Annotated in this window: 113 protein-coding genes, 1 tRNA gene, 1 pseudogene and 1 riboswitch; of the genes and pseudogenes, 60 read left to right on the forward strand and 55 right to left on the reverse strand. The window is 47.1% G+C overall.

Translation table 11 applies throughout. The features are described from left to right. Positions 1 to 302: 302 nt before the first annotated feature. Genes DFR28_RS16770 through DFR28_RS16795 form a run of 6 tightly spaced genes read right to left on the reverse strand, consistent with a single transcriptional unit; the run spans position 303 to position 54,466 of the window. On the reverse strand, positions 303 to 860 hold the full coding sequence (locus DFR28_RS16770; protein WP_113955550.1) for a hypothetical protein: 558 nt from the start codon (positions 858 to 860) through the stop codon (positions 303 to 305). A 1-nt stretch (position 861) separates the two neighbouring features. Then, a complete protein-coding gene (locus DFR28_RS16775) occupies positions 862 to 10,719 on the reverse strand; it encodes a polymorphic toxin-type HINT domain-containing protein (protein ID WP_113955551.1) in 9,858 nt (3,285 codons plus the stop codon). 10 nt (positions 10,720 to 10,729) lie between these two features. After that, positions 10,730 to 13,882: a hypothetical protein gene (locus DFR28_RS16780; RefSeq protein WP_147251042.1), complete on the reverse strand. Its 3,153-nt coding sequence runs from the start codon at positions 13,880 to 13,882 to the stop codon at positions 10,730 to 10,732. A gap of 21 nt (positions 13,883 to 13,903) precedes the next feature. Continuing rightward, on the reverse strand, positions 13,904 to 14,770 hold the full coding sequence (locus DFR28_RS16785) for a peptidyl-prolyl cis-trans isomerase (protein ID WP_113955553.1): 867 nt from the start codon (positions 14,768 to 14,770) through the stop codon (positions 13,904 to 13,906). Positions 14,771 to 14,772: 2 nt separating this feature from the next. Beyond that, positions 14,773 to 15,582, reverse strand: coding sequence for a peptidylprolyl isomerase (locus DFR28_RS16790; protein ID WP_170132154.1), 810 nt, complete (start codon positions 15,580 to 15,582; stop codon positions 14,773 to 14,775). Positions 15,583 to 15,592: 10 nt separating this feature from the next. Continuing rightward, the gene (locus DFR28_RS16795) at positions 15,593 to 54,466 is read right to left on the reverse strand and encodes an Ig-like domain-containing protein (RefSeq protein ID WP_147251043.1); all 38,874 of its coding nucleotides are present in this window, start codon (positions 54,464 to 54,466) and stop codon (positions 15,593 to 15,595) included. 812 nt (positions 54,467 to 55,278) lie between these two features. Between DFR28_RS16795 and DFR28_RS16805 the strand changes: the two genes are divergently transcribed. Then, positions 55,279 to 56,181, forward strand: a complete 903-nt coding sequence (locus tag DFR28_RS16805; protein WP_113955557.1) for a LysR substrate-binding domain-containing protein — start codon at positions 55,279 to 55,281, stop codon at positions 56,179 to 56,181. A 99-nt stretch (positions 56,182 to 56,280) separates the two neighbouring features. Here DFR28_RS16805 and feoB read toward each other — a convergent pair whose 3' ends face one another. The 16 genes from feoB to DFR28_RS16885 form a co-directional block, all read right to left on the reverse strand. After that, complete coding sequence (feoB, locus tag DFR28_RS16810) at positions 56,281 to 58,104, reverse strand: ferrous iron transporter B (RefSeq protein ID WP_113955558.1); 1,824 nt, start codon at positions 58,102 to 58,104, stop codon at positions 56,281 to 56,283. A gap of 21 nt (positions 58,105 to 58,125) precedes the next feature. Continuing rightward, complete coding sequence (locus DFR28_RS16815; protein ID WP_113955559.1) at positions 58,126 to 58,365, reverse strand: FeoA family protein; 240 nt, start codon at positions 58,363 to 58,365, stop codon at positions 58,126 to 58,128. Between the two features lie 179 nt (positions 58,366 to 58,544). After that, entirely contained in the window at positions 58,545 to 58,898 is a 354-nt protein-coding gene (locus DFR28_RS16820; protein ID WP_113955560.1) for a DUF1428 domain-containing protein, read from the reverse strand. 202 nt (positions 58,899 to 59,100) lie between these two features. Next, a complete protein-coding gene (locus DFR28_RS16825) occupies positions 59,101 to 59,448 on the reverse strand; it encodes a VOC family protein (protein ID WP_113955561.1) in 348 nt (115 codons plus the stop codon). 158 nt (positions 59,449 to 59,606) lie between these two features. Then, a complete protein-coding gene (locus DFR28_RS16830; RefSeq protein WP_113955562.1) occupies positions 59,607 to 60,878 on the reverse strand; it encodes an O-acetylhomoserine aminocarboxypropyltransferase/cysteine synthase family protein in 1,272 nt (423 codons plus the stop codon). Between the two features lie 291 nt (positions 60,879 to 61,169). Then, complete coding sequence (locus DFR28_RS16835) at positions 61,170 to 61,511, reverse strand: hypothetical protein (protein ID WP_147251044.1); 342 nt, start codon at positions 61,509 to 61,511, stop codon at positions 61,170 to 61,172. 29 nt (positions 61,512 to 61,540) lie between these two features. Further along, complete coding sequence (locus DFR28_RS16840) at positions 61,541 to 61,876, reverse strand: hypothetical protein (protein ID WP_113955564.1); 336 nt, start codon at positions 61,874 to 61,876, stop codon at positions 61,541 to 61,543. 222 nt (positions 61,877 to 62,098) lie between these two features. Next, positions 62,099 to 63,100, reverse strand: coding sequence for an acyltransferase family protein (locus DFR28_RS16845; protein ID WP_113955565.1), 1,002 nt, complete (start codon positions 63,098 to 63,100; stop codon positions 62,099 to 62,101). 32 nt (positions 63,101 to 63,132) lie between these two features. Then, positions 63,133 to 63,360 carry a cysteine-rich CWC family protein gene (locus DFR28_RS20105; protein ID WP_113955566.1) on the reverse strand — a complete coding sequence of 76 codons (228 nt, stop codon included), beginning with the start codon at positions 63,358 to 63,360 and terminating at the stop codon, positions 63,133 to 63,135. Positions 63,361 to 63,720: 360 nt separating this feature from the next. After that, positions 63,721 to 63,969 carry a DUF6868 family protein gene (locus tag DFR28_RS16855; RefSeq protein ID WP_113955567.1) on the reverse strand — a complete coding sequence of 83 codons (249 nt, stop codon included), beginning with the start codon at positions 63,967 to 63,969 and terminating at the stop codon, positions 63,721 to 63,723. Positions 63,970 to 64,042: 73 nt separating this feature from the next. Further along, complete coding sequence (locus tag DFR28_RS16860) at positions 64,043 to 64,819, reverse strand: ATP-binding protein (RefSeq protein WP_113955568.1); 777 nt, start codon at positions 64,817 to 64,819, stop codon at positions 64,043 to 64,045. Positions 64,820 to 65,165: 346 nt separating this feature from the next. Beyond that, on the reverse strand, positions 65,166 to 65,918 hold the full coding sequence (locus DFR28_RS16865) for a class I SAM-dependent methyltransferase (RefSeq protein ID WP_113955569.1): 753 nt from the start codon (positions 65,916 to 65,918) through the stop codon (positions 65,166 to 65,168). A 90-nt stretch (positions 65,919 to 66,008) separates the two neighbouring features. Beyond that, entirely contained in the window at positions 66,009 to 67,121 is a 1,113-nt protein-coding gene (locus tag DFR28_RS16870) for an NAD(P)/FAD-dependent oxidoreductase (RefSeq protein WP_113955570.1), read from the reverse strand. A gap of 293 nt (positions 67,122 to 67,414) precedes the next feature. Beyond that, a complete protein-coding gene (locus DFR28_RS16875; RefSeq protein ID WP_147251045.1) occupies positions 67,415 to 67,921 on the reverse strand; it encodes an acyl-CoA thioesterase in 507 nt (168 codons plus the stop codon). Continuing rightward, positions 67,918 to 69,339 (reverse strand): MFS transporter, encoded by a 1,422-nt coding sequence (locus DFR28_RS16880; protein WP_113955572.1) that lies wholly within the window; start codon positions 69,337 to 69,339, stop codon positions 67,918 to 67,920. The genes DFR28_RS16875 and DFR28_RS16880 overlap by 4 nt, the downstream gene beginning before the upstream one ends. After that, positions 69,336 to 70,343: a tRNA dihydrouridine synthase gene (locus DFR28_RS16885; RefSeq protein ID WP_113955573.1), complete on the reverse strand. Its 1,008-nt coding sequence runs from the start codon at positions 70,341 to 70,343 to the stop codon at positions 69,336 to 69,338. The genes DFR28_RS16880 and DFR28_RS16885 overlap by 4 nt, the downstream gene beginning before the upstream one ends. A 326-nt stretch (positions 70,344 to 70,669) precedes the next feature. Between DFR28_RS16885 and DFR28_RS16890 the strand changes: the two genes are divergently transcribed. Then, positions 70,670 to 71,833 carry an acyl-CoA dehydrogenase family protein gene (locus DFR28_RS16890; RefSeq protein WP_425455484.1) on the forward strand — a complete coding sequence of 388 codons (1,164 nt, stop codon included), beginning with the start codon at positions 70,670 to 70,672 and terminating at the stop codon, positions 71,831 to 71,833. A 65-nt stretch (positions 71,834 to 71,898) separates the two neighbouring features. Here the strand turns inward: DFR28_RS16890 and DFR28_RS16895 are convergent, their stop codons facing one another. Together DFR28_RS16895 and DFR28_RS16900 are read right to left on the reverse strand one after the other, a co-directional pair. Then, entirely contained in the window at positions 71,899 to 72,774 is an 876-nt protein-coding gene (locus tag DFR28_RS16895; protein ID WP_113955574.1) for a sulfotransferase, read from the reverse strand. A gap of 126 nt (positions 72,775 to 72,900) precedes the next feature. Continuing rightward, positions 72,901 to 74,331 (reverse strand): transglycosylase SLT domain-containing protein, encoded by a 1,431-nt coding sequence (locus tag DFR28_RS16900; protein ID WP_113955575.1) that lies wholly within the window; start codon positions 74,329 to 74,331, stop codon positions 72,901 to 72,903. 242 nt (positions 74,332 to 74,573) lie between these two features. Between DFR28_RS16900 and DFR28_RS16905 the strand changes: the two genes are divergently transcribed. Both DFR28_RS16905 and DFR28_RS16910 read left to right on the forward strand, forming a co-directional pair. Continuing rightward, positions 74,574 to 74,664 (forward strand) — tRNA-Ser (locus tag DFR28_RS16905). A 322-nt stretch (positions 74,665 to 74,986) separates the two neighbouring features. Further along, positions 74,987 to 75,751, forward strand: coding sequence for a hypothetical protein (locus DFR28_RS16910; RefSeq protein WP_147251046.1), 765 nt, complete (start codon positions 74,987 to 74,989; stop codon positions 75,749 to 75,751). A gap of 325 nt (positions 75,752 to 76,076) precedes the next feature. On the opposite strand, the gene DFR28_RS16915 is transcribed toward DFR28_RS16910, so the two are convergent. The 4 genes from DFR28_RS16915 to DFR28_RS16930 form a co-directional block, all read right to left on the reverse strand. Next, a complete protein-coding gene (locus DFR28_RS16915; protein WP_113955577.1) occupies positions 76,077 to 76,634 on the reverse strand; it encodes a hypothetical protein in 558 nt (185 codons plus the stop codon). An 18-nt stretch (positions 76,635 to 76,652) separates the two neighbouring features. Then, the gene (locus DFR28_RS16920) at positions 76,653 to 78,647 is read right to left on the reverse strand and encodes a hypothetical protein (protein ID WP_113955578.1); all 1,995 of its coding nucleotides are present in this window, start codon (positions 78,645 to 78,647) and stop codon (positions 76,653 to 76,655) included. 448 nt (positions 78,648 to 79,095) lie between these two features. After that, on the reverse strand, positions 79,096 to 79,419 hold the full coding sequence (locus DFR28_RS16925; RefSeq protein ID WP_113955579.1) for a hypothetical protein: 324 nt from the start codon (positions 79,417 to 79,419) through the stop codon (positions 79,096 to 79,098). A gap of 18 nt (positions 79,420 to 79,437) precedes the next feature. Next, entirely contained in the window at positions 79,438 to 83,967 is a 4,530-nt protein-coding gene (locus DFR28_RS16930) for a choice-of-anchor Q domain-containing protein (protein ID WP_113955580.1), read from the reverse strand. Positions 83,968 to 84,720: 753 nt separating this feature from the next. Here DFR28_RS16930 and DFR28_RS16935 point away from each other — a divergent pair. Then, positions 84,721 to 85,824 (forward strand): dipeptidase, encoded by a 1,104-nt coding sequence (locus DFR28_RS16935; protein ID WP_113955581.1) that lies wholly within the window; start codon positions 84,721 to 84,723, stop codon positions 85,822 to 85,824. A gap of 23 nt (positions 85,825 to 85,847) precedes the next feature. Beyond that, positions 85,848 to 86,074 (forward strand): annotated as a pseudogene (locus DFR28_RS20110) (nucleotidyltransferase domain-containing protein); the annotation flags it as partial. Between the two features lie 368 nt (positions 86,075 to 86,442). Here DFR28_RS20110 and DFR28_RS16945 read toward each other — a convergent pair. Together DFR28_RS16945 and DFR28_RS16950 are read right to left on the reverse strand one after the other, a co-directional pair. Beyond that, positions 86,443 to 87,798, reverse strand: coding sequence for a M23/M56 family metallopeptidase (locus DFR28_RS16945; RefSeq protein ID WP_113955582.1), 1,356 nt, complete (start codon positions 87,796 to 87,798; stop codon positions 86,443 to 86,445). Continuing rightward, entirely contained in the window at positions 87,798 to 88,175 is a 378-nt protein-coding gene (locus DFR28_RS16950; RefSeq protein WP_113955583.1) for a BlaI/MecI/CopY family transcriptional regulator, read from the reverse strand. Before DFR28_RS16950 ends, DFR28_RS16945 begins: the two co-directional genes overlap by 1 nt. A gap of 97 nt (positions 88,176 to 88,272) precedes the next feature. On the opposite strand from DFR28_RS16950, the gene DFR28_RS16955 reads away from it, so the two are divergent. From DFR28_RS16955 to DFR28_RS16985, 7 genes are all read left to right on the forward strand, one after another. After that, positions 88,273 to 89,625: a M1 family aminopeptidase gene (locus DFR28_RS16955; protein ID WP_113955584.1), complete on the forward strand. Its 1,353-nt coding sequence runs from the start codon at positions 88,273 to 88,275 to the stop codon at positions 89,623 to 89,625. A 21-nt stretch (positions 89,626 to 89,646) separates the two neighbouring features. Next, on the forward strand, positions 89,647 to 90,513 hold the full coding sequence (locus tag DFR28_RS16960; protein ID WP_113955585.1) for an alpha/beta hydrolase: 867 nt from the start codon (positions 89,647 to 89,649) through the stop codon (positions 90,511 to 90,513). 372 nt (positions 90,514 to 90,885) lie between these two features. Further along, positions 90,886 to 91,857, forward strand: coding sequence for a transposase (locus DFR28_RS16965; protein WP_113955586.1), 972 nt, complete (start codon positions 90,886 to 90,888; stop codon positions 91,855 to 91,857). Positions 91,858 to 92,071: 214 nt separating this feature from the next. Beyond that, on the forward strand, positions 92,072 to 93,151 hold the full coding sequence (locus tag DFR28_RS16970; protein ID WP_113955587.1) for a choice-of-anchor Q domain-containing protein: 1,080 nt from the start codon (positions 92,072 to 92,074) through the stop codon (positions 93,149 to 93,151). Between the two features lie 434 nt (positions 93,152 to 93,585). Beyond that, positions 93,586 to 94,296 (forward strand): FHA domain-containing protein, encoded by a 711-nt coding sequence (locus tag DFR28_RS16975; protein WP_147251047.1) that lies wholly within the window; start codon positions 93,586 to 93,588, stop codon positions 94,294 to 94,296. Between the two features lie 8 nt (positions 94,297 to 94,304). Beyond that, entirely contained in the window at positions 94,305 to 95,093 is a 789-nt protein-coding gene (locus DFR28_RS16980) for a PP2C family protein-serine/threonine phosphatase (RefSeq protein ID WP_113955589.1), read from the forward strand. Between the two features lie 82 nt (positions 95,094 to 95,175). Then, positions 95,176 to 96,537 (forward strand): hypothetical protein, encoded by a 1,362-nt coding sequence (locus tag DFR28_RS16985; RefSeq protein WP_113955590.1) that lies wholly within the window; start codon positions 95,176 to 95,178, stop codon positions 96,535 to 96,537. A gap of 9 nt (positions 96,538 to 96,546) precedes the next feature. Here DFR28_RS16985 and DFR28_RS16990 read toward each other — a convergent pair whose 3' ends face one another. The 5 genes from DFR28_RS16990 to DFR28_RS20020 all read right to left on the reverse strand — a co-directional run bounded on the left by DFR28_RS16990 (position 96,547) and on the right by DFR28_RS20020 (position 102,672). Further along, a complete protein-coding gene (locus DFR28_RS16990; RefSeq protein WP_113955591.1) occupies positions 96,547 to 98,670 on the reverse strand; it encodes a serine/threonine-protein kinase in 2,124 nt (707 codons plus the stop codon). Beyond that, positions 98,670 to 99,776, reverse strand: a complete 1,107-nt coding sequence (locus DFR28_RS16995; RefSeq protein ID WP_113955592.1) for a plastocyanin/azurin family copper-binding protein — start codon at positions 99,774 to 99,776, stop codon at positions 98,670 to 98,672. The genes DFR28_RS16990 and DFR28_RS16995 overlap by 1 nt, the downstream gene beginning before the upstream one ends. A gap of 796 nt (positions 99,777 to 100,572) precedes the next feature. Beyond that, on the reverse strand, positions 100,573 to 101,055 hold the full coding sequence (locus DFR28_RS17000; RefSeq protein ID WP_113955593.1) for a hypothetical protein: 483 nt from the start codon (positions 101,053 to 101,055) through the stop codon (positions 100,573 to 100,575). A gap of 865 nt (positions 101,056 to 101,920) precedes the next feature. Then, a complete protein-coding gene (locus DFR28_RS17005) occupies positions 101,921 to 102,562 on the reverse strand; it encodes a hypothetical protein (protein WP_113955594.1) in 642 nt (213 codons plus the stop codon). Next, the gene (locus DFR28_RS20020) at positions 102,550 to 102,672 is read right to left on the reverse strand and encodes a hypothetical protein (protein ID WP_281268397.1); all 123 of its coding nucleotides are present in this window, start codon (positions 102,670 to 102,672) and stop codon (positions 102,550 to 102,552) included. The genes DFR28_RS17005 and DFR28_RS20020 overlap by 13 nt, the downstream gene beginning before the upstream one ends. Before the next feature lie 464 nt (positions 102,673 to 103,136). Between DFR28_RS20020 and DFR28_RS17015 the strand changes: the two genes are divergently transcribed. Next, on the forward strand, positions 103,137 to 103,655 hold the full coding sequence (locus DFR28_RS17015; RefSeq protein WP_147251048.1) for a hypothetical protein: 519 nt from the start codon (positions 103,137 to 103,139) through the stop codon (positions 103,653 to 103,655). 71 nt (positions 103,656 to 103,726) lie between these two features. Continuing rightward, complete coding sequence (locus tag DFR28_RS17020; RefSeq protein WP_113955596.1) at positions 103,727 to 104,383, forward strand: TVP38/TMEM64 family protein; 657 nt, start codon at positions 103,727 to 103,729, stop codon at positions 104,381 to 104,383. Positions 104,384 to 104,423: 40 nt separating this feature from the next. Here DFR28_RS17020 and DFR28_RS17025 read toward each other — a convergent pair whose 3' ends face one another. Further along, on the reverse strand, positions 104,424 to 105,923 hold the full coding sequence (locus DFR28_RS17025) for a PPC domain-containing protein (RefSeq protein WP_113955597.1): 1,500 nt from the start codon (positions 105,921 to 105,923) through the stop codon (positions 104,424 to 104,426). 340 nt (positions 105,924 to 106,263) lie between these two features. Here DFR28_RS17025 and DFR28_RS17030 point away from each other — a divergent pair, with 340 nt between their 5' ends. Next, on the forward strand, positions 106,264 to 107,229 hold the full coding sequence (locus DFR28_RS17030) for a S41 family peptidase (RefSeq protein ID WP_113955598.1): 966 nt from the start codon (positions 106,264 to 106,266) through the stop codon (positions 107,227 to 107,229). Positions 107,230 to 107,263: 34 nt separating this feature from the next. Here the strand turns inward: DFR28_RS17030 and DFR28_RS17035 are convergent, their stop codons facing one another. Together DFR28_RS17035 and DFR28_RS17040 are read right to left on the reverse strand one after the other, a co-directional pair. Then, entirely contained in the window at positions 107,264 to 107,779 is a 516-nt protein-coding gene (locus tag DFR28_RS17035) for a hypothetical protein (RefSeq protein WP_113955599.1), read from the reverse strand. Positions 107,780 to 107,885: 106 nt separating this feature from the next. Continuing rightward, positions 107,886 to 109,748, reverse strand: coding sequence for an SLC13 family permease (locus tag DFR28_RS17040; protein ID WP_113955600.1), 1,863 nt, complete (start codon positions 109,746 to 109,748; stop codon positions 107,886 to 107,888). Positions 109,749 to 110,255: 507 nt separating this feature from the next. On the opposite strand from DFR28_RS17040, the gene DFR28_RS17045 reads away from it, so the two are divergent. Further along, the gene (locus DFR28_RS17045) at positions 110,256 to 112,136 is read left to right on the forward strand and encodes a cellulase family glycosylhydrolase (RefSeq protein ID WP_147251049.1); all 1,881 of its coding nucleotides are present in this window, start codon (positions 110,256 to 110,258) and stop codon (positions 112,134 to 112,136) included. 77 nt (positions 112,137 to 112,213) lie between these two features. Here the strand turns inward: DFR28_RS17045 and DFR28_RS17050 are convergent, their stop codons facing one another. After that, a complete protein-coding gene (locus tag DFR28_RS17050) occupies positions 112,214 to 112,861 on the reverse strand; it encodes a DUF2959 family protein (RefSeq protein WP_113955602.1) in 648 nt (215 codons plus the stop codon). A gap of 115 nt (positions 112,862 to 112,976) precedes the next feature. Between DFR28_RS17050 and DFR28_RS17055 the strand changes: the two genes are divergently transcribed. Then, a complete protein-coding gene (locus DFR28_RS17055) occupies positions 112,977 to 113,690 on the forward strand; it encodes a DUF2959 family protein (RefSeq protein WP_113955603.1) in 714 nt (237 codons plus the stop codon). Between the two features lie 124 nt (positions 113,691 to 113,814). Here the strand turns inward: DFR28_RS17055 and DFR28_RS17060 are convergent, their stop codons facing one another. From DFR28_RS17060 to DFR28_RS17080, 5 genes are all read right to left on the reverse strand, one after another. Further along, the gene (locus DFR28_RS17060) at positions 113,815 to 115,821 is read right to left on the reverse strand and encodes a DNA topoisomerase III (protein WP_113955604.1); all 2,007 of its coding nucleotides are present in this window, start codon (positions 115,819 to 115,821) and stop codon (positions 113,815 to 113,817) included. Between the two features lie 273 nt (positions 115,822 to 116,094). Further along, the gene (locus tag DFR28_RS17065; protein ID WP_113955605.1) at positions 116,095 to 118,410 is read right to left on the reverse strand and encodes a TonB-dependent receptor; all 2,316 of its coding nucleotides are present in this window, start codon (positions 118,408 to 118,410) and stop codon (positions 116,095 to 116,097) included. Between the two features lie 338 nt (positions 118,411 to 118,748). Continuing rightward, positions 118,749 to 120,467, reverse strand: a complete 1,719-nt coding sequence (locus tag DFR28_RS17070; protein WP_113955606.1) for a solute:sodium symporter family transporter — start codon at positions 120,465 to 120,467, stop codon at positions 118,749 to 118,751. Positions 120,468 to 120,517: 50 nt separating this feature from the next. Beyond that, the gene (locus DFR28_RS17075) at positions 120,518 to 122,668 is read right to left on the reverse strand and encodes a glycoside hydrolase family 31 protein (RefSeq protein ID WP_113955607.1); all 2,151 of its coding nucleotides are present in this window, start codon (positions 122,666 to 122,668) and stop codon (positions 120,518 to 120,520) included. Between the two features lie 52 nt (positions 122,669 to 122,720). Continuing rightward, positions 122,721 to 123,440, reverse strand: a complete 720-nt coding sequence (locus tag DFR28_RS17080) for a GntR family transcriptional regulator (RefSeq protein ID WP_113955608.1) — start codon at positions 123,438 to 123,440, stop codon at positions 122,721 to 122,723. A 194-nt stretch (positions 123,441 to 123,634) separates the two neighbouring features. On the opposite strand from DFR28_RS17080, the gene DFR28_RS17085 reads away from it, so the two are divergent. The 3 genes from DFR28_RS17085 (at position 123,635) to DFR28_RS17095 (ending at position 126,671) form a co-directional block, all read left to right on the forward strand. Continuing rightward, complete coding sequence (locus tag DFR28_RS17085) at positions 123,635 to 124,597, forward strand: aldo/keto reductase (protein WP_113955609.1); 963 nt, start codon at positions 123,635 to 123,637, stop codon at positions 124,595 to 124,597. A gap of 81 nt (positions 124,598 to 124,678) precedes the next feature. Continuing rightward, complete coding sequence (locus tag DFR28_RS17090) at positions 124,679 to 125,656, forward strand: TauD/TfdA family dioxygenase (RefSeq protein ID WP_113955610.1); 978 nt, start codon at positions 124,679 to 124,681, stop codon at positions 125,654 to 125,656. A gap of 31 nt (positions 125,657 to 125,687) precedes the next feature. Continuing rightward, entirely contained in the window at positions 125,688 to 126,671 is a 984-nt protein-coding gene (locus tag DFR28_RS17095) for a YeiH family protein (protein WP_113955611.1), read from the forward strand. 60 nt (positions 126,672 to 126,731) lie between these two features. Here the strand turns inward: DFR28_RS17095 and DFR28_RS17100 are convergent, their stop codons facing one another. Both DFR28_RS17100 and DFR28_RS17105 read right to left on the reverse strand, forming a co-directional pair. Beyond that, positions 126,732 to 128,021 carry an RsmB/NOP family class I SAM-dependent RNA methyltransferase gene (locus DFR28_RS17100; RefSeq protein ID WP_113955612.1) on the reverse strand — a complete coding sequence of 430 codons (1,290 nt, stop codon included), beginning with the start codon at positions 128,019 to 128,021 and terminating at the stop codon, positions 126,732 to 126,734. 125 nt (positions 128,022 to 128,146) lie between these two features. Beyond that, positions 128,147 to 128,815 (reverse strand): SDR family NAD(P)-dependent oxidoreductase, encoded by a 669-nt coding sequence (locus tag DFR28_RS17105; protein WP_113955613.1) that lies wholly within the window; start codon positions 128,813 to 128,815, stop codon positions 128,147 to 128,149. 87 nt (positions 128,816 to 128,902) lie between these two features. Between DFR28_RS17105 and DFR28_RS17110 the strand changes: the two genes are divergently transcribed. The 18 genes from DFR28_RS17110 to DFR28_RS17195 all read left to right on the forward strand — a co-directional run bounded on the left by DFR28_RS17110 (position 128,903) and on the right by DFR28_RS17195 (position 147,876). Beyond that, complete coding sequence (locus tag DFR28_RS17110) at positions 128,903 to 129,538, forward strand: flavin reductase family protein (RefSeq protein ID WP_113955614.1); 636 nt, start codon at positions 128,903 to 128,905, stop codon at positions 129,536 to 129,538. 176 nt (positions 129,539 to 129,714) lie between these two features. Further along, positions 129,715 to 130,182 carry an Hsp20 family protein gene (locus DFR28_RS17115; protein WP_113955615.1) on the forward strand — a complete coding sequence of 156 codons (468 nt, stop codon included), beginning with the start codon at positions 129,715 to 129,717 and terminating at the stop codon, positions 130,180 to 130,182. A 318-nt stretch (positions 130,183 to 130,500) separates the two neighbouring features. Beyond that, entirely contained in the window at positions 130,501 to 131,619 is a 1,119-nt protein-coding gene (locus DFR28_RS17120; RefSeq protein ID WP_113955616.1) for a helix-turn-helix domain-containing protein, read from the forward strand. A 104-nt stretch (positions 131,620 to 131,723) separates the two neighbouring features. Then, positions 131,724 to 133,238 carry an amidohydrolase family protein gene (locus DFR28_RS17125; protein ID WP_113955617.1) on the forward strand — a complete coding sequence of 505 codons (1,515 nt, stop codon included), beginning with the start codon at positions 131,724 to 131,726 and terminating at the stop codon, positions 133,236 to 133,238. A gap of 226 nt (positions 133,239 to 133,464) precedes the next feature. Then, the gene (locus DFR28_RS17130; RefSeq protein ID WP_113955618.1) at positions 133,465 to 134,835 is read left to right on the forward strand and encodes a glycoside hydrolase family 88/105 protein; all 1,371 of its coding nucleotides are present in this window, start codon (positions 133,465 to 133,467) and stop codon (positions 134,833 to 134,835) included. A gap of 77 nt (positions 134,836 to 134,912) precedes the next feature. Next, positions 134,913 to 135,052, forward strand: a riboswitch (cobalamin riboswitch). Between the two features lie 174 nt (positions 135,053 to 135,226). Beyond that, entirely contained in the window at positions 135,227 to 137,041 is a 1,815-nt protein-coding gene (locus DFR28_RS17135; RefSeq protein WP_113955619.1) for a TonB-dependent receptor domain-containing protein, read from the forward strand. A gap of 92 nt (positions 137,042 to 137,133) precedes the next feature. Continuing rightward, positions 137,134 to 137,745, forward strand: a complete 612-nt coding sequence (gene cobO, locus DFR28_RS17140; protein WP_113955620.1) for a cob(I)yrinic acid a,c-diamide adenosyltransferase — start codon at positions 137,134 to 137,136, stop codon at positions 137,743 to 137,745. 34 nt (positions 137,746 to 137,779) lie between these two features. Next, a complete protein-coding gene (locus DFR28_RS17145) occupies positions 137,780 to 139,270 on the forward strand; it encodes a cobyric acid synthase (protein ID WP_113955659.1) in 1,491 nt (496 codons plus the stop codon). Beyond that, positions 139,267 to 140,304 (forward strand): FecCD family ABC transporter permease, encoded by a 1,038-nt coding sequence (locus tag DFR28_RS17150; protein ID WP_211317039.1) that lies wholly within the window; start codon positions 139,267 to 139,269, stop codon positions 140,302 to 140,304. Before DFR28_RS17145 ends, DFR28_RS17150 begins: the two co-directional genes overlap by 4 nt. Before the next feature lie 3 nt (positions 140,305 to 140,307). Continuing rightward, entirely contained in the window at positions 140,308 to 141,111 is an 804-nt protein-coding gene (locus DFR28_RS17155; RefSeq protein WP_113955621.1) for a heme ABC transporter ATP-binding protein, read from the forward strand. Positions 141,112 to 141,115: 4 nt separating this feature from the next. Then, positions 141,116 to 141,655 (forward strand): bifunctional adenosylcobinamide kinase/adenosylcobinamide-phosphate guanylyltransferase, encoded by a 540-nt coding sequence (gene cobU / locus DFR28_RS17160; RefSeq protein WP_113955622.1) that lies wholly within the window; start codon positions 141,116 to 141,118, stop codon positions 141,653 to 141,655. Between the two features lie 5 nt (positions 141,656 to 141,660). Beyond that, entirely contained in the window at positions 141,661 to 142,602 is a 942-nt protein-coding gene (gene cbiB / locus DFR28_RS17165; protein ID WP_211317040.1) for an adenosylcobinamide-phosphate synthase CbiB, read from the forward strand. Further along, positions 142,599 to 143,639, forward strand: a complete 1,041-nt coding sequence (locus tag DFR28_RS17170; protein WP_113955624.1) for a threonine-phosphate decarboxylase — start codon at positions 142,599 to 142,601, stop codon at positions 143,637 to 143,639. The genes cbiB and DFR28_RS17170 overlap by 4 nt, the downstream gene beginning before the upstream one ends. Positions 143,640 to 143,658: 19 nt before the next feature. After that, positions 143,659 to 144,696, forward strand: a complete 1,038-nt coding sequence (gene cobT / locus DFR28_RS17175) for a nicotinate-nucleotide--dimethylbenzimidazole phosphoribosyltransferase (protein WP_113955625.1) — start codon at positions 143,659 to 143,661, stop codon at positions 144,694 to 144,696. Then, positions 144,696 to 145,646, forward strand: a complete 951-nt coding sequence (locus DFR28_RS17180; protein WP_211317041.1) for a cobalamin-binding protein — start codon at positions 144,696 to 144,698, stop codon at positions 145,644 to 145,646. Before cobT ends, DFR28_RS17180 begins: the two co-directional genes overlap by 1 nt. Continuing rightward, positions 145,643 to 146,434, forward strand: a complete 792-nt coding sequence (locus tag DFR28_RS17185) for an adenosylcobinamide-GDP ribazoletransferase (protein WP_211317042.1) — start codon at positions 145,643 to 145,645, stop codon at positions 146,432 to 146,434. Before DFR28_RS17180 ends, DFR28_RS17185 begins: the two co-directional genes overlap by 4 nt. 1 nt (position 146,435) lies before the next feature. Then, positions 146,436 to 146,996: an alpha-ribazole phosphatase gene (gene cobC, locus DFR28_RS17190; RefSeq protein WP_113955628.1), complete on the forward strand. Its 561-nt coding sequence runs from the start codon at positions 146,436 to 146,438 to the stop codon at positions 146,994 to 146,996. Positions 146,997 to 147,204: 208 nt separating this feature from the next. After that, entirely contained in the window at positions 147,205 to 147,876 is a 672-nt protein-coding gene (locus tag DFR28_RS17195) for a peptidoglycan-binding protein (protein ID WP_170132156.1), read from the forward strand. Positions 147,877 to 147,937: 61 nt separating this feature from the next. Here the strand turns inward: DFR28_RS17195 and DFR28_RS17200 are convergent, their stop codons facing one another. Beyond that, positions 147,938 to 149,491, reverse strand: coding sequence for an AAA family ATPase (locus DFR28_RS17200; protein ID WP_113955630.1), 1,554 nt, complete (start codon positions 149,489 to 149,491; stop codon positions 147,938 to 147,940). A gap of 119 nt (positions 149,492 to 149,610) precedes the next feature. On the opposite strand from DFR28_RS17200, the gene DFR28_RS17205 reads away from it, so the two are divergent. After that, positions 149,611 to 151,377 (forward strand): tetratricopeptide repeat protein, encoded by a 1,767-nt coding sequence (locus DFR28_RS17205; RefSeq protein ID WP_170132157.1) that lies wholly within the window; start codon positions 149,611 to 149,613, stop codon positions 151,375 to 151,377. 86 nt (positions 151,378 to 151,463) lie between these two features. Here DFR28_RS17205 and DFR28_RS17210 read toward each other — a convergent pair whose 3' ends face one another. Then, positions 151,464 to 152,276: a PPK2 family polyphosphate kinase gene (locus DFR28_RS17210; protein ID WP_113955632.1), complete on the reverse strand. Its 813-nt coding sequence runs from the start codon at positions 152,274 to 152,276 to the stop codon at positions 151,464 to 151,466. A gap of 137 nt (positions 152,277 to 152,413) precedes the next feature. On the opposite strand from DFR28_RS17210, the gene ccmA reads away from it, so the two are divergent. The 9 genes from ccmA (at position 152,414) to ccmI (ending at position 159,688) form a co-directional block, all read left to right on the forward strand. Further along, the gene (gene ccmA / locus DFR28_RS17215) at positions 152,414 to 153,043 is read left to right on the forward strand and encodes a cytochrome c biogenesis heme-transporting ATPase CcmA (protein ID WP_170132158.1); all 630 of its coding nucleotides are present in this window, start codon (positions 152,414 to 152,416) and stop codon (positions 153,041 to 153,043) included. Beyond that, a complete protein-coding gene (gene ccmB / locus DFR28_RS17220) occupies positions 153,043 to 153,708 on the forward strand; it encodes a heme exporter protein CcmB (RefSeq protein ID WP_113955634.1) in 666 nt (221 codons plus the stop codon). The genes ccmA and ccmB overlap by 1 nt, the downstream gene beginning before the upstream one ends. A gap of 12 nt (positions 153,709 to 153,720) precedes the next feature. Beyond that, positions 153,721 to 154,518, forward strand: a complete 798-nt coding sequence (locus tag DFR28_RS17225) for a heme ABC transporter permease (RefSeq protein ID WP_245941784.1) — start codon at positions 153,721 to 153,723, stop codon at positions 154,516 to 154,518. 61 nt (positions 154,519 to 154,579) lie between these two features. After that, positions 154,580 to 154,744, forward strand: a complete 165-nt coding sequence (gene ccmD, locus DFR28_RS20115; RefSeq protein WP_342773314.1) for a heme exporter protein CcmD — start codon at positions 154,580 to 154,582, stop codon at positions 154,742 to 154,744. Between the two features lie 80 nt (positions 154,745 to 154,824). After that, positions 154,825 to 155,289, forward strand: coding sequence for a cytochrome c maturation protein CcmE (locus tag DFR28_RS17235; protein WP_113955636.1), 465 nt, complete (start codon positions 154,825 to 154,827; stop codon positions 155,287 to 155,289). Between the two features lie 112 nt (positions 155,290 to 155,401). After that, the gene (locus DFR28_RS17240; protein WP_113955637.1) at positions 155,402 to 157,372 is read left to right on the forward strand and encodes a heme lyase CcmF/NrfE family subunit; all 1,971 of its coding nucleotides are present in this window, start codon (positions 155,402 to 155,404) and stop codon (positions 157,370 to 157,372) included. 3 nt (positions 157,373 to 157,375) lie between these two features. After that, positions 157,376 to 157,906, forward strand: coding sequence for a DsbE family thiol:disulfide interchange protein (locus DFR28_RS17245; RefSeq protein ID WP_113955638.1), 531 nt, complete (start codon positions 157,376 to 157,378; stop codon positions 157,904 to 157,906). After that, positions 157,906 to 158,394 carry a cytochrome c-type biogenesis protein gene (locus tag DFR28_RS17250; RefSeq protein ID WP_113955639.1) on the forward strand — a complete coding sequence of 163 codons (489 nt, stop codon included), beginning with the start codon at positions 157,906 to 157,908 and terminating at the stop codon, positions 158,392 to 158,394. The genes DFR28_RS17245 and DFR28_RS17250 overlap by 1 nt, the downstream gene beginning before the upstream one ends. A gap of 16 nt (positions 158,395 to 158,410) precedes the next feature. Next, positions 158,411 to 159,688 (forward strand): c-type cytochrome biogenesis protein CcmI, encoded by a 1,278-nt coding sequence (gene ccmI / locus DFR28_RS17255; protein ID WP_113955640.1) that lies wholly within the window; start codon positions 158,411 to 158,413, stop codon positions 159,686 to 159,688. Between the two features lie 27 nt (positions 159,689 to 159,715). Here the strand turns inward: ccmI and DFR28_RS17260 are convergent, their stop codons facing one another. Both DFR28_RS17260 and DFR28_RS17265 read right to left on the reverse strand, forming a co-directional pair. Beyond that, a complete protein-coding gene (locus tag DFR28_RS17260) occupies positions 159,716 to 160,192 on the reverse strand; it encodes a methyltransferase family protein (protein ID WP_113955641.1) in 477 nt (158 codons plus the stop codon). 89 nt (positions 160,193 to 160,281) lie between these two features. Beyond that, positions 160,282 to 160,767, reverse strand: a complete 486-nt coding sequence (locus DFR28_RS17265; RefSeq protein ID WP_113955642.1) for a flavin reductase family protein — start codon at positions 160,765 to 160,767, stop codon at positions 160,282 to 160,284. A gap of 119 nt (positions 160,768 to 160,886) precedes the next feature. Between DFR28_RS17265 and DFR28_RS17270 the strand changes: the two genes are divergently transcribed. Then, positions 160,887 to 161,315, forward strand: coding sequence for an HIT family protein (locus tag DFR28_RS17270; RefSeq protein ID WP_113955643.1), 429 nt, complete (start codon positions 160,887 to 160,889; stop codon positions 161,313 to 161,315). A 21-nt stretch (positions 161,316 to 161,336) separates the two neighbouring features. On the opposite strand, the gene tadA is transcribed toward DFR28_RS17270, so the two are convergent. Together tadA and ppsR are read right to left on the reverse strand one after the other, a co-directional pair. After that, on the reverse strand, positions 161,337 to 161,783 hold the full coding sequence (gene tadA / locus DFR28_RS17275) for a tRNA adenosine(34) deaminase TadA (protein ID WP_113955644.1): 447 nt from the start codon (positions 161,781 to 161,783) through the stop codon (positions 161,337 to 161,339). Further along, positions 161,780 to 162,619: a posphoenolpyruvate synthetase regulatory kinase/phosphorylase PpsR gene (gene ppsR, locus DFR28_RS17280; RefSeq protein WP_113955645.1), complete on the reverse strand. Its 840-nt coding sequence runs from the start codon at positions 162,617 to 162,619 to the stop codon at positions 161,780 to 161,782. Before ppsR ends, tadA begins: the two co-directional genes overlap by 4 nt. Before the next feature lie 133 nt (positions 162,620 to 162,752). Here ppsR and ppsA point away from each other — a divergent pair, with 133 nt between their 5' ends. The 4 genes from ppsA (at position 162,753) to DFR28_RS17300 (ending at position 168,473) form a co-directional block, all read left to right on the forward strand. After that, complete coding sequence (gene ppsA / locus DFR28_RS17285; protein WP_113955646.1) at positions 162,753 to 165,137, forward strand: phosphoenolpyruvate synthase; 2,385 nt, start codon at positions 162,753 to 162,755, stop codon at positions 165,135 to 165,137. A 321-nt stretch (positions 165,138 to 165,458) separates the two neighbouring features. Beyond that, entirely contained in the window at positions 165,459 to 165,872 is a 414-nt protein-coding gene (locus DFR28_RS17290) for a CBS domain-containing protein (protein WP_113955647.1), read from the forward strand. A gap of 79 nt (positions 165,873 to 165,951) precedes the next feature. Beyond that, entirely contained in the window at positions 165,952 to 166,863 is a 912-nt protein-coding gene (imuA, locus tag DFR28_RS17295; RefSeq protein ID WP_113955648.1) for a translesion DNA synthesis-associated protein ImuA, read from the forward strand. Positions 166,864 to 166,883: 20 nt separating this feature from the next. Continuing rightward, positions 166,884 to 168,473, forward strand: a complete 1,590-nt coding sequence (locus DFR28_RS17300) for a Y-family DNA polymerase (protein WP_113955649.1) — start codon at positions 166,884 to 166,886, stop codon at positions 168,471 to 168,473. Positions 168,474 to 168,494: 21 nt separating this feature from the next. Here DFR28_RS17300 and DFR28_RS17305 read toward each other — a convergent pair whose 3' ends face one another. Both DFR28_RS17305 and ssb read right to left on the reverse strand, forming a co-directional pair. Continuing rightward, on the reverse strand, positions 168,495 to 169,280 hold the full coding sequence (locus DFR28_RS17305) for an enoyl-CoA hydratase/isomerase family protein (RefSeq protein WP_113955650.1): 786 nt from the start codon (positions 169,278 to 169,280) through the stop codon (positions 168,495 to 168,497). A 318-nt stretch (positions 169,281 to 169,598) separates the two neighbouring features. Beyond that, positions 169,599 to 170,108 (reverse strand): single-stranded DNA-binding protein, encoded by a 510-nt coding sequence (ssb, locus tag DFR28_RS17310; protein WP_113955651.1) that lies wholly within the window; start codon positions 170,106 to 170,108, stop codon positions 169,599 to 169,601. 421 nt (positions 170,109 to 170,529) lie between these two features. Here ssb and DFR28_RS17315 point away from each other — a divergent pair, with 421 nt between their 5' ends. Then, the gene (locus tag DFR28_RS17315) at positions 170,530 to 171,276 is read left to right on the forward strand and encodes a hypothetical protein (protein ID WP_113955652.1); all 747 of its coding nucleotides are present in this window, start codon (positions 170,530 to 170,532) and stop codon (positions 171,274 to 171,276) included. 324 nt (positions 171,277 to 171,600) lie between these two features. Here the strand turns inward: DFR28_RS17315 and DFR28_RS17320 are convergent, their stop codons facing one another. Further along, positions 171,601 to 172,596, reverse strand: coding sequence for an integron integrase (locus DFR28_RS17320; RefSeq protein WP_113955653.1), 996 nt, complete (start codon positions 172,594 to 172,596; stop codon positions 171,601 to 171,603). A 261-nt stretch (positions 172,597 to 172,857) separates the two neighbouring features. Here DFR28_RS17320 and DFR28_RS17325 point away from each other — a divergent pair, with 261 nt between their 5' ends. The 5 genes from DFR28_RS17325 (at position 172,858) to DFR28_RS17340 (ending at position 175,017) form a co-directional block, all read left to right on the forward strand. After that, entirely contained in the window at positions 172,858 to 173,331 is a 474-nt protein-coding gene (locus DFR28_RS17325; RefSeq protein ID WP_113955654.1) for a hypothetical protein, read from the forward strand. Between the two features lie 84 nt (positions 173,332 to 173,415). Further along, entirely contained in the window at positions 173,416 to 173,718 is a 303-nt protein-coding gene (locus DFR28_RS17330; RefSeq protein ID WP_147251050.1) for a hypothetical protein, read from the forward strand. Positions 173,719 to 173,824: 106 nt separating this feature from the next. Continuing rightward, positions 173,825 to 174,097: a hypothetical protein gene (locus tag DFR28_RS17335; protein WP_113955656.1), complete on the forward strand. Its 273-nt coding sequence runs from the start codon at positions 173,825 to 173,827 to the stop codon at positions 174,095 to 174,097. After that, positions 174,084 to 174,233 carry a hypothetical protein gene (locus tag DFR28_RS19755; protein ID WP_170132159.1) on the forward strand — a complete coding sequence of 50 codons (150 nt, stop codon included), beginning with the start codon at positions 174,084 to 174,086 and terminating at the stop codon, positions 174,231 to 174,233. Before DFR28_RS17335 ends, DFR28_RS19755 begins: the two co-directional genes overlap by 14 nt. 391 nt (positions 174,234 to 174,624) lie before the next feature. After that, entirely contained in the window at positions 174,625 to 175,017 is a 393-nt protein-coding gene (locus tag DFR28_RS17340; RefSeq protein ID WP_113955657.1) for a tetratricopeptide repeat protein, read from the forward strand. Positions 175,018 to 175,178: the final 161 nt, after the last annotated feature.

Genomic DNA, 175,178 nt, shown 5'->3' on the forward strand with positions numbered 1-175,178 from the left:
GTCTTGCATCTGGTTAGAACGGCCTAAAACTCCCAATCCGGCTATTTACGCATCACTTCTAACCGAAACGACTCGGTCGATTTTGCAAGCAAGGTTAGGTACTGGTTTTAGTTTTGCAAACCATTCTTATCATGGGTGTCCTTGTTTGTACCATAGCAGCCTAAAACTCCCAATCCGGCTATTTACGCATCACTTCTAACCGAAACGACTCGGTCGATTTTGCAAGCAAGGTTAGGTACTGGTTTTAGTTTTGCAGACCATTCTTATAATGGGTGTCCTTGTTTGTGTTCCTTTCTTGCGTGTTATCCCTCTATCGGCTTAAAAACCAAGCCACGAAATTTTTCTTTTTCTAGTAACTTCTTCCATTCAACTCCCACTATAAATAATGGAAATTTACTTTTACCGCTAGCGAAGGCAATATCTGTCCTGAAAAAGCCTGGCCCTATTGGTTTCTCAGACAAGAGAAATGTAGGGTGAGCACCGACAATTGACTCAAACCCACCACATAAATCACATTTGTTTACGAATTGAGTTTTTCTCCGTATCGAATCAAATTCCACTATCCTGCTAGGGAACATGTAGTTTAACGAACCGTGAGCCGTTTGAATAATTTTGAACTGCTCATCACTACCTAAATTCGATTTGGCAAATGCTACAAACCTATCCGAAAAAACTCTCCTTAAGTCATCCGTAAAAGATATGTCATACATTTGAGATTTATTTATATTCAGCGATCTTGGCGCATACCCGTAGTCGTTGCATGTACCGCAATTTGAACAAATAATTTCAGCTGCATCTGACTCTCCGAAGAAAAGTCCACCATTGCTACTAGATCCAGAAAAAACGTAACCTATAATCATTTTACTCTACCGGATGTTGCTCAAAGAAGTCTTTAGCTGCATCTTCATATTTCGCTCCTGGTCCATCATAAAAGTCGCAAAGAGCATCAATACATTGATCTCTCGTAAAGTTTTCTTGAATTACTTCCGCGGAATTACCTCTTCGAGGTCTCATATCGTTTCCGAAGTCATCAGTTTTGTCAGATAAAAAGTCGTTCATATCATTATGTAAATTCCTGTGATCTTCCGGATCAAGGTCGGTCAGTTTTTGCTTAGGGTCGCCTCCTAAAAACTTAGGATCTGAATGGTGACCATGATTTCCACTGTCAGGAAATGGCGATAACTCACGAGTCTGCTTGCCAGTGTTTGGGTCAACTGAATAATACCCGCCACTATCGCGCTTAATTATAGCCTGACCGCTGGTATTTACTTCGCCGGTATCGCTGCCTCGACCTCCCCGTGGTCCAGTAACCTCTAACCCACAAGCACAACTATTATGAACCCAAGCTCCCAACTCACCAACAAAGTAAGTATGAAAGCCGTCAACCTCTATATTATAAGTTATCGGGCTCTGGTTCAAACTCTCTAACGACACCACGGTAAGAATTTGACCGTCTAAGCTGTCAATCTGCATACCCGGCTTTAGATCAATTGAATCAACCCAACCTTCTCCAATGACATTAAATGGATGGTTATCAGTGACTTCATAACTCTCAATTTCACCCGACTCAGTTTTAATAGTGAGTGAATAGGTCAAACGGTCGTCGTCAAATACGAACTTAACCGTGACTTCCTTCCACTGCATTTCACCAGTCTCGTCGTTTCTCGACGCAACGAGGTCACCTTCGGCCACTTCAGAGATCGGTTTGAGTCCAGACTTGGTTGCCACCAGTGTTGCACCAGCGAAACAGCAGGGGCAAGTTTGCGCTGAATTACTATTGTTCGGAGTATTCTGATTCGTTCCATTGCTTGGTCCCGGAGGACTTTCTTGGGTAACGTGTTTGTCAGGTTGTGCGTCGGTTCTATTGTTCGATACCGTCTGGTTAACTTTTGTATCATGCGCATCTGGTTTCTTGCGCCAATCGCTGACTTTGTCTACGCCTCTCTCAATTAATCTCCCTGCTCCCTTGCAAACACGAACAACTCCGCAAACAGCTTTAGCACTGCCTTCGACTAACCCTTCCGCTACGCGGTCCTTGCCCCATTGCTCTATCACAACCGCTTGCTTTTCGGCCGCTCTGAACAGGGCATCCGTACCCTCAAAACCCTCATCTAACGCTTCATCATGGCTGGTCAATGAACCGCCGCTGATGAAATCGACAATTACGAACCCGCCTTGGAATAGGCTCAGAGAAATGCCACCCATAATATCGCCGTTGTCGTAAGCATCTCTTGAGGCGTTGGCTAAATCTTCTTCCGACAAGTAACCATGCAAATCGATATAAACTGTCGGATTCCCATAAGCATACAAATACCGATGCAAACTAGGTGGTGTATTGCCCTCCCCTAAATACGTATCCTCATTAATAAACCGCGCCGTATCTGGATCGTAGTACCGCGCCCCAAAGTAAATTAGCCCGGTGTTTTGGTCATGCTCTTGGCCGGTGAAGACTTGTCGATTGGGGCTGCTGCCTTGTTGCGCGGTGATGTGGCCCCACACGTCGGTGCGGTAGCTGACTTGCGTTGCGCCAGAGGTGTTAGTCAGGTTGGCGGTGGTTCTGAGTGCGCTGTAGTGGTAATACTGCTCATCGGTGGCAGTGTTAAGACTGATGAGCCGGTCGGTGTAGCGGTAATGCGCCAGCAGTGCGTTGTTGCCGAGCACGCGTTCTTCTAAAACTGATTTTCCATCGTAAATGTATTCGATGTCGCCACGCTCGCTGTCGAGGTGGCGCACACGCATGCCGATGGCGTTGTAATCGTACAGACCTTGAGATTCCTCCGCGGTTGGCGGCCCGCGGATGGCTTGGCTTAACTGATTGCGACTGTCGTAACGAAAGCTCGTGAACTCAGGGGCAACTTGTGTGTTGTCGGTTTTAGTGAGGGTATTGCCGTTGTTGTCATAGGTGTAATCGATGGATTTGTTATCGGGATCGAGGTTATCAACAATCGTGGTAAGGCGATTATTTTCGTCGTAGCTGGAGGTGCGATCTTTGACCACGGTGGTCGTACCATTGACAATCGTGCGCTCGACCTCGGTTTTGCGGTTGTAGTTGGCGTCAAAGGTGTAATCAAAGGCTTGCACATCGCCACTGTCTTGATCGGTGATGGCGTAGCCGGTCATACGATCCGCGTTGTCGTAATCGTAAACCGTGGTTTGTACTTTGCTAGTAGCAAAGCCATTTTGTGTTTCGGTTTGCGTGACGCGATTGCTGTTGTCGTCGTAGGTGTACATAAAGCTTGAGATCAGCTCGGTCACATTGCCGCTGACTTGACGCTCATTGATGGCTTCAAGCATACGGTCTGCATCATCATATTCATAGCGCGTAATCGTACCATTCGGGTATTCGACACGCGCCTGCTTACTGTCGGCTGTGTAGGTATAGCGACTCTCACCATTGCCAGTGGTGGCGGTAATCAATCTATTCCGGCTGTCGTAAGCATAGGTGGTACTGCCACCGGCAGAGCTTACTTGTTTGCGGTTACCGTTCGGGTCATACGAGTACTCAATAACGTGACCACGTTGTGTATCTTTTGTTTGCCGATCGAGCAGATCAAACTCACGTTCACTAATGTCCGCCACCGAGCTACCATCGCGGTTGTTAATTTTATTCTCTGTGGTTTTGACTGGATTGTTGTTTCCGTCATAATCGGTGATCACACTCTGAAGCTGCATGTACGGGCTTGTTGCCGGTGGGAACGTTGCCGACACTTGGCGATTGATTTTGTCAAAACCATAGGTAAACACACGGCCATTGGGGTCAGTGCGCCGTTCCATGTTGCCTTCAGCGTCATAATTGAAGGTAGTAACAATGTTATTGGGTTGACGATGTTCGGTGCGGCGATCTAGTTCATCGTAAACATACGTCACCAGATTGCCGTTGGCGTCACGATGCGTCAGTTGATTGTCGTTGCCATCGTAAGTGTAGTTCGTGACGTTTCTCTCGCCGTCATAAATTCTCGTTACTCGATTGAGCAAATCAAACTCGAACTCCATATAATTGCCTTCGGGCAACGTTGTCTTGGTCTTATTGTTATTTAGGTCGTAGTCAAACTTAGTGGTTTCGCCTTCATCATTGGTCGACGTTTCCAGACGGTTGGCGAGATCGTAGGTATTGGTGATGGTTTGTCCAGCTTCATCGGTAATGGTGAGTTTATTTCCGACGCCGTCGTAGGTGGTTGTGACTTCAGTGTTATCTGGGTTGGTTACAGTGATCTGCAGATTGCGTCCATTGTATGCGTATTTTGCGCGGTTGCCGTTCGCATCTGTGATGGCGTCAATATTGCCTTCGCGGTCATATTCATTCTTAACAATCCGCACATCAACACCATTACCATCGGGCTTGGTACTTGTAAGCAAGCGATTCAAAGGGTCGTAGGTATTAGTGGTGACCGTACCGCGTTTGTCGGTAATCGTTAGCGCATTGCCTACCGGGTCGTAGGTACTCTCAAGTGTTTGCTCGAGTGCATCAGTCGTCTTAATTAGACGATTTAGTGCGTCGTAATCATACGCAGTGGTATTCCCTCGGCGGTCTTTGACTGAAAGCTTGTTGCCGACACGGTCATAGGTATAGCTGGTTAATTGATCACGGGCATCAGTGACAGTTTCTATTCGATTTAGGTCATCGTAAACATAAGTTGTTGTGAATCCGCGAAAATTTTTAACAGTGAGTACATTACCATTAGGGTCGTAAGTGGTGACCTGTGAGCGTGCTATTGGTGAAAGATGTGCTTCCTCTTCGGTTATCAATCGGTCGAGAGCGTCGTATTCCTTAAGATAGATCGTGCCAACGGCATCATTAGTAGTCAGCAGATTGTTATTAGCATCATAGGTATGCGTGATCGAACCATCAACCGGTGTTGTTTCAGATAGTAAGCGGTTTAGATTGTCGTAGGTATACGCTGTTTCGCTGCCATTCCCATCAACCGATAGCGTTTTATTCCCGTTAGCATCGTACTCATATTTCCACAGAAATCCATCAGCATCCTTGGTCTCTTCCACACGATTCACTTCATCGTAGGTATGTTCGATTACCGAGCCTCGTCGATCGGTAATGCTAGTTTTATTACCATTTCCGTCATATACGACTCTAGTATAAAACCCGCGAGCATCGCGCTCTGAAATCATTCGATTCTGGCGGTCAAAGCCATACTTTGTTACCCGACCTGCTTCATCGGTGTAACTGTCGTTATTACCACGCGCGTCATAGGTCCATTTGGCGACGCCTTCGAGCGCATTGATTTGTTCAACTTTTAGGTAACGCTTGTCATAGTCAAAGGTTGTAACGCGCCCCTCAAAGTCGGTTTGCGTGATTATATTGTTTTCTTTGTCGTAGGAGGTACGAGCTTCATCACCGGCGGGGTTTTCCTCTCGAATTCGGCGATTGCCAGTATCGTATTCATAGCTGGTTTTGAGTTGTCGATAATCGGTACTAGCGACTAGGTTATTCAACAAGTCGTAATCCATGGTCATGGTATCTCCCATCCGGTTACGAGTCGTCCGGAGGCGATACAAAGCATCATAAGTGTGTTTAGTTTCCTGCCCTTTCCAATCCGTCTCAGTAAGCAGGTTGCTTTCATTATCGTAGCTAAATTGCTGAGACCCGCCGCCAAAACTGCGAGTCACATTCTCGACTCGGTCGCGGGAGTCGTAACTGTAGGTAAGCGTTAAACCGAGCTTGTCGGTCTCGGTGATTTTATTACCTTTGTCATCATAGGTGTAGCTGTTTGAAAAACCATCTGGGTGATCAACTCGGGTGACTCGATCTAAGTCGTCATAATCATAAACAGTTGAATGTCCATTTGCGTCTTTCTCCCTGAGTTTGTTGCCGCGCGAGTCATTCGTGTAGGCGTAGTGACTACCGGCTGGGAATGAGATAGATTTAACGTTGCCGTACTGGTCATAGTCATATTCCGTGACACCACCGTTACCAGGATGAAGAGTGGTTCGACGCAGGCCTTGTGATGAATATGTGTGGCGTGTCGTGTTCCCCTCGGCATCTGTGCTATAAGCTAAATTACCGTTATCGTCGTAGCTATTTTCAGTACTGTTGCCATTGCGGTCAGTGCGAATTAGCGGCAGGCTAAACTCTACATTCCAAGTTTGGCTTACCGTGCCAATTGCGTCGGTTTGTTGAGTGACATTACCCTGTTCATCATGGCTGTAGGTAAAAAGGCGACCGAGGGCATCGGTCATTTCGATCATCTGAACATCATCTTCGCCACGGTCAATTGTCCACACCATTTCGGTGCGCTTACCCAGAGGCTCTTCAATAATATTGGGGTTGCCAAACTCATTCAGTGTGTAGAGCGTTGAATTACCATTCAAGTCGGTCACTCGGCGCTGATTACCGTTACCAAATAGATACTCAAATTCTGCTGTGCCTGTCCCACCAGGGTAACCCACATGAGCAACAATATCGGTCGGTTGAGTCCCCTTGGCAAACTCCAGAAGCCCGGCAGGCGCTTGGCTTGCGCTCATGTAACCATATGACGTCGTGTTTCCAACAGCATCGGTAGCACTGGTTAGATTAGGCACCTTGTCTTCAGGAACTTTTAGGTAGGTATAGGCTTCACTAAAGTTCGAACGCTCAAACCCTGTTAAAGCCACTACTGCCGGACGCTGATTACCAGCATCAGGATCACCAGACGCTGCCACTACCGTACTGTATTCAAACTCAAGACGAATATCCGTTTCTGGGCTCTCTACCTGTGTAAGGCGATAGTCCTTGGCATTATCTGAGTAATCGTAGGTGAACTCGAGTGTTCTTGCACTCGCATCGGTAACCTTACTAACGAGCTTGCGCTGATTATAGCTCTCGTACTCGTAATTCATCGCGTTTCCGTTACGATCCACAATAGACTCGACCAAAAACCGCTCATCAATTTCTGACGAAACCTCAGACTGGAAATTATATTGAGTACCGTCCTTAGAAACGTACTGATACCGGCCACCAACAAAGTTTAGAGAACCGTGAAATCCTCGAGACGGCCGCCATCTTCCCTCCCGAAAGATAAACATGCCACCATTACTTACGGTCACAAGTTGTGGGATTTGCACCGGATCTGGAAATTCATCCAACGGAGTAATAACCGGTTGTTCGCCAACTCTAAAGTCCTTAATCCACAATGGAAGATTGTTACCGTATAGACCATCGGCATCACTCTGACTCAAGATCTTAAGGTAAATATTATGGTTATGATTCCAACCAGGCCCCATCGGACTGTCTGCGTTGGTAAGTTGTTGCTCATTGCTATAACTACGAATAAAGTCTAGCTGTGGCCCTACCCCGGAAAGCTTAATGTCCTCACGGCGCAGCGTAAGCGAGCCTCTTTGGATCAATGTATCGTGCTCGATTATCTGCCCTAATACTTCACTGTCGACCCTTTCAGCCAACCGGCCAGTAAACAGTTTTCTAGATTGCTCGCCACTAAATACTCCTTCCTTGTTGACTGCTATGTAATAGGTTTCCTCAGGCTCTATAAATTCATTTAAATCTTCATAAGTAACAATAAAACCATATGCACCTGACGAGAAATCAGATGAGGTGACCAACGAGCCTAACGAACCTAAATTTTCGTCAAGTACATCAATGCTAACCGTGCTTTTCTCCTGAAGATAAAACGGCAGTTTAAGAAAGCTATCGGTAATGTCCTCAATTGAAGCAGTCGATGTTTCGGTCGAGTTAAATGTGGCAATAGAAATAGTTCTCGAAAAAGGCGCATTGCTGGCTTCTTCGAATTGGAACTCCCACAAAGTATTGCCCTCATCATTATTTGTATACAGGCGAATATTGAGAAAGTCTTCTGGCACCAACTGGTCTAATGCATCGAGATTATCAAAAGTGATACTCCCGTTAGCGTTAATTGTGACAAGTTGCTCCGACCCGCCAAGTGACAAAATTAGTTGTTGCTCACCGTCGATGGGGGCAAGTCGATCAGCACTGGCGCTAATTAGAGAATAAAAATGCTCGATCAGATCATCGGTGGAAGCAATCACTGGGTCTGGCGAGCGAATGATGTCGACGACTGCAGGCTGCTCTTCATCATCAATGAACTCACGATTCACTTCGTCTAAAGTAAATTCAAACTGAGTGAATTGATACTCAGGTCTAATCTGCCAAGCATAAGCGGGCAACGGTTTAACCGGCTTATTCTCATACTCTTCGGCTGTATCTATAGTGTAGTCAGATACAATTGCACGATAGTTTCGGTAGTCTATCCAACTTTTTTGTTCGTTCCAAAGCGGTGTCCAGAACGGCGTCAATAGCGCTGGACGACCTTCTAAGTCTGGCGCGTCGCTAAGTAAACTAAAACTTGGACAGCTAGAATCCGATACACACTCTTGATCCTTTGGCTTGCCGATTACATGCACATAAAAATGATCCGTAGCTGAACTTTGCCCGCCAGAACGGATTCTAAGAACCTGCGTGTTTTGACCTGGAGCAATAGGGAATTCAGCCAAATCATCAGCCAAAGCCGCGGCACGAAGTTGATTTTCTCCAACCACTTTGGCTAGTCGTCCGGTCAGGCCATATTGTGCTCCGTCATCCAAGCCTAATTCATCAGGTAACGGGCGACCGGACTCATCTAGCCATTCGGTGAAAATTGTCACTGTCGTGTCGCTATTGAGTGCACCGCCCTCATTGCCAATCGTGTTCTGACGTTCTTCACCTGCGGTTAATCCGGCTTCAACTTCAAACTTACGCTCAGCCCAAACTTTAAGATTCGGCGGCATCAATGTAATTGGTGGCACTTCAACATCAAGCATGCCCGCTGTTAAGCCGTTAGTCGCAGCGCTAGTCAGTTGTACGCGCGCAGTTCCGGTGTAGCCAGTGGCGCGATTAATAGCCACGATCTTGATGAACTCACCTGGACGCGGTTGATCCGACTCGCGTGTTTGAAACGGTTCGGTCAATTGGTATTCGGTCGCCCACTCTTCATAACTTTGACGACGGTCAACACCACCACCAATATTCAAGACAGAGTCGTCGGGTCCTCGCAACATAACGCGATATGCTACCTTGTTGGCATCTTCATTGTATTCTATCGCTGGCCTGTACTCGGCTTCCTCTTGCTTCAGCCCCCGACGCTCCAATATTAATTGCCCAGTGGCTTCACGAAAAAACAGAATATCTGTATTCCGCATGTCTTCTTGACTAATCGACTTCAAAACCCCAATTGCTTCGTTACGCATTTGGTGGTCTGGAATACGCACTAAGTCAGGGAAATCTCTTGAATCATCTTGGGCTCCATCAAAGAACACGCCCTGCCAAGGCCCTCCCTCTTCTGGGTCGAACGGTAACTCAGGGTGCTTGTCAACACATGAAAAACCATCAAGGTAAGCCCCTGGAGTATTATCAACGGCATCTGTGGTTACTCCATCGGATAAAAACGCATCAATTTCCTCCGGCGGTAAGTCACTCACTTCATCGTCATCACGCACTTCCGTGCAAAGCATAATTCGCCCAGTTTGGGCGAAGTCTGATCGTCCATCGCCGTTAAAATCATAGAAAGTCGGCAAGACTCGGTCAGCATCCTCTTCAAAGGCCGTATAAGTAGTTTCGCCAATCTCGACCTCTTCACCGTTTGGGTTGCGTAGAGAAATCAAGCCAGTCACAAACATAATATCGGCATAAAGATTATGTTGTACGACCGGTGTTGCATACCCTACCAGCGTAGCCTGTACACTACTTGCCAACAACGGCGGCACTAACGCTGCGTAGCAATAGGAATAACCCGGCGACCGAAGGTAGTAAGGTATGCTTGGCGAACCAGTGGGTAAGAAATTACGGTAACGCAATTCAGCCCAAACGTCGGTGGTGTACGAAAACCCACCTACAGGACACGGAGGCATCGTAAAGATAAAACTATACTGCCCGTTATCATCCGTTATAGCTGCTCCTCCGCTATAAGCAAACTGATCCACAAACACTCGAGTAAAAGGAACCGGCCCAAAAACTGTGTCTTCTTGCGATACCAAACCGGTAGCGCTAACATCTTGGGGTTCATTTGGGTTTCCGTAGAAACCCACTCGATAGCCAAAGGTCTCGTTTGAAGCATCTAAAATCTGCCCTTCTCGATTGACGATAAGACTTTTGTGACTCTCACTGACCGAGAAATCCTGTGTTAAATCTAACCCGAATGCAATAAGAACGAGGGATTCGTACGCCGATACACCTGATTGTGTTCGATTGGCCTGACTTCTCACGAAGACGCTGTTGATGCCCTCAGGCAGCGGTTGCGGTACGATAGTAGTTAAGTTATCAGCCTTGAGGAACCGACCTTGCTCATACTCTCTACGCGACATCAACTCGGCACCTTTAGCCAATGTCTCGCGATAGTTTTGTTTGAAATCCTCGAGCTGCTGTCGATAAACTCGATACTCGTTAGCTGGGATAATACTCAATTCAGAGGGGGTAGATGTTGGTAAATCGACGACACGAATTTCATTTCCATCACTACCAAACTCAACCAAAATAGGCAGTCCAGTCGCAGGGTCTATCACCAACGAACGAGACATTACACGGCCCACCTTAAAATCGGCATTTGGATTTAGACCTACATATACTGGAGGGCCAATTGCTCGTGCCACATCGGGTAACAATGCATTCACAATTATGGACAGGGCAATGAGCACGCAAACCTGCAAACTTTGGCGCATCTGACAGCGAGTAATCAGTGCAAACAATGGTGAGCTTTTCATTAATATTCTGCGAGTCATAGTTCCGCGCCTAGTCCGTGGTGCTTGAATTTTGCGTTTGCAAAACAGCTTTTAGTTGGGGTAGTGAAAGCTCCCCATTGGCGTACTTAGCAAGGTCATTATTTAGTATGGGCAGCACAACGGCATAGCCCAGATAATCGAGTGAACTCAAATGCAACTTGCCAACGCTAGAGACCTTGAAGTTTTCGATTCGACCAACACCAATTGGTTCTACTACTTGGCCATCGACTGAGTAGCCTAGGAGCACCACATATTCATAAACGTCGGTGTTTATGTAATCGTAGCTACCGCGTAATTTAGGAATTGCGAGCTGCAAACTAGCGTCGCCTTCAAGTTTGATACCTTTTGGCTGAATGCCGAATAACCAATGCGGCAAAGCAAATTGATAAGCGGTTACACCGATATGTTCATACGGTAAAAACTGCGCATGCACAGGACCGCTAGTGCGGTTATTCGGGAACACTGCGCGTGCGTCGCTTAAGTTAATAACGAGGTCACCGCCCAATAGCGTATTAGAGCCACCTGATGTCAAATTATTGAACGGTACTGTGTCATCCAACTCTTGTAAGGTGAAACGCGGTATGGCGTTGATGCGATTACGCTGCAAATTGACTTTGGTGCGAATCGTGCCAAATCGTGTGCTGGCAAAGTCGTCGTTCACCAGCAGCGTGTGGCTACCACCGGGCAGAACTTGCTCTCCGCCCTCTTGATATCCGAAGGTGAAGCCACCATCACCATTGGTAGTTGTGGTGCGGTTGAGTTCAGGTAAACTGACCTTAATTCCACGTAAGGGTTGGCCGAATTGATCTACAACACTGCCGTTAATAAACGTAGGTAGTTCACGAACTTTGAACTTGCTACGTGACACCGACGCTTCTTGGTAGCTCACTTCAACAAATACATCGGCATGGTAGCCATAGTTACGTGATGGGCTGAAGACGACGCCCGCATTTCCAGGAATAGCGTCTACCTGACCTAGAACAGGTTCTCGGTCTCGATTAATATCAGATAAAACATAGCCTTGTGCGCGAATAAAATCTTCGCCCAAAGGATCACCATTAAGATAGCTCTTACCGTTAAGTGTTTCCAGAACCGTGACTACGAGCTGATCTACCTCTATTGCTTGGTTAAAATACACTTCTATCGGAGTATTTGGCTCAATGTATTGCGTATTATTGGCCGGCTCTACACGAAGAACTTCTAGCGGCACATCAGCATTCTTTTTGATCTGTATACGTCGCGTATCACTGGTTACAGGCTCACCTTGAGTATTCCGTAATTCATACACGATCTCCTGAGACTCCAACTCGTCGCTAACACTCAGTTCTGCGCTGGCCAGTGTACCATTTACACTCAAGGCAACAGCGCTGGCGGCACCTAAACTTCTAAGATACGCAACCCCAGTTAAATCATGTAAATCGCCCGCTATGCGGCCAACAACTTGCACCATCGCGACCCCATCTGTAGAAATCAGAACGGTTTCCTCGGGCGGCAACACAGCAGAGATTGATACGGTTGATTCGTTGCGAACTAAGTACTCAAGACTCCGTTGATTGCCGCTACGATCATGCGCCGAGAAACTTACTGGAACCACGTCGTTCCCCGACAACGGCACATTAAATTCAAAGCGGTACTCACCTGGCACCGTCCCCGGCGACAAGCTCACCGACTGATTATTAATCAACAGGCTGCTCAAATTGTTATCCGTAACTGAGCCGCTAAAGCGAACGCTATTGTGATCAACGCTCGTCACCGCTGGGCTGACCTCGAACGCTTGATCAAGCACAATAACCGGAGCTTGTGCATCGAGATAGTAAGTCGCACTGAGCTGTGATGATTTACCTAGACTGTCCTCAGCCACTATCGTCACACTCGTCAATGTTTGACCTGCGGCAAATATTAATTGCCTGTTTAAATTAAAACTTGTCCTTTGTTGATCAGCGGACAATACCGTTTCACCATTTACAGTAACCGTTAATGGTCCTGCTAGACTCTCAATCGAGCTGCCGATATTAAACATTGACACATTCAAGACCGAGCCATCTGTTGGAAATATTTGGCTAATTTTTGGTGGCCCGATTTGATCCACGATCTCAGGTAGGTAGCGTACAGTTATAACTTCCTCATCATCACCTATGGCGCTACTAACGGTCAGCTCGAAACGATTTTGACCGATGTCTAGCGGAACGTCGACAAATTCGAACTCATACACATCGGCTTGACCGGTGGCTGTGGTTACAACCTGAGAGCTGTTGATTTGTACCACAAAATCGTTCTGGTATAAGCGTGTGCGGATAGTGCCACGCAAGGTGAACGAGGCGTCGGTTAATATTGAACCATCAGATGGGCTCACCGATTCAATAACGGGAGCTGTGCTACGCGTTAGCATCAGCACAATTTCAGTCTGGTTACCCGAGTTATCAATCGCGGCGATCGTTAGTTGATTATCACCAAATTCCAAAGGGACTTCGATTTGAAAAACCCCAGTTTGTTGATTGAACTCGCCACTGAAGGCGGTTCCAATAAAACGGCTTGAGGTAACAGAAATGCTCTCGATTCCCGAATACGGCTGGGCTTTATCAGTCGCTGAACCGGTGAGCACAAGCTCTGACAATGAAGTCAGACCAGACGATTGATTCGTTATGTTTAGTTTAGGTTTAACCACATCGGGGTAGTCAGCAGCATTGTGGGGGTCGGTTCCTCGTTCGATCTCAAAGTCATTGGTAAAGCCATCACCATCCAAATCATCGGGGTCAACTGGATTTTCCATTAATAAACTCAAAATCGGAACTAATGCTGGCGCAATGGAACTCTCAGTTGGCTCAATTGGTATCATCCGGATAGATCGAACACTGTTTCCGAAAAGCGAAAAACGAGCAACGTCGCCAGAAACATCGGCGGTCTGCCCCAGATAAAACGGCAGACGAAAGAGTCTAGCTTGGTAGCCATCAGAGACTTTTATCGAGGCTGCCGAAAAGCGCAACGGTACGAACCCTGTGCTGGTTTCAGTACAATACTCGTTACCGCCGAAGTTGGCTTGAGAATACAAACAGACTGACGGAGTCGTGCCCGCTCCGGCCGACTGCCCGAACACGGGCGTCACACTGAAACCCATCACAAATAATGAGAGTGCTTTCAGTATGATGATGCTTAATCTATTCATAATTCGTTCAATCAGATCCGTCTATCGAGCTGGAAAACGTTTAACATCGGCCTGCTGTATAGCTCGATCTGATGCCAACTTAATTGACTGTCTTAATTGCTCAGCCCCCAGCTTCTGACGAATACTCGCTCTTACTTCAGACAATGGTCTGGGTTGCAAAGTTTCTACACTCAATAACCGAAGCAAGTGCGGCCGACCGGCGATAAACACAGCCTCGGACACTTGATTGACCTCCAAGGCGTTAACAGCCTGATCAAGCGCCACATCCAATAAGCCAGGATTGAGGTCTGCTCGCTGATAATTCAAATTAAACGGATCACTCTCTGCATAAGTCAGCCAATCTCCTAGCTCCTTAATATTAGAAAGTTCAAGAAGAAGCTTATTACGCAACGCTTCGTCCGGTCGCTGGTCGGTGCTCAACATTTCGAATATACGTCGCTCACCACCACCGAACTCGTGCGGGTTCTGGTCGTAATAGTCTTGAATGCGACGAGATTCGACCGGCTTAGGCTGTGCGTGCACTAACAGGTATTCCTTCACATAAAGCTCCTGCTTAAACGCCGCAGTACGTAATTCGATATCTTGAATTTTGTCTGCCTCTAAAGATCCCAGCATTGACTGTTGCATCGCCTTAGCAGAAATTAGACTCTCCAAGGCTTTTGATCGAACCGACTGATCAATTTTTGCCATATTTCTATTCGAAAACGCACGTTCCAACATCGCATCTAACTCAGCACTGGTAATCGATTCCCCGTTAACTGTTGCCAATGTACCTTCTTGCACTTTTGTGGAATTTATCACCGCTTGATCTGAGGGCGGAGTATCGCAGGCGCTAAGTAATAAACCCAACGTCGCCACAGTGATTCGAACTACTCTGACCATGGTCATAATTAATTTGCCTGTTTGGACTGATAGCCCGATAATTTCAATAAACGCTCCATTTCGGCACGTTTAGTCTTGTTGCGAAGTTGATAGCGAATATCACCCTTAAGCGTTTCAAGTGCACGAGTCACTTCTTGTGGCGGCTCAGTGATCTTAATGACATGAAACCCAAAGTCAGTTTGAAAGGGTTCAGATAACTCACCAGCTTGCATCCTAAACACTTTCTCTGAGAACCCTGGGGACACAGCACCTTCATTAAGCCAGCCAAGGTCGCCGCCTTTACTCGCTGAGATAGCGTCTTCTGATACTTCTTTTGCGACCACATCAAAGGCTTCTCCAGCAGCAATCCGACTGTGTGCTTCAGCCGCTTTGCTTAGCACAACTTGGCGCTCCGACTCATCCATTCGCGGATTAGTTCGGAATAGAATGTGCGACACTTTCACTTTACGTGATTTATATTGGTTAATATTCTCCGTGTAGTAGTTTTGAATACCTTGCTCGGTAACAGCGGCATCTAGGTATTGCTCAAAATAACGGCTTATTAACAGCTCTTTACGAAACTCTTCGATCTCAGCGTCTAGCACCGCTGTGTCGAGGTCGCCGTTATCATAGATCGCACTCGCTAAAGATGCTCGGCGTTCAAAATCAGCGCGTAGTCGCTCTACTCTGTCGGTATCATCAACTGCCACGCGCTTAGTTTTCAAATACGCTTCAAATTTTTCTTGGTCGTTCGCGAATTCAGGTTGTGAGCAACTAGTGGTCGCCACCACTACAACAGTGGCACATACAGCCAGTCCGGCTTTCAAGTACAATTTCATACATCTCTCATTAATCATTTGTTTTCACTGAAACCTTGGTCTCTTGAACAGGACCTTGTTTCGTTATGTCGTAGACTCTGGCGCTGCCGGAGCTATCAAACCCACCGTTATCGCTGCGTGCAGCACCAATAATGATCGCTCCTGCACTGCTATTGCTAACTGGCCCGATCACGCTAATAGATTTACCAAATTCTGAGTACGGTGTATCACCCTCTCCACGAAAAAGAAGCCGCCAATCATCGCTCGAGTAAATTTCGATAGCTCCTTGATTTTGATCGCCGGAATTCTCTAACCCAACCGCGACATCCAATATTGAGTCTCCATTTAAGTCTACACCACCACTAATTTCACTACCTAAGTGTGAGTTACTTTCGAGGCCAACCAAAGTATGTATTAACAAACTGTCTTCACCTGAGTAAATGTAGATTTTCCCAACGCCATTGAGTACACCGTCGGCTGACGGTGCCCCCACAGCAAAATCATCTATTTCGTCTCCATTCACGTCGCCTACGTTAGCAACCGAGGCACCGAACTCATCACCCTCCACCTCGCCAAGCAAAGTTCCAATAGACGCACCATCAGCACCTGAGTGAATATGTACTGCGCCGGCGCGACGGCCATTGTCTGAGTTACCTGGTGCACCGATAACAATGTCACGTATCTGGTCCTGGTTAATGTCACTAATACTTGCAATCGCGGTACCAAGTCTCTCAGACGCTTGCATTCCATCAATCCGATATTTAATTTCTCTAGATTGACCTGAAACCACAAAGACACTCCCCTCCAAGTAATCGCTAACGTCGGCGTTAGGCGCACCGAGTGCAAAATCGAAATAGCCATCTTCGTCTATATCGCCTAGCGGCTCCATCGAGTCACCCAACCCTTCTGTCAAACTTGTGCTTCTATACTGCTCAAACAACGCACCTGTGTGGCCAGAAAACAGGGCTACGCCCGAGTAACTGCTCACTAAAAAATCATCATAATCATCGCCGTTAACATCCCCAGCTCCACTCACATTTCGTCCAAAATTTGCATACACATCATCACCAAAAAGGCGATGCAATATCGCGCCAGTCGCGCCAGAAACAACAAATGCCCCGCCGGTCTGAATATCGTCATGGCGAAGGCGCTCGGCTCCAATAATTAAGTCCTCAACACCGTCATAATCCACATCACCAGCCCGATCTACCGATGAGCCAAATGATTCGTAAGAACTATGTCCGTTGTAAAAATACACCCACTGATTAAATGTCTCCGCCTCATCACGAGGGTCAATCAATCCATCACCATCAGTATCAGCAATCAATGGATCGGTGACGCCGATATTAGCGAACTCAATACCATCGGTTAATGTGTCATCGTCAGTATCGCTATCATTAAGCGATGTGCCGATTTGGAATTCAATCACATTACTTAGATCATCATCATCAAGATCCAGTCCTGCATCAGCTGCATTCAACGGGTCTAGGCCTAAACTGAGTTCTAGCCCATCTGGCAATTCGTCGAAATCGGTATCGGCGAAAACGGGACTCGTACCATAATCATTCACTTCCGCACCGTCGAGCAGAGAGTCATTATCAGAATCTTCAAGCAATGGGTTACTGCCAATTGAAATCTCAAATAAGTCACCCAACCCATCACTATCGTAATCAGTGTGCTCATCCATATAAATACTCGGATATGGATCCGTCAACGCACCTAGTCCATCGAAATCCCAATCCCCATTGCTCGATACGACACCAACAAACTCCGTCCCATAAGATTCCATACTAATCGCAATATCGCCAAAATTGTCGCCATTAACATCACCAACAGCCGTCGCACTCACCCAGGCAGGAAGACTCCAACCGCTAAACAACTCGCTTCTGTTCAAGTCATAAATCACCGAGCCATCTGCACCAGATACGATTTCAACGCTTCTGATATAGCTACCCTCTCCTCGTACGGCATAAACAAGCAAGGTATCTGCATGAAGATCATTATTTACGTCGCCAGCCGAGGTAGCAAAATATGGAGCGGCTAATTCATAGTACTCATCGTATATCTCCTTAGAAACGAAGCTACTGATTAGCTGCTGACCATCGCCGCCAGAGAAAATCTGAATCGGCACATTAAATCGGCTCTGATCAGGATGTGGTGAAACCAAAATATCTATACTCCCATCGGCATTGACATCACCAGCCTGCGAGACAATAGCACCCATTTGACTATCGTTACCTCCCGATCCGAGCGAACGCATTAGGCTGCCGTCAAGACCAGAATATAGATGTACTCGACTGCGCGTCTCACCCCAGGGGCCTTCCTGATCCGTTACCAAAAAATCATCTATTTGGTCGTCATCTACATCACCAATATAAGCAAATGACTGTCCAAAACTAGACGTATTATGTCCGTTGACAATAGCTGGTGGGCTTGACAAGGTATAAATAAACGCTCCATTCACACCTGAGTATGCATGCAACTCACCTCGCGATGGATTGCCAACGCCAATGTCGATGATATTATCGCCATTCAAATCTCCTATTGCCCCAACTACGCCGCAGGGTTGATCGCATAACTCACTGTCGAGGGAATGACCAGATAATGAAAAGATCAAACGACCAGTTTTACCAGAAATAACATCTGCAAAAAGTTTGAGATTACCATCTTCATAGGTCGTTCTGGCAACCACTACATCACCGCCCCCATCATTATCAATATCACTCAACCCAGCCACAGAGAACGCAAAAGCCTCATCTCCATCACTGGCTAACAGATCGCGCAAGGTTAGCCCCGTCTTACCAGAAACAATTCGAGCACCTCCACCGCTCTCATCATCACGGAAACCGATAATCAAGTCGTCGACCAAATCACCATCAACATCCTTAATACGAGCCAGGCTAGAACCAAATTCGTAATAATCACTGCCATAAGCCGTATCAGACCGCATGCCAGCGGCATCTACATAGTGATACCAGTGATTGTGTGTCTCTTCATCATCATAGTCCCCATCACCATCGGTATCATCACGCAACGGATTAAAACGACGCTCCAATTCTTCACCGTCACTCAAATCATCATCGTCAGTGTAGCGCGACCGTGGATCAGTGCCGTACAGCAATTCATCAAAATCCAAGACTCCGTCGCCATCAAAATCGGTTGTTGAATCTGTAAAATGGTTGGGGATCGGGTCTTCAAAGTTGAGCAAACCATCACCGTCTGGGTCACCACCGATTGAATAGACACGAGCAGTACCACTTCTGTCTCCATTATCCGTGTCTTGGGCATAGACACCAACAAGTATCTCTGCCCTGTCGTCACCTGTTACGTCACCAATGCCGGTGACTGTGAAATTATAAACACGTGAATAATATTCACTTTCCAGTTCAAATAATTGTCGGCCATCAAACCCTGAGAACAACTGCATAGACCCTGCTGACGAACTATTTCTGACTTGGTCCGCCACAACAATTTCATCGAGTTGATCGCCATCTACATCACCAGCACTATCCACGGAAAATCCAAATTTTCCGCTTTCTCGAATTCCTACAAAACGATGTATGAGTCCAAAACCATCACTAGAATAGACATCAACGCGCCCAACTTGAGACATGCCACCTTCATCGCTATAGGGCGCCGATACGATCAAATCTGAACGCCCATCACCGTCAACGTCTTTTGCACCTCGGACAACTTGACCAAACCCACCGCCGAACGCACTAAATTGATGATAAACAGAGAAGTCCTCTCCTGATATCACCCAAGCCGAGCCTTCAACCGATTGATCGAAAACCGGCTCACCAATAACAAAATCGGAAACATTACCATCATCAAAGTCTCCTAACGCGTCGATAGAGTAGCCGAAACGCTGACCACCAGTCAGCTCACGTAATCTTGAACCATCAAGGCCGGAGTAAACGGATACTGTCGATACCGCCGAGGGGTTGTAATTGGTACTCGTGCCGACGTAGTCAGGTGCCCCGACAGCTATATCGCCTCTACCATCCGCATTGACATCACCAATTCCAGCAATAGACCATCCAAAATTTCTACCTTCTCCACTGTTGCCGCCATGAATTGTACGAATAGTGCTTCCATCTGCGCCAGAGACAACGACAACAGCACCCGAATAGACTTCACCCTCATCTAACCTAAGCCCAACAGCAAAATCAGCGATTGTATCGTTGTCGATCAAGCCAACGTCTGCAACGGACAAAACATCATAATCGGAAACAAGCGGCGACTCGATCTCAGCAGGGAACGCCACCTGCAGTAGAGTGGCCCCATCAGCACCGGACACGACTCTAACCGCACCTAACTCTTGCTCACCAGTTTCGCTGCTCTTAGTGTAGATCAGCATGTCATTAACATTGTCTCCATCAACGTCACCCACTGGACTTACAAACTTGCCTAAGCCGTCATTCGGGTTTTGCCCTTTGAAGAAATAATACCAATCATTATCCAAATCATAAGCATCTGAGTGGCCATCACCATCCGTATCAGAATCATTTGGGTTGGTGCGGTGAATATGAACTTCATCACCGTCACTCAAGCCGTCGCCATCTGAATCGCTATTGTGCGGATCAGTGCCCCACCGCGCCTCTTCATCAGCAGATAAGCCGTCGCCATCTGGGTCACCTAAATTGATTGTGTTGGTTGGCTCGCCATTGATCGACAAATATAAGTCTGTCGTCAATAAACTAGGATCACTAATTCTGAACTCAAATCCAAACTTATCGGCATTGCTTATCGCGACCAGATTACCATCTACATAAAGTATCGTATTGTCGAACTCAAGGAATCGACCTTGGACTCTAATATCAAAGAAGCCGTCAGACTCATTAATTGAAACTCCCGTTAGCGTGGCCGGATTGACAGTCGGCAGAAGTTCGACACCTGAATACAAATTAAAGATACCAACATCTGGTACAACAAATCCCGAATAGACTTCCAACAGCTCCGAATACTGCTGATGACGAGGTGAAAATAGAGTTCGAAATGCACGACCATCGGCAGTTAAAAGTAGTTCGGTAAAGCCATCTTCAGTTTCAGAATCGTCTCGAGCATGCTCATACAGCCACACTTCGAGCTCCTCCAACGTTGATCCGGTAGGTTTACTAACAACAATGTCGACAAGACTCTGATCAAAATTTAGTAATTTAGGTAACACTTCTGTTAACAAAGACGCATCCTCTAGAACTTCAATCGCACCAGAGCGACCATTCGAGTTGCCCTCCCTTGAGACACGCTTATAGTCGTCGTAGAAATCGTAGTTGTCTTCAGACCCTGGACTTGATTTGAACAGAGAAAACAAATCACCATAAACATCGAAAGTGCCGTCTGCGTATGGATTCGCAAGGTAAATCGCATTAATCACAATGCCTGCGGTTTGAGCATCTCGAATTGACGTAAAACCTTCTTCAGATAACGATGAAGGCACAGGAACAATACCCGCTAGCGCTTCAGAAACAATTGAATTTGCAACTTGCTTAAAGAAACCTTGCGCTGGTGGTTCGGATACCAGTGCTGGAATATCTTGTGGGTTTTCATACAGAACCGGAGCCGACGTGCTAAGTATCAACACCATCGGAGTTGCGCTAGCGCGCGATCCTTCGCCGGACAATACCGATTGCGCGACTTCCACGCGTTGATTGTAGTTGACCAGTATAGGGTTGTCGTTGATGTCAATTCCGGCTATAGCCGCTGCAATTAACGAACGGTCATTTGTTAAGGTTTGGATAACCGTTGTTTCATCAGATGAAACAGTAATAGCTACACGGGTAGTGGCTAGATTCAAGCCATCGACAAATGACAAGACGGCCGATTTTTGAGCTTCAAGTATCGTGACGAAATCACATATTTCGGGATCCGGTACTTCTGAATCACACTCGGGCGGAAACCCATTCACATAGGCATCAGCATCGAACGAGTTATCGATCATGATGACAAGGTCAGTTGGTAGGAATGAGTAAACCGCACCATCAACCGGCGTTACCAATGCGTACTCATCCGGTAACTCGATCACCACGGTATTGTCAACCGTGACTGGAACTGACTGGCTTAACAGCGGATTCTCAATAAATTCAACGCTCACGCTAGCGCTGCCTTCATCAATAAAGGCTAACCCACCGGTAAAGTCAGTGGTCACAACGCTTAAATCATCGCTAGCATATTCTACTAACTCAAACAGCGATTGAATTTGAACCGTTTCGATACGGCCCTGTGCTTCAAAAGTAGCAGTTACGGTTAATTGTGCAAGATCATCATTCTCACCCATCGTATGGCTAATCGCACTTGGTTCAACAGCGATCCCCGTCACAAAAAACGGGTCAACGTTACGATCACTTGGATCGTACGCCAAAGAGCCAGATACGACCTCTATAAAGTCAGAAACACCGTCATTATCGGTATCACCGAGCAGTGGGTCGGAATCATGTAGCCTGAGCTCATCAAAGTCATTGAGGCCATCCCCATCGGAGTCTGCATTATCTAATTCAGTGCCTTGCGCTACTTCTTCGATGTTTGATAAACCATCGCCGTCTAAATCCTCTTGCCCATCAGAAAGCCCATCACCATCCGAGTCATCATTGTTCGGGTGGTAAATATCCGAGCCGAATTCATAAGCGTTGCTCAAGCCATCACCATCGAAATCGCCGTCGGCTTGTAGCACCTGCAACCATAGAGAATTGCCTACTGTCACTGCCGCACCACTGCTCGACAGAGCGTCGATGGTGACCGCTAATGTTTGACCGTCAGTTAAGCCTTGCCCAGTATGAGTCGGTAGCTCAATCACATTATCAACGCTCGTAATCGACTGCTGCTGAACATCAGTGTACGCCAGCGGATCAACAGATTCGATACGACTAACCGATAACTGCCCGCTTATAGGATCAGCAATAGCTGCAGCTAATTCAATATTGATCGCGGTCGTAGTGCCCTCCAAGACGACCAGTGTTTGCGGAATCTCAATCCTGGCGTCGTACATGCACTGATCAATTTCTTGGCCGAGCAAATCATCATTAGCCGCTGCACCGGTCCAAACCGATGAAGCACTAGATATTTGATAACACTGTCCTAGCTCAAACGGCATCTCTGGTGTGAGAGTCGCGATTGTAGATGTTTCATCAACATAGACAGTTTCGCCGGCTACTTCTATATCCGCTAGCCGCACCTGAACTGCATCGATAGCTTGGTCGACGTTGTTTTCGATAAGCTCGGAGTACACCATTTCCAATGGTGTGATAGTACTGTTAATAGCTTTGACAAATGATTGACTAATTATCGCTGGCTTACGTTTTTCAAACTCAATCTCAAGGTCCGCAAGTGTTGTCAATGAAGCCGGAACATCGCTTCCAGAGAAGCTATCGATTGACACAACAACTGACTCTACCTCCTGATCAGTCACTGTAAACTGCCCTACACCACGATTAACTGAAACGGACTGATCACTCAAAGTAGCGCTGCCGGTCACTGACACGTCGATAGCTAAATTGGCATCAATCGACCCGTTCTCATCGGAGAAGGTTTCTACATGATTGTAAAATTGATCCAAAATAGTTGCGACCATCGTCACTGTTTCGCCAGCTTCAAGGCGTTCCGGCTCGCCGAATGGATGGTTATCTCGCACGCTCTGTTCTAGTCGAACTTGGAAAGCGACATTCGCAAGCACGTCAATCGTTAATATGCTCGATGGCTCAAAGTCTCCCGAGATATTTTCGGTTGCCGTTTGAACTGACCCTGTGGCTGTTAGAGAAGCCGCATACATTCCAGCCGTCTGACTCACCGTCAATGGCACCTGTGCGTGTCCATTTTGCAAGGTCAACACAACTTGTTCGCCAACCGGTTCGAGAGCAGTAACCGCAGCATGGTTCGCAAACCCAAAATGAAAACCACCATGTGGGACCGCAACCGTTAATTGAGTAATCGAGTCGTCAACTACCAAATTACCGCCACGGTCTCGTGCTGTCGCGCTAAGAACAAGTTGTTCATGCGCTCTAACAGGAGCCGAAGTTTGTATTTCAATTAGAACGGTTTCACCGGTGTCGATTCGAATGCGGCGCTCAGTTGATACGTGCGCGCGTGTAACTAAGGCTGCTCGCAACGTATACAAACCTTGTAGCTGGTTCGCATTGACGACAATCGATGCTAAACCGTGAATATCGGAACTTGTTTGACCTAATTCAATGGTCTGCCCCGCCAAGGCACTCGAAACCGGAACCAACTGCCAGCGTATAGACTGATTTGGAACTCGACGGTTTGCATTGTCGAGCACCTCAACTTGATAAACCGGAGTCGCATCTACTGTGAAAGCAATTGGATTAAACATCGGTTGATCAGGTGCTTTAAAGAAACGTAGTTCGTTTGGCACCCTGGTTAACGCAACCGTTTTCGTCTCAGTTTGACCTGACTGTCCAAGGTGATCGATAAGCCGAACCTGAAACTGGTAGTCGTCGTTGGGAATGTCATCATTTGGTAGAATGAAGCTTAGATTAGCCGATCCAAACGGACTATCAACATTGGAAGATGCAACGGTTTTGCCATTAGTTGGTGATATTTCAACCACTTCTATACGTATCGGATCATCTCCTTGGTTTGCTCCAGCTAAGCCCGCGGCCCGAACAACTAGTGGGTTGCCATAAAAGTCATTGGCATTGAAATCAAGGACTAACTGACTCGTAGCCGGTGCTAAATCAGGCTCAATAGATACCTGAATTTCGTCGCTAGCAAGTTGCCCGAGATCATCAATTACCCTAACCGTAAGCGTTTGATCGGTCGCCATACCAAGTCGATCAGCACGCTGGTCTCTAACCCAAGTATTAACCGGCAAGCTGACAGGTCCGCTCGAACTAGGCGGCAATGCTACGGCGGTAGTAACACCATTCCAAACTACTTCAGCGTGCTCAATAGCTACTTGATCTTGAGCATTGAATAACACGTTGAAGCGACCACGTTCGAGCACTGGCGTATTGTTCACCTGCAAACCGGAAATTGTTGGTTTAGTGTCCTCTATAATATTGTATGTGTTTTCGATTTCGAACTCTAAGCCAGCCTTATCCGTAACCGTGAGTTTATATTTCAATACCTGATCTCGCTGCGCCGTAGTCTCCACAAAATGGATGGGGCCATCTTCAAACACAGCAGCGACAATCACGTCATTGCGTTCTAGAATCGCCGATTCGACACCACTACCTGAGTCGCTTACGACACTACTAATCACAAAATCATGACGCTCAACAATTCGATTTCCAGAGAGCAGCGGACCATCAATTGAAAATGGGCTTGCCGTTGGCAACTCGGCATCGGCCTCTCGAATAAACGGGACTACTTGAGAGGATGTTGTGTTACCAAATACGTCGACTGCACGAACTTGTAGGTAGCGCGGTGCACTGTCTGGCTCATCGGCTGGGTAGTCACGATAGATCACGTACTCTGGGCCGTAATGCTTTCCGATAATTTTAAACTTACCAGTCGGACTCTCAGCCTCATAGTATTCAACTTGAAACACCGGCATCGTCGAGTTTGCTACTTCTGCGCGAATTTCAAGTGGCTTAGGTACAAATGTCGGAACTCCCAACTGAGGACTTACTAACGCCACTGAAAATCCATTCACAGGCAAATCTTCGCCCTGCAGAAGCACTTGTCTGGGCAACGATGCAACTATCTCACCTGTCACAGTCTCGACACGAGTAGATAACTCGAACGGTTGCCCGTTGCGCAGATTTGCAGGGACTAACAAGCGCGAGCTAAAAGGTGCACGGTCGGAACCCGATACCAGCTCACCATTTATAAGATAGTTGACTGCTACCACCCCCATGGGATCGGCGACCGACAGCGTCAAAAATTGGCCTTGTTGATACACTGTATCTTCTGAGGGCTCCAGTAATGCTGGGTTTGTAACCTCGCTTAATGCACTAACTTCAAGAACTTGAATACCATCGTTGCCCAACGCCAACGCCATTAGGCCATCGTCAATATCCATCGCCGTTATAGTACTATCGACGTTGTAAGCTGGTTGCTCAGTAAATTGCCAAGTGAGAACATCGATTGCACGAATACGAACATTTCCCGCTAATTTATCAGCTACCCAAACTTGCTGGTCTGCGTAAGCTAACGCGAGAATACCGTTTGTGTCGAACTCTAGCGTGGAATCAATGCCGCTTGAAATAGCATATCGGTGCAACGTGTTCCCTACACTAAAGAACAAGTAATCACCACTAGTAGCTAGATTCTTGATCTCGAGATCAGAATTGCTAAGTATTTCTCGTGCCTCGACCAGTGAGTCGACAACCGGCAAACTACCGAGCTCCATTCGGTGCAAACTGTTAATACTGGTTGCATAGAAGACAGAATCGCCAAACGCAACCAATTCAGTGATTATCGCAGACGGGTCGCCCGAATGAGCAATGCTCCCTAACTGAAGCACTCCAACCTGAGCGAAGTCATCGCGCTTAGCGATATGCAATTGATTACCCGCTGCGGCGACCACGTAGGTTTCACCAACCGCTACCTGTGTGGCGCTTAAGTCGCGGAAAACTGTTTGTTGCTCTGCAAGATGCCTATCACCACTCGAGCTCATGGTTACCGCTTCCACCACGCGACGATCCTGCTGAGAAAGATAAACAGCATTGTCATCTACCGCGGCCACATGACTAGCGACCGTATACGCTTGAGTCGGATAGCTTTCAGTTTCCCAGCGACCATCTACTGATTTTATTACCCGAGCGCCAAACTCTCGAGCCGCTGCCGCTACGACACCGTTTCTGATAGCGACACTATTTACAATACCGCGCGCCGATGACTCAGAGAACCGAGGGCTCAAACCTGTCTCACGTCGATCAAATATAATCGCCTTGCGAGTTATGTCGCCGAACACCATACGCCCAGCAACGATGGTAGCTTTAGACACGTCAGGCAATGCCAGGCCAAAATGACGCGCCACTAAGGTGGGCGAACTTGGGTTACCTAAATCAATAAAGGCTAGACCTGTCTCGTTCAATGCTAAGAGAATACGTCCATAACTAACTAAGGTCTGAACATCAACACTAATTGAGTGCTCACGCGGCAGCTCACCGGAAACAATGCTAATAACTGATTGATTAGCGGTTGCTACTTGGAATACACCTTCGTGGACAACTGCTGAGCGAGCTTCTGGCGTCTCATAGGTTAACTCGACATTACCATTAAACGCATAATCAAATTCCATAAGGGAATCTTCAAACAGAACAGCAAATCCCTTATTGGTAGTCAATAATTGCACCGCATCTGAAGGTTGAACTAACAGATTTGACTGATTATTTTGACCAACAACTGACATAGACGTTGGCGAAATTTCATTACCTGACGTTTGGTATGCCTGCACATTACCGGCGAAATCTCGTGTCAAAAAGCGGTCGCCATAAACTGCTAGTTCAAGCACTTTTGAAGGCACAGAGTAAGTACCGACCACTTGAAACTCTTCAACTGGATCTAATACCACCAAGCGATTGTCTGCAAGTGCCACCAATAAGCGATCGCCTAGCCTACTTAGAGCTAAAATATCGGCATCGAGTTCAGCTAAACGCACACCGTATTGGTCTGTAATAAAGCGCCCTTTTGTTAACCAAACCATACCAACATCGGGCAATATTTGATCAAATGTTAGGCCACTTCCGGTCTCAACATTTGGATGAATACCAGGAACCACCGTAACATGCTGCTCAACTCTACGTTGATTGCCGAATTCATCGCTCACAATTGCTACTACTAGCAAATAGCCAGTGCCATTCGGTACGGTAAAACTAACGCCTCCAACCCCAGAGAAAATTAACTGTTGAGAATCATCATATACCTCAAAAGTAGTACTGCTATTCGAATACACACTGCTCTCAACCAGCGACAATGATAACTCACTACCAGCAAATACTTGCCCTGCCAAGCCTTCAACCTGAGGGGTTTGAACCTGAAGACGAGGAGCTAAACGGATACCAATTTGGCGCTCAACAAAGGCTAATTCGTCACCGTAATAACTGCGCACCTTCAGAAAATATGTATCCAACTGAGGCACTGCAGGAAGGCGCAAATCGAGCGAACCTGATGCACTCGCAGTCAGCACGTCCGCAATTACATTCTGCTCGAAATCAACTAGCGAAATCTTACTAAAGCGATAGTCTTCGTCGGTAGCATGCAGTGACTCATAGTTAATCTGGACAACGTCGCCCTCGCGGTAGGCGGCATTATTGGTCGGTGACAGAATTTGCAGCTTAGAGGTCAAATTTGCATTGTCGATCAACACAGCATTGAGGGCTGGTTGTGCACTCCCATTCACTTCGATCGGCTCATCAAGGTTACTGCTGCCATCAAGCCGTAGCCACTGAAACCCAATCGATTGATGTTCGCCAAGCACGAGTGAAGTTTGCGTCACGCTATGAGAAGCAATGCGTGCATCCGACAAATATCGCACCAACATTGGCACGTCTGCACCACGAGTAAGCATGGCACTAGCTACGGGCTCTATGCGTTGAATAGCCGTATTCAACGGTGCGTCAATGATGATCGTTTCAGCCACATTCACACCGTGAGAGACAGCGATAACCGAAACCTGTGAGGCATCTATCAGATCAGCATAAGCGACGTATAAACCTAGTTGACCATTACGCCACACATGCGTGCTAGGCAGACGCAAGCCATTTTGGTCTTGTAAGTAGACTGTGTTTGCACCAAATGGCAGTCCGTCCATATGGAGTGCGAACTCTACACCGAAAACCGCTGGCTCAGCGGATACACTAAGTGTCGGTGGCGATAACACAGCATCCAACGACTCTATCGATGAATTTATTATCTGTTGCCGATCTGACTCAATGGCCGTATGGAATAGTTGGCCTGGAACAAACGCTCGTAAGGTTTCGCCTGGTAAGGTGCGTTGCACACCAAGTAGTTCTCCTGACCGGTAAGCTCGCCATTGATCACCCTGACGATTTCGAGTGTATATCCAGAACAAATCACCATCGGATACTACATCAACCACTTCTCCGTCGAACACCTGAGGCAACAAACTAGTCAATGCGCCATCAGCCTCTAGTATATGTGCCTGTATAGAATCGGCCGTCCAACTCAGAGCTTGACTTCCTGTCACAGCCAAACCCTGCTGATCTGGCAGCGCAACAAAGCTCACGAGCTGCAATTGAGGTGTTGTGGTAGTCGACACCGCAATCCTTGCCAGCCCCTCATCAGTCAACACCAGTAGGTCTTGGCCATGTGCTTGCGCAGCACGTATCGGGTCGGCCATATGCAACCCGAGGGTCGCAACAAACTGAGAATCGGTTGCCGTAATAAGGCTGATAGTTTCACCGTAACGCAGCCAAATTTTGTTACCCTGCGCGGCCAAAACATCACCGTATGCGGGTTGCGTAACAGGCATTTGGAGATTTTCTTTATCAAAGGCGTGGAACTCAAGACGTTGAGAACCTTGGTCTGTTATCACCACTAACAAGCCGGTGCCGGTGTTGATCATTTGGTCGAGCTTGCCACTTCCATTGGTAACTAATTCGCCCACATTACTCACAATGCGATAACCGCCTTGCGCTAAGTTGATACCGGCAAGAACCTGTACCGCGCTGCCTAGCTGGCTGGCAGCGACTAAGTGATCAATTTTCTCATTAGCCGTCGCGGTTAAAACCACTTGCGGTGCGTCATCGGTGAAATATGCTAGCTTTTCCAGTGTCTTGTCGAAATCAATCTCATTCTGCGATCGGTCCATTAAATGAGCAGACACTCGAACGTCATCACCTAACGCAGTTACCTTAGTACTAAACGGTTCTGCAAAAGACGCAACGGCTGCCACGACGCCATCGGCAGGGTCGATTACAGTCACTGATGACTCACTTGAAAAGTCGGGCATTTCGTCAGGAATCGGCACGTTGACCATCAAATCGGTGCCAGTGAGTATCTGGGTCGTTGGCTTGGTAATTATACTCGCAGCTTGCTCTATGCCAGTATCATCAATCACATTCAAAAACGCGAAGCCGCGAAGCGCTCCTCGTTGCAACCGCGCCAGCACCACAATCGATTCATCCACCGAAGGAATTGTAGCAGTTACCAACTGCCGCTCAGAGTCAGTTGGCTCACGATTGATATGAATCGCTGATTCGGCTGTTGCCGCAACGCCACCTACATCCAGAAATAAGTCTGCTTCCAAAACATTTTTAAGCTTTACTTCAAAGGTAATGGTTTCATTTTCATAAAACGTCTCACCATTGCTCGGGCTTATGATTTCAAGGCTCGGGGCACCATCCGCCGCATTATATGGATACAGATTTACAGTAGCCGTTTCGCTGACATTACCATTGGGGTCGAAGGCGCGTGCTGCAATACTTATACCGTTAACCAAATCTATATCGGCATCAGTCACCTCAACACTGTACCGAGTAGGGTCAGCCAGTGTTTCGAACTCTCCGCCGTCACGGCTTACTTCAACACGGTCAATACCGTACTTATCAAACGACTGTATCAAGATGTCGGTCCGTTCACCAATGGCAACATAATCGCCATCTTCAGGAGACACAATCGATAGGCTTGGCGGCGTACTATCTAAATACAGTAGATAATCATGGTTAATAACTGTACTAAACCCAATTCCATACGTAACCGCTAAACGCGCAGTCATGGTGTATGGTTCATCACCACCGCTTGTTAAATCCTTGATTTTAGGGTTTAAAAATGATGCTGAGACAATGCCGGATTGCGGATCATAACGATCGAACACATCTGCCCGATAAGCATTATTGACTTCATCAACACCCATTCTCGCTTCTGTCACCAAGTCGACATCACCTTGCAAGTCAAAGGTTAGATCAACACGAGTAGATTCTTCTGGTCGCTCCGGATTTGTCACGAAGTTCTCTAATTCAACCTTCGGCTCAATCAACTTAATCTCAAACCTAGTTGGAACGCCATTACCTGCGCTATCTCGGACATCTAGGTCTAGGTGAAAATAGTCAAAATCAGCAGCCATAAGCACCGAGATCTGACGATTTTCCGCAATTTTAGGGCTAGACCTTGGAACACCAAAAGCTGTCGATACCCTATAGTTGAAGACTATATCATTCAGGTCGTTGTAATTATCATCTGCCACGAATTGAATTTGATAGTACCGGCCTTGTGTCAACTTAGTATCCGGTGTAATTGGCTCTAGACTCACTCCTTTTTTGTAGTACGCGGCAACTCCGCGCGGAGCGAGTGTGTCGCGCGCGGTAAAGGTTTGCGAGAACTGCCCAACGCCGTAACCTAAGTCATCAGCCAAATTTCCGGCGACATCTTGCAGGCCGCTCATGGCGATAACATAGCGCGCATTATCGTCAAGCGCCTGATCAGATCGAAGCCGTAAAATTACTTTGTTCGGAGTTGGGTAGACTAATTCAAAGCGATTCGATACATCAACATCAGCCTCATTGTCATAGGTTAAGAACTGTTTGATTACCGTGAATGACGCATTTGCTATCGGCTCATTGAAGGCTAGGCTAAGATTTGTGCCGTACGAATAGGTTTGAATATCCTTGGTCGGCTCGAGAATACGCGGTCTAGTATCATCAATACCATTCAATAAGAGAGGTGTACTAAGTTCAACCAACTCTTGAGTTTGCAAACGCTTGATTACAATCTGATATGTTTGATTAGCTAACACTGGCGGTGAGCGATCGACCAGGATCGATCCATCTACTAAGCGATGTACTAGGCGATATCGGTCATCAGGCACCACTCCGCTGTCAAATGGAATCAAGTAGACGTCGAGATTACCCGTTAAACCAAGCCCGCTTATGAGTATCTGATTGTTACCGCTATCGCTCAAAGACTTGTCATTAACACTGTTAGAGGTCACCACATCTGTCACAGTGATCGCCTGCGAGATTAATACTGCAGCAGGCAACGTCGCCGTGGCGGCAGCCCCCCCTTGATCTATCTGCAGAGTTTTATAGCCCGCAGTCAATTGAGTATCGTTAAAATTGATCTGCTCACCATTTTCGGAGACCGACAACGCACTCGGGTCAAGCTGTGAGTCGCCTAGCCTGAGCGCCGATACTGCGCCCAGTCCCCGCCCCCAAACTTGGTAGTCGATCGCACGACCGGTAATACTGTTGGTCGGAGTAATGTCAAACAAGGTTGCCGCTTGTGTATCAAAAAATACATTAGTGCCGATCTGCCAAGGCAAATCAATATCCACTTCAGCGCCAGTAATCGCCTGCACAGGATTAACCGCCAGTGACAAAGAATAAGTCTGACCTAGCTCGTAGTCGGCGCCAATAACATCAAACAACAAATTAGAGCCAACCGTACTTTGATACCCAGGCAACCGTAATCCGGTTGTTTGAGGAATAACATCAACTACCACACTTCGCCAGTTATCCGTGGCACCACTTATGCTCAGCCGCAGTGACTGCGTCGGCGAACTAATTAGCTTAGGGTTAAGTTGCCATACATTATTGAAAGGCAGGCTAATATTCCAATAGTCCCCTGCTTCCGTTACCCACTCCAACAAATCAGCATCAAATGCCAATTGGGGAGCGGTGTTCGACAAGCCTCCTTGTGTACGGATCTCAGTTAAAGCATCAAGTTGAATCTCTTGCCCAAATCGATTCATATCCAAAATCTGCACGACCGTCTGATCATCTTGAGTCACAGCAAGTAACTCGCCATTGATTCGTGCAGATTGATGCTCCACAAAGGCTTTTCCAATCAAAACATCCTGAGCCTGGCGCTTGAGAGAAAAGGCATTCAACAATTCAATTTCGAACCCGGATCGAATAGCCAAACGCTGATCATCAACTAATAATTCTTCAGCAGCAGCCACAGTGTGCTGATAGCTAGCATCTACCGTGTTGAGTGCGGGAATTGAATAAAAGTCCAGTGACTCGTCGGTCAACACGTAAGCGCCGTTAGCATCAAACCCAATGTCGAGACTGCCAGGAACAGGCATGGCCTCAAGATGGTCGCCCATCACATAAGCACTCAATAGCTGCGGTACACCTGCAGCTTGCCCATTAGCCATAATGATATTGTCGGCTAAGAAAATGTCATTAATCGAATAACCTAGCGCATTGGAAAAGGTGTTGATTAACTGCGGCGAGTACACATTCGAAATATCATAAATCTCTATACGATGCGCCGTGGTGCCGACGACCAATGCGAGATAACTACCATCAATAGCGGCATCAACTATGTGGCCTGCCACAACGCCAGTAGCCAAGGTTTGTGGTAGCTCTGAAGCCGCCGTGGTGGTCAAACGCCAAGCGTCACTCGACGACGAAGAGTCTTTATCCACTAATAGCAACAAATCGCCTTGTCGAAATATCTGCTGCACACCAGTCAACTGCCGATTAGCAAGCAACTCGATCGACAACTCGTTATTGCTAAACAAATCCTCACCCGTGGCCGCATTCGACACGGTAATCGTAAGTTCACCGAGGGTATCAGTTGGTAATTCAAAACTAATCAGATTGGGCCCTTCAAGCACAACGCCACGCGCAAGCACTCCATTAACGTAAACGCGCGTTTGCGGACTAAAGCCAACTCCTTGAATAGCCACACGATCACGACCATTAAAGGTGAAGCGTGTGGTGTCCACTTCAATACCATCTTGATCGGAATCAAATGCGCCAACAGCCTGAATTTGAGGATCCGCTATATAATTAAACGCCGCACGCAAGCTAGCCGACAACGGCCCGTTCTTGACCTCGACTCCCATCAGCACATTGTCGTCCGGCGACAAATCTAACGGAGGTAAAACGAAACGAAGCTGGTTCTCGGTAACACTAACAATCTGGTCATGAGGCACCCTTAAGCCACCCAGAAAAATGTCTGTTTGCGTCGAGAAATTATCACCTAGCAGGGTTATCTCGTCCCCACCGCGCCAGCTTGCAAAACTCGGCTGGACCTCGGTCAGCGCTGGGGCAGTTTGCGCGCTGGCAACAAACCGGAAACTAAAATTAGCACCCAACAGCACACCTTGATTGTCGCGTAATGCGCCAGATAAACGGACTCGATAACGCAGACCATCGGTCCATGGGGCTTGTGGTCGGAAGATCAGATTCGATCCATCACGTGTAGTCTCAAGGCTAACAAAACCACTGACTTTCGCACCATTTTGAAACACTTCGAACAGTGCTCCGCCAAGTTCTTGCACTTGAGTTAAATCAAGGTGACGATTAAATTGAAGAGAAACCGGCGTGTCAGAAGAGACTATTTGTTCCGCTTTGGGCCGCTGCCCAACAATGGTGAGCCGGTCGTTAGCCAGCGTACTAAGCCTACCGCCGAGCTGGGACGCAGCTGACGGTTCAGCAACAGGATTTTCAACCGCCGCACCCTTGACGTAGGGAAATGCACTACCGATATACAAAGCGCGAGGATGGAACGCAAATGTTTGAGCATCACCTTGTACTGAAAAGTAGTTTGCTAGCCCAATAGTTGCATTGTAGTCGCGTTGCAACCAAGCTGAGACATCAAATAATTGTAAGTCACCCTGCCCGCTCACCACATACAAAGTTTGTCCACGCAAATCCAGTTGACGAGCATCGAGACGTCCATTGCGTACCAGATAGGCTAAGTTCAGCGAAGCGACGGGAGTACCACTGGTGTCGTCTAAAGCAAACAGCTCAACTGTGCCACGATCTCCGGTGGCCACGAACAGCAAATCGCCCTGCACCAAGATATCTTGAGGTTTATAGCGCGTTCCTGACGCGGTAGCGGCTGCGATGTCGCGAACGATCTGGTACCGCCCAGACATTAATTCAATTTCGACTAACCGGCGCGAATTTGGCATCGCTGCCCACAGACTGTTACCAGTCAAAAACAGGCGATCTGTGGTACCACGCAATTCGAGACTCGATACCGTTTTAAGCAAACGAAGATCGCGCTGCTCAGTTATCTGATAAATCTGGATGCCACGAGTATCTGATATATACAACAGCTGACCGTCCAGAATCATGTGTCGAGCTGTGCCAGGTAACTGATAAGTGTTAAGTAACACGGGGTCAGCGGCTAAAGTAGTGTCGAAGTGGAACAACTGATCGCCGCCAATCGCAAATAGTTCATTGCCCGCCCCAGTGACAGAGGCAAAACCGCGTGCTCCCAACCCTCCGGTTACATCTATATGGTATGGCTGATTGGTCTCACCAAGTAGCTTCTCAACAATACGCGGGCGCACAGGGTCTGACACATCAGCCACCACTAAGCGGGCAACGTTGGAACGCAATGTCCGCTCTACCTGCCCCGTACTCGCTCCAATCACCTCATACTCCCCACCAGTGATTGAGTACACTATCTGCTCGCCCAAATGAATACCGGAAATCGGACTTGGTTTATCTGGGTCTAGGTCTACGAAACCAGTTGGCTTCGTGGCGTAAAAGTAGTCAACAGGTGAGACCGAACGCTCGCCTGCAAATTGGACGTTTTCCGCGCTAACAGATGCAAATCCGAAACTACCCGACGGCGCCCGAACTCGAATATGTCCACTACTCACAACTTCTAAGTCGCCAGCTAAGGATTCGCCAAACCTTACCGTCGTGTCATGGTTAAAACCACTACCGAATAGCTCAACAATATTACCCCCTTGCGGTGGCCCACGTGTCGGCTGGATGTCATCGATATCGATACGTGGCAACACCACGATACCGCCTTGCTTGACCGCACGTAGTGATCCAACCTCAAGTGTGATTGGTAACGATGCTACGATGTTCGCTAACAGCAAATCGGGCATATCAAAATTGATTTCGCTATCCGAAATCAGCGTGATCGCCGCTTCGGAAATACGCGTCTGTCCAACCCACAACTTAACATCACTTGTGCTGTCGCCAAAACCAGACCCAGTCAACAGCGCCGACTCTGTGCCATCAGCGTGGAAAAAATGGCGCCCTTCTCCAACAGCCGTGACACGCCGTATATCACCTAAACTAGGCCGCGTGCCATCGACAATAGTGTAAGTTACTGACACTGCCTCGAGCAGCGGCGCTGTGCCCAATGCGCGAATATTGTCGTTGACCTCAATCGTAACGCTACCGGTGATACCACTCGATTCAATGAAACGTACTTCAATCGCGGCACCAGCTAAGGTATTAATAGCAGTCAAGCTATAATCAGATTCAGGTACAGGGTTAGACTGCGCGTCTAGCACCGAAATTCCAGCGCGGATTACAGAGTCTTGGGTATTGATTAGGTCAGAAAAATGGATTGATATCGGCTCACCACGCGCTACAATTCCGCCACTACTCGGCACAATATTGCTCACCACTAATGACGGGCTTGGTGTATCCACCGCTCCGCCCCGTGTCCCTATGAACGTGCCGCCAGCATTGGCGAATAGCTCCGCGCCTGGAAAGTCCACGCTATTCCAATATACTGTTTGATAATCACCAGCATCGTCTAACTGTACAACCAACACCTCACGCTCTGTGGTAATAGTTATTTGACCGGTTTGAACGCGCATCGACGCGCTGTAAATTGAGTCAACGCTACCCCGTTCGATTGCATGAGTGCGATGCGTGCCTGTTATTGGGTCATCAAACACCACCAGATGGAGTGAAGAACCGCGTTTTAGCAATACATAAAGCTGACCTTGATGCCATTGAATATCGATGGGCTGGCCGAGCAGATCACCATTATTAAACAACAATGTTGCATAACCAGTAGGTGGACTCAACGTGTCACGGTCGAGGTCATAGAAACGTACGAAACCGGTACCCAAATCGTCGGCAGCCGACATCGCTAAGATACGAGACTGATCATTAACAGTAACGTCGGTGGCTCGATGCCCAGGGATTGGAAAGTCTTCAATCAACAACGGTTGCTCAAGATCGGTAATGTTAACAATCGCTAAGCCACTCTCGCCGTTTGCCATATATACGGTGTTGTCAACGACAGCCAACCCACTAACCGGCTGATCACTGCGTAGCTGAGCGATTCGGATCGGATTTTCCCAAATTCCGATATCAAAGATCTCGAGACCCGCGTTCATCAAAAATCGATTGGCTTTTGTCGGTGAAGCGCCAGTTAACACGCCAGCGAACAAGATATCTTCGCGCACAACTGCGGCACCTAGACGGTGCGGAGGATAGTTTGGAAGCTCAAACCCAAGTCCATTACTAAGTGTGTACACCACTTCGCCAACGGCGATTTCGATACCATTAATTAATAACAATACCTCATAACGTTCAGGGGTTAACACGCCAGGAATTCTAAATTGGAATTCATTAAGCGATATCACATCATCTAATAGCTCAACCTCTGCAAAGCCTAAATCATTGTAAGCCGTGCGTATTTCTTTTCCGCTGGCTGAGCGCATGATGACTGTTGAACCAGGCAAAATAACGTCTTTGGAAGCAGTAACCGTGATGTCGTTGCCCCCTTTTACATCCGCCGTATCGACACTAAGTTTGAACTGAACATCGACCAACTCGTCTGCCAAAATTATGGCACCTGGCACGATGGTATTTAGTTCAGCGTCACTTAGACGCAAGCTATGTTGACCAACACCCAACGGCAAAAGCTCCAAAGCAGACGCCGCAATTTGTAGGGTATTAGAATCAATATAAGCAACTGGAACTGAGTAACCTCCAACTGTCGCTGAAGTATTAGCGCTGAAGCCGTCACCAGTGATGCTTATCACCGTCTGCCCGCCACGATTAAATAAATTGCCAGTCAACTCAGTGACGACGGGTCGCTGCGCTCCAGCGGTCGCAGCGATCAGAGTGTGCGAGAACGGTGCCCACATCCCGGAACCACGTAGATTTTGTGCACCGTCTATCAATACTTGATAGGTCTTGCCCGCATCGCGCTCAAAAGCGATACTAAATTCAAACGCACTCGAATCAGTTACGTCAATGGCCGACACCGTATGTGAAACCACCTGTTGACTGTCCAGATCAATCACGCTAACCACATTGTCCGCCGTTAGTGAATCAATAGCCATCGATTCATTGAACCTAACCGTAAACAACTCTGAATCGGAAATCTTGCCCATCGCATCCACCGATGTATCAACGACAGCCGAGGCCGGCATTTGTAGTGTTCTCAAGCCAGCCTTGTCTGCTCCAACGATCAGCCGGTCTCTAAAAATATCAACCGAATCGGCATTCTCATTGTTTCCAGCTGATATCACCACCGGTTCATGTGGATTGGTGATATCCAAAACGATGACGCCAGCCGAGTCCGCACTGATAAACAGTAAATTACCAAACACGGCTACACGCCGAGCAACCACCGGCTCGTTTTGGAATTGATTTAGATCAACCCTAGTGCGGACTTCAGGTGAATTTTGATCGAATAACTCCACACCTTGCGTGCCGAGAGCGACGATCATAGTTTGACCATAAAACGTTACGTCGAAAACCGTCGCGTCAAAACTAAATACTTTAGAAATTAGTGGGTCATTCAGGTCTACCCCTTGCACCGAATCCGCACCATAATTGCTCGCCTTCGATGCAGTTTCTCCAAGCCAAGTTGCTGGGCATGTCCCCCAAACTGCGCTTTGCCCGCGACCGCCGACGTACAACCAACCGTTATGCGACGCCATCACCTCACCGCCAGCGAACGGTAAGTCCGATGACAGATAAATGGGGTCATCTGGTAGTGCAAAACTGAACTCGCTAAACGATTGAGCAGAGGACAAACCTGACTTACTGGTACACTCTTTAGGCAACTTATCTACATCAGCGGACGACGTACCAGTGCTGAATAAGCTCAAGCCTACCTTTTCAATATCTCGCACGATTCCGCCAGCACTTACAGTATTAAGTATCTGCAATCCATTTTGTTCATTCAAATTAAGACGCGCAACACCACTATTGCCCGCCGCCACATACAGGCGCTTTTGAGCGACTCCTTGCTGATACTCGATGCCTGGTTGAAGTCGCAATGAATCGACTGAAAAATCCAGACTGGCACCATCACCAAGCGACGCCAGCTCTACCTCTTCGGCAGGCGTTAAAGGCGGCTTATCGATCAAATTCTCATTTTCTAACAATTTTGTAAGCAGCTGTTGTCGACGTACATACCGGTCAATTTCAGCTCGCCCTTGCTCACCACTTGGAAGCGTGGGCGCGCCGCCTACCAACAATGGCGACGTGGGACTCTGCACATCAAAACTCGCGGCAAACAAAGACTCATTAAATATCGGTGCACGAAATACATCGTCTGTAGACAGATCACGGAAATATCCAGTGGCCGTAATAGCAACCCCCGTCTGCTGGTCTACATACACGTCTAGTGGATTGACTAAACTGGCCTTAACGTTAGAAAGCTGTCGTAACCCGTAGCCGAACCCCTGTTGCCCGACCAATTGCGTGCTATTCCCATAGCGGTCTTTACCGGTAACTGAATTCAGTCCGCTGACTCCACGAGGGGTAAAGACCTCAATCACATTACTCGATAACACAGTCACATTCTGTACTGGTTGCGAGCCCACTTTGACGCTGAGACCCGACATAACGGTGTTACCAGGCTCAAAACCCGCGCCATATATCGTCACTAATGTGCCGCCGCTAACTGGGCCCCACTGCGGAGCAAGAGAGTCAAAACGAATCGGCTGATCCACTTGCAGACCCGCCCGTAACACGGCAGACTGCCAAATCCCTGAACGCTCAACCATCACCCGAACGTCGTACTGACCAGGCTGCGCTATAGTCGGTAACGCTACAGTGACGATAGCCACACGTGCATCTTCGGCACTCGCTTGAATCGTTGAAACATCGGCCTGCGCATCACCGACAAAGACTCGAACTCGAGAAGCATCTTCAGGTATACCGATTCCTGAAACAGTAATTGATGCTGGCTGCGCGACCGGAACACGTCGCGGCACCACCGCATTCAAACTCAAGGGTTCGACTTGCGACCCACGATATATAACTGGCACCCGTTGATCAAAGCCTAGCGTGTATTGCTGTATGTTGATTTGCTGACCGTCTTGCAACACCGGTCTACTAGCGACTAGTCCGGCTCTGGCGACCACAACCAATCGTTCACCAGAAGACAATACATCTGGGTAGCTAAGCGTTAGCTCCGCATCATTACCGTTTATCTTAACGTTAGAAGGCACAATCGTACCAGCTTCAGAAAACACACTAAAATATTGTGAATTACTCGGATCCTGATCGATTGACTTATTGAACCGCAGACGTATTGAAACATCACCATCAATACCAACATCCAACACACCAGTTGCGGGGTCAATTGACTGTAATTTTAGGATAGCGTCAGGCGTTTCTTGAACTACCCCTAAGCCAAGTGTTGATGAACCACCACCAATCACTGAATATGGCGTGGCTAGCACTGTATCGATTATGTTTCCATCAAAGGCTTCATAGCTATCGACAATGACCGGTGCGGAGGGATTGGTAACATCAAAACTAGTAATTCCCGAAGCTCCCGATGCGACATACAAGGTATTACCGAGTAACGAAATATCTAAGCTTTCTAACGGAATTCGGTGAATAATTTTAGGCCTGCTCAAGTTCTGAATATCTACCACGACCACACCTATTGAGCCCGCTGATAAGTACGCCACTTTTGGCCGTGGGTTAGCAAGGTTCACCGCTTCAACAAGCACTTTGCTGGCGGGAATATCTAACGATGCGCGCACCTGCAGTCCGTCATTGGTGGTGCGTTCAATAACATGAAATCCGCCAGCTCCGACCACTTCACTGTCTACTAAACGGTTATTGGCTAAATCGAACTCGCCGCCTACCGCTAGGTACATCGATTGCGCTATATCGAGTTGCTCAACTCTTGCTACATCAAGAGCCGCTCTGCCGCCCGGCAACTTCAAACTATCAGAAAGATAAGGCTTGCTATGCAGAAACGCATCTACAAAACCTATCCCACGCTCGGCCATAGCTATCACGGCTTGGTTATTCTCTACCTCTATACCTTTAGCGAAATTAGCACCAAGTCGAGTTTCACTAATTAGGGTGTATGAGGAAATATCCAGTGAGTCTATCGAATAAATAAACAGTTTGGCATCTGCGGCCATCGAACCGATTTTCGCCGCGGTTACAAAAATACGGTCATTGTTACGTTCAAAAAACAGATCGACACCTAGAGCTGCATAACCAGACGGTAAGGCTATGCGAGTTTCAATGCGGTCATCAACTCCATCGTCGTTACGATCGATTAACTCACGTAGCTCGTCTGGGTTAGTCACGTCATTAACATCGGCCGTAAAAGTAGACGAGTTAATGTTAAAAATGACAACACCCCCACTACCCGCAGCGGCCACTGCATACATACCATTAGGGTCGATCGCAAAATCATAAAAATGATCAGACTTATCTGTAGTGATATTAGTTTTGACGGGCTGTAAATAAGTAAATACGTCGGCTAACTCAGCTTGTTGATTAGAGGTCTCAACACGTATTGATGCACTCCCTAATTGGCCTGGTGGTGCCACAAACTCGACAGTCTGAGAATCCAATACCTTCACCGAGTTGTGGTCAGCCGCTTTGCCATCCACGTAAACTCGAGTCTGCATCGCCCCAGCCTGAAAACCACGCCCACGCAAGGTTACCCGCGTGCCGCCGACTACCGAACCCTCCGCTGGCGAAATTGATTCTAAAACTAGCCGCTCAAGGTACAAAATTGCGCCAACTAAGCTTACTAGCCGCCCATCGGCATTAACCAGTTGCACGCTCGCGGGGCCAGCCAAACTTGCTGGCACACGCACTTGATATTCGAACTTTCCACCACCGAGGTCAGCACTACTAACCACTTGGGCTGCTTCCCCAGAGACTGAAAAAACCGGATCTTGGGCATTGCTCGTGACGATCGTTACTTGTCCCCCAGCGATGTCAACAACGCTAGGAGTGATTGATAAAATTTCTGGTTTCTGGCCAACCGAGCTCGCCGTGGTGAAATCAATATCCAAGTCAAATAAACCAGTAACTCGCCGCCCGCCGTCACTTGGTTCGGCCATTAGACGCAAGGTGTAGTTTGTATTCGATAACAAGTCGTCATTCGGCTGCACTCGCAGCAAGCTCGAATCAGTTGGATCAACATCAATAGCAACATCCACCAAGCTACCGTCGCTGCTGCCATCGTTTTCAATTAAGGCTAGATAGCGTGCTAAGTATTGCTGCGCCGACTGACCATCAGGAATCACGATTGGACGATTAAATTTCAGCTCAACAGCTTGATCTACACCGACACCACGCTCATTTTGCTGAGGAAATGTCGACACCAAATCCAGCGTGAAAGTATCAATCAACTTAATAGTCGACTGTTCCCCCGAGATCGCGACCGTCGCGACAAAGCCATCTTGAGAATGTATATGTGGCCAACGGTCGAGTGAATAGCGCTGATAATCCACGTGCTCATAAACAGCATTCATCAACAACAACGAATCCTGCAGAGTCACAGCAGCTTGCCGACTCGCATCAAATAGGTTTAGGTATAGCTGCGACGGCGATTTCGTTGGCCCTTGAACAAAATTTAGTGAATCAAGCGCCGTCGCCGAACCGCCGAGAGCTAACACGCCTCCGGGTAAACTAAACCCATTTGCGTGATATTGGCTCACCTGGCTAGAATTCAGTATATTCGAGTCATCCAAGAGGCCTACGCCCTCGGCATAGAAAGCAGTACCCTCTAACGTGTCTAAGCCCAATAGTTCAGGTGCCATGCTTACCATTGGATAGTCAACGACTTGCGGTGTACTTGGTTTACTCAAGTCAAAGACAGCACGACGGTAGCGCGGACGATTACCTGCTCCAGGCATTGTTGCGACCACCGATAGATAATCACCGACTATGCTAATTGATTTGGCATTTAGGCTCTGCGGAGCACCGTTTGCGACGAATTCTTTGAGAGTTCTTATTACTGTTGGTTGTGCTGGATCGGCTAAACTAATGAGCACAATCCCCTCAACACCGGCATTTGCAATCAACAATTTGCTATGCACTAACATCTGACTCGGCGGTTCACTGACAGGCAGAGGAATGCTGTAGCGAATATCACGATCTTTAGAAAGTTCACTACCACTCGGGACACGTGTCTCCTTGTCATAGACTAAAAGCCAGTTAGCGTCTTCATAAGCAGTTTCAATCAGAGGAAAATGCATACCTGCAGCCGTTACGTAGACGTGCTGTTCGCCTAATACTAACCCTGCGGCGTTTAGGTCTTGAGGTAAATCGAAGTACCCCACCCCAACTGCTGGACTCGAACTCAAGCCCTGACTTTGCTTATAGCTAAGCAACTCCAACCAGCTAGGTACAATATATTGACGCAGCGTCTGGTGGTTCTCCACATTACTGGGCACAGGTACGTTCTCACCTACCAATGGTGCACCACGTCCCAACACATAGATTAAATCCAACTCCGTATCGGCAGCCAAACCGACCACTCGGCCGGACGGCAACTTACCGGCTTCACGAGAAATACCAGATGGCAAACCGTTGGCTATTCGCTCTAACTCGTCACTAATTTCCGTAATAGTTCGACGTGCAGACAAATTGATCTCGGCATTGGCCGATAAATTACCATAAAACAGTGCTTTTGGAGCGTAGTAAAACCGACCTCTCGAGTCGCGTATTTCAACGTCAATAAAGCCGCGAAACTCTTGCCCAAAGCTTGGAACCACCCAAGCCATTCGTTCTGCTGATTCAACATGAAGCGCATCACTGGAGGCAAACTGCTCACCCGCCAACTCTGGGTTTCCGCTCGGGTACGACCGCAGTACTACGTCTTGATTAAAACCATAACCAATAATCTCGACCAAGTCACTCTCGCCTACTTGGCTTATATCTACGACCGACGGCGTAATAAACGATATTTGCAATAGGTCCAGATAGGTATAGGCACCAATCACTGAATCCTCTAAACCCATTTCAGTGACTACCCTGACAGCTGCCGGTCCGGCAACATTGGGTACCGTGGTGGCGGTAATGCGATCAAAGGGTATTAGTTCAGTAGCTCGCTCATAGCTATCGATTACCAGCTTGAGCCCACCGAGGTAGATATCAGGCTGGTCACCAAAATGAGAGCCGCTTATTACGATACTTTGACCGCCTTCGATAGAGCCGGCATTTGGCTCAATCGCAGAAATATTTGGGCTTTCTGAACGTCCAGCCACAGACGTAAAAAAGGAGAATCGGTAGTCTGCGCTGAGAGCATTACCAGTAATCGGTGACAAGCCCTGCTTTATAACAACGACATACTGCATGTCAGCGTCGAGTTCGTTGTTTGATACAATCTGGATAAATCTAGATTCTGACGCACTGTCTGATAATTTGAAGGCCACGCTGAAATTGTCAGTAACGCGCTCCCCTACCGCATAGTTCCCTTGCCCGTCCGGAACTATCGCGCCTCTATAAACATCAACAAAGTCTTTTATGTCTGCGGTACTCGGTACTAACGCAGAAAGCTCGACCTCAATCAGCGGCAAATTCGTCTTAACAACTCGCTCATCACGGCTCGGAGTATGGTCAACTACTGTCAGTTCGGTAAACTCTATTCGATTAATACCGGCCTTACCCGCCGCAGCTTGAATAGCACCGCGTGCTAACGCAAGATCTCGCACCGCAAAATTTGTATCGTCGGCATGCCGAATAATCACCGCTGGCACGGTAGCATCGACCTCCGGTAGCCCCCATCGCTCAAGGTCAATTATTTCGATTATAGTTTGTGCCGGTGAATCTTCTTGATCTGAGTAATAGACACTTGCATAAGCCTTAGTTCCAACAATTTTTACGTCATAAACGCCATCGCTAACAAGATCTTCACGATTTGGCTCGAGGGCAATAGTTCGCTCCATCAATAAATTGAATGGGTCAGATATATCTATCACGTTAAGCTGTGATACTCGACCCGAGCCTGACATATCTGTTACGTACAAGCGGTTCCCGACTATTTCCAGACGGTTGGCGATCCCGAGTGTATCAATAACATCAATAATAGGTAAGTTGGGATTGGCTATATCCACTACCACAACGCCCTCAGCAGAAGCCGCAATATAGGCATAGTTATCCTTGATTTTGACATCCCGCGCAAAGCCATTAGGCTTAATAAACCCCAATTTATAAGGGTCGGCAATATTCGAAATATCAAATACCTGAACTCCACCGTGCCCATTCGCTACGAGCACTAGGTCATCTTTTCTATCAAGTCCAAATGCCTCTGAAAAAGGTAGATCAGCACGCCCTTTTAGTAAATACGGTAATCCAAACTGGCCATCAGCATTTTGGTTGGTGAAGATCAGCAGCTCTCCACCAAAATTTTCAGTGTGAAGGTTCTCAGGTCCAGCCGCCTCTGAAATATCACTAAGAAGTGAGATTACGAATGGCGACGTGTCGTCGCTTGTAGCGAGTGGGTTTTGAACCCCACTTTTAGCTGCCAACACGAAGTTTGCATCCGTGTGGATATTAGAAATCGTACCAGCAAATATCTCTGAATTGCCTGCCAGTAATGGTGAATAAACCAGCACGTCACCATTATCTTCAACCGACTCGTTCATGTCGGAAAGAAACAAGCCTGTACATTCAATACATCCATCCGCATTGCTTCCGACCGAATGACCACCAAATAAGTCTTCATGGCGACTTGGGTCATGCGTCGACCAAGCACCAACTACCGCACCTTCTCGAGTTGGGCTGACAAACTGTTCCACCGCCGTGTAATACACACTTTTCATTATTTCTTCGCGCGGCGGCAACATCAGCCCAGGTGGTGGCTTGGGTGCAAAAAAACGACGTTCAGTAACCCGCGCTCCAACCTCATGAAAAGTGCTTTCTTTTGTCGTATGGTCTGGCGTAGACACGCTCGTATCAATACGCACACGTTCTCTAGTTCGGCCGGTACGACGTAGCACGGTGTCATTACTAAAATTGGCCCAATAGACAAAGTAGTAATTATCGGGATCACTAACTGGCAGGTTCGGTCGATCTAGCACAGAATCATTACGCACAAGTTCAACAACCACCTCGTTCGTCGAGCCGTCACTAATAGGACGCCAGACACCGTCGGGGTCCTGCGCCTCTCGGATTAATCGCATTTCAACGAAACGATCTTCATCAGCGCTAATATCAATCACTGACACCGCCAACACCAAGTCATCTTGTGCTGCGGTTAATATGTCATTATTTAGGGGCGCCAATACCGCTAATTTGGGCGCGACAGTATCGTCAATTCGGCCCAAGTTAATCACTTTCGATTGCCCAGGTTGGTTGCGCACATCGTAAGCAATAGCTTGTAATGTAAATCCATCAACATCTATCGGCGGTTCGATTGTTGCGCTGTAGTAACGCTCGCCTACCGCCAAGTCAGCGTTGGTAGCTTCGTTCTGATATACCGTCTCCACCAATTTATCATTGAGGTAAAACTCAACTCGATCAACGCCGTCAAACCCCAAGTCGTCGGCAACCTTTGCGGTAACCTCAAGTTCCTGCCCATCAATGATCACTGAGCCTTCCAACGGAGTCACAATTTCCGTGATTGGCGGCTGATCCTTAGTAATAGTCAAGATCTTAGTCTTACTCTCGTCGATTAGCGAGGTATTAGCGTCTAAGTCCACTGCGCTAGCACGAAACGCCAATTGCTGACCAATCGCACCAACGGGCGCTGTCACAGTAAACTGGAATGGCGCAGAGCCGTCAGTAGCTCCCGCGACAAACTCCATCGACTCTAGATTGCTGCCCGACGCCTGATACAACGTCACGCTGTCTACTCCGACTTCAGGATCTGTCGCCTGTACCTCGACCAAGAATTCACGCCCTTCGGTAATCGTATCGAGATTACCGAAGCTGTTTCCTTGGTTATCCAAAATTCGAATGGCTTCGATCTGCGGCGGCGAATTTTTAACCAAAACCAGCGGTTGATTCACTACCGTTTGGTTGCCCGCGCCATCCTGTGCCGTGGCACGGAATTGAAGTGCTAATTGATTTGGCAGAGTACCGCTATCAGCTAAATACCCAGCAATTGAATCAACGCTCACCCCACCGAAATATGGTGGTGATATTAGTACGCTTTCGCGCACGACCTCGGTCGCATCGAACTCACCATTTTGGTCAATATCAGCAAATAAGTTCAATCGTAGCGAGGTAACCCTAACATTGTCATCTGCTGTAATGTTGTACTCAAAACTACGTTTTTCAGCAACCGTCGGTATCACATTATTGACCACGGTAGGACTAATAACCGTCAAAGTTGGAGACTCACTATCGGCCTCGACAATTAGTGAAACAACGTCGCGAGAACTCACCGTACGCGGTAAGGCAGGAGATCTCAGTTCCGTGACACTAGCAGATAACGATAGAGGCTTACCTGCTTGACCATAAGGCACTTCAACAAAAAACTCGTAAGGAAATGTAACGTCAGTAAACACCTTATCACCGCCAACTAAGCCGTTTACGGCAAGTGTCACTTTATCAATACCCACGTCATCTATTGCATTGGCTTGCACTAGGAGGAACTGCCCTTCAGTGATGCGCGATCCATCAATCGGTGCGGCAATAGTCACCTCAGGCGGCACATCACCGACTAACTTTGTAACAACGGTTTTTTCGACTATATGGTTATCAATATCGCTAGCATCATTGCCAAAGTTGTCCTGTGCGCGAACTTTGATAACAATCCGGTTTTGACTCGGATCATCCGTATTCAAACTCGGCAAGCGATAACTAAACCCGTACGGCGGCTGGTACAACGTTATGTCACCACCTGGAAGTGGTTGTTCGAGGTTTTCAGGACCGGCTAGAACTTGGAGTTGCAAGCTATCAATGCCGACGTCATCGTATGCGCTGACATTGATCTGGAGGTCTGTCGCCTCGACCACAGAACTATTATTAAGTGGCGTTAAAACATCTACTACGGGCGGCAAATCGTCACGCACAGGAAAACTGATTTCACGACTTCGCTGGTTATTCGATGCGTCCCGCGCTAATACCCGAACCCAAATATCGAAGCGCTCTACAGCATCGCGTTGAAGCCCGCTAAACCGTTGTAATATTTGGCTTTGCCGCTCTGTATGCAACAGCTGTTCATAAATCAACGTGTCTATATTATTGGTAGTAATGGGCTCATGATCTATGTCTTGTATGTTCGTAATAGTGCGTAACGGAACATCAAAATCCAATTTTTGATAATCACCATTTTTCAATAACACTCCATACGATTTTGAAAACTCAAGCTGGGTAACCTTGACGTTGTCAAAACCCCGATAGCGTACCGTGAAATCCGAATTCTCTGGTGGCCCATAACCGACCGTTGGGCTAATGATCGCTATTTCCGGATTAATCTGATCTGCAGCACCAATAAAAGACACCTCATGGATTGCCACTGCGCCTTCTGAGTCCTTAATCTGAGCCGTTAAAACTATGTTCTCATTTAACCGAACTAACCCACTGGGTATATTGAAGATAGCGACTTTAGCTAGAGAGTGCGGGCTAGTGCTACGCCCGTAATCTTGCGCGACTTGCACTGAATATTTATCTTCAAATGCGTCATAAATTGAATCAAATGCCGAGTTGATGGCCGCATCACTGGGCTCAGATAAAGCGTCACCTCGCACCGTCAACTCCACGCCATCTGCGAATAGACGTAAAAGACCAGTCGGTAACGGTCTATCGTCCGCCGCCACCACGCCCACTTCGATATTAAATGTACCCGCTACAATCAGCTGGTCGGGCGCGGGCGTGGTAATACGTATCTCTGGAGCCACGTTAGCCAATGGGTGAATCAAGAAACGTCGACGAGATACGTTGCCCGTGTTGTCTTCAACAGTTACTTCATACTGGGTTGGTTCTGACCCAGTGAACGAAATAATTTTCGAAACCGAGGGCACAAACTGAGTCGGCTTAGCGGGGCAGCTATGAGAAAAGTTAATCTCGTGCAGTAGCTGGCGCTCGCCGTCTCGCTTAATTTTCTCGAGTGCATACCGAACTAGACCAGCGTCATCACGGATTGACGCTTCAAGCGCAAAACGCTCTCCAGTACGCAACCAAAACTCGCCATAATTAACTCGGTCAGGCGAAGTCAACTCGGTTTGCACAGCACCATCAATGCTATAGCTGGTAAATTTGGTAAACGCTAATTCAGGATTTTTATTCTCGGCTATGGTTAAGTTAACTGATGCCGCAGCTTGACGTTGAGAAGGATCTGTTGCTACTACTGACAAATTAATTTCACCAGCCAAACTAGTCGCCGGAACGGTGTATAGAAACACGTAAGCGTCTTCGCGCTGCACGATACCTACGCGCTGAGCCACTAAGCCATTATTATCGCTGAGTGACAAATCGCGAACTGACAAGGAATCATCTTTTGCAAGCACAGATACTTCAATCGTCTGACCCGCTACCACCGCAGTACCATCGACTGGAGATACTACAACCAACGAGGGATCGGCGGCATCAATACTAAGCGTCTGATCGAATAACTTCAGCGGCGTTATCGGGCCTCTCTCCTCGGCGAAACGATCACTGCCCGCCGCATACAGCTCAACTCGATCAATGCTTGAATCAACCGGGCTTTGAACATAGTGATTACTCCGCACCTCAGCACCACTAATCGGCAACAACCACGGCACATCAATAAACGCTCTGTGACCGGATACACCCGCATCATTGACAATCAGTTGAAGTCGATCGTTACGGTTAACCTGATGATCATCTTGATTAAGTTCGAAATCAAAGACTTGTGGCTGTTCCGATTTTATTACATCAATACGCTGTAGAAATAATTGTTCTGGCGGCACTCCAACCACAATAGGTGTAACGACAATTCGACCAGCGTAGGCCGAATACTCCAGCAAATTTAAAGTTCCATTGCTACTAGTCAGGTCACTGGCCGATTTTATGACCTGCTGATGAGTCACTACGCAAGGATCATTCGAATAAATATCAACTTGGTAATCAACTGAATATCCGTTGACAACAAGTTTAATGGTGTTGATTTCCTGTGCTGGTAATACTTCAATCTCGCTTTGAGATGCTGAAAAATGCCAGAAGGGTTTGCCGTTAAGCAATAACTCCCCACTGTTATCAACAGCTTCAGGATAGCTAAAAGACCACCAATGCCGATGACTATTTTGCTCTACGTTCAGTGCTAGATTACGACCTTGTTGACTGCCCATTTCTGACAGCGAACTGTAGAGTGTAGCCAAGTGATTCTGACTACTCACAGCCAGATCATCAACCGTTTCTAAACGAGAGAATAAGTGCTGCCCTTTTAGTGCTATTGGCTGAGGGCTACGGCCCAACAAACTTATATTAGGCGCACTATCTGGCAACACCTTGATCAACTTACTTTCACTAGCCGTATTACCAGCAGTGTCGACGGCTGTCACCACAATCCTTAGCTCCAGACCCTCATCGGGGACTGGAGAATATAAATTAAGATCTAACCAATCCGCCTCAAATATATCAACGATGTCACGATCTAAGCCCTGCTCCGACAAAAGCACTCGCGTCTCACTGTCGATCAACGACACTGAGTAAGACTCAATCGCCAAATTATCTTTGATCTTGGCCGAAAGATTTATTTTCTGGCGCTCGACGATATCTAAAGGAGGCGAGTCAATACTAATAACCGGAGGCTCATCATCCGCCTTGATCATCAACTTAACCGTGCGCGTCTCTCGAGTGTTAACGCCATAGTCGCTAGCGCGAACTTCGAGATCAAAGGCTTCACCGGCACGCGAACTCAGATTTTTCGGCACGCGAATCCGACCTTCAAAGTCAGCATAATGTCGCTCTGCGGCAACTATTGAACCAAATGAACCTTCATTAGCCACACGAATCTGTTCAACTCGATCACTACGTGTGAAAATTTCCCATTCCAGCGGAATTGAATCGCTATCGTCAACCAAAAATACTCTGATTTGGTCGATCGCAACATTGTCACTAGCAACGCCTGTCATTACAAATGCATCACCAGGATACAAACTTAGATCCGCGTCTGGTTTCGAGTAAGCAACTTCCGGCTTTTCTGTATCTTGCTGCACATCAAGTGCAACAGTAACCTCTTCAGTTAACTCGTTATCATCAACAGCCTCAACGCCAATACTCAGTGCGTCACCCAAGGTCAAGCTCGGCGCTCTTAACACAGCGGTAAAATATCCCCCCGCTGCCATCAATGCATTGGCCTGATTAGCTGAATAAGTCTTAACAACTTGTTTTACGCCATTTATCTGCTTAAAAACTTCGACGGACTGTAATGCGCGATTATCATTTACTAGCGCATTCACGGTGACTCGTTCACCTTCGATTACCCGTAAGCCCGCAGATGGTTGCCGAATCGAAATCGTCGGCTTCTGGTCTTGTGCTACAGGGTACGTTGCACTTGTAGACGCCAAGTTACCTTGAACATCAGTAGCTTCGATTTGAAGCGTTACCTCAGGCACATCTGGAATTAATAAACTTACTGTGTGTAGCTGGTTCTGCCCACCCAGCGACACATCGGTTAGCAGCTGACCTTCATAGCTCACTACAACACTAGCCAGACCACTCTCATCTTTGAGTCTAAGCGTAAAATCTACGTCGTCGCCAACATATAATAAGCCCCCTGGTGTTGGATCAAATACCGCTGCAAGCGGACCATTGTTATCGGCGACTATCGACATTTCTGCACTTGCTACTTCCGACTGCAACCCCCGACCGTCGGTTGCGGTTATGTCTATTGTCAAAATCTGATCAGCATTGGGTACTGGGGGAACCAACGTTGCTAAATCAATTGCCTCAGAGCGCTGAAGTGTCGGCATTCCTTGCAGCCCAGTCGCCGCTGATTGACTAACCGATGCAACGATTTGATCGCCCAGTTTGTATTCAATTTCATAAGCCTCAACTGACCTGTCATCACGCATTAACACGTCGAAATGAACTTGATCTGTGCTGTAGTACCGCGTTCGGCTCGGCGTAATACTCACTACCTCAGGAGGTTGGTCAGCATAAACGCCAATAACCACATCAACGATGGAGCTATTGCCTACGTCGTCAAATACCTCAACCTCAATCGGGTAGCGATTAAACTCGCCCGCTTGAGACACATCGAAGGCGGGCGCTGTCACTAATTGCAAAGCACTATACGCACGCAACACACCAGGAATTTGCTCAATCGGAAAATCATCTCCGCTCAGCATATCGCTTTGATTTCCGGTAAGGAGATAGCGACCGTTGCCGAGCGCGGCCACACCGCGGGCTTCGGCACGAACCGCGCCGACATTGTCAAAACCTGTGACTTTTAGGACAAATTCGCTTAGCTCAATAACACTCGCTATATCATCACCACCGTCAGCACCAGATAATGTTGGAGAGCTAATATTAACGACTGGGGGCTCTTCGTCTTGACCAAGGGTCACCGAAACCGTATTACTCTGAGCACGCTGTTCAGCAGAGTCAAAGGCTACAGCGTAGACCCGCAAAGCTTGAGCTACTTGAATATTTTCGGGGGTCTCATAAAGGTAAGCATATGGCGCTACTTGGTCCGCCCCCACAAATTGCTCATTAACATAGAATTCAACTCGATCAACTGCCAGATCATCAGATGCGTTTGCACGTAACTGAAGCGGCAGACCTGAAACAAAAGACGCACCTTCAACAGGGTTTGACAAGGCCACCGTTGGCGGCTGGTCTGCCTTCACCGGCACGCGCACCAATGATGACATATTAATTTCCTGATGATAGTCGGTAACGCGGGCTTGCAGGCGCAACGTACTACCAATGTCTTCGGCGCTGAGAGGACGGCTGAATCGAATAACCGTCGACTGAGTATCTAAACCATTACCCACAAAATCAGGGTCGGCGTATTCTCTTGTTGCGTAAACTTCTCCGTCAATCAAAAGCTCAACCAAAGTCCCAAGACTCAACGTTTCATCACGCACTTCAACTGCAATTTGCAACTCGCCACCGGCCGTAGCTTGACTATCGGAGCTCGGCGATAAGATACTGACCGTCGGCGGTCCATTCTCCACTACACGAACCAACTTAGATGGCGCAGCTTCGGCACCGTTTCTCACATTAACTTGTGCTCCAATCGCAAGCGATGTTTGAGTTGTTGCAATATTCGGCAAATTAACGCGAGACTGCCACAACTCAAACATCTCCTGCGCTGGCGTACCACTAGTACCCACTGCATCCCGAATCTCGATTAAGGGATAGGTAGCAGTGTCAACTTTAGCCCCATCAAAAAAGAAATCGACGCTCTGAATACCACTGCGTTGTGCCACATCCGGCAGCAGCCCTAACGATGACTCCACCTGCATGACAAGTGGCGAAGACTCGACCATACGCTGGCCATTGAGCGGCCTCGAAAATGTGTAAGAAGGAATTGTGAAAGACGGAGCCGACACTACCTGTACCACGCTGTCATCAGAGCGATATACCTGCCCAGCACTATCAGTAGCTTGCGCACTAACGACAAGCGATCGCCCCTCTAACTGAGCTGATATCGGCAAGGTCAATTCATATGGCTCACTCTCTATAGAGCCGACTAAGGCGCCATCCAAGTAAAACCCAACTTCCTTTACCCCGACATCGTCATCGGCCTGCGCGCTAATCCGCAAGTCAGTCTCAGATACTACCGACGCCGGTAAACTAAGCGTTACCGAAGGTAGCGCATCTAGCGCCGCGACAGGCACGACCAAACTTAAGTCAGCCAGCGATATCTTTACACTCGCGGGGCTTTCCTCAGCAATTGCCACACTGGCACTGAGTTCTTGCCGCCGATTTTGTTGTAAATAACTTACGGAACCTTCGTCGATAGCCATTAATGGAGCAGCAATACCAGCGAGAGAGGTACGCGAGCCATCACTAAATACGCCTTGAATCTCTGGTAATGCGAAAAAGGTGTTCAATCGAGGAAGAACAAACGGCACACCAGGCTCTAGCCCCTTAACAGCGAGGCCTTCCAATTGTTTATTAAAATCAACTAAAACTGGGACCTGAACGCTAGGTAATCCGTCATAAGACACCGTAATAGCAACATCGACACCGTCAGTGGGCTTGATTGGTCGTAATACACCGGCCGGCGACACTGAAACATAATCTTGATCAGATGACTGATAACTAACGCCGTTGCCGGCTCCAGCTAGAGGTACTAAACCACGGAATTGAAAATCAACCGACGGAACGATCACCGGTCGCTGAAGTGCATTGGTGATTGTAATCCGTGTATCTGAGACTACCAGAGCATTGGCTTGTTCTTGAATAGAATCGCCGGCAAATGCAACAGTCGAAATAGACTTCTGATTGCCATGTGCATCAACCACTGCAATATCCAGCAGTATCACCGCATCAAATGCGATCTCATCGTTGCTTAAACTCTGGTTCAACGGCAAAACGAACACGAACTCAGTCTGCCCTTCTACCTGAGGCACTAATCGAATTGACGTATCGGTTCGGGCAAAAGCATTACGTTTCGCCTCAAACACTACGCCACCACTCGAGCGCAAATCAGACGCGCGAATTCCGGCGACATCAAATGTCAAATAAGCAATATCAACATCATCATCGGCATCAACATGTACACGTAACAACTGGGCGTCAGGCGGGCCAACAATCTCTACTCGATTGAAACTTAGAGATGGGTCGCTATTGTTCTCAGTAAACGTCTCGGTGAGTACTTCGACAACATCGTCTCGACGCTCCACGCTGACCACAGGAGAAGCCCCGCGTGGCAGCAGTGTTGGAAATCCGACAGAGCAGGAGTCAGTGTGATGAACGTCACTAACAAGCTCTGATAGCTCAATAGAAGTCAACGCCTCAGAGCTACCAACTTTAAGCGCAACAAGCGATGAACAAGCGCCGATGTTAGCTGTATATGGCACGCTGCGAGATCCACTCTGGTCAGCCCCCAATACTGAGGTATCTGCCACTCGAATATCCAACTGAGCAGAAGCCGAGCTGAGATACGCTAATAGCAGTGCAAACACCGCATACCGTGCTCGCAAACAATAATTAAAGGGACTCAAACAGCGCATAATCCCTTACGATAAAAATCCAAATCCTGCCTTCCAGAGCTCGAAGCTCGGCGTAATTAGAGTTGACCAGAATGTAGGGGTCTTACTCAACGTCTAAGTGGAAGACGAAAGATATTCTAAACTTTCGTTAATGTCAAAGGCTCGCTAAATTAGATTTGATAGTTCACACAACCCATTGTTTTATATGAAACATCAATTACTACAGTAAATTCTACGTACTCATAACTTCATAAAAGTTAGATAAAGGTCTATTAATCCAGCAGCAACATTAATGCCTTATATCGGATAAAATTGGCCCATGAATGGTGTCCAACACTACTAGAGCGGACACCAAACAACGCCAAGCAGGATGCTCCTTAGCCAATCGAAAACTCGCTAAGGTACTTCTTGAATAGCTAACAATTGCTGATGCTAAACACTTAGGTCGACCCCAGTTCGGACCAATAATTTGCGACGCTAATCGTTCGATCTCGCATCATACCTATTGAGGAGCGAGTAGAACCGCCGCCATTTTTATAGCTTTTCACCTACGCCACTCCCATCCATAAGCAATAATTTATTTAAATCGAACTAAGTCAGACAATCTAAACAATATTGACATTCTCGCTAACACTTTTGAAAAACACTTATTGCCGCCGCAATTATCTTCAGGTTTTTCGAGATTATTATTTGATTTATCTAAATATATTTCAGTCTGTTGATTCATATTGTCATACCAAACGGGTTGATTACGTGTTTGATTTTGCGCAATAATCAGGTACAGCACCAACGACAAATATCGCTTCAATATATAAGTATATCTTATGGATAAACGTTTAAGACATCTTAGCTTAATGCGTTGCTTTGAGGCGGCAGCTCGACACAATAGTTACAGTCACGCTGCCAATGAGCTTTCGATAAGCCAAGCCGCGGTTAGCCAGCAGGTACGCAATCTCGAGCAAGGTCTAGGCGTTAAACTGTTTGTGCGGCGCGGACATTCCATGCTCCTAACACCGCAAGGAAAAACCCTGCATGAACATGTTCAGCGCGCATTCAACGATCTATTAAATGGCTTTGACCGGATCCAAATAGAGCCTCAATCGGGGGTATTGATAGTCAGCACAACCTTGTCGTTTGCATCCATTTGGTTAGTTCCGAGACTCTGGAAGTTTGCTGAAGCCCATCCTGGAATTAAGGTGAAAGTAATGGTTTCAGACGAACTAGAAGACGTAAGGCACTCAGAAATAGACGTGGCTATTCGCCAAGGTGACTCAACAGTCGACAATGTCGAACAACGGCTATTGTTTACTGACCCGGTATTCCCAGTATGTTCGCCAAGCCAGTTAGAACGATTTCCGCTTAGCTCCCCTGAAGCCATCGAATGTTGCAATTTGCTTGAAGCCAATAATCCTGGGCGGTTCAGCTGGGAACATTGGTTTGCGATAGTTGGCGCGGAGTACCAGCCCGACAAGCTAAGCTGGATCGAGCCGATGTCTTGGGAAATGGCGATTAATTCAGTGGTAACCGGGCAAGGCATTTGCTTGGCTCCGTCGATTTTAGTCAAACAACAAATCGACAACGGCATTCTGGTTCGTCCGTTTAAACAACAAATTGAACCCGGCCTACGCTTTACCTTTATTTACGACCCAGAATCCCCAAGACAGCAGCGAATTAAGCTGTTTTACGAATGGTTAAAGGCAGAGCTAGACGCCTACTTCGAGGAATAACTTGCGAGCCCGATCATCAATAGCTAAGGCTGGATGCAAACCCACAGCCCCCATAGAACCCAAAACAGATAACCGCATCAACAACTTAGAGCAGCCGTGCTATGCAAATAACGTTACCAATTGAAACGTGATTACGGCGCCCACGTATGCAAGTAGTGAGTAACCAATAAAACTATAAACGGGTATTCGATTGTTGCCCACCTCTTTGCGCATTACCGCCAACGTGGAGGCGCACTGCAGGGCCAACACGTAGAACACAAGCAATGCCATGCCTGACGCCATCGACAAGCCGTCGGCCTGCACATTGGCAGCTAAGCCAGCGATATTCTCATCCGCGCCGTCAATTCCAAACATGGTGCCAAGCGTGCCTACAAACACCTCTCGTGCAACGAACGATGCCAATATTGCGACTCCATAACGCCAATCTAAATCCAGAGGTGCAAAAATTGGTTCAATTATGCGACCAAGCATCCCTAGGTAGGAACTCTCAAGGTTGCCAGCCCCATTCGGAAAATAACCTAATACCCAGACCAATACGGTGACCACAAAAATCACATTGCCCGCCTTTTTGACGAACGCCTTGGCACTATTTATCGAACGTTCGATTAACGGCTTAAACGACGGCAAACGGTACGGCGGCAGCTCAAGAATAAACGGCACGTCTTCTTCGTTCTTAACCGCAAACTTAGACAACATCGCTGACACTACAAGCGCAGCCACGATACCTAACATATACAAACCAAAGAACACCACACCACGCATATCGAGCAAACCACCCAATACCTTAGTCGGCGGGATCAACACCAACACAATTAAGCTATAAACCGGTAAGCGAGCCGAGCACGACATTAAAGGTATGGTCAATATGGTCAATAAACGACGTTTTGGCGACGCAATAGTACGCGCTGCAAACATCGCCGGAATTGCACAAGCAAATCCCGACAAATACGGCACAAAGCTCATGCCACTTACCCCGGCGGCACTCAGCGCTCTATGACAGATTACGGATGCCCGCGCTAAATAACCCGAGTCTTCAAGCAAACCAATAATGAAAGTTAGTACCATAATCTGCGGCACAAACACCAGAAAAGAGCCCACACCACCAAAAACGGCATCCACCAAGAAATCTTTAAACACGCCGTCGGACAGGTGACTAGTCGTAAACTGGCTCAACCAACTCACGCCCGCTTCAACCCCATCCATAAGGGGCACGGCCCAAGTGAAAATGGATTGGAACAATAGCAGCATGATCAGCACGAAGGCTATTCCACCCATAATGCCGGACAAAAAGAATCGATCTAAACGGTTTTGTGTGCGGAGCAAACGATCTACATTCGCTCCATACTTGGCATGTAACTGGTGCGCTCGGACTACCGGATCGAAATCTAGATCGAGTGTTGATGCCGGCAGAAACAATTCAGGATCAGTCGCCAAGGTATCGAGCGCTTCCGACAATTCCTCTAAGCCTTGGCGCTGACGCGTCGAAATAGCGTATACCTTACAACCAAGGTCCCGCTCCAAATTCTCGACATCGACGGTTTCGCCAACTCGGGCGATTTCGTCCATCATATTCAATGCGAACACAACCGGAACGTCGGCTTCTAGCGCGAATTTCTGAGCCTGTAAAGCAAACACCAAACTACGTTCCAAACGGGTCGAATCCAGCATGCACAGCACGCCTTTAACCCGCTTATTGCTTATGTAGTCGACAAACTGGTCAACCGCAATCTGCTCATCCTTGGAAATTGGATCCAGCGAATACGTACCCGGAAAGTCGATTAAAATATGCTTACGAAACGAAGCTGTTTTGATTTCTACGGTAACGCCCGGAAAATTAGCTACCTTTTGATTAACCCCGGTCAGGCGATTAAACAGGAGACTCTTTCCCGAGTTAGGTTTACCAACAACAAGAATGCTGGACACAGCGAACGACCTATCTGACGCTTAAGCGTATGAAACTTGGATTGACGAAGCGATTGATTTATCTAGAGAGAAAACTCCATCACAAATCTGAAACTGGCGCGGCGCAGAAAACGGAGGGCGGTTTACACAAATAATTTCAGCGCCGACATCAATGCCAATCTCGCGCATACGCTGCAAATAAATCGCAGAAATCCCAACAAAACTTTGAACGGTAGCTTTGCCGCCTTTGGTCACATTCCAGAGCGATGCTGTTTGTGTCATGAAAATAATTCTGCGATTAAAACCCTATAGAAGAATCTAAATGATAATCATTAGCATTAAGATATGCAAGCATAAATGTCTGGCCTATGATTTAAACGGCTCTGAAATAATCTGCCCTACGCTGTCCGCGGGCGTGCCACAAATTAATCATCCGCAGCCATAACAACTCAAGCTAGATTTTACACTTCAAGAATTGACTCAAAGCCGCCGTATATTAAACGCTTACCGTCAAATGGCATTGGATTTTGATCATCTTGCATTCTAGGATCTTGCATAATCGCTTGCCAGCCAGCATCGCGTATTTCTTTAGATGGCCAGACAACGCAAGAAAACACTACTGTTTCTTGATCGCTACATTTCACCGCCAGCGGGAATGAGGTGACTTCCCCGTCAGGAACATCATCTCCCCATGCTTCGGTGATTTTAAGCGCGCCATGCTCCTTGAAGACTAGGGAGGACAGCTTCGCGTGTTCGATATATTTTTCCTTGTTAGCCGTTGGCACAGCCGCTACAAACCCATCGATATAAGACATTTCGGACTCCTTCTTTACTGAGGTCGAATAACATTGATCTTCAACAGCCGCGCGATTCTAGCGAATGCCTTGCAGCTGTAGCAGACATCTATCAAATAGAGTTTACACATTTGGGCTGATTCGCACAGCTGAATTTCGACAAATTATTAACACCGACACAGGCGGGCAAGCCAGCCACCTTCTCGACTAGTTGACCACACAACTAGATTTGCAATTCGGTGACATGCCAAAGCTCGCCAGAAGGCCCGGTTAAATAGATGACCCGGCCCCAGGGCTCATGCGTGATTGGCGTATATTTTAGATTGCCCTCGTCAATGCCAGCAATGGTAGTCAATGCCTCGTCAAGATCAGCAACGACTAACTGCAAAGACAGCTCTTTCACCGACTGGTGTTGTGCATTGCGCATTAGGAAAAACGTTGATCCACCACCTATCAGAATAGCCAGATCCGCATTGGCTTCGTCTGCCTCAAAGCCCAGAGCTTTATAAAATGCCAGCGACACGTCAAAATCATCGCAAGGGATGAATACCCGTAACTCTTTTATTTGCATGCTTTAATGACTTCCGATAACCGATGTTTGAATTCAGCACTTTGATAATGCAAACGCTTTCCAAGCATACCGAATGCTAGCCAAAAATAGGCGCCAAACGAAAACCATATCCATAACGTCTCGCTCGGCGCCAACATACTAATCTGGCTAGTTGCGCATTAAGCTTTATCTAATGCTTGGCTCACATCAGCAATAATGTCGTCGATATGTTCAATGCCCACCGATATCCTAATTAAATCAGCGCTTACACCAGCTGACGCTAGCTCTTGTTCATTCAATTGTCGATGCGTAGTTGAGGCTGGATGGCACGCAAGTGACTTCGCATCACCGATATTCACTAAACGCAAAATCATTTCGAGCGAATCGATAAACCGCGCGCAGGCTTCTACGCCACCATCGACACCAAAACTCAAAATACCTGACGCCTTTGAATTAGTAATCTTCTGACAGTTTTCAAAGTGCGGGCTATCGGCCAATGCCGCATAACTTACCCATTTAACTTTTTCGTGTTGCTGAAGATAAGCGGCTAATTTTTCAGCATTTTCACAATGTCGATCCATACGCAACCCGAGCGTCTCAAGACCTTGTAAAATTTGAAACGCATTCATCGGCGACAACGCTGCGCCGGTATTTCTGAGCGGTACCACACGACAACGCCCTATGTACGCTGCAGCACCTAAGGCCTCAGTGTAAACAACATCATGATACGAGGGGTCTGGCTCATTCATCACTGGAAAACGCTCCTTATTCGCTACCCAATCGAATTTACCAGAATCGACAATTGCCCCACCAATCGAGGTGCCATGGCCGCCAATATACTTGGTCAACGAGTGCACCACGATGTCTGCACCAAGCTCAAACGGTCGGCACAAATATGGTGTCGCCACGGTGTTATCGACGATCAACGGCACGCCGTGCTTATGGGCTATTTCGGCTAAGCGGCTAATATCGACGATATTGCCAGCGGGGTTTCCGATGGATTCGCAGAACACCGCTTTGGTTTTACCATCAATGGCTTTTTCAAATCCATCAAAGTCATCGTGCGAGACCATGCGCGCCTCAACGCCTTGCCTTGGCAAGGAGTGCGCAAAAAAGTTGTAGGTGCCGCCATACAATTCACTGGTACTAACAATATTATCGCCAACCTCACACAAACATTGAATCGCATAAGTAATTGCGGCCATTCCAGACGCAACGCATAAGGCGCCAATCCCACCTTCCATAGCGGCAATACGCTTCTCCAACACATCAGTAGTTGGATTCATAATACGCGTGTAAATATTGCCCGGCACTTTAAGATCAAATAAATCAGCGCCATGTTGTGTATTGTCAAACGTAAACGATGTGGTCTGGTAAATCGGAACCGCGGCGGCCTTTGTGGTTTCTTCTGACTTGTAACCTTCATGCAAGGCTATTGATTCAAGTTTCATACTGTTTGACTCCTAGAGTGATGATTTTTTTACTTAACGCTAAGCTAAAACGACGAGTAGTTGCACAGCGATGACTGCCGAAAGCGTACTGACAGAGCGCACTTTCGCGCATACCGGTGGGCTAAGCTATTAACGGCGTTTCAGCTTTTATTGTATTAGTATTATGGCGGACACTAAATCTAATACGATTACTTCCTTGCGGCCAGCTTTTTAAACCAAAACATCGGGCAAAATAAAGGGTAAAGCGCCATTTCAAACTCTGCTATGCACTTAGCCTACAGCGCCGCCCGACTACCAATCACTCCACTGCTGGAACCAAAACCCTACTAACTCCAATTCGGCCGCATCCGACTTTGACGATGGCTCGGCACTATCATCAACAAATAATAGCAATACAAACATCAGTGATGTGACCGGCAAAACCGCCAAAACATATTGTTTAAACCGCATCGCTAAGAAAAGCGAAGCAAGCGCAAAACTCGATAACATTAGGGTCCAGGCAACGACCTCATTATTCCATCTCATTGGCCAATCCAGACCACCATTGAGAAGTAGATGCAACAACGCGATACCTTCAGGAATTAGCGGCATAGCAGCCAACAATACAATAAGCCTACGATGTGGTTGGGGCATTACCTTACTAGAAGTTTTGGAAGATTCACTTATTGCGAGACCTTGGTTAGACGTACCCCATCGACCACCATCTGCCAAGTTCCATCCACCTCATGTGGCGCTTCGCTAACCTCAAAAGTAGTTTTAATCGGACCCAAACCAACAACAAAACTATCGCCCTTAAATTCCTGAAGTGGACCATTTACAGAAGTTGTGACGCCCTTCTTTAGTCGCTTATAAGACACACTCCCATCAGCAAGAATGAGTAAGGCCATCTCTTGGCTTCGCCAATCTCCAGCATAGATTAACTTGTCTTCCGGCAATGGCTCACTGCATGCAGTCAGCAGCGCCAGCAAAAGCGCGATTATTCCAAGTCTAAATTTCATCGTATCCTCCTATCTGTTCTCACCTATGATGCGAACGTAAGTTTATCATCCTAACCACCGAGTTGCTTTTGATCGTTATAGTGAGCCTTCAGCCATAAGAGCCGTCAGCCAATAAGAGCCATCAGCCATAAGAGCCTTCAGCCATTAAGAGCCTTCAGCCATTAAGAGCCTTCAGCCATTAAGAGCCTTCAGCCGTAAGAGCCTTCAGCCATCAGCACTTATTCAGCGCACCGTATCAGCCAACACCACACGCTTCAACCCGCACGGATTCATAATATTATCCGCGAGCTTCCTCGCGTATCGTGAGCTTAATATCGGCAGCAGCGCCAATGAACCAAGCATCAAAACTGATGCCTCCCACTCATTGCGAATATAACCGTAAAGACCCGCGGCGAGTAAGCCCTTCATAACAAACCCATGCAAAACATATATGTACAAAGACTCTTCTCCGTACATCGTAAAAAAATGTCGATTCTTTTGCGCCAAAGTTAACAACGCCATGCCCACTGAAAAAGCCGCAATATAGATCAACAATCGATAACCCATACCCAGCCACCATTCAACTCCCAAGCCAGAATAAGACCGGCTTCCGTAGAGCCACCGAACATTAATGTTGTTAGCATCGGGCATAACAATAAGCAGGAGAAGTATTAGCGCAATAAAGCCACCTCCAACCGCCCTACTCATGCGATATGCTTGTATCTTATCCATTATTGACGAATGACAATAATGCCCAATAAGGAAGAAGGGGAAAAACACGAATGTCCTTGAAAAGGACAAGTTGTAATCGTAGCTATTCAGTCCACAGGCAAGCCCCAGAACAATGGAAAGTGCGATGGGGAACTTAAACTGCGCGACAATCGGTAATAGCATCCGCCATAAAGCCAAACTAAACAGATACCAAAGAATCCAGTAAGGAATTAAAGGTGATATTACTAAAGCGGTCCTAGAAAAAGCATAATAATCAAATAGTGAATAGACTATTTCTAAACAGACATAAGGAATGACTAGGTTGCCAACGATCTTTCTGAATAAGGAACTATCAATTTTCGATGCCGTTAACACGCCGGATACATAGGCAAACATTGGCATATGAAATAAGTATATGAATACGTATACGGACTTAAGCCATTCAAACTTATCAATTAACGGCTCAATAGCATGGCCTACCACCACCAACGAAATCAGATAAAATTTAAAATTGTCTAACACTACATCACGCATAAACACCTTTGATGGTTAATATGTTGACCTGACTAACTACCGTCGATTTTGCGCTTATGTTTCAAAGCACAAGATTTGCAAATGCAGGCTTTGTTTTTAGCGTCGTTTGGCACCTGATTTAACAAGCTATCAGGAAACGCAATATCACTACTAGTGCACCAGCAACCTCCTCCGTCACTACCAGACACTAGGTTCCCGCAGTAATTCTCGTTACCGCATAGCGGGCATGTTTTTGCCGATACATTTACGTCTAATTGCAAAACTGATCCTTAGAAAAAAGTTCGAGTGAATTTCTATATAGCTTGATAAGATACCTAAAAACTACAAACTTTCCAGCATCACAAACCATCTGAAAAACAACCCATGAACATCTGTTCTTATTTAACTTTTAAGTTCAACTGCACTCCCGTCGATATCAGCAGTAATGGGTAGTGATTCGTCACGGGACTTAGTAACGAGTATATTTGTTGTTGCCTAACACAGCCGCTAGTAATGCAAGCACCAACCTCATTTTGATTATTCAGATACCAAAATCAACGCTCTGCTGTTCAGTTGAAGCACTCGCGATTAATACATCGCAACGGCCATCTGAATTTACCGCTTGAGTTATTTGCTAATGATTACTGACCCATTATTTTTAAAGCGATATATGGCGCCACAAAAAACACCAATGTCATAACTTTATAATGACTCAGAAAGTCAAAATACTTGGCATCAAGTTCCTTTGTACCGACCCCAAACACCTTATTGTGGATCGATATTATCGCTCCCCTCATGAAAACAATAACAATAGTCGCCAACATAAGATAAGCAATATTGACCAGTGACGCCCAACCTATTAACTCTGTTAACTGTGAAAGTGTCATCATAATTTCATTCCTATCGGTGTAGCACTGCGTTAAATCTTGTCAGACCTAGTTCAATCTAAACCCGCCAAGATCATTAAGTTTCTTTCTGAAAATAGCTGTTATAAAACTGTTTTGCGGTTCGACCACTTTTACTCGCTCGCACTTGTGCAAAACTTAATGCCTCCGCTCTAAGTAACTCTCGGTCTCCTTCGTACTCTTTAAAATAACTCTCTACCACCTCTAAATACGCCTGCTGATTACCGTGGTAAAAAGATAGCCAGAGACCAAACCTGTCGCTAAGTGATATTTTCTCCTCGACGCTGTCGCCGTAGTGAATCTCGCCATTATGACTGACGTTTACCGCTTGATTCTCATTTTGATATTCAGGAACCAAGTGCCGACGATTTGACGTGGCGTATATTTTGACATTGTCAGGTGGCGACTCAATTGAACCCTCTAAGATTCGTTTGAGTCCTTTATATCCCTTCTCGCCTTCCTCAAAAGACAAATCATCACAAAACACAATGAACTTGTACGGCAAGTCTCTAATCACGTCCGATATATCAATCAGATCATCCAGATCTTCTCTGTCTATTTCAATAACGCGCAACCCTTTTGCTGCGTAGGTATTCAACAGAGCCTTGATGAGCGAAGACTTCCCTGTGCCTCTTGCGCCCCAGAGTAAAACATTGTTGGCTGGCAAATTATTTAAAAATCGCTCAGTGTTTTCGATCAACTGTTCTTTTTGTCGATCAATTCCAATGAGGTCATCGAAACAAAGTTTATCTATGTGTTTTACTGGTTTTAGAAACTCTTTTTTAGCGCGCCAAATAGCAGCATAGTCGTTTCGAAAGTTAATTTTTTGTTGCATTGTTCTCGGCTTGTATTAAGGACTTTTAAAAGCATTGATCTCGATCTAAGCACAAAGCGTGCTCACTTTTGAAGCTGGCGGCATTTGACTGTCAATATGAATAGTGCAGATAGGCGATGAGATAATTGAATATTCTATGCCAAAATACTCGGCGCGATGAAGTAATTTATCCCCTCAATCAGAAAAGCCTTAGGGCCTTTAAGACATAATTAGGCAGAGCACGTGCGAATATAAGCGGGCAAAACTTGCCTACGTGGAAGTAATCTCGACTAAAGAGCTTATAAACCAGCGTGCTTCACATCACTCCTTAATGCGGCACGCTGGTCTAATTTTAAATAATGTGAAACTAGTTTGGCTTACGGAACTTAAGCGTGAATCGGTCAGTATTCCCTGTGACGGATTTACGCCCTACTTCATAGCGCAATTCGTCATCAGCCTTATAATGCAGGTCAGAAAATGCTACGAATTCGAACCCTGAATCGAGCGCTTCCTTGATAATCTGCACGGGATCGACTCGACGACGATTCTCACTGCCAAAAGGCTCCATATGGCGACGAGTATGATCAACCACACCGTAAATACCGCCTGGCTTTAACGACTTAAACGCCGCGTCATTAATGTTCTTACGACCCGCTGCATCAAAGTTATGCATATTGCGAAATGTCAGAATTGCATCAAATCCGCTGGCACCAAACTCAAACGCATTAATGGTTCTTAGCCGCGGCTCGGAACCATCGGTGATCTCATACTCGGCGTCGAGAATATTGATTTTGTCCATGCCGGCTTGAGTGATCAAATTGTCTTTTATCCTTGATGTACCAATCGCCACGGTCAAGCTACCTTCGTCACGCAGTGTCGGCGCAAGCAGCTTGGTATACCAACCACCACCAGGAATCAGTTCTAACACCTTCATATTCGGCTCGATTCCGAAAAAACTAAGGGTTTCGACTGGTCGGCGATTAGCGTCTCGCGCTTTTTCATCGTCACTCCGTAACTCTGATTGCATCGCAACGGCTAATTTGGTTTCAAATGGCGACGGTTCGTCTTGAGCTTGTGCTGTTAAGCTCATCAATAAAAGTGGTAAGAGTAAAAATCGCATTAGTGCTCCCTGTAGAAGTATCGGTTTATTGTGGTAGCGAGATTGTACCCATCTGCAAGCGAATCAAGGTGAACATTGAGTGACGACGAGCTACTTAGCCGCTAATTCAGCAAACAAAATATCTCGCCAAGCGTCTTTACTGAGTAATCCGCGATGATGAAAAAATACAATCTGCGCCACTCGTCGAAACAAACCGTTCGAAATCATAAAATTGACTAGCGAATCCGGCGCTCCGAATTGATTATAAGCGCTACGTAAACGCTTTTTAACGGGGTAGCGCTTCACCATAGAGCGAATCTGATCTTGCGGTAACGCTAAGCCATGTCGGAGGTGTGCAGCCACGGCGACGCCTAGTTGCTCGCCGATCTCAATACTCGGATGAATACCTCCTGCGGTAAGCGGCGACACCATTCCGGCTGCATCACCGACCAAGCAAACATTACCGTCAGCCCAAGGACTCACTACCCCACCGCACGGAATCAAGCCACCGCGACCACTCAACATGGTGGCGTCAGATCCAAAGTAACTCTTCAAAAACTCAAAGAACGGACGCAATTTAACGTGCTTACCAGGTTTAACCGCAACCCCAAGTTGCACCGTTTTTACTCCTTTAAACAACCAACCGATATAGCCTGGCGCGTAGTCGGAGTTGATAAATACATGTAAAAAATCCGCATCCAGTTCGTCGAACCCGTCAACCTCATACTCTGCGCCACATAACACCTGTTGATTAGTGCCCAAGCCCAACTGCTTCGCCATAGCTGAATTGGCTCCATCAGCAGCCACTAAATACGAAGCGGCGAGCTCTTGCTCCTCAAGTATTACTTCAGACTCACGACGGGTTACCTCTTGCACCTGAGTAGACGATTCAATATTTGCACCGGCCTCAACCGCGCGATCAGCCATCCAGGTAAGCACTCGTTGTGTATCTGTCGCCACGAACGAATACCCCGGCGAGCGAAGGTCAATATATTGCATATTTGGTGCGTAGAGTCTAACCCCTTTGATACGCCGCATAAGCTCGGCCGGAAGCGCCACCATGTCGGCGATCTCTTGCACAAATATGCCGGTACTTTGAGTATACGCGCCCGGGGCTATTTTGCGTTCAAACACACGGGTATCGAGTCCATTCAACGCAGCCTGTCGTGCACAAGCCAAGCCCGCAAAACTACCGCCTACAACGGCTAAATCACAACGATCCATCTCTATTCTCACTGGTTCGGATTACTAGGAGATAAGAGCGTAACGCAAGCCAGAGCAATAATATGGCGCTCCACACAATGCTCATAGAAACATCATGTATGGTTGTGCCGTGAGATTTAATAAATACGCGCCGCGCTAAAAGCCCGTGGTTAACTATTCCCTTAGTTAAATATTCCGAGGGTTATTTATTCCGAGGGTTAAATGTTCCGACGGTTAACTCTTCATGTAGTCAACTCTTCATGTAGTCAACTCTTCATGTAGTCAACTATTCTTGTAGTTAACTATTCTTGTAGTTAACTATCGATACTCGTATTTGCTTCGACTTGCACAATTGGCTGGTACAACTCACGAAATTCTCTGGGCATGCGTGCGGGCTTACCCGATTTGATATCGATACACACGTAGTCAACTTCTGCTTGTACCAAAACCTTAGCATCGGCAACCCGTACGATTTGAAACTGGCGTGTTATGCGTAACTTCTTATCATTACGTAATACCCATGCGCCAACCATCAGCGAGTCGCCTTCAAACGCCGCATTAAGATACAGCGCACGGCTTTCACGCACCGCCATTCCCAAACCAAACTCAGTCGCCTGCTCACAATCAATACCCACGGCTAGCGAATGCGCGCGAGCACAATCGTCTACCCATTTCAGATACACCGAATTATTCACATGCTGATAACTATCGATGGCCGACGCATCAACGCGAATGTTTAATATAAATGGATCTGGATAAACCCAATTAGGTTGCGGAACAGAACTCATGGTATCAGGGGCTTGAATTGTCGATTTAGTCACAATGTATCTCGTTTAATCAGGCCGACCACTAACAGCAGCAGAGCGACGGCCACCAATAATGCGGCAACAATAAAATACACATGCAGCATGCTGTATAACTCAGCGTATAGCGCAGGCACAATCTCGTTACGACCTAAATAGAGACTCATCAGGTACGACACAATGCCGATTCCCACAAAGCCGCCCATTGAACGTAATCCATTCAAGGTCGCTGAAGCACTGCCTAGCTGCTCATGGCTCACCGAGTTTAACGCGGTATGAATAATTTGGGTATCGACGATACCAATAGATAACCCCACCAGCGCCAAGCCGATGATTACTAGCCAAACACTCGACGATTCCCCCAACACAGCAAAGCACAGCATGCCCAGCAACATAATGGTAAACCCAATCAACAAGAGGTCTTTAATCTTATAGCGCTCCGTCAACCGTCCCGACATCGGCGCGACCAATGCGGTAAGTAAAGCCTGAGATATCAATAGCCAACCAGTGGTCAGCGCATCTAAGCCGAGAATATATTGCAAAAACAAGGTCAGCGTAAACGACAGCGCTAAAATTGCGCTGTAAGCCAAAAAGTTAACCGTTCCCAACAACGCAAAAACCGGATTATGCAAAAACAAAGACACCTGCAATAACGGATCTTTGCGCTTGGTTTGAAACCAGCAGAAACCGCCAAACGCCGCTAGACCAGCAAGCAACATAAATTGCCCGATCAGCGCACCAGTTTTAAAAACCGACACCGCAATTAGACCCAACGACAGCATGTAAAGGCTAGTATCAAGCCATCGTAGCCGCGTATTTCGATTGCCGTAACGCTCCCATGACAAACACACAGAGCCGATAAAGCCGGTTAACAGTAAGGCAATGCCAGGCAGAATAAAAACCCAACGCCAATCGGTGTGGGTTAACACATAACCACCAAACAGCGGCCCCACAACAATTCCCAAATAAGCGATGGCGATATAAATCCCCATCACTCGCGCCTTGTGTTGCGGTGGTGGAATACTGTTTACCAGCGCCAACGCACTGGCGAAAATAAATGCGCCACCAGCGCCCTGCAAACACCGCGCGGCAATCAACGAAATTGCAGAATCCGCAAAGCCGCCGAGCAAACAAGCACAGCCTGAAATCAGCGTGCCTATCGAAAAAATCTTGCGTCGACCATAAATGTCCGCCAGTTTACCGGCCGGCAGCACCATGCAAGCACTGCTTAGAATATGCCCTAGCGTCAACAAACTCACACTCTCAGCGGTTAAACGCAGGTCGGCTGCCATACTGGGTATCGCCAAAGTAGTTGAGTGCATTAACAACGGTGCGAGAAACGAGCCAGCAAGTATCACCAACAACGACAAACCTTCGCGCGAAATAGGCTCAAGCTCGGTTGGCTCTGCGCGTTGCGAATTAGCCGACGCAGTCATAAGGTTGCTCCGGTCACCTTAACGGCATGGCTTGGCGCTAAGCTTGGAACCGGCCCATGCTCAATAGCTTGATCGAGTACTTGAAATACCGCCCCTGCTTCCTTCAAGCGTTTTAGCTGATGAAACACAGCTTTGGCATCGGGGTAATTCATTTGCAAAAACACCAGCCACTGCTTCGCGCGGTTGCCAACAAACATCGGATGCTTCTTTTCGGAAACGGCTAAATACTCTCTCAGTAACACAAGGATCTCATTAAAACTAAATTCATTGCTCGGCCTACCCTCGTCATGAGCAGCGAGGCATGCCGCCAGCTGTGGAAACGACAACGCGCCACGACCCAACATAATATCGCCGCAACCACTCTGCTCGCGGGCCTTTAAGGCATCGCTTATCGTCCAAATTTCGCCATTGATTATAACGGGAATACTCAGTTCATCAGACACCGATTTTACCAAGCTCCAATACGCCGGTGGTTTATAGCGGTCTTCGCGAGTGCGCGCATGAATGCACAGCTCATTGGCGCCCGCGGACTCGATATGGTGGGCAATCTCCAGCAAGTAATCACTGTTGCTAAAACCTAAACGAATTTTAGCGGTCACCGGAATCGCCGGATCAACCGCATCACGCACGGATTTAACAATGTCGGCAATACGTTGCGGTTCACGCAGTAAGGCCGAACCGCCATCATTGCGATTAACCGTTTTCGATGGGCAACCAAAATTTAAATCTATACCGGCAGGCGCTAGTTGCGCCGCACGTGCCGCATTAACGCCCATATAATACGCGTTGCCGCCGAGCAGCTGTAGGTAAACTGGAGTTCCCGCTGCGGTTGACCCGCCCTGCTCTAATTCGGGAGCAAAGCGCACAAATACGCGCTTCGGAATACGCTGCTCAGTGACACGAATAAACTCGGTGACACAGCGATGGTAGCCGCCCAACTGAGTCAACACTGCGCGCATGCCAGCATCTACTACGCCTTCCATTGGGGCCAGTATCGTGCGCATAAAATGTGGTCCGGTTGAAGAGTTAGATGAAGGTCGTGAAGACTATGGTAACGTGAAGACTATGGTAAGCAGCCGTATGCAACAATAGACGTAACAGTTGAAGAGCCAATAAAAATACTGATGAAACAGTCCGCATTGTACCGAGATTGAATCCGCTTCGATAGTCGACTGCACCATAGACGTGAGATTTTTGTTACAAGTTGTCCAGCGAATACCGTAGAATTGACGGTTAAGATAAGTAAAACAACCTAATGGGAAATGATATGACTATGAATCTCGGCGTCACCGATCGGCTACAACCTATCCTTGATAAAGTAACTCGCTTAATGCAGGAAGAAATACTGGCAGCCGATGTCGAATTTCACGAAGAAGTTGGCAAAGCCGGCGACCGCTTCACCATGACAGCGCGCCAGCACGAAATTTTAGACAACCTTCAAGCCAAAGCTCGAGCGCAAGATCTTTGGAATTTTTGGTTAACAGACTCCAAGCGCGGCTATGGTCTATCAACGGTTGAGTATGCTCACCTAGCCGAACAAATGGGTTGGTGTGTGCTTGGCCCACAAGTATTCAATTGCTCGGCACCGGATACCGGCAACATGGAAGTATTAGAACGCTACGGCACTGAAGAGCATAAAAAACAATGGCTTGAGCCACTTCTTGAAAGTAAAATCCGATCTGCATATTTGATGACTGAGCCGGATGTCGCCTCCTCTGATGCTACCAATTTAAAGTTTAGCGCCGTGCGTGATGGCGATGAATGGGTATTCAATGGCGAAAAATATTGGTCATCTGGTGCTGGTGATGAACGCTGCAAAGTCTATATTTTGATGGCACGCACCGCTGGCGATGAAGCGCCACGTCATTCACAGCATTCAATGTTTGTGGTTCCTGCCGATGCCCCTGGTATTAAATCATTACGCGCCATGACTGTGTTTGGTCATGATGACGCACCACACGGCCATTTACACCTGCGCTTTGAAAACGTTCGCGTACCGGCATCAGCCTTACTACTTGGCGAAGGTCGTGGTTTTGAAGTCAGCCAAGGTCGCTTAGGCCCAGGACGAATCCATCACTGCATGCGTGCCATTGGACAAGCTGAGCGTGCACTCCAACTAATGTGTAAACGATCATTAAACCGAACTGCGTTTGGCCGCCCGTTAGCCAAGCTCGGAGCTAATTATGACATTATCGCCGACTGCCGAATTGCCATTGAGCAGGCGCGTCTATTATGCCTAAAAGCGGCTTGGATGATGGATCAAGGTGACCCGCAGGCCGCAGCGCCGTACATCTCTCAAATCAAGGTTGTAGCCCCGAATATGGCGCTCAAGGTTATTGATGAAGCAATGCAAATGTTCGGTGGTACTGGCGTGTCGCAAGACACACCGCTGGCGGATATGTATGCGCAAATGCGTACGCTACGCTTTGCTGATGGTCCAGATGCGGTACACCGCATGCAAGTAGCTCGTAAAGAACTTGCGGCCTACCGATAAGCCGGCAATGAAAACAAGCAACGAAAGCCGCTAACTAACCACAGCCAACCAATACTAAGCCGACGCTAAAATGGCGCCGGCTTGTTTCGGCTGACACCGAGTTCCTCACTTTGGCGCTCGACGTAAGCGTAAGCGGCCTTCCAGTCATCCGCGAAATACTCGCGGATGGCTTGGACATGCGAATCAATTAGCAGCGGCTCGTCGTTGAGCCAGCTGTCTGGTGCAAAGCGAATCAAGCGCATCATAATGCCTGACACACGCACCATCACCTTCTCCTTCATGCGTTTCACAAACGTGTAGTCCTCAATACCCGTGCCAATTAGCCGAGCATGATCATCTTCTGGCGATAAGGCTTTTTCTGCAAACTGTCGACGCAAACGCAACTGCTTGTCGCTATACGATTTATGCACCGCACGATGACTCAACTTGGCTTTATCAACGCCACATTGCAGCGCGCTACACAAGGTGTCGATGTAGAAATCGGGGTCAGCAATATAATCTTCAAAAATAAGCACAATTGGCTTCTGACCGGTGACCTTTTCTACGTGTTCAAACAAACGCATATAAGTAAAGTCTTCTACTTTGCGCACGCCATTATTGGTTTCCAAATCTAGAAACTTATCAAATCGAAAAGTGTGCCCATTCTTTGCGTACAAGCGATAAGTTGATGCCGCAAGTACATCGTGACGACGCAACGAGATAATAATGCGACTACCAAATATCTCATGTACACGATCCACACGATCGAAAATAAACTCCCCTGCTTCGCGCGACATTAGAATCTTGTCGCCACGAAACCGGCGTTTCTCGCTCTCGCGCACGCGGAAGTTATTTCTTGGAATGTACTGTAAGCCAGTCAGCGCCGGAAACACCGTCTTTTGCAAAAAGGTAGAGGCGGCTCGAGCATAGCCAATGTGGAAAAACGTTTCAGGTGCCGACATAAACTTAAAATAGGGTTAACGAGGATGACTCAAGCTGATTGCATTAAGCCGATCACTCAGACTGGTTCAAATAAGTGCGCGCGATTATAGCGGTTCACTGACGTACTGCACAGCGTAAAACAACCGCTATTCTTCTGGTTCAAGCTCACCAATCACTGCCACGCCGCGCTTTAACTCGACCTCATCACGCTGATGAAGATCATAAAACCGAATGATATCGGTAAAAATCTGCACCCGGTCAACGTAATGCTTGGCTTGCCCACCCTTACTAAACGGTTCACCGTAAAGTGTCGGCAGCACCTCACGAACGCTGCGCCACTTTGTGTTGTCGAGACCACGTTTTTTCGCTTCATGATACGCATTACGAATATGCTTTAAACCCGCGTTATAAGCGCCAATTGCAAACCAAGTTCGCTCCGGCTCCTTAATGTCGTCCGGTAACTGGGCTTTTAGCTCGCGTACATAGCGTGCTGCCGCATCAATACTCTGCGACATATCCAACCGATCATCGACACCTAAAGAACGCGCGGTTTCAGTGGTAAGCTGCATAATTCCGCGCACACCGGTGGGCGATTTTGCTTCGTTCGACCAACGCGATTCCTGATACGCCATCGCGGCTAAAAGCTGCCAATCTAAGCGTCCACGTCGCGCGGCCTTACGAAACGCGAACTCATATTCAGGAAACTCCGTTTTAATTTTTCGATGAATCGCCAACACATCATAAGTAGACAAACGGTTTGGCGACTTAAAGTAGCTGGTAGCCAGCTTATTCGGCAACTTACGTTCCAGCGCGCCTTCTAAAAACAGGTTGATTCGCTCCAGTAACGCCGAGTCATACCGCTTGGGCAGCGCCCACACGACGCCCACCTTCTCCGGCAAAATAAAACTCCGGTTTAAGTACGGCATATAGTGCTTGGCGTTCAGCGCCCGATAATTGGTACTCAAAACGAATCGTTCTTCGCCCATATCGACTGCCGCGAATAAGTCATATTCAGATCGATAGTCATCCACCAAATTCAGTGCTTCGAGTTCCTTTAGTTGGTAGTAACGTGCGCCGGCTAAAATCTCCGCTCCTTGCAGGTCTTTAAGATTCTTCGGGCGTTGCGTGCCGCGTTTATAAATCACTGTGGTCTTAGCCTGATACCACGGAATCGTCGGCTGGCTAACACGATGGACAAAGGGCGAGTCGAGTATGCCACCAACTGCAATATCGCCAGCGCCACTACTCAGTAAGGTAAAAAGCTCGCCATAGGGCACCACATCAAGCGAGAGCGTAACGCCCAAGTCGTTTGCCAACTCCGACAACATGTCATACTCAAAGCCAAAATGCTGTCGGTTCAACATATACTGCGAATCCGGTTCGTCGGCTATCAATACTCGCAGCTCGCCACTTGCAATGACTTGATCAAGTGACTGCGACTGTGGTCTCAAATAATACTGAACCGCCGCCAGAAAAATCAGCGCGGACACCAGAATAAGTTCCACATGGCGAAAGAAAAAACGAATCGCGCTTTCCGCCAGACGAAACATCTGAGATATAACATTTTTAATTCGCATAAACAGCAGAATAGCGATTAGTCTAAAGAGTCGCAATAAGCAATTGAACCGCGCTCGATTCTGGTTTATCCTGCGCCCCGTTCCATCGTTGCACAGCGCATGCTGACCGTATGCAAACTATCGCAACGCGTAGCACTAAAAACAGCAAAGCGCTGGACGCGCTGCGTTAGGTACATGTAATAATGTGCTGTCAAAAGGGAGAAAAATGAGCGAAAGGTAAGCCCTTTCCTCAACCTAGAATCGGAGAGGTGGCAGAGTGGTCGAATGCGCACGCCTGGAAAGTGTGTATACGTTTATAGCGTATCGGGGGTTCGAATCCCCCCCTCTCCGCCATTAGATTGGCGTAAGCTATTGTATTTAAGAAGCATTAACTCTAAACACTATCCCTAGCCACCAAGCTGATCCACCATGCGATATTGCGGACTAGCTGCACCTTCTACCAGTTCCAGCCAAAGCAAGGCGCGTGCCCGATCTTATCTTCTCAACAGAATTTTAAATCAGCTTGACCCTCTATATTTGGCGTCTAGCAAACCCTGGAAAGTCTACCCTGTGTGTTTTTGTATAGACCTAACTCTGAACAGGAGAGTTTAGTCGACATTTGATTGCTAGTGCGTGAGAATGGCTTTTTTAAGGAACATCTTATTTAGGACAAAACGTGAGAACAATAAAGGGATTTTGCTGTGTGGCGGTGTTGACCTTGGTACCGTTCAGTTTGGTGAAAGCAGAGACGGATTATGCAGCTTACAGCAGAAAAGGGTTTGATGAGTGTTTTGATAAAACACTCTCCGGTGAAAAAATAGTAGTACCTTGTGAGCAACCGTCTCCGGAGATGACTCCAGCCGAGATCCAAGAATCTATCGACCAATTTAGATCATTTGAGGACAGCGACCTTGTCGAGGCTGTTTTTGAGGCAGCTCTGAAGCGGGATGCCCTACCTAAGACCGAAAGCCCTTTTGGTCAAAAAATCAAACCTAACGAAAGCGCAAAACAAAAATCGATTCGCATAGAAAGGATTCGAAAACACTTTCAATTTCAGTCTCAGTTTAAGCCCGAAGTCGCTCAAAAAATGGGAGGAATACGAGACGGCTTGTACTTTGTAAGATTGGTTTTTGTAAACGATGCGGATTTCCCGCCGAAGTATTCCAGAAATCCTGTGTTTATAGAAAACCAAACAGAAGAATTTGCAGTAAGTTGGAAGGAAACTATATTCACACACTACCTAAAAAGTGACTATGAAAAATTTACTCCTGAGCTCGGAGCCATAGGGGAGTTTGTTGTTATGACAGTTTTGCTTCGTGGTAGTAATGATTTGCAGCAGATCGTTACGGGTCAGCCTCTACACACAATTTCGCATATCGGCACACCTGTATCGAATGATTTCGATGACAGCAGTTATCTCCCCTCAAAAATAAAAGAATAGGAGGTAGAGATAAGGCTCCTTCCGGTTTTCATCGGGTAGCGCTCGCCATCTCAATGGTGACTGTTAGTCACGCAGCGTCAGCAAACAATGAGCAGCAAACAATGAGGGTCAAGTCTTTGATTTAGGATCAAGGCATTCATAGATCAAAGATCTGACCCGCTATATTTCCCTATATTCCCGAATTTAACGGTGGTTGGCCAAGTCAGATCAAATTTCTATCAGGAGTACCCGTGGTACTTTAGCTTGGTCTCTCTAACAACAGCTCTAAGCGTCCGAGAACCTACAAAATTCGATGTAGAACCTAATCTTGCGATCGTAGGTCATATTAGAGGCGTTCCGCTGGCATTTCTATTATCTTCTCCTTACTCTGTTCTGTACCGCGTAATTCTTCACTTCGAAAATTCACCGGCGGGCCAACTTGTATCGGCACCGAAAAACTGCGGCTCCTAAGTCCATTACCCTGTGCATCAAACTCTTTTGCTGTGACGTTCAGATAAAAAAGGCCATTGGTCGTAGTTTGTACCTGTGCATTCAAATCGCTTGATGTGGAAGGCAGGTCGATCACAAATAACGGAGCATTCATAAGCGTCATTCCTGTGTCTGCGTTCATTTCAATGCGAAGCTGACCTTCCGATTTATTAGACCTAAAAGCCAAATTCACGTTAATGGTCTCCCCCGCTGTAATAGTTTCTTGGACTTGATAAGTTAACGCAATCGATGCACCTGGCTTACCATGATTGACCTCAATAGTATGAACTTTCATAGGCACTGGTTCAGCCACTTGCTGGGGTACGGTAAGTTTCGGTTCATTGATGCCCGCATTCACTGCCAGCATTGAACTGCAAAACACCGTAAAAACTGAGGTAATAATAATTTTTCGCATCCGGGTCTCCTCGTGCGGTTAAGGTGCAATATCAAGGTAAACATCAAAACAAGCCGTTCCGGCGGTTACATTATGGTTTTCAATATTGTAATCGGTTATGGTCAACACATAGTCACCTGCGCTCAACAGTCCGTCTGCGTACTCACGATCCACGTCAGCAGTAGAGCCTGTAAATTTCGACACTCCATTTTGTACCACTTCAAATTCAGGATCGGTATCTCCGTAGCTGATGCCGCTCTGTTCCACGAACACAGAGACGTATTCACTGGATGCCAGACTAAAAGTCAAATACCGGTAATTTGACAACTTATTACTGTCGCCTCCGTTGTTGAATGCCGTTGTGGTACACAGATTGACTATGTTGGCGATGCCGGCGGTGATCGGTGTATAGATAGGTAAAACATTACTGAGGTCAGATGCGTTGTTGGTTTCGCTTGAGCCTGTATCGTCAATAGTCGAGCCGACAATAGATTGGCCGCTGACTACCGAACTAATCGCAACGGCTTGTCCAGGAACGTAGTCTTTCAATTCACTAATAAAAGAGAATATGCTGGTGTGTACGGCGGTGTTTTTCTGACCATTTACCAGCACAGTATAAATTGGCTCTAAGCCTAATGTGACAGCGTCAACTCCGTCATCAACATTGTCGTACAAATCATACAAAATCGACTGTACACTGCCCTCGCTATACCAACCAGGGTTACCCCAAGTATTGCTCTCCACATCTATGACAAAGCCTTCAGCCTGATTATTACCGGATGTATCTATGTAAATTGGATCATCAAATACCATACCAGATAAGGCATTACCGAAGCCTTCTCCAAAAGCGACTCGCATATCTAGCCGGTCATTATCGCCATGACCACCGCCGGGGCTATCAGAGCGAGACAACTTATCTTCAAAATAGTGCCCCCATTCGTGCACAATAATATGACCGTCGAATTCGTCTGTATCACTGTTTTCCTTACCGAGGATATAGAGATTGCCATCACCATAGAAGGATGTGCCGATAGCACCAGAAGAAAGGTTTTGTGGGCTGGTAGGCGCATTATTAATGCTCCAATTAGCCACCAAAGGAGGAAAAGATACGACAGGGTCCACCGCAATAATATCGCCCATTGCTTCATAAATAGAGTCCAGAATGGCAAATGGCGCTGATGCTCGGATACTGTTATACGAACTACCACCCCAACCAGATGGCGCATTCAGGTTTCTATTCCCTGTGCCAGTCACTAAGCTGGCCGATGTTTCAGCCAGAGTATAAAGCGCGTTAGAACTGGTGTTGTCGACTACTTTTACATCATAGACAGCTCCGCTAGTGCTAAGCAATTCAGCACGAACACGCAATTTGACCAAGCCGTTTTGCGTCAAATCAAAGGCAAACTGACCTGTTGCGTCGGTCACGCTGGTCTGCAACACCGCATTCGTATTATCCAAAAGCTCAATGGTCGCAAAACGCGCAGGCTTCTGCACTATGCTGGCAAAGTCCAATGCAACTGGTGTCGACGTGGCGGGTATTCTGTCATAAGTTATGGTGCCACTCAGTGAGATAGTTCCAGTTACAAATGTCAAAGCGACGGTAGCCGTATCGCTACCCTGAGCATTCGCCGCAAGGATTGTGAATGTAGTTTCTGACTGCGCTCCGATTGGAGTTCCACTAATTTCACAGGTTTTCATATCAGCCGATATCTGCAAACTCAGGCCCGCAGGCAAAGGCGGCGAAACCGTACAGCTGGTAAGCGTTGTACCACCAGTGTTGTTGAACTGTAGCGTTGGAATTGGCGCAGTGGTGCTGTACGTGATTGATTCCGGAAAATCCAGTAATGAAGGCACACCAGAACCAGCATCATCAAGCAATAAAAGAGCAGTTATCGCCGAAAGCGCATCCTTACCTTGTTGTCCATACGCAGGCCCATGTACAAAAAACGCTGTCGCAATTAGAGTTAGGGTAATTATTTTGGAAAGAGGCTTATTCTGGTTTCTCTCAATATCAAGAGCACGTTGTTTTATCATAGCTATCAAGGTCCAAGGTTTTTACTAAAGTTTTATACATTGCTGACAAAATTCAACCCGACGGACTGATTGATTAATGATATATGCGAAAAATGCCTGCTGAATATCGAACGCCACCATATCACCAATTCCAGTACCTGGAAGCATAATCATATATTTTTAGGTATTTAGGTGTGAGGGCTTGCCTTTTGCCTCACGACCAAGCTCCGTCGTGATAGCAAAGCAAGGAGGGTCAGTCTCCTCATCTAGTAAATGAGCAGTTAGCGTAAGCTAGCTGCAAAGAGGCTGGCTAGAGGATTATCAGGTCTTTAATTTTAAATGGAGGTCGGTCGTATAACTCGAGAATCAGTACATGACCTTATTTCGGAGCAAGGCTCGATGCATCAACGCGATACATTCTGTTGGTTTGCATGATCAGTTTTGTTGACCAGCATCGGTAAGGCAGCGGCTAGCTCAAATCAAGGTCACACGCACAATCGATGCCGTTGCCGGTGTCGGTTTCGCGCACGTCGCACAATAGCGCCCCGCGGCTACTTGCTTCGGCGTCGCACGCCGCTTGACAGCTTGTTGCACCAGAAGCGTTACCCGCCAACGGGCCGCCAACCGTAATATCGGTAACACACATACTGGTTTGTGCGTGAGCCGGTAAAACCACCGCGTTGATCAGTGGCTTGCTCCACAATGGTGATAGCACCGCTGCGGCCGAGATACCAACAAGGTGACGGCGGCGACGAATGACTTGTTCTGGGCGTGCTTTGTTTGAGATCTTCATTATTATTGTTACTCGTTGTTATTCGTCTAATAACAACGGCAAGATAGCCGGGAGTGGGAATCGGCGTTGCGGTGTATCCACTAGTGCGTCATCCGGAATGCCATCGTTGTCATCATCAGGGTTTGGCACATTCGGGTCGGTCGAAAACTCGAACTCTTCTAAATTAGTAAAGCCATCACCATCGGGGTCGGCGTCTCGGTCAAACGAATTACGCGGGTCTAAGCCATTGTCGAGCTCGTATTGATTTGGCATACCATCACCGTCAATATCATTGTCACATGCGTCGCCTATCCCGTCGCCCTCAAAATCGTCTTGATTCGGGTTAGGCGTGCTTGGGCAGTTGTCAGCATTATCAGCGATGCCATCGGCGTCATCGTCATCGTCGTCGGTCACCAACAAGTTAGCTGTTACGCTGCCTAAGCCGCTGGCGGCAATGGTGACCAGTTGGTCGGCATCGAGTGTGGTGTTATCGATGCCGGTGATATTGAAATTAACAAACGCCGCGCCGACCGGAATCTCAACCGTGGCGGGGATTACTAGTCGAGTCGGGTTATTGCTGCTTAAGCTGACGTTAAGCGCGGTGTTAGTCGGAGTATTGCGGCTAACAGTCGCCACCGTTATGCCGCTCTCGCTGATTGATGAGCTGTTGAGTGTTAACCCTAAACTGGGCGTTTCGTTGTCAACGACGGTTACGGTCGCGGAACCAACCACATAGCCAATGGCATTCACCGATATGCTGCTGATGCTATTGCCGTCGGCCAGAGTATCGTCAACCGCAGAAATCGCAAACGTGGCAGATGCCTCACCCGCCGGAATCACCACGCTCGTGGGCACCATGGCTGAGCTTAGGTCGCTACTGGCAAGATTAACCTCAAGTGGTCGGTCAATTAGCACTGAGCGCGTGACGGTGCCTGTACTCGCGCCGCCATTTTCGGGCATGACGTCTGGTGACACTGAAACGCTAAGCGACTGAACCTCAAATGCGCCAACGTCGCGCGTGCCGACCGCCGCAAAACCGCGTTGATCTGTGCTGGTGGGGTTGACGCTAGAGCCAGGGTTGATCGCTGGGCTACCACTCATCAAAGCATGGGTTAACGTGGCGCCGCCATTGTCGGCTAATGGCCCGAGCAGCGGGTCAGCAACGGTCGCGACACTACAGCTTGAGTCATCCACGATGCTGTCGGTTGCAATCGCTATAGAAACTGTACCGCCACACGCACCACCTGCGGAATTAGCGATGATGCTATTGCTGACACTTATACTTGCGTATTCTCGAGTGTACAACCCACCACCAGTATCAGGATAAGCTGAATTACCCGACAATGTGCTATTACCAACGCTGACACTTGCTGAGTCTCGAGCATGCACCCCGCCACCACCAAACTCTGCCGAATTACCCGACACCGTGCTATTACTGACACTAAGACTAGCGGTGTTTTGAGCGAACAATCCACCACCAAAAGGAGCCCTATTATGCGACACCGTGCTATTACTGATACTGAAGCTTGCCGTGCCTCGGGCGTGCAATCCGCCGCCATTGCCAAAAGCAAAATTACCCGACAGCGTGCTATTGCTGATGCTAACGCTTGCCATACTTGCGGCGTACAACCCGCCGCCATAATATGCCGAATTACCCGACAGCGTGCTATTGCTGATACTGACGCTTGCCGTACCTGTGGCTTTCAATCCGCCGCCATCCGATGCATCACCACCGCTGATCACCAAATGATCGAGTTGCACGGTGCCGCTAGTAACGCTCATTACCCGTGAGGCTTTGTTGGCGTCAATCGTGGTGTTAGTGGCGGTGTTAGTGGCGGTGTTAGTGGCGGTGCTAGTACCGGTGTTAGCACCATTCGGGTTAATGCTCACGCTGCGAGTAATGGCTAATTCGCCACCCGTCAGCGTGATGGTCTGCCCGGCCACGTTGGGGGCAAATTGAATAATGTGATCATCAGGTTGTGAGCCAATATTAAAACACCCGTTGTCTAAATCACCCCGCGCGTTGGTGGTGGCGATTGCTTCTCGCAGGGTACACCCAGCGCCGTTGTCGTCGGCGGTGCTGGTGACGGTTAGGTTTAGTTTGTCATTTGGATCCATAGCACCAAATTCAAACGCGCCAACGTCGCGCGCACCAACCGCCGCAAAACCGCGTTGGTCGGTACTGGTGGCACCCGCTCCGGTGGCTTGATTAATTGCTGGGCTACCGCTCAGCAAAGCATGGGTTAACGTGGCGCCGCCATTGTCGGCTAATGGCCCAAGCAGTGGGTCAGCAACAACGGTCGCGCCACTACAGCTTGAGTCATCCACGATGCTGTCGGTTGCAATCGCGATACCTGAACCGGTACACTCATCGCGGCCTGCGGAATTAGCAATGATGCTATTGCTGACATTGACGCTTGCATTGTCTAGACTGATCAACCCGCCATGCGTACCAGACGAATTACCCGACAGCGTGCTATTGCCGATACTGACGCTTGCCGTACTTGCGGCGTTCAATCCGCCGCCGAAATTAGTAGCGGAATTACCCGACAGCGTGCTATTGATGATACTGACGCTTGCCGAGTCTCCAGCGTACAAGCCGCCGCCGCGTAAAGGTGCCCAATTAGCCGACAGCGTGCTATTGCTGATACTGACGCTTGACGTACTTGCGGCTTTCAATCCTCCGCCATAACCACCCAGATTACCCGACAGCGTGCTATTGCTGATACTGACGCTTGACGTACTTGCGGCGTTCAATCCGCCGCCATTATTTGAGGCATTACCCGACAACGTGCTATTGCTGATACTGACGCTTGCCGAGTCTCCAGCATACAAGCCACCGCCATTAGATGCGTTACCACCGCTGATCACCAAATGATCGAGTTGCACTGTGCCGCTAGTAACGCTCATCACCCGTGAGGCTTTGTTGGCGTCAATCGTGGTGTTAGCGCCATTGGGGTTAATGCTCACGCTACTGGTAATGGCTAATTCGCTGCCCGCCAGCGTGATGGTTTGCCCGGCCACGTTGGGCGCAAATTGAATAATATGATCATCGGTTTGTTCGCCAATATTAAAGCACCCGTTGTCTAAGTCACTGAGCGCGTTGGTGGTGGCGATTGCTTCTCGCAGGGTACACCCAGCGCCGTCGTCGTCTGCGGTGCTGGTGACGGTTAGTCTAAGTCTATCAGGGTTAATACCACCAAATTCAAACGCGCCAATGTCGCGCGTGCCGACCGCCGCAAAACCGCGTTGATCTGTGTTGGTGGCACCCGCTCCGGTGGCTTGATTAATTGCCGGGCTACCGCTCAGCAAGGCATGGGTTAACGTGGCGCCGCCATTGTCGGCTAATGGGCCAAGCAGTGGGTTAGCAAAGGACGCGCCACTACAGCTTGTGTCATCCACGATACTGTCGGTGGCAATCGCGATACCTGTACCGTCACACGCATCGCCTGCGGAATTAGCGATGATGCTGTTGCTGATACTGACGCTTGACGTACCTGTTGCGACCAACCCGCCGCCCACAATTGCTGAATTACCCGACAGCGTGCTATTGCTGATACTGACGCTTGACGAGTGTCGGGCATCCAAGCCCCCGCCAGTATCAGCCGAATTACCCGACAGCGTGCTATTGCTGATACTGACGCTGGCCGTGTCTCGGGCGTACAACCCGCCGCCAGAACGAGCCGAATTACCCGACAGCGTGCTATTGATGATACTGACGCTTGCCGTGTCTTCAGCGTACAACCCGCCGCCAAAAAAATCCGCCGAATTACCCGACAGCGTGCTATTGCTGATACTGACGCTTGACGAGATTCGGGCATGCAAGCCGCCGCCAGAACCAGCCGAATTACCCGACAGCGTGCTATTGCTGATACTGACGCTTGACGAGTGTCGGGCATCCAAGCCGCCGCCAGAACGAGCCGAATTACCCGACAGCGTGCTATTGCTGATACTGACGCTTGACGAGTGTCGGGCATCCAAGCCGCCGCCAGAACGAGCCGAATTACCCGACAGCGTGCTATTGATGATACTGACGCTTGCCGAGGCTGTGGCGTACAACCCGCCGCCATCAGAATCAGCCGAATTACCCGACAGCGTGCTATTGCTGATACTGACGCTGGCCGTATCTCCAGCGTTCAAGCCGCCGCCTCGAGCTGCCCTACCACCGCTAATCACCAAATGATCGAGTTGCACGGTGCCGCTAGTAACGCTCATCACCCGTGAGGCTTGGTTGGCGTCAATCGTGGTGTTAGCGCCATTGGGGTTAATGCTCACGCTACTGGTAACCGTTAATTCGCTACCCGCCAGCGTAATGGTTTGCCCGGCCACGTTGGGGGCAAATTGAATAATGTCGTTGCTGCCTAAGGCGTCGTTAGTAACATCAATATTGCAACCGTTGGTTTGATCAGAGCCACTGTTGACGGTATTAATTGCCTCACGCAAAGTGCAGTTGGTGCCGTCATCAGCGTTTGATGTGACCTCAATGGTGGCGGCCTGCAATGGCGTGCTCAATGCATGGCCAATCGCCATAGCTAATGCGGTTTTATTAATGCAGTTTAATGGCGGCATGGTAATTTCGGCTGTGTAGTAGATTCATGGCTAGTTACGCTTGCGCGTTGCAGCCAATTGTCTAATATTTTCAATGCGTGTAATACTACGGCTACCTTTCAGTTGTGGCAATCGTACTTTAGTCTGAGCGTTCGTTAAGGAAAACCCGCTGGAAAAACCAAAGCCTTTCCTATTTTCGCCGCTGATTACGCAATGATTTGACCGCTCAAGAACGAGTAAAACGCCAGCAAACCAGATAGGAGCTCTATGTACTCGCTTTATTCGAACCGACCTTGATTGCGAGCCATTATTGTTAGTTACCAAACAAGGGGCTTGGGGCTCGTGCGCCCAACAACTAAATCACTATTTACTGAACTCACAAGTAGCTGGTAACAGAGTTAGAGTGATTTCAAACTGAACCGTACCACTGGCTCAAGTAGAGTTTGCGAGCCACCGGTGCAGAGAATACCACCGTGGCCCCAACCCCAATTGTTGTGCATAAAGCACCAAGCGTGGCAGGGATAGTCCTTTTGCAAGAATAGGTAAGCGTTGCGCCAAATGTGTATCAAATAGGCATTATCAGGTCTTTGGTTTAGGACCGAGACCGGCATAGACCAAAGACCTGCCCCGTTATATTTCCAGTCAACGTGTTTTTGATTCTACCTAATATTAATGCTGTGTAATTACCAATATTGAAGGGCTTGTAGCTGTTGTAAGCTCTATCAGAAGTATAATCAGTTTGATTCATGCGGCATCCGCTTACTAGGATTAAAAATGACAATATCACGACGTGCTTTTATTTCATCATCTTTGATGCTTCCGCTAGGTTTGTCCAGTGTTAGATCTTTCGCAGATACTCCAGCTATTAGCAAAATGCGGCAATTCGTTATTAATGGCAATATGGTAATCGGTCCAGAGTTTGGTGAGCCTTTCGATGACGAAACAAAAGCGCAGCTAGAGAAAACAGGATTAACTGCATTTAAACTTTCATTGGGCGGAAGCCGAGGTAGTTACGAGGAAGTACATGAAGTGCTTGATTCTTTACCCGAAATTTATGCCTCCAATCCTGACACATTGATGCACATCAATTCAGCAAGCGATCTACAACGAGCCTACGATACTCGCCGTACAGGTATAATTTATTCGTTCGAAGCAGCGACAATGCTAGGCGAGCGTGTCGAAAGAGTAGAAGAATTCGCTAATCGTGGAGTTCGCATAATGCAGCTTGGTTATAATCACACGTCGCCATTCGGTGCTGGTGTCATGTCTACAGACGGGCCACTTGGGTTGTCCAAACTTGGATACGCTGTGATTAAACAAATGGAAGAAAATGAGGTACTCCTAGACCTCAGTCACGCCCATGAATTGACCGCTGATGAAGCGCTAAAAACCAGTTCTAAGCCAGTCTCTATGACTCATACAGGTTGCTACGAAATCAATCCTCATCAGAGAAATAAGTCAAACAAGACGTTAAGAGCAACCGCAGATTCCGGCGGCATTGTTGGGATTTATGAAATGAGTTATTTGACTGCTGACCTAGAACAACAATCGCTAGAAGCATTCATGGCACACATAAAACATGCTCTCAAAATATGTGGCGAAGATCATGTTGGGATTGGTAGCGATACTCCTGTCTTGGGTTTTGATACTGGGCCACAAAGCATGGCTCAATGGAACGAAATAAACCGTCAACGTAAAGAAACTGGCGTAGCCGCTCCAGGTGAAGGACCTCCTCCTTACGTTGTTGGAATCAACGGCCCTCACAAGATGGCCGTAATTTCTGAAGAACTTAACGCACGCGGCGTAGCCCCTGCGGTGATTGATAAAATAATTGGTAATAATTTTGCCAGAGTTCTATCGGATACCTTACCTGCGTAAAAAAATAGTCGCTCAACGTTTCGTTGATAGCCTGCCCCCCCAAACCGATTTACATCGCCAAGATTGTTAGTGCGTTCTCTCAAGATTTTCGCATAGGAGGCATCGGCGCTGTTGGCTCTTTTGCAACCGACTCGATGGATAGATACAGCGACTTAGACCTTGTCATCGCCATTAACCCCATGACTATGAAAGTGTCATATCTGAGAGGTTCGCGCTAATAGATCACGCCAACGGCAAAGTGGCGGCATTTGGAAAGTGCATTACCTTGTAGATTCAATTAAGGAAGCAAAATAAGGTTGAGATCAATAGGAATACGCAAGAACTTTGCTTAGGCTATTTCAAGTAGGAGCTCCTCGATTAAATGGCATAGTTTGACTGTGACGCTCCACACATATTGATCCTCATGAAAAGTTTGGGGTTGAGTCTGTCTTTTAAGTAACCTCGAATGGCCACAAAGAGTTTGCCTGTTTGAAAAGTCAATGACTGATCACTTCTTGTATTTAAGACCCATTCAATCATGTCAATATGAATGGGTCAAACAGCCCTTAAGAGACATTCAGAAAATCGCATCACCACATTAATTTCGGCCTCCTTATTTTCCAATACCCTTGGGAAATATCAACGTAAACTATTTGTATTGAACACTAATTTAGGATCAACTCTTTGGTTGTCCTTAATCACCTCAAAGTGAAGATGAACGCCGGTCGCTTTGCCTGTCTCGCCAATTATTCCAATAGCTTGTCCAGCGCTAACCCAAGAACCCACTTTTACGTCGACAGATTCTAAATGTGAATACAAAGTTTGATAACCACCTTTGTGCTGAATTAATACGGTGTTCCCATAGTTAGGATGTAAGGTCTTGTTACCTGCAATAATTATCAGACCATCAGCAGCAGACAGCACAAAGCTACCGTTTCCCGAAACATAATCAACACCTTGATGCGGTTTGTACTGCCTTATCATGTCTACACTACGAAATGTTGAGCTTATCGTATGGTCATTTAGGGGTTGTCGCCAATTTAGCTTATCTGTTATCACTGGCTCTTTTAACATCATATGCAGGCTAAAAAGAGCGAGTATCATCAAAGAAAATTTTAAGGCCAAAGTAAAGGAGCTTTTATTCGTTGAGCATATAATGTTGGTAAGCCTAGTTTTACAGTCATCAGCGTCAAGAACACCTGAATTAAATTGAGCCACTAGATTATCGTTATTAAGTTGAACGCTTCTTTTTAAAGATTGTAGTAATGCTTTGGCATAATCATGTTTATTAATATTGAAGTCACGTATCGTCAGCCTGTCGCATCTGTGTTCCATTGCTCGAATAAACTGCCACTCCATTTTTTTAACAAATGGGTTTACCCATAAAACGGTACTCAAAATTCTCCAGAAAAGAACTGCGATATGATCTTTTTTTGAAATATGCATTAGCTCATGTTGAATCAAAATATTTTGTTGATCTTTTTCTAGCAACGAAAAATATTGAGGCAATACTATGTGAGGCCTCGCTGTGCCAAATACAAAAGGGCTATGATTTAAAGAGGAAATTGCAACCTTAGTTTTAGCATTAGACAGCTCATTAATTGGCTCAGAAGAATTAGATAGCTTTTTTAGTTTTTGCCAAATGGTCAACAATTGAACTAGTTTCAAGAAAGTAAAACAAAAATAGCCGATGATGAGTGCTGTCGCCAATAAATCAATTTTTTTCAAACTTGCGTGAGTGATACTGGCTTGCTTTACTATTTGTGCTTTTTCCAGATTTGAATTTATATAACTCAAATCATTGACTAATATATTCATAGAGTCAGATGAAAAAGAAATAAAGGGTAAAAAGCCAGCTACTAGCGCAGAATACCAAATACTGGGGGAGGTGTTATCGTGCTTGGTTATATAGGACAAACAGGCATAGGCAATGCCAGAAAAAATAAGCCAAGGGAAAAAGCTCTCTACTATGAATTGAACAACTGAAGAGTCCATTAGTTTTCTTCTTTCTGCTCAGACAGTTGATTTAGCAGCTGCTCTAATTCATCTATTTCTTCGTTGTCGATTAAACGACTGTCAGCAAACATAGTAACTGGTAGAGGTGTATCTAATTCTAGAATATTAGTTGCGAACTCCTGCATATAGGACGCTAGCGTCGGTATTTTTTCAAGCAGTGCTTTATATGTTTTTTTGTTGCCCAGTGTGCCAATTTCTAAGATTCCCTTATTCCCCATTCTTTCCAAGGTTTTGCGGGTAGACGAGTAAGACCACCAATGCTTTGACTCCAAGTGTTGATGGATTTCTTTAGCTGTTTGCGGCTGCTTTTTCCAAAGAAGCTTTAGTATCTCTAGCTCGGTTGAATTTGGTGTCATGTAAATATCTTAGTAGTGTGACTTGTGTCGCACCTTAACATCATGTATGTTTAAAAACAATTCTGCGACATATGTCGCATTTTAATTGTGAGGATTCATGGGTTTTTTTACTAAATATGCGATTTACTTTGTTTGTTTGAGCTGCGCCACAACAGCTCTCTCGAAAGATATCGTAGATAAATCGAATATCGATTTTGTTCACTACCAAGCAGAGATCACTCCCAATTTCATTAATAAATCAATAGACGGCGTTGTTGAAATCACGTTTACGCCGCAGGTGCAAAATGTAAACTACTTAAGCTTTTCATCCGAGTTTAAAAGGATTAAGTCCGTTTATTTTGACGGAAAAAAGCTCAGCTTCTCAGTTGAAAATGATTTGCTTAGAGTAAAACTACCTGCGTCTTTAAAAACCATCAAAACCCATTCGGTAAAAATGGATTACAGTGCTTCACCTACTCAGGGCATGAAATTTTATGATGATCATTTGTTTACCGTCTTTCACACTAATAAGTGGTTAATTTCGCACAATGACTTATCAGATAAGGCTACCTTTGACTTATCTATTAAGCATGATGTAACTACATCTGCCGTTGGTAATGGAACCTTGGTTTCTAGAAAAAAAGTGGGTAACACTCTGTTAGTGTCTCGTTGGCAACAGAATACACCGATACCTCTATATACATTTGATTTTGCCGTAGGGAATTTCGAGAAACAATCGATAGACACGGATAGCGTTAATATATCGATGCTCTATAGGCAAGAAGTACGATCAGGTTTAAGCGCCGAATTAATAGAAAAGGCATTTAAAGATGTTAGCGATATGCTGCTATTTTTTGAAAGTAAAGCAGGTTTCACTCTCAAACAAGGCTATACCTATGTTGTTGTGGATGGCTCTATGGCGCAGGAAGCGTCTGGCTTTAGCTTAGTTGGAGAGATGTTTGTTCATGCGTTGCAAACTGATAAAAATGAAAATTGGTTTATTGCGCATGAACTTGCTCATGAATGGTGGGGCAATAGTATTACTAGCTCAAATTTTTCTCATTTTTGGTTAAATGAAGGTTTGGTTGTTTTTATGGTCGACGCATACAAGCAGCATTTGTTTGGAGAAGAAGCCGACAAGAATGAAATGAAAGTAGCGATTGAACGTGTCCAGCGAGCGGTAAAGGAAAACAGAGTTGCCCCAGTTGCCTTCAAAATGGTGATAAGAGAATCAGAAATCAACCACACTATGGCATATAGCAAAGGAGCACTAGTGTTTTATATGCTAAGAGAGAAGTTAGGTGACAAATTGTTTTGGCAAAGCTTAAAGCAATATAGCCTTAGCTATCAAGGACAATCAGCGACCACCCAAAACCTAAAATCATCCTTCGAAGAAGTTTCTCAAATTGATTTAACAGAATTTTTTGAACGTTGGGTGTACGGCCCAGAAATTCCAACCTTAGATTTATAAAACTATATAAAAAATAAATATATGAAATTGTCTTTAATTAAAAACTTAGCATTAATTTTTATTCTTTTTCTAGGTTGCAGCAATGCCATTGCGAGCGAAAATCTTAGTTTTCAAATAGCGAATAGTCAGATAATAACGATTGACTCAAAAGTGCTAGATAGAAAATATGACTTATTCATTAAAGTACCTATCGACTACGCAAAAGAAGAGAATAAGTATAAAAGATACCCAGTGTTATATTTAAACGATGGCCCACATACGTTCAAAGTTGCTTCTGGTGTGACTCATTTCTCACAGATGGATAAGGTAATAGTAGTGGGAGTATCTTTCGCGCACGGAGAAAACGGTCAATATAGCCGAGTACGAGATCTTACGCCTGTTGTTGACGAGAGTTGGACAAAATATAAAACAGGAGGAGCACCCAATTACTTAAATTTTTTTGAGAAAGAAGTTATTACTTATATAGAAGAAAATTATCGGACGAACCCAAACCAAAGAATCCTATCAGGACATTCACTAGGAGGTTCGTTTGGTGCTTGGGTGTTACTCACAAAGCCAGAACTGTTTTCGAGCTACATATTAACGAGCCCTTCTCTTTGGTTTAAAAAACATTGGATTTTTGATTTAGAGGATAAATTTCACTTAAATAATAAGTCGTTAAAAGCAAATTTATTTTTCGCTACTGGCTCTTTAGAAACTATTGGGGATGGGATGTATTATGAAATGGTTGATGATCAGATTAAGTTCGTTCAGCAGCTCCTCTCGAGAGATTATCAAGGTTTAAATATTCAGGAAGAAATTGTTAATGGCACAGATCACTATTCAACTTTCCCTGTAGGTCTCTCTAAAGGGCTTATGTTTACATATAAACAGATGAAGCTACTTTAACATTTTTAAATAACTCAAAATAGATATGGCATAGACAATGGGCTTTGTCTTCAAATTGTATTACAGTCATTGTCAGATTTTATCGAACCTTGATTTTTCAGCTATCAGGTCAAATTTCAACATTTACAGATAATGAGAGTCGTGTGTCAGCGCCCTCTTTTCTACTTCGTTTCTAGGTCTGGTGTACTTTTTCGTACTTTATGGTCATTTCCCTGTTCTGCTTTTCTTTTTCTGCCCATGCGGCTTTAAGCTGATTTTCAAACTCACCAATGAATTTTTTGCCAACGTATGCGGGACACCCACTCACCCCTTGAATTATACGCCACACCATGAGACTCTAATAAACTAAACGGACTGAAACTGGAGACAAGGATGACGCTCCCTCGTAATCGATTGGTATCGCTCGCCGATACGCCCTACTACCACTGTGTCTCGCGCTGTGTTCGGCGTGCGTATTTGTGTGGCTTTGACCAGCATACCGCCAAGAGCTATGCGCACCGGCGTGACTGGCTTGAATACAAACTACTCAACACAGCGGATATTTTCGCCATCAAACTCTGTTCCTATGCGGTGATGAGTAATCACTACCACGTGGTGCTGCACGTGCGCTCAGACATTGCCAAGGCCTGGTCAGAGACCGAAGTCGTGCAACGCTGGAGCAAGCTATTTAACGGTACACGGTTCTCCCAGCGGCTACTTAATCGGGAGCCGTTAACAGAAAGTGAATGGACAGTATTACGCCGAGACATCAAGTGTTGGCGCCAACGCCTGACCGATATATCCTGGTTTATGCGCATCGTTAACGAATCCATTGCAAGGCAAGCCAACAAAGAAGACCGCTGCACGGGGCGATTCTGGGAAGGCAGATTCAAGAGCCAAGCCTTGTTAGATGAACGTGCCCTGCTCTCTTGCATGGCGTATGTAGACTTGAATCCGATTCGGGCGCACATGGCCAAAACGCCCGAAACCTCACACTACACATCCATTCACAACCGCCTAACGTTGATCAAAAAGCGCAAAACTCAGTCGACTGGCTTGGAGCAATTCGTTGGCATTCAAGAAGGTGAGATTGGTATACCATTTCAACTAAATGACTATCTAGAGCTAGTCGATTGGTCTGGCAGAATCATTCGAGCTGACAAGCGTGGCCATATCAATCAAGAATTACCGCCAATCCTTTCGCGATTAAGTCTTAACGCCGATGTTTGGAAAATCTTGACCACCGAGTTCGAAAGCCGCTTCCAATGCTGGGTTGGCAGTGAACATATCGTAAAACGTGTGTGCGAAGACAACGGCTATCAGCGCAAACCTCCAACCCGCGCACACCGAGCGCTGCTAGGTTAACTCACCGAGAAACTGTCAAAATTATCACGCAGGCGTGAGGTCCGACCTCGCCTACAATCTGCCAAACCTAACCCTGCTTGAACGTTCGATTGAGGTTGGCCGTTGCAGCCCTTGGTTATTTCATAAAATCCCAAACTAAGCTCAAAAATATTGCGAAATTAGACGAGTGGATGGGGAGTCGACTTTTCTTTAGTGTGGCTGTCCATTTCAATTCATCCATGTTCGTGATAGTGATGACGTTCTATTAAGTAATACCGTCATAACAAGCAATGTGCGTAATAACAAGGATTTCTCGGCTTTTGGCGGCGGCGGAATACGAATTCTAGATAGTGATAACATTCGTCTAGAGTCAGTTGTGATTAGCGACAATGAGTCAACGAAGGGCGGAGGCATTGCTATACAGTCTTCAGACAACACCGTTATTGTTGATTCACAGATTATTGGCAATCACGTTAGCGAACCAGATACGCCCGATTCCGCGGGCATCCCCGATGGAGGCGGTATTAGGGCCACTAGTGTAAGTTTTCTAACCCTCCAAAACACCGTTGTATCGAGCAATACTGCCGGCTTTCGAGGCGGCGGTATTGCTTTTTTATCCTCAAGCGATTTGTTAATTGACAGCAGCACCATATCAAAAAATCAAGCCAGTCGTGGCGGCGGCATATATTTAGGTGCACGTTTTAATACAACTACGAAGTCAGAAAATGTTCAAATTGTTAACTCGACAATTTCACGTAACGTGGTGAAACCGTTCACGTTTGAATTTCAGTTTTATGGTAGTTACAACGCTCAAGGCGGCGGCATTAGCGCTAAATATATCGACGGCGTTGAGATTATTTCATCAACCATTAATGGCAACCAAGCATTAGGAGCTAATGCTCAAAGCGGTGGCCTTCATACAGAATCAACAAGTTCGAATATTTCTCTCACCAATAGCATCATTGCCAACTCCCGTGGCCAAGACTGTGCTGACGGAGCAACCAGCGTAGATACAGTCAGCGTCATTGAAGACGGCTCATGCGGAGCAAGCCGTTCTGGCAACCCACGTATTTTGGCCTTAACTGCTAATGGCGGCCCCACATTCACTCATGCTCTGGCTGAAAACAGCATCGCACGCAACAGCTCAGTTGGAACTTGCACTGTGACTGATCAACGCGGCAAAAAGCGCGATATCAGCGATGGTGCTTGCGACGTAGGCGCGTTTGAGTTTATCGAAGGCTTGGATGACGTAGACGACACAAGCTTCTTTGTGGTGCCTCTTAAGAGCGGCAAATCGGTGATTTTTGGGCTTTAATAGATAAAGTATGGTGTACAAAGCACCAAAAATTTACGATGAAGGTGCCGGAGCGGTTATTGTTTTTTTAATCTCCCCCGCACCTTTTTTCGTATGAGTCCAACGCCCTTAATCGCCTCCTATTCAAACGCTTGGGCAAATCCACACGCCTTAATCTCTACGTTTAAACTCGATTATTTTTTTACCCAATTGAACCTTTCGTGTCAATTACGACACTAAGTACTAAATGCATAGAAACGGGTTCTGCCAATTCTATCTATATATTTAGATGGTGCAGATTCGGTTTGTCAGGGACTTGTCAATAGTGGCAATGGGGTTGCCGACCGTCACCTTAAACTAACTAAATTATGGGACAGATAAAATGATTAATAAATTTTTACTTCAACCAAGGCTGACTATCATCGTTAGCTCTGCGACAAGTGGGTGCGATCTTTATGAGTTACGTTAGAATTTATTGTGGCAATGATTTGAGAAAGCAATTTGAGCTAGGTGAAAACGGCGCGACAATTGGTCGCACTGACGATAATGTAATTGTGCTCGCCGATGAGGGAATCTCTAGGCAGCATGCCGCGATCGAGCATCAAAACGGTGAGTACTTCATTGTTGACCTTGGTAGCAGTAATGGCGTTTTCCTAAATAATGAGAAAGTTGAAAAGGCGAAGCTCAAGTATTGGGATGAGATACAGATTCATAATTTCGTCATCAAGTTTATGGCGAAGCCTGTGCTCGCAGGAACCAAGGGAGACATAGATGAGCCCACCGCAGATCTTGAGTCAGATAAAACCAAGTTTTTTAATGTCACCGATGAAAAGCAACTTGATGAATTGCGAAATAAAACCAAGGAGTGCTTTCTCACGTACAAAGGCCCATCGGGGAAGCTGCGAAAGCTGATTATTAAAAAGCCGCGCATCATCATTGGCAAATCAAATCAAGCTGATATTAAAATTACGGGATGGTTCGCGCCGTCAATTGCGGCAACGATTGAACGCCACGGTAGCTCATATGAGTTGGTCCCTACTGAGCGAGGCAAGGTCATTTTTCAGAATCAACGAGTCTCAAAATCAGTAAAGTTGATAGATGATAGCGGATTTATAGTTCGAGATATTGAGCTCAAATTTTTTAATCGACTCACAAAAACGAGTTGATCATTGTTATGCCTTGGATCACCTTAGCCGGTTGCAACATCGGCGACCGAGAAGAACAACAAGATCGATATTTGATTGAACATAGCAATGACGACCAAAGCCATTTACTGGTTGTTGCGGATGGTGCTGGCGGACACAAAACGGGTGGCTTAGCGGCACAAGCCGCCATAGATTGTGTTCGCGAAAATCTGGCTAATTTGTGGTCTAACGATGCGCCGGAAATGTTTCTCAATAGGCTGATCAGTGACTGTAATAAGCGTGTGCTTGCGGTAGGCGGTGGTGAGCTTGCTTGTACAACACTGGTATTGGCTCTAATTAGGGGCGATGAAGTTTTTTGGGCTCATGTCGGCGATAGCCGTTTTTACTTAATCAGAGATCGGCATGTGATCGTTAGAACAAACGATCATTCAGTGATAGAGCTCCAACGTCGACAGGCAGCGCAGAACTCTAGAGTCAGCACCACGCAGTCTAATGAACTCTACATGTGCCTTGGTGCGCTAGCTAAGACCGCCCCTGATGTATCAAGTAGCCTAGTTCGCGACGGGGATACCTTGCTGCTATGCAGTGACGGACTCTGGGGCCAGATCGACATGAAGCCCATAGTAGCCGACCTTAGCGAGCGCCCTTTGACCCTTGATCGGCTAAACAACTGGATAACAAAAGCCAAAGTTGCAAAACACAATAACAGCGACAACATCACTCTGCTTGCCGCCAGGCTAAAGAGTAAGCCTGGTTTTTTCCCTAATCCATCAAAGGCGATTATTAATTTCTTTAAAAATGACAAGTCCATCAACTAACTTGTTAGATGCATTTTGCCTCTCCTAACCGTGAATATTCTTACTCAAAGAAGCAAACCATTTAGAGCCGGCCGAGAACACTATGAACAAAACCTATCACTCTACAACGGATACCTTAATGCTATTTAAGTGTATTAGATCACGCACTTCGATTTTGACATTTTTGGCGTTTCTTTCAGAGCCTGTATGGGCCGAGAAGCTGGATTTACGCTTCGAAGTAAAAGCGAATTATCGATACAGCCAACAAGCCGATTTTCCTAGCCAGCCGTTCCCCTTTCCGGCAACCGCATTAACCGAAAGCGACAGTAATGCGTTTATCGAAACGGTTGACGAAGGCAGCCATGGTGAGGTTTCTTTGGTCAGCATGGCCGGCAAGTGGCAATTCGCTGACTCTTGGCAGTTACAATTTAAAGTCGATGCAATTGACCTATACGATCGTAACCCGACCTCGACCGATAAAAAAATCGATATTGATTCCTTTGTTCTGCGCTACGGTAACACATTTGGCGCAACCACAATTCCATCTGAAAATAGCTTCTATGCGCAGTTAGGAAAATTTAAAAAATTTGAGCAGCAACGGGAGCGACGCACAGAAAGTTACGGTGTTGTTTCAACCGCGTTCAACCGTTTTGAAGACAGCGGGATCGAAACTGGGTTTGATTTGTCTGCTGGCTTCTATGGTCGACTGAGCTATACAACAGGGAACCCAGTTTTCTTGAGAGACGTTAATGCTCTAGCTGGAGACAATGGCACCGAAGATCTTAGAGTGCCGTCAAACGTTAACTCTGGCTCCAATCTAAACAATGGCATTGTCACGCTGTACGATGCAGAAGTCGAGGATTTTGACCTGTCCACTTCCCCGGAACTCGGTGTAGGCCTCGGCTATCGTTGGAATTCCGCCAAGCAAAATCAAAAACTGGATGTTCTGGCTTACCATTATCAAAGAGACCTCTCAGACACCAGAGAGATCAATGGGACATTTTTAGGCGGCGATCTTGATCTGTTTGACCTGAGCGAGTTTCCTGGCGCTGAGGGAGTTCGATTACCTTTTACGGGTAAGGAAAAAACCGAAAGTGGTTTGAGCGCGTGGTATTACGCCGGTGATTTCTCTGTTTTTTCTCAGTACGTTAAACAAGAAGTGGCAAATCTAGACCGCGACGGCTTTGAAATTGAGCTCAGTTATGTGTTCAATACGCCAATCACAATTACTCCGGTAGTCCGTTACTCGGAGTTAAATAATAATTTTGTTAGTGACCCAACGTTTTTTACGCCGAGTCTCCAGTGGGACTGGCGAAAAATTGACTACGGCATTAATTTTGATTTTACAGACAATGTCCGGCTAATTGTTGAATATGCCGACAATGAAGTGCTAAGGGCTGGCCGCTGGGAAAGTCAAAACGAGTTACTACTAACGCTCCGCTGGCAGGCCAGTTATAAGCGCTAGCGGCTTACATTACACGTTACTTAATTGTTCCAACATTTCCCTAACGGTCTGAAATCTGTCGACTGGGTCTTTTTCGGTTGCTTTACGAATGACCTGGTCCAGCGGCCCGGTGATAACACCGTCCACACCGTTAATTTCTGGCAACTCTTGGTGCACATGCATCTCCGCGAGTTTCATATAGTCCGCATGGCTGAACGGCGGTGAGCCCGTTAATAAGGTATACAAGATAATGCCAATCGAGTAAATGTCGGTGCGCTGATCCAGCTCTTCGTTGAGAAACTGTTCCGGAGCCATATAACGCGGAGTGCCCATTAATTTTGTGTTGTCTTTTGATGAGTTTAATTGCTCTTGATTTGCGACACTTCTGGCAAGACCAAAATCCATTATTTTTAGGATACCCTGCTGGTTAACCATCATATTTCCGGGCTTGAGATCAAGATGAATCACGCCTTCTTCATGGGCCGCATTCATGGCTGAGCAAATTTGCCGACCCATTAAAAGCGCAATATATAGATCCTGAGCGCCTCTTCTTTTTAACAGCACATCAAGGTCATAACCCGCTACGTACTCCATACTGATATAGGTATAGGCGTCCCAATTGCCCATATCAAACGTTCTTAGAATATTGCGATGCGTGATACGTCGCGCCAGACGAATCTCTTCTTTGATGCTGATAGCATTACTCTCAGCAAACAGATCTCGAGGTAATAATTTGAGAGCGGTCTTCTCATCCAACTCGCGATCTTCAACCAAAAACACCAAGCCCATAGCCCCTTGCCCAATGAGCTCTAGTACGTCGTAACGGTCGCCAATTCTCGTTCCAGTCGTAATCATTGACCGAGCTGCCTTAGCCGCCACATTGCCTTCGTCTAAGACAAGAGCACCAGAGCTGTGAGGTAGGTGTTGTTCGGGCGCGCCTCCCCCCACGATTAAGTCAGCCTCTAAGGCACTGTTCGACAGTGCCTTATCAACGTTTAATTCATTAGAAATTTGAGCCAAGTAGTTTTCCAACTCAGCCTTCTCCTTTAGGGTATTGCCCATCTCTACGACTGCCCGGTAGAGCATCCCAATCTCGTCATTGGATTTTGGCGCGGCACTCTTGTCTGGGAAGTTACCATCACGAATACCACCGGTGACCGATACCAGCTCGATGATGGGTCGACTAATTCGTATTGATACAAACCCAGCCAGCATAAACGCGACAACCAGACAGATCCCACCAATAACCAGCACTGTATTCTGGATGCTGGTAAACGGTGCTAATAGATCTGCACTGGAACGTAAGATCATCACAAAACCCAATGGGTCGCTGCCGTCATTGCCAACGCGACTAGCAACCGCGAAATACTCTTGATTATTTAGCGTTGTATGAAAATTTTGCACCGCTGATTCACCATCAAACATCGGCTGCCAGCTTGAAGTAGACTGTTCAAAGTATTCACTTAGCGAGCGTTTAAGCTCGTGGTCGGTAACGTAGATGTTATTAACCCCATTAACCTGTCGACTCTGGTCGCGAGTAAAGCTAAAAAAAGCAATATCGCTGAATGTCAAAGACACAATCTCATTCGCCATATCGCTACTAAATTCATAGGCTAGTGCTACCGTTCCCCGAACCACGTCAGTCGCGACATTATCAAATATCGGCTCAGTGACAATCTGCATTAAGCGACCTTGGCTCAGAAAATACCCCTGCCCCGACTTACCGGCGAGCGCATCATCGAAAAAATGTGTTTTGCCTGCCATGTTTTGGCCAATCGCTTGTGGTCGGTCTGAACGCGCTAAGATATTGCCGGAGCCGTCGGTGAAAAATAGAATGTCAAAGTCGAGTTGATTCTTAAACTCCTGGCTCTGATCCTGGAGTGTTAATACTTCGCTTTCATAGACCAATGGCAATATGCGGCTGTCTCTCGCTACGCTTCTGGCGACCTCTCTGATGGAATTGAAACGGCTTTCGATTTTGGTGTCTAAAACGGTACTGGACTGCCGCAATGATTGGCCTATGGTTTGGGCGGAGACCAGTTTCGCCTGTACGCCAATTTGCCAGAAGGTGGTAAGAATAAGCGCGCCGAACCCGACCAAAATAAGAAAGAACAGTTTTTCGCGAATACCGAATCGAATATTAGGTTTTGACATCAATAGAACTCGTCTTCAAACAGTGCAGAATTTTTAGAATAGTCTCCACCAAACTTATTTTTGTGCGACTCGGTCTTAAACGCCACGGTATCAATGCGGTCGATCAATTTAACCGTCTCGTTGGCTTTTACCTCAACTGTTTGCTTTGCCTCACCGCGAATATTCCAAATGGTGACTTCATAGGTACCAGGGCGTACATCGTCGATTTTATAGCCGCCTTGGTCATCCGCTTTTACACTCAGTCCTTGTTTGCCGACAGCGACAAACATCGCCATGTCTGCGTGGATATTGCAATAGACTTTTACTATTCCGGGCTCCCTTAAGGTAACCGCCCGCTTTAAACCCGAGCCATAAGTACCGAGGTCAAACGCATTACTGCCTGATGACGAAAAAACGTTATGTTGGATATTGTCTTTATTCGCAAACACCACTTGATCGCCAGCGCTAATGGTTGAGTAGCGTGGTTTATATTCCTTGTCTTGCATGTCAATGACATGCACTTTTGACGGGCGATTTTGCACGTTGCTCATGACTGTTTTTGGCGTCAATGTTATCAATGTGCCAGTCGCAGGCAGCGGTTGCCCGTTCTCACCAAGCAGAATAACTTTGCCAGCGATTGCGCCCTGCTCGATACCTACCTCTTTATTTTCTGTTTCCGTGGAGATTTTAGGTACCACATTGTTTGGCGATTTGGGTTCGTGTGGTTTAGCGGGTTTCTCTTTCTTGACTAACGTTTCTGCGTCACTTTCTTCAGGTGATAAAACCGTGCTCGATTCAGTAGCTTGAATCGCGGGTTTGGTCTCTAGACTTGAAACAAGGCCCGATTTCGTCTTGCCGGTTGATACTGGCGATTCGCCTATCGGATCAACCAGTGAATCGTTATCAGAAGTTGCGAGAACTGCCTGATCATCCATCGGGAGCTGCTCATTTGCAGCCACAAGCGGGCCAACTTTCGCCGAACTATCTGAGAACAGGATTCGATCTTGCCCTAGCATATTGCTTGTTGCACATGAGGTCAGCAGTGACAATAGTGGTAGCACCATGAACATACGCATAACAAAATTAGATTGCCCACGCACTCGGTTTAAATAATTGTTAAACAGCATTTTGACTGTTACTCCGTATTTCAAAGCGACATTGATTCAGGATTTAGTGTCCGACAATTACTTAGTGCCTACTTAGGCCGACTTGGTTCAATCAAAATGAAATAAAATTGAGTTCTTACTGTATTCCATGCTTATTTAGGTAAACGCACGAAGCAAATACAAAAGAAAGAGCGAAAAGAAAGGATGCGTGGCCACTGGTTTGGCGCAGCCTTACCTTGAGTGGACAAGCCTATTTAGATATGAAAGCAGTTCATTGAAGCTTAATTTATCAAATAAAAACTGTTGTCGTTGATATCAATACTCTCTCAGAGGGTTTATACAATAAATCAATGACTACTCGAGGATAGCTGTGAGTATTCGCGATCGTAAGCAAGAACCGAAAGACCCCGCTATTGCTTGTGCGAAGTTTCGTGCTGAAAGGATATCCTTATTTCAAGTCAGGCGTTCTAATGTTGGGTGTCCCTTCCAATTTCGTCCAAGGTATATCTCAATTGCTGTGTAAGCATCCTGATCTAATTGATCCATAGTAGAATTCTCCGTTTTTGGGGACAGCGACTAGCGTAGTCGAAGGTTGCTTCTCCGCTTGAAGCTAGATCCACACTAAGCAATATGTTTATTGCCGCAAAAATAAGTGCGTTTTGCCGCGTCTCAATGAATAATTGAGTGGTGTTTTTCTATCAAACTAAATGAATGAACGCGTAACAATGGAAGTAGCTTGTGTAGGTATGGTCTGGGCCACACGTGATGGCCCAAGCCATTTAAGTTTCAAACATTGCTCGCGTTCACAAGTGCGTTTCTATTTTCCCCAGGTGCCGGTGCCCGTGGCAACGCCGGCCGCGACGACCAATGCTGCGCCGTGCATAACAACTTTGGGACCAAACACCTGTTGGTCGATCATCAAAGAAATTTGACCAGGATTTGATGGCGTATTCACAGCAAGGTTGAAGTTCATCCTTTGACCGACAAGTTGGGCGCGTGAGAACCCAGAAATTCCGGCACAGAAGCTGATTCCGCCAGCACCTACGATAAGGCCTCCGCCTTCACCTTCAAATTTAATATCTTCACCGTCGATGGTCATTGTCACTATAATCTTGACGTAGCCTACGCCAATGACGGAAAGAACCACGTTCGCCGTGATGGGCGAATCTTTTATCGCCTCGATAGACAATTTCTGGTCGCCACCAACGACCTGCAGCATATTCTCTCTTTGTCCTTCAACATACGTTTTTGCTAATGACTGATAGTGTGAGATGAGTTCAGGGTTGTTTTCTATAGACATGCTTAATACTCCTTGTTAGAGATGGTTTAGTAATTAAGAAGCCGCCTATGTTGACCAATCAGCCGTGTAACCTGTGTGCCAAGCGTAAAAGAACTCTCCGGAAAAGGTTTTGAGTGGATCCAGTACGTAGGAAGAATCAGTATTCCGACAATTCGTTCTTTGCTTTGATCTCAAGGCGCTTCCAAGACAAAAGAGTATGAGTCGTCCAACATTTTATTCATATTGGACGAAAGTCCAATTAAATGGTGCATTTTCAGGAGTTTGGTTTTTTTGTCGGCAAGGCCGACAAAAATATTTTATGTTTGAATCGGTTACAAAGAACAGTCAGCCGCCAAGTGCGCTTCTGAACTTACTGAATAAAACGCAGCTTCGCACACCGGCTCGAGCACAGCCGCTACCGATGTGGGAACAACCGAAAAGTATAGATTGCTAGCGTCTAAAAGGAGTAGCTTCCACCACCCGAATTTACCTCGTTCAAGGTGTTAATGGTGCTGTAGCGTCCGTTTTTAGTCGCGTTACTTCTTGAGTAGAGTCCTCAGGCGGCGTTGGCGTAAATTCCGTAGTTATTGGTACCTGAAGCAGGTACATCGATATCCACATTGTCTAAGACGATGAGACCATTGGCATAGATACCCATGCTACTGTATTGCCCAAAACCATCTTGGATATGCGACTGCTTCCACCGCCAGACGTGGTGACGACAGCAGCAGGCAGGGTAGTGGCCCCGTAACCCGCTTCGAGAATGTTTACATCGACGCCAAAACCTGCGAGGTGGACGTTCGGTTTTACCTGTAGTGGCTGTCCTATTGTGTATTCCACAGCCGGTCATTGGGCGCAAACTTGCGCTTAGCGGTCATTTCATTTTTCAGCTCTGATGCCTTTGTTCACGGGTTAGAAATACATCTGCAGGAAGCCCGGCGCCGAGAACCATAAAATCTTTAAGATCATCATCCAGTATGAAAGTGTCGATATCTTGTCTTTTCATAAAGGCCATTAGGTATTTTTTTCCAGGCGTCATTGAAAAATCATAGTTGAAATGAAGAGCTAGCCCTTGGGCACTTAATAGATAGCGAATGTCATCGAGTTCTTTTTGAACGCTTAACAATTTCGATTCTGACCGCGCACCTGACTTCAATATTTGTATTTCCTTTTCTATGGATAGCATCCTCTTCAGAGACTGTTTTTGTGACTGCCGACTGATTTCTAAATCAATAAGATGTATTGGAACTTTTATTTTCAGCACGGCGGGTACTTCTTCTCCGAAGGTTTGTAAGACCTTATTAACTTTAAAACTCCTCGTAACATATGCACCGCCAGGCATGTTGGCATCATTGATAATTGCCTCATTATCAAACGCCTCGAATTCGCCAATGAAAACCCAAATATTGTTCGACAAGATTTTGTCTTGCTCCTCAATATCACTACTGACTGAATCACTAGCATTGCAAGTAACGCTTGCTATCAAACAGGCAATGAAAACCCACTTTCTACGTATTATTCTTCGCATAATTGATACTCTTTTGACTCATGCAACTTAAGCGGGGGCCGCTGTCCGATCAGCTTACCTTTATTCCAAGGCTGGTGTTTGGCAACAATGTTATCTTCGGCGTTATACATATCTGATACCTCATAGTCAAAATGAGATATCATTATAAATCAATGACTTAAATAGTCACTAGGTTGCCCTAAGCCGACATATGATATCGCGGATTGCCCTGAGGTTATCTAGTTAGAGAGCTCTGAGCAGGCTAACCTAACATGCCTGTGGACTTCCCAGACCTTAATAGACATTTCCGTCTAGCGCACACCTACCGAATAAAAATAAAACTGTGTTTGCGTTTTCTGGCATCACGGAACCAACTCCAACAACACTTTGATTGCAGTTCCTCAGCGAAACTAGCGTTATCAGCAAGTCGCCCTTTCTAAAATAAAAATGCGCATTATTAACCTCGGTTAATTACGTGACTACTTAGCCTCATTACCATGCCGGCACCAAGTAATTTACCAAATAGCACCAAATGAACTCTCGCAATTTTATAAATCTAGTTGGCATAGCCTTGTTACTCACATTGGCTGCGATCATGTCAGTAATATGGCACGGGGAGCATAGTCCATACGTTGTACAGGCCGCTATATCTGGGTTTATGGATATACCCGCTGCGGCATCCGGTATGGCTTCACCGCCGGAGCAATACTTTTACTTTGGACGCTTCACCTTATTATTTTATGTGGCAATTTTCCTGAATATTATCAAGATCAAACAAGCGATAAGGCCACGGATAGTACTTATTTCCGTGCTGTTCTTAAGCATCGCGCTAATAGGCGATATTGCCACTTATTGGTTGAGTGATATTTACGGCGCCTACTTGCGAAGGATTGGTTTTTGGTATGCCGAATTTCCCGCATTGATAATATTGTTAGCTTATTGGTTTAGCCTAGCAAGTTACCAAAGCATAAAGTCACGAAAACCACAGCCGATGATTTGGCTGTTGCCCTTAACGATTTTAGCGATTGGATGTATTCAATACTTACCGCATAGCTTCCTACTAGTGATTCTCATCGTTGTTAGCTTCAAGCCTTTTACGCAATCCTCAAATTGATGTGAAAACTCGCTGAAAGCTAGCCACATCCCCATAACAATCACTACGATTTACTCACAAGGACTTATATTTTGAAAGCCCTATTAAAATTGACGTTAGTATTGGTCACGATCTTTGCATCGACCTTTTTATTGGCAAAATCAACCGGCATTATTAGTGTTGAGAAAATCGAGCTTTGGTTAACCACGGCAAAAAATGTCGACGCGCTCTGGCTAGCTTCAGTGATTATTCTACTGCTATTTTGTGACCTATTCATTGCTGTTCCAACGCTAACCATAATTATCTTAAGTGGCTATTTTCTTGGACATACGGTTGGAGCGCTCACATCAATAACCGGCGTGATGCTAGCGGGTATTACAGGCTACACCCTAAGTTATTTCTTTGGTGAAAGATTAGAAAAGTTAGTTGTCAAAGATCATCAACAAAGAGTTGAGCTACGAGAGCAGTTCAAACGTTATGGTTTGCTGATGATCATATTTTCAAGAGCTATGCCGATCTTACCCGAAGTAACCGCATGCTTGTCAGGGCTAACTAAAATGCCATTTATGAAGTTCCTATTCGCCTGGTCGGTAAGTTCAATTCCCTACGTAATCATCGCAACCTACTCAGGTTCAATTAGCACTCTAGAAAACCCAAAACCCGCTATCACTACGGCGATCGCACTCACTGTATTTATGTGGGCGGCTTGGTTTATGATCAAACGATTAGCTAAGCGAAAGCCAGCTTAAGCTAATCGTGATTGTGTAGCTTATACGCAAGTTCCCTCCACTAGAGGCAAAAGGAAATAACATTTGAGCTTTTACTTTTTAACACAATACACAAGTCTTCGACTTCGAGAGTTTCAATGGCTAAGTCATAGTGATTTCGCGCATTACTATAGCCAGCGATACGTAGAAAATAGTCCCCGTCAGCTGGTGCGGTAAATGTAATGAACTCGTTGTCAGTAGTGCTATCTGAACTGGCTATTTGCACCTGTGAAGCATCAAGCAAATAGGCATCAAGATCGCCAGCATCGTGATTAAACAACACCTCGATGTTAACCTGCTGCTGACTCCTCAATGGTAGCCGAAAATAATCTACGTCTTGGCTATGAACCTCGTGGTCACCAATATTAAGTTCAGTGAAAGATTCATTCGCTGTGAGTTCATACGCCGAAAGCAAATCATTATTTGGTTCAAGTACGTCGGCTTTCAAATATTCAAAAGCACCGACATCGGGAGCGTCGAGACGCCGTGAAACGCCTCGCTGGTCAATAGCATCGATAAAGTTTAATGTACCAGCATCTATTGCTGGGCTCGAAATAGAGAGAGGCACAGTCTCGGTAGGACCGCCAAAAAACCCTAGACCAACTAACAAAGGGTCAGATCCAATTTGATTACTATTAGTATTATCAACCAAATCACAGGCACCAAACCCCGTCGATTTAATCACGTTATTGCCTTGGTCTATTACTTGATCTGAACCGTCAACGACACAGTCATTGGACGCGTTATCAGCGAAGACATTATTGCTTAACGCCACCTTTACATAACCAGGACTAGAACCGTCTGCGCTGATGCCACCACCAAAACTGGCTGAATTATTATAAAAAGTAGAGCGAGCAATATAGGAAGTCGTGCCTGAATTTCCGCGGATAAATATACCTCCGCCACGAGTCGCCGAGGAGCCTGCACTATTGTCAACGAAGGTGCTAAATTCTACCGACAAAAAACCATCAGTTGACTTAATCGCGCCACCACCTTGCCCACCGACGGATGAGTTAGACTTAAACGTAGAGGTGAAAATTCGCAAATCTCCACCGTCATTCCGAATCGCACCGCCATCACCTGCTGTCGCCGAATTGCTTTCAAACTGGGAGCTGACAACCCCCAGCGTTGCGCCCGCACTTAGCAAAATGGCACCACCTGACGTAGCTCTACCATTTTTAAGAAAGAGGTTCTCAATGCGAACATTCGAGTTTCCGCTAATAGTCAATATTCTATGGCTAGACGCTCCATCTAACACTTTGGATGTATTCAAAATATCGAAACCCGACACTACAAGACGTGGGCTGCTGGACCCATTGTTGATAGCTGTCAACGCACTCGCTAAAGTGATGTTGTCAATCAAATTGATGGTATGAATGCCTGACACTTCATCGTTAAAATCGACAATTGCAGCATTGAGTTCAGCCTGGCTACTCACATCCACCGTGAATGCAAATGCCCATTGAGAAGCGCATGCGCAAGCTAACAACGATACCAACCTAAACGTCTTCATACTTATCATTTGTAGTTTTCCCTTAATATTAAAATTCGCCTACTAATTCGCTTACTGGAACAGTAGCAGCAACCCTCTGCTATTAAATTGTGCGTGGACAATGAAATAGTGTCTTTAGCAAATCAGCCGAACATATGATTCATAGGTACGCAGAATGTGACCAACAGACTTAGCATAGCCAATACATTAATTAGGCTTATACCGAATATAATAATTTTGTTTTCTGTTAGTTACAACTGAGCACCTAATAAGTATCTGGCAGACGATTAAGAATGCTGCATGCTCTTTAACGTAAGCGGTTCAAAATCTATTAACTTGCATTAAAATTAAACGCCCCCAGATTATTTTAATGAAAATACTATCTGTGGCCTGCGCGACACTCTTGTTTTGCGTGATGACGATTGGTGCAAGTAACGCATCAGAGTCAAGCCAAACGCGATTACCCACTGAGGTAATCTCAAGCACAATCACTCAAGTATCAGAGTTGTTGACCGAGAATTATGTCTACCCTCAGGTCGCCGCGCAAATGCGAGATTTTTTGAATCAGCAATTGCTAGCAGGCAATTATAAAAATAGTCATAGCCTAAGAGAACTCATTTCACTGATCGAGTCGGACCTACAGAAGGTTAGCAGCGATGGTCATATCAATTTGATGTTAGCTGAAGATTCGACTGATCGTACTTCAAACGTTCTGCCAAAAACCAAATCTAGAAAATTGATTACTGCAGAAATAATTTCAACCTCGAGTGATGGGCGCAACATCGGCTACCTGAAGATTAATAGCTTTAGTGGTCATCCTGAAACTAAAGACCTCCTTATTAGTGCGATGAAAAGCATTGCCAATAGCGACTCATTGATAATTGATCTTCGCGAAAACGGTGGTGGCGACCCGAATCTAGTTGCGTTACTGAGCTCGTATTTTGTAGAAGATGGCACACCGCTTTGGAATATAATTGATCGCAATGGAAACCCGACATTAGAAGTAATCAGCCCAGCGAATCAAGAAAAATTCATGGGTCAACTATGTATTCTTACAAGCTATAAAACCTACAGTGCCGCAGAGGCGTTTGCCTACACGCTAAAACATTTGGACCGCGCATACATAGTCGGCGAAGCAACTGGCGGCGGCGCTCACCTCATCGACACCAAACGAGTCAACGACGCAATCGACATGCGAGTGCCGGTGGTTAGAGCCTACAACCCAATAACTAAGTCAAACTGGGAAGGCCGCGGCGTGATTCCCGCGCTCACGGTGAAGGCATTACACGCCAAGTCGGCTGCCATTGCATATTTACACGGCGAGACTACTCAATAAGCATCCCACTACTCACTACATAATAGGCACACCGCTACTGCTTAAAGATGTAACGCTGCTCCGAGTTATGACTTGGCTTATGCTTTGGGCTACGCCACAACGGAGTGTCGAACGTCCATTCGTTAGGAGTATTATTATCTAACGAGCTGTGCTCCTCTCCCCAGCGATGCTCAAACTCATGGATTCCGGTTTCAGTAATGGCTCTTCCAGCGACGATGCTGGTGGTGAAACCACTCGTGCCATTTTTATATAGCGTAGCGCTTTCTATTATGATCTCAGTACCGGCTGGGAGACTATACGCGAGCGTAACACCATCAAATAAAGGCTCATCCGCATCAAGCAATAACAATGGCGTTTGGAAAACAAAGGCGTCAATATTTCGAACCAAACGCGCATCACTATGCAACACCAAGGTTTGACCAATCAGATGAGAGTACGGCGGCATGTGATGCACCTGCGTAACCTTAGTTCTAAGCGTTAGATACAAAAGCAGTATGAACAACATGATTGCCGCAACACCAACGGTAAGAACAGTACTTCCAATCTTCATTTTTTAAGCCGCATTGTTTGAATTTGATTAAATTTAGATTAGTAATCCATTAGGCCGCTGCTAGCAGGAACCTGTATTGCTTTGATCGAAGCAAAATTGAGCAAACCTAGAATTCCCAAAACATCGGAATTACCAGCACCGCCACTATCAACATAATAATATTCATCGGCACCCCTATTTTTAGAAAATCGGCAAACTTATAGTTGCCTGCGTTATAAACATAGGTGTTGGTTTGATAGCCAATGGGAGTTGCGAAACTTGCCGAAGCACCAAACATAACCGCTACAATAAACGGGCGCGCATCCACACCCAGTGTATCGGCCAACGCGATGGCAATTGGCGTCAATAATACCGCAGTAGCGTTATTGCTCATGACCTCCGTGAGCACCGAGGTTACCAGATACAAAACTGCCAACACCGCAACAGGCCCCATCAACTGAGCGTAACTCGCTACCCACTCCACCATTCCTCTTGCTAGCCCGGTTTTATCCATGGCGATCGACAACGACAACATGCCGAAGATCAGCATCAGAATACTCCACTCGATCGACTCGTAAGCTTTTTGCTGCGTCACACAGCCAGTCAAAATAACTAACGCAGCGGCGGCAATTGCTAAACCAGCTATTGGCATCACATTTAACGCGGCCAGCACAACAACACTCATCAAGGTGGCAATCGCTATCGGCGCTTTAGCGTGATTGAAGTTAGCTTGAATGAGTTGCGTCAACGGCATTAGGTCTTCGTGCTCAAACAGCTTCTCTAGTTCATTTTGAGGGCCTTCAAGTAACACCACATCGCCTTGTTGCAAATTTAAGCGGTCGAGGTTGCCGGTGATATTGTGCTTGTCGCGGTGCACGGCGAGCATATAACACCCATAACGACGGCGCAGGCGCAGCTGCGATGGGCGTAAACCGATAAAGCTTGAATTTTGTCCGACCACTGCCTCGGTCACAATTGTCTCGAGCGTTCGCACCGGGTCGGTAAGACTCAAGTCGTCGGTGTCGAAGGTCATGCCGATGAATCTACGCAGCTCAAGCAGTTCGTTTTTGTGTGTCTTAAACACCAAACGATCTCCGGCTTGTAATGGGATATCGCGCAAAGGTGACGCGCTTTGTCCTTGATTTAGCTCACGGGCATCAGTCGCATGGACCAAACGTGCCAACACACTCGGTTGATTACGACTACCCACCTGATTGCGTACTAGGTCAATAATTTCGTAGTCCTCAGATTCCGTAAACTGAACAGCGTTTAAGGTGTTGCCGATCAGTGGTGAGTCATGTGGCACCATCGCCTCCGCAGTAAATCTTTTGCGCGTGGATTGATCGATTAATTGTTCTTCGAGCAGTACCCGTTCCGGCAATAGCTTACGCCCTACTGTAGCCATAAACACACTGCCCACAATCGCCATACATATTCCAGGTAAGGAGATTTCAAACATACTAAACGGTGCCTGCCCGTGTGCTTGCGCTACGCCGTCAACCAAAATATTGGTTGAGGTGCCAATCAAGGTGCAGGTGCCGCCTAGAATCGACGCGTAGGAGAGTGGAATTAGGTACTTTGACGGGTAGTCCTTTAATTTACGCGCCACAGCTATCACGACCGGAGCCATAACAATGACTACCGGAGTATTATTCATAAAAGCTGACAACAACATGACGCCGCCGAGCAACAGACCGATCGCCAGCACTCGGCTTTTTTCAGCAGTCGCCAAGGCATAGCGCCCCATCACATCGATCACTCCGGTACGCTCTAGTGCGGCACTCAAAACAAACATACACGCAATGGTGACTGGTGCCGGATTACTGAATACACTCAGCGCTTCACTAGTACCAATCACTCCCGAAACCAACAGCACCGCCATCGCACTCAAGGCCGTGATATGCGCCGGTAGCACCTCCCTAACGAACAGGTAGAACACACCGATTAATACCGCCGCCGTTACCAGTGTAGGATACAGTTCTGAGTTCATTTAGTGACCTTCACGATAGATCTATTCGTTTACCAAGCTACGACTGATTCACATACTGCCGATCGCTCGGCAAGCTCCCGACACGCGCGGTATTGCCTAAGCCTGCGTGGTAGTTAATATTCTCGCATGACACCGCACTAAGCTGGGGGCTTTTTAGTGGTCGAAGCGAAATAGAACAATCATTGACAAACGGCAAGCAAACTTGTTTTCGACCACGCTGACTGATATCGTTTGCATTGCTGTTCCTACATTCAGCAATTATCGGTATACGTGATAAAGAGGAGCAAACGTGGATCATATATATCGAATGTCAGTGCTTAAGCCAGCTTGGTTATAAATTTTAGTTGAGGAGCCAGAATTTACCGATGCATAGTTGGCGCAAACGTATCTTGGAGAGATGCGTAGATAGCACTCGTCGTGTTGTTTTATCGCTGTTAAGTAAACGCACGCCGTATCCTTCGGATGACATGAAAATCATTTAATTTCATTCCACTACAGGAGATTCCTATGCCCTTTTATCAAGCTCGAACCCTACTTTCGAAGCTCGGACTTATGTCCAGATTCCTTCGCCCCTTTGCCATTTCGTTGAGTATATTAATCAGTTTCACCGCCTCCGCTGCGGTCGCTCCGTTAACCGTCAATGGGTCACAAATCCTTGTTGGAGGTCAAGCCCAAGGGCTCGCGGGAAATAGCTATTTCTGGAGCAATACCGGCTGGGGCGCGGAGCGCTTTTACAATGCCGACGCGGTCGCATGGCTGAAAAATGACTGGAAATCTAATATCGTGCGCGCCGCCATGGGCGTTGATGAAGCTGGCGGTTACTTATCAGACCAAGCTGGCAACAAGGCACGTGTAACAGCAGTGGTCGACGCGGCCATTGCGCAAGACATGTACGTAATTATTGATTGGCACACTCATCACGCTGAAGATTACCGCACAGATGCGGTGGCGTTTTTTAGCGAGATGGCGCAAACCTATGGTAGCCATAATAATGTTATCTATGAAATCTATAACGAGCCATTACAAGTTAGCTGGAGCTCGACCATAAAACCCTACGCCGAAGCAGTGATTGGCGCGATTCGCGCCCACGATCCAGATAACTTGATTGTTGTGGGCACACCAACCTGGTCACAAGACGTAGACCAAGCCGCCGCAGACCCAATCACTGCATACAGTAATATTGCCTACGCACTACACTTTTACGCGGGTACGCATAAACAATGGTTACGCGATCGCGCCGAGCAAGCTATGAACGCTGGCATCGCGATTATGGTGACTGAATGGGGATCAGTGAACGCCAGCGGTGACGGCGCGGTCGATACAGCCGAAACCAATGCTTGGGTTAATTGGATGGCTCAATATAATCTGACACATCTAAACTGGTCTGTGCATGACAAAGCCGAAGGCGCGTCAATACTTCAGCCCGGCGCATCGAGCACCGGCAATTGGCCGTCGTCAACGCTAACCGCCTCCGGTGCCTTTGTGCGTGACATTATCCGCGCCTACAACGATGGCACGGACACTGGCGGTGGAGATAACGGCGGTGGAGATAACGGCGGTGGAGATAACGGCGGTGGAGATAACGGCGGTGGAGATAACGGCGGCGGCAACTCACCTTGTGACTCGGCCAGTGCTATTGGTCTACCCGGCACCGTACAGGCAGAAGACTTTTGCCAACAAAGCGGCATTCAAACCGAGGCAACATCAGATACTGGCGGCGGTGATAACATTGGCTGGATCCAAAATGGTGACTCAAGCCAATACCGCGTTAATGTGTCAGCAGCTGACACCTACCAAGTCGAGCTTCGAGTCGCCACTCCGACAATCGGCGGCAGCGTCGATATTTTAGTCGACGGCAACAAAGTTGGTAGCATTGCGGTCGGCGATACCGGTGGCTGGCAAAATTGGCAAACCAAATCGACCGACGTACAACTTAACGCAGGCCAACAAACTCTGCGCTTAAACTATGTCGGCGGCAGTGATTACCTAATGAATATCAACTGGGCCAAATTCAACCTACAAGCTGATAATGGCGGTGGAGACAATGGTGGTGGAGACAATGGTGGTGGCAACACCGGAGTGAGTTGCGATTTCATCATCGCCAATCAGTGGAGCAGCGGGTTCGTTGGTGAAGTTAAGATCACAAACAACGGCACTAGCGCTATCTCAAGCCCTTGGTCAGTCAACTTTGGTTTTAGCGATGGGTCAAACGTCACCAGCAGTTGGAATGGCAACCTGAGTGGTTCTAACCCGTATACCATCGCACCATTGAGTTGGAACCAAACTATTCAGCCCGGCGGCTCCACCAGCTTTGGCGTACAAGTCAATAAAGGTGCTAGCGGCCAACCCGCATCAACGCCGACGGTTGGCGGTTCTATCTGTAATTAATGCGTATCTAGATTAGTCTAGCCGCTATCCAATTTGATTGGGTAGCGGCTTTTTTTATCTTTGACTTTCTTCCGAATTTACTTGTTCCGCATGGATTTTACGAAACGATTTGACTCAGTAATCGACGCTTCCATTTGCTGAATCAGGTCTTCGACTTGGCTTTCGATAATCACCACTTCGCCTGAGATACTGGATACGGCACGCGCATTGAGATTGTGTTTTAAATACAAGGTATTATCTTGCAACACACGTAATACTGGCTCAATACGGCTCTGCGACACCTTCATTTTTTGATAAATATCGGCATAACGCGCTTTGGTGGTCTGCAAATTTTTCTCGCTAGCGCGCCGCAACGACGAACTTTGATACTGCCCTAGCTCGTCTTTCCACTCATCAAACAAGTCCTCAGCCACGCGATTTACCGATTGAATGCGCTCATCCAACTCAGCCGCTTTGTCTTCACTCGCGGCAACCGCTTTGGCCATACGTTTATACTTCTTTTCGAGGCCAGCATCTTTAACATTGATTAGACTCGCCAACTCATCATAAGCAGACCGAAACTGTTTCTTTGCTTCTTGCTGCGTTTCCGACGTGTCTTCAATACGATCGATCAATATATCGCGTTTATGAACGCCGACTTTTTCAAGTGCAGAGTATTGCGCTTTTTGAACAGTCCCGCAGGCGCTCAAAGCTATTAACATTAATAAGGTGATAATCGGTTTCATAAGCTTACACACAGCAGGGTTGGCTAAAGGACGAATGCTAACAAAACAATCGGCCTGAGTATGTTAGACAAGATAAAATGATACCCAAGTTACCAATTACTGCTCGTAAAATAGAATGCCGTTACTTGTCTGCCCTCCCCCAATCTTCATCTCTAAGTTTATTGCTAGCTATAAACTGTGGGGTAGCTTGCTGGTGTCGATACTCCTTGTATACCAAGCATTCAGCACTACTGGCATTGGCTCCAAATGGGGAATTCCCAGCTACGACACGTTTTACCAAGCACCTCGCGACGTGCTGATCTCACGTATCGAACAAGCCAGCGCGGCACAACAAGATACCGCCGAAGAATTTCGCACCGCACTCGACAAGTTCAAGTCCGTTACCGCATTCAACGGTGGTGATTTAGAGAAACAATTCAATACTCTAAATGACGCATTCAAAAACAGCGAAGCGGCCGCGCAGGATGTCAGCGCGCGTGTTGAGACGGTAGTTACCGCAACCAACCGTTTGTTGAGCGAGTGGCGCGACGAATTAAACGACTACCATGACCCGCAATTCAAACAAAAAGCACAACAGCAATTCGACCAAACACGCCGTCAGTCCGAACAGTTAATCGCAGCCATGCGAGCTACACAAGCAAAAACCGAACCGGTACTCGGCGCTTTCCGCGATCAAGTTTTGTTTATCAAACACAACCTGAATATGCAAGCGATCGGCTCCTTAAAACAGGAGTCCGCAACCATTGAAACCGACGTCGATCTGCTGATTAAGGAAATGGAAGCATCGGTCGCCCAAGCAGAGACGTTTGTCCGTGCCTTATCAGACTAAAGCACTTCGCAAATATGAGAATAATGAGGTGAATCACCTCCGAACCGAGTAACTACTATTTATCGCCCTTTAAAATTGAAATGAGCTTGGTCTATCAATTTTAAATTTTATGATATGCCAGACTTCAAACCTTTGCGCTACTCTTGCTTTTTCGAGGCCGTTTCTTTCGGTACTGTTTTTTTCGATACTGAGCTTTACTACCTAAGCCTCTAAGCCCATGCGGAACAACGCTGCGACTGTCAACCACCATCGACTTCAATTGAGTTTGTAGTGGCATCATCAACTCTTGGTAGCTACTCAAGCCATCGTGAATTGCCGTCAAGCGAGACTCCCACAGCGCCGTTAGGTCTGGATGCGTCGCAACGTCGGGTAAGGCATCAACAAATGCTCTGCCCGTTTTCGTCGAGAAAATCGTTTTACCTTGTCGGCGTAAGTAGCCCCGCTTAAACAGTAATTCAATAATCCCCGCGCGAGTGGCATCTGTTCCTAAGCCATCGGTGTCACGCAGAACCTTCTTCAACTCAGAGTCACTTACATGCGCACTGATGCCGGTCATCGCCGCTAATAGACTCGCGTCGGTATAGTGTTTTGGTGGCGATGTATGCTTTTCATCTAGCCTTGCAGCCAGCGATTTCAGGCCTTGCTGAATATGCAAGTTGGGGATTTTTTGCTCGCTCTCTTGATCAGTATTGTCGGCTTCTGCTTTGGGTTTAGCTGACGGAAACAAACATTTCCAGCCGACCTTAATCGGCTCCTTGGCCTTTGCAAGAAAAATTCCAGTGCCAATGCTTATCTCTGCTTTGACATCGAAAAACTCGTAGGCCGGTAAAAACTGGGCAAGGTAGTTTCGGCAAATCAGTCTGTAGACTTTTTCTTCAATGGCACTAAGCGTGGAGGTGAGTTTAGCCGCATTGAGCTTCTTCTGAGTCGGTATAATCGCGTGATGCGCATTCACTTTAGCGTCGTTCCAAGCACGACTTTTAACACCGATATCAACGCTTTTAAAGGCCTCACTGTTTGTCCCAAATAAACTCGTAGCAGCCTTGCTTGCGCCAGAGTTAAACGTAATAGCCGCCACGACGAGTTTAGCCTCGGTAAAATGATCCTTCGGCAGATAACGACAATCAGAGCGCGGATAAGTAATAAGTTTATGACGCTCATAAAGCCCCTGACACACATCGAGTACTTGCTGAGCACTGAGACCGAACGCCTTACTGGCCTCAATTTGTAATGCCGATAGGTTAAACGGCAGAGGTGCCGCTTGCTTCTTATGCTGGCGTGCTAGCTGCATCACGGTCGCCGGTTGATGGCTAATACGCTTAATCACATTTTCAGCCAATGGCTTAGATGAGTTCCGACCAGCTTCATCTAAGTACGGTTGACACTGTTTACTTGGCTGCCATTTAGCTTGAAACCGCTCAACCGGACCATCCTCAGGCAAGGTCTCGAGCTGCGCCCAAACTTCGTAGAAAGGTTGACTGATAAAACTCTCGATTGCTTGATCTCGCCGCACCACCAATCCGAGCACAGGCGTTTGCACACGCCCCACCGACAGCACACCGTTGTAGCCAGCCTTTTGGCCCTGCAAGGTGTAAGCACGCGTCAAATTAATACCATACAGCCAGTCCGCTCGAGAACGCGCTAAGGCCGAGGTAGATAGCGGTATAAACTCTTGATTAGAACGTAGCTTCGACACTGCTTGCTTAACTGCTTTTGCATTTAAATCACTGATTAAACAACGTTGAACTGCCGCGGTCTTCTCCTTGCTTACTCCCAGAAAATTAATGACTTCGTCGACCAACAACTGCCCTTCCCGATCTGGATCACCTGCATGTATCAACTGATCGGCCTGCTTAACCAACTTACGCAATACCGCTAACTGTTTTGATGTTTTTCGTTTCGCCACAAGCTGCCAGCGATCCGGAATAATCGGCAAGTGTTCATGTGACCATTTTTTAAACGCTGGGTCATACACTTCAGGTTCGACCTGTTCCAATAGGTGCCCAATACACCAACTCACGGTATCGCCATTGGCTGCCACAATGTATCCGTCAGCCTTTCGCAACGGTTTTGGTAACACATCAGCAATGGCTCGCCCTAGGCTTGGCTTCTCAGCTATAAATAAACGCATAACTTAGTTTGACTGTTTTTATATACAGTATTTTAGTTTTACTCAAGATTCAAGCGCTTCATAAAAAATATATGCCATAGCAAACAACGAATACAGCTACCGCACCGCGTGCATCTACACGACCTGATACGACAAAGTCGAACTAGTGACATTAAACTCACCAATCAACTTTAGGAAAATAGTCCATCGCGGCGCAAACATAAAAAAGGCCGTTGGGGAAACCCCAACGGCCTTTCTAATTACTACGTTCTGTAACGAACTGACAACAAAAATTTAGAAGTCAGCTTTAAACGAGATACCAAAGTAACGCTCTGCGTCACGTGGGATCTGATAACGGAAGTTATCTCCACTGTAAGTAGTTACATACGACTCGTCGCCCAAGTTTTTACCAATAAGCGTAACCACGTACTTTCCTTCGCTGAACGAGAAAGCAACGCTTGCGTTAAACATATCGTAGCCTGGCAATAGAGCGGCAGGGTTAACCGTGCCATTGTTGCCTGGTAAGTCAGAGACTTGCTCGTCCATGTGTACAAATGAGCCATTAAAAATCACATCCATAGATGCTAGCGGGATCACATAGCTTGAGCTCAAGGTGTATTTAAGATCTGGCGAGAACGGTACATCTAAACCATTACGGCTAGTACACGCACCAGGCGCTACGTCTAGCGGACAGTTAAAACGATCAATCACTGCATCAACATACGCTAAACCACCAGAGAGCTGCCAGTTTTCAGACGCCTGCCAAATGAAATCAAGCTCTAGGCCTTGAGTCGATACGTCACCAGCATTGGTTAAACGCGTGATAGTAACGCCACTCGAATCATCAAAGTTGTTTGCTTGAAAACCTTCAATATCGGTTTTAAACAGCGCTAGGTTAGCGAAAAAACTATCAGCCGTTAGCTTGTAACCAATTTCATAGGAGTTCGATGTTTCTTCACCGATCGGTAGAGTATCGCTTTCCGCCATATTGTAAAATGTATTGAACGCAGGGCCTTTATAGCCTTGCGAATACGTTGCATAAGCCATACCTGCATCGTTAACCTGCCATTGCAGTCCTAACTTACCCGATGTGTTAGTTGCGCTGGTTTGATTAGCGAAATCAGTATTGCTGGCGGTTGCTCGAACGCCGACACCTTGGCGACCAAACGGGTCGTTGTTGGTGCGGCGATGATTAAATGACACTTCGTCGTCGGTGTAGCGTAAACCAAAGATCAATGACAATGAGTCAGTCAATTCAGCTGAGCCTTGTCCAAACACCGAAAAGTTCTCGAACTCAGTATCAAATACTGCAGTCGCAGCAACAATATCGTTGGCAAGACATGTCAAACCTGGGTTTGCTGCCAAAATAGGATCATTGGCGGCCGAAACTTGACAGCTTGCATCACGTCGAAAGCTACGATCTGATTCAATATTCCAATAGAACAAACCAGCTTGCCATGTGATTCTTTGATCAGATGGAGAAGCAATTCGCAACTCTTGTGAGAATTGATCCCAGCTCTGAATTCCTAAATCGTGCAATTGAAAGAAGGTGCTGGAGAAATCAACAGGTAACGCAGCATCGCCGGCATTTGACGTGAAGTCGCCTTCTCGGACTTCAGTATTATCCCACTCTCTCGTCGCTGTAATCGAGGTCAATGTGTAGTCGCCAACCTCAGCTTCAAACTGTACAGAAAAAGCAGAATGATCATCCACAGTGCTGGTTTCAAGATCGTGATCGACGCGACGTTGATTAAAGTCAATATCGGCAACGCCATTCACGATGCCCTGTGAGTTAGGTGCTGCTGGCGACGATGGGTTACGACCACTTGGCAAGGCTTCAAGGTCTGCGCAACAGTTGTCTTCGGAGCTATAGTCCTCAGCGATCAATAGTAATTCGACGCTATCGCTGATGTCCCACTCCAACATGCCACGTAATCCACTGCGGTCATAACCGTTAGTGGTTTGGCCAGTAAAAGTGTTCTCGATATAGCCGTCGAAACTGCCATCAAACACAGTAAGACTCGCTCGTGCATTATCAGACAACGGGCCTGCGAAACGACCTTTTACACGACGTTCATTGTCTTCAAAAACAGAGACATCAACACTGCCAGTAAACTCGTCAGTTGGTCGCTTAGTAGTCATGTTCACTACACCAGCCGACGCGTTCTTACCGAACAACGTGCCTTGTGGACCACGCAGAACTTCAAGTCGCTCCAAATCATAGAGATCGGTGAAAGCTTGACCTGAACGACCCAGAACAACGCCATCTACGACCGTAGACACACTCGGCTCAGCGGCAGTACTAAACGAGATTGTGCCAATCCCACGTACCACAACGGTCGAATTTCGATTAGTGTTACCCTTACGGAATGAAACTGATGGAATCAATTGTTGTAGTCCTTCGAAACCAATCGCATGCGCGGAATCAATGGTTTCGGAGCTCAGTACCGAAACAGCAATAGGAACATCTTGGACGCTCTCTTCACGCTTCTGCGCAGTAACAACAATTTCCTCTAATGCACTCTGTGCAAACGCATTTGGCGCAGCGATCGCTGTGGCCACGGCGCTTAATAAGCACCAACGTAGGTTTGCTCCATAGTTAATCTTCATTGAATAACTCCTCTCTTTCTGGTTAGTGTTAGACAGCAAGTGGTCAACATTGACCCTGCTTATTCACCCAATGGCGAAGCTAACATCGAATATTCGTTAGATGCCGATTGAGCAATTTTTACTGCGAAAATAAATTGCTTATTTTCGAACAGCATTGCTTAACAGCAAGCTAAACGCCTTCGATGGTGCTTCTCTTCTTAGCGAACAACCAACCAGAGGATTGATTGTCCAATGTATCGAGCACAATCAGTCTACCGCAGTTCTATTAATTAATACAATAGATATCTTATACAAGAGTTAAGTAGGCAAAGACTGGTTTTTACGCTTGCTCGTAACGGTTAAGGGTTCACAGATATGGTTTTGTGGCGCATCACTGACCACCAACAAACCACCATATTAATACTAATTACCGCTATCAATAGCGGCCAAAACCAGTCACTCAAGCCCCCAACTAAGCCAACCGGCGAGAACAATAGGTACACCGCAACAATCGCCGCCACCATAGTGGAACTCGCTGCGGTAGCGTAGCGCCAAGGGCTCATATTAACCTTAGAGCGCGGCGTAAAAGACCAGTCGGTATCACGCGGTAGGTAGTAACCAATAGCTAACATCATGGCAACTTCTATAGCGAACAGCACGGCGTAGATATGAATAAAATTGAGCTCAATATCCAGCACAAACTTGAGCAGAGCGTAAGCTACCACATGAAAGCAGATTGCGACCTTGGCGGCTAAAGCGGGCACGCGCTTGGTAAACAAGCCAACTAAAACAATAGCAATTACGGGAATATTGTAAAAGCCGGTGAAAATTCGAATAATTTGCCACAAGCCCTCTGGGGCGAACTGCAATAACGGCGCAACTATGAATGAAAAGACCGCGATAACGACACTGGCAATTTTCGCCACTTTGATTAGCTGAGCATCGCTAACCGGCTCCTTTTTAAGCGGCTGGTAAACGTCTAAGCAGAACAGTGTTGCGGCACTGTTGAGCAATGAGTTAAACGAACTAAACACCGCACCGAGTAACACTGCAAGGAAAAAGCCCGACAAATACACCGGCAACACGTCTTTAACGAGCTGCGGGTAAGCTAAATCGATCGATAGTAAGCCAGCACCGCCATTCGAGCTGTATAAGTGGTAGGCAATCACACCTGGCAACATCATCATGAATGGCACTAATATTTTAAAATACCCGGATAACAACACGCCCTTCTGCCCTTCTGCCAAGCTTGCAGCACCAAGGGTTCGCTGAATTACGTATTGATTGGTTCCCCAGTAAAATAGGTTTGCCAAAATCATGCCGGTGAAAATTGTGCCAAATGGCACCGGGTCGTCAGCCGCGCCGATTGCATTTAATTTATGTGTATCGGTGGTCAACACCAATTCTAAGCCCTCGGTAAAACTCCCGCCACCAAGTGCGATCAAGCCCAAAGTTGGCACTAACAGCCCAATAATCAACAAACCAATACCGTTAATAGTGTCTGACACCACCACCGCCTTAAGGCCACCAAACACGGCGTATATCGCGCCAATAGAACCCACCACTAACACCGTAACAATGAGCGCTTGCGAATACGGCAGATTGAGTAGCGACGGCACGTCGAACAAACGTAACACGGCCACCGACCCCGAGTACAGAATCGACGGTATCGTCACAAGTCCATAACCGACCATAAACAACACTACGGTAAGCCGACGAACGCCATCATCAAAACGTTCCTGCAAAAAACCCGGCAAGGTAGTGAACGCGCCGGACAGGTAGCGAGGCAAAAACACCAAGGCCATAATAATGGTTGCAAACCCGGCAGTAACCTCCCAAGCCATGGCGCTCATATTAAAGCCATAAGCCGAGCCATTGAGACCAATTAATTGTTCAGCAGACAAGTTGGTAAGCAACATCGAACCCGCAATAAAGGTCCCAGTTAAACCACGACCAGCGAGAAAATAGCCATCTTTGTCGTCGACACTGCCTTTGGTTTTTTGATACGAAATCCAGCCCACCAATGCCATAAAAAACACACAGGAGAATAACGTGAAGATTAGATCATTGGATTGCATAAAGTTATTTCAGTTGGAGTTCGGTTAGCGCTCGTTTAACGTCGGGTTACTTAGTTTGGCCAGATTTGCTCGATCGCGTAATCGTCCGACTGATCACTTGGCATTGCATCGGTATAGTCAGCGACGGCACTTAGAGGAATACCGACACCGCGTCGAGCAAACACAGCCGTCTCATGTAGCGCCAAACTTAACTGGTGCACTTGTCCACCTTGCCAGACCTCTGGAGCGTCAGCCGACTCGGGGTCGAATCGAACCCACTCGCCGTGCGGCAAATAACATTCAACGCGACCATTCGGATCAAAACATGGAGCCACTAATAGGTCGTCACCAAACATGAACTGATTCTCAAAGGCCCAAGCCTGCTTTTCATTCGGGAAGGCCAACACCATGGCTCGCTGCACCGGCATACCACTGTGAGTTGCTTGTTGCATCGCATTGCGCAAATAGTGCTGCAAACGGTAGCGTAGTTTTAACACCGACATGACCGCATCGGCCGCTTCATCTGAATAGGACCACGGTTCGCGCGCGCCAATGCCATGCAGCCTAAAATGCGCTGAGAATATTCCCGCTTGGGCCCAGCGCACATACAACGCATCATTACGGGTATCTTTGTAAAAACCACCTACGTCGGTTGCATAAAATGGTGCGCCACTAAGCCCCCACGCCAGACCACCACGCAAGTTACCCATCATGCCTTCCCAATCAGCTTGAGGATCACCGCCCCACTGACTGTTAAAGCGCTGACAACCCGTCCAACTTGATCGACTGAATAAAAAGGCACCGGATTGACTGAATTTTTCGGCGGCCTCGAACACACAGCGATTATACAAATAGGCATAAACATTGTGCAGCGCCAGACCGTTTTCGCCATTTGAGGCGAGCATATGCTCATCTTCCAACTGCTCGCCGAAATCTGCCTTAATCATGTCCACACCAAGGTCAAATAGTGGCTTATGAGCGTCACGCCAAAACGCATAAGCGTCAGGGTGAGTAAAATCAACAATGCCAGAATTCGGTAACGGCGTGAGCACAGAACCGAACGCCTGTTGGTCCCAGCGGTACTCATACGCTTCACCGGTTCGAGAATCACGTAACAGCCAACCTTTTGCGGCAAACTCCTTGAACCAAGGATGGTCGACCGACACTAGCGGGTATTCCCAAACACAGATTTTAAAGTTCATCTGTTTGAGTTGATCAACAACTAACTTAGGGTCCGGATAGCGCGCAGCATCCCACTCAAAGGCAAAGCGTGTATTAGTGTCTTGCCAAGCCCGACCATCAAATGTAATCACATCACAAGGCATCCCCTGCTCGCGCACTTCGCGCGCCGCCGCCAATATCTCATCAGCATCCCGATAGTAAGCCTTAGATAGAATCACGCCACCGCTCCATCGTGGCGGCATGGGTGCGCGCCCCGTTAACTGCGTGTACGCACCGATTAACTCAGCGGGCTTATTAACGGCATCATCATCTGTTATTTCTCCACTCGCTAAAAGAACAAATATATCCAGACATTCATCCTCAACCAAACAACAGTAAGAGCGTTGTGACCACGGCGCAAACCCAACCGCGTGCGTCACCGCACTGGGCGTATGCGCGAACACTCCCCAGCCTTCGGGGCTCCATCCAAATGGAGTATTTTTATAGGATATCTCGGCATTCACGCCCAATGCGTCATGATTGAACGAACGAATCAATTGGCCACGCTTATTTAGAGATGACCATTTTTCACCGAAACCGTACATCGGCTCATTCGAATTTAACGCAAAGCTAATCAGCCAGCCCTCTGCCGTGCGCGCTAACGGAGGGACTCTATTGGTCCGCACAAAATGACCGTCGTCCGCCGTTTTAAGCAACAGCTCACCAGACGCATCAAACACGCTTAATGTTAAAGGATGATGCTGGATCACCACACTAAAATCGGTACTTGATAGCGTCGACAGCCCATCTTCGTTCAGCAATTTCAATGCCATTGGGTCAGGCTCATCGACTATCAAACCGTAATCAAGCGAGCGCTGCGACGTTGAGCACAACCGCAGACCTAAATTACTTAACTCCAGAAATAAATCGCCGGAATCTGACTCCAACACAGCCCGAGTCTCTGACACAAGCCGTGGCTCAGCAGTCAATGATATGGCATCAACCTCATTCCAGGCGGGCGTATTGGCAGAATCAAAGCGAAGAGACGGAAGCTGGGTCATGAGCATATGTGCAACGGTGTGTTGAACTAGTTAGGTGTTAAAGAAAACAGAATTACTTCAGTTTATTGGCGTAAACGAAGTCTTGGCTTTGACAATAAGCCTGACTCCACTCAACAATTCGACCATCAATATTAATACTGGCGCGTTCAGTCATTAATACTGGGGTATTGGGCTCTAAATTCAGGTGCTTTGCTACTTCCGCATCGGCCATTACAGCGTGCAACTCATCACGCACCTCAACGATACTGATACCGTATTTCTCTTGATATAGCGTATAAAGCGAGTTTGGCAACTCCGCCTCTTTGTCCAAATCTGGAAAAATTGTAAGCGGCTGCAACACCGTTTCAAAGATAGCCGGAATATTGTCGATTTTTCGCAAGCGAATCATTTCAACGACTTCAGTGGCTTTCTTTAACCCGAGCCCTTGAGATTCAACCTGTGTACTCATACGACGCTTGACCGACAATATAGATGTTTCAGGAATAGCATTGTTAGCGCCCGGCTGTCGGTATCTAAAAAATCGAAACAATGAACTTTCCTGAGTGTGCTCAGAGACAAAGGTACCTTTACCTTGACGTCGTCGCAGCAACTGCTCTGCAACCAGCTGGTTTATCGCTTTACGCACCGTGCCTTGACTCACGCCCAACTCATCAGCTAAAGCAAACTCGCTTGGCAAAGGCTCTGACGGTTTCCAGTAACCCTTTACTAGACGCTCCACTAAAACATCGTAGACCTGTTTATACAGTGGTTGAAAATTAGTAGATAAACTCATGATTCTTCCATCAATCTGCGTTGAAGTTAGGTTGGTCTCCAATTCTAGTCTGTTAAGCACGTGCGCGTCAGCTTTGAGGGTCAATATTAGCAAGATGCTATAGACCTATTTATTTATGTCTTATATAAGATATAATAATTCACATCGAATTAAAACAACAGTGATTCATCATCACTAACACACGCCGAGACCACATGACACATTTTGAGAACATACCCCCTATCGGATTTGGCCTATGGAAGATTGACCAAGCAGACTGTGCGGACAGCGTTTACGCCGCCATTAAAGCGGGTTATCGCCACTTAGATAGCGCCAGCGACTACGGCAATGAAGTGCAAGTCGGCGACGGTATACGCAAAGCTATAGCTGACGGATTGGTGAAACGAGAAGATTTGTGGGTTACCTCAAAGCTCTGGAACACTCACCACGCGCCAGAACATGTCGCGCTTGCTCTAGAGAAGTCACTCAAAGATCTGCAGCTTGATTATCTGGATCTGTACTTAATACACTTTCCGATCGCACAAACCTATGTACCCATCGAAGAGCGTTATCCCGCGGGTTGGATAGCGGATCCTGCCGCAGACAACCCTGCTATGCAGCTGGCTAAGGTGCCATTGATTGACACTTGGCGCGCGATGGAAGCTCTAGTCGAAACTGGCAAGACTCATCGGATTGGCGTTTGCAACTACAACACCGGCCTGCTTAACGATTTACTCAGCTACGCCAAAATTAAACCGGCGATGCTACAAATCGAGTCTCACCCTTATCTTACGCAAGAGCGACTAATCAGACTGTGCCAGATGAACGACATACCTGTAACAGCATTTTCGCCACTTGGCGCGCTGTCGTATCTCGAACTTGATATGGCTGATGCTGGCGAGTCGGTACTACAACAACAAGTTGTGCTGGATGCGGCCAAACGCACCGGTCGTACCCCAGCTCAGATTGTTTTGCGCTGGGGTATTCAACGCGGCACAGCGATCATTCCGAAGACATCCAAGCCAGAGCGCATGCTCGAAAATGCAGATATCTTTGATTTCGAGTTAAGCCAAAGCGAAATGGAAGCTATCAACGGCTTGAATCAAAATCGCCGATTTAACGACCCTGCTGTGTTTTGCGAAGCCGCATTTAACCGCTTTCATCCTATCTATGACTGAGTTGGCTGTAGCACCTTTACGACTAAGTTGGCAGTAGCACCAAACCACTAAAATATTAACCGTTACGCGAGGTATTCGACCATGACACTTCCCTTACAACAGCTTGCAGGTCAATTGACGTTTGAATCAGGCGCATTTCCGAGCGTGGTTAGCAATAGCGCTTCGCTTACCGACTTAGACTCAGTCTGCACTTGGGTCAAAGACAATCTAGCCGACATTGAGGAACAACTAGCTACCACCGGCGCTATTTTATTCCGTGGCTTTCCGGTGTCTGATGCTGAATCATTTGATACCTTTTCGGCGGCGTTCGGTTATCCAAGTTTTACCTACAAGGAATCGCTATCGAATGCGGTGCGCATCAACTTTACCGAGCGCGTTTTTACGGCCAACGAAGCGCCCAAAGACGTCGAAATATTCTTGCATCACGAAATGGCACAAACGCCAGTATCGCCAGACAAGTTATTTTTCTTTTGTAAATCTGCGGCTGAAAGTGGCGGAGCAACACCTATTTGTCGGTCCGACCAACTGTTCTTAGCATTGCAAGCCGAACTACCCGAACTTGCCCTGGAGTTCGAACAAAAGGGCTTAAAGTACACTACCCACATGCCGTCCGCCGACAACCACGAGTCCGGTCAAGGACGTAGTTGGCGCAGCACATTAAGTGCCGAGACAGTCGAAGAGGCCGAAACCAAGCTGAGTCATCTAGGGTATAGCTGGAAATGGGGCGATGACGGCAGTTTACGCGCGATTACGCCAGTACTACCGGCAGTACGGACCTTAAGTAATGGCACCAAAGTGTTCTACAACCAACTCATTGCCGCCTACCTTGGCTGGCATGGCGTTAAAGAAGATCCCTCAGTGGCCATCACCTTCGGCGATGGTAGCAAGCTGCCAGTCTCTGGGTTAGAGAAAATTGTCGAACTAGCTAAGCAGTTTACCTTCGATGTGCCATGGCAAGCCGGTGATGTTGCCCTGATTGACAACAAGATGACCATGCATGGCCGACGTCCGTTTAACGGCGAACAAAAACGTCAAGTATTAGTCGCTCTCGCGGCTTAACAAAAGACACGGCATTACGGAACGATATTCTATGAAAGACACGATTGACCGATTAGCACCAGGCGTTGGCGTGTCTGTAATTTGTGGTTTAGCGGCATTATTTTTGAGCGAGCATTACGCCACACCAGTGATGCTGTTGGCGCTGTTATTAGGCATTGCCGTGTCATTTTTATATGACGAAACACGTTGCCGAGCCGGCATTGATTTTGTCGCCTCGCACGTGCTCCGAATCGGCGTTGCGTTAATTGGCTTGCGCATCGCATGGTCCGACCTAACAAGTCTAGGATGGCAAACCCTAGCGGTGTTAGCGGTCGGGGTCTTGTCTACCATCACCTTTGGCTACGTGTTAGCACGCGCAACCGGCATGTCTCGCCACTTTGGGATCTTAACTGGAGGCGCCGTTGGCATTTGCGGCGCTTCGGCAGCCCTCGCTATTTCATCGGTCTTACCCCCTAGTCCGTCACGAGAACGAGACACCTTGCTAACGGTAATCGGTGTGACTTTATTATCGACCGTGGCAATGGTTGTTTACCCAATGATTGCCGGCGCGCTGGATTTGAGCACACAAGACACCAGTTTATTTCTAGGTGGCACAATCCATGACGTGGCTCAGGTGGTCGGCGCTGGATATTCAGTATCGAATGAAACAGGCGATCTAGCCACTTTAACAAAGTTAGTTCGAGTTAGCTTTTTAATTCCAGTAGTAATGATATTAGTAGTGGTTTTACATAGTCGACGCACGGAAACGCCTCACAATCGTCCGACTATTCTGCCCTGGTTTTTAATTGCCTTTGTCGGCCTTATGCTGCTCAATAGTCTTGTGACACTGCCCGAACCAGTCTTAACGCAAACCAGTAATGCTTCACGCTTTGCACTAGTTATCGCGATTGCCGCTATTGGCATGAAAAGCAACCTCCGACAATTGTTAGAAGTCGGCATGAAACCAATACTGATCCTAGTGGCCGAAACCACGTGGATCGCCCTTCTGTTTCTGATTTATATTTGCTGTTTCTAACGGTTATTCAATCGCGACCAACACATCATCGACTTGTATGTAGTTTTAATCCAGCGTGTCTCAAGACGCGCGTACTAAGCTCGCAACAAAAAAACCATCGGTACCGCTTAAACCAGGAAACGTGCGCATAGAATGGTCAGAAGCAACGAAACGTTCATGATTCCCCGGCAACAACTCTGACAAATCGAGCGTACTCGCGCTAAATTCACTATTGCGCGCTAAGAACGCGCTAATTTGCTCTTCGTTCTCCTCTTGCAACAACGAGCATGTAGCGTACAACAAACGTCCACCGGGTTTTACCAAGCGACATGCACTGTCCAAAATGGAGTGTTGTAGCGCGACTAAATTGGCAAGGCCTTCAGGCTGCAAATTCCACCGACTATCGGGGCTACGTCGCCAGGTTCCAGTACCTGAACAAGGCGCATCGATCAACACCGTGTCGGCTCGTCCCGAATGCTGCTTCACCCATTTATCATGCTCAGAGCTCAAGACATGCGTGCGAATATTGTGGATGTCAGCACGTTTTTTGCGCTTACCCAACTGCTCGAGTCGTTTTGAATGAACATCGCAGGCATATAAAGAGCCTTTGTTCTGCATCATGGCCGCCATGGCCAGTGTTTTACCACCGGCTCCAGCACAAAAATCCACAATTGTTTGACCTGGTGAGGCCGCCGACAGCAACGCCAGCAATTGCGAGCCCTCGTCTTGTACTTCAAACCAACCCCGACGAAACATGTCGGTGTTAAATAAGGCCACGCGAGTCGAAAAGCGGATTCCCCAGGGAGACAACGCCGTTAGCTCGGTAGCAAAACCAACCTTCTCAAGCTCGGCAACTAACTCTTCACGGGTGGCCTTTAAGGTGTTAACCCGAATATCGGTAGCAGCACGCTGATTCATCGCATGCATTTCGTCGACATAGCGCTCGCCCAACGCCGCCTGTAATTTTGGCTCAAGCCATTCAGGAACGTTCAATTGAATGTACGAAGGGGCGGTGTCTAACCTAGTCTCATCGAACTGTTCTAGCGAGCCCAATGATGACGCTGATAACGCAGCGGGACTAAACTGCTCACCATTGTAGAGTTCAGCAACGTTCTCGCCGGCGCACAGTAACAACGCAACCATCAGCCATCGATTATCGGTTGGCAAGGAGGCGCTTTGCAGCAGGAACGTCAGACTGCTTTGTTGCCGCAGCACCGAATAAAAATATTCCGAGATAGCCGCTTTATCTTTGGCACCAATGTAGCGCCGCTGCTTGAAATAAGCCGCCATAATGCGATCAGCTGGGTAACCTGACTCGGCGCGCTCGTCGAGCAATTCAATGGTGGCTTGGACACGTGCTGCGGGTCTCATAATCGTATCGTGGGTTGGTATCTAATAGCTGCGGGACTATAACAGACACCAACCCGGCAAGCAGCAAGCAAAACTTAAGAGTTAATACTGATTAACCCAATGTCAGTCTCGACTTAACACTACGCTTACCAAGGAATCGGGGTTCCGTCCCAATTTAGAAACGCCCCACTTTGATCGGCACGTAAAGATTGCGTCACGCTGATGATGCGTTTTGCAGACTGCTCTGGTGTGTAATATTTGTGATCCGCAACATTGGCTGCGAATGGTTTGGACAACGGCCCCCGCGTGGTGCCTGGATGAATTGCTGCCAAACAAGCATTTTTATTACTCCGACGAACTTCCACTGACGCCGTCTTAACTATTTGATTTAATGCGGCTTTTGAACTCCGATAACCATACCAACCGCCCAATCGATTATCGGATATGCTGCCAACCATCGCGCTCAAGAATACAAACCGCGATGGACTATCGTTTGCCAATAACGGCGAAAAATAGCGCAAACAGAGCGCAGGTAGGACGGTATTAACGCGGTAATATTCGGTTAACCTTTCTGCTGTCAGATCCGCCAGTTTCTTCTCCGGCGCCACGATGTCATTGTGCAAAGTGCCGATACAGCAAATAATGGTATCGAATCGTCCTAACGTTTTGAGCCGCCCGGCATATTCTTGCAACGACGCTTCCGAATAATCCGTTTGCGAGCGGGTCAGAGTGTGCAACTCCCCCGCTCCTTGAAGCTGCTGACATAGCGCCCGCCCAATCGTGCCATTGGCACCAATTATTAAATTTCGCGGCATGTTATTTCACACTCGATTCATTGCTCGGGAGACACACTCCACATTTTGTTAGACTCAACAGAGTTCCATACACGCGGTGAATCAATTGTGACCAACACAAAATCATATAACAGCTACTCAAGCGAAGATTTCGCAAATCTAGAAAAGCGCCATCGGGTGCATTTCATCAATTCACTTTCTGGCTATAAAAGTGCAAACTTAATTGGCACCGTTAACCATAACGGCGATACCAACTTAAGCATTGTCAGCTCGGTTGTGCACCTCGGCGCGGACCCGGCACTGGTCGCTTTTATCAACCGTCCACACGCGGTTGAACGCCATACCTTAGACAACATCCTAGCAACCAGTGCCTACACCATCAATCAGGTATCAGCGGACTTCTTTGAAGACGCTCATCATACATCGGCACGCTACCCGGCCGATGTATCAGAGTTTGACCAGACCGAACTAACGCCCTACTACACTCAATTCATTGCGCCATACGTCGAACAAAGCCGCATAAAAATGGGCGTTGAGTTGCGTGAGAAAATTGACTTGAAGATCAACGGAACGATCTTAGTTATTGGAGAAATAGTCGAAGTACTATGTGCCGAGAATCTACTACAAGCCGATGGCAAATTAGATCTGGTAGCCGCAGGCACGGTAGCGGTATCCGGACTTGATGAATATCACACAGCCGATTCACTAGGTCGCTTAGCCTACGCCAAGCCCAAAAAAACTTAAAATATTTATAAAAAATTGACTTGAAAAAAAATCAGTCAACCGCAGATTAACAAACGTTGATGGCTGAAAAGCATCAACTTAGCAAGTCAACCAGAGTGCTCACGTTGAGGCTCGGGAAGACAAACTTTAATTAATTTGTGGCTCACATTTGAGCATAAATACTTAGGAGAATATCCATGAATAGAATTGACCTTACCCCTTTATATCGCAGCAGTGTTGGATTTGACCGTTTTGGTTCTTTGCTTGATGCAGCATTCCAAACCGAGAAAACATCCGCTGGTTACCCTCCTTACAATATCGAAGTAATTGAGGAAAATAACTACGCAATAACCATCGCTGTAGCGGGTTTCAAGCAAGCTGAGCTAGAGATTCAAGTCGAAAACGGCGTCCTAACGGTACGAGGCAAAAAAGAGTCCGAAGAAAACCAGACGACTTTCCTCCATCAAGGTATCGCCTCTCGCTCATTCGAACGAAAGTTCAACCTGGCCGACCACGTAGAAGTGGTTGACGCAGACCTTTCGGACGGCTTACTACGGGTCCATCTGGTAAAAGAGATCCCAGAGGCCATGAAACCAAAGAAGATCGCGATCAACGAGGCGTCGCCTCGCGTCATCGCACACGACAAGCAAGAAAAAGCGGCATAACACCGCAAATTCAAGCAACTGGGTTAGATTATTAAATTAGTCACAAGCCCAGCCAAGCCAAAGCCAGTAACGAACGCCGTTACTGGCTTTGTTGGTTTTAGACCGATCAAACCATTAATGGTAAAACTCAACCATTCCGGCTCGCCAGTCGGTAGCAGCGACGGCCCCAACCATCCGCACTTCCAGCTAACTAACTTTACTTATGCACGCAGCAGAAACATACTGATGCCGCTGGCGATGTCAGTTATGCCAGCTAGACTCCTTAATACCAACTTCTAGACAGAACCGCTTATCCGCTAACGGCCACATCGAATAATTATGTCGAATTTACAACAATACATCTCGGTGATTGGCGGCCTGCAAGGTGGACTTCTATGCGTACTCCTGCTTACTGACAAGCGAGTCAACCAAGCAGGAAAGATACTCGGCACATTGTGCTTACTCTTAGCCATAGCGTTTTCGACGCCTTACCTTATTAACGAAGACGGCTTGACGGCGCTGTCATGGTTAGGCGGATTAGTGTTTTTTCTACCCGCTAGTTACGGTGCGCTAAGTTACCTTTACTGCCGCAGTTCGGTTTCGAATAAAGCCCTAAGCTGGTCTGACTCCGTCCATTTCATACCATTGCTGGCGTGTTACTTGTTAAGCGCCGATAAACTTTTTTCCGGCAGCAGTATGCTCGCATTCATTTCCACCACCAGCTGGAAGCTTTCAATCAGCGAGTACATTATCTTTACACAAGCCATTTTTTACACGGTTTTGACCCTCTTCATGATTGGTCGCTACCGACTGCAAGCACGTGAAACTCTGGCTAACTTTAATCCTGCGATTTTTAGGTGGCTATGGTGGTTAATGGGGTTCAACCTCGCTATTTGGATTTTGAAAGCAATCGCTAGCTTTACTAATTCTAACGCGACCTTTTTTGTACTTTCCGACCTATTAATTGTGCTGCTAATTTACCTAATCGCGTTTGCACAATGGCGCAACCCAACCTTATTTACGGTTGAACAATTGCCCGAGAGCTCATCTCCTGCGACAAATCAATCAGCACCTACAGCTTCGGACAACAACGGCGCACTCGATCCGGCCACCAGAGCAACACTCTTTGGATCAGTCAAACTCCAAGTCGAAGAAAAAAGATTGTATCGAGAGAACAATTTGACGCTACCGAAATTAGCCGATGCCACCGGTCTAAGCGTCCATCATTTATCTGAAGTCCTCAATCAGCACGAAGGAAAAAGTTTTTACCAGTTCATAAATTCATACCGAATTGCTGAAGTTTGCGAACGCTTAAAGGCTAATGACCAGCAGAAAATATTAGATATCGCCCTGCAAGCTGGTTTTGCGTCTAAAGGCACGTTTAACCCCATTTTTAAGCAGTTTATCGGCTCTACTCCCACTCAATACCGTAAGAATCTAGCGTTGGAACAAGTCTGAATTGATCCAAATTGACGTCTGATTCTATCGAGTCAGACGCAACCAGTACCGTTCAATGCTCAAATTAGCTCATTGCCAACTTAACCAGTAATGAGCCGATCACAATGAACCGAAAATTAATAAAGACATGGTCCCTCCGAGTGTTAGTCGCTTGGCTACTTCTCAGCGCCGCATCGCTATTTTGGGTAAATAACGAGCTTAGATATATGTATGGCGCCAACACGCCGGTAATCGATCACAATCAGTTCCAGTCTCCTCAGCAACTCACTGTTATTCAAAACGTCAGCGTGTTGGCAACGGACGGACTGAGCATGCTAGCCGGTCAAACAGTGTTAATAGATCAAGGTCAAATAGCAGCCATAGGCTCGAATATCGAGATACCCTCAGGCGCAGCCATGCTCGATGGATCGGGTAAATACCTAATTCCAGGCCTCATTGATTCACACGTTCACCTCTGGGAGAGCGAGAACGATTTATTGCTTTATTTGGCGAATGGTATTACCCACATTCGCGAAATGACCGGCACCTCAGACCATCTGGCCTGGCGCGAAGAAATTGACAATGGCCGCATGGGCCCCTCGTTATTCGTAACGTCCCCCAAACTAGTGACTCATGGGTTTTTCGAAGGTTGGTTCCATGCCCTAACTCGAGCCAGCGTCAATATACAACAACCAAGCGACGTGGCGTCCACGCTAGAGTCGTTGCGCGACAAAGGCTACGATGCCTACAAACTCGGCACCATGTTGACGCCGGAAAACTATCGAGCGATTAACACCAACGCATCCGACATTGGGGTACCCGCTATTGGACATTTCCCCATATCCATGAGCTTAGACGAGTTGGCAACCACCGAACAAGCTGAACTCGCTCACATCGAGGAACTGATGAAGCCACTAATGCGTGAATTTGGGAGCTTGCGCAATCAACGCAGCGATGAATTTTTGGCATACGTCGAAAGTCGCAGTGAACAGCTAATTGACGACCTGTTGGCCAGCGATATCGCCGTCACCAGCACCTTAATTATCAACGAGAGTTTCTACACCCAGAAATTTGATCTCGATGCGATGCTAGCAGAACAACCCATAGAGTATGTAAACCCCGGTGTGTTAGAAGGTTCAACAATGGCTGGACGTGGCTGGTTACAAGGAAATAACTTATATCAACTTGCACCGGACACTGACCCGAACGACATTCCCTTCATAAAACAATACTGGAAGACCTATGCAACTGCGCAACACATTTTGTTAAAGGCGATGGCTAAGCGCGGCGTCAAAATCATGGCTGGGACAGACGCCAATGTACCGGTAGTCGTACCAGGCTTTTCATTGCATCAAGAGTTAATAGCGCTAACCAAAGCCGGCTTAAGTCCAGCGCAAAGTTTACTTTCAGCAACCGCCGTGCCGGCTGATTTCATGAATAGCCATGCAGGCAGAGTCGCCGAGGGCTATCGCGCTGACCTGTTGCTGCTCAATAAAAACCCCTTGCAAGACATCAAAAACACCCAGACAATCGACACAGTAATAAGTAATGGCCGAGTTGTTTCACGCCGTCAATTAGATGCCATGCTGGACGCAATAAGGCAAGTGAATGACGACAATCGAAAAATAGATATCAAGTAGTTCAACTCAATAAAAGTCCGCACTAACAACGTTCCAGATCAACCTCAACTCCCTTCTGATTAGGTGAGTTTGGTCTGAAATGTTGGGCTAGTTACACAGTCGAAAGATTTGGTTTGTTGGATCACCTAGTTTGCTACAACGCCTTACTGGTTTGTGCTAGCAAACAATCGCTATTATAGTTGAGCACTAAAGCACCTGACTCTCTAGACCCTAAGGATTCCACGCTATGAATGCATGCTGCTCGTCACTGGTAATTTTCGTTAGTCTATCGCTATGTTTTTCTATTGCACAAGCTGAGCCTGCTGATGCAGCGCGTGTCCCTCACTATACAACCCCATATGTGTTACCCAGCGTTGACCAAATCAAAAAGCAGATAAACCGCGTTCGCACTTATTATGAGTCGAGCAGTACACAAACGATTATTAATTCAAGTTCGGGCGAGGAAATTACTGATTTTTCTGAGGTTATCCACCAAGCTGAAGTATCCGAAGGTTTGTCCAGTGAATGGTCATATACGCATGGTGTGGTGCTGTCAGCATTTGATTACATTGACGACGTCATTGATGATGAGCGCTTTGCAAAAAACAACACACAGTTTTATGACTTTGTTTTAAAACGACTCCCTTACTTCCAACAAAAAGCCAACCAATTTGGACCTATAGAAAAGATTGGCGTGTGGGGACGAATTCTAGACTTTCATGCGCTCGATGATTGCGGCTCGATTGGCGCTGCCATGATCAAAACCTACCAGAAAAACCGTAAGGATGAATACCTAGAGATCATTAATCGGACCGCCGACCACATTAGCAATAAGCAGTTTCGCCTAAATGACGGCACGTTAGCGAGGCATCGGCCGCAATATCAATCGATTTGGGCTGACGATATCTATATGAGCGTTCCATTTCTAGTCAACATGGGAGCGCTTACCGGTGAAACGAAATATTATGACGATGCGATTAAGCAAATACTGCAAATGGCCGAGCGACTCTATGTGCCAGAAAAGGAGCTATTCGATCACGGCTGGAGCGTAACATCTGGCGACTATGACCCGCGGTTCTACTGGGGACGCGCTAATGGTTGGGTTCTGATGTCGATGGCAGAACTACTCAGCATCGTTCCAGAAGATTACCCGCAACGAGATAAAATCCTGCACCTTTATCGTTCGATGGTTCGTAGTTTGGCCAACCTTCAACACGGCAGTGGATTTTGGCATAACTTGCTGGACCGGCCTGACACTTTTTTAGAAACATCAGCTACCGCAATGTTTACCTACGCAATCGCCAAGGGCATTAACGAGGGCTGGATCAATCATGTCTATGGGCCGGTCGCGCTGAGCGGCTGGAATGCGATCAACACTCGGATTCTCGACAATGGTGCGGTGGACGGCACAGTAGAAGGCACCACCTTTGCTCACGATAACGCCTACTACTACCACCGGGGTCAAAGCATTCACGCTGCGCACGGTTACGGACCAACACTGTATGCCGGCGTTGAAATGATCCGACTACTGAACAACGATAAACTTGATATCAGTGTTGCCGCCCCGAATTCAATCAATAGTACATTTCACTTTCGCTTAAAAAGCGAGTGGCCATAAAACCACAACCATTGAACTAAGCTCAGCTTAGTTTCTTTTTGCTACGGCGTAATTGACTTTGCTACTTCCAAGCCTATAATCCTCGCCAGAACTTAGGTCCCACCGAAAGTTGGTGGTTAAACTGGGAAGTTGGTTAAAATCCAACGCTGCCCCCGCAACGGTATTTAGCAACCTGTGTTGTTATTAGCCCGGAACCGGCCTAACGAGTGCTGTTGTCAATAGATCAAAGCTCTCAGTTCTAGACCGTTGATGGAGCGGAGGGCTACCATCCAAGGGCATGTTGCGCTGACCAATGTCGTTGCTGTTGTCATTGTGTTCAAAATATAGCGTCTCTCCTCCTTGTTTCCTCGCTTTATCACCTTAATCCGATTTCTTAACTAAGGTGTTAAAAATGATTTTTCCTTTAAAAAGCTCACTGGCTTTATGCTGTCTTGCAGTGAGCCCGCTAGCCTTTTCACAGGGTTCAAACGACCCAGCAATCGAACAAGTTCTAGTAACCGCCAAAGGTCAGCAGACCCTCGATAACGCGCTACATACTGCACATATTTTCACGCTAGACGATATCGAAGCCGCTCAAGTTAGCGATATTCCGGCGCTACTTAGTAAAATTGCTGGCATCAGTATTTCTGATTCAGGCGGTCGTGGCAGCGCCACCAGTGTTTTTGTGCGCGGAGTCTCCGGCTCACAAACCATTGTATTAATCGACGGTGTTCGAGTCGGCAGCGCCACCTTAGGTGCGGCCGCTCTCAATAGCTATCCGATCGAAGCGATTGAACGCATCGAAATCTTAAAAGGCCCGTTCTCTGGCCTCTATGGCGCCGATGCGGTGGGCGGCGTCATTCAATTATTTACTAAAAAAGGCGGCGATGGCCGTGGCGCAGTGAGTGCCACCATCGGTAGCAACTCCTTGTCTGAAGTAGACTTTGCATTGAGCGGCGCAGGTAGTAATTACAGTTTCCATATTGCGGGACACAGCGAAGACACCGACGGTATTGACCGCACCAGTATTCTCACCGAAGGCAATGATGACGAAGACGGCTTTGCAGAAGATGCGATTAGCATTGGTGGCCAACTACAACTCGGTGATTCCAGCACCATCGACCTTTCGATACTGGGCACTGACAACTTGGTGGAATTTGACAATACCTTCGGCGCAGACCCAGGCCTACAGACCGAGAATAGTACATTGAGCACGGCCTTAGCCTTCAACACTCAGTTAAACGACACGCTTAAGTGGGCCACCACGCTCGGATTAAACGAAGACGAAGCCATTACCAACGGGGCTTTTCCGTCGGAATTCAAGACCGACCGAAACAGCCTAGGTTCTGAATTCACCTGGGCAGCATCAGCGAGCACCATGCTAACTTTCGGCGCCGATTACTATGACGAAAGCATCACCTCGAGTAATGATTTTCCGATTACTGAGCGCGATAACATCGGAGCTTTCGCGCAGGTTCAGTCACTTGGCGAGCGGTTCGGAACCGTAGTCAGCCTTCGCTATGATGACAATTCAGCCTACGGCACTAATACTAATGGCAGCATCGCAGTTAACCTCAATGTAAGCGACGATATTCGCTTGATCGCCAGTTATGGCACCGCCTTTGTCGCGCCGTCATTTAACTATTTGTACTTTCCATTCTTCGGTAACCCAGACCTTCTCCCTGAAGAGTCTGAGAGTGTTGAATTGAGTATTGCTGGTAACCATGGGGCGGTTGATTGGCGCGTGTCTGCGTATCAAACCGACATTGAAAACCTATTCAGTTTCAACCCAGTGACATTTCTAGCGGCGAATGTTGGACAAGCTGAAATCAAGGGGGTCGAAGCTGAAATACGAACCTCAGTCGCCAATTGGGATGTTTCAATTCAAGCCGATGCTTTGTCAGCCGAAGATGTAGACTCGGGCATTGAACTTGATGACCGTCCGCAACGTAGCGCAAGTTTGACTGCGGCTAAAGAGATCGGGCCACTTAATCTACAATTTGATGTGCGCTCGGAAAGTCGTCGATTTGATAATAGAGGCACACAAATTTCAGGGTATGCTCTGCTGGACATCAGCGCCGTTTATCAAATCAGCGAATCAACTCGAATTTCTGCCAAAATAGACAACCTATTTGATAAGGAATACACACTAAATTTGATTGGCTCGAGCAATCGCTATAACACTGAAGGGCGTCATGCCAAGCTGACGCTGCGTTACAGCTTTTAGCTTAACTCACTGTGGCTGGCAAGCTGATTGCCAGCCGCAAAAATGCAACGTTGGGGCGATCAGCTTGCGCCCTAACCTAACTCGGCTTGAAAATGAACGATCAACAAGAGGAACAACGCCAGCATAAAGAGAAAATGCAGGCGCAAAAGAAAAAGGTCGATAGTGCCATTAAAGCAGCACAAATCGAACGTGGCGTAAGCATTCTGCTCACGGGTAACGGCAAGGGGAAAACTAGCTCTGCCTTCGGCATGGTATTTCGCGCCCTCGGCTACAAACAGAAGGTTGGCATTGTGCAATTCATTAAAGGTGCTCAGGAGTCCGGCGAAATTAATTTCATCAAAGACCACCTACCCGACGTTGAACTATTTCAAATGGGAACCGGCTTTACTTGGAATACACAAGATAAAGCGGCCGACATCCGCGCATCAGAAGCCACTTGGCAAGTCGCCGAAAAAATGCTCAATGATGCAACACTTAATTTAGTTGTGCTCGATGAACTTACCTACATGCTTGGCTACCAGTACCTTGATCGAGACATGGTGATTAACGCCATCAAAAATAGGCCCACTGAGCAAAGTTTGATTGTGACTGGGCGCGGTGGCGGTCGCGAATTACGCGAAGCCATGGATACTGTTTCAGACGTCAAAAACATAAAACACGCCTACAAATCAGGAATCAAAGCCCGCAAAGGTGTGGACTGTTAGCGTGACCCGCGATTTCACCAATTTCACCACGTTAATGGTGCAAGGCTGTACCTCTGACGCAGGTAAATCAGTGATGGTAGCTGGTATTTGTCGGGTACTGGCACGGCGCGGCGTTCAGGTAGCACCGTTCAAGCCTCAGAACATGGCATTAAACAGCGCAGTAACTGAAGATGGCGGCGAGATCGGCCGCGCTCAAGCGCTCCAAGCCCAAGCCTGTTATTTACCGGCGCGTACTGATTTCAATCCTGTTTTACTCAAGCCCTCTTCCGATACCGGCGCACAGGTAATCATCCACGGTCAGGCTATCGGTGCGATGCAAGCCACCGAGTTTCATGACTACAAAAAAGTGGCTATGAACGCGGTTCTGCAATCTCACCAGCGGCTACAAAACACTTATAGCGCGATTGTAGTCGAAGGCGCTGGAAGCCCAGCAGAAATCAATCTACGCAACGGTGACATAGCCAATATGGGCTTTGCCGAAGCCGTCGACTGCCCCGTAGTGTTGATCGCAGACATCGACCGCGGCGGTGTTTTCGCTCATTTAGTCGGCACCTTAGCCTTATTGTCAGAGTCCGAACAGGCGCGCGTGGTGGGATTTATCATCAATCGCTTTCGCGGCGATGTGTCGATATTGCAGCCAGGCCTTGACTGGCTAGAAGCTAAAACCAACAAACCGGTTCTCGGGGTTGTGCCTTTTTTAACTAATTTGTACCTCGATGCCGAAGATGCCATTTCGTCGACCCAAACTGAGATGGCTGACGACGGCTTAGCTGACAATATGCCACTAAAAGTGGTGGTGCCAGTGGTATCAAGAATTAGTAACCATACCGATTTTGATGCACTTCGACTAAACCCATCGGTCGATCTACAATTTGTGCCAATAAATCAAACGCCGCCCGCGGCTGACCTCATTATATTACCGGGCTCTAAAAGTGTCATTAGCGACCTCCGAAGCCTCAAGTCAAATGACTGGGATGCTCACTTAAAACGTCATCTACGATATGGTGGCAAGCTTATTGGCATTTGCGGCGGCTACCAAATGCTCGGCCACACCATTAGCGACCCCAGCGGTGTAGAGAGCGACCAACCTGCCGATCACGAGTCTGGCTTTGGCTTGTTAAACATACAAACTAAGTTAGCTCCACACAAACAGCTAAAACAGGTTCAAGGCCAATTTATCAACCTCGGGAACGCTCCAGCGAGATTCCAGGGTTACGAAATCCACTGCGGCACCACGACCAGTGATGCTGAGCCGATGCTACAATTCGAAAACGGTGAAACTGCCGGCTCAATCAGTCCCGATCAGCTTATTTTGGGTTGTTACATACATGGCTTGTTTGACACACCGTCGGCGTGCGATGCACTGCTAAACTGGGCCGGCGCCCAACACGGTAATGCGGTCGATCTGGATGTGATTCGGGAGCAACAACTCAACCGACTCGCTGATTGCTTAGAAGAAACATTACCAGCGACATTCTGGTCAAAGTTTGCAGGTAGCGGCAATCTAAGGCAGGACACCGCATGAATATGCTGTCAGCCATGACCCGCCGCCAACTAATGATGCTTTGCATGCTGGCCTTGCTGCCCCTTAGTTTTCTAGTGGCGCTAGCATTTGGCACCATTGCTATTCCAATCGGTGACACGCTGGCTATTTTATTGGGTCAAGATGATAATTCACGATCTAGCTTGGTGATAGAACAAATTCGTTTACCGAGGGCAATTTTAGCGGCGTTTGTCGGTGGCTTACTGGGCATAACCGGAGCAACCACACAAGGTTTGTTTCGCAACGCATTAGCCGACCCGTCATTAATCGGTGTTACCGCCGGCGCATCAGCTGGGGCGGCAATTGCAATTTTTGGCGCCGCCGAACTTATTGTATTGCAAGGCTTCGCCGGACTCGGCGTGGTATCACTTGGCGCCTTTATCGGCGGTAGTTTTGCGGTCATCGTAGTGTATATGTTAGCCACTGATCGGCACGGCACCTCAGTTGCAACCATGCTGCTGGCCGGTATTGCCATTACCGCGATCGCAGCCAGCTTGACCAGCTTGCTAGAATTCTTCGGTGACGATGAAATGCTCAGGCGAATCAGCCTATGGCGAATGGGCGGCCTAGATGGCGCGAACTACCAACGGGTAAGTATCGTAGCCTTATTTGGAATCACCATTTTTGTATTACTTCCACGTTATGCAACCGCCTTAAACGCACTATTACTAGGTGAGTCCGAAGCCCGTCATTTAGGTTTATCGGTACAGCGCATCAAAATTCAGCTCATTCTATTGGTCGCGGTTGGCGTCGGCATATCCGTCGCTTTAGCCGGCACCATCGCGTTTATCGGCCTTGTTGTGCCGCATATAATACGCCTATTAATCGGCCCAGATCATCGCTATCTACTACCATGCTCGGCAGTTGGCGGAGCAATATTACTGTTGCTTTCAGACACCGTTGCGCGCACGGTGCTTGCGCCCATTGAACTACCCGTCGGTCTGGTGACGGCACTGCTCGGCGCACCATTTTTCATCTCATTATTGCGTCATCGCCACCACTTTGGAGTGCGTTAAGCTATGGCTCTTCTGCGTTTGAATAATGTGTCTATCACCAAGCCTGGCGCGTCGCGATCCAGCAACGGTAGTGCCGCGCAGCTTATAGTCGACTCGGTAAGTTGCGAGGTAAATGCTGGTGAAATATTGACCATCATTGGGCCCAACGGTGCGGGTAAATCGACTTTATTAAAAGCCGTTGCTGGGGACTTGCCCTACTCTGGAGAAATCGAGATCACAGGCGTTTCTAGTAATGCACGACACCGCGCTCGGCAAATTGCCGTCCTGCCTCAACTTAGTTTGCTGAACTTTCCTTACCGCGTGTCCGAGGTTGTGGGTTTATCACGCATTCCACATCGCACAGGGCTAAAGCGTGATCAACAGATCATTCAACAAGCTCTGCGCTTAATGGACATCGACTATTTGGCCGAGCGACTCTACACCGAACTATCTGGCGGAGAAAAACAGCGGGTCCAACTAGCGCGTGTATTAGCACAGATTTGGGACCAAGACGATGCCGATAATGGCACACGCTTATTACTTCTCGATGAGCCAACCGCCGCACTCGATTTAGGTCATCAACAACAGTTGATGCAAGCAATTCAAACCTTTGCTAAACAAAACGTTGCAGTCTTAATGGTACTCCATGACATCAATTTGGCGGCGCATTACTCAAATACTCTGCTGGCGATGCTGTGCAGCCAACGAATTGCTTTTGGTAAACCTAGCGACGTGGTTAATCCGGCCATTATTCAGCAATTGTTTAATGTAGATAGTACCGTGATACCGCATCCAGAAAACCAGACCCCCGTGGTCATCGGCATCTAATTTCATGTCATACAAACACTTAATCTTAGGCGGAGCTCGGAGCGGCAAAAGTCGCTATGCTGAGCAATGTGCAATACAGGCCGTAAACCAATCACAAACTGATCGATCACTTAGCTATATTGCGACCGCTAAAGCCGGTGACGCTGAAATGGCAAACCGCATTGCGGATCATCAAGCACGCCGTGATGCGCGCTGGCAATTAATTGAAGCCCATACCGATCTCGCCGACGCTCTCTCGTCAACAGGCAGCAATAGTGTGGTTTTAATCGACTGTCTGACCTTGTGGCTCAGCAATTGCCTGCACCAAGAATGCTGGCAAACTGAACGAGCTAAATTTTTAAAATCAGTGTCTGAATGCGAGCAATCCGTGATTATGGTAAGCAACGAGGTCGGGTCAGGCATTGTTCCACTCGGTGAACTCAGTCGCGAATTCGTAGACCAAAGTGGCTGGTTACATCAGGAATTAGCTCAGCGCTGTAGCCAGGTTGACCTCGTGGTTGCTGGTTTACCCTTGTCTTTAAAGCCAAACACCGCCGGCCAATGATAGCTGTGACCACCATTTTGGCTCTGCTACTCGACCAGTGGCTAGGCGAACCACGGCGTTGGCACCCATTGGTAGGTTTCGGTCGAGCCGCGTATTACCTAGAAAAAATATTTAATCGCAGCGGCTCCGCTCATAGACAATTTATCAACGGTATATTTTGTCTACTGATTTTGCTGGTGCCGGCGGTTGCGCTGATAGCCTTTATCCAACATAAGTTGGTGGTTTATTCACTGACAATCACTGTGCTATTTGACATCGTCGTGTTGTATTGGGCCATCGGATTGAAAAGTCTGACGCAACATGTACAACAAGTCGAAGCAAACCTAAGTACTGGCCAATTATCATCAGCGCGGCAAGCACTTGCACTAATCGTAAGTCGAGACACATCACAACTGGAGGCCACGGACATTGCCGCAGGCGCTATTGAAACTACGCTGGAAAATGGCTGTGATGCGGTCTTTGGCGCACTATTTTGGTATCTAATAGCCGGTGCACCGGGAGTAATAGCGTATCGACTTATCAACACCTTAGACGCCATGTGGGGTTATCGAACCAAGCGCTATGAATGGTTCGGGAAATCGGCTGCCGTGCTCGACGATATCGCCAACTACGTCCCGGCTAGACTCACTGCGTTAAGCTATGCCCTGTGTGGTAATACAAAACTCGCAATTATTAGCTGGCGACGCTTTGCGGCAAAGTTAGATAGCCCCAATGCCGGCCCAGTAATGTGCGCCGGCGCAGGTAGCCTAAATCTCAAACTCGGTGGCGACGCTGTTTACCAAGGCCAACTCAAAACCAAGATCGAATTTGGTGGTGACCGACCGCCCCACCATTCGGATATTTCCGCCAGCATTGGCCTACTCAATCGTGCAGTCTGTGCAGTTTGCCTATTGCTTGTCGTGATCAGCATTGGCTTACCCATAATCAACAGTGGTCTGGCTCAATGAACAAAATGCAGCACACAACACTCCGGCATGGTGGAGACCTGCACACCGCTATTCAACGTTTTGGTGGCGACGCGTCAGACTGGCTAGACTTATCTACCGGCATTAGCCCATGGTCATACCCTGTTACCAATATTCCGAACCAAGTTTGGCGCGAATTACCGAGTGAAACCACCTCGTTTCGTGTATCCGCCGCACACTACTACCAATGTGCCGACGCACAACTACTTGCCACTCCAGGGTCACAGCTCGCAATACGATTATTACCAACCCTAATTAAACCTGCGCACCGCGTAGCAATTCCGACTTTAGGCTATCAAGAGCATGCGTTAGCCTGGGCCAGGGCTGGTCATACACTAGTTCGATACAACTCCATCGATGCCCTACGCAGCTTGACCCACACAAAACAAATCGACTCGGCCGTAGTCATTAACCCCAACAACCCCACTGCCGAGGTCGCTGCTAGGCAGCAGCTACTAGAGCTCGCGGAACAGCTGCCAGGATTACTTTTGGTCGACGAAGCCTTCGCCGATCTAGACCCCAGCCAGAGCCTCTGCCAACACACATCGCTAAGCAATATTATTGTGCTTCGTTCAATCGGGAAGTTCTTCGGCTTGGCCGGATCACGGGTCGGTTTTTTAATATCAGACCACCCTGTTACAGCCGAACTTTCGGCACTCTTCTCGCCTTGGTCTGTCAATGGGCCAGCTTTGTATGTTACCGAATGCGCACTCAGTGATCGACAATGGCAAACTATGCAACGCACTCGCATCATTCAACAAGCTCAGCAGCTAAACGACCTTTTGGCGCTCTTAATCAGCCATGACGACAGCCATATTGACTTGTCGTCGCATGGGCTATTTCATACTCTGCTTGGCTCACCCGAGTCGATTAGCGCGATTCATCGTGCTCTGGCGACAATGCACATTTGGACACGACTCGGTGACATTGATGATCAAGGCCTGCTGTGGATGCGTTTTTCGCTGCCTGGTGACCATTTAAACAGACTTCGTAACGCACTCGCTGAATTCCATCGCTAAACGCCCCTTAGGATAAAACATGACTTCACACTGGTTCCAACAACCCTGCCCAACCATTGATCCGGCTATGACAGACAGCGCACAACAGCGCCAATTGAATTTAACTAAGCCAGCTGGGTCGCTGGGTCGCCTAGAGGACCTAGCGGTATCGTTTTGTGCTTGGCAACAGACCCTAGCACCCAAACTACAGAACATTAAAATTGCGATTTTTGCCGCTGATCATGGCGTCTGTGCACAGGGAGTATCTGCGTTTCCACAAGAAGTCACTGCCCAAATGGTGCTCAATTTTGTGCACGGTGGAGCGGCTATCAGCGTGTTGGCAAAACAATTAGATGCCCAATTCGAGGTAATCAATATCGGCGTAAACACAGCGCTACCGGATTCCCCAACACTGGTTAATAAGCCCATACGACTCAGCACCTCAGACTTATCCGAAACGGAAGCGATGAGCCATTCTGAATTACTGCTGGCGCTATCAATTGGGCGCGAACATGCGGCAAAAACAAACGATCATCTATTTATTGGCGGTGAGATGGGCATTGGCAACACGACCGCAGCGTCGGCTATCTTCAGCCTACTATTGAATCTGGCCCCAAGTGAGACAGTTGGGCCAGGCACCGGTGTCGACGCGAATGGCATCACGCATAAACAGTTGGTAGTGACAAAAGCTATTGCACTCCATGCACCGCATATCCATAACGAGCTCGATGTACTTGCACGCGTCGGTGGGTTTGAGATCGCCGGATTGGTCGGAGCCTACATCGGCAGCGCACAACGTGGCGTGCCGGTTCTTATAGACGGCTTTATCACCACCGCTGCCGCGCTATTGGCCTGTCGAATTAATCCCAGCGTGCGCGACTGGCTGGTCTTTGCACACCGATCAGCCGAGCCAGCCCATTACCGCGCACTGCAAGCACTCGACGCAAATCCCTTACTAGATCTGGGAATGCGACTTGGCGAAGGCAGTGGTGCGGCCATCGCCGTGCCGATAATCGCAAGCGCATTAAACCTACACAACCACATGGCGACGTTTGACAGCGCCGGAGTAAGCTCCTAATGACTAAGTATGCTCGATCATTCAAATCAATCATGTTCATAAGAATCGCGTTTGGTGTGGTTGCCCTGTTGGCTGGCTGTACGCCATCTGAGGAGGACATTACCGCACCGCCGCCACAGTCGCCTGACTCAATTTCGGTGACTGATTCAACCGGAGCGCTAGTAACGCTCCCACAAGCTGCACAACGCGTCGTGGCACTCGCGCCGCATATCGTCGAAAACCTATTCTCCGTTGGGGCTGGCGATGAATTAGTTGGTGTTGTCGCTTACAGTGATTTCCCTGAAGCTGCAAAAAAATTGCCTCTTGTCGGTGGGTATTCCAATACTAACCTTGAGAAAATTGTTGAACTAGCACCTGACCTAATCATCGCCTGGGAGTCTGGTAATGCCAGCGACGGTATTAACCGACTGCGGGAACTTGGGTTTACAATCTATCTAGATCAACCTGACAACTTAGAGGACGTTGCCAAAAGCCTACGCGACTTTGGAATACTGACCGGCCACGCCGAGCGCGGCGAATTAGCCGCCACTGACTTTTTACAAAAAATCGCTGCCGCACGCGCAGCCACCAGCAACAAATCGACTGTCAGTACCTTTTATCAAGTATGGAACGATCCACTACAGACCATTAATGGCAGTCACATTATTAGTGACGCAATTGAACTGTGTGGCGGGCAAAATATTTATGCCGACGAACCCATGGTCGCGCCAGTTATCAACATAGAATCGATTATCGAACGAGATCCACAAGCAATCATCGCTAGCGGCATGTCCAGCTCGCGCCCCGAATGGCTGGATGAATGGCAGCAATGGCCATCGCTCACCGCCGTGCAACAAGATAATCTCTTTTTCGTCGACCCCGACCATATTCAACGCCACACGGTTCGGATATTGCTCGGCATTGCCGCAATTTGTCAGCAACTCGACAGCGCTCGCGAGAAACAAAAGTGACCAGCAGGCTTCAGTACGAATGGACACTATTCACGTCAGCACTAATGTTCTACACCCGTATTCCGGTGCCTTCTAATAGCCAACATTCTGCGCAGATCCTAAACCAATCACGCAAGTACTTCCCGGCAGTCGGCTGTCTGATTGGCGCTATCGGTGCAATCACTTATGCCTTTTCGATGCCGCTGTTTTCACCACTGCTCAGCGTAGCACTATCAATGCTCGCCACTATTATTGCGACCGGAGCATTTCACGAAGATGGGCTTGCCGACAGTTGTGACGGTTTAGGCGGCGGCTGGCACACAGATCAAGTACTGACCATCATGAAGGATAGCCGAATCGGCACCTACGGTACTATCGGACTAATCGCCGCTCTGGGAATTAAATACTTAGCGTTGCTAGAGCTGGCGAGTCATGCCCAAATCGCTCTAGTTGCGCTTGTATTGATTACGGCGCACAGCTTAAGTCGGCAGCTTGCCTCATCAACGATTGAGCGCTGTACCTACGTTCAAGATATCGATCAAAGCAAAGTTAAGCCAGTCACTGATCGACACCTATCATCAGCGGCTATTAACGTTAGCCTGATTAGCACTGGTATCCCGCTGCTAATACTGACAATCATTGAGCCGTTTGCAGCTATTACTGCAGCCTTGAGTGCCGGCATCGCGTCACTGTGGTTTACCCGCTACTGTAATCAACGTATTGGCGGCTATACCGGCGACACCTTGGGCGCTACACAACAGTTGTCTGAGTTGAGTTTTTACCTCGTGTTTATCGCTTGTCTCAGCTGACATGAAAATTCATCTAATTCGACATACCCAGGTGGCAGTCGAGCCAGGCATTTGCTACGGCGACTCAGACGTCGAGTTAGCGACAACGTTTGAGCAGGACGCCAACGCGGTGTTAGCCAAACTACGTTCGGATTACGACGCTGTTTATTCAAGCCCGTTGCAACGCTGTGTGCGGCTGGCAAAACACATCAATGGTGATGAGTATTTTTATGATAGTCGCCTGAAAGAATATAATTTTGGCGACTGGGAACTACACGCTTGGAACGATTTACCAAGATCCAAGACCCAGAGTTGGATGGACAACTATGTCGAACAATCAGCACCTGGCGGCGAATCGATGTTGCAAATGCATCAGCGTGTGATTGAGTTCTGGTCCGAACTATTGGCGAATCGACATAAACATGTAGCCGTGGTCGCGCACGCAGGAATATTGCGATTAATTCACGCACATATATTTGAGGCGCCCCTAACGCAATTATTTAGATTGCAACTCGACTACGGCACCGTCATTGAAGTCTGTTATATTCGCGACAGCAATTATCAAACTCTGAGAGTTATATAGATAGGGCTATCAGACGTTGCCGATAATTGTCATGCTTCACAGTTAAATGCAAATACGGTATAAAGAACGTGGGAAAGGGTACACTTATGTTTTTGATAGGTAGTCAGTTAGCTAAGGCGTTTTGGTTATCAATTTAGTTATCAAGAGTGCAGTGCAAGGGTTGGATAAATTTACTCAATTGAACCAACATCTTACTAACGGTATGACAATGACTATTTTATTAGCCGGTTTATGTAATGAACGGGCCATCAGTAAATTACGTCGATTAGTGTGCGTTGGGCGCAGATTCCTAACAGTAGCATTGCTATTGACTATTTTGGCTGGTTGCCAACTGACCAAAAAACCACAGCCGGTTGAAGCTCCAGCACCTGTTGCTGCTCCGGTGGTCGTAGCTCCGATATACAGCTCCGCTCCAATCAAGGCTGCTCCGCGCACCTTGTTGAAATTCGCCCAGACCGCACTGAAAAAACTTGGCTATTCAATTGGACGCATTGACGGTATCTGGGGACCACGTTCAGCCCAAGCAGTTCGCGATTTTGAAAAAGACCGTGAATTGTGGAGCGCCGACGGCCATCTATCAGAGTTAAATTTGCACCACCTCGCCGAAGAGTCAGGACTTACCCTTGCAACTTTTGAGAGCGAGAAGAAACCCGAACCAGCAGGAATTGCTCGCAAACTAAGAGGCACTGCTGCGCTTGCCAAAGGTCCACAGTTGATTATCGTCGAGCGCGTGTATCAAGTATTCGCTAAGCCAAACCCGTACTCCGCGACGTTAACCAAATTAGAACCCGGCACTGGAATTTATGTCGTCGCTAAGCAACAAGGTTGGTACCAAATTGAATCAATGAACCGCATAAAGGGCTACATTAAGGCCGACTAAAACCCAACCAAGCTCGCCTATCACGAGTTTTACGCTTAATGATGCAGTACAGTTAAAACCGCTAAACTGGCGTGGTGCGCCCTTCTGCCCACATACGCAGACCCTGCACTGATTCTCGCATTAACACCGACAATGGCTTAGTTTGGTTGGCCAATGCCAGCAACACTTCCAACGACACCGGCGCGCGCTGCTCTATAAGCTGGTACATTGCCGACACAACCAACTGCTCCAACTCTGCTCCGGAAAAGCCATCAGTTGCCTCAGCCAGTGCTTCTATATTTTGCAAATCCAAGGTTTGATCGCGTCTTTGCAGGTGCAATGTGAGTATCGCCACACGCTCCTCAAGCACCGGTAGATCTACAAAAAACACTTCATCAAAGCGCCCCTTGCGCATGACCTCTGGCGGAAGTTGATCGACATTGTTCGCTGTCGCTACCACAAACACGGAGGTCTTCTTCTCTGCCAACCAAGTAAGAAACGTGGCCAATAGTCGACGTGAAATATCATCCGAAACAGACTGCGCAGACAGGCCCTTTTCAATTTCATCAATCCAAAGAACACACGGCGACATGGTATCGGCGGTTGCTAACGCAGCTCGAAAATTGGCTTCGGTCTGGCCAACGTACTGATTGTAAATACGACCAAAATCCAGATGCAATAAAGGCAATTGCCATGCACCAGCAACCGCTTTGGCCGCAAGACTCTTTCCGCATCCTTGCACACCAATCAATAAAACGCCTTTTGGTATATCCCCAGTCGGTAAAGCCACCTCACCAACAAACACCTTTTCACGTAGTGATAACCACTGCTTGAATCCATTAAACCCGGCAATTTCCGCCAAATTCGGGTGATCCAACTGCAAGGAAAGCACGCTATTTTGATTGAGCAAGTCGAACTTTGCTTGCGTTACCTCGTTAACATCAGACGAGTCCAGAACTCCATCATTCCAAATCGCTCGATGAGCCATTTTTTCGGCCTCAGCCAGTGGAATGCCTTGCAAGGCATCAAGCAACTTTCCAACTACCGCACGACTCTCCATTTTCAGTGACTTACGCTGCGACTCAGCCCACTCATCAGCCAAGCGAGTAATCAGTGATCGCAAAGCCGACTTACTCGGTAGCGGCAGGGTAAACTTGCTCGCATAGGGCGCAAGGTCATCCGGTAATTTCACTTTTTGCGACAACAAAATCAGCGTATGTTGAGGGCAATTTAATACCGTATCTTTGATATGCCGAATAGCAACAGGCTCGTGCAGGTAATGGTGAAAATCAATTAATATGTATACACCAGCCTGATGGGTACTTTGTATTTGACCAAACAGTTGATTGACATCTTTGTTTACCGTTTGCGCCACATAGCCGTCTGCTAAGCGTAATAAGCCTTGCGTAACAGTCCATTGAAAATACGCTTTCGAAGCACCGTCAGACAGACGACGAAAGCCCGTCATCATGCTGGCCTCTCGCTCCGTCTCCACCACGATCAATCGCCGACCCGCGTCAATCAGTAACTCCAAATCATGCATTGATTCCAATCGAGTCTCTCCAAAGCTCATTTTGTTAGACATTAGACCAAAAAATGCCGGAATAGCACCAAGCACTTGGTCAGATTTAAGCACGTATGTTTTAAATCTAAAGCCTTATGGTACTATACTACGTCTAATAAAATCGGTGCGCGAGTGATTCGCCATACAACCGAATAATGCCCCTAAATCAGCCTGATTCAAAGCCAACCACTATGCCGTCCAAACCATCTAGATCAGAAATTGAATCGGCGCTATCGGGTCAAAATGAGCGACGTAAGCGCGCCACTAAAAAGTCGGCTTCGCCTGAGCTTGAACTCGACTCAACGCCCCGGCGCAGACAAGTAATCGGTGGTGATTTGACCGGCGTTGCTGGCCGACCAAAACCCAGCATCTTAAGCCGATGCGCCGACCTAGGACTGCCCTATTGGATTGGCGTCGCATTAGTCGCTTTAATCTTACTCGCATTCTTCTGGCCCAAGTCTGGCGACTCAACGCGTGAAGTTATTCAAGCCCAAGCGCTGACCCAAGAAGCATTAATAAGCAACATCGAGCCGATTCCAGGCTCAGAACAACCCGTTGTTGCCGAAAACCCTGTGTTTACCCGTGACAGCGATGCCGACAGAGCCGAAGCATTTCGTGAGCAAGAGTCCGAAGACCGACAAATTCGTAGTTTAATCAAAAAGGCCGAAGCACATATCGCCAAAGGCGAGTATACCGAGCCCAAACAAGGTAACGCAGCGCAAAGCTATTTAGCCGCGCTGGCGATCAATCCGACTAACAGCGAAGCTAAAAGCGGTTTAAATGATTTGAGTGATCGTTTTCTTACCGCCGGATTCGGAGCGCTCGAAAACGACAACGAAGCATTGGCCAAAGCGTCTTTAGCACGTTTGAAAAAAATTGACGGATCATCCGAACAAACCAGTGAGCTGAGCGATGCCATTGATGGCTGGCAATCACAAAAGAAAATTGAAGAACTCCTCTCTAAGGCAAACACCGCCTTCGAAGCGGAAGCGCTGATTTTACCGGCCAGAAAAAATGCACTGTATTATTATCGAGAGGCATTAGCGGTAGACGAATCAAATCAGGCAGCACTGGCTGGCATTCAAGATATTGCCGACCTGTATATCGCACGCGCCAATGCCGCGGTTGTCGAAGGAAAATATCAAGCGGCCGCGGCTCACCTTGCAACGGTAAGTGTGATTGACCCCAACCACGCCTCAATCCAATTAATTGAAGCGATGTTGGAAAATGCGACTCCAATAGCCGCCCAAATACCGCCCGATAACACCGACCCTTATCCAGTCAAAGCGGACGAGACTCCAGCACCGAGCAACGAATCCACCGATTCGACCATCGCTTCTGACACAAATACCAGCACTAACGCAACTGAACCGCCCGTTCAAGACATTGATATTGATACCCCGCTAACGATCCCTGCCACGCAGCCAAGCGGTGAGAAAACTCCGCCACGGCTAGCAAGCGAGCAAGCGGACTTTGACCGCCAATACCTCAAACAAGGACTCGAAGCCTATTACAAAGGTGAGTACGATACCGCCGCCGCGCTACTCCAACCACTGGCTGACAAGGGGATCGCACGAGCGCAGTTCCGCTTAGCCTATATGCATTACCTCGGACGAGGCTTCACGGCCAACCGACAAGAAGCCGACCGCATGATTCGCGCCGCACTGCCGGCGATCCGCAAGTTTGCCGAAGAAGGTCGAGCTTGGGCTCAATCTGACCTTGGCAGTCTCTACGAAGATGGTTTGGTGTTGGCGCGTGATTTTGCTGAAGCCGTTTATTGGTACCGCTCAGCAGCAGAACAAGGCTACCCAGGAGCGCAGACCAATTTGGGCATGATGTATGTTCGAGGCCGAGGAGTCACCACTAGCCGCCGCACCGCAATCGAATGGTTCCAGCGCGCGGCTAAGCAAGGTGACAGTGTTGCAAAAAATAATCTCGAAGCTCTGGGCGTAAATTAAGCCGGTTATACATTCAGCCCAGATCGTTGATCTGGATTCAGCCTTTCGTTACTAGCTTGTCAACGAAAGGCAATCTGGGCCACGCCTTAACTAATTGAATCGACGGTATACACTGTTGGATCAAAATCCGGTTCAGGATATTGTGGGTCCATTGCCTTAAGCGTATCTCGCAGCACGCTGGCGATCATCACGTCGCGATATTTTCGGTTCTCCGCGGGCACAATATACCAAGGCGCCTCGTCACTTGAGCACCGACCTATTGCTGATTCAAAGGCGTGCATGTAGTCAGACCATTTAGCCCGCTCATCCAAATCGCCTGGATTAAATTTCCAGTGTTTATCGGGGTTTTCTAAACGGCGTTGGAAACGTTCGAGCTGATAATCTTTCGATATATTCAACATGAATTTAACCACTTTGGTGCCGCGATCAGCTAATAAACGTTCAAAATTATTAATGTGGTCATAACGCCGCTCTATAGTCTCAGCATCAGCCCATTGATGCACTTTGACAATCAGCACATCTTCATAATGTGACCGATTAAACATAGTCATTTCACCTGATTTAGGGGCCGCCGCATGGATGCGCCAAAGAAAGTCGTGGCCGGCCTCCAAGGTGCTTGGTTTTTTAAAACTCTTAACATGACAACCGTGCGCACTCAGTGCCGAGGTTAGTTTGCCAATAGAGCTATCTTTACCGGCCGCATCCATAGCCTGAAACACCACCAACAATGATTGTTTGTTTTCAGCGTAAAGTCGCTCCTGCCATTCAGCAAGCTCTAACCATAACTCTTCTCGAAGCTCTTTTAAGTCGTCGTCTTTGACACCACCGTCATAGTCGGTTGGGAGCTTGGCAAGTTCAAAAGAAGTAGGTGTCGCTACGCGAAACTGATCGAAATCCATAGAGTGAGTCTCAGTGAGTAATTAGCAAGACAGAGTTTGTCTTGAGTTGCGGTTAAAGGGGATGCAAGTACCCCATGGTATTGGTAAACTGCCTGCTTTGCAAAACCAACCTATTCGACACGGAACTTCCTGCGAAAATGCTTGAAACCACAACTTTGTTGGTTGAACGATTACGTTGCGTGCGGGGCGAACGTGAGCTGTTCTCAGACTTAACTTTCTCAGTGAATGCTGGTATGTGTTTACACGTACTCGGCGCTAACGGAAGCGGCAAGTCCAGCTTATTGAGAATTCTGTGTGGTTTGCGACGCGCTGACGAAGGCGAAGTCTATTGGCAAGACCAACCAATTGTGGGCAACACCGAGTTTCTCGCTACCTCCGGCTTCATCGGGCATACCGATGGCTTAAAGAGCGAATTAACCGCTATTGAAAACCTTCGTTGGTATCAGCATCTGGCCAATCAAAAAGGCGAAGACGAACTGGATGACTGCCTCGAAAAACTTGGCATTCTGCGCTGTGCAGACTTAGTCACTGGGCAATTATCGTTTGGCCAGCGACGACGACTCGCATTTGCGCGCTTATTGCTTGCTCCCCAGAAGTTGTGGATCCTAGATGAACCATTTACCGGCATTGACGTGAACGGCCGCAAGACCATCGAATCGCTCTGTGTGGCGCACCTACAGGCTGGTGGATCCATCATAATGACTCATCATCAAAGCCTTGAAGGCGGCGCCTTGAGTGCTTATCGCACCGAGCTGAATCTACATTAATGAGCACACTCTCACTATATTTTTTACGCGAATGGAAACTGATGTTTCGCAACACCAGTTCGCTAATTCAGCCACTTGTATTCTTTGTTATTATCGCCTTACTATTCCCGTTCAGCCTACCTGCTGAGTCTGCCCTACTACAAAAAATTGGCGGTGGTGTTATTTGGGTATCGGCGGTACTTGCGACGCTGTTAAGCCTTGAAAGCATGTTCTATACCGACTACATCGACGGTTCTCTAGAGCAAGCGTTAATCCATCCCCGCTCAGTAACTCTAGCAATGCTCGGCAAGGTTTTGGCTCAATGGACCGGCACAGGCTTGATATTGTCGTGCTTTTCGCCATTACTCTGCCTGACTTTCAATATACCTAGCAGCCAAATTTGGGTATTATTCGCAAGCTTAATATTGGGGACTCCCAGTCTTACTTTGATTGGTGCAATTGGTGCCGCATTAACGGTTACCTTACGCAGAGGCGGAGTGTTGATCGCCATCATCATCTTACCGCTGTATATTCCCATCTTAATTTTTGGCGCAGGCACGTTAACCCAAGCTGCGCAGGGATTACCGATTGCCGGCCAGCTGTATGCACTTGCAGCGATCTTGGCATTAGCATTAACGCTCGCACCGTTTGCCATAGCTGGCGCGCTACGAGTCACAATCGAATAACAACAGGCTACTGTGATTCTATTTATTGGATTTTTTAATACTGTTTGGGACGCTTTAGGGCGGTTCTATCATCGCTTGGGTTCACCGCGCGAATTCTATAAGATCAGCAACGTGGTAACGCCAATATTTGGCATCTTATTTTTATCGTTGTCATTAGTGGGCGCATATTACGGCTTATTCGTCGCCCCAGCGGACTACCAACAAGGCGATAGCTTTCGAATTCTTTACGTGCACGTGCCGGTAGCCTGGATGTCACTGTTCGTCTACGTCACAATGGCGGTTGCCGCGGCTATTGGCCTAATTTGGCGCATCAAAATGGCATTCGTGGTCACCATTTGCTCAGCGCCGATTGGCGCAGCTTTTACCGCGCTGGCCCTATTGACTGGCTCAATCTGGGGCAAACCCATATGGGGAACATGGTGGGTTTGGGATGCACGACTAACCTCAGAATTGATTCTATTTTTTCTTTATCTCGGCATCATGGCGACCTACTACGCGTTTGAAGAACGTAAAACTGCGGAGAAAGCCGCGGCATTGGTCTCGGTAGTAGGCGTTGTTATCGTGCCCATCATCCACTATTCGGTAGAATGGTGGAGCAGCTTGCATCAAGGCGTTACGGTGTTCGCTAAAGGTGGCCCGAAAATGCCAGCATCAATGTTATTTCCTTTAGCGATGATGGCACTTGGCTTTATGTTTTATTATGGATATGCGCTATTTCTAAGCATGCGACACACCGTATTGAAAAATGAGCAATCAAGCCGCTGGGTCAAAGAGCTAGCACAAAACGCTGAGCAAGCAACTCATTCCTGAACAACTAATTCGTGAACAACTAACTCCAAAGCAAACAATGAACTGGACAGAATTTTTTCATATGGGCGGCTATGCGTTTGAGGTGTGGGTCTCTTGGGGCCTAACTGGCGCAGTTTTATTATGGTTTGTAATTTCGCCCAAGTTAAAGCACCGTCAAGTTATTAAGTCCGTGCATAGACAAACGCTACGAGAGCGTCGTATTAGTCAATCTGAAGATCAGTTATGATTGCGCACACGCCCTACCATTAGCAATGCCACATCCAATTCGAGCATCCACCTACTAAACAATTTAATTAGCGTGTATTTATGAGTCCGTCACAACGTAAACGTTTAGGCATCATCTTTTTAGTCCTCGCTGGCGTCGCCATATCTGCCGCGCTAGCTATTATGGCGATGCAAAGTAGTTTTGAGTATTTCAAGACACCATCGGAAATTAACACCGAAGGATTTGAAAAGAATCAGACCTACAAAATCGCCGGCATTGTTCGTAAAGGGTCGTTACAACGACTTGACGACGGCATTACTCAGCGCTTTCGAGTCACCGATTGTGAGCAAGATGTCGTCATCCAATATACCGGCTTGCTCCCTGATTTGTTCAGAGAAGGCCAAGCTATTGTTAGTGTTGGCAAATTCACTGATGAACCCGCATTAATCGCGTCTCAGGTGCTGGCTAAACATGACGAAAATTATGTTCCAAATGAAGCGGCTGATGCCGTTATGCTGCAACAAGCCAATAAATGTGATCAGGCCGACGGCCCGATTGACTACTGATTCAAAAATTTAGACGGCATTGGCCTTTTAGACTGCCGCCGTTGTCGCCAATAATAGCGAGCTAACTAACAATGACCAACCTAACAATGACCAACCCTAAGAGTATTAATCCATGATTGGTGAACTAGGTAACTTCTGTCTGATCCTAGCGATGTTCATTTCGCTAGCACAAGGCATTATTCCATTAGCCGGCACCGCCAATAATCGCAATGGCTGGATGAATTTTGGTCGCTCCGCCGCTTACACCCAATGGTTACTTGTCGCTGGGTCTTACGCATTACTGACCTACGCTTTCTACTTGAATGACTTTTCAATCGAGTACGTGGCACGCACCTCGAACTTACAACAGCCTGTTATGTATCGACTATCAGGCGTTTGGGGCGGTCATGAAGGATCACTGTTGTTATGGATACTCATGCTCAGCAGCTGGACCGCACTGGTTGCGCGCTTTAGCCGAGGGATCCCCCGCGACATGGTCGCTCGAGTGCTCGCTATATTAGGCTTAGTGAATGTTGGATTTATTAGCTTTACGCTGTTCACCTCAAATCCATTTAACCGCCTCTTTCCAGTTCCACTTGACGGGCAAGAGCTGAATCCCTTGCTGCAAGACCCCGGATTCCTGATTCATCCGCCAATGCTGTATATGGGATACGTCGGATTTAGCGTGGTGTTTGCCTTTGCAATCGCAGCCATGCTCAGTGGCAAACTCGACACCGCATGGGCACGCTGGTCACGACCGTGGACTACCGTAGCATGGTTATTTCTAACCATCGGTATCGTGCTCGGCAGTTGGTGGGCTTACTATGAACTAGGCTGGGGCGGCTGGTGGTTTTGGGATCCAGTAGAAAACGCATCGCTGATGCCGTGGCTAGTAGGCACAGCCCTAATGCACTCCTTAGCCGTGACCGAAAAGCGCGGAGCACTCAAGGCTTGGACCGTATTATTGGCCATCCTCGCGTTTTCACTGAGTTTGTTAGGTACATTCTTAGTACGTTCTGGTGTGTTGACCTCAGTGCATTCATTCGCAGCCGACCCAACTCGCGGGCTGTATATTCTATTATTCTTGTTAGCTGTCGTCGGCGGTTCGCTGTTGCTATATGCAATGCGTGCGCATCGTCTCAATAGCGATGTCCACTACGGGCTATTTTCCAAAGAGACCAGCCTACTACTCAACAATATCTTTTTGGTAGTGGCGGCATTTATGGTGCTGCTGGGTACGCTAGCACCGATTCTTATGGATGCCCTCGGCAAGAAAATCTCTGTCGGCGCGCCCTATTTTGATTTTTGGTTCGCTTTACTGACAATCCCGCTTGCCATCATTGTTGGAATCGGCTCAACCAGTCGCTGGAAGCGTGATGACATCGGTCGCTTTACTAAGAGCATCGTGACTATTTTGGCGGTTAGCGCGCTGGTCAGCAGTTTGATCACTTGGAAGCTGAGCCTTGATAGCTTTTCTTGGGGCGCATTCGCCGGTGTCACACTCGCTGTTTGGGTCGCGCTTTGGGCGGTTCAAAGCATCGTTGAACGCCTCAAAAATCAACGCAATATTATCACCGGTTTGATTAAGATTCCCGCGTCGATTTGGGGCATGAGCGTGGCACATTTTGGCATTGCGGTGATGGTTGTTGGTATAACCCACGTTAATAGCTACAGCGTTGAGAAAGACATTAAATTGGAGCCGGGGCAAAGTTACGAAATGGCTGGATACCAATTCCAATTTAACGGCGTCACTCAAGTTAGAGAGCGCAACTACGTGGCCAACGAGGGTCGTTTTGAAGTCACGACCACGTCCGGTAAACAATTTGAACTTAAGCCGCAAAAGCGCTTTTATTCATCCAGCAGCCCCATGACCGAGGCCGCTATCAACACCACTTTGACACGCGACGTCTATATATCGTTAGGTGAACATTTAGGCGACGGCGTTTGGACCGTACGGCTATATCTACGTTCATTTGTCGCTTGCATTTGGCTGGGCGGGTTTATAATGGCTCTAGGTGGAATCATTGCCACGGCTGATCGTCGCTATCGACGGCCGATCAAAAAAGTAACTCCTCAGCAACTCGCTGACCTACCGGCGAACTAATTCATGAATATGCGTTTTATAGGGCCGCTAGTCGTATTTATTGCAATCGCTGCATTGTTAGGTATTGGTCTTACCATGAACCCTCGCGACATACCGTCGACAATGCTAGACAAACCAGCACCGAACTTTAGTTTGCCGGTGCTAGCCAACCCTCAGCAGACATTTTCGCCGAGCGATCTCAAAGGGCAACGGTGGGTATTGAATGTGTGGGCTTCTTGGTGCGTGTCGTGTCGCTATGAACATCCCCTACTCAACCAGCTAGCCAGCAACGGTGCCACAATTGTCGGATTAAATTACAAAGATGAACCAGACAAAGCGGCTCAATGGTTAGCTGAACGTGGCAATCCATACACCGTATCGCCGCTTGACCAACAAGGTCGTGCCGGTATCGAATGGGGCGTAATCGCAGTACCTGAGACCTTCATTATTGATGAAGCAGGTAACGTTATCTACAAACACACTGGGCCGATCACACCGGAGTTGGTGGCAAACGAATTCGTTCCTTTGTTAGGCCTGTCGGAGCGACAACCATAATGACAAAATATATATTGTTACTCGTAGGCGCATGCTGGATATTCAGCTCAGCGCCCAGCCAAGCCGTGATCGAACAAGTTGAATTCGATGAACCACAACAAGAGCAGCGTTACCGCGACCTGACTGAGGAACTCCGGTGTGTGGTCTGCCAAAATCAAAACATAGCTGACTCCGAAGCACCACTGGCAAAAGATTTACGCGAAATTACCGCTGACATGATCCGCCAAGGTGCGAGCGATGACGAGGTGAAGACGTTCATGCGTGATCGTTATGGCGATTTTGTGCTCTACCGAACGCCGTTTAATTCCGCTACTGCGTTCTTATGGCTAGGGCCAATTATCGTACTTCTAATCGTATTGTTTGGCGTTATAAAACATATTCGTAAACGCCAAGAAGATGACCTACTCGGCGCATCTCAATCCCAAGATGATACTAATCGCATTAAAGTAAGAAATTTACTCCGCGACACACCAAACCTCGGCGACTGAGGCGAGCAACTATCTCATGACTGTTTTCATTATTATCTCAATTGCTATCATCCTTGTTTCTATTGGCCTGCTACTTAGACCACTATTAACCGAGCGCGACAGCATATCCTATGAGCGCCAGGCGCAAAATATTCATTTCGCTAAGGAACGTCTCGCGGAGCTTGAAGAACAACTCAAGAATGCGAGTATTTCGGCTACCGATTACGAAGCACTAAAATTGGAAATTGAAAACACTCTTGCTGAAGACATCGATATGGCGACGCAAGCCGAGGTTAAGTCCGACAAACCATCCACCGGCTCCAATCGACTAGCGATAGCTGCCTTGTGTCTAGGACTGCCGCTCGCAGCTTTCGGCGTATACATGATTATCGGTAACCCCGCATCCGTTACCAATGAACAAGCGTCGAATACGCAGAACCAAGCAGCGCCCACATCAGCCCAACAGAATCAGGTTGAAGCCTTAATCCGCGGCATAGAACAACGCTTAGCCGAGCAACCGGATGACCTTGAGGGCTGGAGCTTGATCGCTCGTACTTATCTGTCACTTGGGCGCTACCAAGATGCGCAAAATGCCTATCTCAAGGTACTCGCATTAGGTGGTGAAAAACCGAGCACTTATGCCGCTCTGGCCGATGCCACTGCCCTACTAGCCAACGGTGAAATCACGGCTGAAGCGACTATGTATATTAATAAAGCGCTCGGCATGGATCAAAATAATCAGCAAGCGTTGTGGTTAGCTGGCCTCGGAGCCTTACAACGCAATGATGACGCAGCCGCTAAGGACTACTGGGGCAATCTATTGCAACAGCTATCTGACATGCCTGAGCAACAGCAAGAATTGCGCGAAATCATGGCTCAAAGCTTGGGTTCAGCACCTGCCGCACCGGCCGTCGCCAACAATACTAACCAAACCACCACAACTCAGCCAAAACCGTCATCCAACAAGTCGCCAGCCTTGATTTTAGAGGTCTCGCTGTCTAATGAATTAGCATCTAAAGCAAGTCCAAACGACTTAGTGTTTGTTATTGCTCGCGCTAAAAATGGCCCGCCAGCTCCATTGGCCGTCAAACGCCTCACGGTGGCACAACTCCCCACTACCGTCACTTTGACAGACGCCGATGCCATGATGGCTCAATTTTCTTTGTCGGCATTTCCAGATGTTGTGGTGCGTGCGCGGGTATCGAAATCAGGCCAGCCTGTCGCCAGTGCCGGCGACCTTCAGTCTGCAGGGATCGAGGTCAAAAACTCGCATGCTGAGTCAGTCAGCTTAACTATTTCCGATGTGATTGACTAAACATCTCTGACTCGATCACAGCAACCACTAGAGCCACCGGCGTACTTTGCGCCGGTAGTTAGTGAACGAATCACCAAACAAATCTTGCATGGCACGCTCTTCCGGAACAATTTGAAATCGTGTGATAAACACCACAAAGAGAAGCACACCAAGCCAGCTGAAAACACTGCCTAGCCATATTGCACATCCCATGGCAACAAATACCATACCTAAGTACATTGGATTGCGGCTAAAGCGAAAGATCCCAAACTGCACCAGCTGACTTGCTGACGCTGGTCGCAAAGGATTTACCGTTGTGTGCGCTCGCCGAAAGCTAACCACACCTAGCACAGCAATAGTCACGCCGATAATCGCGCAGGCCAACGCAATAACTTTATTGACTAGCGGCGCAGAAAATAATAAGTGGCGAGCCGTATCCACATAGGCGAGCAACACTATTAGCAGCAAGCTCAACAACAAAACAATCGGAGGCGGAACGCGATGCTCTAACCATTGCCATTGCATACTACTCATCTCCAGTGACCCAAGGTCATGTTAATTAATTGTCTGTCACCACACGACTGATGCGGGTAAATTCAGATTTTCCCGCAACACTATTTCAGTGCTTGATACTGTCCGCTGAAAAACACCAATGGTGAATGTGGCGTCGACTCATAGTCTAAAACAGCGCCAACAATAATCACATGGTCCCCACCTTCATAAAGGTGCTCTGTCCGACAATGAAACCGAGCACTAACCTCGGAGAATTGTGGCACATCATGATGGCCGGCAAACCAATCTACGTCATCGAATACAGTTTCGTCCCAGCTGCGCATAGCAAACAAATTAGATAATGGTTGCTGTTCAGCCGTCAGCACACTGATGGTGAAATATTCGGCTTCATGAAATTCCGTAAATCGAGTCGAACCTTTATCTACACACCACGACACTAACGGCGGCTCGAGCGAGACTGAAGCAAAACTATTGGCCGTCAACCCAATCGGCTTTCCTTGCTTGTCTCGTGTCGTTACAACTGTAACGCCGGTTGCGAATTGACCAAATGCATCGCGCAAAGAGCGATGCTGATTAGAATCTGTCATTTAAAATTATTGTCCTTCATATGAATGTACCTATTATCATCTTTTTCGCCTACGATTGAAACTAAAGCACATATTGGTTATGTTAGCTGTCGTCCAAATTGAACTTGAGTTGTCGAACAATGAGCTACGATGCTAACAATATTTTCGCCAAAATCCTGCGCGGTGAAATCCCCGCCATAACAGTCTATGAGGACGATCAAACTTTGGCATTTATGGACATCATGCCGCAAGCTCATGGGCACACACTGGTTATCCCTAAAGAAGCGGCCGAAACATTGCATGACCTGTCAGACGATGCCGCCGCCAACCTAATCAAGAAAGTGAAAATGATTGCGGCTGCGGTGAAAAGCGCAATGCAAGCCGAAGGCATAACCCTATTCCAGCTAAATGGTGAGGCCGCAGGTCAAACCGTTCCACATATTCATTTTCACGTGCTACCCGGCTCTATTGTTACCGCTCGCGCTCATGCATCCGTGCCGAGCGACCAGTCGAGCTTGGAAGACGCCGCAGCTCGTATTCGTTCAGCCTTGGAACAAGTCCAACACTAGTGGCTCGAATGAATTCGCAGACTAGCGGCGCGATCGGAAAAACGCTCTAAGCATGTCAGCGCTATCTTGCTGGTACACGCCAAATTCAACTTCACATTGATGGTTTAATTGCTCATTCTGAAGAATATTGAGTACTGAACCACCGGCGCCCGCTCTTGGTTCCGCGGTGGCAATAACCACACGCTTAACTCGCGCATGAATTAACGCACCAGCACACATAGCACAAGGCTCCAGAGTTACGTACAGCGTAGCATCCGGCAAGCGATAGTTTTGGGCATGATTACACGCCGCTCGCAAGGCATTGATTTCAGCATGAGCGGTCGGGTCTTGTTGAGAGATTGGCTGATTGAACCCTTCGCCAATCACGTTATTGTCGCGAACTAAAATCGCACCGACCGGCACTTCTCCTACTGTTTCAGCGTGTCGCGCTAAGACTAGCGCACGCTGCATCCAGACCTCATCACTCATAAACTTGCTACACGTCGCTCGATCCCGGCACGCTGCAACATACGTGCGGCAATTTCCTCAACAGAAAGCTGCGTGGTATCGATATAGGGCACCCGATATTGGCGGTATAAGGTCTCAGCCTGGCGAATTTCATCCACGCAGGTTCGTAAGTTGGCGTACTGACTATTCGGTTTACGTTCATTACGAATCTCTGACAAACGCGCTGGGCGAATCGTTAAACCAAATAATTTGCGCTGATGTTCAACCAAGGCATTGGGTAGCTTGCCAGTATCGAGATCATCAGGAATCAAAGGATAATTCGCCGCTTTTACGCCATATTGCATACCCAAATAAACGCTGGTCGGCGTTTTGCCTGTGCGCGACACACCGATCAAAATAATGTCCGCCTCAGCGTAACGATGCAAATGCATGCCATCGTCATTTGCCAATGCAAAATGCACCGCATCAATCCGCTGCATATAGTTTTGGTCAACCGTACGACTGTCCTCTTTAAAAATAGCCGGATGCCCAACATTATGCGCCGACTTAACGCCCAGTTCGGCCTCTAAAGGCGATAAAAATGTCGAGAAAACATCAATATAGAAACAGTTAGAATTCTCAATAACAATACTTACATCTTGATTCAGAATGGTGTCGACGACAATTGGCCGCGCTATCGACTCTTGTGCTTCTTTATTGATTTCAGCTGCAATGCGATGCGCTTTTTCAGGTGTATCAACAAACGGTTTAGTGACACTTTCAAACTGAATCTGTGGAAATTGGACCAATAAGCTTCGACCTAAATTCTCAGCGGTCATCCCAGTACTATCTGATAAGAAGAAAACTTTGCGTTTCATGCGTTTTTTTGACCTTTTTAGCGATTTCTTTAGGTATCTGTATACCGATTATTCAGGACACGATTTGTTCTCGTAAAGCTGCGTGTTAAACTTCAGTTCCACGAAAATACTTAATCCAAATGAGGATTATCCTTTGAACACGAAACACTCCAACGAGTACATCATCGCGTTCGATCAGCTTACTATAAACGATGTGGAACATGTCGGGGGCAAGAATGCCTCACTCGGTGAGATGATCGCAAATCTTAGTTCACTTGGCGTATCGGTGCCGAATGGGTTTGCTACCACCGCAAATGCTTATCGTGAATTCTTAGCGACTGATGGCTTAGACAAGAAAATTAATGCCCGGCTAGATGCTTTGGATGTTGACAATATTGACGACCTCAATAGCGCTGGCGCTGACATCCGACGTTGGATTATTGAAACACCTTTTCCAGCCGCTTTCGACTCCGCATTAGACGCAGCTTTCACCGCCATGCAAGGCGGTAATGCCAACCTAAAAGTCGCTGTTCGATCATCCGCCACGGCTGAAGACCTACCCGACGCATCATTTGCTGGACAACAAGAAACCTTCTTAAATATCGAAGGTTTAGCTGCGGTTAAACATGCGGTACACGAAGTCTTCGCCTCGCTGTTTAATGACCGTGCGATCTCGTATCGCGTACACCAAGGCTATGCGCATGAAAATGTCGCACTATCCGCTGGCATACAACGCATGGTACGCAGTGAAACAGGGTCCGCTGGGGTAATGTTCACTCTCGATACCGAGTCCGGCTTTGACGACGTGGTATTTGTTACCTCGTCTTATGGCTTAGGTGAAACGGTAGTACAAGGGTCAGTGAACCCTGACGAGTTCTACGTGCACAAACCCACGCTCAATGCCGGTCGCCCCGCCGTTGTACGCCGAAATATGGGCAGCAAATTGATCAAAATGATCTATTCCGGCGAAACCACCGCAGGACGCTCAGTATCAACCGTTGATGTTGATGCGGCCGAACGCAAACGGTTCTCTATCACCGACGCCGACGTCGAATCTTTGGCACGCCAAGCCCTCATCATTGAGAAGCATTACGGCCGACCGATGGATATCGAGTGGGCTAAAGATGGCGATGATCAACAGCTGTATATTGTGCAAGCACGCCCCGAAACAGTGGCAAGTCAATCTGACGCAACCATGAAGGTCAGTTACAAGCTAAACGAATCCAGCTCAGTATTAGCCGAAGGCCGCGCCATCGGACAACGTATTGCCAGTGGCAAGGTTCGTAAAGTCTTGAGCATTGATCAAATGAACATTGTGCAAGACGGCGACATTCTGGTCACCGACATGACCGACCCCGATTGGGAACCGGTAATGAAACGCGCTTCAGCAATTATCACCAATCGTGGCGGACGAACCTGTCACGCTGCCATTATCGCTCGTGAACTAGGCGTCGCAGCCGTAGTTGGTTGTGGTAATGCTACCGAACTATTGGACGACGGTGTGGCGGTAACGGTATCTTGCGCGGAAGGCGATACTGGCTACATTTATGCTGGTGAGTTGGACTTCGAGAAGCAAGTTACCAAGCTCGATAACATGCCTGAAATACCCTTCAAAATCATGCAAAACGTGGGCAATCCAGACCGAGCATTCACTTTTGCTCAACTCCCACATGAAGGGATTGGCCTAGCTCGATTGGAGTTCATTATTAACCGCATGATCGGCGTTCATCCGAAAGCGCTTATTGAGTATGACAAGCAGCCAGCCGACGTAAAAGCCATCATTGATGAATATATGGCTGGATACGACTCACCGACTGATTTTTTCGTCAAGAAATTGTCCGAAGGAATAGCCACACTAGCTTGTGCCTTTAGTCCCAAGCGGGTCATCGTGCGTCTCTCTGACTTCAAGTCAAATGAATACGCACACATGGTTGGCGGCCATGACTACGAACCTGACGAAGAGAACCCAATGCTTGGTTTCCGCGGTGCGTCACGTTATATCGCTCCGAGCATGCGCGACTGCTTTGAATTGGAATGCCAAGCTGTTAAGTATGTTCGAGATGTCATGGGACTTACCAACATTGAGATCATGATCCCCTTTGTCAGAACCGTTGACGAAGCAGTACAAGTCATTGACTTACTTGGTGAAAATGGCCTGAAGCGTGGTGAAAATGGTCTTAAGGTAATCATGATGTGCGAGCTACCTTCCAACGCCCTACTCGCCGATGAATTTCTTGAGCACTTCGACGGTTTCTCGATTGGCTCTAATGACATGACACAATTAACTCTTGGTCTAGACCGAGACTCAGGCATTGTGTCGCACCTCTTTGACGAACGTAATCCGGCCGTTAAGAAGATGCTGTCAATGGCGATCGAAGCATGTAACCGCGCAGGAAAATACATTGGTATTTGCGGCCAAGGCCCGAGCGACCATCCGGATTTTGCTGAGTGGTTGTTTAAGCAAGGTATTGACTCAGTATCACTTAACCCAGACTCGGTAGTAGAAACCTGGGAACGATTAGCAAAGCTAAAAATCTAGCTAAACGTCACTGAGCAATCTTGTCGAGCTCAGTTAATAGCAATAAACATAAACTTGGTCACTCAAGGATGAGTCACCAAGTCTAGCACTACCCTCCTCTAGTTACCGATACGGCAATATATCTCACATCAACAATTCAAGTTAAATGACTGATATTCATGCTGTGAATTAATTCCGCTACGCTGATTCTCGTCAAAAAATATATTTGTGGTATGTTTATTAAGGTGAACTTGTTGATCACTATGAACATTAATGAATTGTCTAGATGCATGATGCGTCTACAGTTTGAAATTTCACATAACATCTAGTTAGGAGAATGCGATGCTACGTTCAGTTCAAATGAAAGACTATATGTTGGCCAACCCGGTCAAAGTCAAACCCAGTGATGATGTGTTTGAAGCGATTCATCAGTTATTGGTCTACCGAGTATCCGGTGTGTGTGTGGTTGATGATACCGACAAGCTAGTCGGCGTACTGTCTGAACTAGATTGTCTACGGGCTATTTTGAGTTCAGTCTACAATAAAAACCCCGTAGGCAAAGTCTCAGAGTACATGACCAAAGAGGTGATCTCGGTCAAACTGCAAGACAATATAGTGGATGTTGCTACCGACATGATGTTGCACAAACATCGTCGCCGACCGGTGATTTCAGACGACGGCACATTAATTGGGCAAGTTACTTGTCGCCAACTACTGCGCGCAGTGAAAGACTTCGCCGCTCCCGACAATCCATAGAGATTCACCCTAAAAAGCATGCGCCGATTCCAGCCAGTAACAATTTGAATTATGTACATCATTCAAATATACTGCGTTGATGAGCGACAGCGACCGACATAAACAAGCCACACACAACACTGAAACACAGCAAAAAACTGCGGAAAAGAACCCGCCAGCTAACAAACTAACGGATTCACAAAAAGCTGACACACTGAATAAAATTGGGGCCGACAGTAGCGTTAATATCTGGCGCGGCTCAAACAGACCCCAGCAGCAACGAAAAAAAACGATTAGTACCGGCTTTACCGAATTAGACCAGCAACTGCATATCGGCGGTTGGCCATTAGGCATTACTTCTGAGCTTGGCATTTCGCAACACGGTATCGGTGAGTTGCGTCTGCTAATTCCAGCACTCAGAGCCTTACAACAAAGGTCACATGAAGCCCAACACATTATTTTGGTTGCGCCACCGTTTCTGCCTTTTGCGCCGAGCTTCATTAAAGAGCAAATTGATGTCAGTCAGCTAACGATAGTTCAAACTAGTAACATCCAAGATACATTGTGGGCCAGCGAGCAATGCTTACTGTCTAAATGCTGTGCCGCCGTATTGTGTTGGAGCGGAAACTACAATCTCACTACACGAGAACTTCGTCGCCTACAATTGGCAGCTGAAAAGTCAGGCAGTTGGAATGTGCTATTACGCCATAGCGACTGCCTCTCACAGTCATCCGCATCTGGATTACGCATACAACTACAATCCGATTCATACAGTAAACTGACACTACATATTGTCAAACAGCCAGCTGGCTGGGCCGGCCAACGGCTCACCTTGTCATTGTCGCCACACTATGAAAATTGGCAGCGATTGCCAGTCGGGTTACTGCCTCATCACAACCAAACGCAAGTGCCTATTGTGCCCGAACGCATCGAGACGCCGAACCAACATTTGCATCAACAGGCCTCGGTAACTGTGTTAGCACCACTATCGTCATTACCCACTGTGCATTAGTGCCGAAATGCCCTCGTACCATGCCAGACACACCATCAAAAACTCCTCGCAGCCCTTCATTCGACCGCTCAGAAGACCGCTTAGAAAATCGCGAGCTCAACACAAAGACTAAAGAAAAACCAGAAGAGCCGCCGACCCTTTGGCTATGCCTACGACTAACGCACCTAGCACTTAACAGTCTCGACATCGCATTAGATACCGAACAGCCAGCTGCCATTACGTACCAACAGCAAGTCTGGCAATGTAATACTCAAGCGGCCAAATCTGGTATTAACCCAGGCATGAGCGTAAACCATGCACTAATGCTTAACCCGACCCTTCATTTACAAGAACGCGAACCCGACAGAGAAGCCAACAGACTTACTCAACTAAGCCATTGGGCTTACCGGTTTACGTCATTAGTAAGTCGCTACAACGACCACACTTTACTTCTAGAAATAGGAAAAAGTGTTAAATTATTCAATAACTTAAACCACTTACTCAACCTACTTAATAATGATTTAGCCAGCTTTAAAATTGCAGCCCAACAAGGTCTCGCCAATACAGCTAAGGCCGCTTATGTAAGCAGCTTCAGTCAAGCGCAAAATCAACCCAGCACAAGCAAGCTAATTTCACACAACCTGGGTAACGCTTGCATCGAACACCTAGATATTGATGACAAAACAATAGCGCAACTGCATAACTGCGGGCTTGAAAGTCTTAACGATTTAAACGCCATACCTAACAGAGAACTTGGCGCACGATTTGGCAGGAAGTTGCTGGACTACCTTGAAAAGCTCTACGGCAACCTAGCCGACCCGCAAATCGCAATCACTCCACCTGAGACATTTCATGCCAGTGTGGATTTTGCTGAGCCGATCCATAACTTAAACTGGATTCAGCAACAATTGAATCGACTATTACAGGATTTAGCCAGCTTCCTAGCACTACGCCAATTAGTATGTCGCAGTTTTACTTGGCGGTTCTATCAAGACAACAACCGCTTATTGAAAACCGTAACCATTGGCATAAGCAGCAAAGACCTAATTTCTAACCAAGATAAAGCGGTATTACTGTTTGAGGAATTAACGCAGCTTAAACTTGCCAGCCTCCAGTTAAGCTGGGAGTTCTCAAGCATTGAATTGAGTAGCACACAATTAGTGCCCGTCACCTTGTTCAATAACGACTTATTTGACCCTAAGCCAGCCACACAACAATTCGATCAGTTAATCGACAAGCTAAGCAACCGACTTGGTCACAACACACTATTTCGAGTAAGCCCTGAGCCCGAGCACTTACCTGAACTAGCAAATGGCCGCCGACACGCCTCGGTGCAGCTTGTTAAAGAAAGCAGCCCTCAATACAACACACCACAACTGCATAACAATACGCTCAAAGATGAACCACTCTGGTTACTCGAGCAACCAAAAAGGCTGGCACAACATGCCAACCAACCCTTACTTGAAGGCCCGTTGAATATTATTCACGGCCCCAACCGTATTACCAGCCACTGGTGGGCCAAGCTACAAAGCAGAGACTACTTTATTGCACGACAACCTAATGGTCGGCTACTGTGGATCTTTTTTGAGCGTGGCGGTAAAAATTGGTATTTGCACGGGTTATTTGCTTAGCGTTAGGCCAGCTTGATCACACTAACTAAATGTCGGTCGGCGCTTCTCAACAAAAGCATCAATACCTTCTTGACCATCGGCCGAATCAGCTCGTTCCGCGATAGTCTGCGCTTCTAACGCCATCTGCGCTTCCAGCTCATTGGTTGGCGACTGCAACAACAGTGATTTGACTGCAGCGAACGAGCCTGACGCACCGTTAGCAAACATCTCAGCCCACTCTAAAGCCGCCGCCATCAAATGCGCATCCGGCACAACACGATTAATCAACCCCCAATGCAGCGCCTCTTGAGCATTCAATACTTTATTAGTGAACATCAACTCCTGAGTCTTACGCAAGCCGATTAGACGTGGCATAAAGTAACTCGCACTACCGTCTGGGCTAAGTCCAACGTTGGTGTACGCCATGGTGAACTTGGCTGATTCTGCGGCAACCACCAAATCTCCAATCACAGCAGTACTAAAACCCGCACCAGCAGCGGTACCATTAACCGCTACAATCAACGGTGTGGCCATACGCGACAAAATCGAAATCGCCTTATGCAGCTCATCGGCAATCTGTTTGACGCCGGCACTTGGACCTAATGGGCTCTCTTGCATAGCCTTCACGTCTCCACCAGCACAGAAAAAACGGCCATTGCCAGTCAGAATCACCGCCTTTAGCGACGCATCTTCCGCTGCCCTTTGAGCCGCCAACGCAAACTCGGTCGCCATTTCCAAGTTCAGACCATTGGCCGCATCAGGACGATTAAATGCAATCGTCGCAATTCTATCTTGCTGTTTATATTCAATGGTTTGGAATTCTTTCATAATTTTATATCTCACAGATTTAATTAGCCAAAAAGTGCTTCAATTGGCTACAAAACACATTCGGCATAGTGCTTTTTAGAGCACTTCATTATACAACCGGAATGCGATTTTATTGCTGACTTCATCGCTATATTGCGACCAGATCGCAGCTGAAAATGGTTGGGTAATTTAAAACTAATCACGCTAAATACTCGAATGATGACAATGCAGGCATAGTCAATGAGCAAGCTTCTATTCTCACAGAAAATAAAAAAAAGCCCTTTTTATACAAGGGCTTTTCTTAACTACTTAATATAAATACTGCTTCCGAGACAATGCCTAGAACGGTATATCGTCATCAAAGTCAGGCGCTGGCTGTGGTGGTGTAGACTGTGCTGGCGCCGCGCGCTGCGCACCGCCTGCTTGTCCACCAGCAGCTTGACCACCGCCACGGTTTTGCTGAGGTGCAGACTGTTGATAGCCTCCGCCACCGCCTTGCCCCATGTTGTCGCCACGCGAATCAAGCATTTGCATTTCACTTGCGACAATCTCAGTGGTGTAGCGGTCTTGCCCACTTTGATCTTGCCACTTACGTGTTTGCAACTTACCTTCAATGTAGATTTTTGAGCCCTTGCGCAAATATTCACCGGCGATCTCACCTAAGCGATTAAACATGACAATACGATGCCATTCTGTTTTCTCAACTTGCTCTCCAGTGTTTTTATCTTTCCAACTTTCCGATGTCGCGACACTCAAGTTAGCAATCGCTGCGCCATTGTTACCGTAGCGCACTTCGGGATCATTGCCCAAATTACCAACAATAATTACTTTATTAATACCACGTGCCATTCGTTACTCCTTAATTTGGTTTGAACATTGTGTTGTGGTTGTTCAGCTGCGCAATTTTAACGCGCATCCCCTCCAACTGCAAAGCGCACTCAATAAAAAACCCAATACAATACTAGAACCGCCAGTAAGCGACCTAAGGTGGTGAATATCAATCCATTACAAATCACGCTCGACTTATACATACAAGGTCCACCAACTCGCTGTAGAAGCTCAAATGTAAATTGCTAAAAACGCTGAGATTCGGTAGATTCCAAAATCTTCTTGATCATTCTTTAATGTTTGGGTTTACTAAAAATGAAGTCAGAACCATATTCTGACCGAATATTAAAGAATATCTTGCACGTCAAATGTCTTTTTAAGGTTCGAAGACATTGTCTACGAGTCAGAACTGGCATAATTTAACGATAATTGGGGCAGTACAATGCTAGTTCGCGAAATATACAAAGCCATTCTTTGGCCCACAGTTTTGTGTCTTTTGACATTTAGCACTGGCAACTCACAAGCACAAGAAAATGACATACTTGATTTTATTTCAGCCATCGTAGCTGGTCTAAAACCAGACGCACCGACTGGACCTCCGCCACCTCCAACACCAGCAGGTTCAGTTGATATTCAGGAAAATTATGTACAAACAGGTTACTTTCTCGCGGGCCAAGTATTTAATCACACTGAAAGTAACATAGAGAATCTTCGCCTAGTAATTCATGACCTTGCAGGTAACAGGCTGGATTTTATTTGGGAACACAGCGCCAAAATCAACAGACGTATATTCCAGCCAGGAGATTCCGCCTGTTTCGAAATTTCATTGTTTGAACTTAAAGATCGTCGTTTATTGGCTGAGGAAGTATCGATCGCTGGTGTAGAATTTGACTTTACTGATAGAGAAAAGCCAAACGCGTGGATAACGAACCTCAGAATCAGCCGCTCATCATCGTCTAGTGTCAAATTTGAGGGCACGGGTAATGTTGGGGCAAGCGGATTATCCGGTGGCAGCATACTATCAACTTCATTTGATGCGAATGGCGATGTTGCTAGCTGCGAAAAATCCGAATTCTCTCAAGGGTTCTTTCAACCAAATACCTATTTCTCTTTCAGAGTATTTGATAACCACAGGTTTGACGAGGCGGTATCTTTTGATGTCTCTTTAGATGGTGTTCCAACACAATAAATTGCTGATTTTTAGCTCAGCGGTCATCGTCAAGAATTTGCACGAGCGTGCAAGTCTAGGCAAGAATGTCAGGAAGCTTATGAGAACGGATTAAACACACAACCAAAGCCCCATCCTTTTTGGGCTACCTTAACTTCCTAAAGACATTAGATTTTATATACTTAAATTAAACTTCACTCCTTAACTATTCTATTCTTACTAAGCTTACATCTCTGCAAAAGTCTTGCTGACAATCCCGCTGAAATACTGATGTTTGGCTCTTTCCATTTCTCAAACTCATTGGTAGAAGTAAGGTGTCACCCATGACTTGAGTAGAAAAAAACATTACAACGCGTCCAGCGGGCTTGCAATATCAAGTCCGTGCTTATGCAGCACATGTGTATAAATCTCCGTGGTCGACACATTCGCATGCCCTAACAGCTCTTGAATCACGCGGATACTCTGACCCGATTCTAGTAAACGCGTAGCGAAAGAATGGCGGAATGTGTGTGGAGTCGCGTTCTTGGTGAGACCGAGCGATCTCGTCGCGTGTTTAAGCTGAGTACTCATCGCTGCATCAGACAAATGGTAGCGGACAGGCACTTGCTTTTGCACATCGAATGAGATGGACCGAGCGGGGAACAAAAACTGCCAACCAAGTTGCTTGGCGCGCGACTTAGTTGGCGAGTGTTTCCCTCCAGCGATGTAAGTCCGCCCTAACCCGCGTCTACTGTCGGCACTGTGCAGAGCTTGTACCATACAAATTTGCTGCTCAAGGCTCGGGATAAGAGATTCTGGTAACAAGGTGACGCGATCTTTGCCACCTTTACCCGCATTCACTACAATCAACCCTCCACTAAAGTCTATGTGGTTTATGCGAAGGCTCAAGGCCTCATTAATTCTTAAGCCACTGCCGTACATCAACTGTGCGACTAAACGCCATGGTGAAGCCAGAGCGGCGATCAGCGATAGAGCCTCATGATGCGACAAAACAACCGGAACCTTACGCCGGCGCTTACTCTTCGTCACTCGGATTTGGCCTAACGGCCGACCAAGGAACTGATTAAACAAGAAAGCCAACGCATTTAACGCCGCCTTCTGTGTATTCGTGGTCACCTCGTCGACTACCACCATGTGGTGTAAATACTGCTCGACGTGTTTGGGCATCATTTCACTCGGATCGTTAAATGAGTGATACTTAATAAAACGCTTGATCCATCGACAATAATGCCCCTCAGTAGAAACCGATAAACCTCGACTACGAATAAATGCACGTAACTTATGCATAAATCGAACCGGCTTTTCAGGAATCGGTACACGTGTCCGCGGTACTCTAGCCATAGATTCACTCCTTGAATCATTTTAAGATACCAACTATTCTAAAAATATTAGCTTAACGATTCAAGAAATACACACAAGTTCGAACTATTTATCGAAAAAACACACAGAAATCAAGGAGTAAGGATTTTTGTCGGTACCAATATAAACCCAACTCAGTTAGGTTTATAATTTTCTGAAACCGCTAACGCATTGATTAATATGGATTTATGAAAGTCACTATAAAAATATTCTCAATAAAAATATCCATAACTAAGTTTGGATATGAAAACTGTTAGTGAGATGAGAGAGTCAAAATACTCCGTAGCTCTAGAGCGAGATCTGAGGGGTTCACACCTTTTTGTTTTGTTGCTATTGGCCGGTACGGTGCTTCATTTCTATCTCCTGCGCAGCGGGAGCTCTGTCCTAATATTAGTGCTAGCTGCTTTAGCATATTGGTTGCCTCGCTCCAAACCGGTGGAATACTTTTGGGCGAATGAGAAAGGGTTTGAATTTCATACATCAAGAAAAGCTCTATCTTTCGTACCATGGGAGCAGGTAGAGAACATCGTTCTTGATAAAGATTATCAAGATAGCTCAGAAATAATCGAGATAAAGCTTAATAGGAAGCTTAATGAAAAGGCACTTTATATTCGAAGTTCTGGTTTAACTAAAACTAGTCTATTTCTATCTCTCGGCAATAAAAGCCGAGAGATACATGAAAAGCTAAGTGGTTTAAATAGTAGTGGGGCAGCATAATTCTCACTAACAAGAACCAAAAGTACGCCTGCGGCGGGACGCTCAATACTTCGCGCCCCTTTGCTTGGCGTTATGAGTATTAGAATGAAAACATTGTTAAGTGTACTTTTTCTATTTCCCTTAATTGCTTTATCACAAGGGCATAAGTCAAGCGAATCTGAACTCGTTGCATTTTTAAATAACAATGGATATAGCGTTGTATCAAATGAAACACAGGACGTTACAATTCACTATCAAGAAAAAAGTATGCAGTGGAGCGTTCGTTTTCAAGGTAAGTGCATGACAGCAGAAAAACCTAATTGTGTTTGTATAGATTGCGAATCATACATAGTTATTTCAGACTCAAAAAAAGGCTTTAAAGTTTTAGGTGTTGTGCTTGATGGTTAAACTCATAACAAGGTCAAAAACTACCGCACACTGCGTGTGCTCGGACGCGCAGAAAACGCGCGCCCGTTTTAACGGCGTTATGTGCTATGAGGCTACTTAGGAAAATATGAGCGCAGGTCTACCACTACTAATATTAAGTGTTCTATCCACGATCATTCTTGTGGTCTGGTTACGCAATGGTGCGGGGGATAAAACGCATCGAATTACGGCATCAGGTGTTCTGTTAGCTATTTTGGTTTTATCTTGGGTGGTATTACTTTCATTTGGTGTTTTTCATCCCATTGGCTCATGGGGAATGGGTGTTGGTTTTATTGCATCAATAGTCGCTTTTTTTGTTCCCGTGATTTATAACAAGTGGTGCAGCAATGAGCACACATAACAAAGCAAATCAGCATCAGTCGCTGCGCTCCTTGGACAGCCTTGCCGTCGCTCGTTTTGTGCATGGCTTCGCCATTGGCGCACAAAAAAATCAACGCCAAGTCTGCCGCTGTTTGCGGCGTTATAGCGCTAAATAATATCGTATGAGTGCAAGAGCCAATTACAACAACCTAGTGTCATTTTTACTGATGGTTCCCTTGATGGCAGTGCTCTATGCTATTTCTGTCTATTTGATAGAAGATACAATTTGGTTCTGTATTGCTTCATTTTTCTTTATTGGGTTTTCGGCAGAGCACATTTATAATTTTATCGTGCGAGCCAATAACCCAAATCTAGAAAGATATTTAAGCTCAAGCTTCTGGCGTATTTTTGCACTAGGAGTTCCTTTTACTCTGTCACTTATTTCATGGTGCATAGCTAATGCTCTATAACAAGTTGTCAAAGTACACTCCGCTGCAAACAACGCAGCTCCGCGGGACGGCTGCTTCGCGCCGCCCCTTGGCAAGGCGTTAGTGTCACGGAGGAATCGTGGATCAAAACATACTGCTAGAGCTGGAAAAAATCAGGGACATATTAACTCTTATTCTTTTGTTGCTTGGTGTATTGGTCGTAGCAAAAGCATTAAATGTAATAGGTAATATTTCGAGTAATTGGCAGCTTCAACGTTCAGATAGAATTCGCAATCACTCTATAGACCTCCATGATCAGGAAAAGTATTCTGAACTAATTGAATATTTAGCTAAGAAACTGAATGACTATCCTAACAACCCAACAGCAATTTACTGGATGGCAAGGAGCCATTTAGGAAAGGCTGACTATGTCAGCGCAAAAAAATATTTTTTAAAATTAAAAGATATAGAGCCATCATGGGAGAAAGACTATGTTGAGCCCTTCATGAGAGAAATTGAAGAAAAACACTAACAAGCTCAAAAACTCCTGGTCACTTCGTTCCCTCGGACGCGCAAAAGACGCGCGCCCGTTTTAAGGGCGTTATATTTATTAGGTAATTTTTGCATTGAATACAGAGCTTCGTATTGAAATCTTAAAGGAACACGCTAAGCAAATAGCTTTTGTTGTAGCTA

Source organism: Arenicella xantha, from assembly GCF_003315245.1.
GTDB lineage: Bacteria > Pseudomonadota > Gammaproteobacteria > Arenicellales > Arenicellaceae > Arenicella > Arenicella xantha.

Excerpts from the sequence above, each read along its gene's own strand:
- DFR28_RS17270 (WP_113955643.1), top strand. The coding sequence starts at position 160,887 with ATGAGCTACGATGCTAACAATATTTTCGCCAAAATCCTGCGCGGTGAA.
- DFR28_RS16985 (WP_113955590.1), top strand. The coding sequence starts at position 95,176 with ATGAACAAAACCTATCACTCTACAACGGATACCTTAATGCTATTTAAG.
- DFR28_RS16935 (WP_113955581.1), top strand. The coding sequence starts at position 84,721 with ATGACAATATCACGACGTGCTTTTATTTCATCATCTTTGATGCTTCCG.
- DFR28_RS17075 (WP_113955607.1), bottom strand. The coding sequence starts at position 122,668 with ATGACCCAGCTTCCGTCTCTTCGCTTTGATTCTGCCAATACGCCCGCC.
- tadA (WP_113955644.1), bottom strand. The coding sequence starts at position 161,783 with ATGAGTGATGAGGTCTGGATGCAGCGTGCGCTAGTCTTAGCGCGACAC.
- DFR28_RS17130 (WP_113955618.1), top strand. The coding sequence starts at position 133,465 with ATGAATGCATGCTGCTCGTCACTGGTAATTTTCGTTAGTCTATCGCTA.
- DFR28_RS17030 (WP_113955598.1), top strand. The coding sequence starts at position 106,264 with ATGAAAATACTATCTGTGGCCTGCGCGACACTCTTGTTTTGCGTGATG.
- ccmD (WP_342773314.1), top strand. The coding sequence starts at position 154,580 with ATGGGCGGCTATGCGTTTGAGGTGTGGGTCTCTTGGGGCCTAACTGGC.
- ccmA (WP_170132158.1), top strand. The coding sequence starts at position 152,414 with ATGCTTGAAACCACAACTTTGTTGGTTGAACGATTACGTTGCGTGCGG.
- DFR28_RS17060 (WP_113955604.1), bottom strand. The coding sequence starts at position 115,821 with ATGCGTTTATTTATAGCTGAGAAGCCAAGCCTAGGGCGAGCCATTGCT.
- cobO (WP_113955620.1), top strand. The coding sequence starts at position 137,134 with ATGAACGATCAACAAGAGGAACAACGCCAGCATAAAGAGAAAATGCAG.
- ccmB (WP_113955634.1), top strand. The coding sequence starts at position 153,043 with ATGAGCACACTCTCACTATATTTTTTACGCGAATGGAAACTGATGTTT.
- DFR28_RS17070 (WP_113955606.1), bottom strand. The coding sequence starts at position 120,467 with ATGCAATCCAATGATCTAATCTTCACGTTATTCTCCTGTGTGTTTTTT.
- ssb (WP_113955651.1), bottom strand. The coding sequence starts at position 170,108 with ATGGCACGTGGTATTAATAAAGTAATTATTGTTGGTAATTTGGGCAAT.
- DFR28_RS17305 (WP_113955650.1), bottom strand. The coding sequence starts at position 169,280 with ATGAAAGAATTCCAAACCATTGAATATAAACAGCAAGATAGAATTGCG.
- cobT (WP_113955625.1), top strand. The coding sequence starts at position 143,659 with ATGACTTCACACTGGTTCCAACAACCCTGCCCAACCATTGATCCGGCT.
- DFR28_RS16845 (WP_113955565.1), bottom strand. The coding sequence starts at position 63,100 with ATGCGTGATGTAGTGTTAGACAATTTTAAATTTTATCTGATTTCGTTG.
- DFR28_RS16950 (WP_113955583.1), bottom strand. The coding sequence starts at position 88,175 with ATGACACCAAATTCAACCGAGCTAGAGATACTAAAGCTTCTTTGGAAA.
- DFR28_RS17300 (WP_113955649.1), top strand. The coding sequence starts at position 166,884 with ATGCCAGACACACCATCAAAAACTCCTCGCAGCCCTTCATTCGACCGC.
- DFR28_RS17320 (WP_113955653.1), bottom strand. The coding sequence starts at position 172,596 with ATGGCTAGAGTACCGCGGACACGTGTACCGATTCCTGAAAAGCCGGTT.
- DFR28_RS17210 (WP_113955632.1), bottom strand. The coding sequence starts at position 152,276 with ATGGATTTCGATCAGTTTCGCGTAGCGACACCTACTTCTTTTGAACTT.
- DFR28_RS17025 (WP_113955597.1), bottom strand. The coding sequence starts at position 105,923 with ATGATAAGTATGAAGACGTTTAGGTTGGTATCGTTGTTAGCTTGCGCA.
- DFR28_RS16885 (WP_113955573.1), bottom strand. The coding sequence starts at position 70,343 with ATGCGCACGATACTGGCCCCAATGGAAGGCGTAGTAGATGCTGGCATG.
- DFR28_RS16965 (WP_113955586.1), top strand. The coding sequence starts at position 90,886 with ATGACGCTCCCTCGTAATCGATTGGTATCGCTCGCCGATACGCCCTAC.
- DFR28_RS16825 (WP_113955561.1), bottom strand. The coding sequence starts at position 59,448 with ATGCAAATAAAAGAGTTACGGGTATTCATCCCTTGCGATGATTTTGAC.
- DFR28_RS17155 (WP_113955621.1), top strand. The coding sequence starts at position 140,308 with ATGGCTCTTCTGCGTTTGAATAATGTGTCTATCACCAAGCCTGGCGCG.
- DFR28_RS16830 (WP_113955562.1), bottom strand. The coding sequence starts at position 60,878 with ATGAAACTTGAATCAATAGCCTTGCATGAAGGTTACAAGTCAGAAGAA.
- DFR28_RS16770 (WP_113955550.1), bottom strand. The coding sequence starts at position 860 with ATGATTATAGGTTACGTTTTTTCTGGATCTAGTAGCAATGGTGGACTT.
- DFR28_RS16975 (WP_147251047.1), top strand. The coding sequence starts at position 93,586 with ATGAGTTACGTTAGAATTTATTGTGGCAATGATTTGAGAAAGCAATTT.
- DFR28_RS17055 (WP_113955603.1), top strand. The coding sequence starts at position 112,977 with ATGCCGTTACTTGTCTGCCCTCCCCCAATCTTCATCTCTAAGTTTATT.
- DFR28_RS17205 (WP_170132157.1), top strand. The coding sequence starts at position 149,611 with ATGCCGTCCAAACCATCTAGATCAGAAATTGAATCGGCGCTATCGGGT.
- DFR28_RS20020 (WP_281268397.1), bottom strand. The coding sequence starts at position 102,672 with ATGTATAACGCCGAAGATAACATTGTTGCCAAACACCAGCCTTGGAAT.
- DFR28_RS17150 (WP_211317039.1), top strand. The coding sequence starts at position 139,267 with ATGAATATGCTGTCAGCCATGACCCGCCGCCAACTAATGATGCTTTGC.
- DFR28_RS16815 (WP_113955559.1), bottom strand. The coding sequence starts at position 58,365 with ATGACACAAACAGCATCGCTCTGGAATGTGACCAAAGGCGGCAAAGCT.
- DFR28_RS16960 (WP_113955585.1), top strand. The coding sequence starts at position 89,647 with ATGAAATTGTCTTTAATTAAAAACTTAGCATTAATTTTTATTCTTTTT.
- DFR28_RS16805 (WP_113955557.1), top strand. The coding sequence starts at position 55,279 with ATGGATAAACGTTTAAGACATCTTAGCTTAATGCGTTGCTTTGAGGCG.
- DFR28_RS16995 (WP_113955592.1), bottom strand. The coding sequence starts at position 99,776 with ATGCTGTTTAACAATTATTTAAACCGAGTGCGTGGGCAATCTAATTTT.
- DFR28_RS17090 (WP_113955610.1), top strand. The coding sequence starts at position 124,679 with ATGACACTTCCCTTACAACAGCTTGCAGGTCAATTGACGTTTGAATCA.
- DFR28_RS17095 (WP_113955611.1), top strand. The coding sequence starts at position 125,688 with ATGAAAGACACGATTGACCGATTAGCACCAGGCGTTGGCGTGTCTGTA.
- DFR28_RS16820 (WP_113955560.1), bottom strand. The coding sequence starts at position 58,898 with ATGTCTTATATCGATGGGTTTGTAGCGGCTGTGCCAACGGCTAACAAG.
- DFR28_RS17290 (WP_113955647.1), top strand. The coding sequence starts at position 165,459 with ATGCTACGTTCAGTTCAAATGAAAGACTATATGTTGGCCAACCCGGTC.
- DFR28_RS17065 (WP_113955605.1), bottom strand. The coding sequence starts at position 118,410 with ATGAAGATTAACTATGGAGCAAACCTACGTTGGTGCTTATTAAGCGCC.
- DFR28_RS16900 (WP_113955575.1), bottom strand. The coding sequence starts at position 74,331 with ATGCGAATTAAAAATGTTATATCTCAGATGTTTCGTCTGGCGGAAAGC.
- DFR28_RS17005 (WP_113955594.1), bottom strand. The coding sequence starts at position 102,562 with ATGCGAAGAATAATACGTAGAAAGTGGGTTTTCATTGCCTGTTTGATA.
- DFR28_RS19755 (WP_170132159.1), top strand. The coding sequence starts at position 174,084 with ATGAGCACACATAACAAAGCAAATCAGCATCAGTCGCTGCGCTCCTTG.
- DFR28_RS16835 (WP_147251044.1), bottom strand. The coding sequence starts at position 61,511 with ATGCCCCAACCACATCGTAGGCTTATTGTATTGTTGGCTGCTATGCCG.
- DFR28_RS16920 (WP_113955578.1), bottom strand. The coding sequence starts at position 78,647 with ATGATAAAACAACGTGCTCTTGATATTGAGAGAAACCAGAATAAGCCT.
- DFR28_RS17330 (WP_147251050.1), top strand. The coding sequence starts at position 173,416 with ATGAAAACATTGTTAAGTGTACTTTTTCTATTTCCCTTAATTGCTTTA.
- DFR28_RS17235 (WP_113955636.1), top strand. The coding sequence starts at position 154,825 with ATGAGTCCGTCACAACGTAAACGTTTAGGCATCATCTTTTTAGTCCTC.
- DFR28_RS16840 (WP_113955564.1), bottom strand. The coding sequence starts at position 61,876 with ATGAAATTTAGACTTGGAATAATCGCGCTTTTGCTGGCGCTGCTGACT.
- DFR28_RS16980 (WP_113955589.1), top strand. The coding sequence starts at position 94,305 with ATGCCTTGGATCACCTTAGCCGGTTGCAACATCGGCGACCGAGAAGAA.
- DFR28_RS17080 (WP_113955608.1), bottom strand. The coding sequence starts at position 123,440 with ATGAGTTTATCTACTAATTTTCAACCACTGTATAAACAGGTCTACGAT.
- DFR28_RS17050 (WP_113955602.1), bottom strand. The coding sequence starts at position 112,861 with ATGAAACCGATTATCACCTTATTAATGTTAATAGCTTTGAGCGCCTGC.
- DFR28_RS16890 (WP_425455484.1), top strand. The coding sequence starts at position 70,670 with ATGCAGGAAGAAATACTGGCAGCCGATGTCGAATTTCACGAAGAAGTT.
- DFR28_RS17000 (WP_113955593.1), bottom strand. The coding sequence starts at position 101,055 with ATGTCTATAGAAAACAACCCTGAACTCATCTCACACTATCAGTCATTA.
- DFR28_RS17250 (WP_113955639.1), top strand. The coding sequence starts at position 157,906 with ATGACAAAATATATATTGTTACTCGTAGGCGCATGCTGGATATTCAGC.
- DFR28_RS17195 (WP_170132156.1), top strand. The coding sequence starts at position 147,205 with ATGACTATTTTATTAGCCGGTTTATGTAATGAACGGGCCATCAGTAAA.
- DFR28_RS17325 (WP_113955654.1), top strand. The coding sequence starts at position 172,858 with ATGAAAACTGTTAGTGAGATGAGAGAGTCAAAATACTCCGTAGCTCTA.
- DFR28_RS17170 (WP_113955624.1), top strand. The coding sequence starts at position 142,599 with ATGAACAAAATGCAGCACACAACACTCCGGCATGGTGGAGACCTGCAC.
- DFR28_RS16790 (WP_170132154.1), bottom strand. The coding sequence starts at position 15,582 with ATGAAATTGTACTTGAAAGCCGGACTGGCTGTATGTGCCACTGTTGTA.
- DFR28_RS16865 (WP_113955569.1), bottom strand. The coding sequence starts at position 65,918 with ATGCGATTTTTACTCTTACCACTTTTATTGATGAGCTTAACAGCACAA.
- DFR28_RS17115 (WP_113955615.1), top strand. The coding sequence starts at position 129,715 with ATGAATAGAATTGACCTTACCCCTTTATATCGCAGCAGTGTTGGATTT.
- DFR28_RS17145 (WP_113955659.1), top strand. The coding sequence starts at position 137,780 with ATGGTGCAAGGCTGTACCTCTGACGCAGGTAAATCAGTGATGGTAGCT.
- DFR28_RS16855 (WP_113955567.1), bottom strand. The coding sequence starts at position 63,969 with ATGATGACACTTTCACAGTTAACAGAGTTAATAGGTTGGGCGTCACTG.
- DFR28_RS17335 (WP_113955656.1), top strand. The coding sequence starts at position 173,825 with ATGAGCGCAGGTCTACCACTACTAATATTAAGTGTTCTATCCACGATC.
- DFR28_RS16990 (WP_113955591.1), bottom strand. The coding sequence starts at position 98,670 with ATGTCAAAACCTAATATTCGATTCGGTATTCGCGAAAAACTGTTCTTT.
- DFR28_RS16925 (WP_113955579.1), bottom strand. The coding sequence starts at position 79,419 with ATGAAGATCTCAAACAAAGCACGCCCAGAACAAGTCATTCGTCGCCGC.
- DFR28_RS17040 (WP_113955600.1), bottom strand. The coding sequence starts at position 109,748 with ATGAACTCAGAACTGTATCCTACACTGGTAACGGCGGCGGTATTAATC.
- DFR28_RS17315 (WP_113955652.1), top strand. The coding sequence starts at position 170,530 with ATGCTAGTTCGCGAAATATACAAAGCCATTCTTTGGCCCACAGTTTTG.
- DFR28_RS17035 (WP_113955599.1), bottom strand. The coding sequence starts at position 107,779 with ATGAAGATTGGAAGTACTGTTCTTACCGTTGGTGTTGCGGCAATCATG.
- DFR28_RS16775 (WP_113955551.1), bottom strand. The coding sequence starts at position 10,719 with ATGACTCGCAGAATATTAATGAAAAGCTCACCATTGTTTGCACTGATT.
- cobC (WP_113955628.1), top strand. The coding sequence starts at position 146,436 with ATGAAAATTCATCTAATTCGACATACCCAGGTGGCAGTCGAGCCAGGC.
- DFR28_RS16880 (WP_113955572.1), bottom strand. The coding sequence starts at position 69,339 with ATGACTGCGTCGGCTAATTCGCAACGCGCAGAGCCAACCGAGCTTGAG.
- DFR28_RS16895 (WP_113955574.1), bottom strand. The coding sequence starts at position 72,774 with ATGTCGGCACCTGAAACGTTTTTCCACATTGGCTATGCTCGAGCCGCC.
- DFR28_RS17120 (WP_113955616.1), top strand. The coding sequence starts at position 130,501 with ATGTCGAATTTACAACAATACATCTCGGTGATTGGCGGCCTGCAAGGT.
- ccmI (WP_113955640.1), top strand. The coding sequence starts at position 158,411 with ATGACTGTTTTCATTATTATCTCAATTGCTATCATCCTTGTTTCTATT.
- DFR28_RS17100 (WP_113955612.1), bottom strand. The coding sequence starts at position 128,021 with ATGAGACCCGCAGCACGTGTCCAAGCCACCATTGAATTGCTCGACGAG.
- DFR28_RS16930 (WP_113955580.1), bottom strand. The coding sequence starts at position 83,967 with ATGCCGCCATTAAACTGCATTAATAAAACCGCATTAGCTATGGCGATT.
- cobU (WP_113955622.1), top strand. The coding sequence starts at position 141,116 with ATGTCATACAAACACTTAATCTTAGGCGGAGCTCGGAGCGGCAAAAGT.
- DFR28_RS17135 (WP_113955619.1), top strand. The coding sequence starts at position 135,227 with ATGATTTTTCCTTTAAAAAGCTCACTGGCTTTATGCTGTCTTGCAGTG.
- DFR28_RS17265 (WP_113955642.1), bottom strand. The coding sequence starts at position 160,767 with ATGACAGATTCTAATCAGCATCGCTCTTTGCGCGATGCATTTGGTCAA.
- DFR28_RS17015 (WP_147251048.1), top strand. The coding sequence starts at position 103,137 with ATGTCAGTAATATGGCACGGGGAGCATAGTCCATACGTTGTACAGGCC.
- ppsR (WP_113955645.1), bottom strand. The coding sequence starts at position 162,619 with ATGAAACGCAAAGTTTTCTTCTTATCAGATAGTACTGGGATGACCGCT.
- DFR28_RS17125 (WP_113955617.1), top strand. The coding sequence starts at position 131,724 with ATGAACCGAAAATTAATAAAGACATGGTCCCTCCGAGTGTTAGTCGCT.
- DFR28_RS17045 (WP_147251049.1), top strand. The coding sequence starts at position 110,256 with ATGCCCTTTTATCAAGCTCGAACCCTACTTTCGAAGCTCGGACTTATG.
- DFR28_RS17180 (WP_211317041.1), top strand. The coding sequence starts at position 144,696 with ATGACTAAGTATGCTCGATCATTCAAATCAATCATGTTCATAAGAATC.
- DFR28_RS17085 (WP_113955609.1), top strand. The coding sequence starts at position 123,635 with ATGACACATTTTGAGAACATACCCCCTATCGGATTTGGCCTATGGAAG.
- DFR28_RS17260 (WP_113955641.1), bottom strand. The coding sequence starts at position 160,192 with ATGCAATGGCAATGGTTAGAGCATCGCGTTCCGCCTCCGATTGTTTTG.
- DFR28_RS16860 (WP_113955568.1), bottom strand. The coding sequence starts at position 64,819 with ATGCAACAAAAAATTAACTTTCGAAACGACTATGCTGCTATTTGGCGC.
- DFR28_RS17240 (WP_113955637.1), top strand. The coding sequence starts at position 155,402 with ATGATTGGTGAACTAGGTAACTTCTGTCTGATCCTAGCGATGTTCATT.
- DFR28_RS16870 (WP_113955570.1), bottom strand. The coding sequence starts at position 67,121 with ATGGATCGTTGTGATTTAGCCGTTGTAGGCGGTAGTTTTGCGGGCTTG.
- DFR28_RS17105 (WP_113955613.1), bottom strand. The coding sequence starts at position 128,815 with ATGCCGCGAAATTTAATAATTGGTGCCAATGGCACGATTGGGCGGGCG.
- imuA (WP_113955648.1), top strand. The coding sequence starts at position 165,952 with ATGAGCGACAGCGACCGACATAAACAAGCCACACACAACACTGAAACA.
- DFR28_RS16780 (WP_147251042.1), bottom strand. The coding sequence starts at position 13,882 with ATGAATAGATTAAGCATCATCATACTGAAAGCACTCTCATTATTTGTG.
- DFR28_RS16785 (WP_113955553.1), bottom strand. The coding sequence starts at position 14,770 with ATGACCATGGTCAGAGTAGTTCGAATCACTGTGGCGACGTTGGGTTTA.
- DFR28_RS17245 (WP_113955638.1), top strand. The coding sequence starts at position 157,376 with ATGAATATGCGTTTTATAGGGCCGCTAGTCGTATTTATTGCAATCGCT.
- DFR28_RS16955 (WP_113955584.1), top strand. The coding sequence starts at position 88,273 with ATGGGTTTTTTTACTAAATATGCGATTTACTTTGTTTGTTTGAGCTGC.
- DFR28_RS16915 (WP_113955577.1), bottom strand. The coding sequence starts at position 76,634 with ATGCGAAAAATTATTATTACCTCAGTTTTTACGGTGTTTTGCAGTTCA.
- DFR28_RS16945 (WP_113955582.1), bottom strand. The coding sequence starts at position 87,798 with ATGGACTCTTCAGTTGTTCAATTCATAGTAGAGAGCTTTTTCCCTTGG.